This is a genomic window from Rhodococcus sp. IEGM 1241, from assembly GCF_033142365.1.
In the GTDB taxonomy this organism is placed as follows: Bacteria; Actinomycetota; Actinomycetes; order Mycobacteriales; family Mycobacteriaceae; genus Rhodococcus_F; species Rhodococcus_F erythropolis.
In genome coordinates this window covers 1-230686 of sequence record NZ_JAWLSE010000002.1, presented here as the reverse complement: position 1 = coordinate 230686, position 230686 = coordinate 1, and the positions used below count along the sequence as shown (strand labels likewise).

Genomic DNA, 230686 nt, shown 5'->3' with positions numbered 1-230686 from the left:
GCGCCATCGGAGTGCTGACCGATCGCTGGGGACCACGGCCACTGCACTGATCTTGTTGTGACTGCACTGATCTTGTTGTGACTGCACTGACGTTGGTGTGATCCCGAGCTGAATCGGATCCGGCGCTCAGCGAAGTGTCAGATTTGCGCACTATCGTAAGGACGTCGGGGGTCGCCTTCGGCGTGAGTTGGTTCGGGGATTTCAGGAGGCCAGATGTTGTCACGTGCGCATATGCGAATTGCCGGAGCGGTGTGTGCCGCGGCGGCGATGATGCTGGTTGCGGGGTGCACCGTCTCCACCGGAGACAATCCTGGCTCTTCCGGTAATGCCGTCACCACCACACCGACCAGCGAGGCGCTCGTCACCGTCACTCCCGCCGACGGCGGAACCCCCGTGAGCCCCCTCGATCCCATCGAGGTCCAGGTCGCGAAGGGAACACTGACGACCGTCGCGCTGACCAATCCCGAAGGTAAGGAAGTCGCCGGTATCACGACGCCTGACAAGACGTCCTGGAAGCCGAGCGAACCACTCGGATACGGCAAGACCTACAAGCTTGTCGTCGATGCCGTCGACGCGAATGGTGTTGCCACGACCAAGAACACGACGCTGACCACCGTCGCGCCGAGTAATCAGACTCGCGCGTACATCAACACCACCGGTGGCGCCTCGATTTCGGACGGTGGCACGTACGGCGTCGGCACGGTCGTCGCCGTTCATTTCGACGAGTTGATCGGTGACAAAGCCGCGGCCGAGAAGTCTCTGGTGGTCACCACCAATCCGCCCGTACAAGGATCGTGGTACTGGGTCGACGGTCAGAACGTTCACTGGCGTCCGCAGAATTACTACGCACCAGGCACGACGGTCTCGGTGAACGCGAACATCTACGGCAAGCAGTTGGGCAACGGACTGTACGGCCAACAGGACGACACCGTGTCCTTCAAGATCGGCGACTCCCACGTCTCGGTCGCCGACGACAACACCAAGATGGTGACCGTCTACGAAAACGGTCAGGTGATCAAGGAAATGCCGACCTCGATGGGTATGGGCGGCACCGAAACGATCGGCGGCACGACGCTCTCGTTCTGGACCCAGCCCGGCACGTACACCGTGATGGACAAGGCCAATCCCGTCATCATGGATTCGTCGACCTACGGTCTCCCGATCAACTCGCGCCTGGGGTACAAGGAATCCATCAACTGGGCCACCCGCATCAGCACGGACGGTATCTATCTTCACGAGTTGGAGAGCACCGTCTGGGCGCAGGGAAACACCGACACCTCGCACGGTTGCCTCAATCTCAGTGCGGCCAATGCCAAATGGTTCTTCGATTTCTCGCAGCCAGGAGATGTCGTCGAGATCAAGAACACCGGCGGGGCTCCGCTGGAGGTGTGGCAGAACGGCGACTGGACCCTCTCGTGGGCAGACTGGGCCGCAGGCAGCGCCCTCGCCTGAGATAGATTTCCTCGGTGCCTCGATTCAAGATTCCGTACGGCCGACACGAGCAACAGTTCGGGCATCTCTACGTTCCCGACGAGGCGGTTGACGGCCCGATCCCGATCGTCATGCAGATCCACGGCGGCTTCTGGAGCGGGCAGTACGGATTGAATCTGGGCACCGCATTTGCCGTCGAACTCGCGCGGCACGGCGTCGCAGTGTGGAACATCGAATACCGCCGCCTCGGGGCGGGCGGTGGTTGGCCGGAAATGTCCGCCGACGTGAAAACGGCGTACGACGAAATCCCCGGACTGGTTGCCGCGAAGTCCTCGGCCGAATTGGATCTGAATCAGATTCGCCTGCTCGGGCATTCGGCCGGCGGACATCTTGCAGTGTGGCTGGCGGGGGAGAAGGACACGTTCACCCGGCCTGAACGGGTCATCGCGCAGGCTGCCGCACTCGATCTGGCGTCGGCAGGCGAGCGTGGACGCCGGATCAGTTTCATCGAGGATCTGTTCGGCGTTCCGTTCGAAGCGAACCCGGATCTGTATCGCAATGCGTCGCCACAGCATCGACTGCCGATCGGCGTTCCCGTTGTGTGCGTCACGGGTGCGGAGGATCTGCAGGTGCCGGCCAAGGTGAGCTCCCGGTATGCGAAGGCTGCCGAAGCGGCTGGTGATCCCGTGGCACTGCATGTGATCGAGAGCGAAGGGCACGACGCATTTCTCTCACCCTCGACCGAGTCCTGGCGGGTCTCCCGCGAGTTGGTTCTCGCCGAAGACCCGCTGGCTCCGAGCACGTCAGACTGACACGGGGCCTTCTTGCACAGGGGCCTTCTTGCCCGGCAGGATGAACGCCACGACAACTGCCCCCACGAACAGTGCAAGGCCGCCCGCCCAGCTGGCCGCCGAAATCGCGTCGGCGTAGGCACTGCCGGCGGCGTCGAGCAACGGCGCTGCCTGAGCTGCAGCCAAGGGGTTGCCTGCCATCTCTTCGGCGACCAACGAAGCGCCGCCGACGGATTCTCCCGACACCTCCATCGCGTACGCGGCCTGTTGCGCCAGCTCACCCGTCAACTGTGGAACCTGCATACCGCTGATGAATCCTGCGATCGAATCCTTGTAGCTCGCAGCGAGGATCGAGCCCAGGATCGCGATTCCCAGAGAGCCGCCGAGTTCGATGGCGGTGTCGTTGAGGCCACCAGCAGCGCCGAGATCGTCCTCGGAGAAGTTGTCCATGATGGCGTCGGTGGCCGGCGGTTCACTCAAGCCGATGCCCAGGCCGAGCAGGATCAGTGGGACAGCGAACATCCAGTAGCCCGAATCGCCGTCTACCTGCGTGAGAATCAGAACACCGACCGCGGCGACGACCATGCCGCCGACGATGGATGCCCGGACGCCGATCAGCGGAGTGATCCGGCCACTGACCACGGCGCCGATCGAAACGGCAATTGCCAAGGGCAGCAGACGAACACCGGTTTCGAGTGCGCCGTAGCCGAGGATGAACTGGAACTGCTGTGAGATGAAGTAGATGGCACCGAAGGCGGCCAGGAAGAGCAGAAGTACGGCGAGTGTCGCGCCGCCGACCATGCGCTGGCCGAGTTTGCGGACGTCGAGCAGTGGCTGCGGGTGACGCAGTTCCCAGACGACGAACGAGACGAGACCGATCGCAGCGAGCACGGCGGTGCCGATGGGTCCGCCGGTCCACCCGAAGTGGAATCCGTTGATGATCGAGTACACGAGCGAGCCGATGGTGACCACCGAGAGTGCGCCGCCGATCCAGTCGATCCGGCCCAGGTGCTCGGCCTTGCTCGGCGGCACCAGGATTAAGGCGGCGACGGCAGCGACGGCGGCGATCGGGACGTTGATCAGGAAAGTGATGCTCCAGGAATGACTGTCGAGAATCCAGCCGGCCAGTAGCGGACCGAGGGCAATCGCCAGACCCGACGTCGCCGCCCACGCCGCGATGGCGCGTGATCGCTCCGCCTTGGGAAAGGTCGCGACCAGAAGCGAAAGCGTCGCGGGCATGATGATCGCGGCGCCGACGCCCATGATCATTCGTGCCGCGATGACGGCGTTGGTGGTGTCCGCGATACTGCCGAAGACGGAGCCGCCGGCGAACACGGCGAGTCCGGTCAGAAGCGCTCCGCGGCGACTGTACTTGTCACCGATCACGCCGAACAGCAACATCAGCGCGGCGTAGGGGACTGTGTAGCCGTCGATGACCCATTGCAGTTGCGTGCTGGTGAGCCCGAGGTCTCTGGTCATGTCCGGCGCCGCGACGATCAGCGCGGTATTCGCCATCACGACGATCAGCAGACTCAGGCACAACACCCCGAGCGCGGCCCACCGCCGTGAGTACGGCTGGTCCATCTCCGAGACAGGTTTGCTCATGAGTGTCGTCATGACGCGACTCCGTTCCTGATGATCGAAGAGACTCCTCGATCTATTTGCACACTGATGTGTAAGTTAATAACTTGCACACCGATGTGCAACTATGATTGACCTAGATCACAGTTGGGCAGTCGAAAGAGGTGGAACGCACGTTGACGCATTCGGGCACAGTCGTTTCGGGAACTGCCGAATCGGGCGGAAGGCAGCGTCGTAGTCAGGCCGCGGCGAATCGCAATCGCATCATCGAGGCGGCGATCACGGCGTTCGCTGCTGATCCGGATGCGAGCATGGATGACGTCGCAAAGGCTGCCGGTGTGGTCAGACGAACCGTGTACGCGCATTTCGACAGCCGTGAGGCGCTGATCAACGGCATCGTGGACGAGGCGTCGACCGATCTCGTTGCTGCGCTGAGCCAAGCCGGTGAGCCGCCCGAGCGCCCCGATCTGGCGACTGCCGTACTGGCATTGCTGTCATGGCCGGTCGGTGATCGATTCCGGATGCTGCTCAGTTTTGCTCGCAAAGAGTTGGGGGAGCAGCGGATTCTCGATTTGATGGAGCCCGCGCGCGCCGTGAGTATCAGCGTCGTCGAGCGAGGTCAGCGTGACGGCACCTTCTCGACATACCTGCCGGCCGAGACTCTGGTAGCGATGACCGAGGCGATCACGATCACTTTGTTCGATCAGGCCAACAGTGGGCTCATCACCGACTCTGGCGAATCCTTTGCCGCCGTATGCCTGGTCATCGCGGGTATCAGTCCGGACAGAAGCGCCGAGATCGTCGCCGAAGCGTCGGAATGGATCCGAGAATCGCTGCCGTCCGGTCGCCGCGAGGATTAGGCCGGGACGATTAACAAGTGGGCCGTGTCCGACTCTGGCGCTAGACTTCGAAGTATCGAGGCTCACGAGTCGAGTGGGCTGATCGGACCAGAAAGCAGGCCATATTCACCACGTGAGTGAACACAGTGAACTCGACGGGAACCGTGTAACCACCATCACCGATCGCGCTCTGCCCGCAGAGCGCACCGTCCGTTCGAGTATGGATCTGGCGCCGGAGACCGTGCGCCAAATCCTGGGGGCGACGGACGAGAATCTCACCGCGATCGAACGTGAGCTTCGTGCCGACATTCACGTACGTGGCGGAACTGTCTCATTGTCGGGGACAGCTGCAGACGTTGCGCTGGCAGAACGTGTGTTCAGTGAATTGGCGTCGCTGGCCGGTCGGGGGCAACCCATCGCACCGGATGCTGTTCGACGAACCATCGGCATGCTCACCAACGAGGTCGGCGAGTCTCCGGCCGAGGTGCTCTCCCTTGACATTCTTTCGCGTCGGGGCAAGACGATTCGGCCCAAGACCCTCAACCAGAAACGCTACGTCGACGCCATCGACGAGAACACCATCGTGTTCGGGGTCGGCCCGGCCGGTACCGGCAAGACCTACCTCGCCATGGCCAAGGCCGTTCAGGCGTTGCAGGCCAAGCAGGTCTCTCGGATCATCTTGACCAGGCCGGCAGTCGAGGCAGGCGAGCGACTGGGCTTTCTGCCCGGCACGCTGCACGAGAAGATCGATCCGTATCTGCGCCCGCTGCACGACGCATTGCACGACATGATGGATCCCGAGGCGATTCCGAAGTTGATGCAGGCCGGAGTCATCGAGGTCGCTCCGCTCGCTTACATGCGCGGCCGGACGCTCAACGATGCCTTCATCATCTTGGACGAAGCGCAGAACACCACGGCCGAGCAGATGAAGATGTTCCTGACCCGTCTCGGGTTCGGTTCCAAGATCGTGGTCACCGGAGACGTGACCCAGGTCGATCTACCTGGTGGGGCCCGTTCGGGTCTGCGTGCGGCATCCGAAATCCTCACCGGGATCGACGATATTCATTTCGCCACCCTCGACAGCAGTGACGTCGTACGTCATCGGCTGGTCTCCCACATCGTCGACGCTTACGAGCGTCACGAATCGGATCGGTCCGGCGAGTTAGCGGTCGGAAACCGGGCGCAGCGCCGCGCTGCACATGCTCATTCACCGCGACGGTAGGCTGATCGACGCATCAACCCCTACTTTTCCCAGGAAAGAGCGTCGCACATGAGCATCGAGGTCTCGAACGAATCGGGCATGGACATCTCCGAACCGGAGTTGATCAGCGTTGCCCGTTTCGTGATCGCTCGGATGGATGTCCATCCGGCGGCCGAGCTGTCGATGGTTCTCGTCGACTCCGCGACGATGGCGGATCTGCACGTTCGCTGGATGGACCTGCCGGGCCCGACCGACGTCATGTCGTTCCCGATGGACGAACTCGAGCCGGGTGGCCGTCCTGATTCCCCGGAGCCGGGGCCGTCGATGCTCGGTGACATCGTGTTGTGTCCGTCTTTTGCCGCGGATCAGGCTGACAAGGCCGGGCATTCACTGGCTCACGAACTTGCCCTCCTGACCGTCCACGGTGTGTTGCACCTCCTCGGCTACGACCATGCGGAGCCGGAAGAGGAGAAGGAGATGTTCGGCTTGCAGAACAGCCTCCTCGAAGAGTGGTACGAAGACCTTCGCCGTATCGACCGCGAAGCAGCACTGGCCGAACGCGATCAGAAGCTGCTCGGCAAGACAGGTTTCGTCGACGGAGTGGACCGATAACAGGCATCCGGGGGTTCTGTAGTGAGTAGCGCCATAGCGCTCTTTGTTCTGGCGATTGCTCTTGTCCCGGTCGGTGGTGTCTTCGCGGCCGTCGACTCGGCGCTCAACACCATTTCGTCGGCGCGCATCGACGAGATGGCAAAGGAAGAGCGAGCCGGCGCCGCGCGCGTGCAGCGCATTCTGACCGATCGTCCGCGATACGTGAATCTGATGGTCCTGCTTCGCATTTTGTGCGAGATCACGGCCACCGTCGTACTAGTTGGCGGTCTGATCGACATCCTCTCGTTGGGCTGGGCGCTGACCGTCACCGCGGTGATCATGGTTCTCGTCTCGTACGTGGTCATCGGTGTCGGACCGAGAACGCTTGGGCGCCAACATGCGTACTCCATCGCGATGGCCGCGTCGTTGCCACTGCTGTGGATCGGTGTTCTGCTCGGGCCGATCAGTCGCGTCCTGATCCTCGTGGGTAACGCCTTGACCCCGGGTAAGGGCTTCCGCAACGGTCCGTTCGCTTCGGAAATCGAGTTGCGTGAACTCGTGGACATGGCGCAGGAACGCGGTGTCGTCGCCGACGAAGAACGCCGAATGATCCAGTCCGTCTTCGAACTCGGAGACACGTCGGCACGCGAGGTGATGGTGCCTCGCACCGACATGGTGTGGATCGAAAATGACAAGAATGCCGGACAGGCGACGTCGTTGGCCGTGCGCAGTGGTCACTCGCGCTTGCCGGTCATCGGGGAGAACGTCGACGACGTGCTCGGTGTCGTCTACCTCAAGGATCTGGTCAAGCAGACCTACCACCTGCCCGACGGCGGCCGGAACGTCAACGTCTGCGACGTCATGCGGCCGGCGGTCTTCGTTCCCGATTCGAAGCCACTCGACAGCTTGCTGGCCGAGATGCAGCGCGACCGCAATCACATGGCGATCCTCGTCGACGAGTACGGCGGAATCGCCGGGCTGGTCACGATCGAGGACGTCATCGAAGAGATCGTCGGTGAGATCGCCGACGAGTACGACGAGGACGAGACGCCGCCCATCGAGGATCTCGGCGACGGAATGTTCCGCGTCTCCGCGAGGCTTCCCATCGAAGACCTCGGCGAATTGTTCGATCTCGAACTCGAACTCGACGAGGTGGAGACCGTCGGCGGGCTGATCGGATACGTACTCGGCCGAGTTCCGCTTCCTGGTTCCGAGGTGGAATACGACGGTTTGATCCTGCGCGGTGAGGGAACCAACACGGGCCGAGGCCGGGTACGCATCAGCACGGTGTTCGTGCAGCGCATCCCGCGGTCCGAAGACGAAGAGACAGAAGACACCGATGACTGAGCGAGTGTTCAGCGAGGAGCAGTTATGAGCAAGAACGAATTCCGGTCAGGCTTCGTGTGTTTCGTGGGTCGACCCAATACGGGTAAGTCCACGCTGACCAATGCGTTGGTCGGCAGCAAGATCGCGATCACGTCCTCGCGCCCGCAGACGACGCGCCATACGATTCGTGGCATCGTTCACCGCGAGCATGCGCAGCTGATCTTGGTGGACACCCCTGGACTGCACAAGCCGCGCACATTGCTCGGGCAGCGCCTCAACGACCTGGTTCGCGACACGTACTCCGAGGTCGACGTCATCTGCCTGTGCATCCCGGCCGACGAGGCCATCGGGCCCGGAGACCGCTGGATCGTGCAGCAGATCCGTCAGATGGCGCCCAAGACCAAGCTGGTCGGCATCGTCACCAAGATCGACAAGGTCAGCCGCGACGCCGTCGGAAAGCAGTTGCTTGCGCTGTCCACCTTGCTCGGTCCCGAATCCGAGGTCGTTCCGGTGTCCGCGAAGTCGGGCGAACAGGTCGAGATCCTGGTCGACGTCCTCGCCGGTCTGATGGACGAGGGCCCGGCCTTCTACCCGGACGGTGAATTGACGGACGAGCCCGAAGAGGTGCTCATGGCCGAACTCATCCGTGAGGCTGCGCTCGAGGGTCTCGGTGAGGAATTGCCGCACTCCCTGGCCGTGGTGATCGAGGAGGTCATCCCGCGCGAAGGACGCACCGAGAAGCAGGGCGAGATGCTGGACGTCCACGCGTTGCTCTACGTCGAGCGGCCCAGCCAGAAGGGCATCGTCATCGGTAAGGGCGGAGCGCGTCTGCGGGAAGTCGGTACCAGTGCGCGCCTGCAGATCGAGAAGCTGCTCGGTGTGCGGATCTTCCTGGAGTTGCACGTCAAGGTCGCCAAGGACTGGCAGCGCGACCCGAAGCAGCTCGGCCGGCTGGGCTTCTAGGGCCTCCGGCCCCGTGAGCGGTTAAGGAGTCCAGGGACTGCCTAACCACTCACAGGGGCCGGAGGACCCTGAGGATCGCCGCGCCGATGTCCTGCTCGTCGACGCCGGTGGCCAGGCGTCGGAGTTGGAGTCCAGTGATGACGGCGACGAGCGTCGATGCAATCGATTCGGGATCCGGTACGCCGAGTGCCGTCAGAATCGTGACGGTCAAATCGTCGTAGGCGGCAAAGCATTCGACCGCAACTTCGTGGAGTTCGTGGTCGCGGCCGGCGGCGATGTACATCTCGAACGGCGCGATCCGCTCGGCCGAGAACGAAAGATCTCGCGTCACCTTCTCAGCTATTGCCGCGGCATCCTCGACGCTGAGACCTTTGTCGCGGTACTCCTCGGCCAAGGCGCGCAGGCGCGTCGTCTCGTCTGTCACGAAACGAGACAGAGCAGCGCGGAGCATGTCCGACTGGCTCGCGAAGTGATACGTGATCGATCCGAGTGAGACGCCGGCCTGCGCGGCGATGCGCCGGTTGCTCACACCCGGGATGCCGTCGGTACCGACGACGTGCAGAACGGCGTCGAGTATTCGCTCGCGAACGTCCCGGTTACTCATCGGGTCACCACCACGGCTCGGGGCGGATCTGATCCCAACGCAGGACCGATTCCAATTGTGAAGCGAGGGAGACCAACAGAGGTTCGGTGTTCTCGTTGCCCATCAACTGCGCACCGATGGGCAGGCCGGCCTTGCTGAATCCGGCCGGCACGTTGACCGAGGGCCAGCCGAGGACGTTCCACGGCCACGCGTACGGGCAGGCGCCGGTCATGACCTTGTCGGTGTCCCAGCCACCGATGCCGTCGATCGCGGTCGCCATGATCGGTGGAGTTGCCGTCGTGGGTGCCAGGACGACGTCGTACGTGTCGAAGATCGCTCCGATCCGCTTTCGCATCCGCGGTTCGGCCGCGCGGGCCGCGCGCAGTGGTGCACCACGAAGTAGCTTGCCGTTCTGTGCATTTCCGCGTGTTCTGGCATCGACCAGTGTCGGGTCGGGAACGCGTCCGAGCCAGTCGTGGACCCCGACGAGTGAGCGGGGCAGAAAGTTCAGGCCGAAGATCAGGCCGTATGCGGGATCGTCGACGACGACGTGGTGTCCGAGTTCCCGCAGCGTGTCGGCGATCGAATGCACGGCCAGGCGCACTTCCGGGTCCAGCTTCACAGGAGTGGCGGTGAACGGATTACGAAGGGAAAGAGCGATTTTCAGCTTTCCGGGGTCGCGTCCCACCGCGTCGCTGACGGTGACCGGTGTCGGCTTGTGGAGATCGCCGTCGTGGTTGCCGGCAGCGACGTCGAGCAGCAGTGCCGCGTCGGCGACGGTGCGAGCGAGCGGGCCGTTGACCGTCAGGCCGTAGAAGGCTTCGGCGTCGGGCCAGGTGGAGATGCGCCCGCGCTGCGGTTTGATTCCGACGAGGTTGGTCCAGGCCGCGGGGATTCGGATGGAACCGGCTCCGTCGGAACCGATTCCGGCGCTGACCAATCCGGCAGCGACGGCCGCGGCGGTGCCGCCCGACGATCCGCCTGGAGTGTGGTGACGCGACCACGGATTGCGCGTGTAACCGAAGGCTGAACCGCTCGTGAGCGGCCACTGGCCCAGTTCCGGGCTGTTGGTCTTGCCTACGATCACTGCGCCGGCGTCGCGGAGGCGTCGAACCATCTCCGAGTCCTCGGTCTTGGCCGGGAAATCGCCAGGGCAACCGAAGGCGGTGGGTTCGCCGGTGATGTCGACATCGTCCTTCACTGCGATCGGCACGCCGAGAAGAGGTAGGCGCTCGCCGAGTGCGAGACGCCTGTCGGACTCGGCAGCTTCTTCGAGTGCCTTCTCGCGCCGCACGATCTTGAACGCATTGAGGTGAGGCTGAGTGGCCTCGATCCGGCTCAGCGTTGCCTCCGTGGCCGCGACGGACGAGGTAGCACCCGAAGCCAGACTCGCAACCTGGTCGACAAGGCCGGGGGCGAGATCGTGGTCGGTTCGAGAAGTCATCGGGTTCCCTTCGCAAAACTGTTCGTTCGAACGAACAGTAACTTGTTTCAGTATTAGCGAACTTGGGTTCCGCGTCAAGATCGCGTCAAGACGCCAGGTCAGTGCGTAAGTGGATCGTCAGAGACACGGAATCGGCCTCTCTGGAGGTCGAAGCTGAGAGAGCGCATCCGGTCGAGGGCGACCGAGCGTCATGGCTGCGATGCACAGCAGCACGGCAAAAGATTTCGAAGAGGGAAGCTCATGGCCGATCTGGCCTACGTTGCTCTGATTCTCGGCGGTTTTCTCGTGTGCGCGCTGGTGCTGCGCGCCCTACAGGCGAGCGCTCCCAAATGACGGTTGCCGGTGTGGTCAGCGTGGTTCTGATCGCCGTCGCCGCGGCATTGGTCATTTATCTGCTCGTTGCACTCGTAGATCCTGAGAGGTTCTGATGTCGCCCGCTCTTGCAGCCGGCCTGCAGATCGCTTTTGTCCTCGCCGTTCTGGCAATTGCCTACGTTCCGGTGGGCGACTACATGGCACGCGTTTACACGTCGACGCGAGATCTGCGGGTCGAGAGTGTGATCTACCGCGTCGGCCGGATCGACTCGCGGGCCGAGCAGACGTGGTACGGCTACGCCGCAAGCGTTCTCGGATTCTCGTTGGCGAGCGCATTGTTCTTGTACTTTCTCCAACGGATTCAGGGTGTACTACCGCTGAGTGACGGACTGTCCGGCGTCAGCCCTGCCGTTGCCTTCAACACCGCGATTTCCTTTGTGGCGAACACGAACTGGCAGTCGTACACACCGGAAACGACGATGAGCAACTTCGTTCAGCCCGTCGGCCTGGCGGTGCAGAACTTCGTCTCTGCCGCAGTCGGGATGGCGGTGGCCATCGCATTGGTTCGTGGCTTCATTCGGGTTGCCCGGGGCGGCGAAATCGGCAACTTCTGGGTCGATCTGACGCGTGGTTCTCTGCGCATCCTCCTCCCGTTCTCCTTCGTGATCGCCCTGATCCTGTTGAGCCAGGGAGTGATCCAGTCGTTCCACAGCGGTTTCGCCTCCACTGGCCTCGACGGCAATGCGGTGACCAATGCACTAGCTCCCGTCGCGTCCCAGGAAGCGATCAAGGAACTCGGCACGAACGGCGGCGGGATCTTGGCTGCCAACTCGGCGCACCCGTTCGAGAACCCCACCCCGCTGAGCAATATCGTCGAGATTCTGGCGATCCTGTTGATTCCGGTCTGCCTCACAAGAACATTCGGAACTCTCGTCGGTGATCGTAGGCAAGGCCTCACCCTGCTCGCAGTGATGGGAATCCTGTGGAGCGGACTGCTCGCGGTGACGCTCGCTGCCGAATCCGGCGCACGCGGTGTTGCCGCCACAGCAGCTGGTTCGATGATGGAGGGCAAGGAAGTTCGCTTCGGAATCCCCGGATCGGCATTGTTCGCGGTGGCGACCACGGGAACGTCGACGGGTGCGGTGAACTCGGCCCACGACAGCATGTCGCCCCTCGGCGGCGGCGCGGTCCTGCTCAACATGTTGCTCGGCGAAATCGCGCCGGGCGGAGTCGGAACCGGCCTCTACGGGATTCTTGTGCTGGCGCTGATCGCAGTGTTCGTCGGCGGACTGTTGGTCGGTCGCACGCCCGAATACCTCGGCAAGAAGTTGGGTCGACGCGAGATAACCCTTGCGGCGCTGTCGATCCTGGTCATGCCCGCACTGGTCCTGATCGGTACCGCCATCACCGTGATCCTTGGTTCGACCACCGGTTATCAAGGCAACGGGGGAGATCCGGGCACGCCGGGATCGATCCACGGGTTCAGCGAGGTGCTCTACGCTTTCGCTTCCGCCTCGAACAACAACGGCAGCGCGTTCGGCGGTCTGACCGTCACCAGCGACTGGTTCCAGTCGTCTCTCGGAATCTGCATGCTTCTGGGCCGATTCCTGCCCATCATCTTCGTTCTCGCTCTGGCCGGTGCGCTGGCCTCTCAGAAGAAGGTGGCGCCGACGGCCGGCACCCTCCCCACATCCGGTCCGATGTTCACCGGCCTGTTGACCGGCACCGTCGTTCTTGTTGCTGCACTTACATTCTTCCCGGCCCTCGCGCTGGGCCCGCTAGCGGAGGCTCTTCAATGACCGTGCGTATCAGTGAGAAACCCGTGGTAGCGCAAGACGCTGCCGACAAGGTTGATCCAGGGCAGTCCCGTCAAGTACACGCAGGCGTATTCAACCCGCGGCAGATGATCACCGCGTTGCCGGGGGCCGTACGCAAACTCGACCCACGCCACTTGGCGCGTAACCCGGTCATGTTCGTGGTGTTCGTCGGTTCCGTCATCACCACCGTCATGGCGATCGCCGATCCCTCGGTGTTCTCCTGGGTGATCACCCTGTGGCTCTGGTTCACGGTGATCTTCGCGAACCTCGCCGAATCCGTGGCCGAAGGGCGAGGCAAGGCTCAGGCGGCCAGCCTGCGCAAGGTCAAGCAGGACACCACAGCACATCGGATCACGATGAGCGGTGCGATCGAATCGGTTTCCGGCACCGAACTGGTGGTCGGCGACCGGGTGATCGTGGTTGCCGGCGAGGTCATCCCCGGCGACGGCGACGTGGTCGAAGGTATTGCCTCCGTGGATGAATCGGCGATCACCGGTGAATCCGCCCCGGTAGTCCGTGAATCCGGTGGCGACCGCTGCGCCGTCACCGGTGGTACGACGGTTCTCTCCGACCGGATCGTCGTGGAAATCACCGCAGCACCGGGCAGTTCGTTCGTGGACCGGATGATCGCGCTCGTCGAAGGCGCCTCGCGTCAGAAGACACCCAACGAGATTGCGCTCAACATCCTGCTCGCGTCGTTGACGGTCATCTTCCTCCTCGCCGTCGTAGCCATCGGCCCGATGGGCTTGTACGCGGGGCACGAGCAGGATCCGATCAAGCTGATCGCACTCCTCGTCTGCCTGATCCCGACGACCATCGGAGCGCTGCTCTCGGCAATCGGTATCGCGGGCATGGACCGCCTCGTCCAGCGCAACGTTCTCGCGATGTCGGGGCGTGCCGTGGAAGCTGCGGGCGACATCGACACCCTGTTGATGGACAAGACCGGAACCATCACCTTCGGCAACCGCCGGGCGACCGCGCTCCACCCGGCACCCGGCGTATCCGCCGACGATCTTGCTGCGGCAGCGCGCTTGTCGAGCCTGGCTGACGGAACTCCCGAGGGACGGAGCATCGTCGAGTTGTGCGCAGCAGAGTTCTCTCTCGCGGCTGAACCGACGCTCGACGAGGAACGCGCCGAGTTCGTTCCCTTCACGGCACAAACGCGGATGAGCGGACTCGACCACTCCGGACGCCAAATCCGAAAGGGTGCAGCAGATGCGGTGATGAACTGGGTCGTCAGTGGCGGTGGACATGCAGAGACCGCGGTGACCGATACCGTGAACGACATCGCCCAAGCCGGCGGAACACCACTGGTAGTTGCCGTCAAGCACGGTGAGAGCACCTCGATCCTCGGCGTGATCGCGTTGTCCGACGTCGTCAAGCCGGGAATGGCTGACAGGTTCGCCGAACTCCGGGCGATGGGTATTCGCACGATCATGATCACCGGCGACAATCCGTTGACCGCGAAGGCGATTGCCGATGAGGCGGGCGTCGACGACTTCATGGCGGAGGCCACCCCGGAAGACAAACTGGCCCTGATCCGGAAGGAGCAGGAAGGCGGACGTCTCGTCGCGATGACCGGTGACGGGACCAATGATGCGCCCGCCCTTGCCCAGGCGGATGTCGGGGTCGCGATGAACACGGGAACCTCGGCAGCCAAAGAGGCCGGGAACATGGTCGATCTCGATTCCGATCCCACCAAGTTGATCGAGGTAGTGGAAATCGGCAAGCAATTGCTGATCACCCGCGGCGCCTTGACCACATTCTCGTTGGCGAACGACCTGGCGAAGTACTTCGCAATCCTGCCGGCATTGTTCAGCGGCATCTACCCGCAGCTGGACGCGTTGAACATCATGCGGCTCGCCACCCCCGAATCGGCGATCGTCTCGGCCGTGATCTTCAACGCCTTGGTGATCATCGGGTTGATTCCGTTGGCACTCAAGGGTGTTCGATACCGACCGTCGACAGCATCGCAGTTGCTCGGACGTAACCTGCTCGTCTACGGTCTCGGCGGTGTGATCACACCGTTCGTCGGTATCTGGTTGATCGATCTCGTCGTGCGTTTGATTCCTGGAATTGGGTGACCTGACATGCGTTTCACTATCGGTTTTGCCAAACAGGTGTGGGCGGGTTTGCTCGTATTACTTGCACTCACGGTCGTTCTCGGTGTGATCTATCCCGCCGCGGTGTGGGGGGTCAGCCGGATCAGCTCCGGATCTGCCGAAGGCTCACCGGTCACTGATGCCGCCGGTTGCGTGGTCGGCAGTGCCTGGGTGGGTGTTGATCCGCAGGTTGCCGAAGGGCAGCAGGACCCGTTCTTCCACAACCGCGTTGTCGGATCCGTTTCGGACGAGGATCCTTTTGCCACCGGTGATCCGGCTGCGGCACTGCCGTCCAACCAGGGGCCGAGCAGCGAGATTCTGGCCGGATTCATCATCGAGCGCCGGGCAGCCATCGCGGCACGTGAGGGCGTCGACCCGGCATCGGTTCCCGTCGACGCAGTCACCGGTTCGGGCTCGGGTATCGATCCCCACATCAGTCCGGCGTACGCCGAGCTGCAGGTCGCGAGGGTGGCGGCGAACAACGGCATCTCGGAAGACCAGGTGCGGCGCTTGGTGGCTGAGCACACCGACGGTCGGCAACTCGGATTTCTCGGAGCCGAGCGAGTCAACGTCCTGGAATTGAACCTGGCACTCGGATTGACGGCACCTACGTGTGCTGCGCCGACGACTGGTGGATGATTGTCACGTGAGTTCTTCGGAGAAGGTCGGTCAATCTTTCGGTAGGGCACGCAAACGTGGTGAATTGCGTATTTACCTCGGCGCTGCCCCCGGCGTCGGAAAGACCTTCGCGATGCTCGGTGAGGCTCATCGACGTCGAGATCGTGGCTGTGACGTGGTCGCGGCCGTTGTGGAGACACACGGCCGCGCCCGCACGGCGGCGCAGATCGGTGACCTCGAGATCATTCCGCCGAAGCTGGTGGACTATCGCGGAACACGGATGCCGGAACTGGACGTCGAGGCCGTGTTGGCTCGGCGGCCGGCCCTTGTCCTCGTGGACGAGTTGGCACACACCAACACGCCGGGGAGTGAGAATCACAAGCGCTGGCAGGACGTACAGGAACTGCTCGAAGCCGGGATCGACGTCCTGTCCACGGTCAACGTGCAACACCTCGAAAGCCTCAACGACGTTGTCGCGCACATCACCGGCGTGGTTCAGCAGGAGACGGTTCCGGACGCGATAGTGCGTAGTGCGGCGCAGGTCGAGTTGGTCGACATCACTCCGGAGGCGCTGCGCCGCAGACTTTCTCACGGCAACGTGTATTCGCCGGAGCGTGTCGATGCGGCATTGGGTAACTACTTCAGACGCGGAAACCTCACGGCGCTACGCGAACTGGCTCTGCTGTGGGTGGCCGATCAGGTGGACGCCGCACTGGCGAAGTACCGGGCCGAGAACAAGATCACCGATACCTGGGAGGCGCGCGAGCGTGTCGTCGTTGCCGTGACCGGGGGACCGGAGTCGGAAACGCTGGTACGACGCGCATCCCGTATCGCGTCGAAATCGAGTGCCGAGCTGATGGTGGTCCACGTCGTGCGCGGTGACGGACTCACCGGCGTCTCGGCTCCGGAGATGGGCAAGGTGCGCGCGTTGGCCGTCGGGGTCGGCGCCACGCTTCACACCGTTGTCGGTGACGACGTACCGTCGACGCTTCTCGAATTCGCCCGCGAGGAGAACGCCACACAGTTGGTTCTGGGAACGTCGCGACGTTCTCGGCTGGCGCGCATCCTCGACGAGGGGATCGGCGCCGCGGTGGTTCAGCAGTCCGGCGGCATCGACGTTCACATGGTCACCCATGAGGAAACGACCGTCCGCCGGCGGATCTCGTTGTTCGGCCGATCCGAGTACCGCTTGCTGTCGTGGATTGCGGCAGTGGTGGTTCCGACGGCCGCAGCCGGACTCATGGGTCTGATCGACCGGATCTCCGGCGTGCAGGGTGAAAACGCGTTGTTCTTCGTGGTGGTGGTTCTGGTCGCGCTGCTCGGTGGTGTCGGGCCGGCAATGCTGTCTGCTCTGCTATCGGGACTGCTGCTCAATTACTTCTTCACCGACCCCAGGTACAGCTTCACGATCGCCGAACCCGACAACTTCATCACGACGGTGGTGCTGCTGATAGTGGCTGTGGCAGTGGCCGTTCTGGTGGACGCTGCCGCCAAAAAGGCTCGGGAAGCGAAGCGTGCTTCGGAGGAAGCGGAACTTCTGACACTGTTTGCGGGGTCGGTTCTCCGCGGTGCTGACCTGTCCACGCTGCTCGAGAAAGCTCGTGAAATCTACCGTCAACGTGGGGTTTCGGTGGTGCATCATGAGGATGGCGTAGTCGCGGCCGTGGGTGCAGAACCGCCGGCACGTGAAGCTGATGCGGATTCCGTATGCGAGGTGAACGACGGCGAATACGCACTGATGCTGTCGGGGCCGGAGTTGAGTGCGCGTGATCGTCGGGTGTTGACCGTTGTCGCGCACCAGGCGGTCGGCATGATCCGTCAGGACAAGCTCACGGTCGAAGCGAGCAAGGCGGCTGCATTGACCGAGGCTGATCAACTGCGCCGAGCATTGCTTTCGGCTGTGAGCCATGACCTTCGGACACCGCTCGCCGGCGTGAAGGCTGCTGTGTCGAGCTTGCGCAGCGACGACATCGAGTTCTCACCTGAGGACACGGCAGAACTACTGGCCACCATCGAGGAGTCTGCGGATCAGTTGACCGCGCTGGTCGGCAACCTTCTTGATTCGTCCAGACTGGCTGCGGGAGTGGTCAAGCCGACGTTGCGGGCGGTGTACCTCGACGAAGTTGTTCACCGGGCGTTGCTGGGATTAGGCATCGGCGGCCGGTCGGACTCCCGGTCCCACAGTGTGATCGTCGACGTGGGTACTGTTGCCGTGCAAGCCGATCAGGGTTTGCTCGAGAGAGTGATCGCCAACCTCGTCGACAACGCATTGCGGTACGGCGGCACAACACCGGTGCGAGTGGGAGCAGCACGCGTCGGAGACCGCACCGTCATCACCGTCGCAGATACCGGCCCCGGTGTACCCCGTGGTGAAGCCGAATCGATGTTCGAGCCGTTTCAGCGAATGGGGGATCGCGACAACACGGGCGGCGTCGGACTCGGGCTGTCCGTGGTGCGCGGATTTGTCGACGCGATGGGCGGAACGGTCAGTGCCACCGACACTCCGGGCGGTGGGTTGACGATGATGGTCGAACTGGCCGGTGCAGGAACGAATGGAAGCGAGTCATGAGCCGGATACTGGTTGTCGACGACGAACCGCAGATCTTGCGGGCACTACGCATCAACCTCACTGTGCGTGGATATGACGTGGTGACGGCGTCCACCGGAGCAGGGGCCCTGCGCGCTGCAGCGGAACGGCCGCCGGACGTGGTGATTCTCGATCTCGGACTGCCGGACATGGACGGCACCGAAGTACTTGCAGGCCTGCGTGGCTGGTGCACGGCGCCGGTCATCGTGCTGTCGGCGCGCACCGACTCCGCGGACAAAGTCGAGGCCCTCGATGCCGGTGCCGACGATTACGTCACCAAGCCCTTCGGGATGGACGAGTTTCTGGCCCGCGTGCGCGCAGCGGCGAGGCGTGGAACCTCGGCGGCCGATACCTCGGAACCGTCGGTCGAGACCGCGTCGTTCACGGTGGACTTGGCTGCCAAAACGGTGAGCCGGCGCGGTGAACAGGTGCACCTGACTCCGACCGAGTGGGGCATGCTCGAGATGCTTGTGCGCAACCGCGGAAAGCTGGTCGGGCAGAAGGAATTGCTTCGGGAGGTGTGGGGACCGGCTTACGACACCGAGACTCACTATCTGCGTGTCTACCTGGCTCAACTTCGTCGCAAGCTCGAGGACGACCCGGCCAACCCCAAGCATCTGATCACCGAGGCGGGGATGGGTTATCGATTCGTGGTGTGAGAAACCAGGTGTGAGAAACCAGGTCAGATCATCACCACCAATTTGCCACGAGCCGTACCGGCTTCCATCTTGGCATGTGCTTGCGCGATGTCCTCGAACGCGAACACCTCGTCGATCGGTACCACCGCCTCGCCTGACGCGACAGCGGAGAGGAAGTCTTGCAGTACGTCGGCAGGCAGGTCGGACGCGTCCCCGCCGTACGAGGTCAATCGCACTCCGCGTGGAATGTAGTCGATCGGATAGAAGTCCTTGACTGTCCACTCGTTGGACAACATGCCCGTGAAACACACGGTCCCGTGAACGCGAGTGGCGCGCAACGTGTCGGGAAGTGTTGGTGTTCCGACTAATTCGAGAGCCAGATCAACACCGTCCGGGAAAATGTCTCGCACCTGGCCTGCCACGGCACCGTCGTCGAGGACAACGTGGTCGACCCCGATCGCGGTCAACGATGACGTCTTGCTCGCATCGCGGGTGGTCGCAAGGACCGTGAGCCCCCACTGCTTCGCCAGGACTGCGGTTGCCATGCCGACCGAGGAGGTTCCGCCTCGAATCAGTAGGGATTGACCGGATTTCGCATCCAGTCCCACCGTCAGAGAGCCGTACGACGTCTGCAGCATCTCGGGAACAGCTCCCACTGTCGACCAGTCCAGTTTGCTGGAGAAGGGAACGACCTGGCTGACGGGAACGCACGTGTACTCGGCATATCCGCCGTCGAAGACCCGACCCATCCCGCCCATCATGGCGGCGACCTGCTGCCCTTCGGTCAACTCCCCGCCGGGGCAGTTCACCACTTCGCCGACGGCCTCGATGCCCAGCACCCGCGGGAACGTCACGCCTTCGGCGAGGCCGAGGCGGGTGTGCAGTTCGGATCGATTGAGACCGAAGGCCTTCACACGGATGAGTACCCAGCCGGTGGTAGGCGCCGGTATGGGAATCTCCTTGATCGTCAATGCTTCTGGCGGGCCGGGGGCGTCGAGCACGATTGCGCGCATTGTGTCGGTCATGCTTTCTCCTTGGTGATGAGTGTCAGTCGACGGTTGGCTTCGCGCAGCGTGGCCAGTGTCGCGCCGAACCGATCGAGAGCCTCGGGCGTCAGCGCGGAACCGAGACGGCGTGCCAGTTCGTCGTCGAACGTGGCCTTCGCCCGCTGCAACAGGCCAATGCCGTCGGGGGTCAACGCGATGAGTGAGGATCGTTTGTCGGCGGGATTGGATTGTCGACGGCAGTGCCCCGAGGACTCGATCCGATCCACCAATTTGCTCGTGCCACCGACGGTGATCGCGAGGGCTTCGGCAATGTCGAAGACCCGACAGGAACCTAGCCTGTCGATGATCTGCATCGGCTCGAATCGACTCAGTGGCAGGTCGTGCTCGATTCGGAGTCGCTGGTCGACGGCCGTCCACAGTTCGGTTTCGAAGCGGACGAGGTTGTCGAAGTGACCGCTCAGGTCCGACCCCGTCATGAGCAGACCCCGAACCGATATGCATTCCGTGGAATCATTCTTTCACCGTACGCCCGATTCGTGATCAATTCCATGGAATCTATTTGCGGCCTTTCGTTGTGTCGGTGGCGCATGGGAACATATGTTCGTGTCGCATGAGCCGTTGGATCGAGAAACGCCAGGTAATCACCCTGGCGGTGCTCGTTCTGGCGGTAATCATCCTGGGGGTGGTCGACCTACGGGTGACGCAACGATCCTCCATGCGGACCTCGATTCGTTCTACGCATCGGTCGAGCAACGTGACGACCCGACTCTGGCGGGCAGACCGGTCATCGTCGGCGGTGGCGTGGTCCTGGCGGCAAGCTACGAGGCCAAGGCATTCGGGGTTCGAACTGCGATGAGTGGTGGTCAGGCTCGATCACTGTGTCCCCAGGCAATCGTCGTTCCCCCGCGAATGTCGGCGTACTCGCAGGCGAGCAAAGACGTGTTCGACGTCTTTCACGACACGTCGCCGCTGGTCGAAGGAATCTCCATAGACGAGGCCTTTCTCGAGGTCGGCGGGCTCGCCAAAATCGTGGGAAACCCGCTGCAGATCGGGGCCAACCTCAGACGCGACGTGGCCGAGCAGGTCGGACTACCGATCACGGTCGGGATCGCACGCACCAAGTTCCTGGCCAAGGTCGCGAGTGCATTCGCGAAACCCGACGGATTGCTGCGAGTGCCGCCGGAGGGCGAGACCGAATTCCTGCATCCGTTGCCGGTCGAGAAGCTGTGGGGCGTCGGCAAGATCACGGCCCAGAAGTTGCGAAACTTCGACATCGTGACGGTGGGTGACATCGCTCGGCACGACGAATCCTCGATCGTCTCGATTCTCGGGGGCGGCGCCGGTCGCCATCTCTACGCGCTCTCGCACAATCGAGATCCGCGCCCCGTCCGCGCCTATCGTGGCCGCAGTTCGATGGGTGCTCAGCATGCGCTTGGTCGCGGATCCCATTCCCGCGCAGAACTCGATGCGTCGTTGATGTCCCTTGTCGACCGTGTCAGTCGACGCATGCGTTCGGCGCAGCGGACGGGGCGCACGGTCACGCTCCGGCTTCGCTTCGCGGATTTCACGCGGGCAACTCGATCTCACACGCTGCGCCGGTCCACCGCCGACACAGCGGAATTGCTGAACGCCTCGATGGTGCTGCTGGACGAAGCGATACCGATGATCGCGGACAAGGGCATCACGTTGATCGGTGTCGCTGTCTCCAACCTGGATCGGGACGGCGCCGAACAACTCGAATTGCCCTTCGACGGTCCAGGATTCGCGGGTCCGGACACTGCCGCCCTCGACTCGGCGATGGACAGCGTCCGGAAGAAGTTCGGCTCGGCGGCTCTCACGAGGGGAGTGCTCCTGGGACGCGATCCGGACCTGTCGGTGCCGCTACTGCCGGACTAGGTGAGGTTTTCTCTCAGAGTCGCTCCCTCGTATTCGTGTCGGAACAACCCACGCGCCTGCAGCACCGGAATCACGTGATCGACAAAATCTTCCAGGCCCTGCGGATAGGTCGGCGGCATCAGATTGAAACCGTCGGCACCGCGGCCGTCCAACCAGGATTCCATCTCGTCGGCAATCGACTCCGGTGTGCCGATCATCGTTGCGTGACCACCACCCGCAGCGAGCGTCCCGAGGAGTTCCCGCACAGTCGGTGCGTCCTTCTCGACGATCCGCAGAATAGTTGCGTAGCGTCCTTGCGGCCCGCTGAATGCTTCGAGTGGAGGCAACGGGGGCACGGGCCCGTCGAGATCCCAGTCCTCGCAATCCTGTCCGGTGAACAACGAGAGTTGGCGTATCGACTGTTCGGTGGGCAGCAGGCGATCAAGTTCGGCCTTCTTGGCCCGTGCCTCGGCGACAGTACTTCCGACGTAGGTGACCAGCCCCGGCATGACGGCGACCGAGTTCGAATCCCGGCCGGCGCGCTCGATTCTCGACTTCACGTCCGCGTAGTAGCTCTGCGCGCTGGGTAGGTCGTAGGCAACCGAATAGATCGCCTCGGCGCGCTGCGCAGCCAGATCGCGACCCTGCTCGGACGCCCCGGCCTGAAACAAAACCGGTCTGCCCTGCGGGGATCGAGGAACCGTCAACGGGCCGTCGACACGAAAATGCTTGCCGTCGTGATCGATGCGAGAAATCTTGCCTGCGTCGGCAAAACGTCCCGCCCGGTCGAGGATCAGCGCGTCTTCCGACCACGAATCCCACAATGCGAGGGCCACTTCGACAAATTCGTCGGCTCGTTCATATCGGGATGCGTGATCGGGCATCGCCTCGAGTCCGTGGTTGCGCGCCTCCTGGTCGAACATCGAGGTCACGACGTTCCATCCGGCCCGTCCGCCGCTGATGTGGTCGAGCGATGCCAAAAGTCGTGCCGCGTGGAATGGCGTGTAAAAGGTCGTGGAGATGGTGGTGACCAGGCCGACGTTCGCCGTCGCTCGTGCCATGGCAGTCAACGCGGTGATCGGTTCGAGAAACCACGACGCACCAGACTCGGGTTCTCGAACACTGTGACCGTCAGCGAAGAAAACGGCGTCCAGCTTGCCGCGTTCGGCGATCTGGGCGAGCGACTCGTAATACGTGATGTCGCCGAGACTTTCGACCGGTGAGTCGCGGTGTCGCCACGCCGCACTGTGATGCCCGCAACCGAGCAGGAACGCACCTATCCGTAGCTGTGCGCCCATCAGTTCTTGACGAGTCCGCCGTCGACAACCAGATTCTGGCCGGTCACGGCCCGCGACCATGGGGAGGCGAAAAAGAGTGCAGCGTCGGCAAATTCGTCCGGCGTCGTGACTCGGCGCAGGGGAGTGCTTGCCGCGATCATGTCGAACACGGCTTCCGGTGTCGCGGCACTCGCATCGGTGGTGCGGAGCAAGCCGCCGGAGACCATGTTGACTGTGATCCCGTCCGGACCGAGGTCGGCGGACAGCGTCCGTGTCAGTGCCAACAGTGCGGCCTTGGCAGCGGTGTAGTCGTGGTAAGGAACTACCGGATTCTGGACCAGATTGGTTCCGACAGTGATGATTCGGCCGAAGCCGAGTTCGCGCATGCCTGGTAGCGCTGCCTGGGTGGTATTGAGTGTTCCGGCAACAGCTCCGCGTAGTTGAGAGTCGAAGTCGGCCCAGGTGATCGTGTCCGCGTTCGGCCGGGCATTGCCGTTGAACGAGAAGTCGACCAGTGCATTGTCGACCACGGTCGAGATCGGTGCGTCGAATCTCTCGCGTGCAGCGGAGAACAACTGGTCGACGGAACTGCGGTCCGTCACGTCCGCCTGGACTGCGAAGGTGCGATCCTCACCCAGTTCGGCGACCAGGGCCTCGGCGGCATCGCGGCTCTTGTTGTAGTTCACGATTACGCGGGCGCCCGAGCGGGAGAATGCTCGGCTCAGTGCGGCGCCGAGCCCGCGGGCGCCACCGGTGATCAGAACGATCTGCTCGTCGAGGTTCAATGCGCGCTGAAATTGCTGTTCGGTCATGTCGACATCCCTCCGCCAGTGCTAACTGGTCAGGTTCATCGGGTCTGATCTCAGCCGACTTTTTCGGCACCCCGTGTCACCGTCCATCAGACCACGTGAGGTGAATCGTCCCGAACGCCGGGTGCGTAGTAACGGCCGGCGCGATGAGTTTTCGATCGCTCGGGAGTCGTAATTGCAAGCGAAGTGGCAACCGGCCGCTCGCCTTCGCCCCAGGAGACTCCGATGACCACCCAGCCCGTCCACAACGAAACTGTTTCCGGTAACGCCACGACGACGACACCTTCGGCCACGGCTCGCAAGGTCGGATACGTCCTGAGTGGGCTGTTCGTCGTTTTCATGCTCTTCGACGGCATCATTCACATTCTCAACCTTCAGACCGTCAAGGACGCCTCCGCCGAACTTGGGTTGCCGGACTCGCTGGCATTGACGGCCGGGGTGGTGCAACTGATCTGCCTTGCGCTGTACGTGATTCCGCGAACGTCGATACTCGGCGCGATTCTGCTCACCGGTTACCTGGGCGGAGCCGTGTTGACCAACCTTCGAGCGGAACAGCCTCTGCTGAGCACGACATTGTTTGCCGTCTACACCGGAATCGTCATGTGGGCGGGTCTGTATCTCCGAGACGAGAAGGTTCGCGAGATCATCCCGGTGCGGCGGGCGTGAAATCAGGCCCCTGAAGGGGTTGCGTGGGACGCGGTGTCCCATTATGTTTGACCTCATTCAAGTCCGTCGACTCCAATCGACGGACTGGCCGTGAGGAGACACCGATGGCTCGGTCAGCGTCGATCGAAGTGGAAAAGCCGTACCGCCAGGTACTGCAGACTTTGTCCGAGGGCTCAGTTGCCCGCAGTTTCGATCCCTATCTCGACATCGACTGGGATTCACCAGAGTTCGCGATCGATCCGCATGATCCGAGGTGGGTGCTCTCATCCGTGTCGGATCCGCTCGGAGCGACGCAGTGGTACCAGGACCAGTCGTTGGAGCGTCGAATCGCCATGGGAATGTGGCGTCAGGCGAATGTGACCAAGGTGGGTTCGGCATTCGAGAGCATCTTGATCCGGGGAATGCTGCAATACATCATGGCGCTCCCCAACCAGTCGCCTGAGTTCCGGTACTGCCTGCATGAGATGACCGAAGAGTGCAATCACATCCAGATGTTCCAAGAGCTCGTCAATCGTATGGACATCGACGTACCGGGTATGCGTCCGATGTTCCGGCGGCTGTCGCCGATCATCGGAGTGCTGGGAGCAAAGTTCCCGGTCATCTTCTTCATCGGCATTCTGGCTGGTGAAGAACCGATCGACCACTTCCAGAAGGATCTCATCCGCGAGGGTAAGGACACGCCGCCGGCGATGCTCCGCACCATGGAGATTCACATCGCCGAAGAAGCGAGACACATCTCGTTTGCTCACGAGTTCCTGCGCAATCACGTCCCCAGACTCAGTCGTACGAGTCGAGCCATCACATCGGTCGCCTTCCCCGGCACGATGCGTTGGCTTGCGGGCGAAATCATGTCACCGCCAAAGGAATTCGCCGAAGAATTCGGAATCCCGGACGAGGTGATGAAGAGCGCCTTCTGGGGGAGCCCACATTCACGCCGCATCCTGGGTAACTACTTCGGTGAAATGCGAGCCCTGGCAGACGAACTCGGATTGATGAATCCGGTTGCGAAGCGTGCGTGGCGAAAGCTGCGCATCGACGGCGACTACGCCCGCTACCGCGGCGAGCCGAAGCGTTCCGACAAGACCCGGATCTAGTCCGGCCGCGAAGTTCCTCCGTCGGAGGACACCAGCTCGGCTATGAGCGTGGACAATTCGACATGGGGATCGATCTGTAGCCCGCTCGAGCGGGCAACGCCGTCGAACATGTACCAGGTGTATTTCGCGAGGTCGGCGACGATCTCTTCGCGGCTCGGTTTCGGATCGGTGCTTCGGACCCAGTGGGTGAGCGTGCCCTCGACCATTGTCACCACTGCGAACGGTAGTGAATCGAAGGGTGAGGAGTCGATCCCCACGGATCGACCGACTTCGGTGATAGTGGTGCGGGCCGAGTCGGCGATTGTCGCCTTCAGGCTGCTGATCGCGTCGATGCTCTCGTCGTCGTAGTCGGTGGGGCCGGTACCCATGAACTCGTGAATCCGTGGATGCTCGGTGATCCACTCGGCGACGGCGCTGATGGTTCGGGTCAGGATCTGGTCGAGAGTGCCTACCGAAATGCTCATCGACGCATCCAGGGCCGCCGCAAATTGGCCGAGCACAAACGCTCGGACTCGTCGATCGAGGTCGTCTCGGCCGCTGAATTGTCGGTACACCACCGACTTGGCGAGGCCGGCACGGTCGGCGATCTGCTGGACGGACACCTCGGCACCTGCCGCGCGCTCTTCGATCAGTTCGACAGCCGAGGTGAGTATCCGTTTCTGACGCTCGGAGTTGTGTCGCTCCCACCGCGCTTCGCGACCGGTCAACTCTGTAGTGACAGGTTGCGCAATTGCGTCGCTCGGCATCGGGCCAGTCTATCCGGACGGACCCGCCGTATTTCCGACTTGTCATCGGGCGCGGCATCGGGATCGCTCGTCGGTACAACGTGGGACACTGGTCGAGTGAGGTTGTATCGAGACACGGCGGTGGTGCTGCGCCTGCACAAACTGGGCGAAGCCGACCACATCGTCACGTTGCTCACCCGTCAGTTCGGGTTGGTACGTGCCGTGGCCAAGGGTGTCCGCCGGACGACCTCCAAATTCGGTGCCAGACTCGAACCGTTTGCTCACATCGACGTGCAATTACTTCCGGGCAAGAATCTCGACATCATCACTCAGGTGCAGACGGTCGATGCCTTCGCCACTGACATCGTCGACGACTACAGCCGGTACACCACGGCCTGCGCCGTACTCGAAACTGCCGAGCGGTTGGCCGGCGAGGAACGCGCGCCGGCCCCGCAGCTTCAGCGATTGACGGTGGGAGCACTGCGTGCGATCGCCGAGCAGGCGCGGCCGGTCGAGTTCGTGCTCGACGCGTTCTTGTTGCGAGCCATGGGCTATGCGGGTTGGGCGCCTGCCCTCGAAGAGTGCGCCCGCTGCAGCGCTCCGGGACCGCACCGTGCATTTCATGTCGCCGCAGGCGGAGCCGTCTGTACCTACTGCCGCCCGGCGGGTGCTGCGACGCCGTCGCCCGGAGTGCTCGGCTTGATGGAAGCCCTGCTCCGAGGGGAGTGGGAGGGCACCGATTCGGCGCCCGCGACGCTGCGGACGCAAGCCAGCGGACTGGTCGCGGCACACCTGCAGTGGCATCTCGAGCGTCAATTGCGGACGTTGCCGCTGATCGAGCGTTCGAGGCCGCATGCAGCCGTCGAGGTCGACTTGCCCGTGAGGCAGGATGGAACCCGTGATTCGACGACGCGAACCGCGAACTCCGCTTGATCCTGCTGCTGAACGGGTGATCCGGCCACCGGACCCACATCCGTCCGGGGCGACCCCGCCGATCCTGCAAACCGAACTCATCCCGCGCCACGTCGCGTTGGTGATGGACGGCAACGGACGGTGGGCGCAGGAGCGCGGTCTGCCGCGAACCGCCGGGCACGAACGCGGTGAAGCTGTCCTGATGGATACCGTCTGCGGTTGCATCGAGATGGGTGTCGAGTGGCTCTCCGCCTACGCCTTCTCCACCGAGAACTGGAAGCGCAGTCCCGACGAGGTTCGATTCCTGATGGGCTTCAACCGTGACGTCATCCGCCGCCGACGCGACGAGATGAACGAAATGGGTGTGCGTGTTCGCTGGGCCGGTCGTAAGCCGCGCCTGTGGGCCAGTGTGATCAAGGAACTCGAGATCGCCGAAGAACTGACCAAGAACAACACAGTCATGAACTTGACCATGTGTGTGAATTACGGCGGGCGGGCTGAAATTGCCGATGCGGTAAAGGAAATCGCGAAGCGTGTCGCGGCCGGTGAGATCAATCCGGACAAGATCACCGAGGCGACGGTTGCCAAGTACCTCGACGAGCCCGACATGCCCGACGTCGATCTCTTCCTGCGTCCGTCGGGGGAACAGCGGACGTCCAATTTCTTGATCTGGCAATCCGCCTACGCCGAAATGGTGTACCAGGAGAAGCTGTTTCCCGATTTCGACCGCCGCGATCTCTGGGCCGCCTGCGTCGAATACGCCTCACGCGACCGTAGATTCGGTGGCGTCAAATGACAGGGGAGAACATGACCGACACCACCGACCAAGCAGCCCGCCTACAAGAACGCGCGGCCGCCTCGCTGGCGCATTTCGTGACGGTCGATGTGGCTGCGGACGGCTCGCTTGGTTTCCAGTACTCCGGCGCGCTGTGCTCGATCCAGGCGATGAATTTGTCCGAGGGTCTGGACGTGCTGTCCATGACGTGTGTCCTCGCGTGGGACCGACCGGTCAGCGCGGCACTGCATCGCAAGGTGGCCGAGCGGAACCGGACCATCCAATTCGGTTCGATCGCGGTGTTCGGCCACGGCAGTCTGGCGGACGTGATCCTGCGATACACGTTCCCGGCGGCCGGACTGGACGACGAGGCACTGACCACGATGTTGCTACTCGCGCTGACCGGCGCCGATACCGCGCGTCAGGGTTTGATTCCCTGACGCTGTCAGCTGGCGGCGCAGTCGCGGCAGGTGCCGAAGATCTCGACGGTGTGACTCACTTCGGTGAAACCGTTGTCCTCGGCGATGGTCTGTGACCACTGCTCGACCGTCGGGCCCTCGACCTCGACGGTGAATCCGCAGTTGCGGCACACCAGGTGATGGTGGTGTCCGGAGGAGCAGCGTCGGTAGACGGACTCACCTGTGTCGGTGCGCAGGACGTCGATGGTTCCGGCGTCGGACAGTGCCTGCAGCGTGCGGTAGACGGTGGTCAGGCCGATGCCTTCACCGCGCTTGCGCAGTTCGTCGTGCAGTTCCTGTGCCGACTTGAATTCGTCGATGTCGTCGAGCAGAGCGGAGATGGCGCTGCGCTGTTTCGTGGAACGAACGCCGACGGTGGCCGGTCCACGTTTCGAGGTCGTACTGCCCGGGGTGTTCATGCGGTGGAATCTCATCCTTCTTCGGCGTGGGCGACAGCGTCGACGACGATGTGTGCGAGGTGATCGTCGACGAGTCGATAGAGAACTTCTCGTCCGTTGCGTTCGCCGCGGACGACGCCCGCTGCTTTGAGAACGCGCAAATGCTGGCTGATGAGTGGCTGAGTGACACCGAGAGCGCCGACGAGTTCGTGAACGCAGCGCTCCGACTCGTGGAGCTGAAGCACGATCGCGATGCGAACGGGTGCAGCCAGCGCCCGCAGAATTTCGCCGGCGGCCGCCAAAGTTTCCTTGGGCGGCACGGGCGCGGGCGGTGCGGCTTCGAACGGGTCGTGCGTGTGTCCGAGGTCGGAATGATCATGGCTTTTGTGGAGATCGCCGGTATCCGCAATGCTCACAGCGAGGCTCCTTCGAGGGGTAGATCATGATGTCCGGGCATAGCCATCTCACCACATTATTGCAAATCACTTTCATTTTGATATGCACAAGTATGCATGTCAACCTTGGACGGAAGTGCGTGGCAGCCGCCAGATAGGCTGATGGTGCGAAAAGCGCACGAAAATCATGCATCTATTACCCAGATGGAGAGCAATCGAGTGGCACCCAAGTCCAAGATCGAAGCCGTTGTCAATCTCGCCAAGCGGCGAGGCCTGGTCTACCCGTGCGGTGAGATCTACGGCGGTACCAAGTCCGCATGGGACTACGGCCCATTGGGTGTCGAGCTCAAGGAGAACATCAAGCGGCAGTGGTGGCGCAACATGGTCACCAGCCGCGAGGACGTCGTCGGCCTCGACTCCTCGGTGATCCTGCCCCGCGAGGTGTGGGTTGCATCCGGTCACGTCGGTGTCTTCAACGACCCGCTCGTCGAGTGCCTCAACTGTCACAAGCGTCACCGTCAGGATCACCTGCAGGAGGCGTACGCGGAGAAGAAGAAGCTCGACAACCCGGACGACGTCTCGATGGATGTCATCGGTTGCCCCGATTGCGGCACCGTCGGCCAGTGGACCGAGCCGCGCGACTTCAACATGATGCTCAAGACGTACCTCGGCCCTGTCGAGAGTGAAGAGGGCATGCACTACCTGCGCCCCGAGACCGCACAGGGCATCTTCGTGAACTTCGCCAACGTGCTGACCACCTCGCGTAAGAAGCCGCCGTTCGGCATCGGTCAGATCGGCAAGAGCTTCCGTAACGAGATCACCCCGGGCAACTTCATCTTCCGCACTCGCGAGTTCGAGCAGATGGAGATGGAATTCTTCGTCAAGCCGGGCGAGGACGAGCAGTGGCATCAGTACTGGATCGACTACCGCCTGGCCTGGTACACCGGCCTCGGCATCAACAAGGACAACCTGCGGCTGTACGAGCATGCGCCGGAAAAGCTTTCGCACTACTCGAAGGGCACGACCGACATCGAGTACCGCTTCCACTTCCAGGGCAGCGAATGGGGCGAGCTCGAAGGTATCGCGAACCGTACCGACTTCGATCTCTCGACGCACTCCAAGCACTCGGGCACCGAGCTGAACTACTACGACCAGACGACGGGCGAGCGGTACACGCCGTACGTCATCGAGCCGGCGGCAGGTCTCACGCGTTCGCTGATGGCCTTCCTGGTCGACGCGTACACCGAGGACGAGGCACCCAACTCCAAGGGCGGCGTCGACAAGCGCACGGTGCTGCGACTGGATCGTCGACTCGCTCCCGTCAAGGCCGCAGTGCTGCCGCTCTCGCGCAATGCGGATCTGACGCCGAAGGCAAAAGATCTTGCGGCGCAGTTGCGTCAGAACTGGAACGTCGAGTTCGACGACGCCGGTGCCATCGGTCGTCGTTACCGTCGCCAGGACGAGATCGGCACACCGTTCTGCATCACGGTCGACTTCGACACTCTCGAAGATCAGGCTGTGACGGTGCGTGAGCGTGACTCCATGGCGCAGGAACGCGTCGCCCTCGATCAGGTGGAAAGCTACCTGGCTGCACGGCTGATCGGTTCCTGATTCGTTCGAAGCTGACGGGCGGTTCTTCTCATTCGAGAAGGACCGCCCGTTTTCTCTATCCTTGACGGATCTTCAGGCGCAGGATCGAAGCTATGAGAAAACTCAGCGTGACCAACAGCGTGACTCTCGACGGTGTCATGCAGGCACCTGGTGGGCCGGACGAAGACCGTCGTGGCGGATTCGAGCACGGTGGATGGGCGGCACCCTTCAACGATTCCGTCATGGCACAGAAAATGGGGGAGGGGATGGCGAAGAAATCAGAGTTGCTCTTCGGACGCCGAACCTATGAGAACTTCGCCTCGTACTGGCCGTTTCAGACGGACAATCCGTTTACCGAGGTGCTCGACAACACGCAGAAGTACGTAGCGTCAAGGACTTTGGGTGAACCGCTGCCGTGGAAGAACTCGACTGTGTTGAAAGGCGATGCCGCCGACGCGGTCGCCGCGCTGAAGGAAAGCGATGGCCCGGATCTGGTGATTCTGGGCAGTGGCGACTTGATCACGTCATTGGCCGAACGGCGTCTCGTCGACACCTACACTCTGCTGATTCATCCGCTGGTTCTCGGAACCGGGCGCAGATTGTTCCCCGACGGTGCTGCGCTCGCTCAGTTCACCCTCACCGAAAGTGTTCCTACGACAACAGGCGTCATCATCGCGACGTATCAGGTGAGTTGAATACATCAGGGAACTCGCCGAAATGCTGCTTCTGCCAACGCTGGGTTCTGACGGCTTGCACACTGGTCGGCGTGACCCAGGGCGGATAGACCCGGATAGCGCGCTTGCCGCCCGAGAAGTTCGTCGACACGATGTCGTGTTCGACGAGGGTTTCGGTGGGAAAGACGAAGTGACCCAGATGTTCTTCGTCGTAGACCTTCACCACAAACAGCGCGACGCCGTCGCTGGTGTCGAAGGGGCGGATGGGCCCGGCCTCGGAACGGCGCCACAGCGTGACGAACTGACCGAGCTTGGTCGGCGTCGTCTTGGCGGTTCGATAGACGGAGGGAAGGCCGTTGACGGTCAGCGTGTGAGCGCTGTATTCAGCACCCTCGGACTCGGGAATCGGTGTGGACCAGGTAAATCCGTCGGCGTTCATCGGCAACGATGATTCCACGGACCACCGACAGCCTTCGTGGCGAAGGCTGTCGGTTGTAGACGCACTTCAGGCCGTAGGTACCTTGTCGAGAAACCCGAGGACAAGCGTCACCCGGCCGTCGTCGTCGCGTTCGAGTACGTCGAACCCGTCGATCAGTGACTCGGCCCCCGCCGGGCCGAGAGCCCAACCGAATCGAGCCTGTCGGTGGTGCGCGTCCACCGGCCCGATGAGGGTGAAGTGCATGCCCGGAAATTGTTGCTGCACAGCGTTGATCATCGCGTCGATCTGATCGTGTCCGGTGACGTCCGCGAGCGGATCGGTGTAGCGGCCGCCGGGTGCGAACAATTGCTCGATCCGTGCTCTACGGGCGGTGGTATCTGTTTCGTTCCACATGTCGATATAGGCGTCGGCGATTGCGTCGAAGTCGCTCATGGTCGCTCCCTTGATCAGTTCCGGTGGTGAACATCCGGCGGTCTCGCCGGCTGAGACCACTGTTCCTCCGAAACTGCTTCGGGTCGATTACCTCCGAGGTCATGGTCTCGGCTACCTCGGGTCGCTAACTTGAAAGAATGACCTTCGAGACGATGGACGTTGGCACCGAACTCAAGCGGTGGCGGGAGCGGCGAAGGCTCACTCAGTTGGGTCTCTCGGCAGCGGCAGGAGTGTCGACCAGGCACCTGAGCTTCATGGAAACCGGCCGCTCCAAACCCAGCCGGGACATGATCCTTCACCTGTCCGAATGTCTGGATGTTCCTCTACGACAACAGAACACGCTTCTGCTGGCAAGTGGCCACTCACCGGAGTACTCGCAAAAATCGTTGGCGGAAGCGCCGATGTCAGCGGTGAGCGAGGCCATCGATCGCATCATCGACGCGCATGACCCTTATCCGGCCGTGGTGGTCGATCAGCAATGGGAGATGATCGCCGGGAACCAGGCCGTGAGAATCCTGACCGAGGGCGCCGCTGAATTCCTCCTGGAACCACCGGTGAACGTATTGCGTTTGAGCTTGCATCCCGAGGGCATGGCGCCGCGGATCGTGAACCTCGCGCAGTGGCGGACCCACCTGCTCGCCAGGTTGGCGCGGGAAGTGGAGGTCAGTGCGGATGCGCAGTTGGCGTCGTTGCTCGACGAGTTGCGCACCTATCCGAGCGGCGGAGACTGGCACGACGACCGCGCGAATTCCCTGCTGGTTCCGTTGCGCGTACGCGCGGGCGATACCGAATTGGCGATGTTCAGCACCACCACCGTGTTCGGTACGCCGCGCGACGTCACGCTTGCAGAGATCGCGATTGAGTCGTTCTACCCGTCGGACACGCAGACCGCCGATTATTTTCGATCAGCCGCGCAGGTCAGAGAGACTTCTTGCCGAACTTGAGCTTCCACGGCACCAGAGCGGACTCCAACTGAACCGAGAGGCTCATCTTGGAGACACCTTCGGTGCGTTCCTCGAAGCGGATTGGCGTTTCGGCGATCTTCATGCCGCGCTGAACAACTCGGTAGTTCATCTCGACCTGGAACGCGTAGCCGTTGCTCTGCACCGATTCGACGTCGATGTCGCGCAAGGTCTTTGCATGCCACGCCTTGAAGCCTGCAGTTGCATCCTTGACGTGCAGTCGCAGAATAGCGTTGACGTAGAAGTTCGCCCAGGCGGACAAAGCCTTGCGATGCCACGGCCAGTCGCCGGCAACTGCGCCACCCTCGACGTAACGGGAGCCGAGAACGACTGCCGCATCGGTCGTGGTGAGGATCTCGATCATGGCGGGGATCGCTTCGGACGGATGGGAGAGATCCGCGTCCATCTGAATGACGATGTCGGCGTTCTCCGCCAGAGCCCGGCTCATGCCCGCGACGTAAGCACGGCCGAGTCCGTCCTTGACCGTGCGGTGAAGCACTCCGACCGGGATGGGTCCATCGATACCCAACTTGTCCGCAACCTCGCCCGTGCCATCGGGGGAGTTGTCATCCACCACGAGGACGTGCAGGTTCGGGATCTTCAACGCGGCGAGGCGATCGACAAGCTTTGGCAGGTTCTCACGCTCGTTGTATGTAGGTACAACGACGGTTATCTGCGGGGCGACGCTTTCCATAACACCTTCGTATGATCTGTGATCCCGACTTGCCGGATGAAGCGTACGACGAGTGCGGTCGTGAACAAAGTAGGGATTTTACTACCTCGACGGGATCCGTCAGAACCGGCCGCCGCCGCCTCGACTGGTTCGGCCGCCGCCACCACCGCCGAAACCACCGCCGCCGCCACCGCGACCGGAGCGTCCGCTGCTGCTCGGTCCGCCGTACGAGCGGGGCCCGCCGCCACCTCGCAGAATGCTGTTGATCAGGATGCCGCCGAGGATCGCTCCCGTCGCATCGCCGCCGCCACCGCGGGGTCGTTGGTTTGCTTCCCAGGTGTTGACGTCGTTCTGCGCGGCGCGAAGTGAGTGCGTCGCCAAGGTTGTCGCGGCCTGGGCGTGTTGCAGTGCCTTCGACGGATCCGAAGCCTGCAATTGCTGGGCCGCCTGCAGGTGCCGCTGAGCCTCCGCGTAGCGAGTGCGCGCCTCCGCCCCGATCGCGCCGCGCCTGGTTCCGAGGAAGTCGCCTGCAGCGGTCACCTGAGCCTGTGCGGCCAGAATGTCCTGGGCGAGGCGCTGCTGTGCACGTTCGAGCTGCTGCTTCTGCTCCTGAGCGTCGGCAAGCAGTGCGTCGAGTTGGGCGTCGGCCGCGACGATCTGGTTGAAGGCTGTCAGCGGATCGCTGTCCTTCGACGTCTGAGCATTCGCCAACGCTGCCTGGGCTGCGGCCTTCGCGTCCGCCAACTTCTGCCCGCCCTGCGCCAGGTAAGCGTCCGCAGCAGTGATGCCCTGCTGGACGTCGTCCATCGCGGACGGAAGAGTCGCGATGGCGTTTCGGATGTCGTCGGCGGCGTGATCGACGCCGTCGAGTAGTTTGCGTGCCTGATCGAGAGCCGCTTCGGCAGTGCGAATCGCGGTGACGGCAGCGCCTTGCTTACCAGCCGGCAGCGCGGTGGCATCGCGGCCTTCCTCGATCGACTTCTCGGCGAGCGTCAGGCGTTCGCTGGCCATGGTGACGTTGTTCACGACAGATGCCAGCGTCGGCGCGGGGAACTGATCCTTCAATTTGGTCAGAATCGCCTCGGATTCGGGCAAGCGCACGCTGAGAGAAACAACACTCTGCGTCAACGCATCGAGACGTGCGGGGGCGTTGATGAGAAGGTCGCGAAGCCCGTCGAACTCCTCGACGCGAGCTTCGAGTTCTTGGTCGGCTCGACCGCACGAGGAAATGATGTCGATCAGCATCTGGCGGCGTTGATCGGGAGTTTCCGGGATGGCGTCGTCGAGTCGCTGCCTGATCGCGAAGGCTTCGGCGAGGGTGGCCTTGGCCTTGTCGAATGCTGCCGAGAAGGGTGCGACGGCGGAATCTCCGAACTCGCTGCGGGCCAGATCGAGCTCCTCCTGGCTGCCGGCGATCGCGTTGTCCGTCTCGACGAGGATCTCCTTCGCGCGTTCGTCGAGCGTCGGCAGCGGGAGTGCGTTGAGGCTGGCGATGTCGTCGGGGGAGATGTTCTTCGCGGCTTCGACGCTTGCCTTGTTCTTGTCGTTCTTGCGCTTACGTGAGTACAGGACCACGCCGCCCGTCCCGACCACCACAGCGCCGCCCGCGATGAGGAGTGTTCCGACTCCCATTCCGCCGCTCGTGTTGTTCGCGTCGCCGAGTGCTCCAGCTGCGGCAATTGCCGCGCCGGTCCAATCATCCTCGGCAAGAGCCGGTTCCACCGCGTCGGAATTGATCGATTCGATGTCGGAATCCGTGATGTTGCTCAGCTCAGCGGGGACGTCGAGGTAGTAAGCACGCTCCGCCGTGGCAACTGCAAGCAGGACGGACTTGGTACTCAGCGTCGACTTCGTGGCTGTCTGCTGTGCCCACGCCTGGCCACCCAGGTTGTTGAAATCGGGGACGAACGCGACCCACAGATCGATCTGGTGGTCCTCGCTGAGTTGATCGATCGCGGCTTGTATGTCGCTGCGTTGCCCGGCGTCGAGAACCCCGGAGGTGTCGGTGATGTGATTCGGCAACACCATCGGGGCGTCTGCCGAGGCGAGCGCAGGACTGAAGACGAGCGCCAGCAAAGCGAAAATCGCAGCGACGGCGGCGGCGCTTCCCCGACGGCGAACGGGTCGGGTGATTGTCCGACTCTGCTCTACCGAGGACAACTGCGAGAAGTGTGGTGCGAGGGCCATGACGCAAATCTATCCGTTGTGGCGCGTCGGCATCGGAGGTGATCGCCGCGAACTGGCAGAATTGCGGGAGTGAAACCTGCTTTCGGTAACCGCCCCCACGACCCATCACCCTCACGGGCGGGCGGCTTCGGGGCAGGATTGGCTCGCTGGACGCGCCGACTGATCGCCGGTGCCGTGTTGATGGCCGTGGTTCTGGTCGGGGGTACTGCGTTCCGGGTGTGGCAGGTGGCGCGCATCGACGACACGCGGCCGGCCGACGCGATAGTCGTTCTGGGCGCGGCTCAGTATTCCGGCACTCCGTCGTCCGTCTTCGAGGCCCGACTCGAGCAGGCGTACAAGCTGTACAAGCGCGGAGTGGCGCCGCAGATCATCACCGTCGGCGGTAAACAAGAAGGTGACGAGTACACCGAAGCGGCGTCGGGAAAGATGTATCTGACCGATCGCGGAATTCCGTCGAGTGCGATCACCGCAGTGGAGACCGGTTCGGACACACTTCTCAGTATCGACGCGGTGAGCGCCGAGATGTCCTCGCAGGGAATCAATTCCGCTGTCCTGGTCAGTGACCCGTGGCACTCCTTGCGAACGCGGACGATGGCCCGCGACACTGGACTCCAGGCGTGGACCGCACCTACTCGTCAGGGCCCGGCTGTCTTCACCCGCGAATCCCAGTTGCACGGAATCGCTCGCGAAACCGGCGCGCTGCTCTGGTATCAGCTCACGCACTTCTCGGCAGACTTCCCCTACACGGCAGGGCAATAGAGACCATGACAGCTCACACCACCTACGGAGGCGGCACCTACTCCGAACACGACCTCGAACGTCGTGTCGTCGAGGCGCCGAAGCGTGCGGGGTTGCCGGGTTCGCAGATCGCAGCGGCGCAGCATCGTTCGGACTTCTCGCGAGATCGGGCGCGTGTCCAACACTCCGCGGCTTTGCGGCGCTTGGCCGACAAGACCCAGGTTGTCGGCCCGCGCGACGGTGACACACCTCGTACGCGGTTGACGCACTCGATAGAGGTCGCACAGATCGGGCGAGGGATCGCCGACGGACTCGGTTGCGATCCGGACCTGGTGGACCTCGCCGGTCTCGCGCACGACATCGGGCACCCGCCGTACGGTCACAACGGCGAGAAGGCCCTGGACGAAGTCGCCAAGGACTGCGGAGGTTTCGAGGGCAACGCGCAGAATCTGCGGATATTGACCAGCCTCGAACCCAAGATCCTGCGCCCCGACGGTCTGAGTGCCGGCCTCAATCTCACCAGGGCATCACTCGACGCAGCCATCAAGTACCCCTGGACACGGCCGCAGCCCGGCGCGAAGTTCGGGGCATACGACGACGACGCAGAGGTGCTCGCCTGGGTTCGAGAGGGGGCGCCCGAGCGTCGGCAATGCCTGGAAGCTCAGGTCATGGACTGGGCCGACGACATCGCGTATTCCGTGCACGACGTGGAGGACGGGGTGATCGCAGGCCGTATCGACCTTCGCTCGCTTGCCGATCCGTCCGAGCAGCGCGCACTGGCAGAACTGGGGGCCTCCGAGTTTCGGGGATTGGTAGTCGACGATCTGATCGACGCCGCTCAACGGTTGTCCGAACTCCCCGTCGTACGCGGGGTCGGAAGTTTCGACGGCACACTCGGAAGTTCCGTCGCGTTGAAGAATCTCACGAGTGAATTGGTGGGTCGCTTCGCTACCGCGGCGATCGCCAGCACCCGGCTGACACACGGTGACCGACCCCTCTCGCGGTATCAAGCCGACCTCGACATACCCGAGGCCGTCGCATCCGAGGTGGCGTTGCTCAAGACCGTGGCGCTGTACTACGTGATGTCCGACGCCGGACACAAGGCGCGTCAGGATCGGCAGCGTGATCGTGTTCATCGCGTCGCGGAATGGCTGCTGGCGACTGCGCCGGCCGGGCTCGATCCGATCCTGCTGCCCGCGTGGGAACGCGCCGCGGACGACGGTGCTCGGGTCCGGGTAGTGGTGGATCAGATCGCGTCGTACACGGAGAGTCGGCTGGAACGGGTGGACAAAGCGAGCCTGGGCGCGCAGGCCAGCTGGGGCTGAGCCGCTTACGCCTTCAGCAGGTCATCCGCGTCGACGGGTCGGTAGTGGTATCGAGCCACTTGCCGTAAGCGTCGCCGCCTGCTGCGCGAACGTCCTTGCAGATCTTCGACTCGGTGTTCCCGGATTCGCGATACACCGTGTAGATCGCCGTCCCCGAATCGGAGACTTGACGCAGTGACGGGCAGGACTGGTCTGTGCGTAGGTATTTCGAGCCGGGGAACGCGTCGAGGTAGTTCTGGATCTCGCTGGCGTACGTTGCCGGATCGGTGGCATTGGCCAACACCACGATTCCGGTTCCTTTGCATGAGGGGACGGTGATCGGCTTGCTGACCCCGAGGTCGCCATTTCTCGCGCCCGGGTTCGACGCCCGGGTGGTCGTGGTCGCCTGCAGTCCGGCGGTGGGTAGCGGCTCGAGCTTCGGCGTTCTGGCCGGCTCCTGAGTGGGTGCCGGTGCCGACGTGTCGATGGAAGCTGCTGCAGTGGTGGGTGATTCGGGTCCCGAGTTCCCCCGCATCACCCAGGCCGCCGTGCCTCCTGCGGCCAGAACGAGTGCAACTCCAGCCGCACCGATCGCGATCGGGGCTCGGTTTCGCTTGGTCTTTGTCGCGATGTGCGTGTAGTTCCCGTGAGCGGGATTCGCCGTGGTGTAGATGGGCGGCGCGACGATCGTGGGGTGCAATTTGCCGGCGGCACCGGGGGTGTCGGTCGTCGAGAGGGCCTGCCGCGCTTGGAGTGCGAGCGCTCCCGTAGTCGGATAGCGGTGTGCGGGATCCTTTGCCATGCCGCGAGCCACGATGGCGTCAAAACCTTGCGGGAGCGATGGAACCGTCCGCGTGGGGCGTGGCGGCGGAGCGTTCAGGTGCGAATTGACCAGATGCTCGATGCTTGTGGTGTTGAAAGGTGTTGTTCCGGTAAGTGATTGGTAGAGGACACAAGCCAGGGAATAGACATCCGCTGCGGCCGTCGGCGTTTCGATTCCGAACCGCTCCGGCGCCATGTACGCATAGGAACCGACTGCGCTTCCCTCGGTGGTGATCTTCGTGTCCGTCTGTGAGTATGCGATTCCGAAGTCGACGAGGTAGGCGAAGCCGTTGTTCGTGAGAATGATGTTGTCTGGTTTGACGTCGCGATGGATGAGCCCGCGGGCATGTGCGGCGTCCAACGCCGAGGCGATTTGCGAGACGATGTCGACGGCTCGTATAGGCGTGAGTCGGCCGAATTCGGCCAACTCGGCGCGCAACGTATGACCTTCGACCAAACGCATGTCGATGAAGAGGACTCCGTCGATTTCGCCCCAGTCGTGTACCGGGATCACGTGCGGTTCGTTCAAGGCGGCGGTGGTGCGAGATTCTCGGCGGAAACGAGCTTGGAATGACGGGTCGGCCGCAAGTTCGCGATGGAGCAACTTGAGTGCGACCAGGCGATCCTTCGAGGTGTCGTACGCCTCGTACACTTCACCCATTCCGCCTCGGCCGAGGAGGCGACGCAACTCGTACACGCCGAATCGGGTTCCTGATCGCCCTTCGTGCGAGCTCGAGGCGTTTTCAGTCATCGTCGGTCCCATCGCTGCGGTGCAGAGTCGGCCATCAACATATCGTTGTCAGGAGGTGCCGGGGGACCGCCTAGACTGATGTACGTGGCGGGCCGAATTTCTGACAGAGACATCGCGGCCATTCGCGAACGCACTCGCATCGAGGACATCGTCGGTGAATACGTTTCACTCAAGCGTGCCGGTGGCGATTCGATCAAAGGTCTGTGTCCCTTTCACGACGAGAAGTCGCCGTCGTTCCACGTGCGACCCAACCACGGCCTCTACCACTGCTTCGGCTGCGGTGAGGGCGGGGACGTGTACTCGTTCCTGCAGAAGATGGATCACATCAGCTTTGTCGAGGCTGTCGAGCAGTTGGCGGATCGGCTCAGCTACACGATTTCGTACGAGGGTGGTGGGCCGTCTGTTCAGCGCGATCGCGGCACTCGTGCACGCTTGATCGCGGCAAACGCGGCGGCTCAGGAGTTCTACGCCGCTCGTCTGCGCGAACCCGATGCCCAGGCGGCTCGCGACTACCTCACCGAGAGAAACTTCGACGGTGCCGCAGCACTGCAGTTCGGGTGTGGATACGCGCCCGAAGGTTGGGACACTCTCACAAAACACTTGATGTCCAAGGGCTTCGAATTCAAGGAACTCGAAGCAGCCGGGCTGTCCAAAGAGGGGCGACGAGGTCCGATCGACCGGTTCCATCGCCGTCTTCTGTGGCCGATCCGCAGTGTCGCCGGTGACGTTATCGGCTTCGGTGCCCGCAAGCTCTTCGACGACGACACCATGCCGGGTAAGTACGTCAACACGCCGGAAACGATTCTCTACAAGAAGTCTCAGGTCCTGTTCGGCTTGGACCTCGCCAAGCGCGACATCGCCAAGGGACACCAGGCAGTAGTCGTCGAGGGCTACACCGACGTCATGGCGATGCACTTGGCCGGCGTCAAGACCGCCGTCGCTTCGTGTGGAACCGCCTTCGGTGAGGAGCACCTTGCGATGCTCCGCCGACTCCTGATGGACGACAGCTACTTTCGCGGTGAGATCATCTACACCTTCGACGGTGATGCCGCAGGGCAGGCCGCTGCGATGAAGGCGTTCGAGGGTGATCAGAAGATGGCCGGGCAGACGTTCGTCGCCGTCGCGCCCGACGGAATGGACCCGTGCGATCTGCGTCTGAAGTCTGGTGACGCCGCCGTTCGCGACCTCGTGGCACGGCGCACTCCGATGTTCGAGTTCGTGGTGAAGTCCATCCTCACCGAACACGATCTGGAGACCGCTGAAGGTCGCGTCGAGGCACTGCGTCGTACCGTCCCCGTCGTTGCGCAGATCAAGGAATCAACTCTGCGCGACAGCTACGCGAATCTGTTGTGCGGATGGGTCGGTTGGGACGATCTTCCGTCGGTTCGACGACGCGTGCGTGACGAAGCTCGCAAACGGGCGTCGACGCGCGGATCTTCGCCGGCGCCCAAGCGTCGTCAGGTTGTCGAGGCACCTGCCGCCGATGCGCTTGCGCTGCCGATCGGAATCTCCAGGCCCCGGCCCAACGATCCGGCGCTCTCGACGCAGCGAGCTGTCCTCAAGGCCGCATTGCAGCACCCTGGCATCGCCGGCAGTGTCTTCGACTCGTTGCCGCCCGAGACATTCACCCACCCCGCCTACGTTGTCATCAGACAGGCAATGGCTGACGCCGGCGGAACGAGCAAGGGGCTCGGCGGCGCCGAGTGGATCGAAGTCGTCACCAAGGGCGTCGAAGACATGACGGTGGCCTCGGTTGTATCTGAGCTGGCCGTCGAACCGATGCCGTGCGACGAAGACACGGTTCCGCGCTACATCAACGGAGTGCTCGCACGACTGCAGGAAGCGTGGGTGGGCGAGCAGGTTGCCGACCTCAAATCCAAGCTTCAGCGCGTTTCACCTGCTGCCGCCCCCGAGGAGTACAACTCACTGTTCGGAGATCTCGTGGCGCTGGAGCAGTATCGCCGACAGCTGCGTGAGCAGGCTGTCGGCGACCAAAGCGTCTGACCTAGCGGTTTTTCTTCAACTGGTCGTGGGGGACCAGAATCGTGGTCTCCTCGTTGATCGGCCTCATCGGCTCGAGCTTGGGCTGAGTACTCAGTGAGTCGGCCAGCTTCTGCCGTGACGCGTCCAACACCTTCTTGGTGGCCGGACTAGTGGCCACCGCCTTCGCGGCCCGGCTGATCTGCTCGTATCGTGCGCGGCCCGCTTTGGTTCCCAGGACGTACCCAGCTGCAACACCGATCAACAAACGCATCATTCCTGCTTCCCTCCAGCACCGATCGTCCTGACTCCATCCTGCCTGATGACTCGCTGGGCAGGCGATTTGGTACTTCGGTGGAGGATTCGCTACAGTTTCTCAGGCAACGCCGGAACGGGCGAAGCGAGCAAGACAATCCCCTGTAGCTCAATTGGCAGAGCTTCCGACTGTTAATCGGACGGTTGCTGGTTCGAGTCCAGCCGGGGGAGCAGCAAAGCCCCTCACCTGAGAAATCGGGTGGGGGGCTTTCTTGTTGTGGTCTGACCTTGTCTTTGTCTGACCTAGCGCGCTCGCAGCAGACCCACCGATCGAAGTGCCGATTCGACGTCTGCAGCCTTGTTTGCTTGTTCGCCGCGAATTCCCAGCCGTCGAGCGCTGAGGACGTTGACCGGGTTGTCGTCGACGAAGAAGGTCTGCTGTGGACGCGCATCGAGAAACTCCAGCGCAGCCAGGAAGGCCGCAGGGTCGGGTTTGGTAGCTCCGAGCATGCAGGAGAAAACATGCTCGTCGATTGCCACTGGAGTTACAACACTTTCGATGGCGGCCAACAGGACAGGTCCATTGTCGGAGAGTGTGGCGACCGCGACGCCCTCGCTTCGAAGCGCGATTGCGAGATCGATGACTGCGCGGTCCGGGATGAAGGCCTTGGCCCAGGCTCGGCGAAGGTCGTCGCGGTCACCAGGAAACCCGAGCCGTCGAAAGCGTTCCAGGATCGCGGTTTCGGAGTGAAGGCCGAGGTCGCATTCCTGGTCGAACCCGGACGCGAACACGAGGGCATGAATCTCTTCTTCAGTGACGCCGATGGCCGCTGCCAGTTCTGCGGCGCGAAGTTCAGGCTCGAATCGACACAGCACCCCGCCCAGGTCGAACAACACGAGTTCAGGTGGTCCGCTGTCGTTCGCCATGTCGGAGAGGATAGGCGTCATCAGCACCCGTGAACGCGACGCGTAGATATTGGCGACAGATACACCAAAGCCCGACGCAAGTGTCCGCGTCGGGCTTTCGGTGGAACCGTCGAACTGTTTGACGGGTGCGCTTACTTCGCTGCGCGATCCGACGGCTCGAACAGCCGGATGATGTGGCTGGGGTTGATGTAATAGACACCATTCGGAGAATTGAGGACGAGAGTGTCTTCGGTGAAATCGGTGACGGTGCCGTTCAGCTTCGCGCCGTCGGACATGATGATCCGGATCGTGGCCTTCGAGTTCTTGAATTCGGTCAGTGCAAGCTTCATGTGGTGATCCTGTTCCGTGGGGTGTGCACTCCCACGGTATCGGCTCATCGCGCCTGTGCCGACCAACCTTGGAAGACTCGATTCGAAAGAGTGCAACGCGTCACCGCCTGCCCGATTGTGATCCGCGTCGGATGTGCCGGTAACATTCGGATTCGCCGCGATGCATCGCATCCGGATGGGGCGGTAGCTCAGTCGGTTAGAGCCGTGGACTCATAATCCATTGGTCGCGGGTTCGAGCCCCGCCCGCCCCACAGAATAATTGCAGTTCAAACGCACTTTCGAGGAATCCGGGAGGGCGTCTTTTTTGCGTGTGCCCACATTCTGCCCACGTTCTCAATCAATCCACCGACCTTATGCTGGCCACGTTGCTCTTGGCGAGGGCGGCAGCATCGAATTTCGACGCCACATCTTCTAGATGATCGTCAAGGAGGCGGTCGTATTGAAAGCAGGGTAAGTCTCTGCACATTAGAAAAGGCTGTCCGGTTTGTAAATGTTTAGGAGAAGGGGTAGTCGCGATCGGTGGTCGAAGGAAAAATGCTGATACCAAACGTATTTCAGTTCCGGTGAGTGTTCACGATCGGACCGGCCGCGAATATGCGCATTCGATTTCTCAATAGGTGGGAACCGGCTACTCAAGGCGCTGTCCTCTATGTGAGGTCGCCCGCTGAGGTGGCTCCACGCCCAACTCAGCCGGCCGTCGCATCTGAACTGTCAGGAACGGGCGCGCTCTGGTTGGCCCGCCATGCGACCGGCCAGGTCGAAGCCTGAGGCCTATGTGTGTCGAGTCCGAGAAGGCGGGGCACCTCCTGATCGGCCGCCCGGTGGATTGGGCACCTCGAAGTTACTCGGCAACTGTGAAACAAAGATGCAAGTTGAGTGGAAACCCAGCAAATAAACGAGGGTGGCCCTGACCTCGGGGGAGAGATCGGAAACCGCACTCAATTTTCTGGGGGAAGCGTCTTCCGCGAGGAGTTTCTTGGCCGTGGGTGGCGAACTGGTGGCCATTAGGTTCAGTCTCGCCAGTCTTCGCAGCACCATCGGCCACAGACTTGCCCGAATCCAACCTCCACCCAACGCTTCCGCCTCTGGATCCACAATTTTCGAATCTAGGCATGCTGACACTTCCGTCGGGCCTTCGCAGTGGAGCAAATCGAAACAGTCGGCACTGTATGCGGTTGAATGTCAATGGCGCCCCTGGTTCCCGCCGAGAAATCGGGCGAACTCTTTACGGGCGGGGTATCCCGGTGGGAGGTAGCGGTCGCCGGGAATGCGGAAGCCTGATCGAACGCAAGGTCGAAATATCTCGTGGCGAGATGCGCGGACAGCGGAACGAAATTGGCGGACTATCCGACGATTCGCAGAACCGATGGCCGAGCTTCGTTCGGAGGGGTGCGCTACGCAACTCTTACTCCACGGCGGGCCGACCAAGTATGCCGACATCAGGAGCAGGAGGAGTATCTATGACACGACGTTGGGTAAGTCGGTTTGGTCCGATGGTTCAAGCGGGAAGGACGCAGCCGGAACGGTCGTATGGCTGCGTTCACTACTCTTTGGCTGGTTAATTGCGATCACAACCAGGGGTATTACCGCGACCCAAAAGATCGGGTCGATATCCCGGAATTTGGTTGCCACTTCTGTTGCGCCTGTCACGAAGAAGGCGACCATGTACGCGAGTGGGTAGAACTGACCTTGCCGGGCCCAGCATGCGGCGGACCTGGAGGCGACGAGTAGCAGTATGCCGACAGTGACGGCAGTGAGTAGTCCGCCAGTCGCCAGTGAGTTCACGAGCATGTTGTGTCCATGGAACGCGATGTCTATAAGGTCGTTTCGTACTTTGCTGATCTCGCTGTACCAGGCGTGCCCTTTGCCGAACACAGGATTCTCGCGCCAGGCTGCGAGGCTGCCAATCCAGATCCTGCCTCTCGACGACAGTGCGTGGGCGTCAGTTGTCATCAATGGAATTGTGACCATCGTGGCGGCCGCAGCCATCAAAGCCACTGCGGCCCACTTTCCACGGAGCGGGCTACTCAGGAGTTTTGCAATGAAGACTGCAGCAAAGGCGGCGAGAGTGGCGGCGAGCGCAGTCCTGGACCCGGACCACAAAACTGCAACGCCGACAATACCGATCAGCGTCCATCTCGCGCGAGAGCTTTGTGCGAGTAGGACTGCTGGAGCACCAAGGGCGAGAATCACTCCGAGCACGTTCGGGTGGTTGTAAAACCCTGCAAGGAGGGTGGATCCGAAGTTCGCTTTTTCGGAATCAGTGAGTGCGCCACTGGCCCCTGCCATCAAGCCTTTGGCGGGTGTGACTAGTCCGAGCGTGATGCTGCCTGCGGCGACAAGCCCGATCATCGGCGCCAGTATCCTGAGGTCAGGAATTGTCGCGGAGAAGGCGTAGAGGGCGAGCACCACTGCCGGGTATGCCGCGGCGTGTATAGGCGGCATTCCCGTTTCGTACATGGTGTGGGCGATGGCCAGTGCCCAGGGGGCTAGGCAAGCCCAAAGCGCAATCTGACTGTGTTGCCCCACCTCTAGGGAGGAGTTTTTACGGACGATTGCAAGTGCGCAGCACAGCAGGGTGAGGTAGATCAGAGCGTACGAAACTAGAGCCGCGGCCTGGGTTGTGGAGGCTACGTCAGCTACTGCGTTGGCGCGCCGCTTGGTCAGCGCGACTTGAGTGAGACCCGGGATGGTGCATGCAAGGAATGCGACGATGAGGATTGTCGAGATTTGTTTCCGACTCGGGTTTGGCTGTTCATGTTGGATGGCCGATTTGGTGCGCCGCATCCGTCCGTACGCCCATGGCATGACGAGAGTGGCGCCTGCTGAGATGGCCGTTCCGATGAAGATAACGAGGATGGCGGTGTCTACTGTTTTAGGTTCAAACATCGACACGGTCCAGCGCTAGGTGAGGCATCGTTTCATTGTCCGGTGCGCTGGTGCCTTGGCCTACGGGTTTTGGTGCGTGGATCGTGCGACGAAGGTCCTATTTGTTTTGTCGGGTGTCGCTACAAAGCCCCGATCTCGTTGCGAGGTGAGTCGATCCTTTGCGGTTGCACAAGGATCTTGCGGTTGCACATGAATGTCGCACCTTCGTCGATCCCAGACGAGATGAAGGTCTCGGATCCGGATGCGCAACCCTCGACAGCGTCGGATATTCAGTGCCACTAGGTGAGGCCGAGACAGCGACATGTCGGAAGATGAAGGAAAAGTAGGCACCTATTCAGGTATTTCGGCGTATGTGCTCAACGTGCTGAAGTGTCACGCTTTAGCTGTGCCTACCGGTGTAGGTGCAAGGCAGTCGAGCCGTCCCCCCGCGGCTCGGCTGCCCCTCAACAGGCGGCACCGGGCCCGAATGGCCGCCTTAGAGCTGGCGACTGCAAGTTCCGACTCGGGGTTGGATACGACTCGGGATCGCACGCGCAGCTGCAGATCGGTTGTCCGACGCCACGGGTGTGATTACCGGCATCACCATGGACAGCTGACTTCAGTCCGAGATTGCGTTCAACGTGAACGATCGAAATCCGTTCGACTGCCGAGCAATACACGCAACCTTTCATCGACGCGCTGACCGGGAGCCGACCGTCGGTACCGACTCAACGCGAGGGCTGCAAGCGGAAATTGGCCCCGCAAGTTCGAGGCCCATTATCGGTTCTGAAAAGCGCTGTCTAACAAGGGCTGTCAATGTCGAGGACTTTGCGCTCGGTCACGCTCAGTTGTCTGATGAGGGTGACGGGAAACATTTCTTTGTGCCGAATCCATCCTTGTGTACTTCGGTGGCGACTCGGGCTCGATTGTCGCTTTTTCGTGCTCCGTCAATCGTGGAATCCGCGGCGTGCGAGAGTTCGGTCAATTGCCTCGACCGAGTGTAGAACCGGGCAATTGGAACAAAACACTTGTCGAAGAGTTACATTTGTTGATAAAGTGTAACGAGATGTTGAGAATCGACAGCAATTTCGAGGTCGCACTACCGGAGGCCGACGGGCGCCGGGGGATATCGGTGTGCTGTCGATGGGTGGCGACGCCGCTGCGCGCCGCAACACGGATTCGGCGAACTGTGGCGGGTTGGACCCCTGATCCGACGGACCAAAAGTAACGGAGAACGTACTGTGGCAATCAAGAACTCGATCGCGCCTGGTTTTATGGACAATCACGGAAACAGGCTGTTCGGCAACACTATTCGATCAGCTGAGGGTGAGGCTCTGGTCGAACGGCTGAATACCATGTTCGAGCAAGCGAACAGGACAGGTCGGGTGGTCAATCAACGAGAACTCTCGACCGTGCTTTTTGCGCAGCGATCCGAGGGTTCGGCGGGCGACCGGTCGATTCCGGCGCCCGAGAGGTTGATGCATGCAACCGAGGGGCTCTCGTGCGAATCCTTCTCCCTGTTGATTTTGGCGGCCGAACATTTACTGCGTTCCGAAGGAAAACTCGTCGAATCGCTTCCCTCTCAAGAGGGTTGACGAGGTCAGTTGGAGCTTCGTCCACAAGGGCACAGGCTCGCCCAGGCGAGCGTCGAGCCGGGTGCGTGTCAATAGAGCCGCTGGCACCGAACACGGATTAACACGTACCTCGGGAAGCCGCATGAAGTGAATTGACTATCGCAGTCTGCTGTTGCGGTGTGAACGCTGCCCAGGCGCTGGCGGAACCCACGAGTTCAGGGACATCGTTCCATCCAGGGCTCTGTAGCCGGGCCAACGCCGCCTCGACCGTCCCGAAAACTTCGAGGTACGCATGTGCGTCGTCGCATGTGAAGGCGAGTTCGTGGGGTCCGCGTCGCCCACGTCCCCGTCGCACGAAGTAAGCATCAGCACGAATGGAGCCGCAATAGCGATCATGATTCGCTTCATCGGCCAATCGAAGCAGACTGACCCCGCCCTGGCGGACTATTCTCGATCCATGCCGATCACCCCGGATACAAAGAACTGGACCTGGGTCCTCGAACGCCCATGCGCCGAGTGCGGGTTTGATTCGTCCGCTGTGGCGTTCGCGGATGTTCCAGATCTTGTGCGTAGCAATGCCGTCTCGTGGGCCGAGGTACTGGAGCGCGAGAATGTGACGGAGCGACCGGACAGCGAAACATGGTCAGCGCTGGAGTATTCCGCCCACGTACGCGACGTGTTCAGGATCTTCAAGGTGAGGTTGGATCAGATGCTCGAATTCGACGATCCGCAATTCGAGAACTGGGATCAAGACGCAACAGCTGAGGCCGAGCGGTACAACGACCAAGATCCGGCAACGGTGGCATCGGAATTGTCCGACGCCGCGGCGGAAGTCGCGAACGCCTTCGAAACCGTGCCAGAGGGTAGCCGCCAACGACGGGGTCTCCGCAGTGACGGATCGGCGTTCACCGTCGAATCGTTGGCGGCCTACTTCATTCACGATCCGATCCATCACCTGCACGACGTCTCGGCGTAGTCAGAGCCCGCGCACCTCCTCGAGGGTTCTTCTGGCTCCGACGGAGTGCAACGAGTCGAGGGTCTTTCGGAAGCTTGCGACAAATCGGCGATCGTCCACGAGATCGCCGAACACTTGGCGGTACCCGATGAAGGCCAACGGGTCGCTCGATTGTTTCTGGGCGAGCGGCACCAGAGCGTCCGACAGCTGATCGACGACGGTGATGGGATCTCCGTTCTCGTCTGTGCCCTCGGCGTAGCGGGCCCAGCTGGCGACAATTGCGGTGGACAGGTTGATCGACCCACCGGTGTCGAGTTGGGTCCGGATGACGGGCAACAGCCACTTGGGAATTCGATCGGACGACTCGGCGCACAGACGCGCAATCGTGTCGCGGACCTGGGGGTTCGAGAATCGTTCGATGAGGGTCTTCTTGTACTGATCGAGGTCGACGCCGGGTACCGGATCAAGGGTCGGCGTCGCTTCCAGATTCATGTAGTCGAGCAGGAACCCTGACAAGAGTTCGTCCTGGCATGCCTCGTGGACCAGGCGGTATCCGGCAAGGTAGCCGAAGTACGCGATGCCTTGATGGCTGGCATTGAGAAGGCGCAGTTTCATCAGTTCGTACGGGCGAACATCCGGCACGAGATTGACGCCGGCATTCTCCAGAGGTGGCCTGCCTGAGGTGAACTCGTCCTCGAGGAACCACGCGGTGAACGGCTCAGCTGCGACCGGCCACTGATCGTCCACGCCAAACGTCTCGGCGATCTCGGTGGTCACCTCGGCTGTCGTGACGGGTGTGATCCGGTCGACCATGGAGTTGGGGAAGGCGCCGTTCTCGTCGATCCACTCCGCAAGTTCGGGATCCTTCAGGGCGGCGAACGCTCCGACTGCCGTCCTGGCGACCGATCCGTTGCCTTCGATGTTGTCGCAACTCATGATCGTGAACGGGGCGAGGCCCCGGTCGCGACGGAGTGCGAGGGCCGCACAAATCAGACCGAAGGTGGTGCGGGGGAGTGTTCCCGGCTCGAGATCGTGCATCACATCGGGATGGGACGCGCCGAACTCGCCCGTAGTGTGCGAGATGTTGTATCCGCCCTCGGTGATGGTGAGAGATACGATTTTCGTCGATTCGGATGCCATCTTTTCGATCACCGCCTCCGGATCGTCGGGCGCGAACAAGTACTCGACGATCGACCCGATGACCCGGCCCTGGAGGGTTCCGTCAGCATGCTTGAGCGCCAGCGTGTAGAGGCCGTCCTGCGCGCGGAGTGCGTCTTTCATTCGCTTGTCCGACGGCATCACTCCCACTCCGCAGATTCCCCAGTCGAAGGCTTCACCTCGTCGCAGGAGGGTATCGATGTACATGGCCTGGTGTGCACGGTGAAAGCCTCCGACACCGAAATGCACTATGCCGGTAGTGACTTTGCTCCGGTCGTAGTTCGGCACTTCGAGTTCAGCATCGAAGTCGAGCAAGGTCTTCGTATTGAGTTCCATGAAAGTTCTAGTCTCCTTCGGCGACGATGACTACGGCTTTGATGCTGCCGGGAATGCGATCGGCCACCAGGGCCTCTTGCGATCGTTCGAGTGAAAAGCGTGCTGTGACCATCGAATCCAGATCGACGCGCCCGGCAGCGACCAGTGCGGCGGCGATCGGCCACGTGTTGGCGTACCGGAACACTCCGGTGAGCATCAGTTCGCGATTCTGAATGATCGGGACCGGCAACGGTATCTCGTCGGCACCCATTCCGACCAGAACGACGGTCCCAGCGGGCCGAACTGCGTGAATCCCGTCGATCACTGCGGCCGTGGCACCCGAGGCGTCGATGAACGCATCGACGGCCAGCGAGCGTACGTCGCTTTCACGAGGATCAACGACGGTTGTTGCGCCGAATTTCAGTGCCACATCACGCCGGGCCGCATCGATGTCCGAGACGATGACTTCCGTCGCGCCGAATGCCTTGGCCACCTGCGTCGTCACGATTCCTACCGGGCCGGCGCCGGCGATCAACACACGAGAGCCGGCAGTGATTCGCGCCTTCTGGGCTGAGGCGATCCCTACGGAGAGTGGCTCGAACAGCGCAGCTGCCTCGTAGGACACGGAATCTGCGATGGGATGGGCGAAGTCGGCACCGATCGTGACGTAGTCGGTCAGCGCACCGTCGATCGGCGGCGTCGCGAAGAACTCCATATGAGGGCAGAGGTTGTATCTGCCTGCCTTGGATTCGGAACTGGTCGGATCCGGCTTCTGAGGCTCGATGGAGACGCGCTGCCCGATGCGTCTTGGGTCGACGCCGTCACCGACTGCGGCGATGCGTCCCGATGCTTCGTGTCCGAGAACGAGCGGTGAGTTGACTACGTAAGGGCCGATGCGACCTTCGTGAAAGTAGTGCGCGTCCGACCCGCACACGCCCACGGCATGGATGCGAACGAGAACTTCACCCGTCTTCGGGGACGGTCGTGGTCTCTCGACCATCTGCATCTTTCCGGTCTCAACAAGGACATTTGCCCGAATTGTCGCAGGTAGATCGACGGAATCTCCGGAAACTGTTGTGTGGGTCACAACGTAGATGTTAGCTTAATGAGCATAAGAACATCTAGTGAGCATTTGCTCACGATCAAGAAACTTTGAACCTGATGCACAAGGAGACCGTGTGAACCAGTCGGCTCAGCCCGCAGGACTCAAGTCGTCGAAGTTGCCGGCTTCCGAGGATGTGCGGCTCGCCTTGCGGGCAGCGACCATGTATCACCTCGAAGGCGCTACTCAGGCGGAGATTGCAGCGAAGTTGGGCGTCTCGCGGCCTACGGCCGGGCGGCTGTTGGCCAGGGCGCGGACGCAAGGTTTGGTCAGGGTCGAGATTATGGTGCCGCCGGAGCTCGAAGGTTCGGTGAACACGGAGTTGGAATCGAAACTGGAGAAGCACTTCGGGTTGGCCGAAGTTTTGATTGTGCCCGAAGCAAATTCGGACTCGGACGATCCGGACTTCGACGCGCTCGGCCGACGAGCAGCGGAAGTTCTGGTTCGTCGTCTGCAGCCGTCGAGCGTTCTCGGGTTTACCTGGGGTCCGGAAACTGTTGCGGTAGCAGGATCTTTGCCAGACAAGGCGGCGAAGTGCTCGGCTGTGGTACAACTTGACGGCTCCATGACGGTGACCGACTACCAAACCGGTGTCGACTTCACCATCGGCCGATGTGCACAACAGTTGCAGGCCAATCCTATTCGCCTCAATGCTCCGCTATATGCCGACCCGGCGACTGTGGAGTCGATGCGAAACGACTCGGTCATCTCGAAGGCGCTGCAGGCCGGAACTGATTCCGACATCATGGTTTTCGGAGTTGGTGCCGTCTCGACTGCCACGACCTTGTTTGCCGGTAGCTTCGTCGACTCGACCATGCTGGACGAGTTGGAAAGTCGAGGCGCTGTCGGTGAAATCGGCGGCCGTTTCTACACGATCGACGGCAATCCAGTGGAGGGGCCACTGCCTGAGCGAACGGTCTCCGTATCGCTCGACGCAGTGAAATCCTGCGATCAGACGATTCTGATTTCGGGGGGAACACACAAACGCCAGGCCGTTCTGGGCGCATTGCGCGGAGGTTTGGCAAACGTACTCGTCACCGACGTCGAGTGCGCCCAGTGGCTGCTCGAAGGCTAGCGATCTCACGAGTTTCGCTGTCCGAGCGCGCGACTGACACGCAAGTGTGAAGGAAGGTAATCCGTGAAAACAGGAAGACGAGTGTGGGGCGCTGCCGCGGCGGCGCTCTGCCTCCTGGTGTCGGGATGTGCGGGCGCTGGTGCGCTCGGTGGTTCCGGCGAACGAACAGTCACCATCGCGATGGTGTCGAACTCGCAGATGCAGGACGCCATCAAACTGGCGCCGGCTTTCGAAGCCGAGAACCCTGGCATCGACCTCAAATTCGTCAGCCTTTCCGAGAACCAGGCGCGTGCCAAGATCACAGCGTCGACGGCAACCGGCGGCGGTGAGTTCGACGTCGTGATGATCAGCAACTACGAGACACCTCAGTGGGCCGCCAACGGTTGGCTCACGAACCTGTCCGAGTATGCAGACAAGACGCCCGGTTATGACGAGGACGACTTCATACCGTCGATCAAGACTTCTCTGTCATACGAGGACAGTATGTACGCGGTTCCGTTCTACGGGGAGTCGTCGTTCCTGATGTACCGCAAGGATCTGTTCGATCAGGCGGGGATAACAGTTCCCGAAGACCCGACGTGGCAAGAAGTTGCAGGTTGGGCAGCGCAGTTCGACAACCCGGATGCCAAGATGGCGGGAATCTGCTTGCGCGGAAAGCCTGGCTGGGGTGAGGTACTCGCACCGCTGAACACAGTGATCAACACCTTCGGTGGACGCTGGTACGACGAGAATTGGAATGCGCAGCTGACCAGTCCGCAGGTCGAGGATGCGGTTCAGTTCTACGTGGACACGGTCAAGGGGCACGGTCAGCCGGGTCCTGCCACAAGCGGATTCGGTGAATGTGCAACACAATTCGCGCAAGGCAACACGGCGATGTGGTACGACGCGACGTCGGCTGTGTCGGTTCTCGAGGACCCTGCGTCGTCGAAGGTAGTCGGCAACATCGGATATGCGAAGGCCCCGAAGGTCGAGAAGTCCGATCCTGGTTGGCTCTACACCTGGGCGCTCGGAATCCCGGAGTCGGCAAAGAACAAAGATGACGCCTGGAAGTTCATTTCCTGGATGACGAACAAGGACTACATCCAGAAGGTCGGAACCGAACTCGGCTGGTCGAGAGTTCCTCCGGGAAGTCGCCTATCGACCTACGAGATTCCGGAATATCAAGAGGCCGCACAGGCATTCGGTCCGATCACCCTCGAATCGATCAACAATGCAGATCCGAAGAACCCGACAGTGCAACCGGTTCCGTACACCGGCGTCCAGTTCCTCACCATCCCTGAGTTTCAGGACCTGGGCACTCGCGTCAGCCAGCAGATCAGTGCTGCCATCGCGGGTCAGAAGAGCGTGAAAGAAGCACTCGAACAATCCCAGCAGTATGCCGAGGTGGTCGGCAAGACCTATCAGGAGAACCGATGACTACGGTTGCCGAGCCCAGAACTACGGTGGACGACGCGCCACCGGTCCGTGTCGAAAAGAAGATCTCCCGCGCCGAGGGTTGGCGTCGTAGAGGTCCCCTGTTGCCGGCGTTGATCTTCTCGATCGTCGTCACCCAGATTCCGTTCCTGTTCACCCTCTACTACTCGACGCAGTCGTGGAACCTTGTCCGGCCGGGATCGCGGCACTTCAACGGGTTCGACAACTACATCGAGGTTTTCAAGGACAGTCAGTTTCGGGAAGTCGCGGTCAACACGGTCATCATGATCGTGGGTACGGTCATCGTTTCGGTGATCCTCGGACTCGCGTTGGCACTCCTACTCGACAGAGCCTTCCTCGGTCGCGGGATCGTGCGGACACTGCTCATCACGCCATTTCTCATCACCCCCGTCGCTGGCGCATTGCTCTGGAAGACAACAATGTTCGACCCGGTATTCGGTATCGTGAACTTTGTCCTCCAGCCTTTCGGTGTCGGCCAGGTCGACTGGGTCAGCAAGTTTCCGCTCGCCGCCGTCATGATCAATCTGATCTGGCAGTGGACGCCTTTCATGATGCTGCTCATTCTGGCCGGCTTGCAGTCCATGCCCCGAGACATCCTCGAAGCCGCACGGGTGGACGGAGCCAAGCCGTTTGCGATGTTCCGCGAACTGACACTGCCGCACCTGCGCCGCTTCATCGAACTCGGTGCAGTTCTGGGTGCGATCTACCTCGTGAACACCTTTGACGCGGTGTACATGATGACGTCGGGCGGGCCAGGCGTGGCCAGCTCGAACCTGCCGTTCTACATCTACCAGCGCGCATTCCTCGGCTTCGACGTAGGTCAAGCTGCGGCGATGGGTGTCGTGACAGTGATCGCGACCATCATCGTGTCGACACTTGCGCTCCGATTGATCTTCAAGAGCTTCACCGGCAACGAGGAGGCGGCGTGATGACTGCCGTAGAGACGACAAGCGTGACGACCGACAAACCCGTCGTCAAGAAAAAGAAGAGCAGTAAGTTCAGTCCGTGGTCGGTCGTGGCGTGGATCGCCGCTCTCGGGTTCTTCTTCCCGGTCTTCTGGATGGTCCTGACCGCGTTCAAGACCGAGGCAGACGCCTACACGGATCCGCCGAAGTTGTTCTTCACTCCCACCCTCGAACAGTTCCGTGCCGTTCTCGATTCCGGTCTGGGTACCACGCTGGCGAACTCGGCATTTGCCACAGGAATGTCCACCATTCTTGTTCTGCTACTGGGTGTTCCGGCGGCATTTGCGCTCTCGCTTCGCCCGGTGAAGAAGACGCAGGATGTGCTGTTCTTCTTCATCAGTACCAAGATGCTCCCAGTCGTCGCTGCAATCGTGCCGCTGTACGTGATCGTCAACGACATCGGATTGCTCGACAACATCTGGGCGCTGATCATCTTGTACACATCGATGAATCTGCCGATCGCAGTGTGGATGATGCGTTCGTTCTTTCTCGAAGTCCCCGGCGAGCTTCTCGAAGCCGCCAGCATGGACGGCGCGAGCTTGTGGACCTCGGTCCGAGAGGTGATCCTCCCGCTGATCTCGCCCGGAATTGCTGCGACTGCGCTGATCTGCGTGATCTTCTCGTGGAACGAATTCTTCTTCGCAGTCAACCTGACAGCTGTTCAAGCGCAGACGATTCCGGTCTTCCTGGTCGGCTTCATCACCGGCGAGGGCCTGTACTGGGCTCGGCTCTCTGCGGCAGCGACCATGGCGGCATTGCCCGTCATCCTGGCCGGTTGGTTCGCCCAGAACAAACTGGTGCGCGGCCTGTCCTTCGGTGCAATCAAATAATTCTCCTCACCCTCTCAGGAGTTCGTCATGGCTGAAATCTCGTACCAGAAAGCGTCTTGCATCTACGAAGGTGCCGGGACCCTCGCTGTTGATTCACTCGATCTTGACATCAAGGACGGGGAGTTCATCGTGCTCGTCGGTCCGTCAGGTTCCGGAAAGTCCACGGCCCTGCGCATGTTGGCAGGGCTCGAGGACATCGATTCCGGTGCGATCACCATCAACGGCAAGGACATGACCGATGTCCCGTCGAAGGATCGCGACATCGCAATGGTCTTCCAGAATTACGCGCTGTACCCCAATAAAACCGTCGGCGAAAACATGGGGTTCGCGTTGAAGATGCGCGGTGTGCCCGTCGAGGAGCGCAAGAAGAAAGTTGCCGAAGCGGCCAAACTGCTTGACCTTACGGAATACCTCGACCGCAAGCCGGCCAAGCTTTCCGGCGGCCAACGGCAGCGAGTTGCCATGGGCCGAGCAATCGTTCGTGAACCGCAAGTGTTCTGCATGGACGAGCCGCTCTCCAACCTCGACGCAAAGCTACGCGTCCAGACCCGCACGCAGATCGCGGCGTTGCAGCGTCGTCTCGGAACCACCACCGTCTACGTCACGCACGATCAGGTGGAAGCGATGACGATGGGTGATCGCGTGGCAGTGCTCAAGGGCGGCAAGTTGCAACAATTCGCTTCTCCGACCGAACTTTACGATCGGCCGGCCAATGCGTTTGTTGCAGGCTTCATCGGATCTCCCGGTATGAACTTGGTAACGGCGCCGGTCAGTTCGGGTGGGGTGCGTTTCGGCGACGTCGAGGTTCCGCTGGACCGCGAGCAGATGGCGGCAATCGCCGCGGCCGGTCTGGCTTCGGTCACAGTGGGAATTCGGCCCGAGCAATTCCAGGTGGTTGCTGCCGGAGACGGAATCGCAGCTCAGATCGACCTGGTAGAGGAACTGGGCAACGAGTCGTACATCTACGCACACGTGCCTGGTACCGAAGCCGACCCGATCTCGCTCGTTGCACGCACCGGCGGGCGATCGAAGCTGCAGTACGGCCAGACGCTGGGCTTCGAGCGGGTGGACGGTCCTGTTCACCTCTTCGACCCGACTACGGGTGAGCGCGTGGGTAGCTGAATCCCACCACAATCGTGACCTGCTCGGCACCCGAACTCGTTCGTGCCGAGCAGGTCACATCCATCTTCGACTGGTGAGAAGGTTAGGGTCTACCGATGAGTGATACACGCGAACGATCCGTCGTGGTGTGTGGTGAGGGACTGGTTGATCTGGTTCCGGTGGGGGAGAACTTCTCACCCAAGTTGGGCGGTGGACCGTTCAACGTTGCGATCGCGGTGGGTCGACTCGGATCCGACGTGGGATTCGTCTCTCGCTTGTCCACCGACGCGTTCGGAGATCGGATGATCGACTCGCTGGCCGCGTCGAATGTCGACACGACCGGAGTCGAACGTGGGCCCGAGCCGACAACTCTGGCCGTCGTGAACCTTGCAGCGGACGGAGGTGCGCGGTATTCCTTCTACCTCGAGGGAACGGCGGATCGACAGTTCGCGCTGCCGAAACTTCCCTCTGCCCGGGCATTCTCGTTCGGAACGCTGTCGCTGGTGCTCGAGCCCGGGGCCTCCGCTTACGAAGCCATGCTGCACGAAGCGCACGCCCGCGGTCGACTCACCATGGTGGACCCCAACATTCGTCCGGCGGTGATCTCGGACCCGGAAGCATATCGACGACGATTTCGTTCGTGGTTGCCCGCCATCGATATTCTCAAAGTGAGCGACGACGACGCCAAGTGGTTGGGTTCGGTCGACGGCGCCGAGTGGCTCGACGAAGGCGTCGGCGCCGTACTGCTCACCCGTGGCGGTGACGGGTTGCGGTTGATCACCAAGGAACTCGATGTTTCGGTGCCCGCGCCCGCAGTCGACGTCGCGGACACGATCGGTGCGGGCGATACCGTTCACGGAGCCCTGCTGGCCTACCTTGATCGTCACGATGCACTCGACGTCGCCGTTGTGCGCGGGTTCTCCGAGGCAGATTGGTCGGCCGCGTTGACCTTTGCCGCACGCGCGGCAGCCGTCACCGTGTCACGACCAGGGGCGGATCCGCCGTGGTCAAGGGAGTTGGGCCTGCCCGTCTAGCACTGGGGACCACCGCCCTACTGCGAGCGCAGTACGTCGAACTGCCTACCTGTGCACGATGTGCGACGGGGTCGTGTATCGGCACAGTGATACGCATGTCGATATTCCTGTACAAACTCTCGCGACTCGCGTTTCGTCGTCGCTGGGCAATGGTGGGCTTCTGGGTCGTCCTGCTGGTGGCGGGCGGAGTAGGCGCAGCAACGCTGTCCGGTCCGACCGTCAACACATTGTCGATCCCGGGCACAGAATCGCAAGCGGCACAGGACCTTCTGGCTGAACGGTTCCCGGAATCGTCCACCGGCGGAGCCAGTGCTCGCATAGTCTTCGAATCTCCGGCGGGCACGACGCTCGCCGATCCGGCCATTCGACAATCCGTCAGTGAATTGGTCTCTGCGCTCGGGAAGGACCCCGAGGTTGCAGCGGTATCGGATCCGTATGCATCCGGCGGAGTGTCGCCGACTGGGACGATCGGATACATGCAGGTCTCCTATACAGCCGACTCGATGGACTTGCCGGACAGTTCGAAAGAACTGCTCGAGTCCGCTGTCCACGACGCCTCGGATTCAGGGCTGGCAGTCGATGTTGCCGGCAACGTGCTGATGGAAAGCAGCGCCGAATCGATGGGAGAGGTGATCGGAGTCGCGATCGCCGCGGTGGTGCTGACCGTCACCTTCGGTTCCTTGGTTGCGGCGGGGCTTCCTTTGATCAGCGCGTTGATCGGCATCGGCATCGCGATCTGCACGATCACCATCGCAACTGGTTTCATCGAATTGGGTTCGAGCACAACCGTCCTGGCAATGATGCTGGGGCTCGCCGTGGCGATCGACTATTCGCTGTTCATCGTCTCGCGCTACCGCTCCGAACTACGTGACGGACATGATCCGGAAATTGCTGCGGGCCGCGCAGCGGGGACTGCGGGTTCGGCCGTAGTGTTCGCGGGGTTGACCGTCCTCATCGCACTGGCCGGACTGTTCGTCGTGAACATCCCGTTCCTGACAAGCATGGGTCTGGCTGCAGCATTCGCAGTTGCTGTTGCAGTGGTGATTTCACTGACGCTGCTGCCCGCCACACTCGGATTTGCAGGGTCGCGCGTCCTGAGTCGGTCTGATCGTCGACTGCTGGCGTCCGGCGGTGAACTGACACACCGGAAACAGTCGGAGGGGGCGGGCTCGCGATGGGCCAAGTTCGTGATCCGGCGTCGAGTTCCGGTTTTGCTCGCGTCAGTCCTCGGGTTGGGATTGCTGGCGATCCCCACCTTCGGAATCAACCTGAGTTTGGCGAGCCCACCAGTGCCCGACACAACTGCCGCCAGGGCTACCGACCGACTATCCGAGGGGTTCGGTGCCGGGTTCAGCGGTCCGCTCATGGTGGTCGTCGACGTTGCCGACGCCGCAGATCCGGCAGCGGCATTGAGCGGCGCCCAGGAAAAGCTCGGTGCTCTGCCCGACGTAGCGGCAGTGACGCCGCCAGCACTCAATCAGGCCGGCGATACAGCAGTCATCACGGTGGTCCCCTCGAGTGGCCCGGAAACCGAGGCAACAAAGGCGCTCGTCGCAGATATACGTGAGGTCGCCGGATCACTGACCGACGAGACCGGGGCCACGATGTCGGTCACCGGTCAGACAGCGTTGACGATCGACGTCTCGGACCGCTTGGCTGATGCCCTCGTTCCCTACCTCGCATTGGTCGTCGGCCTCGCCTTCATTCTTTTGATGCTGGTGTTCCGCTCGATCTTGGTACCGCTCAAGGCAACTCTCGGATTTCTGCTCTCGATCGGCGCGACGTTCGGTGTGCTGGTCGCGATCTTCCAGTGGGGTTGGTTCGCCGGCATTCTCGGAATCGAAGGCCAAACTGGATCAGTTGTGGCGATGTTGCCCATCTTCATGATCGGCATCGTCTTCGGGTTGGCGATGGACTACCAGGTGTTCCTCGTGACCAGAATGCGTGAAGCGTTCGTCCACGGTGACGGACCGGACGAAGCAGTCGTGAAGGGCTTCGACCAGGGCGCGCGAGTCGTCACGGCCGCGGCGCTGATCATGATCGCCGTTTTCGCGGGCTTCATCTTCGGCGGCGACGCCTTCATCATGCAGATCGGACTCGGACTCTCGTTCGCGGTTCTGTTCGACGCCTTCGTGATTCGTATGACCGTCGTACCGGCCGTCATGTCCCTGTTGGGCTCGAAGGCATGGTGGTTCCCCTCATGGCTGGACCGGTTGGTCCCGAACGTCGATGTCGAGGGGGAGCAGTTGACTGCGCTGCTCGCAGATTCGAAGGAATCCAGTGAACCCACGAGCGACAAGTTGTCGGTATGACCCGGATACGGTAGATCGATGACTTCGACATCGACGTGGGGTCGATGGTGTGCGGAACACCCGCGCACCATCGACCTGGCACTGACGATCCTCGTGCTCCTTGCCACGTGGACGGCGCACCGCATCGCGCTCGATGGCAATGACACCCGCGAAGTAACAGTTGTGGGAGTCCTTGTAACAGCGATCGCAGCGGCGACCATCGTATTCCGAAGGCGCTACCCGTTCTCGGCGCTGGCGGTGGCAGTACTCCTCGGCGTATTGATGATTGCACTGTCAGCGCCGCCGAATGCCGGCACAGGTTCCGCGGCGATGGTGTGCCTCTACTACGTTGCCAGCACGAGTGACCGCCGGAGGACCTTCTTCGCAGCGGCGAGCACAGTCAGCTCGCTGATGCTCGTCACAATCTTCCTGGGAGTGGGGAACAATCTCCTGCAGGAGGCACTGGGGTTGTTGGCGTGGTTGCTGATGGCAAGTTTCGCCGGCGCCGAGGTCCGTTCTCGCCGCGCCTATCTGGAGTCCGTCGAGGCGCGCGCGGTGCAAGCGGAAAGAATGCGCGAGGACGAGGCCCGACACCGCGTCGTCGAAGAAAGGATGCGGATTGCGCGAGACCTGCACGACGTTGTCGCGCACCACATTGCCTTGGTCAACCTGCAAGTCGGGGTCGCGTCGCACTTGATCGGGAAAGACCCCGAGAAGGCGACGACTGCACTTCGCGGAGTGGAGGAAACGTCCAAGGCGGCACTCGATGAAATTCGGGCCACGGTCGGAGTTCTCCGTGACGCTCAGGACGGTGATCGCTCGATGAAACCGGCTCCGGGGCTTTCGGATCTACCGGCACTGGTGGATCAATTCGTCAGTGCGGGAATGGAAATCGAAGTGCGCGCAGTGGGTTCGCTACGCCCTCTCGGGCCAGCAGTAGACCTCACGGCGTACCGAATTATCCAGGAAGCACTCGTGAATGCGAGCAAGCATGCGTTGCCAGGGGCCGTCACCGTGTCGTTGTCGTACGAAGCCGAGGTTCTGGTGCTGTCGGTCGAAAACTCCGGAACGGCAGTGCCTTCGACGTCACCGCCCGGGTACGGACTGCTGGGAATGAAGGAGAGGGCACAGGCAATGGGAGGCGAGGTCTCAGCAGGATTCCGCGCGGACGGGGGATTTCGTGTGGACGCCCAACTACCGCTGGTCTCGGTCTCCAGCGGTTCGGAGCGTGAGGAGTCGTGAGTATTCGGGTGGTAGTGGCAGACGATCAGGCGCTATTCCGTCAAACGCTTGCGCTGCTGATCGGTTCGGAAGACGACATGGAGGTGGTCGCCGAGGCGGCAGACGGAGAGCAGGCATTCCAGGCGGCGCTCGAGCACCGACCCGACGTTGTACTGATGGACATTCGCATGCCGGGCACCAGCGGAGTCGAAGCGACCGCCATGATCGCCGATCATCCGGATTTGTCCGACGTACACGTACTGATCCTGACGACCTTCGAAGTGGATGAGCATGTGGCACAGGCGATCCGGGCGGGAGCGAGCGGCTTCATCGGCAAAGGAATCCGAGCTGAGGATCTACTTGATGCTGTTCGGACGGTCGCAGGTGGGAACTCTTTGTTGTCGCCGATTGCGACCAGCGCGTTGATTTCTCGATTCCTTTCCACTCCGTCGCGGGCCGACTCGACTTCCGGGATTTTCGGTCAATTGACACCACGCGAACTCGAAGTGGTCACCCTCGTTGCCCTCGGGATGTCCAACGACGAAATCGCCGCGGAATTGGTGATCAGCGCGGTCACGGCAAAAACCCATGTGAACCGGGCGATGACGAAACTGGATGTCCGCGACCGCGCGCAACTGGTGGTTCTCGCCTATCAATGCGGTGTGGTGATTCCGGGACGCTCGGTGGATTGACTCGAGAAACTCTTGACTCGAACGGGTGTTCGAGTATTGTCTGGGGTGGGGATCGGGGGATTCAATGAGTGTTCTGTTGTCGGATGTGGTGTCTGGTTCTGCGGTGGGGTTGCGCGGACGACTGTGGCGGTTGTCTGCTGCGGAGTTACGTACCGCTGCTATCGAGGCGAGTGCGGAGATTCTGCGTCTCGAGGCCGTTCGTGTGGCGGTGGTGGACGAGTTGTCGATGCGTCCCGATGATCAGGTGATTGCCAGCCGCGGGGTGGGGTGCTGGTTGGCGGCAAACACGATGCTGCAGGTTCAGGACGGGAAGAAGATCGCCGCCCTGGGTGCTGCGCTTCGGCCGTTTCCGGCGGTGACTGCCCGGTTCGATGTCGGGGACTGCTCCTTCGATCATGCCGTGTTGATCGTGGCGTTCTGCGAATCACCACCGAAGGGCATGCCGGACGAAGCGCTCCCTCGCTGTATCGACTTGTTGTTGGCTGCCGCTTCCGGAGTGGAGGCCACGACCACGAAGGTACGGAACGTGATCGCGACCTTGGAGCGAATCTTCGAATCCGATGAGATTCCGCCCGCCGAAGATATCGACCGCAACGAGCTCCGGATCGCGTCGACGTTGAACGGTCGGGTGGTGGTGCGCGGGGATTTCGATGCTCTCACCGGTGAAATGTTGTTGTCGGCGTTGTCGAATCTGACGATGCCGACCCCGGCACCGGATGGAACCCCGGATTCTCGGTCGGCGGCGAAACGCACGGCGGACGGGTTCACCGAACTGATCCGCCGGTATTTGGACTGCGCCAAGACCGGTACGGATGGTGGTCAGCGGCCGCACGTGAACGTGCACATCAACGTGCGTGATTTAGCGGAGCATCGCGATTGCGCCGCCGCGCCCTTGCCCGCTGCTCCTGATGGTGGTGGAGTGGCTGTGTCGGATCTCGATGTCGGGCACATGCCCTGGCTCGGGCCACTCTCGGTGTCGCAGACCAGACTCCTCGGGTGTGACTGTTTCCTGTCGACTGTTCTGCTCGACGGTCACGGGGCGCCGCTCGATGCGAGACCCGGAAAGAGGTTGGTCACCGCGGAGCAGCGAGTGGCGTTGATCGCCCGGGACAAGGGCTGCGCGTTCCCGGGCTGCACATGTGTGCCGGCGTGGACGGATGCGCACCATATTCGGCACTGGGCCAACGGCGGGCCGACGGTGATGAACAACCTTGTCCTGCTGTGCCGTTCGCATCACCGGCTGATGCACCGGAAATCCGGGTTCGTCGGGAAGTGGGTGATCCGGATCGGGGTCGACAACAAACCGTGGTTCATCCCGCCGCCCTCGATCGATCCGCAGCAGCACCCGCGGCCGGCGAACACGACATTCAAAACCTGAGGGGTCAAACCTCACATGCACCAGAACATGGCCATGCCTGTTTCAGACCCGCTGCTCTGTGTCCGACCGATTGGTGGGAGGTGGAGTCGAATGGGTGCGTGCTTTCGGGGTGACTCTACTTTCGGGTGCCCGTGTGGCCTGTCCCACTCAGTGGGTCATTCCTTCGTCGTCGCCAAGCCGGTTGTGCCAGGTCATTTGGACGTCTGACCTGCAGTGCAAAATCTTTCGTTAGAACACGTTCCAATTTCGCGGATTTGTGGCTATGGTCACAGAGATAGATGCGGGTGTGCGAATGAAAGGGTGAAGTGACGTGAAGACCAAGGGTGCAATCCTGTGGGGCCTCAATGAGAAGTGGTCCGTCGAGGAGATCGAGATCGGCGAGCCGGTGGCCGGCGAAGTTCAAATTCGCATGGAAGCGGCCGGAATGTGCCACTCCGATCACCACATCGTCACCGGCGCGACCCCGATGCCGTCGTTCCCGGTCATGGGCGGGCACGAGGGTTCGGGCGTCATCACCAAGCTTGGCCCTGAGGTCAAGGGACTGGAGGTCGGCGACCACGTAGTTCTGTCCTTCATTCCGGCTTGTGGAACCTGTCCGGCGTGTTCGGCCGGACATCAGAATCTTTGTGACCTCGGGATGGGCCTCCTCAGCGGCCAAGCCATCAGCGACGGCACGTACCGGATCCAGGCTCGCGGCGAAAACGTGATCCCGATGTGCCTGCTAGGGACGTTCTCGCCCTACATGGTCGTGAACCAGTCGTCAGTGGTGAAGATCGACAAGGACATTCCGTTCGAGGTTGCCGCACTCGTCGGTTGCGGCGTCCCGACCGGTTGGGGATCGGCAACCCACATCGCCGATGTGAAGCCCGGCGAAGACGTTGTGATCATGGGCGTCGGCGGCGTCGGTATCAGTGCGCTACAGGGTGCGGTTGCATCGGGCGCTCGGTACATCTTTGCCATCGACCCCGTGCCGTGGAAGCGTGAGCAGGCTCTGAAGTTCGGCGCAACGCACGCTTTCGAAAGCGCTGCCGCTGCCATTCAGCCGATCATCGACGCCACGTACGGACGCATGGCGCAGAAGACGATCATCACCGTCGGCGAAATGAAGGGTGAGTACGTCGAAGAAGCCATGATTCTGACGGCAAAGGCTGGTCGTTGTGTTGTCACTGCAATGGGGCACCTGACGGACATGGATGTGAAGCTGAACCTGTTCCTGATGTCGATGCTTCAGAAGGACCTTCAGGGCAATATTTTCGGCGGTGGCAACGCTCGCCAGGACGTGCCTAACCTCCTCGCGATGTACAAGGCAGGCAAGCTGAACCTTGACGACATGGTCACTCGGACCTACACGCTCGAAGGCGTGAACGACGGGTACCAGGACATGTTGGATGGCAAGAACATCCGCGGCGTCATCCGCTACACCGAAGCTGACTGGTGATCGAAAGCGCAACTCTTGTGCCAGTAGTCTGATCGGGTGCCCAGTACTCACAGTCTCGACGTAATCCAGCAGTGGCCGGTCGACAATGCGGCAGCGGTCGTCCTCTCCGGGAATAATCCGGGTGAGGGCGACCGCATTCGTGGTTTCAGCGGCGACCAGTCGCATGTTTTCCCCCTGGCTTCGGTGACAAAACTGTTGTGCGCCTACGCGATTCTGGTGGCGGTGGAGGAAGGGGCGGTCGAGTTGGATGGGCCGGCCGGGCCTGAGGGGTCGACCGTTCGTCATCTCCTCGCACATGCTTCCGGGTTGGCATTCGCCGAACGTGTTGTTCAGGCGCCGGTGGCGTCGAAGCGGATCTACTCGAGTGCGGGATTCGAGGTGCTTGCCGAGTTGGTTTCCAGGGAGACCGAGATCGAGTTTGCCGACTATCTTGCCGAGGCGGTGTTCGCGCCGTTGGAGATGACCAGCGCGGCTCTTGTCGGTCCTGCCGGTCACGGTGCACAGGCATCGGCAGACGACTTGGCCAAGTTCGCGGCTGAACTGCTCTCGCCGACCCTGATCTCGACGCAGACGTTTGCAGAGGCGACAACCGTGCAGTTCCCGGGGCTCAACGGAATTCTTCCGGGTTACGGCTCTCAGCGCCCCAACGGCTGGGGACTCGGATTCGAAATTCGCGGCGACAAGCGTCCGCATTGGACAGGTCTCGAGAACTCGGCCGCAACCTTCGGTCATTTCGGCCAGTCCGGGACGTTCCTGTGGGTCGATCCCACGATCGATACTGCGTGCGTCGTGCTTACCGATCGCGACTTCGGTGATTGGGCCAAGCCTTTGTGGACTGAATTGTCAGATGGCGTGATCGGTGAAGTTTCGCGATAGAGCACAAATTTCTCTCCTTCCACTGGCGCAACACGGGTAACACAAGGCACACTGTTCAATCGAGCGTGCTGCACGAACTCGACAGAGGTCGTTGGGGAAGACGTCCCTCGTCGAAGCAGGAGGCTCGAGTGCGCGAAATGAATCAATTCGCGGACGTGACGACTGGTGTGGTTTACATCCACTCGTCGCCCGCGGCGCTGTGCCCGCACGTGGATTGGGCTTTGTCCGCCACGTTGGACAGCCCTGCCAAGCTCAGATGGACCTCACAGCCTGCCTACGACGGGCTTCTGCGTGCGACGACGGATTGGACAGGTCCCGTCGGAACCTGTGCCCGCCTGGTCGATTCGTTACGGGCGTGGCCGATGTTGCGGTTCGAGGTCACGGAGGACCCGAGCCATGGCGTCGACGGCGAACGGTACAGCCATGTGCCCGGTCTGGGATTGTGGCGCGGATCCACCAGTGCGAACGGTGATGTCGTTGTTGGGGAGATGAAACTGCGGTCCATCATGAATTCCGGTGGAGACATCGCCGCGGAGATCGATCGGGCGATAGGCGCACCGTGGGACGAGGAACTCGAACCCTTCCGGAGTTCAGGCGAAGGTGCCGAAGTGACATGGCTGCGAAGGCGTGTCAGCTGACCGAGGTCCATCCTGAACCCTGAGGGCTCTCGCGGATTGAACGACACAGACTTGAATGACAAAGGTGGGCCCCGCCGTATCGGCGAGGCCCACCTTGCTGTCCGGGGTTGTCAGAGCGGAATGTTCTTGTGGCGCGCACGGACAGATGGTGCAGACGCGAGCGCAGCGGTGACGATGCTGCGAGTCTTCGCCGGGTCGATTTCCTCGTCGACGACGCCGATTTCGACAGCGCGGTCGACGCCGCCTGCGATCGCCTCGTGTTCGGCAGCGAGACGGTCGTGCAATGCTTCACGCTCGTCGTCCGGTGCCGCAGCGAGAGCCCGCTTGTGCAGGATGCCGACAGCAGCCTTCGCGCCCATCACGGCCACTTCGGAGTTGGGCCAAGCGAAAACGGCCGTGGCTCCCAGTGCTCGCGAGTTCATTGCGATGTATGCGCCGCCGTAGATCTTTCGAGTGACGACGGTGACGCGGGGGACAGTCGCCTCGGCGAAGGCGTGAAGTAACTTCGCGCCGCGCCGAACCACGCCTTCCCACTCCATCGACACGCCAGGCAGATACCCGGGAACATCGACGACGACCACGAGCGGCACGCCGAATGCGTTGCACAGTCGCACGAATCGAGCGGCCTTCTCTGCACTTTCGGAGTTCAGGCACCCCCCGAGTCGCAGTGGGTTGTTCGCGATGACGCCAACCGTGCGTCCGGCCATCCGGCCGAAACCGGTGACGATGCTCCGCGCGTAATTGCCTTGCAGTTCTTCGAAGCTCGACTCGCCTTCGACGTTGTCGAGCATTTCGTGAACGATGGGACGAACGTCGTATGCACGTTTTGCGGACGCAGGCATCATGGCGCGCAGATCGCTGTCGCCGAGTTCCGCTGCCCGCTGATCGAATTCGCCCTGCTCGCACATCATCGAGACCAGGCGGCGTGCGCGGTGCAATGCGTCGGCCTCGTCGTGTGCGGCGATGTGCGCGACACCCGACTTCTTGGTGTGTGTGTCCGGACCGCCGAGTGACACCATGTCGACCTGTTCACCGGTGACACTGCGAACTACGTCTGGGCCGGTGACGAACACTCGGCCTTCCGGCGCCATGATCACGACATCGGTGAGGGCTGGACCGTACGCGGCTCCACCAGCGGCAAAGCCGAGCACGACGGAAATTTGAGGTATGAGACCCGACGCACGGACCATGGCCTCGAAGACCAGTCCGACTGCGTGGAGTGCTTCGACGCCTTCAGCCAGACGCGCGCCACCGGAGTGCCAGAGACCCACGATGGGGGACTCTTCCTCGATGGCGGTATCGATGGCTTTGACGAGGTGTTTGCAACCGTCGACGCCCATTGCGCCGCCCATGACGGTGGCATCGGAGCAGTATGCGATGGTGCGGACGCCGTCGATGTTTCCGGACGCAGCGAGCACGCCGGACTTGTCACGGGCGTGGAGCGGCACTGTTGTGCCGGGGTCGAACAGATTTTCCAGGCGCGCAAGAGGATCGCGCGGGTCTGTCGATGATTCGGACTTTGTCACGGGGGCCAGGATGGTCATCGCGTCCTCCTTCAGTACGAGCCTTGGGTGGAACGAAAGGTCGGTGTTGTCCGCGGGTGACGTTGTGTTGCAACGACACCCGCGGACAGGTGCAAACCGCGGTTCGGGCTAGGCCCGACCGAAGGCGAGCGCGACATTGTGCCCACCGAAACCGAACGAGTTGTTCAGTGCGAAATCGAAAGAGCCGGTTCGGGGTTCACCCTTGACGACATCGAGATCGATTTCTGGATCCTGGCTGTCGACATTGAGCGTGGGCGGGATGATCCCGTCACGCACTGCCAGAACCGTGAGGACTGATTCGAGGGCGCCGACAGCGCCGATCGAGTGTCCCAGCGCGGATTTCGGGCCATACACCGCAGCGTGATTGCCGACCGCTGCGTTGATTGCCTTTGCCTCTGCGATGTCACCGATCGGCGTCGCAGTGGCGTGGGCGTTGATGTGCTTGATGTCGGACTTCGTCAGTCCGGCCATCTCGATTGCTCGGGTCATGGCTCGCGCCGCGCCCAGGCCTTCCGGATGCGGTGCCACGATGTGGTACCCGTCCGAAGTGATTCCGGAACCGAGCAGGCGGGCATGAATGGTGGCCCCGCGTGCCTTTGCGTGTTCCTCGGTTTCGAGGATCATCAGTGCGCCGGCTTCGCCGAAGACGAATCCGTCGCGGTCCTTGTCGAAAGGACGTGAAGCTGCGGCCGGATTGTCGTTGTTGGTGCTCATTGCACGCATCATGGCGAAGCTCGCGATCGGAACCGCGTCGATGAAGCTCTCGACTCCACCAGCCACAACCATGTCCGCGTCACCCATGACAAGCATGCGGTGAGCGTGAGCAATTGCCTCGGAACCTGACGAACATGCCGACACCGGGGTGATGACGCCGCCGCGGGCCCCGAGTTCGAGCCCGACCGTTGCGGCCGGTCCGTTGGGCATGACCATCTGCACCGAGAACGGGGACACCTTGCGGTATCCGCCGCCACGGAGTTTGTCGACGGCGTCGATGAGCGTGTCGCCGCCGCCGAGTCCGGTGCCGATGACAACCGCGAGGCGGTCCTGATCGACTTCGGGGCTGCCGGCGTTGCTCCAGACCGTGCGACTCAACGTGAGGGCAAGGCGTTCCACCCAGCTCATCCGTCGAATTTCGACGCGGGACAAGCCCTCGTCTGGTGAAACCTTCAGGTGCCCGCCGATGCGAATGGGAAGGTCGAACTCGTCGATGAACGGGTCATCGAGGATTCCGATGCCGCTTTCGCCGGCGAGTAGCGCCTTCCACGTGCCATCCACATCACCAGCCACCGAGGTCGACGTCGCGAGGCTCGTGACGACGATGTCGGGGAATTTCCCTTTGCGGGTAGAAGCGGAAGTCACGGTCGGCTCACTCTGCGTTCTTGGCTTCGGCGCCTTCGGCTTCGAGCTTCTGGATGTACGCGACGATGTCGCCGACGGTGCGCAGGCCTGCGAGATCCTCGTCGGGGACCTTCACGCCGTACTTGTCTTCGGTCTGAACAGCGATCTCGACCATGGACAGGGAGTCGATATCGAGGTCGTCCACGAAGGACTTGTCAACGGTGACCTCGGAAGGCTCGATACCGGTGACCTCCTCCACGATCTGGCCGAGTTCCGCGATGATTTCTTCCTGAGTGTGGGCCACTGGTGTGGCTCCCTTCTTGATCGATTGAGGTGGGGTGAAACGTCCGGCCGCCGTTCGGGCTGATCGGCCGGGTGGGCGTCCGAGCTAGGTCAGCTCGGACAGTGCGGAGATATCCTCCGGGTTCTTGAGGGCCACCGTCGGCGTGCCACGCATTTCGCGCTTGGCAATTCCGACGAGGGTTCCGGCCGGCGGGAGTTCCACGATCGCGCTGACTTCTGCTGTCCGCAACGACGCGGAGCAGAGGTCCCAACGAACGGGGCGGGTTACCTGCGCGGCAAGTTTGGTGAGGGCGTCGGCGCCCGAGGAGACGGGTGCGCCATCCGAGTTGGAAAGCAGCGTGCGCGTCGGATCGGACGGGGTGATCTTGGCGGCAGCAGCTGCGACGGCGTCCTGTGCAGGTGCCATGAAGCGGGTGTGGAAAGCGCCGGCGACGGGCAGTGCGCGGACTCGGGCCTTTTCGGGTGCGTTTGCTGCGAGTTCTTCGAGCGCGGTGAGCAGTCCGGCAGCCACGATCTGGCCGGCCGCATTGCGGTTGGCCGCTTCCAACCCGAGTTCTTCGAGTCGTGCGAGCACTTCGGCTTCGTCGCCACCGAGAACGGCTGACATGCCGGTGGGCTCGAGCGCACAAGCCTTGGCCATCTCGGCGCCGCGGAGGGCGGCAAGCGCGACCGCGTCGTCAGCGGAAATAACACCGGCGACCGCAGCAGCGGCAAGTTCACCCACTGAATGGCCGGCAGCGATGACGTTGGCGCCGAGGAGCCCACGTGATTCGATTTCCTCGTACGCCAGCAGAGCAGCGGCAACGACGAGGGGCTGGGTTACCGAGGTGTCGGTGATTTCTTCTGCAGTCGCGGTCGTGCCGAGTCGGACGAGGTCAAGGCCGGCTGCCTTCGACCACACTTCGAGGCGGTCTTGCGCTCCGGGCAGTGCCAGCCATGGGCTGAGCATGCCGGGTGTCTGAGAGCCCTGTCCCGGGGCGAGCAACGAAATCACTTATTAAGAGAACACCGCCGCGAGTGACCTGCGAGATGTCGGTCGCGATGAACTCTGGCGAAGTGTTTTGTAGGGTTCCCACAAAATCCCACGTCGCGCCCGGCCATCGAAATTGGACGCTCGGGGGTTACAGGTTTGTTTGTCCGGATGTTAAAGATGTGACTGAAGTAACCGAATTGTTCGATTTGAGATCGATTTGTGTCAATCGGCCCACGGTAGCGGCGATCCGTAGTACGTATGCGTCGCGTGGATTCGTAGGATCCCGGCCGGTAACTTCCGCGATTCGCTTCAAGCGGTACCGAACGGTATTTGGATGAACAAACAGAAGACGTGCACAAGTCTCAACCGCACCTCCACAGTCGAGATAACTGTCTAAAGTATCGGTCAAGACTGTGCCGGATTCCGCTAAAGGTGCGACCAGGAAATCGCGAAGAGCCTTTACGGCAGCGTCGTCTCCGAGTAGTGCCCGTTCCGGGAGCAGTTCAGTCGCGAAAACGGGACGAGGTGCGCCGCGCCACCCGGCGACGGCCTTGATTCCCGCGAGAGCTTCGGACGCACTGAAGTGTGCTGCGCTCAACGAGGGCGTTGTCGGGCCGATCACCACCGGCTCGTCGGCGAAACTCATGAGCAGGTCTTGAAGGAATTGGCTGCCTTCCGTCTTACTGCTCAGCTCGCCGCTGACGATCATCACCAGTCGCGGACCCTGTACCACGGCGAGAACAGCGCGCCCGTGCGCGGCGGCAGTCGCGTGGACGGTGCCGGCAACCGAGACCCGCTCGTCCGGCGGGGGAGACCCGACGATGACGGTGGCCGGAGCCGTGGCGTCCCAGTTCAAGGTGGCTGCGCGGGAGAGCATGTCCGAGCCGGTGTCTCCCTGCACGACGGCGTCGACGACGAGCGCTTCCAGTCGCGTGTCCAGGGCACCCCGCGACTCGGCGGCGCTTGCGTACACCGTCGCTGCTGCGAAACCGAGTTCACGCCCGTAGCGCAGGACCGCTTCTGTCAGCGCGATCAGCTGCTGATCGTTGCGGGCGAGAGCCGGCAGCCATTTCTCGAAGAACTCCATCGCCACCCGGACCATGTCGACGGTCTGGCGCAGCGTGAGCTGTCGAGCAAGATCCTGAGGGATGACCGGAAACGACTCGTATCCGAAGCTGATCTCCGAGTCGAGTTGCCGCAGCCATTCCAGGAAATTCACCACCGACGTCTGCACCAAGAGTTGAACGTCGGCACGTTGCGACGCGTCGAGACTGTCGAAGAACGGAAGCTGCTCCTCCATCACGGTCACGGCCTCGGTGGAGAGCCGACCGGAGAACTGTTTGACGCGGCGGAGCAAGGCTTCTGGAAGTGGATCGCGAACCTGACGACGGCGGGCGAGTACAGCCTGCAACCCGGACGACTGTGGTCGAGTGCGGCGTACGCCCTCTTCGGGTTTCTCGGGATCAGGTTCGGGCATGAGAAAAACCTACGCCCATCGCCGCAGCGGATGTCGAGATGACACCCGCGGCGATGGGCGTAGGTCTGTTTTCGATCGCTGGGACTGTTGCCCTACGACTTAGGCGCTACCGGTGTCCCCGGTCTGCTCGGGAGCAGCATTCACGTCGTCGATGCGGTATCGGCTCGCGGCTTCGACGGCCTTTGACCGCTCGATCGAACCTTCCTTCGCCAAACCGATCAGCACGGCAACGACGATGGACTCGGCATCGACGTTGAAGTAGCGACGCGCTGCAGTGCGTGTGTCGGAGAACCCGAACCCGTCCGTGCCGAGCGTGGTGTAGTCGCCGGGAACCCACTGACGGATCTGATCCGAGACCGCCCGCATCCAGTCCGAAGCCGCGACGACAGGGCCTTGGGCCGACGACAACGCCGTGGTGACGAACGGAACCGGAGCATCCTCGGACGGATTGAGCAGCGCCTGACGTTCGCATTCGACGCCTTCGCGGCGCAGCTCACCCCAGGACGTGACCGACCAGACGTCGGCCGAGACGCCCCATTCGTCGGCGAGCAGCTTCTGCGCACGCAGACCCTCGGGCATCGCGACACCGGATACGAGGATCTGTGCCTTCGGGCCGGCTACTTCGGACGTCTTGTAGAGGTAGATGCCCTTGAGCAAGCCCTCGACGTCGAGACCTTCGGGCTCGGCCGGCTGAACGTACGGCTCGTTGTAGATGGTCAGGTAGTAGAAGATGTTCTCGCCACCGAAACCGTCGACGCCCTCGGTGCCGCCGTACATGCGGCGCAAGCCGTCCTTGACGATGTGCGCCAACTCGTACGAGAAGGCGGCGTCGTACGTGACAGCGGCCGGGTTGGTCGATGCCAGGAGCAGCGAGTGTCCGTCGGCGTGCTGGAGACCTTCACCGGTCAGAGTGGTACGACCGGCGGTCGCGCCGAGAACGAATCCGCGAGCCATCTGGTCGGCGGCCGCCCACAGGCCGTCGCCGGTGCGCTGGAAACCGAACATCGAGTAGAAGATGTACAGCGGGATCATCGGTTCACCGTGGGTGGCGTAGGACGTGCCGACTGCGGTGAACGATGCCGTCGAACCGGCCTCGTTGATGCCCTCGTGCAGGATCTGGCCGATCGGGCTTTCCTTGTAGGCGAGCATGAGTTCGGCGTCGACGGAGGTGTAGAGCTGTCCGTTGCGGTTGTAGATCTTCAGCGACGGGAACCACGAGTCCATACCGAACGTACGGGCCTCGTCCGGAATGATCGGCACGATCCGCTTGCCGATCTCCTTGTCGCGCAACAGTTCCTTGAGAATGCGCACGATCGCCATGGTGGTGGCGACTTCCTGCTTGCCCGAACCCTTGCGGATGACGTCGTACGTCTTGTCCTCGGGGAGCTTGAGCGGAGCAGCGTCGGTGTTGCGGGAAGGCAGGAACCCGCCGAGTGCTTTACGACGGTCGAGCATGTACTTGATCTCGGGAGCGTCCGCGCCCGGGTGGTAGTACGGAGGCAGGTACGGATCCTTCTCGAGCTCGGCATCCGAAATCGGGATGTGCTGCATGTCGCGGAACGCCTTGAGATCGTCCAGCGTCAGCTTCTTCATCTGGTGTGTGGCGTTGCGGCCCTCGAAGTGCTTACCGAGGGTGTAGCCCTTGATGGTGTGCGCCAGGATGACCGTCGGCTGGCCCTTGTGTGCCATGGCCGCTGCGTAGGCGGCGTGGACCTTGCGGTAGTCGTGGCCACCGCGCTTGAGGTTCCAGATTTCCTGGTCTGTGAGGTCCTTGACCAGCTCCTTGGTGCGGGGGTCACGTCCGAAGAAGTGATCGCGTACGAACGCGCCGTCGTTGGCCTTGTACGTCTGGTAGTCACCGTCCGGCGTCACGTTCATCAGGTTGACCAGCGCGCCGTCGCGATCGGCGTGCAGCAGCGCATCCCACTCGCGGCCCCAGACGACCTTGATGACGTTCCAGCCGGCACCGCGGAAGAACGATTCCAGTTCCTGGATGATCTTTCCGTTGCCGCGGACCGGGCCGTCGAGGCGCTGGAGGTTGCAGTTCACGACGAACGTGAGGTTGTCGAGGCCTTCGGTTGCCGCGACGTGAGCGAGGCCGCGTGATTCGGGCTCGTCCATTTCGCCGTCGCCGAGGAATGCCCACACGTGCTGATCGGTGGTGTCCTTGATGCCGCGGTCGTTGAGGTAGTGGTTGAACCGGGCCTGGTAGATGGCGTTCATCGGGCCGAGACCCATCGAGACCGTCGGGAACTCCCAGAAGTCGGGAAGCAGCCGCGGGTGCGGGTAGGACGGCAGTGCGCCGCCGAAGTCGGCGTGGGACTTCTCCTGGCGGAATCCGTCGAGCTGTTCCGCGGGGATGCGGCCCTCGAGGAAGGCGCGGGCGTAGATGCCGGGGGAGGCGTGACCCTGGATGAAGATGTGGTCGCCACCGCCCGGGTGGTCCTTGCCGCGGAAGAAGTGGTTGAAGCCGACCTCGTACAACGCTGCCGAGGATGCGTAGGTGGAGATGTGACCGCCGACGCCGACGCCCGGTCGCTGCGCGCGGTGGACCATGATCGCGGCGTTCCAACGGATCCAGGCGCGATAGCGGCGCTCGACCTCTTCGTCGCCGGGGAACCACGGCTCGTTTTCGGTCGGAATCGTGTTGACGTAGTCGGTCGAGGTGAGCGCGGGGAGTGCGACGTGCTTCTCACCGGCGCGTTCGAGCATGCGGAGCATGAGGTAGCGGGCACGCGTGGGTCCGGATCGATCCAGAAGTCCGTCGAATGATTCGAGCCATTCGGTGGTCTCGTCCGGATCGATGTCCGGCAGGTACGACGCAACACCTTCGCGAATGACGCGAACGCGACCGTCGGTTCCCCCCGGCGTATTCGACGCGGGCGAACCCGACTCGCCGGCGGCGCCGGAATCGGCGTTCTGCCCGGACGCGGGACCCTGGATCAGGTCAGACAACGTGTGCTCCTCATTGGTTTGGGGACGCGTGGTGGGGCGTCCTTACATAGGTGATCGAGGCCTTGTTAGGTCCGACGCACTTCCATCGTGAATATGGCGCGTACCTCATCTTTCACCATCCCGGTCGGTCCGGCACACCTCGCCTCTGGTTACTCTCGGGTAGCGTTTTTCGGCGTGACGCAGGGGTGTGATGGTTCCCCGTAGTCACAGGCTTGGGGGATCGATCGGAACGTATGAAGGGGTGGGAAAAAATAAACAAAGAAATCAATTACGGCAGGGTCGGGGCGTGGGTCTCGGTCGGATCGATTGCAGTGGGACTGTCGGTGATCGTGGGATGTTCGGCGGCGGTGACCGGATCGGCAGTACCCAATGAAGCGCACGTGGCTGCATACCAATCCGAGGTGAGTGTTTCGATGGCCGCCGCGTCCTCGTCGAAAGCGGCGGCAGATGCGGCAGATGCAGCTTTCGCGATCTGTGAGGAAGCGGTCTCTCGATCGAAAAACGACGTGGTCGCGTTCAATGCCTACGTCGACGCCGGAAATCATGGTGAGACCGACCTGAGAGCCGAAGCAAGCGCTGCTGCTTCGTCGGCCAGGGACACCGCCTCGTGGTTCGACTCGGTCGCGAGTGAACTTCCGGCGCAACTTTCCGGACTGTTCGACGAATTGGCCGCGAACCTACGTTCATCTGCAGTCGTGATCGAGAGTGATCATTCGGCGGATGAAATCAATTCGATCAGCGATACGAGCAATTCGATTCGCAAGTCGATCTTCGATGAATGTGGATCCCTGTGACCTGCGGTAATCCGCAGGCGTAAGGTTCGCCGTGTGTCAGAAGACGATCTTTGGTGAAAGTTTTCGGCGTGGTCGGCTTGCGCTAACGCCTCAGACCATGTTCGCTTTCCCTAATTGATCGTCAAACGGTAGGTGTGCGGGGTCGCCACACACCATCAACAAAAGGAGGACCCCACCGTGGTCGCCGCGGCGGATGCCCAGAACTACGCTCAGAAACTCGGGATTACCACTGACATGGTGGTGCAGGAACTGGGCTGGGATGAGGATACCGACGACGGCATTCGTGCCGCGGTTGAGGAAACCATCGGCGGGGAAATGCTCGACGAGGATTCCGACGAGGTCATCGACGTCGTGCTGCTGTGGTGGCGCGACGAGGACGGTGACCTGGTGGATGCCTTGATGGATGCCATCGGGCCCCTCGCCGACGAAGGCTTCGTGTGGGTTCTCACTCCCAAGACCGGTCTCGACGGACATGTCGAGCCCAGCGAGATTGCCGAATCGGCGCCGACTGCCGGCTTGACGCAGACATCGGCAGCCAACCTCGGTGACTGGTCGGGAAGTCGACTGGTTCAGCCGAAGGCTCGTCCGGCCAACAAGCGCTGACCCGGCCCTTTCCTCACTTTCCCAAGGAATTGCACATGCCTCTCGAAGTTGGTGCCCAGGCACCGGATTTCACCTTGAAGGACCAGAACAACCAGGAAGTCTCGCTCGCAGATTTCCGCGGTAAGAAGAATGTTCTGCTGGTCTTCTATCCGTTGGCCTTCACCGGGACTTGTCAGGGGGAACTCTGCAAGGTCCGTGACGAGCTTCCGAAGTTCGAGAACGACGACACTGCCATTCTCGCGATTTCTGTCGGTGCTTCGCCGACTCACAAGATCTGGTCGGCTGAGCAGGGATACACATTTCCCTTGCTGTCGGACTTCTGGCCGCACGGTGAAGTCGCTCAGAAGTACGAGGTGTTCAACGACAAGTTGGGCTTCGCGAATCGTGGCACCTTTGTCATCGACAAAGACGGAATCATTCGTTTTGCCGAGATGAACGGCCCCGGAGAAGCCCGTGACCACGGACTTTGGGCAAACGCGCTTGCCGCGCTAGAGTCTTAGAGCACTCCCGGTGAGGGTCTCACCGGGAGTTCGGGCGTGTAGCTCAGTGGTAGAGCTCTGGTTTTACACACCAGCGGTCGGGGGTTCGAAACCCTCCGCGCCCACCGAAGAATTCAAACCCCGATCTGCTTGTTGACGCAGATCGGGGTTTTTTCATTTTCGGCAACGAATTGTCCGCAATACGCCATTCTGGACGAATGTCCAGTTCTGTGATCGAAGTAGCCGTCGACCCGACGCGCGTGCATCCCACCCGTCCGCACATACATATCGCCGAGATGCCCAGTCTCAGTGTTGCGTTGTTCCCGGGGCAGACGATCCGGGTTCGTTCCCAAAGCGACGCACTGGCGACCGGGATTGCCCGAGTCTGGGAAATCAACCGAATGCACCGCTTGATCTACCTGACGATCGACTGGGACGGGTTGAGCTCAGCTCGGGCAGACATGTGACGGTTGGCCAGAGAACGAGCGTCGCTGCTACAACTACGCTCGTGCAGATTTCGGTTCGTTCGTCCCAATCTCGATTCAATGCGCGAGCTGCCGGGCTTCTCCTCGGCTTCGTTGCGGATCGGGCATTCGCCGATCCGGGGCGGTTCCATCCGGTTGCCGGCTTCGGAACCGCGGCTATCGCGCTGCAGAAGATGTCCTACCGGGACTCGCGCGCGGCCGGAACACTTCATGTTGCCGTGCTCTTGGCCGGCACCGCAGGACTTGGCCTCACAGCCGAAGCAGCGTCGCGCCGGGCCGGTTGGGTGGCCGTCACGGGTACGACGGCGATAGCTACCTGGGCCGTGCTCGGCGGAACGTCGCTTGCACGCACCGGCATCGACATGGCCGCTCGATTGGAGGCGTCACAGGTCGACGGCGACCTGACGACAGCGCGTGAGCTACTTCCTTCACTCTGCGGACGCGATCCCTCGGTGCTGGGCGAGGAGGGCCTCACGCGTGCAGCACTGGAGTCGGTTGCCGAGAACACCTCGGATGCAACCGTCGGCGCAGTGTTCTGGGGTGCAATTGCGGGCGTGCCAGGCCTGTTCGTCTACCGCGCTGCCAACACACTCGACGCGATGATCGGCTACCGCTCCGAGAAGTACCTCAGATTCGGGTGGGCTGCGGCGAGGTTCGACGACCTGGTCAACATCGTCCCCGCTCGGCTGACAGGTGCGCTGACGGCTGCGTGTGCACCGGTGGTGGGCGGCTCGGTTCAGGAATCACTGGCAGCGTGGAAACGCGACGCAGCGGCTCATCCAAGCCCCAATGCTGGCGTCGCGGAAGCGTCGGCGGCAGGGGCGTTGGGCATTTCGTTGGGTGGTCGGACCGAGTACGCGCACGGGGTGGAGATGCGTCCCGTCCTCGGCCGCGGGCCTGTGCCGACGCCGAACGATCTGCGCCGCGCGGCGAGGCTTTCGTCGGCGGTGCAGATCAGTGCAGCTGTGGTGTCAGCGGGTATTTCAGCGGGTATTGCCGTATCGATCGGCAAGTTTGGCTTCCTGCGCCGTGAGCGGCACTGATTCCGGCTCGGGCTTCTTGCGACGGCTGAAGGTACGAGCCGGTTCGCCGGGGGGTGCGGCAGGCGCGGACACTGCCGCTTCCGGGGTCGTCTCGGCAGCGGCGTCGTCGGCTGCGAAACCGTCCACAGCTGCTTGAGCTGCCTTTTCCTTGCGACGTTCGCGCCACTCGGCGCGAATGAAGTAAGCCAGTCCGAGCGGCGCCATGATGCCGAACGCCAGCCATTGGAACCCGTACGAGAGGTAGGGGCCCGCGTCGAGTTGGGGGAGCGGGATCGTGCCGAGACCGCCGGGCTGGTCGGGTTCGAGTTGGATGTACGCGTCGATCAGGTCCGTTCCGATGAACTCGCCGATCGGCTGTGCGTCGATGGAGTAGACCTGCTTCGCGCCGTCCTCGAACATCGGAACTCGGCCGGGAGCAGTGCCTTCCGACAGGCGCACACGGCCGTTGAGAGTGACCGGATCGGTCGGCGGCGCAGCGATGGGCGGTGCCTCGGCGCCGTTGATCGGCCGAACGTATCCGCGATTGACGAGGATCGTGCGGCCGTCGTCGAGGCGGAAAGGCGTCAGGATCTCGTACGACGGCGCGCCCTCGATGGACTGCAGGCGGACGAGGATATCGGCGTCGGGCAGATAGGTACCTGCCGCGGTGATGTTTCGCCATTCGTCGTCCGGTGCGATCGTCGAATCGGCGATGACATCACCGATCGGCACGGTCTCCGCGTTGATCGAGTTCGAGATCAGATCATTGCGGTGCTCGGTCTTCGTGTTCTTGCCGAGTTGCCACGGAGCGAGCACGGTGAAGCACAGGTAGGCGAAGAGCCCGACCACAGCTGCCAGTACCAACCAACCGGGCCGCAACAGGAATTTCAGTCTTCGCACACGTCCACGGTATCCGTTGCCCGAACGGGAGTGAATTTTGCTCCGGGTTCAGGCTCGCTCGCGGATCCAGTCGAGTATGTCGGGAATGGCCGCTTCGATCTGGTCTCGAACCAGTTCGAAGTCCTCCTGATCCCCGTAGTACGGGTCCGGAACCGATTCTCCGTCCGCCTCGGGGTCGAACGATCGCAGTAGGCGCCGACGCTCGGTGGGCACGCCGAGATGAGCAAGCTCACGTTCGTGCCCGGTGTCGAGGGCGACGACAAGATCGGCGGCGAGATGATCTGCATTGACCTGCGCGGCGCTGTGGCCCGTCGGATATCCGGCCGCTCGGAGCACGACGTTGGTCCGCTCGTCGGCCTCGCTACCGGTGTGAAACCCCTCGGTACCGGCGCTGCTGACACGCACGCGGTCGGCGAGGCCTTCACGGCCCAGATGCGCGAGCAAGATCTTTTCGGCCATCGGTGACCGGCAGATATTGCCGGTGCACACGAACGTCACGTGGAGTGGTTCAGTCACGTGGAGTGGTTCAGAGGCGGCCATCGAGAAGTCCTCCCAGTTCGGATGCCGACGATACGGAGCGAAACGCTTGCCGCGCTTCCTCGGCGGAACCGTAGCCCCATTCGACGACGACGGTGGGGATGCCGTACTTCGCGGCGCCGAGCACGTCGTGATCACGATCGCCGATCATGAGCACGTCGGGGGTTCCGCCGTCGGCAGCGAGGACGGGAGTGATCCCGAGTGAGGTCAGCGAGTGCGCGATCACATCGGGTTTCGCCCGACGAGTTCCGTCGTCACTTGCGCCGCCGATGAACTCGAAGTGCTCGGCCAGGCCGAAATGCTCGAGGATACGAATGGCGAATCGCTCCGACTTCGAGGTGGCGACGGCCAGTCGGGTGCCGCTCGCGCGAGCCTTACCCAGGACGACGTCCATACCCTCGTACACCGAGTTCTCCTGCCACCCGGTCGCGTCGTAACGCTCGATGTACGCGGCGATCGCCCGATCCACGTCCGCCGGGGCCATGCCGAGTGACCTGAAGGTATCGACCATCGGCGGGCCGATCACCGATGCCAACATCGCTTCCGTCGGCTCCGGATGGCCGACAGTTGCCAACGCATGTCGGAAGCCGCCGTGAATGCCGGGAGCGGAATCGGTGATGGTTCCGTCCAGATCGAACAGAACTACAGGAAAACGGTCGAGGGGTGGTGTCGTCACGGCACTCATTGTCCCGGACGGCAGGGGTGATGTCCGCGCACGGTGCTCGACCGTAGGCTGACCGGGTGAGTACCGGAACGGTTGACCTGGAGAGCTTGCGACATCACGGAGATGTCGAAGCGGAGCCCGGGTTACTCGATTTTGCCGTCAACGTTCAAGGCTCCGGCCCACCGGAGTGGTTGCGGGATCGGCTGGCCGCAGGGCTGTCGACGCTCGGTTCGTACCCGTCCGCTGCATCGGAACTGAAAGCCCGCGAAACCGTCGCGCAGCGGCACGGGCGCCGGCCCGAAGAGGTGTTGTTGCTCTCGGGTGGTGCCGAGGGATTCGCGATGCTGCCGCGCCTGGGCTCTCGTTCGGCAGCGCTGATCCATCCGTCCTTCACCGAGCCGGAACTGGCGCTGCGAGAGGCCGGTGTACCGGTGACGCAGGTGATTCTGGAGCCGCCTTTCGCGCTTCGGGCCGCGCAGGTACCAGAATCCGCGGACCTTGTCGTTCTGGGCAATCCGACCAATCCGACGTCCGTGCTTCACCCCAAGGCCGATGTGTTGGAGTTGCGTCGGCCGGGCCGGATCCTGGTGGTGGACGAGGCATTCGGCGACGCGATCCCCGGCGAAGCGGAGAGCATCGCAGGTGTCGAGTCGGCGGATGTACTGGTGCTTCGGAGCCTGACCAAGACGTGGGCACTCGCCGGATTGCGGTGTGGGTACGCGATCGGCTCTCCGGATCTACTCGCTCGACTGGCTCACGGCCGAGCCCACTGGCCATTGGGCAGTCTGCAGATCGAGGCCATCACGGCCTGCTGCGAACCGTTCGCGGTCGAGCAGTCGAGGATCAAAGCCGAAGCGATTGCGGCAGACCGCCAAGACATGTCCCGGCGACTGACCGAGATCGGGATTGCCGTGCACGAACCCGCTGCGGGGCCGTTCGTGCTCATCGACGTCCGCGACGGCGCCTCGATGCGAGAGCACCTGCGTGCCCGCGGTATCGCCGTCCGCCGGTGCGACACCTTTCCCGGACTCGGGCCCGATCAGTTGCGCGTTGCCGTCCGTCCAGCCGAGCAGGTCTCGGTACTGATCGAAGCGATGAAGGAGATATTGTGAGCGGCCCAATTCTTGCGGACGTCATAGCCGTGCTGGAATCTGCTTATCCGCCCGCCCTGGCGGAATCGTGGGATTCGGTCGGTCTGGTCTGCGGCGATCCTGCGGACGCGGTGACGAGAGTGGTTTTCGCGGTGGATCCGACCGAGGCAGTGGTCGACGACGCCATCGCCTCCGGTGCCGACCTTCTGGTCGTTCACCACCCACTTCTGCTGCGTGGGGTGGACACCGTCGGTGCTCACACACCCAAAGGTGCGTTGGTCCACAAGCTCATCAAGGCGGGGTGCGCACTGTTCTCGGCGCACACCAATGCGGACTCCGCCGACCCTGGAGTGTCCGACGCGTTGGCGCAGGCTCTGGGCCTGACCGTGCTGCGCCCGATCGAACCCAAGCCGACGCAGCCGCTCGACAAGTGGGTCGTCATGGTTCCGGTGGAGAATGCATCGGCCGTGCAGGATGCACTTTTCGAGGCCGGGGCTGGGCGGATCGGCGACTACAGCCAGTGCAGTTGGACGGTCACCGGTACGGGTCAGTTCTTGCCAGCCGACGGTGCGAATCCGACGATCGGGACTGTCGGCGCTGTGGAGCAGGTTCGCGAGGATCGTGTGGAAGTGATTGCCCCACGCGGAAAGCGAAGTGCGGTGTTGGGCGCATTGCGTGCCGCCCACCCGTACGAGGAACCAGCCTTCGATGTCTTCGAACTCGCAGCGTTCCCCAGTTCGCTCGGTCTGGGGCGGGTGGGTGAGCTCGAGCACCCCGAAACATTGCGAGAGTTCACGGCGCGAGTGGCGCGCTCACTGCCCTCGACCGAGTGGGGTGTTCGCGCTGCCGGAGATCCGGACGCGACCGTTCGTACCGTGGCGGTGTGCGGCGGTTCCGGCGACTCGTATCTGGACGTGGTGGCGGCGCTGGGCGCCGACGTCTACGTCACTGCGGACCTGCGGCATCATCCCGCGGACGAGCATCTTCGTGCCGGTGGCCCGGCACTGGTCGATGTCGCCCATTGGGCTAGTGAATACCCGTGGTGTGCGCAGGCGAAATCGGTGCTCGACGCCGCGTTTGCCGACAATCCGGGGTGGGAAAGCCGGGTTTCGACAATTCGCACCGATCCGTGGTGTTTGAGTGCGCATTAGTGCAGCGCTCTGCAAGGTACGGTTGCACGAACAATTCAAGAGCAGTTCTTCGAGAGCCGTCCTTCGCGAGCACTGCCGACATCGGACTTACAGCAGGAGTTATACAGCGTGAACGTCGAACCACAGGTGCAATCCAAGCTTCTCGACCTCGCCGGGGTGGATGCTGAGCTCACTCGGATCACCCACCGACGCGGAGCGCTTCCCGAGCAGCAGGAAGTCGAACGTCTCGAGGCCGAGCGAATCAGCCGTAAAGATGCGTCCGTAGCCGTCGAAATTCAGATCGACGACATTGATCGCGACATTCGCAAGCTCGAAGGCGAGGTCGACGCGGTTCGTCAGCGCGAGGATCGTGACCGCACTCTGTTGCAGAGTGGGTCGGTCGGGGCGAAGCAGCTCACCGAACTCGAACACGAACTCGGCAGCCTGGTCAGGCGTCAGGGGCTCCTCGAGGACGAGCTGCTCGAAGTGATGGAGCAGCGTGAGGCGTTGCAGGCCGATCACGATCATGCCGGTGCCCAGCTGTCCCAGGCCGAAGAAGAGCTGATCGACGCCAAGCGTCGCCGCGACGACGCCGTCGCCGATCTGGACAAGGCGCAAGAGCGTTGCGCCGCCGATCGTGAACGACTTGTCGGTGAATTCCCCGCCGATTTCCTTGCTGTCTACGAGAAGCAGCGCACCCTGGGCGGACCGGGCGCGGCGCTTCTGCAGGCACGCCGATGCGGCGCTTGCCGGATCGAGATCGACCGCGGCGAGATCTCCCGAATCGCCGCGACACCGGCCGACGTCGTCGTTCGTTGCCCAGAGTGCAATGCAATCATGGTGCGTACCAAGGAGTCCGGTCTGTGACTCCCACGCAGGTCATCGTCGAGGCCGACGGTGGATCGCGCGGCAACCCCGGCCCGGCCGGCTACGGCGCCGTGGTCTTCGACTCCACCCGCTCGGTGTTGGCCGAACGCAAGGAAAGCATCGGAATAGCGACCAACAACGTCGCCGAGTACCGCGGGCTGATCGCAGGGTTGACCGCTGCCGGTGAACTCGGAGCGTCGACGGTCGACGTCCGTATGGACTCCAAGCTGGTCGTCGAGCAGATGTCTGGGCGCTGGAAGGTCAAGCACCCGGACATGATTCCGCTGCAGCGGCGCGCAGCCGAATTGGCGACGCAGTTCTCGCGAGTGACCTACACGTGGATTCCGCGCGGCGAGAATTCTCATGCCGATCGTCTTGCCAACGAGGCGATGGACGCTGCTGCCGGCATCGAAACCGCGACCCCCGCACCAGCTGCACCCGCCGCGCCGTCAGAAGAGACGTCGGAACCGCAGATCGCCGGCTCTCCGGGATGGATCGCCACCACCGGCAAGCCGACACGAATGTTGTTGCTACGTCACGGACAGACAGCGATGTCGGTCGATCGCCGCTACTCCGGACGCGGCAATCCTGAGCTCACGGAATTGGGCCGCGCGCAGGCCGGCGGCGCGGCTGCACGCTTCGGGAACCGCGGCGGTATCGACGCCATCGTCTGCTCACCCCTCGGCAGAACCCGTGAGACGGCAGAGGCATCGGCCCGCGTGCTCGGTCTTCCCGTCGTCGAGCACAAAGGTTTGATCGAAACCGATTTCGGCGACTGGGACGGACTCACCTTCCGCGAGGCAGCCGAGCGCGATCCGGACCTGCATCGCGAATGGCTCTCGGACACTTCGGTGCGCCCACCCGGCGGCGAGAGTTTCGACGAGGTACGAGAACGAGTCGTCGCCGCGCGTGACGACCTGATCTCGACCTACGGCGGCGCGACGCTGTTGGTCGTTTCTCACGTCACCCCGATCAAGACGTTGGTGCAGCTGGCCCTCGATGCCGGGCCGTCCTTGCTGTACCGGTTGCATCTGGATCTGGCGTCGCTGAGTATCACCGAGTTCTATCCAGACGGGGGAGCCTCGGTCCGGCTGGTCAACGACACGTCACATCTTCGCTGAAAGAGCCCCGACGGCTGATCAGCCTCTGATCAGATCACCAGCCACAGGGCACTCACGGCGGCGAGCAGCGTCAGTGGCGTCGTGATGACCCCGAGCAGAGTGAACGTCGCCAGCGTGGGCGGTGCGCCCGCGCTGGTGGCAACTCGTCGCCAGAGCATTGTCGCGAGAGAGCCCACGTAGGTGAGGTTGGGCCCGAGGTTGACGCCGATCAACATCGCGAGCACCAGGCCTGGAGGTGCTCCCGTCCCGAGCGCCGCGATCATCAGCAAGGTTGCCGGCAGGTTATTGACGACGTTGGACGCGAGCGCAGCGACCACGGCGACGAATAGCAGTGATCCGTAGCTGGTGTCGCCTGGCAGGATCTGCGCAATCCATTCTCCCACCGGCCCGTTCGCGACTCCGGCGACGATGATCCCGAGAACCAGGACGAACGCGCAGAACCAGAGGTCGGCAGCGTAGAGCATCTTGGCGGCGGTCGTACGGTGCCGAGCCAGAGCGATCGCTCCCAGAACACTCGCACCCACCACAGCGATCCAGGCGGGTTCGATCCCGAAGAAACCCGAAACCGCGAAACCGACCAGCGTCAGTCCGATCACCGCCAGCGGCAGACTCGGCGCAGGCGAGGAAGTTTTACTTGCCGGTGGCTCTGTGTTTTCCGAGCGGACGAGTTCGGAACGGAAGAACAGTCGGAAGATCAGATATTCGACAGCGATCGTCACGACCCATGGCAACGCCATCAACGCGGTGAAGTGCGAGAACGTCAAACCCGTTGCAGCAAAAGCGATGAGGTTGGTCAGGTTCGACACCGGCAGGAGCGTCGACGCCGAGTTCGACAGGTGCGCACTGGCATACGAATGGGGCCGCGGACTTGCTCCGATGGATCGTGCGGCCGCGATCACTGCGGGTGTCAGAAGTACGACGGTGGCGTCGAGGCTCAGGACCGCCGTGGTCAGGGCAGCCGCGCCGAATACGTAAATCAGCAACCGGTGCGGATCGGCGAGGGATTTTTGCTGCAGGATCTGGCTGACCCAGCGAAAGACGCCGAGAGCGTCCGCGGCATGAGCGAGAACCAGCACGGCAACCAGGAAGACGACGGTGGGTGCCATGCTCGTCAGTTCTTCGCGGGCTTCGTCGAGAGTGACGACACCGGTCAGGAGAACGACGACAGCTGCCGGCCCGGCGATGACGATCTCGGGAAGCCCACGTGGACGCACAATCGCGAAGACGAGGACGACGGCGACGAGCAGGATCGGTAGAAGAGTCACGCGTTGGTGCTCCGTGTCGGGGCGAGCGTCATTTGAGCAGTTTGTAGAGCGTGTTCAGGTTTCGGGTTGTGGTGAACGCCTTGAACTTCGGTTTTCCGGTGTTCCTGCCGAACGCACTCTTGACGGTCTGCCCCTTCTCGACCTCCCAGTACAGGACTCCGTCGCCGGCCACCACGCGTTCGACCGAGGCATCGAGTTGCGCTGCCGCAGCACTCAATTCCTCGAGGATTTCCGGCTCGGAGGCAACCATCGCGTAAGCATGCCAACCCTCGCGTTCTCGGTCGAACGGGTAGTTGTCCACGATCGCTTGCAGTGTCGGAATGTCGAGGACGAATACCCAAGCCTCGTAGCCGAACTCGCGGGCGAGGGCAGATTCGATCTGTTTCTTCAGCGACGAGATGTCGGTGCTCGGACTGTCGAACAGAACGTTGCCCGAGGCCAGGACGGTTTTCACGCCTTGGAATCCGAGGTCGCCGAAGACTCTCGCGAGGTCCGCCATCTTGATGTTGATGCCGCCCACGTTGATACCGCGTAGCAGGGCCACGTACCGAGTCATAAGGTGACCATAGTGCCGGCCACCGACAGGCGCCCGGTAGCATACGGGGGCGGACGAGTTGGCCGGGCGGCCGCGGCTTCTGGAACCAGCGTGTACCACGCACAGGCCTGGGGCCGAGGAAAGTCCGGACTCCACAGAGCAGGGCGGTTGTTAACGGCAACCCGAGGCAACTCGCGGGACAGTGCCACAGAAAACAGACCGCCTGCCTTTCGAGGCAGGTAAGGGTGAAACGGTGCGGTAAGAGCGCACCAGCACCTCGGGTGACCGGGGTGGCTAGGTAAACCCCGCCCGGAGCAAGGTTGAAGGTCGCATCGCTCGCGGTGCGGCTGCGCAGGTGTTCGAGGGCTGCTCGCCCGAGCCTGCGGGTGAACCGCTCGAGGCACCCGGCGACGGTGTGCCCAGATGGATGGTCGCCACTCGGCACTTTGGTGCCGCAGGACAGGATCCGGCTTACACGCCGACTCGTCCGCCCGCGATCTGCACAGTGAGAAAAAGAAGACCCCCACCGGATCGGTGGGGGTCTTCTTTTGTTCGAAAAGCTGTCAGACAGGCTTGATGACCAGCAGCGTAGCCCAGTACGTTGCCGCGTCATGGCCCATGAGCGGGAGGAGGTAATCGTAAAGAATTGCGGACATGCGCACTCCATTTTCTGTTCGTAGCTTGTGTTGGGCATTCAAGCAGAACTCACCGTTCGAATGTCCGGTTCTCACCTGCCAGGCCAAGTAGAAAGAATATCAGTCTCACAGCGATCTACAAGCTTCTATCTCACTCTGATGTCACACTGTGGATATGACTGATGAAGATCGACTCTGGTACTTCGACGTGTCCGACGGTTCCGTCACGCAGGGAAAGGGCGCGTCCTCGTTGACGAGGATGGGGCCGTACCCTGATCGGGACTCTGCCGAGCATGCATTGAAGATCGCTGCCGAACGCAACAAAGCCGCCGATCGGGCAGACGAAGACTGGAACAACTGATACTTGGAACAACTGGGACTCGAACAACTGGGACCGGTACAGCTGCTACACCGGCCCGAACCGATCATGGAGGATGCGTGCCCGCAAGTCGAATGATGGTGCAGGGAATCGACTTCGGAGTGGTTCGGGCGGAGTTCGACTTGCCGGGAGCATTCTCGGCCGCGGCGCAGGCCGAGGCCGAGAATGCCGTGGATCGTTTCGGCGCCGGGCGTGTCGACGAAACGGGTATCGCCTTCGTGACCATCGACCCTCCCGGATCGATGGACCTCGACCAGGCAGTGCACATCGAGAAGACCTCGACCGGGTACGTCGTGCACTACGCGATCGCCGACGTCGCGGCGGTGGTGACGCCGGGCGGTGCGCTCGACGTCGAAACCCGCAAGCGTGGCCAAACCTTCTATCTCCCGGACGGTTCCGTTCCGCTGCATCCTCGGGCGTTGTCGGAGGGATCGGCGAGTCTGCTGCCGGACGTGGTTCGCCCCGCCGCACTGTGGCGTATCGAGTTGGACGCCCAGGCCGAGCCCACGTCATGGCAGGTGAGACGCGCTCTGGTGAAATCGGTGGCGCGTCTGGATTATTCGACCGTGCAACGTGACGCCGACGCGGGCACCTTGCATCCGTCGATCGCCGCACTACCGGAGTTCGGACGATTGCGCAGTGCCTCGGCGGTTGCCAGGGGCGCCATCGAGCTGAAACTGCCCGAGCAGTCAGTGGTTCGGGATCAGCCAGAGGACGAGTCCTCGGCTCGCTGGCGGATCGAGCTCGAGCCACGCACCGAAGCGGACGACTGGAACGCAGAAGTGTCGCTGCTGACCGGGATGTGTGCCGGCCGCATGATGATCGACGCAGGTATCGGGCTGCTTCGCACGCTGCCGCCGGCCGAGGAGTCCGCGGTTCGCACCCTGCGGAGAACTGCAGTGGCGCTGGGTATCACGTGGCCGGAGGGTCGAAGCGTCGGGCAGATTCTTGCCGGACTCGATTCCAACGAGCCGTCGACGATGGCGCTGATGTCGGTTGCGCCGTCGTTGCTGCGCGGCGCAGACTACGCGGCCTTCGACGGCCAGCTACCGGAGTTGACGGTGCATGCGGGGATCGGAGCGCCCTACGCTCATGTGACGGCTCCACTGCGCCGGCTGTCCGATCGCTTCAGCACCGAGGTGTGTCTGGCGATCACAGCTGGTACGCCGGTACCGGAATGGGTGCGCACCGCCCTTCCCGAGTTGCCCGACATCATGAGTGGGTCCGACTCACTGGCGAACAAGGTCGACCGCGCGTGCATCGATCTCACCGAGTCCACGCTGCTCGACGGCCGGGTCGGCGAGGTCTTCGACGCGGTGGTGATGCGCGCCAAGGACGGAAAGCGCTCGGCGGAAGTATTTGTCCCGTCGGTCGCAGTGATTGCGAAATGCGTCGGAACGCCCGATGACGGTGAGCGCGCAAAGGTGCGACTCACCGCCGTCGACACTGTCAAACGGACGGTGGAATTCACGTTCCCGGCGTAGGGCGCTACCGGTACGAATCGGTGGCTTCCACCAAGTGATGTGCGATGCCGGGCTCCATCGCGGAGTGTCCCGCGTCGTCGACGATCACGAGCTTGGATTCGGGCCACGCCTTGTGCAGCGCCCAGGCGCTGGTGGCGGGGCAGACGACGTCGTAGCGGCCCTGGACGATCGTCCCCGGAATGCCGTGCAGGGCGGAGCTTTTGCGTAGGAGCTGACCCTCGTCGAAGAATCCGCCGTTGACGAAGTAGTGGTTCTCGATACGAGCGAAGGCCAAGGCGAACCTGGTCTCGGAGTTCTGTTCGATCTTGTCCGCCTGGGGGTACAGGTAGCTCGTCGATCCTTCCCAAGCCGACCAGGCGATCGCTGCCCGGGCCGCGACGTCGGGGTCTTCGGAATGGAGCAGTTGGTGATAGACCGCGACGAGGTCTTCGCCGCGCTGCGCCTCGGGTACCGGTTCGAGGAATTTGTCCCAGCGCTCCGGGAAGATGTTTCCCGCGCCGCCGTTGTAGTACCAGTCGATCTCGCTACGACGCAGGAGAAAGATCCCGCGCAGAACCAGTTCCGTGACGCGCGTGGGAAACGTTTCGGCGTAGGCGATGGAAAGCGTGGAACCCCAGGACCCCCCGAATACCATCCACTTGTCGATCGAGAGATGTTCGCGCAGGGCTTCGATGTCGGCCAGCAGCTTGTCCGTGGTGTTCACCGACAGGTCGGCGCCGTCGGCAACGTGCGGGGTGGATCGCCCGCAGCCGCGCTGGTCGAGTAGAACGATGCGATATGCGGCCGGATCGAAGAACTGGCGTACCGCCGGTTGTGCACCGCCACCGGGGCCACCGTGCAGGAACACCACAGGCTTGCCGTCCGGATTTCCGCTGACTTCCCAGTACATGCTCTGGCCGTCACCGACGTCGAGGAAGCCGGTGACAAAGGGTTCGATCGGGGGATAGAGACTCCTCAGAGCCGACGGCGGTGCTGACGTTTCGCTCATCAGAAGCCCACCAGTCCGGAGGCGAGATCGGGGATCTCGAGTGCGGAAATCGCGCCGCCCCGGACGTCCGGGCACGCGGCCGAGGTTGCCGCGTCGATGCTTTCGCGGTTCTGGGCGAGATCGAGCAGGTTGATGCCGTTCTGCGTCGCCCACGTGATGACGATCGTGTTCAGTCCGCCCTTGCCGAGCGTCGGGGTGACGGTCCGCCAGTTCTGCAGCTGCCCTTCCATATCCGAACACAACTGCTGGACCTGAGCGTCGGTGAACGTCGAACCGGACGCGGAGGTTGTTGCCGGCGCCGTCTTGGTGGAACTCGCGGGCGTAGTGCTGCTGGGCGCGGGAGAGTTGGTGGACCCTCCCGCGCATCCGCTCAGCACCGTGACGAGAGCTGCCGCGCCGACTACAGCTGCGGCAGTAGAACTTCGACGGTTACCGATCATTGAACGCACCCCTGGCTGGTTGAGAGACAGGCGGCGTTCGCCGGTCTCGGATCAGAAACTGTGTTCTGCGGCCGGGAAAGCGCCAGTGCGAACTTCTGATGCATAGGCGGCGGCTGCGGAACGCAGTTCGTCACCGACGTTACCGAAACGCTTGACGAACTTGGCTGTCTTACCGCTCGTGTAACCCGCCATGTCCTGCCAGACGAGTACCTGAGCGTCGCATTCGGAACCGGCCCCGATGCCGACGGTGGGGATGGTGAGTTTGCGGCTGACCTGGCCCGCAATCTCGGCCGGAACCATTTCCATGACGACGGAGAACGCCCCGGCTTCCTGGACTGCAATGGCGTCCGCCACAAGCTGCTCGGCCGCGTCGCCGCGACCCTGGACGCGGAATCCTCCGAGCGAGTTCACGCTCTGCGGGGTGAATCCGACGTGAGCCATGACGGGGATGCCGGCCGAGGTGATAGCCGCGATCTGCTTGCTCATCCGCTCGCCGCCCTCGAGTTTGACGGCGTGCGCGAGGCCTTCCTTCATGAACCGTGTCGCAGTCGCAAGGGCCTGCTCGGCGGAACCCTCGTAGGTGCCGAAGGGGAGGTCGGCGACGACGAGTGCGTGCGGGGCGCCGCGAACCACGCCACGCACGAGCGGGAGCAGTTCGTCGACGGTGATCGGCACGGTGGTGTCGTAGCCGTAGACGACGTTGGCGGCAGAGTCGCCGACGAGCAGCACCGGGATGCCTGCGTCTTCGAAGATGCGTGCCGTGGAGTAATCGTAAGCGGTGAGCATCGACCAGCGTTCGCCGTTCTGCTTCATCTCGGCGAGGTGGTGAATGCGCGTCTTACGCTTCGGTGCATCGGTAGAGCTTGCAGTGGGTACAGAACCATAGAGAGGTGTTTCGGACATCGTTGTCCCTTTCTGGCCTCGAGGCCCTGAGCGTTGATCGCCTTCGGGTCCCCGGGTGTGGGTGATGACGTGTTCAGTCTGCCACCGGACATCGCCGACACGAATAGTTGACGGGGTGCAATGGGTCACATCACCGCGTGCCTGTCAGTTAGGTGCCGAACCGAGGCGAACCGCTGGCTACCGAGGTTTCCTGGCACCATCAATGGCATGTCGAAGTTCGTTCGCCTCTCCGGTGCCCTCGCCGGAAGCGCAGCAGTGCTCGTGTTGGTTGTCGGTTGCACCAGTTCGGAAGGCACGCCCGAATCAGTGGAACCTGCTGGTTCTGCCGCGTCCGCGGTGCCGTCCGGCCTCGAGAAATTCTACGAGCAGACGCTCGACTGGGGTTCGTGCGACCAATTTGTCGAAGAAGGAACTGCGCCGCTGGGGCGTGGGGTCGACTGCGCCGAGGTGAGCGTTCCTGTCGACTACGCGAATCCGAACGGCGACACCGCGAAGGTGGTGATCTCGCGTTCGAAGGCAACCGGCGACCGCATCGGCTCACTGTTGCTGAACCCCGGCGGGCCGGGTGGGTCCGGGCTGTCGATGGCGACATCGGGTTCGGGCACCGAACTGCAGGAACGTTTCGACATGATCGGCTTCGATCCGCGGGGGATCGGGGCATCGACCCCGCAGGTTCGGTGTTTGACGCCGGAGGAGACCGACGCGGAGCGTGCGGAGGTCAACGTCGACATGACGCCGGAGGGCATCGCTCTCGCCGAGGCGGACAGCAAGGACTACGCCGCCAAGTGCGCTGAGCGGACCGGTACGGAGTTCCTCGCTCATGTCGGTACCTACGAGGTGGTGCGAGATATGGACGTCATTCGGGGCGTTCTCGGCGATCCGAAGATGAACTACCTCGGGTTCTCGTACGGGACCCGGCTCGGATCCACGTACGCGGAAACCTTTCCGCAGAACGTCCGAGCGATGGTCCTCGACGGCGCGCTCGACCCCGAGCAGGATCCGGTCGACGAAGTGGTCTTGCAGGGGCAGGGCTTCCAAGGCGCGTTCGACGCCTTTGTCGCCGACTGTGTCTCGCGAACGGATTGCCCGCTGGGTGATGATCCGGCGCAGGCGCAGGCACGCTTTCAGGCACTCGTCGATCCGTTGATCGAGAAGCCGGCACAGACCACCGATCCGCGCGGGCTGAGTTATTCCGACGCGATCACGGGCGTGCAGCAGGCTCTGTATTCGCCACAGTTGTGGACGCCGCTGCGTGGGGGTCTGTCGAGTCTGGCCGACGGACGCGGCGACTCGCTGCTCAATCTCGCCGACATGTACGAAGGCCGTGAGGATGACGGCAGCTACTCCAACATCAACGACGCGTTCAACGCCATTCGCTGCGTGGACGATCCGGCAACCACCGACCGCGCCGAGGCCGGCGAATCCGACACTCGGTACCGCGAGGCGGCGCCGTTCCTCGACGACGGCCGCGGGACGGGTCAAGCGCCGCTCGACCTGTGCGCGTTCTGGCCCGTTCCGGCTACCGGCAGCCCCCACGCGCTCGACCCCCAGGCGCTCGCCGATGCCGGCCTGCCTCAGTTGGTCGTCGTCTCCACGACGCAGGATCCGGCAACGCCGTATCAGGCCGGAGTGGATCTCGCCAAGCAGTTGGGCGCTGCCCTGATCACGTTCGACGGAACCCAACACACGGTGGTTCTGGACGGAAACTCCTGCGTCGACGATGCCGTCGTCGACTACTTCGTTTACTTGAAGGCACCGGAAGAGGGTCTGACATGTTAACCGGCGCGACGCCGTACGCTGCGCCTATTCGATGGTGACCAATCACTCTGTTAACCGGGACCACTGATGTAACACAGATTTAACGTAGCTTGCTTAGTCTCGCGTGCATGGATCGCCAAAAAGAATTCGTGCTTCGTACCCTGGAAGAGCGCGACATTCGGTTTGTCCGCTTGTGGTTCACCGATGTTCTCGGGTACCTCAAATCGGTGGCGATCGCCCCCGCCGAACTCGAAGGCGCCTTCGAGGAGGGAATCGGATTCGACGGTTCCGCCATCGAGGGATTCTCTCGAGTCTCCGAAGCCGACACCGTCGCTCGGCCCGACGCCTCGACATTCCAGATCCTGCCGTGGGCCCACAAGGACGGTGCGCAGCATTCCGCGCGCATGTTCTGTGACATCACGATGCCCGACGGTTCGCCGTCGTGGGCCGATCCGCGCCACGTACTGCGTCGCCAGTTGAGCAAGGCCAGCGACTTGGGCTTCAGCTGCTACGTCCACCCGGAAATCGAGTTCTTCCTTCTGGAGAACGGCCCGATCGACGGCACTCCGCCGATCCCGGCCGACTCGGGCGGATACTTCGACCAGGCCGTGCACGATTCGGCTCCGAATTTCCGCCGCCACGCCATCGACGCACTCGAGTCGATGGGCATCTCGGTCGAGTTCAGCCACCACGAGGCCGCGCCGGGTCAGCAGGAGATCGATCTGCGCTACGCCGACGCACTCTCGATGGCCGACAACGTCATGACGTTCCGATACGTCGTGAAGGAGGTCGCGATCGGTGAAGGCGTCCGGGCGAGCTTCATGCCCAAGCCGTTCAGTGATCAGGCCGGCTCCGCGATGCACACCCACATGAGCCTGTTCGAGGGCGACACGAACGCCTTCCACAATCCTGACGATCCGATGCAGCTCTCCGAGACCGGCAAGGCGTTCATCGCCGGCATCCTCGAGCACGCCAACGAGATCAGTGCGGTCACGAACCAGTGGGTCAACTCGTACAAGCGACTCGTCCACGGGGGAGAGGCACCAACTGCTGCGTCGTGGGGCCCGTCCAACCGATCGGCTCTCATTCGCGTCCCGATGTACACGCCCAACAAGGCGTCCTCGCGCCGCGTCGAGATCCGAAGCCCAGACTCGGCCTGCAACCCGTACCTGACTTTTGCGGTCCTGCTTGCTGCCGGTCTTCGCGGCATCGAGAAGGGCTACACCTTGCCGCCCGAGGCAGAAGACGACGTGTGGTCGTTGACCTCCGCCGAGCGCCGCGCCATGGGTTACAAGGAACTGCCGAGCAACTTGGACAGCGCTCTGCGCGAGATGGAGAAATCGGAACTGGTGGCCGAAGCACTCGGCGAACACGTCTTCGATTTCTTCCTGCGCAACAAGCGTCGTGAGTGGGAGGAATACCGCAGCCACGTGACGCCGTTCGAGCTCAAGACCTACCTCGGTCTGTGACGGTGAAACCGCCCGCTGCGAGATCAGCAGTTCCAGGACCGGGTCGACTCGGGCTGGTCGAGCCCACCGCTGCCGACGAGTTGCGTCAGCTCGGTTGGGTCGACGCCGAGAGCATCGAACTCTTGTGGTCGCTTTCGCGTGCCGCGAATGCCGACCTCGCTCTGCGCACCCTTGTGCGGATCAAGGACGGGCTCGACGACGGGTGGCGCGAACTCGATCAGGCATTGCGCAAGGACAAAAACCTGCGAGGCCGCTTGTTCGCACTCGTGGGTGCGTCGTCGGCCTTCGGCGATCACCTGGCCGCGGATCCGATCGGCTGGAAACTGCTCGACGGAACCGCTCTGCCGACCAAGGACGAGGCCACCGCAGCGTTGCTCGAGGCCGTGGGCGCCACCCTCGACGAGGGCGCTACCGAAGGCTCGCTGACCTACCGCGCCACCCTGACCGGGCCGGAAGCTGTTGTTGCTCTGCGCAAGAGCTACAAGGACCAGCTGATGCTGCTGGCTGCGGCTGATCTTGCGGCGACCGTCGAGAACGAACCAGTAGTGCCGTATCAGACTGTGGGTCACCAGCTTTCCGATCTCGCGGACGCTGCCCTGACCGCCGCACTGGCGGTGGCTATCGCAACGGTGTGCCCCGAGGGCAGTTGTCCGATCCGGCTCGCCGTGATCGCCATGGGCAAATGTGGTGCGCGCGAGCTGAACTACGTCTCCGACGTCGACGTCGTGTTCGTCGCCGAACCGGCCGATGCGACGGCCAGCCGCGTTGCCGGCGAGATGATGCGTATCGGTACTTCCGCATTCTTCGAGGTCGATGCTGCGCTGCGCCCCGAAGGCAAGCGCGGAGAACTGGTTCGCTCCCTCGAATCCCACATCACGTATTACAAGCGCTGGGCCAAGACCTGGGAGTTCCAGGCACTGCTCAAGGCTCGTCCGATGACCGGCGACATGGAGCTCGGTCGCCAGTACTCCGAGGCGATGAGCCCGATGGTGTGGATCGCCTCCGAGCGCGAGGACTTCGTCCCCGAAGTCCAGGCCATGCGTCGACGCGTCGAGGAAATGGTTCCCCCCGAACTGCGTGAGCGTGAACTGAAACTCGGCCGCGGAAGTTTGCGCGACGTCGAATTTGCCGTCCAACTCCTGCAATTGGTGCACGGGCGCGCCGACAGTTCGTTGCATGTCCAGAGCACGGTCGATGCACTGACCGCATTGGCGGCGGGTGGATACGTCGGCCGCGACGACGCCGCCAACCTGACTGCGTCGTACGAATTCCTGCGCCTGCTCGAGCACCGTCTGCAGTTGCAGAAGCTCAAGCGCACACACACCCTGCCGCCGCCGGACGACGAGGAAGCGCTGCGTTGGCTGGCCCGCGCCGCGCACATGCGGCCAGACGGTCGTCTGGATTCCCTGGGAGTCCTGCGCGCCGAGATCAAGCGGAATTCGCATCGGATTCGCCGCCTGCACGCCAAGTTGTTCTACCGCCCGCTTCTCGAATCGGTGGCGCGGATGGACAAGGAAGCACTGGTCCTGGGACCAGAAGCCGCGGTTCGGCAGTTGGCCGCTCTGGGTTACACGGCGCCCGAGCATGCTCTCGGGCATCTGACTGCACTGACGAGTGGCGCTTCACGCAAGGGTCGCATTCAAGCGCTCCTGTTGCCGACTCTGCTCGAATCACTCGCGGACACACCGGATCCCGATGCAGGTCTGCTCGCTTACCGCAGGCTCTCGGACGCGCTCGTCGACCAGACGTGGTTCCTGCGCCTGCTCCGCGACGAGGCTGCGGTGGCCGAGCGTCTGATGACCGTGCTGGGCTCGTCGGCGTACCTACCGGACCTGCTCATCAAGGCTCCCGACGTGATTCGCTTGTTCGCGGATTCGCCGAGTGGACCGCGCCTTGTCGAGCCGAAGCCCGAGGACGTCGCTCGCGGAATACTCACCGCCTCCGGCCGACACAGTGATCCCAATCGTGCTGTTGCCGCGGCCCGCTCGCTGCGGCGACACGAACTTGCGCGCATCGCGTCGGCCGACATCCTCGGCATGCTCGATGTTCCCGCCGTCTGCAAGGCGCTGTCCTCGGTGTGGGCCGCGGTGCTCAATGCATCGCTCTCCGCGGTGATCAAGGCCAGCGTCACTGAACTCGGGACCGAGGCGCCGGCCAGTTTCTCCGTCATCGGCATGGGCCGACTCGGCGGCGGCGAACTCGGCTATGGATCCGATGCGGACGTGCTGTTCGTGTGCGAACCCCGCGAGGGCGTCGACGAGACCGTTGCGGTCAAGTGGGCCAACAGCATTGCCGACAAGGTGCGCAAGCTTCTCGGGGCACCGAGCACGGATCCTCCGCTCGAAGTCGACACCGGATTGCGTCCGGAAGGTCGTAACGGACCGATGGTTCGCACGCTCGAGTCGTACGACGCGTACTACGCGAAGTGGGCTCAGGCGTGGGAGATTCAAGCGCTGCTTCGTGCGCACCCGGTTGCCGGTGATCCTGAACTGGGACTGCGGTTCCTGCACATGATCGACAAGACGCGCTACCCCGAAGGCGGCGTCAGTGACGCGGCGGTGCGCGAGATCCGGCGCATCAAGGCGCGCGTCGATTCCGAAAGGCTTCCTCGCGGAGCCGATCCGGCGACGCACACCAAACTGGGTCGCGGTGGCTTGGCCGACATCGAGTGGACTGTGCAATTGCTGCAGCTGCGCCACGCCGACAAGATCGAGTCGCTGCACAACACGTCGACGCTCGAGACTCTCGACGCCATCGGCGCCGCGGAACTGCTCAGCGAAGGTGACGTCGAACTGCTGCGTGACGCCTGGATCACCGCGACGAAGGCACGCAACTGCCTCGTTCTGGTGCGAGGCAAGCCGACCGATCAGCTTCCCGGCCCGGGCCGTGTTCTCGCGGCGGTGGCGCAGGTCGCTGGATACGGCGACGACGCAGGGGAGTTCCTCGACAACTACCTGCGCATCACACGACGGGCAAAAGCTGTGGTGGAGAGGGTCTTCGGCGGGGAGTAGCGTTTTCGCTCAGTCCTGCCGTACCGGCGCGTTCGCGGCGAACTTGCGGACTTCGGCGTCCTGCCACACGTGGGCGGGAACGCCGCCGCCGAGTAGCTCGCGCGCGAGCGCGGGTTGCCCGCCGATCGGTACGTCGCTGCCCGCGATGATCATGTTGCCGTAGCGACGGCCCTTGAGCATCGCGGGATCGGCGATGATCGCCATGTGTTCGAACTGCGCACCGATCGTTGCGGCTTCACTGCGCGCGCCCTGAAGATCCGGGGTGTCGCCGCAGTTGACGATGTAGATACCGCCCGGTGCCAGCACGCGTCGTACGTGGGTGGTGAATTGCGCTGTTGTCAGCGGAGTCGGAGTTGTGTTGCCGGCAAAGACATCTCGAATCACGACGTCTCGGGTGGACTCGGTGAGAGTTTCGGTGACGGCGCGGGCTTCACCGACACGAATGCGCAGCAGCGGTGCGCGCGGTAGGTCGAACCAATCGCGCACCAGTTCGGCCAGGGCGCCGTCGATTTCGACAACCACCTGACGCGCGTCGGGGTAGGTGGCGGCGAAGTACCTGGCCATGGAGCAGGCTCCGCCGCCGAGATGCAGAACCCGCAGACGCTCGGTCTTGTCACGTTCGGAATCGACCAGATGCGCGATCCACCGCATGTACTCGAAATCGAGCACCGTCGGATCTGCGACGTTCACGTGGGAACTGGGCACTCCGTTGATCTGGATGATCCAGCTGTCGTCGGAGTACTGGTCGCGGACAAGTTCGCACGTCCCGGTATCGATCGGAAAAGTACCGGCGACGGGACCGGACTCGCCTCGCTCGGGAGTGCCGCTGCGAGTTCTTGTCTTGCGAGTTCCCTTGGCCACTGTGTTGATACTAGCCGTGCGCGTTTCCGGTAACGCCGAGTACCAAAAAGGCGCACGGACCGGCGGTATTCTCGAGTAGTTTCAGGCACACTCGTAGGTGGAGTGTGATCGGCGACACAAATGCCGGCGCGTTCTTTCGTCGTCCGTGCATCACGAAGAATTTCGAGGAGTGCAGGTGAAGGTCAAGGCAGCGGTAGTCAAGGCGCCAGGTCAGGCATGGGAGATCGAAGAGGTCGAGCTGGGGGACCCGGTCTCGGGTGAGGTACAGGTCCGACTCGCCGCATCGGGGCTGTGCCATTCGGACGAACATTTGCGTACGGGCGCCAGCCCGCTGCCCTTCTACCCGGCCTTGGGCGGGCACGAAGGCGCCGGAGTGGTGACGAAGGTCGGCCCGGGTGTCGCGAGCGTCGAAGAAGGCGACCACGTGGTTCTCGCCTTCATCCCGGCGTGCGGACGTTGTCCGTCTTGCGCGAAGGGTCTGCAGAACATCTGCGACGAGGGAGCCGGCCTGTTGACCGGGCAGGCGATCTCCGACAAGACGTACCGCGTCACCCTCAACGACGAGCCGGTCATCCAGATGTGCCTGCTCGGAACATTTTCGCCGTACGTGACCGTCAACGAGGCGTCGGTGATCAAGATCGAGAAGGACATCCCGCTCGACAAGGCGGCCTTGCTCGGCTGCGGTGTTGCCACCGGTTGGGGATCGGCCACCGCGATCGGTGGAGCCAAGGTCGGTGACACGGTGGTGGTCGTCGGCGTCGGCGGCGTCGGAATCAACTCGGTGCAGGGTGCGGCGTCAGCCGGAGCACGATTTGTGATCGCGATCGATCCCGTCGAGTTCAAGCGTGACAAGGCAAAGGAATTCGGCGCCACACACACGTTTGCCTCCCTCGAGGAAGCGCTACCGGTGATCGGCGAGATCACCTGGGGCAAGATGGCCGACGTCACCGTGATCACCGTGGGCGAGATTCACGGCGACATCATTCAGCCCGCGCTCAGCGCGACGGGCAAGGGCGGGCAGGTCGTGGTCGTCGGAATGGGGCACTACGCGGATTCGCAGGTGACGCTCAGCCTCTTCGAGCTGACCCTTCTACAGAAGCGTTTGCAGGGAGCCATCTTCGGCGGGGTAGGACCACGGTCCCAGATTCCCAAGTTGCTCGATCACTACCGAAGCGGCGCACTCAAACTCGACGAGTTGGTGACCAAGACCTACAAGCTCGAGGAGATCAACGAGGGTTACGCCGACATGCTCGAGGGAAAGAACCTGCGCGGAATGATCGTCTACACGGAGGACGATTACTGATCGTTCCCGCTCTGCCTGAAGGGTCCGGCCCGACACCACACTTCGTAGTGTCTGGCCGGAGTCTTCTGCCCCCATGCAGATTTCTGTCGATCGATGAGTCGACTGCCCCCGTAGTGGGCACTCGCAGAGTGAGGAAACCGGGCACCGCGTCCGGACCTCAGTCCACGACTCGACAGAGAAGAGCAGAACATGCCCTACATCACCACTTCCGACGGAACCGAGATCTACTACACCGAGCACGGGGTCGGCCGGCCGATCGTCCTCAGCCACGGGTGGCCGCTGAGTTCTGACGCGTGGCAGGTCGAGATGAAGCTGTTCGCCGACGCCGGATACCGGACCATCGCGCACGATCGTCGAGGGCACGGTCGCTCGTCGAAGACGTACACCGGCAACGACATGGATACATATGCCAAGGACCTGGCTGAGCTGATCGACACGCTCGACCTGAAAGACCTGATCGTGGTGGGCCATTCGACCGGCGGCGGGGAAGTGGTCCGCTACGCGGCGCAGCACGGCAAGGGGCGCGTGGACAAGGTGATCACCGCCGGCGCCGTTCCGCCGATCATGGTCAAGTCGGACGGCAACCCCGAAGGCACACCGATCGAGGTGTTCGACGGCATTCGTGAGGGAGTTCTGCGAGATCGATCGCAGTTCTACAAGGATCTCAGCGAGAGCTTCTACGGCGCGAACCGCGAAGGGGCCGACGTCTCGCAAGGGGCGAAGGACGACTTCTGGCGACAGGGGATGTTGGTCAACCTCGCCGCGGCCTACGACTGCGTCAAGGCATTCTCGGAGACCGATCAGACCTCCGATCTCGAAGCCATCGACGTTCCGTTCCTCATCGCTCAGGGCGACGACGATCAGATCGTGCCGATCGGCGCAGCGGCGGAGAAGGCGATCAAGCTGGTGAAGAAGGGCACGCTGAAGGTATATCCGGGCGCACCGCACGGAATTTACGGCTCGTATCAGCAGACCCTGGACCGGGACATTCTTGCCTTCATCGAGGACTGACGTCAGCGATTCGGAAGGATAAGAGTCGAAAGGATCAAAGGCCATGTCCACACACGTTGCCTCGCTGCGCGATGGTCCCAGTGTCTTCGAGAACGAACTCGGATCGATCTCGCAACTCGACACGAGTTCGTTGCCGATCCTGTCCGGTCTGTCGATCAAACGAATTGTTCTCGGCCCCGGCGCGATCCGCGAACCACAATGGAACGTCAACGCGAACCAGATCGCCTACGTCACCAGCGGAACCGTGCTCGTCTCGATGTTGGGCAATGCCGACGAGTTCACCAGTTTCGTGGTGCGAACGGGGCAGATGTATCACGTCGAATCCGGCGCGATTTATCACATCGAGAATGTCGGAGAGGAGGAGGCGGAGATCATCGCTGCCCTGCGTAATTCACTCCCGCAGCACTTTTCGTTGCAGAGTAGCGTCAGCGCAATGTCGAACGCGGTGCTCGGCAATACCTACGACCTCGCCGCGTCAGCCTTCGACGTCTTCGGTAGGGCCGATGCGTCCCAGATAGTTCGGCGGGACGGCGCCGCCGTCGTTCCCGATACCGCCGGCTTTCCCAACGCGCATCTCTTCGATCTCGACGGCCAGATCGCGCCTCTCGCATACCCGTACGGACAGGCGAAAGTGGCACGCAAGCAGTATTGGGCGGCGCTGGAGGATCTTTCGATGTACTCGTTGACTATTCGCGAGAGTGGAATGCGTGAGCCACACTGGCATCCCGTCACTGCCGAAATGGGATACGTGCATCGTGGTCACGGGCGGATGACGGTCCTCGATCCGGACGGTTCGCTCGACACCTACCTACTGGAGCCCGGTCAGGTGTATTTCGTTCCGCGTGCCTATCCCCATCACATCGAGGTTCTAGGTGACGAGGACATCAACTTCCTCATCTTCTTCGACCAGCCGACACCGGGCGACATAGGCTACCGTGCAACGGCTTCCGCGTTCTCGCGCGGAGTTCTCTCGGCCTCGTTCGGTGTTCCGGAACGCGATCTGCCGCAATTTCCTTTCACGCCGGTCGATCCGCTCATCGTCTCGCGTAACAATCCGATCGACCGCCAGCACTGACCGGCAAGGATGCCCATCATGACCGACTCGCTGATCGTGACCGATCACGGTACGACGCTCGACTTCACGTACGAAGATGCTCTGCACTATCACGGGCCGCAGGCACCGGGAGGCGTGGCGCATGCCTACAAAGTCCTCGAGCGCGCACTCGGTGTGCTCGGCGGGGAAGGCTCTGTCGAGCGTCGCGAGTTGGTCGTCACCACTGCACACGGCGGACCAGGAGTGCGCGACGCGTTCGAGTTGGTCACGCGCGCAGTGACCGAAGAGCGGTACACCGTCGACAGTTCCCTGGCCCGGCCTGAACGAGGAAATACGCTCGCACTGTATGTCTTTCGGGTCGGCTATCGCGGCGCGAGCGCCACGCTGACTGTTCGGGAGGGATTTGTCGTCGACGAGTTGATCACTCTCTCCCGCAAGACTGACCGGACAGCCGAAGACGAGTCACGCCTGGCAGTGCTCAAGCAGGAGATGGCGGACCGAGTGATGTCGAGCCCGGCCGAGAGCGTGTACGACGTCGAGATCGGCACGCTCCCCGCCTGACTGACGGCGGCATAGGCGTCGGTGTGCAGAACTCTGGGCTGTCTGGAGTCAGCGGCTGGCGAACATCCTTATCCGCTGGTCGCGACTGCGCTCGAGATGGTTGCGCATGTGGCCACGCGCGGACGATTCGTCCCTGGCGCGGATGGCGTTCAGGATCTCTTGATGTTCCGAATTGAGCAGGTCCGGTTCGCCGTAGTTCGACGGCGGGCCGCTGTCGTAGATTCGCAATTGGGTGGTGAGGCGGATCAGCAGTGAGGTGATCGTGGAATTGTGGGCGGCTTGCCACAGGGCCTCGTGAAACTTGAAGTTCCCGGAACGCACCTCGGTGCCTTCGGTTGCAGTGCAGCAGAACTCGTGTAATCCGTCCAGGCGAGCAAGGTCGAGATCGCTGTGGCGTAGTGCCGCGGCGCCTGCCGCTTCCGATTCGAGGGCTACCCGCGCCGCGTAGATCTCGATGACGTCCTCGGGTGTGCCGGAACGGACACGAAAACCGCGAGCGGCTCGTTCGAGTAGTCCGTCGTGTGCGAGCCAGTTGAGTGCTTCCCGGATCGGGGTGCGGGATGCGCCGTACGATTCGCACAATTGAGTCTCGTGCAGCGGAGCGCCCTGGGGGAACTTGCCGGCCAGGATGTCGGCTCGCAGGCGCAGGTACTGCCGCGAGGTCTGATCGGACCGGCCGAGCGCAGCCTCCGGCACCAGCAGATCGGTGGTGCTCGTATCGGCGTCGAGATCCATGTGTCCCCATTCCTGTGCATGCAAGTAGAGCGCGTTCGATTATGCCATCGACGACGAGTGAGTACTTGCGTATACGCTAGTACTCATTTAGGTTCGTGCTTGTTCGTTTCCGAGGGAGAGGGTCCGAAGTGGCTGGAGAGACCGCGTCGCCGCTGGTGAGTGCCGTTGAACTCGACGCGATGCTGCGTGAGGGAGGCGTCGCCGTGCTCGACGCGACGGTTCATTTTCCTCCCGCGCGATTTGACGGCGACTACCGCCCGGAATCCGGGTACGGCGGCTGGGTCTCCTCGCACATCCCGGGTTCGCGACATGTCGACCTCCTGGACGTCTTCTCCGAAAGGGAAGCGGCGCTGCATTTCACACGCCCGTCAACGGAGCAGTTGGTTTCCGATCTCCAATCCAGTGGTATCGAGCCGGGCGCGACAATCGTGATCTACGACCAGGGATCGACCACCTGGGCATCACGGCTCTGGTGGGTGTTTCGCAACGCCGGCATCGAAGCAAGAGTTCTCGACGGTGGCCTCGCCGAATGGACTCGACGCGGCTTCGCGCTCGCGAGCGGCGACGACGAAACCCACACGTCGGCGTCGACGCGTTGGAGCGTGACGGATCTGGGTCTGTGGGTCGATTTACCTCGCGTTGCGTCGCTGTCCAGCGGACGCGAAGCCGGAACGCTGGTGTGCGCTCTCGCGCCTGAGCAGTACGAGGGAACCGAGAAGACGCGATACTCGCGACGCGGACACATTCCGTCAAGCGTGAATCTGTCCGCGAAGAGTCTTCTCGACTCCGACTCCCGGATGCTTCCGGTCGAAGAAGTTTTGTCGAAATCGGCCGACGTTCTACCAACCGCCACCGGCCCTGTCGTGATCTATTGTGGCGGTGGAGTTTCGGCGTGCTTGACCGCACTTGCGCTGATCCGCAGCGGCCACGCGGACGTCAAAGTCTACGACGGTTCGCTGGAGGAATGGACTGCAGATCCGGTTTTGCCGATGGTTGTCGGCAGTGAGTCCGAAAGCGCGATTCCGGACGATCGATGTCAGCGATCCTGAATCGCCGCAGTCCCGATACCACCATCCGCTTTGAAGGAAATCTCATGTCTGACACTGTCTCTGTCGAAACCGTCGCCTCTGCGATCGACGCACTCCGCGACCAGGTGCCGCTCGTCCAGTCGCTGACCAACATCGTCTCGGCGAATTTCTTGACCAATGTTCTGCTCGCTGCCGGCGCAAGCAATGCTCACATCGACAACGTTCATGAAGCGGGTGGGTTCGCTGCCGTCGCCGGGGGAGTGCTCGTCAACCTCGGAACGCCGGACGACGGGACAGCCGAATCCTTCCTGATAGCCGCAGAAGCGGCTCGAACTGCCGGTACGCCATGGGTTTTGGATCCAGTCGGTGTCGGCGGACTACCCTGGCGGAGCGGTATCGCTGTGGATCTGCTGCGCTTTCACCCCAGCGCCATCCGCGGGAACGCATCGGAGATCATCGCTCTGGCTGGACTCGGCGGTGACACCCGCGGCGTCGACAGTGCCTCCGACTCCGCCGACGCAGTGCCCGCCGCTCTGTCACTCCTGAAGCATGCGGATGCCGTGTCGGCATCAGGCCCGGTCGACTACATCGTCGGCCGCGATGGTGGCGGCGACGTTCGGGGCATCCGAGTCTCCGGTGGCAGCGCTCTGTTGCCGCGCGTGACCAGTACCGGTTGCTCTCTGGGAGGCCTGGTCGCTGCCTACCTCGCCGTTACGCCGACCGCGCTGGACGGATTGGTTGCCGCGCATACGCATGTTGCCGTGGCATCGGAGATCGCCGAGGAAAAAGCCTCAGGTCCTGGTTCTTTCGCGGTCGCGTACCTCGACGCGCTCTACACCGTGAGTGCGGACACCATCCGCTCACGTGCCCGAATCGAATCGTTCGACCTGCCGGCTGGAGTGCAGAACTGATGGGCGTCAAGACATTCTGGTATCTCACCCAGGCCGACGGGGACTACCCGTGGAGCCCCGGCGGGCTGTTCCCCGTGGACGGGGCCAGGCAGATCGAGCTCGCGAAGACCATCGACGACGGCGGATTCGAAGGTGCGCTTGTTGCCACCTGGCCGAACGATCCGTTCATTTCGGCGACGTGGGCGGCAGCGCACACCGTGCGCATGAAGTTCCTCGTCGCCGTCTACGCGAACATGACGCCGGCGCGACTGCTGGCGGAGAAGGCATTGACTTTCGACGCCTTCAGCGGTGGCCGACTGTTGATCAACTCGGTCAACGGACGCGAGAACATCCTGACCAAGTACGACATGAACGTGCCCCACGACGACCGTTACGAGTTGGGGGAGCAGTACTGGGCGGACTTCCGCCGCATCTACGCCGAAGGCACGGAGTCGAACTTTCCCAACACACCACTGCGTATCGATGCGCCCGCTGGGCATCAGGTTCCGCTGTGGGGTACCGGTGATTCGCCTGCAGGCCTGGCGAATTCAGGCAAGGTGCTCGACACCTATCTGGCGATGTTGCGCGAGACTTCGTTCATCGAAGACAAATTCTCTGCCGCACGAGCGGCGGCGGAGGCAGCCGGGCGCGAGTTCACCGACTTCGGTGCGCTGACCGGTGTGATCGTTCGCCCCACCAAGGCGCAGGCGCACGACCGGTTCCGTTCGTTGTTCGAGAAGACGGGCGTCGAGCAGATCGCTCATGTCTTGGACAACGCAGTGCGTCGTCGTACTCAGGGGAAGCAAGACCTCAAGACTTTCACCGCTCGCGACGCACAGCGGCAGGGCTGGGCGGACAAGATTGCTTCCGGCCGACTTCCGGAACCGGAGGAGTTGTACGTCGGTGACGGGCTGTACGCGGGTATCACAGCGTGGTCGCCTCTCGACATCTTCGGCACCGGGTCATCGGCGGTGTACTACGTCGGCGATCCGGATTCGATCACGGACTCGGTACGCACGCTTCGCGGCCGAACCGGTTTGACTGCACTGATCCTGGCAGGTTGGCCGCTGATCGAGGAAGCGAAGTGGGTTGCGGAGCATCTTGTTCCGCGATTCGACGAACTCAGCTGACTTCGCGCCGCAAGACAGTGGTACCGAGACCCAAAGTGTCGCGGAGAAATGCTGCGGCAGTGCCGATTTCATCGGCAGTGCATTCGAGAAGGATCTTGACTTCCACGTCCTTCTTGTCGATGTCGGCAATAACGGCCATGGCAACAACGCCGTTGCCGACGGCAGAGCCTCGGAACAGATCGATCCCGTCGCCGTCCGCGCTGACGGTCCCGTCGAGATAGCCGTAATCGAGCGGATAAATCGCAGCGGGGTAACGCGGGTGTGCCGACCCTCGGGGGCGATCGATCACGACAGTTGACGTGGTAGCCAGGTGATCGAGGGCGGAGAACAGGTCTTCGCTCATCGTTATCGGTGCTCGCGCAGTAGCTGAGTCGGTGTCAGGCCTGTCAGTGCACGCGTATCGCGTGCGAGGTGGGCTTGGTCGGCGTAGCCGGCGCGACCGGCCAGCGACGACAGCGTGAGATTTGCATCGCGGCTGAGAGTCAACACGTCCTGGATACGTTGCACTTTCTGAATCATTTTGGGGGACAGCCCGATCGACGACGTGATCGAGCGTCGAAAATGACGTTCGGAAACACCGAGGTCTGCGGCGATCTCTCGTATCGGAGTCGAAGGGGAGGAGATGAGCGCGGAGTAACCACGCTCGATTCCGTGGTCGGGTTCCAGTCCGCGCCACAACTGGCCCAGTAGGTGAGCGTCGACTGCCTCGTGGCTAAGGGCGTCGGCAAGTACCCGCGCTTGTCTGGAAGTGAGGATGTCGTCGAAGGCGATCTTCGAATCCTGCACCGCGTCGGCCGCTGTGCCGAGCAGGCTCCGCAGAGCCGGCGGATTGATCCGGATGCCCCACATGGTTGTACCGGCGGCGACCGAAACCAGATCGGCACCGGTGGCAGGTCCGACGAGCCACGACTTTCCGGTGCTGTCGACGATGAAGTCTGCGCAGAGATCGGGAAGAATCCGCTTTGCTTCCGTGGGCGCATGGGGGTCGGTAGCGCTTTTCCACGTGCAACTGAAGAGGCCGGCCGAACCTGTGATCCGAGTCTCGACATAGGTGTGGCCGTTTTGTTCAAGACTCGACGCTACCGTCCGACTACCGTCAAGAGCGAGGGTGTCAGTGCCGGTCATCAGATCATCGTCACACACTCGCCGATCACTTCTCGACCCGAAACAGGAGAAATACCGTGTCCGTCTCTCCGAGACTCGATCTCGTCGGAATCGTCACCAACGATCTCGCGCGTTCCCTCGCGTTCTACCGAACCCTCGGGCTCGACATTCCGGAAACACCCGCTGACGCTCCACACGTGGAGTTCACTTTCGACAGTGGGCTTCGGCTGGCCTGGGACGCGCTGTCCACCATCGCGAGCTTCGATCCTGACTTCGTTGTCGGGGAAGGTCGACACCCCATCGCTTTGGCCTTCGATTTCGGGACACCCGCTGCAGTCGACGAGGCGTATCAGCGCATCACAGCCGACTTCCCCGGACATAAAGAGCCATTTGATGCCGTGTGGGGCCAGCGTTACGCCGTTCTTCTCGATCCCGACGGCAATACCGTGGATCTCTTTGCCGCGCTCTGATTTCGAACGACGCAGGCCCCGACCGAAATTCGGTCGGGGCCTGCGATTGTCGGTAATCGAGTCGTTGTCAGTTCACCAAGCGTTGAGGGTGTCGAGGATCTGGCCTCGGGCCTTCCACAGTTCCGCGCCCCAGTACGGCCACGAGTGAGTGCCGTTGGCCGGGAAGCTGTACGTTGCCGGAATTCCCAGGGAGTTCATGCGCAGCTGGAATGCCCGTGAGTTCATCAGGGCAAGGGCTTCGAGGCCGATGGCGCTACCGGTATTCACGAAGTCGACGGGACGACGCGGTTGATCGAACTGCCCGGGTAGGCCGCTCGCGGCGGAGATGTACAGAGAGAGCCCAGCCAGCTCGGGTGCAAACACGAAGGGGTCGTTGCGGAGCCAAGCGGGGTTCCATGGCGGTCCCCACATGGCATCGACATTGAAGGACCCTGCGCTGACCATGGCCACGCGGATTGCTTCACGCATGCCTGGAGCTGAGATGTTGAGGTATCCCGAGAGCGATCCGGCGAACTTGAACTGATCGCGGTGATAGGCGGCGAGCGTCAGTGCCGCGCTGCCACCCATGGACAATCCGAGCACACCGTTGTTGGTTCGGGAGACGCCGCGCGATTCCAGATATGCGGGAAGTTCCTGGGTGAGGAAGGTTTCCCATTTGTACGTGACCGGCTGGCGATTCAAATTGCTGTTCGCATACCAGTCCGAGTAAAAGCTGGACTGCCCGCCGACCGGCATGACCAGGGTGACGTTGTCGCCGCGATACTGCTCGAGAGCGTTGGTCTCGAAACTCCATGCGTTTCGGTCGTCGCGTGCTCGTAGACCGTCGAGAAGATAGAGCGCCGCGTTGCCGCCGCGCGAAGCCCACTGGATCTGAACCTTGATCGGCCCCATCGAGGAGTCGACGAACACTTCCTCGTATCCACCGGCCGGGGCGGTGCGCGCGGGCGCTGCGGTCGCTACTGATCCGCTGATCAGGCCTGCGGTCAGGGGGAGTGCGAGTGCTGTCGCGGCGAGGCCGAGGATCCGACGCTTGATTCGTTTCGAAATGCGGTTTCTCGAAATATCCGGGTTCGAAATATCTGGGTTCTTCGCCAAATCTGTGTGAGCCTCGTGCATGTATTACTCCCGCCCCAAAGGTGCTTGCACACCGAAATCCGACCGAGCCCCCCGAGGCACGGAATTCCTGATGACACTAAGTGGTCTGTATTGACGTCGACGGCTCCGTTACCGTTTCGTTATCAAACTGGTCTGATTCAGGTAGTGCCGTCATGCGTCGTCGACCGGAGGTTGCGCGTCGATTTGCCACCCTCCACGAATCAGGTGTTCACGTACCCGGGCGACGTCCGATTCGTGCGGAATATCGTCGGTGACCTTGGTGATGAGGACGCCGATGTCGATCGGATCGACCGAACCGGGAAAGTCGATCGGATCGACCGGAACCGGAAAGTCGGCGACGAGATCGTCGGCAAGAACGGCGATCTCGTCGTCGGACAGCTGTCGCCGGAGCAGTGCCATCAAAGGGACGTAGTCCTGCTCCGGCACGCCGTTCGGATACCCGGCACGGAGCCAGCCGAGTATCGAAGTCAGAAGTGGTGGAAGACTCAACGAATCGAGCTTCAGTCGTTGTCGAGATCAGCGAGGGGCCACCCGGCGGCGGCCAGGACGGAGGCAACGCGCGCGATGTCCTCGTCCGAGGGAGTCTGGCTCGTGAGATCGGCGATCTGAGCGCTGATCTCGTCGCTAGAGATCACCTGGTCGCTGTTGACGTCGCTCAGTTCTGCGAGTGCAGCGCCGATGGCAATGTCTCGAATTTGCGCGTCCGAGAGCTTGCGTCGTAGCAATGCGACCAGCGGAATGCGGTCCTTGGGCGGTATGCCTTCGGGGTAGCCGGCGCGAAGCCATTCCAGAATGGACTGAGGAAGGGATGGAGTCGGTGCAGTCACGGTGATGTCTTTCCGCTCGTGAGGGCGCAAGGGATCAGAAGATCTCGATGCCGAATGTGTGGCTGAGGAAGCCCTGCATGATGAAGAGGATTCCGGTGACGATTGCGATGAGCACTACCGCGAAGCACACCACTGCGCCTGCCACGGCCAACGGACTGCGAGCCGCGACGGCAGTGCTCCCGCCGCCACTGCCACGTTGCCCGGCATCGAGGGACTTCAGGCCGATTGCGAAGATCGCCGGAAGTCCGGCGCCAAGCAAGAGGCCGACAAGTACGACCTGCCAGAGCGAGTCGACGGTGTTTTTCAAGATATCCATGTCGATTCCCTCTTTCAGGCTTTGACGTCGGTGGTGACGCGGGCGTCCGGACCGGGGACCTCTGCAGGCACCAGGCCGCCGTCCCACTCGGCGTTGACGTTGCTCGGATCGATGGGCTCCTTGCGGGAGCGCAGATACATCCAACCGGCCAATGCGATGAGCACAGCGAAGACGACCAGGACACCGGGCAGGCCGCCGACGATGTTGGCCAGTCCCCAGCACAGAGCGCCGACGATCGCAGCGGACGGGAGAGTGATCAACCAGGCGACCGCCATACGTCCGGCGACGCCCCAACGAACCTCGGCGCCCTTGCGTCCCAGACCGGTTCCCATGATGGAACCCGTCGCCACATGGGTGGTCGAGAGTGGAAGACCGAGGTGGCTGGAGGTGAGAATGATGGCAGCAGAAGATGCTTCGGCCGCCATGCCCTGCGGCGCGGCGATCTCGACCAGGCCCTTGCCGAGTGTGCGGATGACTCGCCACCCGCCGAGGTAGGTTCCGGCAGCGATCGCGAGTGCGCAGGTGAGCTTGACCCAGAACGGCATGTCCGCGTCGGCGGAGATGGTTCCATGGGCGACCAAGGCGAGGAAGATGACGCCCATTGTCTTCTGAGCGTCGTTGGTGCCGTGGGCGAGGGAAACGAGTGAAGCCGAACCGATCTGGCCGAGTCGGAAACCCTTGTCCTTGGTTTCCTCACCGACGTTGGAGGTGATGCGGTAGATGAGCCAGGTTCCGGCCGCTGCAACCAAGCCGGCTACGACGGGAGCGAGAACTGCGGGGATGACAACCTTGCTGAGCACGCCGCTCCAGGCGACACCGCTCATTCCGAGGGACGCGATGGCGGCGCCGATCAGGCCGCCGAACAGTGCGTGTGAGGAACTCGAGGGGATGCCGAGCAACCACGTTGCCAGGTTCCAGATGATGCCGCCGACAAGGCCGGCGAAGACGATGGTGAGCAGCGCTTGGCCACCCACATTTCCGAGGTTCACCACGCCCTTGGCCACGGTGGCAGCAACCTCTACCGAGAGGAAAGCTCCGACCAGGTTCAAGGAAGCAGACAGAGCGACTGCCACCTTGGGCTTGAGGGCGCCGGTTGCAATCGACGTGGCCATAGCGTTGCCAGTGTCATGAAAACCGTTGGTGAAGTCGAACCCCAGAGCGGTTACGACGACGACGAGGAGAACGATGAGTTCCGCATTCACGAGAAGTCATGTTCCAACACCTGCGGGCCACAAATCGACCTGAGACGTGGTCGTTCCGCGACATTTCCATCACTCGGCACCTGTTGTTCATCTTCGTCCGGATAATTGTCCGTTTCGAAACGCGTGAGGCAGAGAAAATTCATTCGTGTGCATGGTCGTGGAGTTTGTGGAGGCATACGCCAATTGCCGGACGGACGTATCGGGTTCTGGACTTCCTCGAAATCGGGTGAGGCCAGGCGGCTGCGGAACAACCCACGCGTCACCGTCGTGCCGTGCAACAACAGCGGAAAGGTTGCCGACGGCTCTTTGCTGGTTGCCGGGACCGCTCGCTTGGTGAGCGGCGGACCTGAATTCGACGAGATCCGCAGCAAAGTGAACGCGAAATACGGTGTGATGGTGCCTATTTCGAAATTCTTCACACCCTCTGTCACATCGGTAATTGTCCGTTCCCGTACGGCGACACCGGCGTGATCATTTCCGTCGATGCGTAGTCGGGATTGCGCAGCGGAGTAGCCTGACAGTATGGAACCCACGACCGGGCGCCTCTGCCTGACGGTTCCACGAATCCTCCGTTAAGGAGCCTCGTCATGGCGCACATCAGCACTCTCGACTATGCAATGGAAGCGCCGCAGCGCCATGTCGGGCAACCTTTCCCGTTGCCGACGCGGACTCCGCGGTTCCTGCTTCGTGGTCAAGGCGCCGTCAAGGCATCGGTAGACGGCGCGTGGTTCCCATGGACCACCAACGTCACGGCGGAGCTTCACGATCTGATATCAGCACTTTCGCTGAGGTTGGGGCCGATCGCGCGGGTTGCGTTCGACTGGAACACGATCAGCAGCGCGCAGCGTCGTATCGACGAGGTCGACGGACTGGAAGTGCGGGGTCCGTACCCTGGCCAGCCTCACGATTTGATGTATCTCGACGACATCTATGGTCGTCAACTCGTTCTGATGATGATTCCGCCGTACACGGATCCGGACCGTGCGTACGAGATCATGCGGCGGTTGGTTGATCCTGGCCGTAGCGAAACCTATCGGGTGCAGTGAGATCTTTCTGACGTGCGGGGTCGAATCTTTCGATTCCTGAACATGCGTCCAGTTTGTCTGGTTTGATGGTTCTCGTAACCACAATCTCAGGCGCATTCCTTCAGGTCAGCGCTTGGGCGCGGCAGCTTGACTCCCTGCCGTGTCGTCGGTCCGGCATGTCCACCACCCTCCCACTGTGCGTGAGCGCCGGATCGAATGAAGCCCCGCCCTCCCCACGGGGGTGGGGCTTCTACTTTGTTCCGGTGCAGGGGTCCGCGCCCGAGCCCAAGGTGATGATCCGTCTGCCGTTCGCTCTGACGTATTTTCAGCCGTCACAGATCGGACCTGACGATGACCTGATCGACCTCGGTGCCGTGCGGCAAGCGGTGTTGGACACAGCCCGATCGTTGCACCCGGGAGCGGCTATAGAAGGGGGTGAATCGGTCTTTCGTCGAGTACCCCGTCAGCAGGGTGTCGGGATCAGTTGGCTCGTCGGGATCGACAGGGAGACGACCACTTTCGTGTCTGCTGTCACGGGTATCGGCAACGAGGTGATCGTTCACGAACTACCAGAAGATGGCAGCGCCACCTTCGTGTTCGACGAGTGATGCCCGATCCGCTGGGGCCGCCGGGGTGTGTGGCCCAAGCGCACAACACCGATAGGTCGTCACACTGGTACACACAGTCATGACGGAAAACGAGGAGCCTGAGGCAGTGAGCACAACGAGTACAGCGGATACGTTGTTGTCGGGGCCACGCGGACGGCGGATGCTGCTTGACTACGTGATGGATGCCGAACGGATCCGGCGACCCGAGCCGCATGACGACTCGTTCCGTTCCGCGGTTTTTCTGGCGTCGCATCACCTCGACCCCGAGCGAGACTCAAGCGTGACGTATTCACGCGTGGCGTACGAGTCCGGCGCTGAAGAGCCTCCCGAAGAGCTTGTACGTGCCGTCGTCACTGCCGACGATGTAGCGCACCGCCTGTCCGAGGTACCGCTTCCCGAGGTGACCGAGGTTGCACTCCGTTCGGCCCTCGCCGCAGCGACGGACACAGCGCGCTACTGGCAGGACCCCGACGGTGAAGACATCCTCGTCGCAACCGAGCCGGTACGGCGTGAGCTTCGACGAGTCGCCGAGCACATCGCACGATCCCCACGCACGCATTGGTGGACGACCGCGCTCGCCGAGACCGACCAATGGGTGATAGTGAGCCGGGACGACGACAGCCCCGAAACCTTTGAGTCGACGGCTGCAGAACTCCTGAGCGACTGGCACGAGCACACTCTCGCAGCGGAAGCGCGAGCCGCTGACCGCCCGACCGATCCAAAGGCGAACTGGTCCGGTTACTGGTGGTCGAATCCGTCTGTTCGGTGTTCGACACGGACACTGTTCGACGGGACCCCGGCAGAATTGTGGTTCGTCGAAGCCGGCATGGGTTGGAAACGCATCGCCGTGCGACAAGTCGACGCACCCGCCCGCGCTCGCATATACGAGATCGACGGCGCGCAGGCGTGGGCGGAACTCTGCAGACGGTTCCCCCTCGAGGTCACCGCGGAGAAACGACACGACTGGTACCGGACCACCGGACGATCAGGGCGATGGGTCATCCCCAACTGGCAGCTCGTCGCTGAGAGCTACACGGGCGTGCATCTCACCGTTATGGGATACCTGGCCGCGGCGGGAACCGCGATCGGAGTCGACGACGAGACGGCGAGCGTTATCGCCGGGTGGGCGCCCGACGCAACACGCTGGCTCACTGACCCCGACCGCATCGGCGACGAATCCCGTACCTGGGTGCTCGACGACAGCCGAGAACACCCCGACTGGGTCCAAGAAACGCAACAATGAGTGACAGCCAATCGTGTTCGCTGCGCAATGTCCACTCGGTGAGCATCGCGGAGTGCAAGTCGAGACGGGTAACCCCACCTACGAGGACGAGGTGAGTGGCTGTGTCCGCTCTAGTCCTTGGTCACGGTTGAGTGCTTCTATCAATTTCGCAATGCCAACAGCCGTCTCGTCCTCAGCACCGATATCGTGCGTGCTCGGTTACAGTGCCGTGCATGAGCGGGACAGACTGGTGAAGTCGGCTGTGTGGCGTCGTGGATGGCAGCGATGAGTGACGTTTCGCCGGCAGGTCACCGTTCATCGTTCCGTCGCTTTCTCACGGCCGCGGTGATCAGTTCGGCCGGCTCGTCGGTGACAGCTGTGGCGATGCCCATTTTGGTAGTGCAGCTTTTGGACGCGACGCCGTTCGAAGTGGGTGTGGTGAACGCGGCTCAGTTGATCCCTTATGCGGTGCTCGGGTTGGTCGCGGGGGTCTATGTCGATCGGTGGCGGCGCAAGCCAATTCTCGTGTGGGCCAGCGTCGGTCGAGCGGTGGTGCTCGGTGCCGTCCCGCTTCTGTGGCTCGCCGGGCTTCTGCACATCTGGGTTCTGGTCATCGTGTTGCTGTTGTTCGGCTCCTTTTCGGTGTTCGGCTTCGCTGCGATGCAGTCCTTGTTGCCCCGGCTGGTTCCACGCAGCCAACTGGTGAAAGCAAACGCTCGACTCGACCAAGCCGACGCAGCGGCAACGACATTGGGGCCAACGGTCGGAGGCGCACTCGTAGGGGTGCTCGGCGCTCCCGTGGTGATCGCCGTCGACGCGATCAGCTACCTCATCGATGCCGCACTCAATTTCGGGCTCGACGTCGACGAGCCTCGATCCGTTTCTCGCTCCCGAAACCTGATGAACGAAGTGCGTGAGGGTCTGAGATTCACGTATCGCCACCGCACTCTCAACCCGCTCGCGATATCGACACACGTGTGGTTCCTTGCCAACGGAGCTGCGTTGACTGTGCTGTCGCTGTTCGCTCTCCGCTCGCTCGGGTTCAGCGCCTACACATACGGTTTGCTGCTGACGACGTTCGGTGTCGCAAGCCTCCTCGGCACATCCTGCGCTCACGCGCTCGGCACGCGCATCGGATCAGGACGAGCAGTCATCCTCGCCCGCACGGTATACCCCCGTCACCTGGCTTCTCGTGGCCTTCGCGACGGACACAGGTGTCGGCCATGTAATGCTCTTCGCAGCGCTGGGCCTGCAAGGGTTGGCAGCGGGCGCGGAGAACGCGAACGAGATGGGCTATTGGCAAACACTCACCCCCGATGAGCTTCTCGGGCGTGTGAATGCCGCCCGACGCTCCGTCAACCGCACCATGGCTGCGCTCGGCGCAGTGATAGCAGGTCTGCTGGTCGGCGCGATCGGTGAACGCCTAACCCTGCTCGGCGTCGCTGTTGTGTTCGCTGTCGCTGCAGCCGCATTGGGGTTCTCTCCGATGCGACATCCGGCGCGCGAACTCTGACCCCGAGACGCGCACCAGCCACGCCTGCCCTCAGCTCGTTTTCGGTCGTAGTTGGCACGGGAGACCGGATCCTTGAGAGCAGCGAACGCTGAAGATACTTGGCGCGTTTGAGTCTGGCGTTGCCGCTGTGTTGTCGATGCTCACCTTTGACGGACGTTCCAGAGCGATGTGTGCGAGGTGCGACCCCGGCGTAAACCGCGAGCGCCCCTGCGTCGCGGAACGACCGATGTCGGTGATCTCGACGAGCATAGTCACACCGGTCCGTACGCCCATGGATTCACCGACAACAGCATCGACCGCAGGCGTCAACCGGTTTTCGTCGACCGCCAGATCGGCGTCGAATTCGGACAGCATGCGTAGACCCTCGACAAGGTCGCAGGCCTTTCCGATCGGCAACAGCGTATCGGAGAGTGTGCGGGCGGCATCGACGATGATGAAAGCATCTTTCGCGTCGGTCTTTCCGTTGCCGGGTACAGGTCCGCGAAACGCTGTATCCGCAGCCCTGGCAGGTAGGTCGACTACTCGCACTTCGCTACCGGCCTCGGCACAGAAAACTACTGGATCCGGTAGCCGTGCCCGGAGCAGAACTGCGCAGTGGAGAGAGATGTTCCCGGCTACGTGGTGGGCTGCTTTTCCTCGGGGGTGTCGTCGGTTCGGCTACGGTTTCCGGTAATCCGGTCTCGGTACTGGATGAGGTGCGGGTCACCGAGTTGTTGCGGCCAGAGTTGGATGTGGAGTCGTATCTGCGGTTGGGTCTCCGGTGTCCGGTAGGCGTCCCAGTACTCAGTCCGTCCCCGAGCAAACACTCGCACTCGGCACGGGCCTGGCCTCGGATGGGGAATTGGATGCGATACCTCACCTGAGAATCCGTCGAAGCAGAGTGCGTCGCTCTCGATGGTGAACGAACCCTCCGCAATGTCTTCCCACACTGTGAGTAGCGAATCCGTGAGCGGAGGGGCAGGTGTTTCGGTGGAGGTGACTGTCACGCGTACGAGCCCGCGTCCACCGGTGTGGATGACGAGTCGGCCTGGTCCGCCAGTGACGAATTGGGGTTCGGTGGGAAACCAACCCGGCGCAAGTGGTTCGCAGTCATCCGGTGAGCGCAGGACGATCGTGTTGTAGAAGGAGTCCACTTCGATTGCGAACGGATCGGGCATCTGTTGCTTCTCCTGCACCCAAGTCGGTATCGGTCGAATGTATACCCGATGTAATTCCGCTCAGATGCGGCGATATCCATCGTCCGTCGGCGAGTATGACCAACCGTGAACAGCGAGGTGGCTGCAGATCTACTTCTCGAACTCAATTTCGTTTTGCTGCGCTACTGATGTCTTGGGAACCGAGTCGAGAGCTGCTCGTTCAAGGTCATTGATCGAATTGCCGAGAGAGTCTTTCCAGCTGTTTCGCCCGTTGATGTTGCCACCGATGAGGACAGTTCCCGCCATGGAAGGACTGTTGAAGAGATAGTCCTTGACGAAGATCAGTCCTTCAGTGTCGATCGTGACTACGCCCTCCGCTTGGAGTGCGTCACGGCGGCGGCTAATCGACGGGTAGGCAGAATCGCGTACCTCTGGACGGCCTCTTGATCCTGCGGCGACGAGCAGGCCTTCGGGTGTCTGATGCCCCGTGGCTCTGCAACCGCCCTCCTTGAAATACAGCACTTCGGATGCAGGCTCGCCGATCGTGTTTCTGCCGTCACCAGCATTCGATGTCTTGAGGACTGGTTCCAGGATCGGAGCGCCTAGGGTAGCAAGTAGGACCGCGATAGTGTCGAGGAATTCGCGGCAATCGGCTTCGAGCGGGGCCGGCGTAAATGGGTTCGATGCGGCGTTGCCGTTCTGGAGTTCGAAGCGCCCATACTGTTTCGCGCGGTTGATCGACAGCCACTCCAGATACGCCACATGGGTCGATGTCCACTCGTTCGTCAAAGAGACCGCCACCAGGGCTTTGGTCCAGAACTCTTTCTGTCCAGTGTGCTGCTTCAGCCGTTCACCGACGCTGCCTGACTGACCGATATAGCACTGGGGGACGTCTGCGGGTTCGGAACCGAACAGATAGTAGACACCTACTTGGTTGGACTCCGACATCTCCAGGAAGTCCCTCAGCAGTGAGCGTGGCACTTCGAATACGCGCACTGTTCGTGTTGTCAGACTCGCCACCCGTATTCCCGAAGGATCACCTTTAGGTAGAAAGATCTGGATCGTCTGAGCATTTGCCATCGTCAAGTAGCTCCTCGGACATCGACTTCCGGTTACTGCGACAGTAATGGTCGCAGAGCTGGCTGGTGGGGCCGCAATTTGGTTTGCGATTTCCAGATCAGTGGTGCATTTGGTCTTCGCAGAGATCTCTCCGAGCCATGTTTAGAGCTCATCCGTTAAACCGGTGGCTCAGATCCCAGGCTCCGGGGTATTCGTAGTCGAGGGGTCGATGTACTGAACTTCTTCCTCCTCGGTGCAACCGATAGGCCACCAACCAGGATAAACGCTCCGATTCCGATCACGGACCTTATGGTGTAGTGCCGAAATCTTGACCTGCCAACGTCCAACACAATGCCTCCGTCGAGTCAGCGAAACTGGATCCTATCCGGAGGTGAATTCGAACCCTATTAATCCAGGAATCTGTGGCATGTCGAAGTGCAACTGCAATACTCATCGACAGTTGCATCAATCCGATCGTGGTTTGTGTATCGAATCAGGGGACATAGTGAGAACCAAACTAGCGATTTCTATCTGCGCGTCAGCCACATTGTTGTTGGCTGGGTGTGGGGCCGATCCAGTCGAAGGCGCTGCACAAGCGGGGGACAACGCAGCGGCTTCGTCACCGACCACGACGACTCCGTCCGCGCCTGATGTCTGTTCGGGTAAACAGGACTGTGTGTCTTTGACTGTCGTGGATGTCGACGGCGACGGCAAAGATGATTCGATCGGCCGTGCAGGTGGTCAGATCGTGGTGCTGACAGCTACCGGCATCGAAGCTGCGGTAGCCGGTACGGACTCCAAGTTGCTGACCGATCCGAAGGTCCAGGATGCGGCAGGGTTTGCCGGAGCATGGGACGTTGACGGTGTGCCGGGTGCGGAGGTTGTCGTCGCCACGAAGGAGCTCGGCGGCTCTGCCTCATACAAGGTGTTGTCGTGGGAGGACGCGAATTTGGCCGTCATGTCACCGCCCGCCTCGTTGTACGAAGGCAATCCCGTCGAGTGGAAACTGCATCGAGGTGAAGGGGCCGAGACCGCGGTTCGTTGTACAGGCGACCCGTCCAGGCCGATCGAGGTCTGGAATTTCACCGCGCAGTACGGCGGAAGTTCCTCGCAACCGGCGATGAAGGTGACTTCGTACAGCTATGACGCTGCGAACGGTGGTCAGCTCGGTGACGGTTCCCTGTTCGGGGACGAGCAGAGTTTCTCCGCGGAACCGCAAAACCTCGGACAGATGACCGGATGGCCGTGGCTGTGTGGGGCAAACGCTGTCGATCCCGCAGCGGTTGCGACGGTCAAGTGTGGAACGACCCCGAAAGTCGCGGCGATATCGGCCGGCCTCGACCAGGTGCCGGCCGCAACCCAGATTCCTGGCATCGAGTGGACGTTCTTGGGGGAGACAAACTTTGATCCGTGTGCCGAGCTGAGCTATGCGATCGCCGAAACCAATGGCGGGACCGGTAGTTCGCCACAGCATGTGATGTTCTTCCACCGTGGGGAGTATCAGGGGACAGCTACGGCGTGTTCGTTCGGCTTCACTTCGGTGATTGATTCCTCCAGCGACAGCGTGACGGTGCAGTACAAGTGGCCGCGAGGGATGGACTCGAATGCGAATCCGTCAGGTCTGGCCACCGCCATCTTCGTATGGGACGGAAACGAGGTCGTGATGCAGAATGACCTTCCCGCAGAGTTGCTCAAGGTCAGTGGCTGCAAGTAGCGGTTTCGACGACGGATGGTCACATCCTGGTGTGAGCTGTGGGCGCGCTAACCATGCAGCCGAGCTCGGAAGGCTGAAAGCTCTTGCGCGACGTCGCTTTCACCGTTGGGAACTTGACGGCAGATTGTTTCGGTATCCGCATCGAAACTGCCACCGGGCAGAGGTACGGCCGCCCTGGCGATACTGATGGCTTTGTCGTCACTGGGGGGTATGCGCGTTATCGGGGTTATCCATCTGCCTCTGGCTTGCACTATAGATTGGCGATACTGCTCGGCGCGTTCGCGGGCCCTCGCATGGCAGAGACGTCGGGGCGTCGTGTTGCTGACGTCGATTTCACCCGTGGGGCTGTGCACCGGAAACAGCAGTGGCCGGACAAACCGTTAAAGACCAGGGGGAGTGATGCGTCGATTTCGGTGCCGCAGACACTCACGCTCATGCTCTCCTCGTTGGAACTGCAGTGGCCGCATGAGCAGATGGTGACGAACGGGTCAGGAATGGACGCGGCGTCGGCGTTGATCGAGCGGGCCTTGCGGACGGTGACGGTGACGGGGACGGGGAGGTGGACCTACCGGACGAGTTCAGCTTCACGACTTGCGGCACTTTCTCGCCTCGCTGTTCATCGCGTCGGGAGCTGATATCAAGACAGTTCAGGCTCGGGATGCGGCTCCCGAGTGCGAAGGCAATGCTCGGCACTTACGGGCACATGTGTGGCGGACATATTCGATCGGACCGAAACAAGTCCACCCGCCCCGCAGAAGCGGGACGGGTGGACTCGGTACTCGCAGGTCTGACTTACGTCAGGATGCGGATCACACGTCGTAGTAGAGCTCGAACTCGTACGGGTGCGGACGCAGGTTGACCGGAGCGATTTCCTGCTCGCGCTTGAGCGAGATCCAGGTCTCGATCAGGTCGGTGGTGAAGACGCCACCCTCGGTCAGGTACTCGTGATCGGCTTCGAGGCGGTTGATGACCGTCTCGAGGCTGGTCGGAGCCTGCGGGATGTTGCGAGCCTCCTCCGGGGGAAGCTCGTAGAGGTCCTTGTCGACCGGAGCCATCGGCTCGATCTTGTTCTTGATGCCGTCCAGGCCGGCCATCATCTGTGCAGCGAAGTTGAGGTACGGGTTACCCGAGGAGTCGGGTGCGCGGAACTCGAGACGCTTTGCCTTCGGGTTGTTGCCCGTGATCGGGATACGGACAGCTGCCGAGCGGTTGCGCTGGCTGTACACGAGGTTGATGGGGGCTTCGTAGCCCGGCACCAGACGGTGGTACGAGTTGATCGTCGGGTTGGTGAAGGCCAACAGCGACGGAGCGTGGTGCAGGATGCCGCCGATGTAGTGGCGAGCCATGTCCGAGAGGCCCGCGTAGCCGGACTCGTCGTGGAAGAGGGGCTTGCCGTCCTTCCACAGGGACTGGTGGACGTGCATGCCCGAGCCGTTGTCACCGAAGAGCGGCTTCGGCATGAAGGTCGCGGACTTGCCGTGCTGCCAGCAGGTGTTCTTGACGATGTACTTGAACAGCTGCAGGTCGTCAGCAGCTGCGAGCAGCGTGTTGAACTTGTAGTTGATCTCCTGCTGTCCGCCGGTACCGACCTCGTGGTGGCCGCGCTCGAGCTCGAAGCCCGCGTTGGTCAGGTTGGTGGAGATTTCGTCGCGCAGGTCCACGTAGTGGTCGTACGGAGCGACGGGGAAGTAGCCGCCCTTGGCGCGAACCTTGTAGCCGAGGTTCGGGGAGCCGTCGGCGTTGGTCTCTGCGCCGGTGTTCCAGGAACCGGAGATGGAATCCAGCTCGTAGAACGCGGAGTTCATGCCGGAGTCGTAGCGAACCGAGTCGAAGATGTAGAACTCGGCCTCGGCGCCGAAGAATGCGGTGTCCGCGATGCCGGTGCTGACCAAGTACTCCTCGGCCTTGCGGGCAACGTTGCGCGGGTCGCGGCTGTAGGACTCACGGGTGAACGGGTCGTGCACGAAGAAGTTGATGTTGAGGGTCTTCGCCTTGCGGAAGGGGTCGATCTGCGCCGTGGTGACGTCGGGAAGCAACATCATGTCGGACTCGTGGATCGACTGGAATCCGCGGACCGAAGATCCGTCGAATGCGAGGCCGTCCTCGAACACGTCCTGGTTGAAAGCAGACGCCGGGATCGAGAAGTGCTGCTGGACGCCGGGCAGGTCGCTGAACCGAATGTCGACGTACTCGATGTTCTCGTCCGCGATGTACTTGATGACCTCTTCGGCCGTGGTGAACGCCACGCTTGTGCTCCTTAAGTCGCTTCAGCCAAGTGATGTCGGTTGAATCCGTCGAGGCAGACGGTAGGGAGCTGGTGTTGCCCGCTCGTCAACCCTTTGTTTCGGCAGTGTTACGCGTCGCAGCATCCTGGGGATTTCCGAAGTCCATGTGACCGGCCACACAGTTAAAACCCGGCAAATCTGGACTACGGTGCTGCGACGCCTATCCTGGACAGCATGGCACGTATCACCGGAACTTGGCTCTCTGGGCCGCAAGCAGCTTTGCCGAAGAGCACGGACGGCCGTGAGCAGTCGTACCGTGGCGAGTTCCTCGGTTTCCCTCAGGAGGGGCCGGGTTCGCTGGTCGGTTCGGGCCGTCGTATCGCCGCACTGTTGGTGGATTGGGTCATGGCCGTGGGAGTGGCCTCGCTCATCACCGGAGACTTCTTCGACGGTATGACCTCGACTGTCACGCTGATGGTGTGGTTCGCCGTCGGTGTCGTCACCGTGGCTCTGTTCAACTTCACCCCGGGGCAGTTCGTCCTCGGACTTCAGGTTGCGCGAATCGAAGGCCCGATCCGAGTGGGCTTCGTGCGCGCGTTGGGGCGTCAGGCGCTGCTGGTGTTCGTCATTCCCGCGACCATCACCGACATCGACGGTCGCGGTATGCAGGACCGCGCGACCGGCACTTTGCTCGTGAAGTCGCGCTGACACAAACTTCTCGAACGAAGAAAGACCCGGGTCCGTATGGGCCCGGGTCTTTCGTTTGCTGTGGGGGAGTGTCAGCGACGACGAATGGTTCGCTGCATTCCCTTCATCTTCGCGCCTCCGGGCATCGGGCCCTTGGGAAGCGCCGCTCCGCCGCCGCGTGCGCTGAGCGCAGCGAGGCGACCTTCGATGTTGTCCATGCGCTTGGTGTCGATGTTGCGGGGCAACTTGTTCAAGTAGCGCTGGAGCTGCGAGAGCGGAACCTGGCCCTCGTCGTTTCCGATGATGATGTCGTAGATCGGGGTGTCGCCGATGAGGCGGGCAGTCTTCTTCTTCTCCTGCGCGAGGAGGCCCTTGACGCGTTGCGGCGAACCCTCGGCGACGAGGATGACACCCGGCCGTCCGACGACGCGGTGAACGGCGTCGAGCTGGGTGGTGCCGGCGACGGCATTCGTGACGCGCCACGCGCCCTGCATGTTGTCGAGCGCCCACGCAGCGGCACCGGCCTGGCCTTCAGCCTTCTTGTACACCGATTTCTGGACGCGGCGACCGAAGATGATGAAGGCGCCGAGGAGACCGAGAACGATGCCGATCGGCAGCAGGAACCACTGAAGGCCCCAGATGAGACCGACCAGGAAGAAGACCAGAGCAGCACCGACGAGGGTGCCGATCATCAGCGGCAGGAGGAGCTTGTCGTCCTTGCGCTGCATCTGGAATGCCTGCCAGAGCTGAGTTCTACGTTCCTTGGAAGCCTGCTTGCGGGCAGCCTTCGCTGCAGCCTTTGCCTCTTTGGTGGGTTTGCCCTTACCGGATTTGCTGCCGTTCGCCATGTACCCAGGATACGTCCATTGCTGTGCGCCTTTACTAACCGCCTGCGGTTAATAAAGGCGCACAGCAAAAAGTGGATCAGCGATTCAGGCGCGCCATGAGTGAGCTGGCTTCCTGGGAAGCGTCTCCGCCCTCGGTCAGATGACGCTGCGCCTCGGGCAGTTCACGGCCGTGATGTGCCATGGCCTGCGCATACAGGCGGCCGGCGCGGTACGACGAGCGAACCAACGGACCGGCCATGACGCCGGCGAAGCCCATCTCTTCTGCAGCCTTGGAGTGTGCGACGAACTCCTCAGGCTTGACCCACCGCTCGACGGGGTGGTGCCGAGGCGAGGGGCGCAGGTACTGGGTGATGGTGAGGATGTCGCAACCGGCGGCGTGGAGATCTGCCATCGCCTCGGTGACCTCTTCAGGGGTTTCGCCCATACCGAGGATCAGGTTGGACTTGGTGACCAGTCCGTAGTCGCGTGCTGCGGTGATGACGTCGAGGCTGCGCTGGTACCGGAATGCCGGACGGATCCGCTTGAAGATGCGGGGGACGGTCTCGAGGTTGTGTGCGAGCACCTCAGGGCGTGAGGCGAAGACCTCGTCGAGCAGTTCCGGCTTGCCGTTGAAGTCCGGAACCAGGTTCTCGACGCCGGTGCCCGGGTTGAGTTCGTGGATCTTGCGGACGGTCTCGGCGTAGAGCCAGGCGCCGCCGTCGGGGAGGTCGTCGCGGGCGACGCCGGTGATCGTGGAGTACCGAAGCCCCATGGCCTGAACGCTTTCCGCGACGCGACGGGGCTCGTCGCGGTCGAGGGCCTCGGGCTTGCCGGTGTCGATCTGGCAGAAGTCGCAGCGGCGTGTGCACTGCTCGCCGCCGATCAGGAACGTGGCTTCGCGGTCTTCCCAGCACTCGTAGATGTTGGGGCAGCCTGCTTCCTCGCAGACGGTGTGCAAACCTTCACGCTTGACCAGGCCCTTGAGCTCCGTGTACTCGGGGCCCATCTTTGCGCGGGTCTTGATCCAGTTGGGTTTGCGTTCGATGGGCGTCTCCGCGTTTCGGATCTCGAGACGGAGCAGCTTACGTCCTTCTGGGGCGATAGTCACGACAGTGATCCTACGCCCGGTGATTACTGCAACGGGGTTCGGGCGAGCCCGTCAGCTGTACTGAACGGTAGTAAAAGTCGGAGTAGGCGAGGCGCTTTCGAAGGTGACGCGCTCGACGTTCCGTTCGGTGACGGGCATGGTTCCGTCGAGAGCAGCGATCACTGCCTCGGTCACAGCGGGAGTGACTTCGTCCACGGTGACGTCGCGACCGAGTTCATCCGACAGCGTCGTCACCCCGGCGTCACGGATGCCGCAGGGGATGATGTTGTCGAATCCGGTCAGGACCGAATTGCAGTTCAGGGAGAAGCCGTGCAGTGCCACGCCCCGTTGGACGCGCACGCCGATGGCAGAAACCTTGCGCTCGGGCTTCCATTGCCCGTTTGCGAGTTCGGCGGGCAGCCAGACGCCGGAGCGGCCGTCGATGCGCCCGCAGTTCAGCCCGAGGTCCGTGCACACCGTGATCAGTGCTTCCTCGATGCGTCGGACATATCGCACCACGTCGATGGGCTCGGCCAGTTTCACGATCGGATATCCGACCAGCTGGCCGGGGCCGTGCCAGGTGATCTTCCCGCCGCGGTCGACGTCGATGACAGGTGTGCCGTCGACGGGACGGTCTTCGGGTTCCGTGCGTCGTCCTGCCGTGTACACCGGCGGGTGTTCGAGGAGCAGTAGCATGTCCGGTCCGATGTCGTCTGCCCGCGCTGCCGCGAGCTCACGCTGGCGGTCCCACGCGGCGTTGTAGTCGATCAAACCGAGTTGCTCGACGGCGATCGGCAGTTTCGAGAACCGGGCGGAAACGTCAGCGCTGCTCATGGACGTAGAGATTACGCCCGACTTCGGAATCATCCGAGTGCGGCCGCCAGCGCTTCGCCGATCGTGTTGTGGCGGAAGGAGAATCCCGCCTTTTCCAAGGCCGCGGGAATGGCGCGCTGGCCACCGAGGATGCCGCTCTTGGCGAATTCTCCGATCAACGCTTCGAGTGCGAACCCGGGAACGATCCAGGGAGCGGGTCGGTGGACCGCACGGGACATGGCGTCGTTGAACTGGGCGTTGGTGACAGGGGCCGGACCGGTCAGGTTGACGGGACCGGAGAGTTCGGAATTCGTGAGCGCGAACTTGATCGCGTCGCACTCGTCCTCGAGTGAGATCCACGGAAAGTACTGGCGACCGTTGCCCAGTCGCCCACCGAGACCGAACGAATATAGGCGCCGAAGCCGACCGAGCATGCCGCCGTGGGGTGAAATCACGACGCCCGAGCGCAGATTGACCACGCGGGCTCCCGCCTTGCGTGCGGGCTCGGTGGCAATTTCCCAATCGCGACACGTCGTGGCGAGAAAGTCGGTGCCTGCCGGCGAATCCTCGTCGACGATCTTGTCGCCGGTGTCGCCGTAGTAGCCGACGGCGCTCGCGTTGGCGAGTACGGGAACCTTCTGACTTGCGACAGCTTCGGCCAGGACATCGGTCGCGACGATGCGGCTGTCACGGATCGCCTGCTTGTAGGAACCCGACCACCGTTTGTCGCCGATGCCGACGCCACAGAGGTTCACGACGGCGTCAGCGCCTTGCAGAACGGAGAGGTCCAGGCGGTCCTGGTCCGGGTCCCAACGCGATTCGTCGGGTCCAGCGGTCGAGCGTCGCACGAGACGTACGACGTCGTGGTTGTCGGAGCGCAACGATGACACCAAGGCCGTTCCGATCAAACCGGACGAGCCGGCGATGACTACTCGCATTCGGAAAGCCTCCTTCGATTCAGCCTGCTTCGATATCCGACCGTGTATATCCGACCGTACTGAAAAAGCCGGGGCGCCACCTCCTGATGGAGATGACGCCCCGGTCGGCCGAGCAGTTGCTTACAGGCCCAGATCAGCTTCGAACGAGGCTTCTTCCAACCGCTGCTTCACAGTGGTGAGGAATCGGCCGGCGTCGGCGCCGTCGACCAGACGGTGATCGTAGGTCAGCGGCAAGTAGATCATCGAGCGAACGCCGATGGACTCGTTGCCGTTCTCGTCGGTGACCACCATCGGGCGCTTGACGATCGCGCCGGTTCCGAGCATGGCCGCCTGCGGCGGTACCAGGATCGGGGTGTCGAACAGCGCGCCCTGGCTGCCGATGTTGGTGATGGTGAAGGTTCCACCCGAGAGCTCGTCCGGCTTCAGGCCACCCGAGCGTGCACGCTTCGCGATGTCGGCGATGGCGCGAGCCAAACCGGCAAGGCCGAGATCGCCGGCGTTGTGGATGACGGGGGAGAGCAAGCCCTGATCGGTGTCCACTGCGATGCCGAGGTGCTCAGCGTCGTAGTAGGTGATCTGCTTGGCAGCCTCGTCGTAGCTGGCGTTGATGTTCGGGTGCGACTTCAGCGCCTCGACGACTGCCTTGGCGAAGAACGGAAGGAACGTCAGGTTGACGCCTTCGCGCTCGATGAAGCCGGCCTTGGCGCGGGCCCGCAGGGCGACGATCTTGGTGACATCCACCTCGAAGGTCTGCGTGAGCTGAGCGGTGTTCTGCAGCGACTCACGCGTCTTGGTGGCCGTGATCTGCCGAATACGGTTGGCCTTCTGCGTGGTTCCGCGCAGGTGTGCCAGTTCCGGTCGGACGCCTGCGGCTGCGGTGGCGGCCGGTGCGGCCGCGGGTGCTGCAGCAGGAGCAGCGGCGGCGGGAGCCTTCTTGGCCTCCGCAGCGGCGAGCACATCCTGCTTGCGGATGCGGCCGCCGACGCCGGTGCCGGTGACGGTCGCGAGGTCGACGCCGTTGTCCGTGGCGAGCTTGCGCACGAGCGGGGTGACGTACGGGCTGCTGTCGCCGGAAGCTGCGGGTGCGGCCGCCGGTGCGGGAGCTGCAGCAGGCTTCGGAGCGGGTGCGGCCGGTGCGGCAGCAGGCTTGGGTGCCTCGGTCTTGGGTGCCTCAGCCTTCGGTGCTTCAGCCTTGGGTGCCGGCGGAGCGGCCGGTGCTGCGGGAGCGGCCTTGGGTGCCGGAGCCGCGGCGGGTGCGCCGGATCCGACGACGGCCAGCTGGCCACCGATCTCGACGGTGTCGTCTTCCTGCGCATTGATCTCGAGCAGGATTCCGGCGACGGGGGACGGGATTTCGGTGTCGACCTTGTCGGTCGAGACTTCGAGCAGCGCCTCGTCGACGGCAACCTCGTCGCCGACGGCCTTGAGCCAGCGGGTGACGGTGCCTTCGGTGACGGACTCGCCGAGGGCGGGCATCGTCACGGCGGTGCCTTCAGCGGAACCGCCGGAAGCAGCGGGTGCCTCGGCGGCGGGAGCTTCTTCGGCGGGAGCTTCGGCAGCCGGGGCTTCCTCGGCGGGAGCTTCCTCTGCGGCGGGGGCGGGTGCCTCTGCCTCGGGTGCTGCGGCTTCGCCGGCTTCACCGATCTGGGCGAGCTCGCCACCGATTTCCACGGTGTCGTCTTCCTGCGCGACGATCTTGGTCAGGACGCCGGCGACGGGAGACGGAATCTCGGTGTCGACCTTGTCCGTGGAGACTTCGAGCAAGGGTTCGTCGACTTCGACCGTGTCTCCTTCCTGCTTGAGCCACCGTGTGACAGTTCCCTCGGTGACGCTCTCACCTAGGGCTGGCATCTGGACGGAGAAGGCCATGTCTTTTGACTCCTCGACAGTTGTGTTCGGGTTGTTGAATTTTGTCGACTTGTGGTCGTAATGCATTGTGCTCGAGTGGCGCGCGACGTGCGGCTACTTGAAGCTATTTTGCCGATGTCGACGCGCGGGCGCGGCGTCACCGTCGTTCATCTTTCCATTGATACGCCGGGCGTGTCCGATGAGGGGGATGCCGTCCGTTTCGGGTGTGTCGGCTACTGGCGAGTAGGTATGCGTTGGGGGTCCGGCTGTAACGTCGTAAGCGGACCAAACGGTATGTCGTGCGCAGGCACAACGGACATCGCCTGGCAAACTTGACATATCGCCGGGGTGCATCCGCGGCGTCGGTACCGAGGAGGGTACGACCGTGGGACTGTTCGATCGTTTCAAGCGTCCGCCGAGTGCGGCTCAGGCCGCAGCGCAGAGTGATGCGGATCATCTGGCGAATTGGGCGCACTCGCACGAAGGCGTCGAGGCATATGTGGAACCGCAGACGACGGTGACCGAGGTGACCGTTGTCCTCGTCGCGAAGGACGGGGAGTGGACTCGTCGTCGTGTCGGCGGCGAACGTGGTGCCCGCAAATTGGGACTAGACCTGAAGATTCCCGTCTATGACGTCCGAAAAACGGGATATCCGCAGCGTATGCGCGATCACGACGAGCGTAAGCGAATCGAACGCAAGCGGGCCCGAGAGCAGGAATTGCGCGACGGCGCCTGAACTGCTGTGCGCCTTTATTAACCTCCCGCGGTTAATAAAGGCGCACAGCAAGTGGTCAGCCGTTGACCGCGATGTCCTCCAGGACCGAGATCATCGTGCGAACCGGAACGCCGGTGCCGCCCTTGCCGGTGTAACCCCACGGCCCTGACGTGTTGTACGCGGGACCTGCGACGTCGATGTGCGCCCACTGGACACCCTCGGGAACGAATTCCTTGAGGTAGTGAGCGGCGACCAGCATGCCGCCCCAGCGGTGCGGGGTGACATTGGCCATGTCGGCGACCTTGGAGTCGAGATCTCCGCGCAGTTCCTCGGGCAGCGGCATGGCCCAACCGTTCTCGCCGACGCTCTGCGAGATGGAGGCGACGCGGTCACGGAACTCGTCCGTGCCCATGACGCCGGGGGTGCGGTTGCCGAGCGCCACCATCTGCGCACCGGTGAGGGTTGCGGTGTCGATCATGTAGTCGGGGTTGTCCTCACCCGCGCGAACCATCGCGTCGGCCAGGATCAAACGGCCCTCGGCGTCGGTGTTGACGACCTCGATGGTGATTCCGCCGTACTGGGTCAGCACGTCGCCGGGACGTTGGGCGGTCGCGGACGGCATGTTCTCGGCCATCGGGACGTATGCGACGACGTTGACGGGCAGACCGAGCTTGGCGGCAAGCACGACGGTGGAGATGACCGCTGCGGCGCCGCCCATGTCCGAGGTCATGTTCTCCATCCCGGCGGCGGGTTTGATGGAGATTCCGCCGGTGTCGAAGGTGATGCCCTTGCCCACCAGTGCGACCTTGCGGGCTCCACGCTTCTTCGACGCGTATTCGAGGCGGACGAGACGCGGCTGGCGTGACGAGCCCTTGCCGACGCCGATGATTCCGCCGTAGCCACCCTTCTCGAGTGCCTTCTCGTCGAGCACCTGGACAGTGAGCCCGGCCTCGACGCCCAGTGCCTTGGCGCGCGCGGCGAACTCGGCGGGGTAGAGGTGGCTCGGGGGAGTGTTGACGAACTCGCGTGCGGTGGCGACGGCCTCGGCGATCGCTACCGACCGTGCCAACGTTGCCTTGGTCTCCTTGGTGCGCGGCGAGGGCACCAGAAGTTCGACGCGGGCCAGTGGCTGCGAATCAGGACCGGGAGCCGTCATGGACGACTTGAATTCGGTGAAGCTGTACGCGCCCAACGCAAATCCCTCGGCGGCTGCGCCGAGATCGAGGATCGAGAGCGTGGTTGCGACGGTGTCAATGCCGGACAGTGAGCGGGCTGCAGCGCCCGCGGACTTGCGGATCTGCTCACTGTCGAGCTTGTCGGCGGAGCCGAGTCCGACGGCGAGGACGCTGGTGACCGACAGCGCGCTCGGTGCCGGGACGCGGGTGAGCTGCTCGGGCTTGCCGGTGGCGCCGACGGCGATGAGGCTGTCGAGGATCTCGGCGAGCACGTCTTCGGCGACGATGCCTTCGCTGAGTGCGATCTCGGGGCCGTCCGGACCCGACGTCAGACCGACGACCAATATCTCTGCGCGCTTGGCGACTGTGCCGGCGAGAACGAGGTCGGGCCCCAACGATCGGGCTGTGCGAGTGCTCAAGGTGTCTCCTGTGAGGTGAGTGTGCGATGCGTCCGGTTCTGGCGGATGCCTGAGTCGATGTTAGGCCCTTTGCCGTTTGCGGACGGGGCGATCGTCGCGGCCGGGTGAGCTCTCGCTGCGGACATGTTTCGATCGGCGAAGTCCGATAGGTTGTGGGCCATGACCGACGAACAACTGTTGCAGGGCCCGATCCACCCCGTCCACGTCGAACTCGGCGCGACGTTCGCGCCGTTCGGGGGATGGCAGATGCCGGTTTCGTACGCCGGCGTCGTGGCCGAACACACCTCTGTGCGTGAGAATGTCGGACTCTTCGACGTCAGTCACCTCGGCAAGGCCGTCGTGCGTGGCGCGGGCGCCGCAGAATTCGTGAACTCCGCACTGACCAACGATCTGAACAAGATCGGGCCGGGTAAGGCTCAGTACACGTTGTGCTGCAACGAGTCCGGTGGTGTCATCGACGACCTCATCGCGTACTACGTCAGCGACGACGAGATCTTCCTCGTCCCGAACGCGGCCAATACCGCGGACGTCGTTGCGGCTCTGGTCGCCCTCGCACCGGACGGAATCACCGTCGAGGATCAGCATCGTGCCTACGGTGTGCTGGCTGTGCAGGGTCCGAAATCGGTGGCGGTTCTGACGGCGCTGGGACTTCCCACCGAGATCGAGTACATGGCGTACGAAGATGCGGAATGGAACGGCGTGCCTGTTCGTGTGTGCCGCAGCGGTTACACCGGTGAGGTCGGCTACGAACTCCTGCCGCGGTGGGAGGACAGTGAGCCGTTGTTCCGTGCGCTTCTCGAGGCAGTGCGCGCCGAGGGTGGGCAGGCCGCCGGACTCGGCGCTCGTGACACTCTTCGTACCGAGATGGGTTATCCGCTGCACGGGCATGAGCTTTCGCTCGAGATTTCTCCGCTCGAAGCGCGCTGCGGATGGGCGATCGGTTGGAAGAAGCCGACATTCTGGGGCAAAGAGACCTTGACCGACGAGAAGGCTGCCGGCCCGGCTCGCAAACTCTGGGGGATCAAGGCTCTCGACCGCGGTGTGCTGCGGGCCGGCCTCGGTGTTCTGCGTGACGGCGAGGCAATCGGCGAGACCACCTCGGGGACGTTTTCGCCTTCGCTCAAAGTGGGAATTGCGTTGGCGCTCCTCGATTCCGGTGCCAATGTCTCGGCCGGCGACGAGATCGAAGTCGACGTCCGTGGTCGTGCTCTTCGGTGCGTCGTGGTGTCTCCTCCGTTCGTGGAGACCAACACCAAGTAGAGAGCTTTTTCACGTTCGATAGGATTGCGCCCATGACAGGTGCCGCCGATTTCGTTCGTGTTCAGAGCTCGTCCCCGAAGTCCGACGCCGAGCGCCGTGACATTTTGGCGGCGCCCGGCTTCGGGCGGCACTTCACCGACCACATGGTCTCGATCGACTACACCGCGGGCAAGGGCTGGCACGACGCCCAGGTGTTGCCGTACGGAAACATCGAGCTCGATCCGGCCGCAATGGTTTTGCACTACGGACAGGCCATCTTCGAGGGCCTCAAGGCATACCGTCAGCCGGGTGGTGAGATCAGCTCGTTCCGCGTCGAGGCCAACGCCGAGCGTTTCGCAGCATCTGCGCGCCGTCTGGCCATGCCGGAGCTCCCGTCGCAGATGTTCATCGATTCCATCACCGAACTGATCGACGTCGATCTCGACTGGGTTCCCGCAGCCGGTGGCGAGGACGCGCTCTACCTCCGTCCGTTCATGTTCTCCACCGAAGCCGGACTCGGTGTCCGTCCCGCCGACGAGTACCGCTACCTGCTGATCGCCTCACCCGCCGGTGCGTACTTCCCGCGCGGCGTCAAGCCGGTCAGTGTGTGGCTGTCCACCGAATACGTTCGCGCGGCCCCCGGTGGCACCGGCGCGGCCAAGTTCGCCGGCAACTACGCCGCTTCGCTCCTCGCCCAGGCGCAAGCCGCCGACGAGGGTTGCGACCAGGTGGTCTGGCTCGACGCCATCGAGCGCACGTACGTCGAGGAAATGGGTGGAATGAACCTGTTCTTCGTCTTCGGCTCGGGCCCTGACGCTCGCCTCGTGACGCCGTCGCTGTCCGGTTCGTTGCTGCCGGGCATCACGCGCAACTCGCTGCTCGCCCTTGCCGCCGATTCCGGTTTCGCCGTCGAGGAGCGCAAGATCAGCACCGACGAATGGCGCACCAAGTGCAAGAGCGGTGAAATCACCGAGGTCTTCGCTTGCGGCACAGCAGCAGTCATCACCCCCGTCGGACGTGTCAAGTCCGCCGAGGGCGAGTTCACCATCGCCGACGGCGAGCCGGGTGAAGTGACGATGGCACTGCGCGACACCCTCACGGGCATTCAGCGCGGCACCTTCGCCGACACCCACGGCTGGATGACCAAGCTTCACTGATCGCTGGTTCGTTCCGCGAGCAACCGCTCGCGGAAGAACTGCAGAATCTCGTCTCGAGCGACGTTGGTGGGCGATCCCGCCTCGTCGACGAGATGAGCCGTCACCACGCTGTGTGGATTGGCAATGACGTGTTCGAAGAACGGTGACGTTGTCGCGTTGGCCGCTTCGTCGGGCAGTACCTTCCCGACGAAGCGCTCGCCCATGGCCTTCGAGTAGGCCGCGAATCGCTGTGCGCGGCAGAACGGGTCACCTTGAAACCGGTAGGCAAGCACCGTGAGGTCTTCGGCCTCGAGTCTCGAGCGCACGGCTTCGAGTTCTTCGGGCCCGCTGTCGGTTTCGTCCGGTCGATCGAGCGGTAACGACGGTTGGGCGAGAACCGGCGCGATGACCGAGGGTTCGAGCATCATCGACAACGCGAAGTTGCCGGTGAAGCACATCCCGATCACGCCAACGCCAGGACCGCCGCACTCCTCATGCGCCGAAGCGGCGAGTGAACGCAGCCAACGGACCGCCGGACTCGGTTCGTCGACAGCGAGGGCGCGGAACTCCGCACTGACGCAGGCTCTCTTGAACACCGTCAGCCCCTCGTCCACTGTGGGGACCGCTCCGTCGCGCCCGAACAGTGACGGAACGAAGACAGTGAAACCGGCGTCGCGCACCCAGCGGGCGAACCGCGCTACATGGGGGCTGATGCCTGGCATCTCCGGCATGACGATCACTGCGGGACCGGTGCCGGCCACGTACACGGACTTCGACACTGCGCCGATCGTGATCGTTCGACGGTCGAAGTCTTCGAGTGGATCATCTTTTGTCATACTTCGGTTCGGCACGATGAGCCCTCCCAAGTAGTCGAAGTAATTCCTCTGCACAGTCTTTCGGCGGCGGGATCAACTACAGAAGAGGGCGGTTCGCCACGTTTTCGGGCGGGCTCGCCACGCACGGCCTATCCGGTGCCGCCGTTGCGGAATCGCTTTCGATAGTCGGCCGGGCTGATGCCGACGCGGTCGGTGAACAGGCGACGGAAGGTTCCAGGATCCTGATAGCCGATGTGCCCCAGGATCTTTCCGAGAGACCAGTCGGTCGATTCCAACAACCGTTTCGCTTTTCGGATCCGTGCACGCTGCAGATAACTGCGCGGCGATTCCCCGGTCTCGTCCTTGAACTTCCGAAGCATGGTTCGGGTGCTGAGGTGAAAAGCATCCGACAGCAGATTCAAGTCGTAAGGCTCCGCCATCCGTTCGACCAACCAACTTCCGACGTCGTCGGCGAACTGTGTGTGATTGACGGGCAGCATCGAGTCGACGATGTACGGAGATTGACTGGTTCGATTTTCCGGCGCCAGTGTAATTCTCGCAGTCGTTCGCGCAATATTGTCGCCGAGATGCTCGCGCACGAGTGCTGTTGCGAGGTCGAGCGCGGCAGTGAACGCCGCAGTGGTGGTGACGCCGGCGTCCTGGACGATCAACGAGTCGGTTCGAACCGTCGCACCGGGGTAACGACTCGCGAGGTCCGCACCGTACAGCCACGACGTCGTACATCGGCGTCCGTCGAGCAGTCCCGCCTCGCCCAGCAGATACGCGCCGACGCAGACCGACGACACCCGAACGCCGCGCGCCTCGCACGCACGGATGAACTCGATTTCTCTGTCCCACAGCGACAAACGCGTCGTAGGGTCTTCGGACGGCACGAGGTCGAACCCCGGCACAACCAGGTGATCGATGTCGTGATGCCCCTCCTGTACCCCGAGCGAAAATCCACCTGCCGCAACTACGGGCGTGCCCGACGCTGCGATGACCGATACCTCGAAGGGGTCAGCGGACGCTCCATCAGCGACCCGATTCGCGATCAGGAGAAGGTCGGTGAAAACGAAGATTTCGGCCGCCAGGCAACCTTCGTACGCAAGGACACCTACTCGCACGACGTCGGATCACAGTCCGAGAGTGAGGCCGACGGCCGTAAGCGTCACAGTGAGTTCGAGCGCGAATCCGAGAACGTCTCCGTTGAGTCCACCGAATCTACGGACGCAGTGACGCACGCACAGCACACTGATCAGTAGCGCCGACGCGGTCACGAGAGGGCCGAGCCACCACCGGTCGGTGGCAAAGGCGGAAGTGGCGATCAGCGGAACCGACCATACGATTGCGGCCCAGAGCGGTTGTGAATCGGCGACGAGCGCACCGAATCCGCTCGGGCCAGACGCGAGAATACCTCGGCGGCAGGCAAAAACGACGGCCACACGACCCGCAGCGACAGATACGAGAACGGCGATCCACTGCGTGGGGGAGTCGGCAACAGCGAGGACGCCGAAGGAGACCGATTGCAGCCCAAGGAAGATGAACAGTGCCGCGACCCCGAACGGTCCGGCACCGCCGCTGTGCATGACCTCGCGGGCGCGCTCCGGTGGACCGTAACAACCCAGTCCGTCGACGGAGTCTGCCAGTCCGTCCACGTGCATCCCGCGTGTCCCGAGAGCGAGCGCACCTACCGTCAGCAAGCCTGCGAGATAGGGATTCAGGCCGATACTGGTTGTGCCCCAGAGCAGAAACGTCGCGGCAATGCCGAGAGCGATCCCGGTGAGCGGAGCTGCCGCGATGGCGCGACGACCGGCAGTTCGGTCGATGTCGGAGGGACCACGAACCGGAAGGACCGTCAGCCACGAGAAGGCCAGAGGCACTCCGGACAGCGGGCCCGCCATGCTCACTCCGCCGTATCGGTCTTGGTCAGGTCGATCGACTCGGGTTCGTCGGCAGGTGCGCTGCCCTGAGTGCTGACACCGGCTTCGGAGAATGTCGCCATCTTGCCCAGGATTGCCACTGCGCCCTGAAGAATCGGGAGCGCTGTGACTGCACCTGAACCTTCACCGAGCCGCATGTCGAACTCGACGATCGGGTCGAGACCCATGCGTGTCAACGCGATGGTGTGCGCGGGTTCTGTGGAGCGGTGTCCGGCGACCCACCATTCACGTGCACCGAAAGCCAGTTCGTCGGCAACCATGGCGGCTGCGGTGACCACTACGCCGTCGAGGATCACCGGGGTGCGACGCGAAGCTGCCTGGGCCAGAAAGCCGGCCATCGCGGCGAGGTCGGCACCCGAAGATGTGCGCAGCAGCGCGACTGTGTCGCGAACGTGCGGACGGGCACGCCGGAGAGCGTCGCGAATCGCTGCGGTCTTGCGGATCCACCCGGCGTCGTCGATACCGGTACCTCGACCCACGACCGCGACGGGTTCACTGTCCGTCAGGGCTGCGATGAGTACGGTTGCGGGCGTCGTGTTGCCGATGCCCATGTCGCCGGCGATGAGAAGATCTGCGCCCCCGTCGATTTCCTCGTCCGCGATCGCTCGGCCGGCGGCGATGGCCTGAAGGGTTTCCTCGTTCGACATGGCGTCTTCGCGGTCGATGGACCCGGAAGACCTGCGCACCTTGTGGTTCGAGACGGACGGATCGGTATCGCCGTCCACTGCGATGTCGACGACGCGTACCGTGGCGCCGGCAACCTCGGCGAGGACGTTGACTGCCGCGCCGCCCCCGAGGAAGTTGGCGACCATCTGTGCGGTCACTTCCGGCGGATAGGCGGAGACGCCGTTGCGGGCGATTCCGTGATCACCCGCGAAGACGACGACGCGAGGCCGAGCGAAAGCGTGTGGGGGACAAACTCCTTGGCAGGCTGATGCCCAGTCGGCGAGAGTCTCCAGTCGGCCCAGCGAACCTGCCGGCTTGGTCAGATCACGCTGACGCGCATCGGCCTGCGCACGCACCTCGCGGTCGGGCGGGGTGACGGGTTCGAAGTCGGCGCTACTGACTGGCGCGACGTCAGGGTTGGCATCTGGATTCGCCCCTGAAATGGCCCCTGGATTGGCCTCGGTACTCACATCGTGCCTTCCGGTTGTGCAGCAGTATCTTTCAAGATGAGCGGTAACCCTGCAACCACTAGTACGACACGATCGCACACCGCGGCGATACGAGCGTTGAGAGTGCCGATCTCGTCGCGGAACAGTCGTCCCGACCGTGTCTCGGGGATGACGGCCAAACCCACTTCGGGGCTTACCAGCACCAGGTGTCCGCGATAGTTCTCGACACTGGCGACCAGGCTGTCCGCAGCGGGAGTGACGGTGCCGCGCGGAGCGTCCCAGGCGCCTTGCCGATCGAGTTCCGTGGTCAGCCACGTTCCCAGATCGTCGACCAACGTCGCTGTGTGTGAATCGCTTTCGAGTTGCGCCGCGAGGTCACCGGCAGCTGCGGTTTCGACAGTCGACCAATGGGAAGGCCGTCTGTTGCGGTGCTGGTCGATCCGGCTTTCCCAGTCTGCGTCGGAGACATCACGTCTGGCTGTCGCCAGGTACCGGATCGGTGCCGAACTTTCGGGTAAGTGGCCTGCACAAACCAAATCCTCGGCGTGCGCGGACTTACCAGACCGCGCGCCGCCGAGGACCAAAGTTCTATACGTGTTCGTCACGCTCAGATTGCGTCGCCCGGCCCCACACGAGGCTTCGGTGCGCGCAGCTTACGGATCTGCGACGCGCGAACGAACGCGTACCAGCCGAGCTTGAATCCGCCGTCGGTGCTGTCGGGGAAGCGCTCGGCGACGCGGTTGTTGATCATGCGACCGAGCCAGATGCCTTCACCGACCATGAAGAGCATCATCACGAGCATTGCCAGCGTGACGATCTGCTGGAGCGCGGGCGTGACGAACATCGTCATGATGAGGATCAATGCGAGCGGCATGAACAGCCCGACGAGGTTGCGGCGAGCGTCGATGAAATCACGGACGTAGGCGCGAACCGGTCCCTTGTCGCGGGGGAGCAGGTACTTGTCCTCGCCGGCGAGCATGCGGGCGCGGCGGTCTGCCGACGATGCGCGACGCTCGGCGGCTTCGGCCTTGCGGTCCTCCTTGGAGCCGCGGGTCGCCTTACGGCGGGCGCGGGCTTCCTTCGCGGTCAGCGGGGCAGGGGCAACGGGGCCACGCCTCTTCGCCTCGGCGTCACGACGCTTGGGTGTGGGGCGGCCCTTGCCCACCTGCTCGATGGGCGCCTCTTCGGAGGCCGAGGATGCCTCAGTGCCCTCGACGTCACGTTTGTCGGAGTTGTCTGAGTCACCGCGGCGTAGCAATTTCACACCTCCAGGCTATTGGATAAGTGCACGGTCTGGGAAACCGACCTCGGTCTTTCTGAAAAACCCGTTCGCCCGAGGCACTGAAACGCGCGAGATCGTGAAACATCGGGGTCATTCGGGACTCTTAGACTTCCGCTATGCGGGTAATAGTTGCTCCAGATTCGTTTGGTGAGACGTTGACGGCCGTCGAGGCGGCTGAGTCCATTTCTGCCGGTTGGCGACGTGGCCGACCCGAAGACGACGTCGTCACCGCGCCACAATCCGACGGTGGTCCGGGTTTCGTCGACGTCTTGGCCACGGCTGGGGGCGACATCCGGACCGCACGGGTGCCTGGGCCACTGACCGTGGGCGTCGACGCCGCGTGGCTGTTGGATTCGGACACGGCGTACCTCGAGTCCGCCGAGGCTGTCGGGCTCGGTCTCCTCGGAGGTCCGCCGACACGGGACACCGCACTCGCCGCGCACAGTCGCGGTGTCGGAGAACTGATCGCTGTCGCGCTCGAGGCAGGCGTGAAGACGATTGTCGTCGGACTCGGTGGGAGTTGCTGCACCGACGGGGGACGTGGGCTGGTGGAGGCGCTGGGCGGCTTGGAGGCTGCAAGGGCGGCTACGGCGGGCACTGCGTTGGTCGCGGCTACCGACGTCGAACACGTACTTCTCGGCGAGCACGGTGCGGCGGCGGTGTTCGGCCCGCAAAAGGGCGCCGACGCCGATGCCGTCTCTGTCCTCGAAGCGAGAAACGCGAGATGGGCCGAACAGTTGGAGTCCGCCACCGGAAAACGAGTGTCGGATTTTCCGGGTGCCGGCGCCGCGGGTGGTATCGGTGCTGCGCTGTTCGCCCTCGGTGCACAGCGGCGATCGGGGGCCGACGTCGTTGCCGATCGCACCGGCCAGGCGGCGCTATTGGCTTCCGCTGACCTGGTGATCACGGGTGAAGGCAAGTTCGACCACCAATCTCTGCGCGGCAAACTCGTCACGACGCTTGCTTCGGCCGGGGCGGCGCACGGAGTTCCGACGCTCGTCTTTGCCGGTCAGGTCACGCTCGACGCGGCGGACTTTGCGTCGACCTCGATAGTCGCGACGAAATCGGTGACGGAGTTCGCCGGGTCGGTGGAACGTGCGATGGAGGAAGCGTCGGCGTGTCTCGAGGGACTCGCCGAACACACGGCACGGGAGTGGAACATCTGGCGCGGCGCCCGGAGCTGAGGATCCACAAGCGTCGACGCGCCGTTGCCGTGTCGGGAAGACCGGATAGGATGAAGACGAATCGCACCCGGTAAGGACTGGCGGGAATAAGTCGGCAGCGGCGTACCGTTGAAGCGTTCACGGGTTGGTACGAACATTAGGGAGAGCCCATGACTGTGCAGAACGAGACCGCCACCCACGGCGTCAAGATGACCGAGGCCGCATCCGCCAAGGCGAAGGCACTCTTCGATCAGGAGGGTCGCGACGACCTCGCGCTGCGTATCGCAGTGCAGCCCGGCGGCTGTGCCGGACTGAAGTACCAGCTGTTCTTCGACGACCGCACGCTCGACGGTGACCTCACCGTCGACTTCAACGGCGTCAACCTGGTTGTCGACCGGATGAGCGCGCCGTACGTCGAAGGTGCGTCCATCGACTTCCTCGACACCATCGAGCAGCAGGGCTTCTCGATCGACAACCCCAATGCAACAGGCTCCTGCGCCTGCGGTGACTCGTTCAACTGAGTCTGTCGATCACAACTCAATTCACAAACAACTGACGCGGAACCGACATTCGGTTTCGCGTCAGTTGTTTGTGGTGACTCGCCTGCAGACCGTTCCGATCTGACGGCTCGGGCGCCGATGACGGCGCTACGGGCGGTAACGTGAACTTTTGCTCCTCTTTCATTCTTGTACTCACTTCGCTGAAAGGCCACGATCCGTGACTATTGCGGTAACCGGTTCCATCGCCACCGACCACTTGATGCGCTTCCCCGGCCGCTTCGCCGATCAGCTCCTCGCCGATCAGCTCGCCCACGTTTCGCTGAGTTTCCTGGTGGACGATCTCGTGATTCGCCGCGGTGGTGTCGGCGGCAACATCGCTTACGCCATGGGCGTGCTCGGTGGGTCCCCGCTACTCGTCGGCGCAGTCGGTGCCGACTTCGCCGAGTACCGCACGTGGCTCGAGGACAACGGCGTCGACTGCAGTGCGGTCCGTATCTCGGACAAGGCACATACGGCGCGTTTCGTGTGCACCACCGACGAGGACATGGCGCAGATCGCGTCGTTCTACCCCGGTGCGATGAGCGAGGCCCGCGAGATCGAACTCGCGGCAGTGGCCAAGACTGCGGGCGCAGTCGAGCTGGTGCTGATCGGCGCCAACGACCCCGAGGCCATGGTTCGCCATACCGACGAATGCCGTCTGCTCGGAATCCCGTTCGCAGCGGATCCGTCGCAGCAGCTTGCTCGCCTGTCCGGTGACGAGGCCAAGGCGCTCATCCACGGTGCGAAGTACTTGTTCACCAACGAGTACGAGTGGGGTCTGCTTCAGCAGAAGACTGGTCTGAGCGAGGAAGAGGTCCGCGCGCAGGTCGGCATTCGTGTCACCACCCTCGGCTCCAAGGGCGTGGAAATTGTTGACGCCGAAGGTAATTGGGTGCGCGTCGACGTAGTGCCCGAGACCGGCAAGGTGGATCCGACGGGCGTTGGCGACGGTTTCCGCGCCGGGTTCCTGCTCGCACACGGCGCTGGCTTGAGCTTCGAGCGCGCCGCACAGCTGGGATCTTTGGTCGCTGTGCTGATCCTCGAGACCGTGGGAACGCAGGAGTGGGTGTTCAATCGCGACGAGGCCCTCAAGCGCCTTACCGACGCTTACGGCAGTGCGGCTGCGGACGAGATCGCGACGATCCTGCCGAAGTAGGACTCCGCCCCGTGAGTGGTTGAGGAGTCCGGAGACTCCCTGACCACTCACGGGGCCGAAGGCCTAGATGTTGACCGGGTACACCGGTTCCTGGATCTGCGGCACGATGCGCTTCTCCACGAAGATCCCGTGCCAGACCATGAACGTCAGGACGGTCCACAGGCGTCGACTGTGGTCGGACACGCCCTCGCGGTGATCGTTGAGCATCTTCACGACGGCCTGCTTGTCGAAGATGTGGTCGGTACCCGACTCCTCGATCTGCAGATGTGCCCAGTCGAAGAGTTCGGTGCCGCGCAGCCAATGGCGTAGGGGAACCGGGAATCCGAGCTTCGCACGGTGCAGAACATGGTGCGGCACAATGCCTTCCAGGGCCTGACGCAGTGCGTACTTGGTTGTGTCCTTCGTGATCTTCTGATCGAGCGGCACGCGTGACGCTACGTCGAAGACCTCGGGATCGAGGAACGGCACACGCAGTTCCAGCGAGTTGGCCATCGTCATCTTGTCGGCCTTGACGAGGATGTCGCCGCGCAGCCAGGTGAACAGGTCGAGATGCTGCATCCGGGCAACCGGATCCCAGTCCCGTGACTGCGCGTAGATCGGCGCGGTGACGTCCTGGTGAGTCCACTCGGGGCGGAAATCGCGAAGGACGGCGCGGAGCTGAGCGTCGTTGAAGCTACGAGCATTGCCGTAGTAGCGCTCCTCGAGGGTCAACGAACCGCGATTGAGCAGACTCTTGCCGCGAGTACCGTCCGGGATGCGTTCGGACAACTTGCCCGCAGCCCGACGCAATCCCTTGGGGAGGTACTCGAAAGGCTTGAGCGACAACGGCTCACGGTAAATCGTGTAGCCGCCGAACAGCTCGTCGGCACCCTCGCCGGACAGCACGACCTTGACGTGCTTGCGGGCTTCCTTCGCGATGAACCACAGCGGAATCAATGCCGGATCGGCTACCGGGTCGTCGAGGTACCAGACGATCTCGGGAATGGCAGCGGCGAACTCGGCGGGGGAGACCACCTTGACGACGTGCTTCGCGCCGATCGCCGCGGCAGATTCTGCAGCGACGTCGACCTCGGAATAGCCCTCACGTTCGAAACCGGTCGTGAAGGTGATCAGGTTGGGGTTGTGGCGCATCGCCAGTGCCGCGATCGCCGTGGAGTCGATACCGCCGGACAGGAACGAACCGACGGTGACGTCGGCGCGCATGTGCTTGGCGACCGAATCCTCGAGTGCCTCGGCGATTTCCTGGTAGCGCGCCTTCTCGGTGCCAGGTGCAAAAGGCTTGGCCGGGAACTTCGGCGTGAAGTACCTCGTGAACGTGGGTTCCTCGCCCGGACGCACCCGAGCGAAGCTGCCCGACTCCAGGCGTCGGATCTCCTTGTGCAGTGTTTCCGGCTCCGGTACGTACTGCAGAACGGTGTAGTGCTCGATGGCGCGCGGATCCAGCTCGGTACCGATGCCGATCAGATCGGTGAGCTCGAGCAGGCTCTTCTTCTCACTGCCGAACGCGGTGCCGCCGGCGCCGGTAGCAATGAACAGCGGCTTGATCCCGAACGGATCGCGCGCGATGAACAGCTCGCGTGTGTCGGTGTCCCAGATCGCGAACGCGAACATTCCGCGTAGGCGCCGGACCGCATCCTCACCCCAGTAGTGGAATGCAGCGACGATGGCCTCGGAGTCGCCCTCGGTGAAGAACTTGGCGTCGTGGTCCTTGACCAGTTCGGCGCGGATCTCCAGGTAGTTGTAGATCTCGCCGTTGAACGTGAGCGCATAACGCTCCGGGTTCTCCGGCGGGCCCCAACGCAGCGGCTGGTGGGAATGAGCGATGTCGATGATCGCCAGGCGGTTGAACCCGAAGACGAGGTGGTCGTCGTTCCACGTCCCGTGTTCGTCCGGCCCGCGGTGACGAAGGCAATGCATCGCCTGGTCGACCCGCGAGACGGCGTCCTCGCTGGTTCCGCCAGATGTCAGTAGCCCGAGCAGTCCACACACAGCGTCCGGTTCCTCGATTCAGAATTTTTGTAGAGAAGGCTCCCGGACACGAGTGTCGGGGAGAGGTCAACGAACTCTTGTCGAAAGTATGCCGCAGATCGACGTCCCTGCCGATCGCGGCGGAACGAATCGACGTGATGTGCGTCGCCGAAACGACCTGAGCCGTTCCTGAGCAGCACCTGAGAGAGCTGTGTGACGTCCGCCGCGACACGGGCGAGGACCCGAGGATGGATAGCGCCCGGCTTTGGTCTACGCTGCGTAGTAATTGGGCCTTCCCTCCGGGCATGCCCTAGTTGAATTTTGTGGCGATCAGGAAGGCGTGAACGTGGCGCAAGGTCGGATCCTTCGGCGAGCGGGGCTGGCAGTATCTCTGGGCATTGCTGCCTTGCTGCTGTCGGGTTGCTCCATCGACAACGAAGTGCTTCGTTTCGGGTGGCCTTCGGGCATTACCCCGGAGGCGACGCGCATGCGTGAGCTGTGGACGTGGTCGGTTGTAGCCGCCCTCGTCATGGGTGTGCTGGTGTGGGGACTGGTCTTCTGGGCCGTCATCTTCCACCGCAAGAAGAAGGACTCGCCGGAATTCCCGCGTCAGACGGCATACAACGTGCCTCTCGAACTCGGTTACACGGCAGTTCCCTTCGTCATCATCGCGGTTCTCTTCTACTTCACCGTCATCGTCCAGAACCATGTTCTGGACAAGACGGACAACCCTGACGTCGTCGTAGACGTCACGGCATTCCAGTGGAACTGGAAGTTCGGCTACCGCTCCATCGAGTTCGGTGACGGCAGTGCCAAGTACAACGGCATCGACGTCGAAGCCGAAGAGGCTGCCAAGGCCGAGGGCTCCACTGTCAACGATCACGGCGAAGAAGTTCCCGGCCCGATCCACGGCAACAGCACCGAGGACCTGAGCTACCTGCACTACGACAAGATCGAGACTGTCGGCTCCAGCCAGGAGATCCCGATCCTCGTTCTGCCCACCGGCAAGCGGATCCAGTTCGAACTCGCTTCCTCGGACGTCATCCACGCTTTCTGGGTGCCTGAGTTCCTGTTCAAGCGCGACGTTCTCCCGAACCCCAAGGAGAACCACTCGGACAACATCTTCCAGATCAGTGAGATCGAGAAGGAAGGCGCGTTCGTCGGGCGTTGTGCAGAAATGTGTGGCACGTTCCACGCGATGATGAACTTCGAGGTTCGTGCGGTTTCGCCCGAGGACTTCGCCAAGTACATCGAACTGCGCAAGGGTGACGCGGAGGGCAAGGGTGGTCTGACGACCGCCGAGGCCCTGCAGGCAATCGGTCAGTCGCCGGTGGCTACGTCGACCACGCCGTTCAACACCGACCGCGAGTACCGTCAGGCAACCGTCGCCACTGCAGGCAACTGAGCCGGCCAGCCTCTTCACTGAACAAGGACAAGTGCTGATATGAAGATCGAAGCCAAGCTCTTCGAGATCCTGACGATGTTCTTCATTCTCGTCGCGATCATCTACGGAGTGTTCACCGCTCTGTCACGCACAGGTATCGAGTGGGCCGGACTGACGGCCATCGTCCTGTCTGCAGGTCTGACGCTCATCGTGGGTACCTACTTCCGCTTCGTTGCCCGTCGTCTGGACACCCGTCCCGAGGACTACGACGACGCTGAAATCTCGGATGGTGCAGGAGAACTGGGCTTCTTCAGCCCGGGTAGCTTCTGGCCGATCCTGCTTGCCGCCGCAGCTGCACTCGCGGCAGTGTCGCTGGCGTACTTCCAGCCGTGGCTCATCGCAGTCGCAGTTGTCTGTGTGCTCGCCGCAGCCGCAGGCCTGGTGTTCGAGTACTACACCGGACCTGAGAAGCACTAGTTTCACCCGCACTCGGACAGAGGCGCCGCACCCACCCGGGTACGGCGCCTCTGTTGTCGTATCGATGAGTTGCGGTACGAGGGCGCCGAGTACCCAACCGCTCTTTGTCAATCGTGGAGCGAGTATTCGAGGTCGTAGCGGTGCAGACCGTCGACGACCTCGAGCTCGAGAGTGCCTGAGATGCCCTTCAGCTCGCCGGTTCCGGACCCCGGCACGATCTCGTACAGAAGCCTCTGCGTTCCGTTGACCATCTGACCGAACTGCTGAAGGGCGAACGATCCCACAGCTTCGTCGACCTGCCCGGTGACAAACTCCAAAGCGACGTAGCCCGCTTCACCGGTTGTCGGATCGCCCGCGGACAGCATGAGTCCGGTCGATGTTCCTTCGATGCCGCCGATGAACGTCTTGTCGAACTCGAAGCGCCCGACGCGTCCGGAGAGCTCAGGATCGGCGGGGCGGAGATCGATCTCGAAGGTGCCGCGTGCATGGGATGTCATGGTCCGAGTATCTCACCAGGCGGCCACGCCTCGAGGGGACTACCGAGAACGTGCAACACTCCGTAGATGATCCTCGAACATGCCGTCCTGCAGGTCGATCCGTCGCAGTCAGCGCGATTCGAGGCCGCGTTCGATGTGGCCCGAACCATCATCTCCGAGGTCCCCGGATTCATCAGGCTGCGACTCTCGCACTGCCTGGAATCGCCGGAGCGGTATCTCTTGCTCGTCGAGTGGGAAGACGTGGAGTCACACACCATCGGGTTCCGTCAGTCCACGGGATACGAGAAGTGGCGAGAACTTCTCCACCACTTCTACGAGCCGTTCCCGACGGTGGAGCACTATTCAACTGTGCTCGAGGTCTAGCAAGGCGTCGTGCCCGCTGTTGTCGGCGCTCAGACGTCGAACCGGGGGAGTGGTGAACTCACTAGAGGTTTGTACATATTGAATCGCTCAGAGAACGAGTGAGGCCCCGAACCGGAATCCGGTTCGGGGCCTCACTGGTCAACTGTCGTTCTTAGTGGAGTTCTCCACTGGAACCATCGGACTTGCCGTTGGTTCGGTTCTGGTAGTCCAGAAGGATCTGAAGCTGCTCGTGCTCAGCTTCGTGATGAGCGGCTTCGAGAGCCTCGCTCTCCTCGACTGGGTCAGCGGTGATCAGGCTACCGCTACCGGGCTTGCCGGCGAGGCCGAGCTTGTTCATCTTCTTCGGGACAGCAGCACCCTGGTACTCGAGCGGGATCGGGTGTCCGTGCTCGTCGACGGGGCCGAGCGGCTGGTGGATCTCGATGTACTGGCCGTTCGGCATCCGCTTGATGATGCCGGTCTCGATGCCGTGTTCGAGGACTGCACGGTCACTGCGCTGCAGGCCGATGCAGAACCGGTACGTCACGAAGTACGCGATGGGCGGAAGGATGACCATGCCGATACGGCCGATCCACGTCATTGCGTTCAGCGAGATGTGCAGGTGGTACGCGATGATGTCGTTGATGCAGGAGATCGTGAGCACCAGGTAGAACGCGATGGACATCGCACCGATAGCGGTACGGACCGGCACGTCGCGCGGGCGCTGCAGGATGTTGTGGTGAGCGTCGTCTCCGGTGAGACGCTTTTCGATCCACGGGTACGCGATCAACAGTGCGAAGACGAGGCCCATGATCAGGGCGACGGCGAACACAGCGGGGATCGTGTAGCGGCCGAACAGGTAGATCTCCCACGCCGGCCACAGTCGAGCAAGGCCGTCCGTCCACATCATGTAGATATCGGGCTGGGAACCTGCCGAGACCTGTGACGGGTTGTACGGACCGATGTTCCACACGGGGTTGATCTGGAACAGACCACCGAGCAGTGCGAGCACGCCGAAGGTCATGGCGAAGAACGCGCCACCCTTCATTGCGAAGACCGGGAGGATGCGGACGCCGACTACGTTCTGTTCCGTACGGCCGGGGCCGGGGAACTGCGTGTGCTTCTGGTACCAGACCAACGCGAGGTGGCCGGCGATCAGAGCCAGGATGATGCCCGGGAACAGCAGCACGTGAGCGACGTAGAGACGCGGGATGATGAGGTCGCCGGGGAAGTCGCCGTCGAAGATCAGCCAGTGCATCCAGGTACCGACGATCGGGATACTCATCGTGATACCACCGAAGGCGGCGCGGAGGCCGGTGCCCGAGAGCAGGTCGTCGGGGATGGTGTAACCGAAGAAGCCTTCGAACATCGCCAGGATGAGCAGCAGGCAGCCGATGACCCAGTTCGCTTCACGCGGACGACGGAATGCGCCGGTGAAGAAGATGCGAGCGAGGTGAACGATGATCGACGCCGCGAACATCAGTGCAGCCCAGTGGTGAATCTGGCGAACGAAGAGACCGCCGCGCACCTCGAAGGAGATGTTCAGGGTCGTCTCGTAGGCGCGAGACATCGTGACACCGCGAAGCGGTTGGTACGCGCCCTGGTAGACGACGTGTGCCATCGACGGATCGAAGAACAGTGTCAGGAACACACCGGAGATCAGCAGGATCACGAAGCTGTAGAGCGCGATCTCGCCGAGCATGAAGGACCAGTGCGTCGGGAAGACCTTGTTGATCTGCCGGCGCATGCCTGCGGCGAGGTGGTAGCGGGAGTCCATAGCCTCCGCTTGTCCAGCCGCTGCCGCGCTGATCTTGGACGGTTTGGTTGTTGTTGTGGTCACGGTCGACGCTCCCAAAATGCCGGGCCGAGTGCTTCGATGAAGTCACCGTCGGCGACCAGGAAGCCCTCTTCGTTCACTGTAATAGGCAACTGCGGAAGTGCGCGAGCAGCGGGACCGAAGATCGGCTTGCCGTAGGTCAGTGCGTCGAACTGCGACTGGTGGCAGGGGCACAGAATACGGTTGCTCTGCTGTTCGTAGAGCGAGGTGGGGCAACCCAGGTGGGTGCAGATCTTCGAGTACGCGAAGTAATCGCCGTAGTTGAAGCTCTCCTGGCCCTTGCGCTTGGTGACACGCGCGGTGTCTTCCGTGCGGAGGCGGATGAGCATCACCGAGTTACGAATGCCGCGCAGTGCTGCGAGCAGAGCGTGCTCGTCGCCACGGTCGGACTCGCGGAACGGGAAGACCGTTTCCATAGAACCGGCATCGAGATCTTCCGGGCGAACGAGGACGATGTCCTCGGGACGGCCGGTGTCACGACGCAGGTAGATGGTCTCGCCCGGGTAGTTCGGGGTCCAGCCGGACACCCACAGGGGTGAGTCGTCGCCCTTGGCCCACGGGTTCTTGATGAGTCCGCCGAGAGGCATGACCATCATGACGCCGAGTGCGCCACCGCCGAACATCAAGCTGCGCTTGATGGCCTTTCGGCGGGGGAGGGTGGACGTATCGAGGGTGTCGCCGAGCTCGGCGACGATCGTGCGACGATCGACCTCGGTGGATCCACCGTCGTGGCGGTCCTGGATCGAGACCTCTTCGGGGATGAACTTCTTGGTGAACTGAACGGCACCGATGCCGACGCCGAGGATCGCCAGACCCATGGTCAAGCCGATCAGCGGGGTGTACAGGCTGTACTTGCCGTAGTTCTCGTCACCGGCACCTGCATACTCCCAGGGCCAGAACAGGTAGATCGCGATGAATGCGATCGCCGAAACGCCGGCGAGGCCGAACCAGAAGGCGACGTTGCGCTCGGCGCGCTTTTCCGCCCTGGTGCCCTTTACCGACCAACGATCACGGCGGTAGACGACATCGACGCCATCGAGATTGGTACCCAGCTTGACCAGGTCGTCGCGTGACATCGCGTCGAGCTCTTCATCTGTGTACTTCTTAGGCGTATCGCCGCCATGCTGGCCAGCGTCGCTCATGACCTTGCTCCGATCCACAATGCTGCACCGACGACAGCGATGATTCCGACGGCCCACATGGCGAGACCCTCAGAGGCCGGACCGAGGCCACCGAGCCCGTACCCACCGGGGTCCTTCGACTCGCCCGACGACTTGACGTAGGCGATGATGTCCTTCTTCTCCTCGATCGTCAGCTGACGATCCGAGAACTTCGGCATGTTCTGGGGGCCGGTAACCATGGCAGCGTAGATCTGCTGCTCGCTGGCCGGATCCAGGACCGGGGCGTACTTGCCCGAGGACAGTGCGCCACCGCGGCCGGTGAAGTTGTGGCACGACGCGCAGTTGAGCCGGAAGAGCTCACTGCCGCGTCCGATGTCGCCACCGCGCAGCGAGGACTGGGCGATTTCGCCGTTCTCGTCGCGGATGAGCGTCGGGCCGCCGCCGTTGGCCTGGATGAAAGCGCCGAGGGCGTCGGTCTGCGCAGCATCGAACTTGGGGTCCTTGCGTGCAGCCTGGGCCTCGTTGCGAGCTGCGGGCATACGACCAGAGGAGACCTGGAAGTACACGGCTGCTTCGCCGACGCCGATGAGGCTGGGACCGCGGTCCTGCACGCCCTGCAAGTTCGCGCCGTGGCACGTGATGCATGACGTGTCGTAGAGCTGCTTGCCTTCACGAATCAGGGCTGCTGAATCGTCGCTGGCGGTCGCAACCTGCGGAGCTGGTGTCAACGCCGAAGCGAGGAAACCTGCGCTGATCAATCCCATCATCAATACGAGCGCGCCGGTAACGCGCCGGCGGATTTTCCGCTGGCGACGCGACTTCGCGGCATTCGCTGAGTTATCGGATGCGGGAGGGGGGGATGAACTCATCTGTATCCCTTTGGTATGTCGGGACGGAACTGGACGTCAGGGGCTGCCTGGGGCGTACAGCTGATTAACGGATGAAATAAATCGTGGCAAACAGCGCGATCCACACGATGTCGACAAAGTGCCAGTAGTACGAAACAACGATCGCGGCGGTGGCCTGGGCGGGCGTGAACTTGCTGACCCGGGTACGTGCGATCAAGAAGACGAAGGCGATGAGACCGCCGATGACGTGCAGACCGTGGAAGCCGGTGGTCATGTAGAACACCGAGCCGTACACGCTGCTCGAAATCGTGGTGCCCTCGTGCACAAGGTGGTAGTACTCGTAACCCTGGCCGGAGACGAAGAACGCCCCCATGATCAAGGTGATGGTGTACCAGCGACGAAGTCCGAAGACGTCGCCACGCTCAGCCGCGAAGACACCCATCTGGCAGGTGAACGAAGATGCGATAAGCACCAAGGTCACCGGCACGGCCAGATACAGGTTCAATTCGGTTGGCTCCGGCGGCCAATTTCCGTTCGCCTGAGCTCGTGCCACGAAGTACATGGCAAAGAGCCCTGCGAAGAACATGAGCTCACTTGACAACCACACGATGGTGCCAACGCTGACCATATTCGGCCGGTTCAGCGAGTGCACGCGTTGGGTGATTGCCGATCCTGAAGTCCCTACTGCGCTCGTCACAGACAGAAGTATGACGCTTCGTCGTAAGAGACGACCACTCGGGTCCACCATCGGCGCGTCGCTCGGCTCGAGTTCGCGGGATCGGGCGGCGAACGCGCTGGTGGCGTGGTCGGAATATGCTGGCGCGATGGCAGCTACACACAAGAGTAGACCGTGGTTCCTGAGAATTTTCGGCACGAAGATTCCGACGCCGCTCGACGCGGGGCGGTCGGATCTGGTCGTCGTTGCCGAGGGCTTCGACGACGCCGAGGCGAGTTCGACCGCTCTCGAACGTGCCGGCTCCACCGAGCCGGAGTTTCGGGCGGAGTCCGAAGTGGTTCTGCGGCACCATCTCGACCTTCCGGAGGACTCGGTTGCCGATGCCGAGAACATCGTCGCTCAGGACGGATATGTGCGAGGCGCGAGTCGGCCCGAGGACGTGACTCAGGCGGTCGAGAATTCGTTTCGCGTCATCTTCGAGCGTGTCCAAATCCTTGACGCCCTGCATTGCTCCCAGGAGCGATCACGAATGGCCGGTCTGGCGCAGCGACTCGGTGGTTCCGTCGCCGGGTGGGACGCGCTCCAGCCCCCGATTCTTGCGGAGGCGACGCCCAAACGCGGTCGCCGAAAGACCTGAGCGGCCCTATTCGGTTTCCTTGCTACCTCACTGACTAGGCTGCGAGGGTCATCGGCAGCACAAAATGGCAGCACGAAACGACAGTACGAAACGACAGTTCGAAATCCAGCCCACATGAACGACAGGGGACCAAGGCACTATGGCCGGCACCGACGCATCCAACGCCGTGAACGTCGATTCGAGTGCAGTGGTGCGGTCGTGGCCGATGATTCTCGGTCTGCTCACGGACGGCAGTGACTTGTCGGAAGCCGACAGTCGGTGGGCGATGGGCGAGATCATGTCGGACAATGCCACTTCCGCTCAGATCGCCGCTTTCGGCGTCGGGCTGAAGATGAAGGGCGAAACCCCCGCGGAGTTGGAAGGGCTCGCCGGCGCGATGCTCGAACACTCCCGGCGCGTGCCGGTCGATTCCGACGTGGTCGACATCGTCGGCACGGGTGGCGACCGCTCCAACACGGTCAACATCTCGACGATGGCCTCCATCGTGGTTGCCGCGTCCGGTGTGCGAGTTGTCAAGCACGGCAACCGCGCTGCTTCGTCCAAGAGTGGTGGCGCCGATGTGCTCGAGGCGCTCGGCGTTCGCATCAACCTCGGCCCGGAGCAGGTTGCGAGGTGCGTCGAAGAGGTCGGCATCGGCTTTTGTTTCGCGCCGGTCTTCCATCCCGCACTGCGCTTTGCGGCGGTGCCTCGCAAGGAAATCGGCATCCCGACGGCATTCAACGTGCTCGGTCCACTGACCAATCCGGCTCGTCCGCGTGCCGGGCTGATCGGGTGCGCATTTCCGAAGCTGATCTCGGTCGTCGCGGGAGTCCTTGCGCAGCGCGGTAATTCGGCGTTGGTGGTGCGTGGAGACGACGGACTCGACGAACTGACCACATCGACGACTTCGACGGTTCACATCGTCGGCGGTGGAAGTGTGCGAACTGTCACGCTGGATCCGCGCGACCTCGGAATCGACCGCGTTCCTCTCGAAGAGTTGCGCGGAGGAGACGCCGAATTCAACGCCACCGTCGCCCGAACGCTGCTTTCCGGACAGAAGGGGCCGGTCCGGGACGCGGTCTTGCTGAACGCGGGAGCGGCCATCGCGGCGTTCAACGGTGTCGGTGACGATCTCGAGGGTGCGATCTCCGCCGGGATGACTGCAGCCGCTGCCGCGATCGACAGCGGCGCCGGCGCTGAACTGCTTCACAAGTGGGCGGCACTCACCGCCGAACTGGCCGACCAAGCCTGATCGACGAGCTACTCGCCCAGCGAGAAACCGGCCTCGACGTCTGCGCTGGAGAATGACTGGAAGGCGATGTGTGTGGCGGTTCGGAGAACGCCGGGCACCTTGTTGATTCCTCCGGTGACCACGTCGGCGATCTGGGCGTGGTCACGTACCTTCACGATGGCGATCAAGTCGACGTCACCTGCGCACGAGTAGACCTCCGTCACTCCGGACAGGTCGGCGACGGCCTGCGCGGTTTCCGGGATCCGAGCGGACTCGGCGTGAATCATGACGATGGCGTTGATCATTTCTCTCCTCGATTTCCCGGTGGGTTGTGATGACCCGGTGGTTTCGATCGAGCTTAGGGGTGCCGCTCCGTCGTTACGTCATCGATGTTCGGATTCGGTACCGGCCCGCGCGAGTCGGCACCAGGCTTCCCACTTGCCGGCGCCGCCCGCAGGTTCGACGTAGCCGGATGTCGCCGACACGATTCGGACACCGTCCGATGCGAGCCACCGTGCGATCAGGCCCAGTTCTTCGGGTGACGCGCCGCGGAACGGTGCGTCGTCCGGTAGGACGGTTTCGGCTGCCGCGGTGATGGCGTCGACGACGGGCATCGGGTGAGTTCCACGTCTGGCGAGCCCGGCGGACGCGAGACGTCCGGAACGGATCACCGACAGCTCCCAGCCGCCGTCCCCGGTGGGACGGGCGAGAATCAGTTGTTCGATCGCCGCGACTGCTGCAAGTCGCTGAGTGCGCCGCACTGCGGTAGAGACTGCGACCGTTCGGTCACGCAGACGAGCAGCATTCTCGAACAACGCGTGTTCGGACAGCTCGTCTATTCGCGCCTGCATTTGTTGGAGGGGAGCGTCGTTGGTTCCCCGGAAGAATCCACGCACAGTCTCAGGGGCGGCCGCGTAGTCCTGCGCAGTGAGTTCCGGTGCCCAGGAGGCGGGACACGCCCCCAGTTCGCGAGCGGGGCAGTCAGGGCCGTGAACGGCGCCGCGCCCGAGACGTTTGGTGCACGTGCGTAGGCGGCTGAACTCTGCGACGGTGTCGGCGACTTCGACTGCGTCGCCGCGAGAGGTGAACGGGCCGATCGAATCGGCCGTAGGCGTGCGAACCACGGACAGTCTGGGAAACGCCTCGTCGGTGAGAGTGATCCACCATCCTCTTTTGGGGAATTTGGAGCGACGGTTGTACGGGGGTGCATGCGCGCTCAGTAGTCGTAGTTCACGCACCCCTGCCTCGAGCGCATGGGCGCACTCGACGTGGTCCACACGGGTGGCGAGCGCGACCATTTCCTTCATCCGGCCGCGGGTCTCCGAACCGGTGAAGTAGTTGCGGACGCGGCGTCGAAGGTCGGTAGCAGTTCCTATATAGAGGGCTTCGTCCGAAGGGCCTCGGAAAAGGTAGACACCCGGGCTTCGCGGCAGGTTTGCGGCGAAGGACCGTTTGGCCCGCTGATGTGAGGAAATGTTGGGCAGGTAGTCGACGAGTTCGCTGTAACTGTGGACGCCTTGGTTCCCGACTCTGTCGATCAACCCGTGTAGGACGTCGACGGTCGCACGCGCGTCGTCGAGCGCGCGGTGCGTCGGTTGGGTGGTCACCTGGAAGAGATGGGCGAGTGCGGAGAGTTTGACCGAAGGCGCCTCGTCGCGGGTGAGCACGCGTCTGGCGAGCTTCACAGTGCACAGCACACGGAACGACGGCCACGGGCGTGCGCTGCGTGACGCCGCTGCTTTGAGGAAGCCGATGTCGAAGGGCGCGTTGTGTGCCACCAGCACCGCACCCTCGGCGAATTCGAGAAAAGCGGGTAGGACACGTTCAATGGGAGGTGCGCCGATCAGCATGGCGGTGGTGATTCCGGTCAGTTCGACGATGTACGGCGGAATCGATCGGCCGGGATCGACGAGTGTTGCCATTTCACCGAGCACTTCGCCACCGCGGATCTTGACGGCGCCGATCTCGGTGATGGAGTCCTGGTCGGCGCTTCCACCTGTGGTCTCGAGGTCGACGACGACAAACGTCGTTTCGCTCAGCGGTGTGTCCAGCTCGTCGAAGCTCAGTTGCCGCCCGACGTCGAACTTCTCCCCGTCGGAGAACGGGGACGGAGACGGAAATTCTCGGGCCGAGGCGGGACTCACACCGCAGACAGTAGAAGGACCCCCCGACACGAATTCGAGAGTGCATACGCGGAACCCGGCTCACTGCGACTTCCATTGGGAAAGCAACGGATTGACCCCCGACAAAAGTACGAGAGACGAGGATCACACTTGCGGTGAGAACTCGCGAATGCGGACTCCTACCTACTTACCGGTAGGGCGATTCGTGAGGGTGTTGCTACGGCGATCAGTTGCCGAAACCGCCTGATTGATCGAAACGGGTTCTAGTTTCAAGTAATCGGCGTTGAACTGCATGGAAGATCGGATTGTCGGGTTTGGTGACCCTTGCCAGTGGGTAGCAAGCGCAGGTTTGCGGGCCAGGTGAGCCTCGCCGAACAGACCTGTTGTTATCTCTTCGTGACCCGTCCGGCGTATCGCGGGCGCGGCAGCATGATTTCCGGCGAATCGGGCGCGATTGTCACGAAGCGGTCGACATCGTCGCGATCATTTCGTAACCTTCCTGAGACCTAACGAAGTCTTGCCGGACCAAACAGGACCGGCATCGTCAGGAACCGCCTAATCGGGATCTCCGCGAGGAACCCGAACCGGGAACCCAAGTTTCCACTGGGGTGAATCCCGCCTGGGGTGCAGCACGCATGATCGCTGCGGACCACGCGGGTAGGGCTGATCTTCCCAGCCCGAACCCGTCAGCTAACTCGGTCGGCGGATGAATGGAAGAAATGGAGCACCCCTTAAGTGGCGTCACAGAGTTTCAAGCGTTCAGCGCAGTTGGCAGTAGCCGGCGCGCTCGCTGTCGGAGCATTTGCTGCAACCGCTGCACCTGCCTCGGCAGACCCCATCACCATCCCCGGCGTCGGCACCTTCGAGGTTCCGGGCGTTTCTATTCCTCAGTTGCCGGTCATCCCGGGCATCACCGACATCGCACCGGCCGCTCCGGCCGCTCCCATCTCCAGTGTTGGTGAGCAGGCAGTTCGCGCCGCAGAGAGCAAGCTGGGCTCCCCGTACGTGTACGGCGCATCGGGCCCGGACGCATTCGACTGCTCCGGTCTGGTCCAGTGGGCATACAAGCAGGCTGGTCTGAACCTGCCTCGCACGAGCTACGACCAGGCCGCAGCCGGCGTTGCCGTTTCACAGTCCGATCTTCAGGTCGGCGACGTGATCTCCTTCTACGGCGGATCGCACTCGGGCATCTACGCCGGCAACGGCAATGTCATCCACGCGTCGACCGCTGGTCAGCCCGTGAAGCTCGCACCGGTGTCCTCGATGCCGTACGACGGTGCTCGCCGTTACTGATTTCTGAACACGCTCGACGGCTGTCTCCGGTAGACGGTCGGAACGATCCGCCGCTGCAAGGCGGCGGAGCTCGGGGGAGCTCCGGATCTTCGAATGTGGGCCTCGAATCTTTGATTCGAGGCCCACATTTTCGTTTCGCGACAATTCGCCCGGTACTTCATCCCGACACGCCTACCGGCGAGTAGACACAAACGTATGCCGTTCCGTAACCTTATCGAGACATTGCGCGGCCGAGACAGGTACTGTGGATAGTTGACAGCCAGCTAACAGATCGTCGACCGGTCCCGGTCGACGTCGCTTCACCGAGACGGAGAGTTGCATTCCGTGGTTTCATCGAAAAACAACAGTCGAGTACGCGCCGCATTGACAGTGGGAGTGCTGGCGTTCGGACTCGTCGCAGGGCCTTCGATGCAGGCCGGTGCCGACCCCGTCATCACCAACCCCACCGAGGCGCTCGACAAGCTCGGTGAACTCTCCCGGGTATCCGAGCAGACCAACGAAGCGCTGCACAACGCACAGATCGACCTCGACGCGAAGCTGGCGGTCGCGAATGATGCGGACGCGCGTTCGGCAGCCGATCAGGGTCTTCTCGACGCGGCTTCGGCACGTGTCGCCGAGTTCGCTCCGGCGGTAAACCGTATTGCCACAGCGAATTACCAGGGTGCGCGGACCAATCGCCTCTTTGCGTTGATGGTGAGCGACTCGCCGCAGCAGTTGCTCGATCAGATGTCCGCGCTGGACGTGATTTCCAACGACGCGGCAGTGCAGGTCTCACAGTTCAACCAAGCCACTGCCGAAGCGCGTGCCGCCTCGGAAGCATCGAAGCGTTCGGCCGAAGAAGCGCGGACCGCCGCCGATCAAGCCCGCGCACTCAGTGACGATTTGCAGCGCAAGCAGAGTGAACTGCAGACGCAGATCGCCGACGTGACCAAAGCTTTCCAGAGCCTCACCGACGACGAGCGTAACCAACTGAGCGGTACGCCATTCCCGCCGGACGTCGATCTCAGCAAAATTCTAGCTAACTTGACGCCTGGTTCGGGTGCTGCTGCTCTGCAGGCAGGCCTCACGCGGATCGGTGACCCGTATGTCTGGGGCGCGACCGGCCCGAACGAGTTCGACTGCTCAGGTCTGGTCGTATGGGCCTACAAGCAAATCGGGAAGACTCTGCCGCGTTCGAGCCAAGCGCAGGCGCAGGGCGGTGTACCGGTGTCGAGGGACCAGTTGCAGCCCGGTGACGTCGTGACTTTCTACAGCGACAACTCGCATGTCGGCATCTACGCCGGCGACGGAAACATTCTGCATGCGTCGACGTTCGGCGTACCGGTGAAGGTTCAGTCGATGGCAGGCATGGAGTTCTCCACTGCGCGTCGTTACTGACGGCTTGCTGCGCCCGAGCGGCGTGTGGCCAGCCGCCGTGAAGCGTCGAGTCGAGTTCTCCTACACTCGGCACCGTGCCGACTGAACCGATGACGACGCCCGACGTCGGCGCAGATCGACCACGCCGTTGGGAGTATCCAGCCCTCGTGGCGCTCGGCGTTGCCGTGGTGCTCGTTCTAGGTTTGACGATCTTCCTGACGAACAGGTCCGATTCCGACGAAAATGCGGCCAGTGAGCAGGACGCCGAACGCACCGCGCAGGTACAAGCATTTCTCGATGCATGGGCTGCGGCGCAGATGTCCGACGATCCCTCGGGGCTGGCGAAGTTCGTCGACAGTGCTGCGGCACCCGGTGTGCTCGAAGCGGAAGTTCGACGAGCCACCGCAGCGGGAGCGCTCGATTTCTCCGACTGGGGATACGAGATTCCCAGCGGCGGCCTGACACCGGCGCCGCGAACCGGTGCACCGGACGGAGACGTCGAGGTCTGGAATGCGCAGGTTCTGTTGCGATACGCCCTCGACGGCGTTGACGCATTGCCCACTCGCAAGGCAGTGTCCATGACGCTCGCGAAACGCGGCGATCAGTGGTCGGTTCTTGCGGACGGGTCGATCGTCGGACTGGACGGAGCCCGAACGGCGGGCGAATCCTGGAACGGCCCTTGGGACTTCGGCCCGCTGGCCGTCGCCGAAAATGCAGCGGGCAATGCACTCGTGATCGGTCACCCGGGTCAGCAGGCGTTCGTCGACGCTTTGGCGGCCGATGTGGACTCAGCCATCGAAAACACGACGCAGTTGTGGGGGCCGTGGTGGTCCGAGCGCGCGGTGCTCATGGTGGCGGGGTCCGCGGAGGAGTTCACCGCACTGGTCGGCTCCCATCACGACGGCGCTTCGATTGCCGCAGTGTCGGTCGCGGATGCAACGGCGGACGGGTCTTCCGACGTGAGCGGCCAGCGGGTGGTCTTCTCACCTGCCGCGGCTTCGAGGCTGACCGACATCACCAGGCGAACGGTGTTGCGCCACGAGCTCATGCACATAGCCGCCCGATCGAAAACCCGTGACGGGTCGCCGATGTGGGTGTTGGAAGGGTTCGCCGAATACGCGGGAAATCGTGGATCCTCGCGGGCATGGGGTGAGATCGCGCCGACTCTGGCAGCAGCGGTCCGCTCCGGCGATACTCCGACAGAGTTTCCGGACGACACACAGTTCGGCGGTGTCCCGGTCGTGAGTTCACTGGCGTACGAATCGGCGTGGTCTATCAACGCGTATATCGCTGATCGATTCGGCGAGGCGAAGCTGACCGACCTCTTTCGCGCCCTCGCCTCCGGAAAGATGACGGCCGAAGACCTCGACTCGCGGATCCGAGCGGTCCTCGGCGTCGGAACCGAGGAACTGCGAGTCGGCTGGGTCGACTGGACCAACAGCCATCTGGGCTGAGCAGTTCGCGGCTGGGTCAGTTGCAGCGGCGAGGTGAGCTTCGCAAGTCTCGAAGCACTGCGTGCCCTTGTCACGACTCCAAGCGCAGCGTGCCCTACGGTGGACGGATGCGCCGGACCCTCTTGGTGACCAACGATTTTCCTCCTCGCCCCGGAGGTATCCAGTCTTATCTCCACACGTTTGCCGGGCACCTGCCGGCGGACAAGTTGGTGGTGTACGCACCGCGGTGGCGGGGCGACTCGCACAAGAAGTTCGATGCGGCACAGCCTTTCGAGGTCGTTCGGCACCCGACGACACTGATGCTGCCGTCGCCCTTTGTCGCTCGTCGGGCCGCGAAGCTGGTCAAGAAGCACGACTGTGAGTCGGTGTGGTTCGGTGCGGCAGCGCCCTTGGCGTTGTTGGCGCCGGTTGTTCGACGCGCCGGAGCGAGCCGAGTGATCGCGAGTACTCACGGCCATGAGGTCGGGTGGTCGATGATTCCCGGTGCGCGGCAGTCGTTGCGTGTTATCGGCGATCACACGGATGCGGTGACGTTTGTCAGCAAATACACCCGTGGACGGTTCTCGGCGGCTTTCGGCCCGCAAGCGGCGCTCGAGCACCTTCCGTCCGGAGTGGACACGTCGGTGTTCCACCCGGACTCGGTCGCCCGCGCAGAACTGCGCAAGCGATACGGGCTGGGAGAGCGGCCCACGATCCTGTGCCTGTCGCGGCTCGTGCCACGCAAGGGGCAGGACATGCTCATCAAGGCGCTGCCGACCATTCGCAAGAGCGTCGACGGGGCGGTACTGGTGATAGTCGGCGGTGGACCGTACGAGGACCACCTCCGTCAATTGACACGTAAGACCGGGATGGACGATCACGTCGTCTTCACCGGCACGGTGCCCGCCGCAGAGTTGGCGGCTCACCACACGATTGCCGACGTGTTTGCCATGCCATGTCGCACGCGAGGCGCGGGATTGGATGTCGAAGGACTGGGAATCGTCTACCTCGAGGCCTCGGCGACCGGCGTTCCGGTCATCGCCGGCCGCAGTGGTGGCGCTCCGGAAACCGTGCAGCAGAACAAGACCGGGCTCGTAGTCGACGGCACCTCTGTTCGGGACGTCGCAGAATCCGTGATCGAGGTGCTGTCCGATCGTGATCGAGCGGCCGCGATGGGAGCAGCCGGCCGGGAGTGGGTTGCCGAAGACTGGAAGTGGGACACGCTCGCTTCGAAGCTGCGTAATCTGCTCGGCTGAGCCACCGGGACTCGAACGCAAACGGCCCGCACCGAATTCGGTGCGGGCCGTTCGTTGCTGCGAGAAGCTGCTTGCCGAAAACCTACTTGGCGTAGATCTTTTCGATGTCGGCGGCAAAGCTCTCGTGCACGACGTTGCGCTTGAGCTTCATCGTGGGCGTGAGTTCGCCTGTGTCCTCGGAGAAGTCGACCGGAAGAATGCGGAACTTCTTGATCGCCTCGGCGTGTGAGACGAGCTTGTTGGCCTCGTCGATGGCGTCCTGGATTTCACCGACCAGTTCGCCGTCCGAAACCAGGTCGGCAGCTGTGGTTCCCGCGGCCTTGTTGTTGCGCTCGTTCCAGGCGGGAAGTGCCTCGGCGTCGATGGTGATGAGAGCGCCGATGAAAGGCTTCTGGTCGCCGACCACGATGGCCTGGCTGATCAGGGGGTGTGCGCGAAGGGAATCTTCGAGCTGAGCGGGGGAGACGTTCTTGCCGCCTGCCGTGACGATGATCTCCTTCTTGCGACCGGTGATCGTGATGTAGCCGTCCTTGTCGACGGTGCCCAGGTCTCCGGTGTGGAACCAGCCGTTCTCGATCGACTCGGCGGTCGCCTTCTCGTTGCGCCAGTAGCCGGTGAAGACCACCGGTCCCGAGAGGAGGATTTCGCCGTCTTCGGCAATGCGAACGGAGTTGCCGGCCAACGGCTTTCCGACAGAGCCGACCTTCTGTGCGCCGATGGTGTTGACGGCGAACGCTGCGGTGGTCTCGGTCAGTCCGTAGCCCTCGTAGATCGTGACGCCGATACCGCGGAAGAAGTGGCCGAGTCGAGCGCCCAGGGGTGCACCACCGGAAATGGCCAGCTGGCACTGTCCACCGAGTGCAGCGCGCAGCTTCGAGTACACGAGCTTGTCGAAGAGGGCGTGCTTGGCCTTGAGAACGATGCCCGCGCCGCCCTTGTCCTGAGCCTCGCTCCACGCGACCGCGGTGTCTGCGGCCGCGTCGAAGATCTTGCCCTTGCCCTCACCGTGCGCCTTGGCGCGTGCGCTGTTGTAGACCTTCTCGAATACGCGCGGCACCGAGAGGATGAAGTCGGGCTTGAACTCGCCGAACGTCGGAACGAGGTTCGGGATGTCGCTCGTGTGTCCAAGCGCTGCACCGGCATCGAACGACGCGATGCTGACTGCGCGAGCGAGAACGTGCGCGAGCGGCAAGAACATCAGGGTGCGAACGCCGGGAGTCTTGAGCAGCGTCCCGAGGTTGGAGTCGAGGATGCCCTTCGACTCCGCAATGAGGTTGGAGTGCGTCAGCTGGCAGCCCTTGGGCCGGCCAGTGGTGCCCGAGGTGTAGATGAGGGTGGCGGGATCGGAGGCCTTCAGTGCAGCGACGCGGGCGTGGACGTCCTCGTCGGAGATGTCGGCGCCCAGTGCGGTCAATTCCTCGACGACACCCTTACCGGCTGCCGCGGCATCGATCTGGTAGACCGTGCGCAGCGCGGGTGCGGCTGCAGCGACGTCCTTCACGGTCGCGGCGTGAGTGTCGTTCTCGACGATGAGGTCGATTGCTTCGGAGTCCTCGAGAATCCAACGAACCTGCTCGGCTGCGGAGGTTTCGTAGATCGGAACCGTCACGCCACCGGCTGCCCAGATGGCGTAGTCGACGAGCGGCCATTCGAAACGCGTCGCCGACATGAGGCCGACGCGGTCGCCCTGCTTGACGCCGATCGCGATGAGGCCCTTGGCGACTGCAGTCACCTGGGCGGCGAAATCGCCTGCAGTGACATCGACCCATGCATTTCCGACTTTGCGCTTGTAGACAACCGCCGCCGGCTTCGTCTTCGCGAAGGCGAAGACCGAGTCGACCGCGGAGGCATCCTCGGGAATGGTGAACGTCTGGGGTGCGCTGAACTCAGGCACGAAATACCTCCGACACTGCGAAATACTGACGAGTAGGGTTTTCGTCTCCTACTGTAGTCGCATGTCCGACGCAGTTGTGGCCAGGCTTACAGTCTGTCCGGTATGTAGTGGTGCGACACCCCGCGACGCTTCGCCGACGCGATATGTGAAGCTACTTCGGTGAGCAGCATTCAGGTCGCAGACCAGACTTTCATCGCCGCCCCGCCCGAGCGGGTCGCCGAACTGTTGTCCTCGCGCGCGCGGTGGCGTCGCTGGTTCAGTGATCTTGCGCTCGAAGTCCGGGAAGATCGCGGTCCCGCAGGATTCCGTTGGGGAGTGTCCGGTCAGCTGGTCGGCACCATGGAGGTGTGGCTCGAACCGGTCATGGACGGGACGATCGCGCACTACTTCCTGCACTGTGAACCGGTCGGCGTATCACCGTCGGATCTGGCGAACCTCGACCTCGCCGGGATGAACCGAAAGCGTCGGGTCGACGGCAAGGTCATGTCCTTCCAGCTCAAGCGCGAACTCGAAGCAGGACGTGCCGCCGGGGTAGCACCGGACTGATAATCGAAGTAGTGCTCGTTGTGCAGGTTCTGGACTTTTGACGAAGGAAGGTAGCGCAGTCGTATGGCCGAGAAGACCAAGGGGTTGATCAGCATCGACGCCCCTGCCGACGCCGTGATGGACGTCATCGCCGATTTCGCGCAGTACCCCGAATGGGTGGCCGCGGCGAAGTCCGTCGAGGTGACGGCACCGGGGCAGGGCGGCCGCGCGGACCGAGTGCGTTTTGTCCTCGACGCGGGGATGGTGAAGGACACCTACGAACTGCAGTATTCGTGGGCGCCTGACGGGATGGCAGTGAGCTGGGAGCTGATCTCGGGTGAGATCCAGAAGTCCCAATTCGGTTCGTACACACTCGAGCCCGGCCCGAACGGCACCACCTCTGTCACCTACGAGTTGACGGTCGACCTGACGATTCCGATGATCGGTCTCTTCAAGCGCAAGGCCGAGAAGATCATTACCGACACAGCTCTGAAAGAACTGAAGAAGCGAGTCGAGGGCTGAGTGCCGGAGCAACGATCTCGCGTCCAACTGTTCGTCGGTAAAGGCGGAGCAGGCACGACGACGCTTGCCTCGGCGACGGCTGTGTCGGCTGCGTCCGACGGGGCACGAGTGCTTTTGGTGTCGATCGATCAGGCAGGTTCTCTCGCGGATGTCGTGGGCGTGCCGGCGCTGCGAACGACTACACCTCTCGCCGAGCGCCTCGACGTCCGGCAACTCGACACTTCCGAGCTCCTCGAGGAAAAGTTCCGAGGACTGTCGGGATTGATCGATGCTGCAGGAAATTTCGGAGCGGGAGATCACGAACACGGTTCGTCGTTCGAGGGGTTGGAACCGGAAGAGTTGACGGGATCCCTGGGGATCCAAGACATACTCGGACTCTCCGAGATCGTCGATATCTCGAGCAGCGGTGACTACGACCTCGTGATCGTGGACTGTCCGGCCGCAGCCGAAGCACTGCGGATCCTCGGGTCGCCGTCGATGGTGTCGGAGTATCTCGAGCGATTGTGGCCGCGGCACAGGCGGATGGTCGCCGTGACGGGCTCGGACATGCGAGTGTTGCTACTCGTGTCCGTCATCGAACGCGTGCTCGCGTCGGTGGATCGAATCGCCGTTCACCTCTCGGATCGGGAGAACACCAGCGTGCGCGTTGTGACGTCGGCCGATGGCGTGTCGGCCGCGGCGACTCGCCGGACGCTGTCCGGTCTGGCTCTGGCCGGATTGCGAGTCGACGGGATTATGGTCAACAACATTGTCCCGCAGTTCAACTCGTCGGCCGGGAAGGGTGTCGACGATTCGCCGGCGGCGCAGTGGCTCGCTTCGATCAGGGCGTCACAGGCACTCGTCGTCGACGAATTGCGTGGATCGACTGATGGAATGTCCGTCACAACGGTCGAGCGCGCCTGCGCCGAACCGGTAGGGTTGGCGGCTCTGGGCGAGATCGCGGCCACGTTCGAGGGTGGAACGGGCACGGATTCGGACACCGTCGACACAATCGACGCTGTCGACACCGCGGACAACATCGTGGTGTCGTTGGAGTCGGGGGCCGGAGTCGATTCGGTGTACGTGATGCGGATGTACCTTCCGCTCGTGGATCCGTCGTCGTTGTCGTTGGGCCGGGTGGAGGACGATGTGCTGGTGGGAGCAGACGGCGTACGACGCAGAGTTCGTTTGGCGTCGGTGCTGCGTCGTTGTGTCGTGAACGGGGCGGAGTTGGACGGCAGTTACCTGATCATCCGGTTCAGCCCGGATCCCGCGGTGTGGCCAGTATGAGCGAAGAGCACGAGCGCCTTGTCGCGGAATTTCGCGCGCTGGCGGATACCGTTCTGACGCGCCTGGAACCGGTCTTGCAAAAGGCTGCAGCAGCGACGGCCGACGTTGCGGGTGACTCGGCGTCAGCGGACACGCAGCCGGTGTTCACCGGCTGCAGCTGGTGCCCGGTGTGCGCTCTCGCTGCACTGGTTCGCGGTGAGCACCACGAACTACTGGCGTTTCTCGCGGGTCACGCAGCCGCGTTCCTCGCATTGCTTCGCGAGATTCTCGACGAGTTTCTCGGGGGGCCGTCCGGCCCGGATCGCGGACCGGACAGCGGAGCGACGACGCCAGGTGCCGAGCGAACTCGAACGGCGGCATTTGTCCCGATCAACGTGACGGTCAAGGACTGACTTAGTACCCCGGGTAGAGCTGACGGCCCGAGATGAGCACAATCGACACAATGGTCACCGACGCACGAGGCACCGATACAGGGTGCGCACTCCAGCGGGCGCCGCTCGCGCGGGAATTGGCGCGATGAGCGCGCGCCGCTTGAAAGCGGTCTCCGACTCCACCATGGACGACATCTTGACGGTCGGCATCGACGTCGGCGGAACGAGCATCAGGGCCTCCGTCGTGGACGTCGACGGACAAGTGCTCGAGATGATTCAAGCCCCGACCCCGCAGTCCGCACGCGCTCTCGAAGACGGCCTCGATCGCGTCGTACGCGAACTGGTCACCCGGCACGAGGTGTCTGCCGTGGGGTTGGCGGTCGCCGGCTTCATCACCTCCGATCGAAGCTCGGTTCGGTTCGCGCCGCACTTGCCGTGGGTGGACGCGCCGGTGGGCAGTGACTTGAGTAAGCGGCTCGGATTGCCGGTCGTTCTCGAGCACGACGCCAATGCAGCGGCGTTCGCGGAGCACCGATTCGGCGCGGCCGCAGGTGGCCGCAATGTCGTGATGGTGGCAATCGGGACCGGAATCGGCGGTGCGCTGCTGATCAACGGTGAGCTGTACCGGGGCAGTCACGGCGTCGCCCCCGAACTCGGCCACATCCAGGTCGTGCCAGGCGGGCGTCAGTGTGCGTGTGGCAAGCGTGGGTGTTGGGAGCGCTATTGCAGCGGAACGGCGCTCGTGGACACGGCAATCGAACTGCTGGCCGCCGACCCGGCTGCGTCGACGGTTCTGGCGCGCGAAGTAGCGGTGGATCCGGGTTCCCTCACCGGTCGCCGGATCGCCAACGCCGCGCAGGACGGTGACCCACTCGCTCTGGCAACCATTGCCGAGTTCACACGTTGGCTGGCCGTCGGATTGGCGATGGTCGGGGACGTCTACGATCCCGATCTGGTCGTGATCGCAGGCGGCGTCGCGAGTTCTGCCCCACTGTTTCTCGACGACGCCCGTGAGCAGTACGCGACATTGTTGACCGGCGCGAAGCACCGCCCACTGGCACGAATCCGTTCGGCTCAACTCGGCGAAGCTGCGGGCATGGTGGGCGCCGCCGCATTGGCGCGTTCGGTAGTGCCTCAGGATCTCGGTGGGGTCGACGGCGCTGGAACCACGTCTGCCGGACTGTGATCGGGTCGATCCTCCAGGGGCGTGTGTAGCGGGGGTTACCGGTCGGCAGTAAGGTCGTACTCAGCGAAATTCAGCTGTGAATGGGAGGGACGCCGTGTGGTATTGGCTCTTCAAGTATGTGTTGCTGGGGCCGATTCTCTGGCTGCTCGGGCGTCCGACGGTCAAAGGTCACGAGAACATTCCGACTGACGGCGCGGCCATTCTGGCCAGCAATCACCAGGCGGTTCTGGACTCGTTCTACCTTCCGCTTCGCGTCAACCGCCGTATCACCTTCCTTGCCAAGAGCGAGTACTTCACCGGTTCCGGCCTGAAGGGCGCTTTCCAGAAGTGGTTCTTCACCGCGGTCGGACAGGTCCCCATCGACCGAACCGGCGCGGACGCGGCGCAGGATGCGCTCAACGCCGGTCTCAAGGTTCTCGGTTCGGGCAGTCTGCTGGGTATCTACCCCGAAGGAACGCGTTCGCCTGACGGTCGTCTCTACAAGGGCAAGACCGGAATGGCGCGCCTCGCGCTCGAATCGGGCGTCAAGGTGATCCCGGTTGCGATGGTCGGTACCGACAAGATGAATCCGATCGGCTCACGGATGTGGCGCCCCGCGAAGGTCACCGTGATCGTCGGTGAACCCATCGATTTCTCCCGCTTCGAAGGCATGGGCGGAAACCGCTTCGTCGAGCGGGCTGTGACCGACGAAGTGATGTACAAGCTGATGAAACTCTCCGGTCAGGAGTACGTGGACATCTACGCGGCGAGCCTCAAGAACCAGGCGCCCACGAAACCCGAAGCTGCCGTCGATGTTCCGGCGGAAGGCGGCGAGTCGGTTGTTGATCTCGTGGTCTCGGCCGAGTCGAAGGAGTCCGCGAAGACCGACAAGGATTCGCTCCCGGACGCACAGGCCAGCTAGAGATTTCCCACACCTGCCGCACGCGCATTGGCTCCAGAGCCTGCGCGTGCGGCATAGTTTTCGGACGTGCGCTACTTCTACGACTGTGAATTCATCGAAGACGGTCGAACCATCGATCTCGTGTCCATCGGCGTTGTCTGCGAGGACGGCCGAGAGTATTACGCGGTCTCGACGGAGTTCGATCCCGCCCGTGCCGGTAGTTGGGTGCGCAAGAACGTGCTGCCGAAGTTGCCGCAGCCTTCGTCGCCGCTGTGGAAATCACGCGAGAAGATCCGCGACGATCTTCTGAAATTCTTCGTTCCGCGGCCGATGGTCGTTCCGGAGCTCTGGGCGTGGGTAGCCGCATACGACCACGTCGCGCTGTGCCAGTTGTGGGGCGATATGACCGAACTACCGCAGTCGATGCCGCGGTACACCCGCGAACTCCGACAGTTCTGGGAAGACAACGGCAGTCCTGCCCTCCCGTCAGCGCCCGCCGACGCACACGACGCACTTGCCGACGCCAGGCACAACCTCGTGAAGTTCGACGCGATTTCGGCAGCACGTTCACTTCGCTGACTCAGGTTTCGGTGCGCGAGAAGTGTCCCGATTGGGCTGCGATCGAGAGCCTGTGTGACGCGCCGACGGGCGAGCGAATATCCTGTAGAGGTGAACTGGACTGTCGACGTGCCGATCGACCGCTTGCCCGAACTCCCGCCGCTGCCTGCCGGACTGCGTAAGCAGCTCGACGAGGCACTCGCGAAGCCCGCTGCTCAGCAGCCCTCGTGGCCCGCTGACCAGGCGGGCGCCATGCGGACTGTGCTCGAGAGCGTGCCTCCCATCACGGTGGCCAGCGAGGTCGAGGCGCTGCAAGAGCGTCTCGCGCAGGTCGCGCGTGGTGAAGCATTCCTGCTCCAGGGCGGTGACTGCGCCGAGACATTTGCGGACAACACCGAGCCGCACATCAAGGGAAACATTCGCACGTTGCTGCAGATGGCCGTCGTGCTCACCTACGGTTCCTCGATGCCGGTCGTCAAGGTTGCTCGCATCGCCGGCCAGTACGCCAAGCCGCGTTCTGCCGACATCGACTCGCTGGGGCTCAAGTCGTACCGCGGCGACATGATCAATTCGCTCGTCGCCGACGAGGCAGTCCGTGCGCACGATCCTTCGCGTCTGGTGCGCGCATACGCCAACGCCAGCGCCGCGATGAACCTGGTTCGCGCGCTCACCGGCGCCGGTATGGCCGATTTGCACAAGGTGCACGACTGGAACCGCGAGTTCGTCGCAGCTTCGCCGGCGGGCGCACGCTACGAGCAACTGGCAGCCGAGATCGACCGCGGCCTGCAGTTCATGAACGCGTGTGGCGTCACCGATCCGAGCCTGCACCAGGCACAGATCTTTGCCAGCCACGAGGCCCTGGTTTTGGACTACGAGCGCGCGATGCTGCGTCTCGACAACGACAGCGACCACCCCAAGCTCTACGACCTGTCGGCCCACTTCCTCTGGATCGGTGACCGCACCCGTCAGCTCGACGGCGCGCACATCGCCTTCGCCGAGTTGGTCTCCAACCCGATCGGCCTCAAGATCGGTCCGAGCACCACGCCGGAAATGGCGGTGGAATATGTCGAGCGTCTCGACCCCACCAACAAGCCGGGTCGGCTGACTCTGATCTCGCGCATGGGCAACGGCAAGGTCCGCGACCTGCTGCCGGCGATCATCGAGAAGGTCCAGGCCACCGGCCACCAGGTCATCTGGCAGTGCGATCCGATGCACGGCAACACCCACGAAGCCTCCACCGGGTACAAGACGCGCCACTTCGATCGCATCGTCGACGAGGTTCAGGGCTTCTTCGAGGTCCACAACGGCCTCGGCACGCATCCGGGTGGAATCCATGTCGAGCTGACCGGTGAGAACGTCACCGAGTGCCTCGGCGGCGCGCAGGACATCTCCGATCTCGATCTCGGTGGTCGCTACGAGACGGCGTGCGACCCCCGATTGAACACCCAACAGTCGTTGGAGCTCGCGTTCCTCGTGGCCGAGATGCTGCGAGGCTGAAACCCTGCTTCGCCGAAGCTGATTCGCACGGGCACTGATTTTCGGCAAACGCCCTCACCCGCTCGCGCAGGTGGGGGCGTTCGCTATGTCGTGAATCGTGTGACGAATCGGCGCTGCCAGGGCATTTCGACGGCGCGAGGTGAGTAGCGTGCGCGAACGTACGCGGTGGCGTCCTTACTCGGCACTCCGTCCATAATGGCAAGAGCGGCCAAAGCTGTTCCGGTGCGGCCGAATCCGCCACCGCACGCGATCTCGACTCTTTCGGTTTCCGAACGCACCCACACTTCGTGCAAGGCGCTGCGCAGCGCGTCGGGATCGCTCGGCAACCAGAAATCTCGCCAGCGGACCCACACCGAATCCCACTCGGTGGCGGGAGGTTCTTTACCGGTCAGGTAGACACCGAAGGTGGGGAGAGGCCCGGAAGGAAGTGGATTGCGGAGTCCTCGACCCCGAATCGATCTCCCCGACGGCAAGTCGAGTATCCCTATGCTCTCGGGTTCCCACGTGGCCATGAATTCAGACTAGGCCGAAGCGGACTGTCAGGGAATTGCGACGACGCTGATGTCGGTGCCCTTGGCAACGAGGTCGTTCTTGACGCTCTGGCTGATGATGACCGAGCTGTCGTTCTGGGTGAGCTGACGCACGGTGATCTCGAGGCCGAGGCGGCCGAGTTCTTCGCGTGCTGAGGAGACGGAGCGGCCGATCAGCGAGGGAACCTTGACGGAGTCGGAGATGAGGAGAACAACGGAGGTGCCGGCGTTGACGGAGGACCCGACTGCGGGATCTGTGCCGATCACGCTACCGCCCTCGACGGCGTCGTCGAACGTTGTTCTGGTGGTGCTGACGGAGATACCTACCTTGTCGAGGGCGGCGCGCGCAGCGTTCTCGGACATGCCCTTCACATCGGGAATGTCAACGGGCGGTGACCCTTTGGACGTGATGACCTTGACCGAGGAGCCCACGGCAACCTCGGTTCCCGGCGCCGGGTCGAGCGCCGCCACGCCGCCGATCGGGATCTTGGAGCTGAATGTGTCCCCGCCGTCGACCGCGACGAGAGTGCGGTCGGCGAGTTGTGCGCCCAGGGCCGAGACGTCGCCGCCGGCCGGAATGGGCGGAACAGTCGGACGCCCGAGCGAAGTCAGCAGCGCGACGGTCGAGCCTTTGGTAACCCTGGAGCCGGAGGCCGGGTCTGTCCCGATCACCGTGTCGATGGGTTGGGCGTCGGAGTACTGACCCTGGACCTCGGGGGAGAGCCCGGCGTCCTGCAGAGCGGTGACCGCAGTGTCCTTGGTCAGCCCGTCGATCGAGGGAACAGCTGTATAGCGGCCCGAGCCCATCCACCATCCGCCGAAGCCCAACGCAAGCGCGAGGACCGCGATGACGAGCAGCCAGATCAGGGTGGCTCGTCGAGACTTGCGTCGTGCTTCGACAAAATGAGCGTGCGGATCGTCAGGTCCCAGTTGGTCGTCGCCGAAATCGGAACCGTCGTCGAAATCCGAGTCGCCGTCGACCGTCGCCGGACGAGCAGTTTGTGCGGTGACCGCGCGAGTGTGCTGAATGCCACCGGGGGGAGGAGAGCCCGTGCCGAGCGCCGTGGTGGCTGCCGCAGCCGGGGCCACGCCGGACGCCAATACCGTCGTGGCACCAGGGTTCGGGCGCGCAGCAGAGTTCGGGTGTACATCCGTCGGGGGCGCAGGCGCCGGTTGTGGCCGAGCCGGGGCAACCTGCGCGCTCTGGTGCTGGGCGCTTCGACGCGGAGCCGGAACGCGGTATGACGGAAGTTCCAGTTGTTCGCTCACACTGCGAAGTGCAGCTGCCATCTCACCAGCGTCGGCGAAACGATGTGCCGGCTCGCGGTGAGTGGCTTCGGCAACCAGGCGATCGAACTGCGCCGGTACACCGGGGATGCGTGAACCGGGGCGCGGGACATCGTCGTGGATGCGTTGGTAGGCGATGGAGAGTGACGTATCACCGGTGAACGGTGTTGTACCGGTGAGAAGTTCGAACATCAACACGCCGGTCGAATAGACGTCGCTTCGAGTGTCGGCAATTCCTGACGTCACCTGTTCCGGCGACAGATAGGCTGCGGTGCCGAGGATCACGCTGTTGGAGGTGGTGGTTGCTGCCGCGGCTGCACGCACCAATCCGAAGTCGGCGATCTTCACTTCGCCGGTGTCCGAGATCAAGATGTTCTCGGGTTTGACGTCACGGTGAACCAGTCCCGCTCGATGCGCCACCGCCAACGCGTCCAGGACAGGTGCCACGACTGCAGCGACGGCGTGAGGCGGCATCGGTCCGCGCTCACGAAGGAGTTCGCGCAAAGTTCCACCGTCGACGAGTTCCATCACGAGGAACACGTGATTGCGATCGCTGCCCTGGTCGTAGACGGCCACAAGGGACGGATGCTTGAGTCTGGCCACGGCCCGGGCCTCGAACTCGAAACGAGTCAGGAACGCTGGATCGCCGGCAAATTGCGGGTCCATCACCTTGATCGCGACAGGTCGATCCAACCGTGTATCGAGGCCTCGATACACGGTCGACATACCGCCGCGCGCGATCGGTGCGTCCACTCGATAGCGGCGCTCGAGCATTTCGCCGATCAACCCTCGACCTCCGTAATGACTATTCCTCCGTGCTTGCGATCTGTGTGGTTGTGCTCTGTGTGGTTGTGCTCTGTGTGGTTGTGCTCTGGGCGGTAGCTGTCAGCATGTAAGTAGTGGCCCCCGCCGTACGGGCGCCGATTCGCGGTCACCACGAAATCCCGGTTCACGAAATCCCGGTTCACGAAATCCCGGTTCACGAAATCCCGGTTCGCGAAATCTCGGTTACTGATACGCCGCATCCCGTCCATCGTAGCCAGCGATACCGACGCGGAAGTCTCGAGAACGTCACAGAGCGCTGTGACCCAAGCGGAGCGGCGGTTTCGAGCACTGCAGCGGGCGGTACACAGCGGGCTCGCCGGACCGGATAAACTTCTCGCGGTGAGCGCGATTCCTTATTGTGATGATGTCCTGGATTCTTCGGTTTCCCTGTTCCAGCTGGTGGATGTGGCGAAGAACGTCGGGTTGCCGGTGAGCAAGGTTCACCAGTTGCTTCGCGATCACAAGATCATCGCAGTCAAGCGGCATGGCGTTCTCGGTGTCCCCGAAGTGTTCTTCGGCGAGGACGGCCAGATCGTCAAGTGGTTGCCCGGTCTGCTGGCGGTGCTGCACGACGGCGGCTACACCGATATCGAAATCCTCCGCTGGTTGTTCCTGGCCGACGATTCCCTGCCGGGGCGCCCGGTGGACGCACTGCATGGTGATCTCGCGCGTGAGGTCATCCGCCGCGCACAGGCCATGGCTTTCTGAGATGCCGGCCTTCTGACAACTCACCTCATGCGGTTTTTCGCCGCGTAGGTTGCCGACCGGACCAGACCCGGCGCAGCGACTCGAAGTCGCGTGCGTCCGGGAACGGACACTCGTCGATGCAGTATCCGGAAGTCGGCGCGCTCGACCTGGTCGAGAATTGCTCCGTACAACACGAAAGCCGTGCGGATCGACGGCTGGACCCGCCGATCGAGCATCGGGATGCCGGATTCGGCAGACCGATACCGCCCCCGCGTCACGGCAATGAAGTGTGCCAGCGCGCGCTTGACCCGAACGTCCACCGTTCCGGTTCTGCGCCCGTGCTCGAGCATCTCGATGTCGACCCCGAATGCAGCGAACTCGCCCGCCGGGAGATACAGACGTCCCCGGTCGAGGTCTTCACCCACGTCGCGGATGAAGTTGGTCAGCTGAAACGCCTCACCGAGATTCGACGCGGGCACTACAGCTTCCTGCTGCGGAACGCTCACTCCGAGAATCGGGAGCATCTGCAAACCGATGACGACGGCGGAGCCGTACATGTACTCGCTGAGTTCGTCCATCGTGTTGTAGACGGGTCGAAACTTCGCCGTGTCGGGGGCGTCCATCCGCATGGACTCGAAGAAGGCGTCGAAGTATGCACGCGGAATGTCGAACGTCTTCACAGCATCGGCGAAGGCAGGGAGTACGCGTGTGAGGTCGAGGGGAACCGTCGACGGGAAGCCACCTGTCGCAGTGGGGTTGTCGAGTGCGGTGACGGCTGCACGTTCGACGTCGGCAAGCACCGTGCCTCGTTCATGCGGACCCGAGGGTTCGTCCACGACGTCGTCGACGACGCGAGCAAATGCGTAGAGAGCGTGAACTGCGCGGCGTCGAGGCTCGGGCAGCAACCGAGTGGCCAGAAAGTACGTTCGGCCGTGTTCCCTCGTCACGTCCTCGCAGAATTCATAGGACGCAGACAATGCGTTCATGACACGCGGATCACGCAGATTCTGACGTCGAGGGCGCCGAGGCGGCTGACGTCATTTCGATCGGTTTCTCGTGTTTGCGTCCACGAAGTCTGAGTGGATCTTCCGTCTGCAAGGACATAGCCGCGATCACGGCAGCGACGATGGCCAGAGCCACATGCGGGAAGGTGTAGAGGCCGATCGATCCGTCAGGCTGGAACACCAGCATCAGCCAGGTGGACAGCCCGGTCAGTACGGCGAGAGTCGTCGGCGACATTGCGAAACCGGCCGCTACTGCCAGCGGCCAGGAGTAGTACCAGGGGAGTGCTGCGGGGGACAGAACGACGATGGCGACCATCACGATCACGATGCCCATGACGGCGTCGCGCTCGGTCTTGCGGTAGCGCCACCACACGACGGCGATGATCGCGATCAAAACAACCGCCGAGATGGTCCGGGAGACTTCGAGGATGTCGTTGAAATGGTCACCGGCGAACCAGGAGGTGGCCATGGTTCCGATGTGCGCCACGATCGTCGGCAGCGAGAGCCAGTTGATGATCTTTGCCGAACCCGAGAGTGCGGTCGTCCAGCCGAGGCCGACTCCGGCGATCAGTGAGGTGGATCCGAGTACCGCCACGAATACCGCGAAACCTGCACCGGCCGTTTTGACGAACGATCGGATCGGTGACGCCGGTTCTCGCCCGGCCGCGGCCGCGTCCTCCCGTTCGTGGATCATCCAGATCCAGACGATGAAGGGAAGTGCGACGCCCGCGGTTGCCTTGATCGCGACGGCGAGTGCGATCAGCCCAATTCCGAACAGGTGCTTGCGTTCGAGAGCGAGCGCAATGCCCGCGGCCATGAGGCCGACCATGAGCATCTCGTTGTGAACGCCGCCGATCAGGTGGATCAGGACGAGGGGATTGAGTACTGCGAGCCACAGGGCGATCGAGGTGTTTCCGCCGAGCTTCGTCGCGAGATGGGGAACGGCCCACATCATCAGGGCGAGTCCGGGCAGCATCGTGATCCGCAACAGCATCGTGCCGGCGATGACGTTCTCGCCGGTCAGCCGAACGATGGCGTCGGCAAGGAGAAGGTGAACCGGGCCGTACGGGGTAGTTGTCGTCGTCCACACGTTGGAGACGTTGTCGAGCAGGATTCCCGGATTGACGACGGGGCCGACGGCATACGGGTCGAAGCCGTTGCGTAACAAGGCGCCCTGTGCCAGGTAGGAGTAGGCGTCACGGCTGAACATGGGCACCGCGAACAGCAGCGGAAACGTCCAGACCGGGACGACGTAGCGCAGGCCGCGCAACGAGACGTCACCGCGCAGAGTCGAGCGGCCCAGTCGAACCCAGGCAGCGATCATGCACAGGACACCGATCCAGACGATGGCCGCCGACAGAATCGATCCGTGTCCGAAACGGAGCCAGGACAGATGCATCGACTCGAGCAGCGGATCTTGGCGCCGGACGCTACCGGCACCGAATCCGCCGAACGTGATCATGACTGCGCCGAAGAAACCGAGCAGTGCACTGTGACCTTCGGGAGTCCGAAGGAAATTGGCGGCCCTTAGGTGCCACGGTCTTTCAGTGGCTGCGGCAGAGGACGTCATCGGTGCAGGTTCCTCCCCCGAGGAGATCGGTGTCGATCGGCGCATGCAGCGCCCGAGTCGGTGAATCGTGGATGAATGGTCGGTTACGAGGGGCTAGTTTAGTTGCTCGCACGAGTGCCCACCGCGCTGGCTCGCTCGCGTGTACCGGTAATACGTTCGGCGGCGAGCCGGCCGGACAGCAGAACGGTCGGTACTCCCACCCCCGGAACGGTTCCCGATCCGGCGAGAACGACGTTGTCGAAGCCGCGGGCGAGGTTCTTGCGTCGGAACGGCCCCGTCTGGGTGAAGGTGTGTGCCGCCGCGAACGGGCTACCCGCGGCCATGCCCTTCTCGAGCCAGGTCTGCGGGGTGTCGACGTGATCGATATCGAACCCCTCGACCAGTCCCGTATAGCCACGTTCTTGCAGCGTGAGGATGATTTCACGCACGTAGGCCGGGCCGAGAACTGCCCAGTCGAGCGGCGCACTGTCCAGATTCGGGCACGGCGCGAGGACTGACAGCGGTTCACGGATCCGGCCGTCTCGCGAGAAGGCCAGGCTCGGGTCGGTCTGCGCCGGTCGGGTGACGAGCAGTGACGGATCACTCATCAATTGCCCGCGGCCGCGGCGTGCCGTGATCTCGGCGAAGGTGCGCTTCCACGCCTCGCCGAAGTCGATCATGTGGTGTCGCTGCGCGGGCCATCCGTCGGCGACGGCTGAAGAAACAGTGCCGTGAATCACGACCGCGGACGGCGATGTACGCACCGGTCGCGGGCGCAATCGCGTATGCGGGCGCAAGAGGGAGTCCGTGACGGCCATGTCGGGGGTGAGGACTGCGACATCACAGTCGTAGCTCTCACCGTCGCGTGTGTGTACGGCACGCACGCGACGGTCGCTCACCTCGAGTCGTTCGACCGTGCGGCCGAGATGCAGAATTCCGCCGGCCTCGGTGAAAGCGTCGGCCATCGACTCGGCGATCGTGCGCATCCCGCCCTCGGGAAAGTAGACGCCCAGTGAGGTGTCCATGTGAGCGATCGCCCCGTACACCGCGAGGGCTCGAGACGGAGCAACTCCCGCATACAGCGCTTGGAAAGTGAAGATCCGCCGGAGGCGAGGGTCGCGGATCTTGCGATCCACCTGCCCGCCCAGTTTCCCGAATCCTCCCAGTGCGACGAGTCGGCTCAGATCCTTGACTGCTTCACGCGAATTGACCAGTCCGAGGGGAGAATCGAAGTCGGCGTCCATGAAGCGGTCGAATTCCGCGTCGAAGATGCGGTTCAGCCATCGCCGCAACGCACGGTATCGCTGCGCTTCTTCCGGCCCGCAGACACGAGAGACTTCGGCAGCCATGTCTTCGGGGTCGGCGTGAACATCGAGAGAGGTGCCGTCTGCGAATCGCGCGTGGTACGTCGGATCGAGCTTGTGCACAACGAATTTGGGGTTTGTCGAGTCGGGGTCGGCGCCGACGGCCGCAAGAGCGTCTTCGACGAGTTCGGGCATCGTGAGCACCGTTGCGCCGTTGTCGATGCTGTAGTCACTGCCCTGGTAGACACCGACTCGCCCGCCGACCGAGCCGTTGCTCTCGAGGATCGTGACGTCGCGGCCGGCGCCACGCAGATACAACCCCGCAGACAGTCCGGCAAGTCCCGCGCCGACGATCACGACTCGATCGGTCGGCGAGCTGACGGTTCGAGTGCGGTGCACGTCTGCCACGGTCAGTAGCTTCGCTTCGTGGCCGCGATCGCCATATCGGTCAGGCGAGCCTTGGACTCTGCCGTTGCCGTGCTCGAGTCGAGGGCGTTCGCAGCTGCCTCGACGAGGGTGTCGATCTGCGTTTCGACGTCGGTGACGGCGCCAAGATCGGTGATCACCTGACGCAGAGTGTCGACTTCGTTGTCGGTCAACTGGGTGCCGATTCCGTTGCGGAGCAGTTCTGCTGCCGCCGGATCTGCGGCGTCGGCGCGGGCAAGCGCCATCGCGAACAGGACAGTCCGCTTACCGGCGATGAGATCGTCGCCCGACGGTTTGCCCGTGACGGACGGATCTCCGAAGACACCGAGCAGGTCGTCGCGAAGTTGGAAGGCAATCCCGATGTCGGTGCCGAACGTCCGGTAGGCATCGATCAACTCGGCGTCTGCACCGAACAATGCGGCGCCGAGGTGCAGTGGGCGTTCGATCGTGTACGCGGCGGTTTTGTAACGGTTGACCCGCATGGCTGCCTCGACGGTCTCGTCTCCGCGGGCTTCGTTGCTGATGTCGAGGAATTGGCCACCGAGCACCTCGGTGCGCATTGCCGACCAGACCGGGCTCACTCGTGCGGCCGCGTCGGGGCTGATCCCGGATTCTCGGATCATGTCGTCAGCCCAGGCCAAGGCCAGGTCGCCGAGAAGAATGGCGACGGCCTCGCCGAAGTGCGCGGAGTCGCCGCTCCACTCCTCGCCTCGGTGCTGGTCCTCGAATTCGACGTGAACGGTCGGGAAGCCGCGCCTGGTCGTTGATGCGTCGATGATGTCGTCGTGGACGAGCGCGCAGGCCTGCACCAGTTCGAGGGCCGCGCATGCACGAATCACCGCCTCCGCGTCGCTCCCGTTCGGGTCGCCTCCGGCGCCGAGCCATCCCGTCCAAGCGAACGAGGGCCGGACGCGCTTTCCTCCGCGCAGGACGAAGGCTTCGAGGGTGCTGACGGCTTTCTCGTATCCACCGCCGATGTTCGAGACGAGTTCGCGGCGTGAATCGAAGAAGTCGCGGAGCGCTCCTTCGAACATGCCTGGCAGTTCGAGTGAGGTCGGATGCGGTGCGGTGTTGGTCGAACTCTGTCCAACGCGCGCGGTTCCTGCGGACAGGGTGGCCTCCAAGATCGGTATGTTCTCGCGCCGGAGGGTTACACGGAAGCGAGCTTGAGGCCCAGCTTAGTGGGGGTTGGAATCAACGGGGGTTCGGGCCGTGAACTGCGTGATCCTGACATTCGGGATACGCGGTCCTGGGCGATGAGCTTGTTTGCAGCTGGAAAACATATGCTTGACCGGTGACATTCGATCCAGTCAGGGGCCGCTCCAGCGAGGGGTGGGCCACCCGAACACCGTCGATCGTCGATCGGATCGCTTCCTCGACAGGTAGCCGTATTCCGTTCTCGGTCGAGTTTTCGCCGCCGCGCGACGCTGACGCCGAAGCGCGCCTGTGGCGTGCGGTGCGTACCTTCGAGCGGCTCGGACCGGCGTTCGTCTCGATGACTTACGGCGCAGGTGGCTCGACGCGCGATCGTACGGTGCGCGTCACCGGCGAACTGGCCGAGGAGACGACCCTGCTGCCGGTTGCTCACCTGACTGCCGTCTCGCACAGCACCGAAGAACTTCGCGCCATGGTCGGTGCGTACGCCGATCGTGGGATCAGCAACATCCTCGTGTTGCGCGGCGATCCGCCCGGCGATCCTCTCGGCGAGTGGAAGAAGCATCCCGAAGGCGTCGAGTACGCCGAGGAACTCGTGCGGATGGTCCGTGACCTGGGCGACTTCCACGTCGGCGTCGCGTCGTTCCCCGAGGGGCATTACCGCGCTCCGGACTTGGCGTACGACACGAAGTACCTGGTGTCGAAGTTGCGTGCCGGCGCCGAGTACTCGATCACGCAGATGTTTTTCGACGTGGAGGACTACCTGCGTCTCCGTGACCGGGTGAGTGCATACGACGCAGAACAGGGCGCCAAGCCGATCATCCCGGAGATCATGCCGGTGACGTCGCTGCGCTCGGTGAGGCGCATGCTCGAGCTCTCGGGCTCGTCGTTGCCTCCCGCCCTCGAACGCCGATTCGACGCCGCGGCCGGAAGCGGTCCGGACGAGAACCGTGCAGCGGTCCGCGAACTCGGCATCGATCTGGCCACCGAGATGGGAGAGCGGTTGATCGCCGAAGGCGCTCCGTGCCTGCACTTCATCACGTTGAACTTCGCGCGCGCCACCAGTGAGGTCCTCGAGCGACTCGGTCTCACCCCCGACACCTCTGTCGGGACAGCACAAGCCGTCTGATCCCGGTTGCCCCGCTCGACACCTATCGAGGGGGCAATCGTCAGGCGCTACTTCGTGGTGTTTTTCGGATTCCTGTTGTCAGCTTGCTTGCTGCCAGGTGATTTCGTGACAGGCGTCTTCATGGCCGGTGCTTTCGCGGCGGGCGCGCGCTTGATCGGTGCTCGATTGCGCGCCATCCAGGCCATTGCACCGACGATAATCGCGACACCGAGCGCCAGTCCGGCCATGATTCCTGCCCACCCGGCGAAGCTTCGGGTGCTGGGGTCCGCGTAGTTGACCTCGGCGCGCATTGTCGACACCTCGCCGGCGGGCAAAGTCCACGACACCCGGGAATCGCCGTCTCGTGTTCCGTTGGTCGTGCCGACCCGTGCCGGGAAGGCGATGCTGACCTGGACGTCGGCGCCCTGAGTCGGAACCGTCTTCAGGTCTGCCTTGCCGTCGAGCGTGACGGTGTCCCCGGATCGCTTGAGGGTGATCTGGAACGACCCGGATCCCTCGGCATACATCGAGCCCAGTTGGGCGACGTCACCGAAGGACAAGTCGCTGAAGAACGCCTGGCTGCCGACGTATCCGTCCTTCTTGTATTCCTGAACCCGTATCTTGTCCTCCAGCGAGGAAGGCGGGGTCAGCTGCGGACCCTTGTCCGCCTCGTTCGCCGGAATAGCGGCAGCTACCACCTGTCCGGTCACACGATCGTTCGCGGACACTCCCATCGACACCTGCACGCGGATGCACCCGGCAAGCAAGGGAACAAGCATGAGGGCGAGCGCGGCAACCGTCAGGAAACGTTTCCGACTGGTCGGCTTGGCGGCGGGATCGGTGGACTGTTGCACAGTGGTCATCGTGCCAGCCGTGGCGTAGCCAGTCATCGAGGCGGGGGCGTGTCGGCGGGTGAAGTTCGGCGGGTGACCTTCACGACCTGCTCGAACGACGCAGCCACTGACTCGCTTTACCCCGGCGGCTGTCGGACAGTGCGATTCGAGCGGCACTGCGACCACTGGCTCCGGACACACCACCACCGGGATGCGTCGAAGCTCCGGTCAGATACAACCCGTCTGCTCCCGGAACGCGATGGCCGGACAGTTCGGGAAGCGGTCGCCACAACATCATCTGATCGAGTGACATCTCGACGTGCATGACATTTCCGCCGATCATCCCCAATTCCGACTCGATGTCGCGGGGAGTCTGAATGAAGCGGTCGAGGACGGAATCGGTGAATCCGGGTGCAAAAGCCTCCATCTCGCCGACGATCCGGTCGGCCTCGGCCTCGGCGACCGACGCCCAATCGCGATGTCCGCTGAGACGATACGGCTGCCACTGCGACCACAGTGTCACCTGATGCCGCCCGGCCGGGGCGATCGTGGGATCGATTCCGCTGAAACTCATTCCGAGAACCGCAGGGCGAGGAGGCAGTTCCCCTGCCAGTGCTGCGCCGTGTGCAGTGCGCAAGTGGGCGCGATCGGAAACGAGTAATTGCAATCCCGAGGTACTTTCCCGTGTCGTGGCGTCGCCGCGGTAGGACGGGAGCGCAGATGTCGCCAGTCGCAATACAGCGCCGATGCCGGGGCCGACCCTGATCTTCCGCCGCCAGTGATCGAGCGTGGTTCGGTCGAAGCCTCCGTTGCCCAGGAGATCGAGTGTCGTGAGGATGTGGCAACCCGCGATTACCTTGCGAGCGTGAACTTCTCGACCGCTCTCGGTTGTGACGGTCCAGTGATTCGAGTTCCGGCGGATCGACGTCACGCCGTCACCGAGCGCGACGGTGGCGCCGTCGACAGCCATCCGGGATGCCAACGCAGCACTCAGTGCGCCGCTCCCTCCGACTGCTCGCCCGGGCGGCAGGACGTGCATGAGGGCCGCGAAGCCGACCATCGGAGCGGTTCCCGGTTCCGACATCGGAGGCCCGGACTGGGCGCCGAACCACGCCAACGCTGCCTTGAGTGCCTCACTGTCGAAATACTCGTCCAGCAGTGCGTCGCCCGGCGCGAGGAACTGCCGCGACAGTTCGCTGTTGCCGCGCGCTGTGGCCAGTCCTCCGAACGCACCGATCAGGTTCGATCCGGTAGGCGGTGTGGAAAATGCCTTCATCACGTGTCGGCTGCGCTCCGACCAGACCGCGACGAACCGCCGGTACGCGTCGGCGTCCTTTGTCCCGCAAGCTCGTTCGATGGACTGGCAGGTTGCATCGAGGTCGCGATGAAACACGATGCCCGGCCCGTCGGTGCCAGGGGCGGGCGGAGCGAACGCCCACGGGTCACAGTCGATGTAGCGAAGGCCGTGCGCGCCGAGTCCGAGTTCCTCGATGATGCCACTGTGTCGGATCATGAGGTGCGCAGACGACCCCCGGTCCACCTTGTATCCGGGAAATCGCTCGACTGTCGAGACGGCACCGCCGAGAACCGTGTCCTTCTCGAGAACCTCGACCGACCAACCCTCACGTGCGAGATACGCGGCCGAAACGAGCGCGTTGTGTCCGGAACCGACGACGACGGCGTCGAGAAATGCGCTCACAGCGGCAGTCCACGGCCGAGGACCGCAAATGGCCGGTTGTCGCCGGCAAAACGAAATCTGCGGAGCACGTCGCAAAAGCCGAGACGGCGGTACAGCCGCCAGGCTCGGTTGTCCTCGTCGAAGACCTCAGGTGTCGACAACAGAACGCTGCGTTCGGTTCGATCGACGAGGAGGTGGCGCAAGAGCGATTCGCCCAATCGGTGACCTTGACCGTTCGGATGCACGTGGAGTTCGGTGAGTTCGAAGTAGTCGCTCAGAATCGCGTCGATCTCGCTTTGAGGGCGACCCGAGCGCCGAAGCCCGTGCAGTACCTGTTGATGCCACCACTGGTCCGGGCTCCCGCGATACCCGTAAGCGATCCCCACCAGCGGCAGATTTTCGTGTGACGGTTGCTGGGGAACCGCCAATGCGCCGACGGCTTTCCAGCCAGGCCGGTTCGCGTGCTCCTGCCACATCGGTGCGCGATGGAACTCGGTTCCTCGCGGATAGTCCATCGCAGTGACGTACACGGCCAGTGCCTCGTGGAGTCGACTCGCGAATTCTTCACGATCGAGGTCGACCGTATGTGGTGTCCAGGCGATCTGCGGGTCGACCGGTCTCACCTCTTCTCTTGACGGCGTGTCGGTGGGTGCAGTTATATTGAATAGGTCGAACAGATGTTCGATGTGGGTGATCCGGAGATGCCCGAAGGGAAGCGGGCATCTCCGGCCCACCTGGCCTTGGATCCTTACGGTGCAGGAGGTGCCCCGATGTCCGAGCATGTAAAGCCTGATCGTGTGAAGTGCCAACGAACTCTTCCGGCCGAGTTGTCGAGCCCGTCGGATGCCGCAATCTCGCGATTGCCGATATCGGCGAGGCGGTCCTTCGGTGCGACGGACGCCAGCCACCGCACTGCGCAAGTGGGAAAGCCCGGTGTGGCGTGGGGGCTCCTCCGGAAGGCGGATGCGCTTCTCGAGGAAGCGATTGGGGCGGGCGATCCTGCCGACCGGTTCCGGTGTGCCTATCTGGCAGCACTACGTGGTGCCGGGGCAGTGTTGGCCGCAGCTCCTGCCGGTGCCGGATCGAAGCGCAAGCGAAGCGGAAACGCGTGGGTTCTGATGGACGCCGCAGCGCCCGCGTTCGGAGCGTGGTCGAAGTTCTTCGCGGGGTGGTCCGCTGCGCGTGCGGCCGTGGAAACCGGTGTGTCGATCGTGATCACGGACTCCGATTCCGATGCATTCTTCGCCGAGGTCGGTCGTTTTCTCACGGCGGTCGAAGATTTCATCGGTCAGGACGCGTCCGAGCATTTGCGAGCGTCGTGAACAAATGGTCCGTGTTGGCAGTTGTTTCCGGGGAATTTCCTGGTCCGCACAGGCAAATGGAGCCGAATCGGGGCCCTTCGGCACGAATACGTACGCTTGTGGCGGAACTCGTACCCGGAGTTGGTGGTCCGAGACCTAAACTGCTCGTATTATGAAAACAGGTAATCGTCCAACTTGATTACCCGCCGCCCCACACCGTGGGGTGGTTGCCAAACTTCCAGTGCCGGGGGAGGTACCGTGCCACTCTCCGAGCACGAGCAGCGCATGCTCGATCAGATCGAGAGCGCTCTCTATGCCGAAGACCCCAAGTTCGCCTCCAATGTGAGGGGCGGCCGTATGCGGGCGCCGTCGAGTAGACGGCGGTTCCAAGCAGCGGCTCTATTCGTGCTGGGTCTGGTCCTGCTGATCGCGGGGGTTGCCCTCCCGCTCAAGCCGGGCGGTTTTCCGATCATCAGCCTGTTCGGTTTCTTGTTCATGTTCGGCGCAGGGGTCTTGTTCCTCTGGGGTGGTGGACGCAAGTCCGCAGCAGCAGCCGAACCCGCTTCCGAAGGTGGCAATCATCCCTCCGGTCCGCCGGGTAGGGGTAGTGCCGGTGGATCCGGGCGGGGACGCGGCCGCAAGTCCGGCGGCGGATTCTCTTCGCGGATGGAAGATCGATTCAAACGCAGGTTCGAGCAGGACTAGCTCTCCCGCCCTTCTTCGGGCGTACTTCGAGAGTGGTGCAGTTCGGACATGACGCCCTCTGTAGGGCACGGACGACCACACGTGTGGCGGTCGGCAACTTAAGGTTGCCGACCGCCACACGTCGTTGGTGTGGGTGTTGTACATGTGTGCCGGCAATCCATCGAAGTGAATCAGTGACGCGCGAGCGAATCACTCGCCACCCACGGTCGCCCCTAGGCAAGCCCGCGGGCTTCCTCCACTTCGCTCCACTCGCCCCTCCACTTTCCTCCACCCTGGTCGAACTGCAACGCACGACCAGACCTCGTCCCGCTCACGTCTATTCGAAAACCGCGCTTGTACTGCGATTTTGCTTGGGGGAGCGACAAATCGTGGCGTGAAGGGTCGATATGACTGCGGTGTGGGCCGGGACACGGTTGCAAATTTCCCCCACGTATCCCCACCTGCGCTGACCTGCTATTTATCAGCAAATGATGCTGAATAGGGACCATGTGCTCCTTGTTTGTGGGGGAAAGTGGGGTACTGTGGGTTCGGGCGGAGAGCTGAAGCACGATCCGCTCGATAGGGAGGGTTTCAGCGCAAGCTCGCAGGAGGTGTCGAGTGTTCCTCGGTACCTTCACGCCGAAGCTCGACGACAAAGGTCGGCTCACGTTGCCGGCAAAGTTCCGAGACGAACTGGCAGGAGGATTGATGATCACCAAGAGTCAAGATCACAGCCTCGCCATCTACCCCCGGGACGAGTTCGTCAAGCTTGCTCGAAAGGCAGCGGCAGCTCCACGCAATGATCCGGCAGCTCGGGCGTATGTACGTGCCCTGGCCGCCGGTACAGATGAACAGCACGCCGATGCCCAGGGGCGAATCACCCTCTCGGCTGATCATCGGCGTTACGCAAACCTGTCCAAGGAATGCGTAGTGACCGGCTCCGTCGATTACCTCGAGATCTGGGATCTAGCAGCCTGGGAGAGGTATCTCGGAGACAACGAAGAGGACTATTCGCAGGCAACAGGCGAATCTCTCAGCGAGATCGTCTAGGCGAAGAGCCCCCGGCGAATGCCGCGAGGCCTCTGCCCGGAAAGACCCTGACGCACTTCCCCAGCGCCAGGTTCTCCTTCGGGCAGGGACCTCGAAGCATTCGCCTTCTCGAACAGTCATCGCCTTCTCGGAAAGTCAGCACCTTTTCGAAAAGTCATCGGAAATCATGAAAGTAGGAGCCGGAGCAATCATGGTGGATCACGAGGTGAACGAACCCTCGGATGCCGATGGCTTCGCGCACGTCCCCGTACTTCTGCATCGTGCCGACGATCTTCTCGGCCCTGCCATCACCGCCGTCGGTGACGGTGGCGAAGGCGCATACATGATCGATGCGACGTTGGGGCTCGGAGGCCACTCCGAATTCTTCCTCGGCAAGTACCCGGGCCTTCACCTCATCGGTCTCGATCGCGACACCAACGCACTCCGCATCGCTGCCGAGCGTCTGGCGCCATTCGCGGACCGAACCACGTTCGTGCACACCACGTATGACGGGATCGAAGACGCGCTCGAACAGGCAGGTCTGCCGTCGACGGAGTCGGTTCACGCGATCCTCTTCGATCTGGGTGTGTCGTCGATGCAGTTGGACGAAGCCGACCGAGGTTTTGCGTACTCGATCGACGCCCCTCTCGACATGCGGATGGATCAGACGGTCGGGCTGACCGCGGCAGAGGTCCTGAACACCTACAGTCACGGCGACCTTGCTCGCATTCTGAGCACGTACGGCGAAGAGCGGTTCGCCGGAAAGATTGCGTCCGAGATCCTTCGGCAGCGTGAGCGTGAACCATTCACCACCAGTGCAGCTCTGGTCGAGTTGCTGTACCGAACAATCCCGGCGGCCACGCGGCGTACGGGTGGACACCCGGCCAAGCGCACCTTCCAAGCGCTGCGGATCGAAGTCAATGCCGAGTTGGATTCGCTTCGCGCGGCCGTTCCTGCCGGGCTCGATGCACTGGCAGTCGGTGGGCGAGTGGTGTTCATGTCCTACCAGTCGCTCGAGGATCGAGTTGTGAAGGCGGAGTTGGTTCCCCGCTCGAAGTCCACCAGTCCTGAAGGTCTACCGGTCGAGTTGCCGGGTATGGGGCCGGAGTTCCGCATTCTCACCCGTGGCGCAGAACGTGCGTCTGAGCAGGAAATCGAAGAGAACCCACGATCAGCTCCGGTGCGTTTGCGTGCCGCAGAACGCATTTCCAGGAGGCGGGCATGAGTCGTCAGGGCAAATCCGGTGCAGCGCAACGCGCATACGACAAGCGCACCGCACGGGCGGCAGGCCGGACCGGAACTGCCGCTGCTGCCGGCCCGTCGATCTCTCCTCGGGCGATGCTCAAGGGGCGGGTACCGTTCGTGGCCTCCGTTATCGGACTTCTGTCCATCGGTCTCGCGGTGACTCTGCTGCTGACCACTCGCGCTGCCGAGGATTCGTACCAACTCAGTGATGCACGTGCATACAACCAGTCTTTGGTCGAGCAGAAAGCAGCGCTCGAACGTGACTTCCAGTCGCGTAACTCGGCTCCGGAGTTGGCAAATCAGGCAAGCGCTCTCGGCATGGTCCCCGCCAAGGACCCTGCACGTCTGGTAGTTCATCCGGATGGTTCGGTCGAGGTCGTCGGAACGCCGACTCCCGCGACTGCCGGCGCGATGCCGCCGCTCGATGCGCCCACATCTGTGCCCGCACCGACCGCGACACCGCCGCGCACCACAACGCCGGTTGTTCCTGGAGCCACGCCGAGCGTTCCGAATAACACGCGAAACCTCGCGCAGAGTGAACAATTGGTTCCTGTTATCCCCACGACGACAGCACCCGCCACCACGACGGCGGTGCCTGCTCCGCCTGAGGAACGTCGGTGAGTCAGAACTCCCGTAACAACCCCGGTCGGCGTCCGCGCCGCTCGGCCACTGCCTCATTTCCGTTTCGTCAGCGAGTCGGTCGTATCACCATGTGTGGTGCGCTCGCCGTTGCGGCATTGCAGCTCTTGTGGATTCAGGGAATCGATGCGCCGAGCCTGGCTGCGGAATCTGCGAATCAACGAACCACGACGCAGGTCGATCCGGCCGTACGCGGCTCGATAACCGATCGCAACGGAAACCCCCTCGCGTTCACCATGGAAGCCAAGGCGCTGACTTTCCAGCCGGTGCGAGTACGCAAGGAACTCGAGGAAGCGCGCGCGAAGAGCATCGAGCAGGGCGCCGAGGGTGACAAGCAGGCGCCGGAAGTCAGCGATCGCCTCGCCGAGATCGCCGCCGGAATCCACGCCAAGCTCGGCGATACCGTTCCGGAAAAAGATCTGCTTCAGAAGATGAACAGCAACGAGACTTTCACGTACCTCGCTCGCAGCGTGGATCCGGCGGTTGCTGCCGAGATCTCGGACAAGTTCCGGGAGGTCGGCCTCGAGCGACAGGACATCCGCGAGTACCCCGGTGGCTCTCTGGCGGCGAATCTCGTCGGCGCGACCGGCTGGGACGGGCACGGTTTGCTCGGCCTCGAAGATTCGATGGACTCCACGCTCGCCGGAACCGATGGATCCGAAACGTACGACCGCGGTTCCGACGGCGCTGTGATCCCTGGTAGCTGGCGTGACAAGCAACCGGCCGTCAACGGTTCGGGCGTCGAGCTGACCATCGATTCGGACCTCCAGTTCTACGTTCAGCAGCAGGTCCAGATCGCCAAGGACAAGTCGGGCGCCAAGAACGCTTCGGTTGTGGTCATGGACTCCAAGACGGGACAGGTGTTGGCCATGTCCAACGACAGCACCTTCAACCCCGCGATCGGCATCGACAAGAACGCGCCGACAGCCGAAATGGGCAATCCGTCGGTCAGTACGCCGTTCGAGCCCGGATCGGTGAACAAGATCGTCACCGCAGCAGCGGCCATCGAGGACGGTAAGACAACTCCGGACGAAGTCCTGCAAGTCCCGGGCAGCATCACGATGTCCGGTGCCACAGTCAAGGATGCGTGGGATCACGGTGTGGCCCCGTATACCTCTACCGGTGTGTTCGGAAAGTCCTCGAACGTCGGCACCTTGATGCTCGCTCAGCGAGTGGGCGAGGATCGCTACGCAGACATGCTGAACAGGTTCGGCCTCGGACAACGCACAGACGTCGGACTTCCCGGCGAGAGCGCCGGCAGCGTCCCGAGTCGCGATCAGTGGTCCGGCGGAACCTTCGCGAACTTGCCGATCGGGCAGGGTCTTTCGATGACAACCTTGCAGATGACCGGGATGTACCAGGCCATTGCCAACGACGGTGTGCGAATTCCTCCGCGAATCGTGAAGTCGACTGTCGATTCTTCCGGCACTCGGACCGAGACGCCGCAGCCCGAGGGTGTCGAGGTCGTCAGCGCCCAGACAGCGTCGACGGTTCGGGACATGTTCCGATCGGTCACTCAGGAAGACACCGGCAACCAACGAGGAACCGGTGTTGCCGCGGGCGTCGAGGGATACCAGGTCAGCGGAAAGACCGGCACCGCGCAGCAAGTGGATCCCGCGTGCAAGTGCTACTCCAACTCCAACTACTGGATCACCTTCGCGGGGATCGCGCCCGCGGACAACCCCCGATTCGTGATCGGAATCATGCTCGACGCACCGGTTCGCGGTGTGGACGGCGGCGGCGGTCAATCGGCAGCACCGTTGTTCCACAACATCGCGTCGTGGATGCTGCAGCGTGACAGCGTTCCGATGTCGCCGGACCCCGGTCGCAAGTTGGTGTTGCAGGCGGACTGATTGCGGTGTGTCGGTTTCGACAGGGTCTTCGGGTGAATCCCGGACACGGTAATCTCAAACGTCGCAGTAACCTCATTCATCGCAGTACGCCGAACTTTGCTTGCGCTGCGACCGCCATAGAACAACGACCGCGATAGAACAACGACAATTGCCAGGAGTCGAGTGACAGTGCCGAATCGTTTGCAATCGTCGAACTCGGACGGCGCTCCCGGGACGCGTCCGACACAACCGGTTGCTACCGCGATCACGGCGCTCTCCGAACTGTCCGGAGCTCGCCTCGAATGGGTCGGGCAACCGGGATCACAGTCGTCGGAGGTCGTCGTCAAGGGTGTCGACCTGCGTGCGCAGGGAATCGTGGCCGATGACCTCTTCGCCGCTCTGCCCGGTGCCAGGACGCACGGCGCTCAGTTCGCCGTCGACGCTCTGGGGCGCGGTGCGACCGCGATCTTGACCGACGAGGCCGGCCTCGAATTGATCGAGGCCGCCGGCAAGGCGCCCGACCGGTCCGTCCCGGTTCTCGTTCATCCGAACCCGCGGGATGTGCTCGGTGAGATCTCAGCGGAGATCTACGGCCGGCCCTCGGAGAAGATGCAGGTCGTCGGCATTACCGGCACATCCGGCAAGACGACGACGTCGTACTTGCTCGAAGCAGCGATTGCCGGAGCCGGCCGCAAGCCCGGTCTGGTTGGCACCATCGAGACTCGGATCGACGGCCGCCGAGTACCCAGCGCTCTGACCACGCCGGAAGCTCCGCAACTCCATGCTCTGTTCGCCGTGATGGCAGAGCAGGGGATCGATACCGTCGTCATGGAGGTGTCCAGTCACGCGCTCGCTCTCGGACGCGTCGACGGCATCCGCTTCGACATCGGCGCGTTCACCAATCTTTCGCAGGACCACCTGGATTTCCATCGGGACTTCGAGGAGTACTTCCAGGCCAAGGCTCGACTGTTCGATCCCGAGTCGACGGTGCGAGCCGAGCATGCCGTCGTCTGCGTCGACGACGTATGGGGTCGACGGATGGCTGAGCTGGCCGCGACCGACGAGAGCGATGCGGTGACCACGGTCTCGACCTCGACGGCCGAGGCCGAGTGGAAGGTCGGCGCCGTCCAGGTTGCCGAGGACGGCTCGCAGACCTTCGAGTTGGTCGGACCGGACGGACAATCGTGGCCCGTCTCGCTTCGCCTCCCCGGTCGATACAACGTGGCCAACGCAGCCTTGGCACTGACTGTCAGCTTCGCGGCCGGACTCGATCCGGACGCTGCTGTTCGAGCACTCGGAACGGTGGATGTCCCCGGACGGGTCCAGCGGATCGACCGCGGGCAGAGCTTCCTGGCAGTGGTCGATTACGCCCACAAACCGGCGGCACTCGAAGCCGTGATCGCCACCCTGCGCAATCAGGTTCCCGGCCGAGTGGCTGTGGTCGTCGGTGCGGGCGGTGACCGCGACGCCGGCAAACGCACCCTCATGGGCGAAGCTGGTGCGAGGGGCGCAGACCTGCTGATCGTCACCGACGACAACCCGCGCACCGAGGATCCCGCGAAAATTCGCGCTTCGGTTATGCAAGGCGCCATCGACGTTCCCGAATCCGAACGCGGCGAGATTCGCGAAGTGGGGGACAGGGCGCTCGCGATCGAGCAAGCAGTCCGGTGGGCGCAGCCAGGCGACGTAGTACTGGTGGCAGGCAAAGGCCACGAAGTGGGTCAAGAAATCGACGGGGTCAAACACCCATTCGACGACCGCGAGGTGTTGGGCGAAATGATCGGCCGATTCGCGATCAACACAGCACATGGAGGCAAGCAATGATCCCGATGACGCTCTCTCGGATCGCCGAGATCGTCGGAGGAACCCTGCATGACGTCGACGATCCGTCGACTCAGGTGACAGGAACCGTCGAATTCGATTCGCGCAAGGCTGGTCCAGGTGGACTGTTTCTCGCACTCCCCGGCGCACGCGTCGACGGTCACGACCATGCGGAAGCGGCGGTGGCCGCCGGTGCGGTGGCGGTGCTCGCAGCGCGGCCGGTCGGGGTTCCGGCGATAGTTGTCCCGTCGGTACCGAACGACGGTCCGAGCGCTGTGATGTTGCTCGAACATGACACAGACGGATCCGGGGCTGCCGTCTTGCATGCCCTCGGCCTCCTGGCCAGGGCCGTGGTCGACGAACTGGCAGCAGAGGGGTCGGCTTCGGGGGGCGGGCTGACGCTGGTCGGTGTCACCGGTTCGGCAGGCAAGACCTCGACCAAGGACCTGATTGCGGCGCTGCTTCGCGAACGCGGTGAGGTGGTCGCCCCACCAGGCTCGTTCAACAACGAACTGGGTTTGCCGTGGACTGTGCTCCGCGCCGACGAGAAGACCCGCTTCCTGGTCCTCGAGATGTCGGCCCGTGGGGTAGGTCACGTCGGCGAACTGACCAAGATCGCGCCGCCGAAGATCGGCGTCGTTCTCAATGTCGGCACCGCCCATCTCGGTGAATTCGGTTCGCGTGAAGCGATCGCGGTCGCCAAAGGTGAACTGGTGGAAGCACTCCCGTCGGCAGCCGATGGTGGAGTTGCGGTCCTCAACGCCGACGACCGCATGGTCGCCGCAATGGCGAGTCGGACCAATGCCCGGATCGTATTCGTCGGCCAGTCCGAAGACTGCGACGTTCGGGCGACCGACGTGGTTGTCGACGACCAGGCCCGGGCTTCCTTCACGCTGAACTGTTCACAGGGTTCTGCGCGTATTCGCCTGGCCGTTCACGGCGAACACCACGTGAGCAACGCCCTAGCCGCGGCGGCCGTCGCACTCGAGAACGGCCTCGCGGTTGCAGACATCGCGCGTGTCCTCGAGGGCACGAAGGCAGCGTCCGCGAGGCGGATGGAAGTCACCGAGCGCGCCGACGGCGTCACCGTCGTCAACGACAGTTACAACGCCAATCCCGATTCCATGCGCGCTGCGCTCAAAGCGTTGGTGTCCATGGCGCGATCGGATCGGCACTTCGGGCGCCGTAGCTGGGCTGTGCTCGGTGAGATGGGTGAACTCGGGCCGGAATCGGTCGTCGAGCATGACGCGATCGGTCGCCTGGCCGTCAGACTCGATGTCAGCAAGTTGATCGTCGTCGGAACGGGCCGCACCTCGCGTGCGATGCATCAAGGTGCGGTGATGGAGGGGTCGTGGGGTGACGAGTCCGTCGTCGTGCCAGACGCAGCTGCGGCAATCGCCATTCTCGAAGCGGAACTCGAACCGGGCGATCTCGTCCTGGTGAAGGCGTCCAAGTCGGTGGAACTGTGGACGGTCGCCGAAGCGATTCTGGCCGCAACGCCCAGCGACAACACCGGTGACGCGAACACCGATGGCGAGAACGGCGGGGATTCGCAGTGATCCAGATTCTTCTCGCCGCAGGCATCGCGCTGGCGGTCTCCATCATGCTCACGCCGATCCTGATCAAGGCGTTCTCGAAACAAGGTTTCGGGCAGGAGATCCGAACCGAAGGTCCAGCCAGTCACCAGGCCAAGCGCGGCACTCCCACGATGGGCGGCGTCGCGATCCTGACCGGAATCTGGGCCGGCTATCTCGGCTCACACCTCATCGGTCTCGGCATGGACAACGCGGAGGGGCCATCGGCGTCCGGCCTACTCGTTCTCGGTCTGACCACCGCGCTCGGTGGAGTCGGTTTCCTCGACGACTTCATCAAGATCCGCAAGCAGCGCAATCTGGGACTGAACAAGACCGCGAAGCTGGTCGGCCAGTTCGTCGCTGCCATTGCCTTCGGAATCTTGGCCCTGCAGTTCCGCGGTGACGACGGGCTGACTCCGGGCAGTGTTCATCTGTCGTACGTCCGCGACATCGCCACCGTCTCACTCGGTTCCGTGGTCTTCATCGCCTTTTGCTACCTACTGGTCAGCGCCTGGTCCAATGCCGTCAACCTGACGGACGGCCTCGATGGACTGGCCGCCGGAGCGATGAGTTTCGTTCTCGGCGCCTACGTCATCATCACGTTCTGGCAGTTCCGCTACTCGTGCGAGACGAATCCCGGTAAGGGTTGCTACGACGTCCGAGACCCGCTCGATCTCGCGGTGCTCTGCGCGGCAGGCGCCGGCGCGTGCATCGGTTTCCTCTGGTGGAATGCCGCACCCGCCAAGATCTTCATGGGCGACACCGGTTCTCTTGCCCTCGGCGGCATGCTCGCCGGATTGTCGATCACCACAAGCACGGAACTGTTGATGGTGGTCATCGGTGCACTGTTCGTCGCGGAGGCCGCGTCGGTGGTGATCCAGGTAGCGGTGTTCCGGTCCAGCCGACGGCGGGTCTTCCGAATGGCGCCGTTCCATCACCACTTCGAACTCGCCGGGTGGGCTGAAACCACGGTCATCATCAGATTCTGGTTGCTGGCGGCTATTGCGTCGGCTATCGGATTGGCACTCTTCTACAGCGAATACCTCGCAGCGCTCGGAGGCTGAAAACCATGACCAGCTCAGCGGATTCCGAGAACGACCTGTCCTGGCTCCGCGGTACGCGAGTGCTGGTCGCCGGAGGGCGGGTGTCCGGTCAAGCGACCATCGAACCTCTCGTCGCTCTTGGTGCTGTCGTGACGGTCGCCGATTCGACCTTGGACTTTGCGGAGCGCTGCGCCGAGCTCGGCGCGGACATGGTGACCACCACCTCGATCGAGGATGCTCCGGATTCGATCACCGAGTACGGGCTCGTCGTCACCAGTCCGGGCTTTCGGCCCGATGCACCGATCCTTGCAGCGGCCGCCGGTCACGGGATTCCCATCTGGGGAGACGTCGAGTTCTCGTGGCGCGTCGACCACAGCGGGCACTTCGGCGGTCCCCGTAAGTGGCTCGTCGTGACGGGGACGAACGGCAAGACCACGACGACGTCGATGCTGGCGTCGATTCTCGACGCCGCCGGAGTTGTCGGCCGAGCCTGCGGGAACATCGGGCTTCCGATACTCGACGCACTCGCCGAGACGTCGCCGCGCGTGGAGTACCTCGCTGTCGAACTGTCGTCTTTCCAATTGCACTGGGCGCCTTCGGTGCGTCCGGATGCCGGCGTCGTCCTCAATGTCGCCGAGGATCACCTCGACTGGCACGGCGGAATGAGCGCGTACGCCGAGGCAAAGTCGCGGGCGCTGAGTGGAAAGGTCGCGGTGGTCGGCCTCGATGACGCAATCGCTTCCGAACTGGGAACTCGCGCAACTGCAGACATTGTCACCGGGTTCAGATTGGGTGAACCGGGCGAAGGAGAACTGGGTGTCGAAGCGGGACACCTCGTGGACAACGCTTTCGGCGATCACGTCCGCTTGGCCGAAGCAGCTTCCATAGATCCGGCCGGCCCGGCAGGCGTCATGGACGCGCTGGCCGCTGCCGCTTTGGCGCGGGCACTCGGATTCGAGGCCGACGTCGTCGAACGCGGTCTGGCCGCACACAAGGTCGGCCCACACCGAGGGGCCCTGGTCGGTCGTGTCGGGTCCGTTGTGTACATCGACGATTCCAAGGCCACCAATCCGCACGCAGCCAGGCCGTCGATACTCGCGCACGACCGCGTCGTCTGGGTTGCAGGCGGTCTGCTCAAGGGCGCAAGCGTCGAGCAGTTGGTGAGCGAAGTGGGACCGAGACTGTCCGGCGCCGTTCTTCTCGGCAGTGACGCCGGTGTGATCGAGGACGCGCTGGCGCGACACGCGCCCGATGTTCCCGTGGTGCACGTGCTGTCGGGGGACGATGAAGCGGTGAGCGAAAACAGCAGCAACTCGACTCTCACCATCCGGCTGCCGTCGGGTGCCGACGCGGATGCCGTCATGGCCGCAGTGGTCGTCGAAGCTGCCGAGTTGGCGTCCCCCGGTGATGCAGTTGTACTTGCCCCGGCCGCCGCGTCCTTGGACATGTTCGCCAGCTACGGACATCGTGGTGACAGTTTCGCCGCCGCCGTAGCCGCATTACCCGATCCGTTCACGGATTCGCCTGGCCAAGCCGGGAACTTGCGATGACCAAGGGTCCCAAGACCCGAATCGGTGCCTGGTTGGCGCGGCCGTTGGCGTCGTTCCACCTGGTGGTGACGATTGCCACGATGTTGACTGTCTTGGGGCTCGTGATGGTTCTGTCGGCGTCGAGCGTCGAGCAGTACGTGTCCGGTGGCTCGGCATATTCGTTGTTCACCCAGCAGTTGATCTTCGCGATTCTCGGGGCGGTGCTCTTCTACGTCGCGCTGCGGATCCCGGCGAGAGTGCTCCGGCAGTATTCGTTTCCGCTGTTCGTCGTCGTGCTGATCATGCTGGTACTCGTCCTGATTCCGGGAATCGGCACCGAAGCGCAGGGTGCGCGTCGCTGGTTCAACGTCGGTGGATTCTCGGTGCAACCATCGGAAATCATGAAGGTCGCCTTGGCGATCTGGGGCGCGCATCTGTTGGCCTCGAGGCGTCCGGACGACCGATCCGTGAAGTCGATCCTGATTCCGCTCGTGCCCGCTGCGATGCTGGTCTTCGCCTTGGTCGTCGCGCAGCCGAACCTCAGTACGACCATCGCACTGGGAATCATCGTCGGGGCCTTGCTGTGGTTCGGTGGGCTTCCACTGAAACTCTTCGGCTCGATAGCGCTGACAGGCGTTGTCGGCGCCGCTGTCCTGGCCATGACGGCCGGGTATCGATCCGACCGAGTCCAGGCCTTCTTCAACAAGAGTGATGACCTGCAGGGCAACAACTATCAGGCCAAGCAGGCCTTGTATTCGCTCGCAGACGGCGGCTTTTTCGGTCGCGGACTCGGGCAGAGCGTCGCCAAATGGAACTACCTACCGAACGCGCACAACGACTTCATCTTCGCGATCATCGGCGAAGAGCTGGGATTTGTCGGCTGCGCTGTGGTGATCGGTTTGTTCGCTGTATTCGTGTACACGGGATTGCGGATCGCAGCCCGCAGCATCGATCCGTTCTGGCGGCTCCTGTCGGCCACCGCAACTACCTGGATCGTCGGCCAGGCGATGATCAACATCGGTTACGTCATCGGACTGCTACCGGTGACCGGACTCCAGTTGCCCTTGGTCTCCGCCGGTGGTTCGTCCTTGGCGATCACGCTGTTCATGTTCGGGGTCATCGCCAATGCAGCGCGCCACGAGCCAGAAGCAGTTGCCGCTCTGAACTCCGGGCAGGACGGCAAGATCTCGAAGTTGCTCAGACTGCCCAAGCCGGTGCTGTACCACCCGCCGTCAGGGGGCCGGCCTATCCGTCGACCGAAGCCCGCACGACAGATCGAACCGGCACGCGGACGCGACGGCCGGCGCGCGATCGAGACGGGCGATCGACGCAAGCGGGCAGATCAAGGCGCTCGCCCTTCCTCGGATTCCAACCGAGGTGCGGCCGCTGGGTCACGGAAGCGCACCGCGGGAGGGCAGAATGGTCAGCGTCGGCAGGCGCCGACACGTAGGGCACAAGATCCACGAGAAGTTCGAGAGCGAGGAATTCGTAGGTGAGCGGCAACAAATCGGCTCTGTCGGTAGTGGTGGCAGGGGGAGGCACGGCTGGTCACATCGAACCCGCACTTGCGGTCGCGGACGCGGTCAAGGCCGCTCAGCCCGACACCAGGATCACCGCACTCGGGACAGCACGTGGTCTCGAAACCACCTTGGTGCCTGCCCGCGGGTACATACTCGAGCTCATTCCGCCGGTTCCGCTTCCTCGTAAGCCCACGATGGATCTCGTCAAACTGCCGACACGCATCCTCGCCTCGGTGCGCAAGACCCGTGAGGTACTCGATTCCGTCGACGCCGACGTGATCGTCGGTTTCGGTGGTTACGTCGCGCTTCCGGCGTATCTTGCCGCACGTGGCGGTGTTCTTCGGCGCCGCCGCAAGATTCCGATCGTCATCCACGAGGCGAACGCCAGTGCCGGCATCGCGAACAAGATCGGTGCTCGCCTGGCGACGCGGGTGCTTGCTGCTGTTCCGGGTTCCGGAGTGAAGAACCGCGGCGATCAGGACGCCGAGATCGTCGGCATCCCGGTTCGCGCGTCGATCGCCAATTTCGATCGAGCGGGACTCCGCTCGCAAGCTCGCGAGTACTTCGGACTGCCTCAGGACGGTCCCGTTCTGCTCGTCTTCGGCGGATCGCAAGGCGCGAAGTCGCTCAACGACGCGGTGTCCGGAGCAGCGGAAGAACTGGCGAAGGCCGGGATCTCGGTCCTTCACGCACACGGACCCAAGAACTCCCTCGAGGTCACGCAGTACTCGGAGACGGCACCGTATGTGGCTGTACCTTATCTTTCGCGGATGGATCTCGCGTATGCCGCAGCCGACGCGACGATCTGTCGTTCGGGCGCGATGACGGTCGCCGAGGTCTCGGCGGTCGGACTACCGGCCGTTTACGTTCCGCTGCCGCACGGCAACGGTGAACAGGAACTCAACGCGAAACCCGTTGTCGCAGCTGGCGGCGCGATCATCGTCTCCGACAACGAGCTCACGCCGACGTTCGTCGCCGGCACCGTCGTCCCGATGCTGAGCGACAGCGCGCGTCTCGACAAGATGAGCAGTGGCGCTGCCAATGTCGGGCACCGCACGGCGGCAACAGAGATCGCACGGATCGTGCTCGACATCGCGGCAAAGGAAAACGCCGTCCAGGAAAATGCAAGGGGAAACCGATGACCGCGCTGCCCGCCCACCTCGAGCGAGTACACATGGTCGGAATCGGCGGTGCCGGTATGTCCGGCATCGCTCGAATTCTGCTTTCCCGCGGGGGCCTTGTCTCGGGTTCGGACGCCAAGGAGAGCCGAGGAGTCCTGGCGCTTCGTGCACGCGGGGCACAGGTCCGGATCGGCCACGACGCCGATGCTCTCGACCTGCTGCCAGGTGGACCGACCGTCGTCGTCACGACGCACGCAGCTATCCCGAAGGACAACCCGGAACTCGTCGAGGCCGCTCGCCGCGGAATCCCGGTGATTCTTCGGCCGGCTGTCCTTGCATCACTCATGCAGGGCAATCGCACGTTCCTGGTTTCGGGTACACACGGCAAGACGTCGACGACGTCGATGCTCGTGGTCGCCCTGCAGCACTGCGGTTTCGACCCCTCGTTTGCCGTTGGCGGCGAACTCAACGAGGCGGGCACGAATGCCCATCACGGCAGCGGTGACGTCTTTGTCGCCGAGGCCGACGAGAGCGACGGGTCGCTGCTTCAGTACGACCCCAACGTGATCGTCGTGACCAACATCGAGGCCGATCACCTCGACTACTTCGGCAGCGTCGAAGCGTATGTGAAGGTGTTCGACGATTTTGTCGACAAGCTACGTCCGGGTGGACTTCTGATTGCTTGCCTCGACGATCCGGGATCTGCGGATCTCGCGAAGCGAATCGTGGCCTCGGGTCGTTCGGACATCCGTGTGCTCGGTTACGGATCAGCGGATTCGCAGGAAGTAGAAGCGGGCACTGCCTTCGAACCTGTCGACGGCGTCGAGGTCGGAGTCCGACTACTGGGCTTCCATGCACACGACGTCGGGGGAGTCCTGCAGTTCCAACTGGCCGGCGAGAGCGCCGCGCGAACCGTGCGGATGGCAGTGCCGGGTCGGCACATGGCGCTCAACGCACTTGCCGCCCTGTTGGCCGCCCGTGATGCGGGCGCCGAGACCGAGGAGATCGTCGAGGGGCTCGCCGGATTCGGTGGCGTCCACCGCCGCTTCCAGTTCACTGGCCGCGAGCGTGGTGTCCGGGTGTTCGACGACTACGCCCACCATCCGACCGAAGTTCGCGCGGTTCTCGGCGCGGCCGCGGATCTGGTTCGACCGGAAGATGATTCGTCGTCGACCAATTCGGCAGCCGGACGTGTGATCGTGGTCTTCCAACCTCACCTCTATTCGCGCACAGCGGCATTTGCCGTGGAGTTCGCGCAGGCACTGGACTTGGCCGACGAGGTAGTGGTTCTCGATGTCTACGGTGCTCGCGAAGAGCCGATGCCGGGAGTCAGCGGTGCGCTTGTCGCTCAATCGGTCACCAAACCTGTTCACTATCAACCCGATCTGTCGCAGGCACCGAAGCAGGTGGCGGCGTTGGCTCACCCCGGCGACATCGTCATCACGATGGGCGCCGGTGACGTGACCATGCTCGGCAAACAGATCCTCGATGCTTTGCGTTCGGCGCCGCATCCCGCGCCGCGATGACACCCGACGCACGAAGTCGTCGCGGGCGTCGAGATCCTCAGGCCAGGCGAGCCACCAGTACGCGTCGGCGCAGTACTCGCACCGAATCGCGATACTCGACGCGGTCGACGGAGCCGGCTCCCGAACCCACGCCGACTCGTAAGTGGTTCAAGCGACCGCTGATCGTGGCACCGCTGGCAATCGTGCTGGTGGTGGGAATTGCGCTGACGGCCTGGTTGTCTCCGGTGCTCTCGGTCCGGGGCACCGAAGTTCTCGGTGCGACGACGGTCAGTGAGGAACAGATCCTTTCGCTCCTGGCAGTACCGACCGGTCAGCCGTTGATGCGGGTCGACACCGGTGCGGCAGCCGCACGTGTAGCGACGATTCCGAAGGTGGCCTCCGCCCGAGTGCAGCGGATGTATCCGTCGACCATTCGCGTCACCGTGACCGAACGGGTACCGGTTGTCTTCGTCGACTCACCCGAGGGGGCACACCTGCTGGACGAGAAGGGTGTCGACTTCGAGATGGGCGTCCCGCCGCCGGGGGTTCCGCGTCTGGTGACACCGACGCCGGGATGGAACGACGAGCCGACGCTTGCCGCGCTCGAGGTGTTGTCGGTGTTGCCGCCGGATCTGAGATTTCAGGTGGGAGAGGTTGCCGCTCGGTCGATTTCGAGTGTCACGCTGACTCTGCTCGACGGTCGCGTCGTAAACTGGGGCGGTGTCGAGCACTCGGATCGTAAGGCTGCCGTGACGCTTCCTCTGTTGACTCAACCGGGGCAGACGTACGACGTGTCCAGTCCTGATCTTCCGACGGTCCGATAGCGCACGGTGCACCCGTGCGCCGGTGCGTGGCAAATACTTCGGTGTGTCTCGGCGCGCCTAATGGCGGAACGCGACGACGGTGCATAGCGTTTCGTTTCAGATCGAATACTTGACATAACTCTAACCCTGTGGTTGAGGTTTAGAGTTTATCTCGAACACCAGCAGTAACAAATACACCAGCAGTTACAAATACAGCAGCAGTAAAAAGACAGCAGCACTGACAAACAGCGTGAAACACGACACGGAAGGCGAGAGCCGATGACGCCCCCGCACAACTACCTCGCCGTAATCAAGGTCGTCGGCATCGGCGGCGGCGGCGTGAACGCAGTCAACCGCATGATCGAACAGGGACTCAAGGGAGTCGAGTTCATCGCGGTCAACACGGACGCGCAAGCCCTTCTGATGAGTGACGCCGACGTCAAGCTCGACGTCGGTCGTGAATTGACCCGTGGCCTCGGCGCCGGTGCTGACCCTGAAGTGGGTCGCAAGGCAGCCGAAGATCACAAGGACGAGATCGAAGAGGTCATCAAGGGCGCCGACATGGTGTTCGTGACCGCAGGCGAGGGTGGTGGCACCGGAACCGGTGGTGCCCCTGTCGTGGCAAGCATCGCCCGGAAGCTGGGCGCACTCACCGTCGGCGTCGTGACTCGGCCGTTCTCCTTCGAGGGCAAGCGTCGTGGGGGACAGGCGGATACCGGAATCCAGGCGCTCCGCGAGTCCTGCGACACGCTGATCGTCATTCCCAACGATCGCCTGCTCCAGCTGGGTGACGCGGCCGTCAGCCTCATGGACGCCTTCCGCAGCGCCGACGAGGTTCTCCTCAACGGTGTCCAGGGCATCACCGACCTCATCACCACTCCGGGTCTGATCAACGTCGACTTCGCGGACGTCAAGGGTGTCATGTCCGGTGCAGGCAGTGCGTTGATGGGCATCGGATCCTCACGTGGTGAGGGACGCGCGATCAAGGCGGCGGAATCTGCGATCAATTCGCCTCTCCTCGAAGCGTCGATGGAAGGCGCCCGCGGCGTGCTCCTGTCGATCGCCGGCGGTAGCGATCTGGGTCTGTTCGAGATCAACGAGGCGGCTTCGCTGGTGCAGGAAGCCGCGCACATCGACGCCAACATCATCTTCGGAACGGTCATCGACGATTCACTCGGTGACGAGGTTCGTGTGACGGTCATCGCTGCGGGATTCGACGGAGGAGCTCCGGCTCGTCGTCCCGTGGAGTCGACCGCACAGGGACGTGGAGCTATCGGCGCCGGGCGCGCGGGTGAGGTCGGCCGGTCACCGGTGGCCGCCGAACCTGCTGGCGAGCAGCCGATTTCCGCAGCGCGCGAGACGACGGGTTCGGGTAGCTTGCCTCCGATCGGTGGCCCACGCCATGCGCCGGTCCAGGAAGACGAGGGCGACGACGACGTCGATGTGCCTGTCTTCATGCGTCGCTGACGCAGGGCTACAAACAGTTTCGAGAACAGGGTGCCCGGAATTTCTGGGTACCCTGTTCTTGACTGGATGTCCGGTCACGTCTGAGCCGGACGACAACTTTCGACGTTTGTGAGCACACTTATCTTGAGTACCGAGAAGTCGACCACCCGCACCCGCATTCGCCGCGTCGTGACCAGCCGAGCCGGTGGTGTTTCCGCGTCGCCGTACGAGTCGTTCAATCTCGGCGATCACGTCGGAGACGATCCGGCAGCCGTCGAGGCGAATCGCCGTCGTCTGGCACGCGAAATAGGCGTCGAGCCTGACCATCTCGTGTGGATGGAACAGATCCACTCGCGCAACGTCACTGTCGTGACGGAACCGACCGACGAAGTGATTCCCGTGACGGACGCTCTGGTCACCACCGTTCCCGGCCTGGCGCTCGCCACCCTCAGCGCAGACTGTGTTCCCGTTCTGCTCTCCGACGAGGAGGCCGGTGTGATCGCGGCAGTTCATGCGGGACGGATCGGTGCCCGCATCGGTATCGTCCCGCGTGTCCTCGCGGAGATGGTGCGACAGGGCGCGGACGTCTCACGTATCGGTGCCTTCCTCGGCCCGGCAGCGAGCGGACGCCAGTACGAGGTTCCCGCCGCGATGCGTGCGGACGTGGAAAAGCACTTGCCGGGCAGCGCAACTCGCACCGAGAAGGGCACGCCGGGACTCGATCTGCGTGCGGGACTGCGTAAGCAGTTGCTCGCCGCGGGTGTGTCCGGTGTTGCCGAGGACCCGCGGTGCACGATCGAGGATCGCGCGTTGTTCAGTCATCGCCGAGAATCTCTGACCGGGCGTCAAGCTGCAGTGATCTGGATGGAAGCGCCCGCAGCGCAGGAAACCGTCTAGGCAGAAATGCGCCAGACGGATATGCGGCTGACAGAAATATCGACGGCACTCGACTCGGTGCGTGCGCGGCTGGCGGCCGCCTGCCTTGCCGCCGGTCGTGAAGTTTCCGACGTAGCACTGCTGCCAGTTACCAAATTCTTTCCGGCGTCCGACGCCCGAATCCTGTACGAACTGGGTTGCCGTGGATTCGGTGAGTCTCGTGAGCAGGAAGCAGTGGAGAAGGTCGCGGACTTCGACGGCGCTGCTCAGAGCGGCGCGATCGACGGTCCGGTTCGTTGGCACATGATCGGGCAGTTGCAGCGCAACAAAGCGCGTTCGGTAGCGAAGTGGGCCTACGCAATTCACTCGGTGGACAGTGCACGACTGGCCGATGCACTCGATCGGGCGGCGCTCGGAGCTTTGTCCGACGGGGAGCGTAAAGCGCCGCTGCGGGTGCTCATCCAGGTAAGTCTCGACGGAGACCCTGCGCGTGGCGGAGTTCCCACGGGAGAGCTAACTCCTCTCGCCGAGCGGATCGAATCAGCCGAAGGTCTCGAATTTGCGGGACTGATGGCCGTCCCGCCACTTGGATCAGATCCGGACGAGCAGTTCGAAATCCTCCGCAGGGCACATCTTTTGATTCTCGAATCGCATCCTCGGGCAACCGAACTCTCGGCTGGCATGACCGGTGATCTGGAGGCCGCAGTGCGCCACGGATCAACGTGCGTGCGTGTCGGAACCGCACTGCTCGGCTCACGACCAGTAATCTCGAGGTGATCGCTCAGGTGATCGCCCAACCCGTCCACACCGCTGCGACCGGTCGCAGTCGGATTGATTCCGCCGCGCCAAGGAAGGTCGATCAATGAGCAACCTGCATAAGTTCAAGGCTTACTTCGGCATGGTTCCCCTCGATGACTACGAGGACGAATACGTGGAGGAGCCCGATCAGGCTCGCCGCGCACCCCGTCGTAGTCACGACGGCTATGCCGAGCGCGACGACCGCGAGTTCGTCGAACCTGCCTTCTCGAAGGCGAGCTACGCGCCCAGTCGTCGTGACGAAGAGGACGCGGAGTTCGATCGCTACGATTCCCGGCCCCGCGTCGACACCGTTCCCAGCCGCAGTAGCCGCCCGGCGATGGCGCCGCGTCCGGCAAGCCGTGGAAACCTCGCGGTCGACGCCCGTGCAGAGCGTCCCGAAGCGCGACGTGCGCCTGTTGTCGATGACGGCGGCCCGCTCGCCAAGATCACGACACTGCGTCCGCAGAGCTACGCAGAGGCCCGCACCATCGGTGAGCGGTTCCGCGACGGCACTCCCGTCATCATGGATCTGGTCGACATGAGCAACGCCGACGCGAAGCGTCTGGTCGATTTCGCGGCCGGCCTGGCGTTCGCATTGCGTGGTTCTTTCGACAAGGTAGCCACCAAAGTGTTTCTTCTCTCACCGGCTGACATCGACGTTTCCGCTGAGGAACGCCGTCGTATCGCGGAGACGGGTTTCTACAGCCAGAAATGATGGTCTCGACCGCAGTCCGGCCCCTGAGCAGGGGTGACGTGAGCACATTCGAACGGCGGCCCGTCTCGGCGGACGCCGCATTCGGACCCATCGCCGGCCGTTACAAGACGGACTCGATGCGGGCCGGTTCCGGAATTGCTGCGGTGTGTCTGTTTTGGACACACCGCAGAAGTCAGGCAGAGTGAGGGTGTGGACGCGCTTCTCTCTGTGATCTATCTGGTGCTGGTTGTCTTCTGGCTGTTGCTGATCGGCAGAGTGATCGTCGAGTTCGTTCGTTCGTTTGCCAGAGATTGGCGACCGACCGGATTGGTCGCAGTCATTCTCGAAACCATTTTTACGATCACCGATCCTCCGGTGAAACTGCTCCGCAGGTTGATCCCCCCGATCAACCTCGGTGGAGTTCGCTTGGATCTATCCATCATGGTCTTGCTTTTCATCGTCATCATCCTGATGTCGGTTGTTCGCTGAGCGCAGTCCGAGTGAGTGGTATGCCAGAATGGAAGCCATAACTCATCCGATGGTTCGCCACTACGTAGACTGTGTTGCAACTGAATGCTTGCTAGACCGCCAAATGACGCGTGAAGGGATCCTTCCATGCCGCAACTGACTCCAGCTGACGTGCACAACGTTGCGTTCAGCAAGCCGCCTATCGGCAAGCGTGGCTACAACGAGGACGAGGTCGACGCATTCCTCGACCTAGTCGAGCAGGCGCTGTCGCAGCTCATCGAAGAGAATGCGGACCTGCGCCAGCGCGTAGGTGAGCTGGATCAGGAGCTCGCGGCTGCCAAGAAGTCGCCGGCACCTGCTCAGCAGGCAGCACCCGTCGCAGCGCAGCCCAAGCCGGAGCCCGCTCGGGTCGTCGAACCGCCCAAGCCTGCACCCGTTGCAGCTCCGGTTCCCGCCGCCGCTGCCGTTGCAGCGCCGCAGAGTGGCGACACCCACATGCAGGCCGCGAAGGTCCTCGGACTGGCTCAGGAGATGGCGGATCGCCTCACCAACGATGCCAAGACCGAATCCGAGCAGCTGCTCGGCAGTGCTCGCACCAACTCCGAGCAGCTCATGAGCGAGGCTCGCAGCAAGGCCGACGGCATGATCGCGGATGCGCGCAACAAGTCGGAAGCAATGCTGACCGACGCTCAGACTCGCTCCGAGACCCAGCTTCGCCAGGCTCAGGAGAAGGCAGACGCTCTCAAGGCAGACGCCGAGAAGAAGCACACCGAAATCATGGCGACCATCAACCAGCAGCGTTCGGTCCTCGAGGGCCGTATCGAGCAGCTCAAGACGTTCGAACGTGAGTACCGGGTGCGCCTGAAGTCCTACCTGGAATCGCAACTCGAAGAGCTCGAACAGCGTGGCTCGGCCGTTCCGGTCGACGGTGGACAGGATTCCTACAGCCCGTCCTTCGCCAAGGGAAACAGCTGACCGAGAGCGCCTCGTCGGCTCAGCTATCGGACCGGACAAAGGTTGATACGTGCTGGTCGTGACGTTGGTTCTCGCGGGAGTTGGCTTCGCTCTCCTGATCGTTGCCCTGACCACAGGGTCGCTGATCTGGGCGTGGGCATGTATCGCGATTTGTGTAGCAGGTGCCGTCCTCCTGCTGGTCAGTGCGCTGACCAGCAGGAAGGCGGTTCCTTCGTTGGATGACCCGATATCGGGCAGCGGCGTGTCGTCGCCTTACGGTCGAGTCGAGAGTTCCTCGGATTCCTCGACCGATGATGCAGCTACTGCCAACGACGACAATCAGGGAAACCACGGCGGGTCGCCGGGTGCCCCCGACAAGTCCTAGGGCGAGTTCCGACAAGGTCCAGGACGAGTATTAGACTGTCCAACACGAATACCAGGCTGTGATCCGGCAATCACCGGGGAGCTTTCGGAAGAACGGTTGTCGACGCTTTCGTACGTGTCGAGGACCCAGTAGAACCGAACGGGTGAGCCCGTCACAGCTCGATCGAGTGGCAGCTCGAGATCCGGTGTGAAAGCACGGATCTGCGGGGTGCAAACGGGGTGGTACCGCGGTGTCGGCGCACAAGCGTCACGTCGTCCCCGTGCCGAGTCCGACTGGCACGAGGAGATCGCCATGGCGAGTAACGGGTATCCCAAAGTCGACTACGGTGTCCCCGCCGACACCGGAGTCAAGTTCCCCGAACTGGAACAGAAAGTCCTGAAACAGTGGGACGACGACGACACCTTCCGTGCGTCGGTTTCCAATCGGGACGGTAACGAAGAGTTCGTTTTCTACGACGGACCGCCATTCGCAAACGGTTTGCCGCACTACGGCCACCTGCTGACGGGGTACGTCAAGGACCTGGTGCCGCGCTTCCAGACAATGCGTGGACGCAAGGTCGAACGACGCTTCGGCTGGGATTGCCACGGCCTTCCGGCAGAGCTCGAAGCGGAGAAGCAGCTCGGCATCAAGGACAAGGCCGAGATCGAAGTCATGGGTCTGGCCAAGTTCAACGAGTACTGCAAGGCCTCGGTGCTCAAGTACACCGACGAGTGGCGTGACTACGTCACCCGCCAGGCGCGCTGGGTCGATTTCGACAACGACTACAAGACCCTGGACGTCGACTTCATGGAGTCCGTCATGTGGGCCTTCAAGGAGCTGCACGACAAGGGCCTGATCTATCAGGGCTTCCGTGTGCTGCCCTACAGCTGGTACGAGCAGACTCCGCTGTCCAATCAGGAGACTCGTCTCGACGACGCGTACAAGATGCGTCAGGATCCTGCAGTCACGGTCGACATGCCGCTGGTCGCTCCGGGTTCACCCCTCGACGGCGCAAACGCGATCATCTGGACCACGACTCCGTGGACACTGCCGTCCAACTTGGCCACTGCGGTTCATCCCGAGGTCGACTACGTCCAGGTGCTCGGCGAGGACGGAAAGCGGTACGTGCTCGCAGAAGCACGGGTAGCTCATTACGCACGTGAACTGGGGGAGGACCCCGAGGTCGTTTCCCGTCACAAGGGCGCCGAGCTGGTCGGACTGTCGTACACTCCGCCGTTCGACTTCTTCCTCGGACATCCGAATGCGCACGTCGTGCTCTCGGCGGACTACGTGACAACCGACTCCGGAACCGGAATCGTCCACCTCGCACCGGCTTTCGGTGAAGAGGATATGGACGTGGCCACGGCCAACGGTATCGAGGTCGTACAGCCGCTCGATCCGGGTGGAAAGTTCACCTCGATGGTTCCGCCGTACGAGGGCCTGATGGTGTTCGACGCCAACCCTGTCATCATCAAGGACCTCAAGGCTGCCGGAAAGCTGCTGCGGCACGAGACGATCGAGCACTCGTACCCACACAGTTGGCGCAGTGGGCAGCCGCTCATCTACATGGCGGTTCCCTCGTGGTTCGTCGCGGTCACCAAGTTCCGAGATCGCATGGTCGAGCTGAACAAGGACATCACGTGGGTGCCCGAGCACATCCGTGACGGCCAGTTCGGCAAGTGGCTCGAAGGTGCACGAGACTGGAACATCAGCCGAAACCGTTACTGGGGCAGCCCGATCCCGGTGTGGGTGTCGGACGATCCGCAGTACCCGCGTACGGACGTGTACGGATCGCTCGATCAGTTGGAGGCAGACTTCGGCGTGCGGCCGACCGATCTGCATCGCCCGATGATCGACGACCTGGTCCGCCCGAACCCCGACGACCCGACCGGGAAGTCGATGATGCGCCGGGTTCCCGAGGTGCTCGACTGCTGGTTCGAATCCGGTTCGATGCCGTACGCGCAGGTGCACTACCCATTCGAGAACCGTGAATGGTTCGAGGGCCATTTCCCGGGCGATTTCATCGTCGAGTACAACGGGCAGACTCGCGGCTGGTTCTACACGCTGCACGTGCTGGCAACCGCACTCTTCGATCGTCCGGCGTTCAAAACCGTTGCTGCGCACGGCATCGTGCTGGGCGACGACGGACTGAAGATGAGCAAGTCCAAGGGCAACTACCCGGACGTGAAGGAGGTGTTCAACCGCGACGGCAGCGATGCCATGCGATGGTTCCTGATGTCTTCGCCGATCTTGCGCGGCGGAAACCTCATCGTGACCGAGCAGGGCATCCGCGAAGGCGTACGTCAGGCGTTGCTCCCGCTGTGGAACGCCTGGAGCTTCTTGCAGTTGTACGCGCCGGAATCCGGTGTGTGGCGTACCGATTCGGAGAACATCCTCGATCAGTACATCCTGGCCAAGCTCGCTACCACCCGCGACGTGATCACCGAGGCCCTCGAGGTCAACGACATCGCCGGCGCGTGCGACGAGCTTCGGTTGTTCTGTGATGCGCTCACCAACTGGTATGTGCGACGGTCTCGTTCGCGGTTCTGGGACGAGGATCGCGACGCGATAGACACCCTGCACACCGTGCTCGAGGTCGTGACGCGTCTCGCTGCGCCGCTGTTGCCGCTGGTGTCCGAGGTGATCTGGCGCGGGTTGACCGGGGAGCGCTCGGTTCACCTGGCTGATTGGCCCGAGGCGTCGGAGCTCCCCGCGAACCCCGAGCTGGTAGCGGCGATGGACGACGTCCGGACCGTGTGCTCCACGGTGCTGAGCCTGCGCAAGGCGCAGAATCTGCGTGTTCGTCTTCCGCTGCCCGAGGTCACGGTTGCGGCGCCGGATGCCGAGCGTCTGCGTCCGTTCCTCGGACTGATTGCCGACGAGGTCAACGTCAAGAAGGTCGATCTGACCGATGACGTCGACGTGCACGGGCGCTTCGAGATCGCGGTCAACGCGCGTGCTGCAGGACCGCGTCTGGGCAAATCCGTTCAGACTGTCATCAAGGCGGTCAAGGCGGGCGACTGGACCGAGAACGCGGACGGCGTCGTGGTTGCGGCGGGCATCGAACTGCTGCCCGAGGAGTACACGCAGAAACTGGTTGCAGCCGAGCCTGATTCGACGGCTGCATTGCCAGACGGTGCGGGACTCGTCGTACTCGATTCCGTCGTGACGGAGGAACTCGAAGCCGAGGGCTGGGCGAAGGACCGTATCCGTCAGTTGCAGGATGCGCGTCGTGCCGCCGGTTTGGACGTCTCGGACCGGATCAACGTCGTACTCGAGGTTCCGCAGGACTGCAAGGAGTGGGCGGAGCGTCATCGCGAATTGATCGCCGGTGAGGTTCTGGCCACCTCGTTCTCGGTGGGTGAAGCGGGAGACGACGCCGTCGATCTCGGTGACGGTATCCGCGCCGCGATCACGAAGGTCTAATACCGCCGTAACTACTCCGGCTCCCCGATGAATGTCTGTATGTCGGGGTGCCGGAGTAGTTTGCTCTCATGAGTACGAGCAAGGAAACCGTGGCGCGCATTCTCGAGCAGTTGGAACCGCTCGACGTGCGGGCAAGGGCGATGTTCGGCGAGTACGGATTGTATTGCGACGAGAAGATCGTGGGCTTGATCTGCGGAGACGTTCTGTTCGTCAAACCCACCGAGGTCAGTACGGAGTTCGGATCAGAGGCCGATCTGGCTCCGCCGTACCCGGGAGCGAAGGATTACTACCGGGTGACGGAGGAACGGCTGCAGGACCTCGATCACCTGCACGCCTTCATTCAACGGACTGCCGACGTACTACCCCTGCCGAAGAAGAAGTCGCCCAAGAAGAAGGCGCGGACGTAAATTCTGCACCTACTTTTGAGAGAACCGTAACTCCCGATGAATCAAGGTGATCCCACACGAAGTCGCAGGTGGGTGCTGCATCTCGACATGGATGCGTTTTTCGCCTCTGCCGAGCAGTTGACCCGTCCCACGCTGCGAGGTCGCCCGGTGCTGGTCGGCGGCTTGGGTGGGCGCGGAGTGGTGGCCGGGGCAAGTTACGAAGCGAGAGTTTTCGGTGCGCGTTCGGCAATGCCGATGCACCAAGCACGCCGGATGGTCGGTGGCGGAGCGGTGGTATTGCCACCGCGGATGTCGTTGTATTCGGTTCTGAGTAAACGCACCTTCGACGCGTTGCGCCTTCGTATGCCGATCCTCGAGCAATTGTCGGTGGACGAGGCCTTCGGCGAACCGGTGGAGTTGGCCGGAGTCGGGGCCGACGAGGTCCGCGCGTTTTGCGAGGACCTGCGGGCGTTGATCAAGGCCGAGACCGGGTTGGTCGCCTCGATCGGTGCCGGCGCAGGTAAGCAGGTCGCCAAGATCGCGTCGGGACTGGCAAAGCCCGACGGCGTCGCAGTGATTCCTCCCGGGATGCAGCACGAGTTGCTCGATCCTCTTCCGGTGCGAAAGCTGTGGGGGATCGGTCCTGTTGCCGAGGAAAAGCTCAAGCGTCTCGGCATCGAAACCATCGGAGGGTTTGCCCGCACTCCCATAGCCGAGGTGGCGTCGATACTCGGAACCACTGTCGGACCGGGGTTGCATCGGCTCGCGCAGGGGATCGACGATCGGCCGGTCGCCGAGCGTGCCGAATCCAAGCAGATCAGCGCGGAATCCACGTTCGCCGCAGACATCGTCACGATGGCACAATTGCGCGCGGCCGTCGAAAGTAGTGGTCGTGCAGCATTTTCCAGGCTGGAGAAGGACGGAAGAGCTGCTCGCACCGTCGTACTGAAGCTCAAGAAGTCCGATATGAGTATCTTGACTCGATCCGTGACGCTGCCGTTTGCCACGATCGACCGCCAAATCCTTGTCGCGACCGCGCAGAAACAGGTCATCGATCCACAGGAATTGGGGCCGATTCGCCTGGTCGGTGTGGGATTCGCCGGTTTGTCCACCGTTCGGCAAGGATCACTTTTTCCCGAGTTGGATCAGGACGTTCCCGGCTATCCGGTCGAGACTCTCACGGGCGCCCTCGATGAGGCCGAACTCGACGTTCCGGTGGCCGCACGCGTCCCTCAGCGCTACTGGCACCCTGGTTTGGACGTGAAGCATCCAGAATACGGACACGGTTGGGTGCAGGGTGCCGGGCACGGAGTGGTGACAGTTCGCTTCGAAACCCGTTCCAGCGGAACGGGAATAGCCAAAACCTTCGCCGAATCGGATGAGGTGCTCGAGGTGGCAGATGCGGTCGACAGCCTTCTCTGAGGATGTCCTTAGACTTTTTCCGCTTACCGTTGGGTAATGTTGTCGACGATCCTCGAGCAAGCACGATGTTCGACTGACGCTCGAATGTGAACACCCGAATGGATAGGACTGAGAAGTTGAAGCTTCAGAAGATGACCGTTGCAGCAGTGGCGATCGCAGCAGCCCTCACGATGACCGCTTGTAGCTCGGGTGAAAAGGAAGCATCACCCACCACAACGTCGAAGACGACCACCACCACGGCGGCTCCGACCACCGTTGAACTGCCGACGTCCGCTGAGCTCAACGCCAAGGTCGCCCAGGCGCTCGACGAGTCCGTTCCGGGTGCCGAGAAGGTCGACCTCGTCCAGGGAGCCGAGGAGGATCCGGAGCTGATCAACCAGGTCGCCGCTGCTGCCAAGGCTGCCGGCGCGCAGGTCGAGATCCTCGACCCGGTCACCGACACGGGTAGCGAGACGGCTGCAGCTTCGCTGAACATCGTCGTCAACGGCCAGCCGCTGCAGCAGGGTCTGCAGGCTTCGTTCGTCTACGAGGACGGCGTCTGGAAGCTCTCGAAGACCACCGCTTGCCAGATCGTCGGCGTTGCAGGTCTGACCTCGCCTGCTTGCGCTGCTTGATCTCTGCGCAACACCTGAAACACCAGAGCGGCCGTCGACTCCCGAAAGGGAGTCGGCGGCCGCTCTTCATGCAGTGAGCGTCGTCAGTGATGGAATCCCTCGGTGACGCGTGGCCGCGGCATCGGGCTGTCGAGTTCGTCGAGGAACGCGGTTTCCTCTTCGATGATGCGCAGCAGATTGGCTGCCAGGTCCATGCTCAGTCCGTTACGAACCACGATGCGCTGCACTGTCAGATCCGAGAGATCGTCCGGCATGGGATAGGCCGGCACCAACCAGCCCTTGCCTCGCAGTCGGTCCGACAGGTCGTACAGCGTCCAGTTGGACGTGTGGCCCTCGGCGAGGCGCCACGCGAAGACCGGGATGTCGGAACCGTCGTTCCACAATTCGAAGGCGTCGAGCTTCCCGATTCCTTCGGCGAGGAATTTCGCCACGTCCTGTGAGGACTGCTGGATCGCGCGATAGCCGTCGTGGCCGAGACGCAGGAACAAGTAGAACTGCAGGATCACCTGAGCGCCGGGCCGCGAGAAGTTCAGCGCGAAGGTCGGCATACTGCCGCCGAGGTAGCTCACCTTGAACACGAGGTCGTCGGGAAGTAGATCCTGCGATCGCCAGACCACCCAGCCGAGGCCGGGGTAGACGAGTCCGTACTTGTGCGCCGACGTGTTGATGGAGTGCACGCGCGGGAGCCGGAAATCCCATTCGAGTTCCGGCTGTAGGAACGGGGCGATCATTGCGCCGGAAGCGCCGTCGACGTGGATGGGAACGTCGAGTCCCGTCTTTTCCTGGATCGCGTCGAGTGCCTTCGAGATTTCCAGGACCGGCTCGTACATCCCGGTGTACGTGACACCCATGATCGCGATTACGCCGATCGTGTTCTCGTCGACGTACTTGTCCAGATCGTGACCGTCGAGGGTCCGGTGTTCCTCGCTGATCGGCACGTAGCGCGCCTCGACGTCCCAGTAGTTGCAGAATTTCTCCCAGCACACCTGGACGGCGGAACTCATGATGAGATTTGGTTTTTCGGTCGACTTGCCCGCGGCTTTTCGTGCGTGCTGCCAGCGTCGTTTCATCGCCAGGCCACCGAGCATGCACGCCTCGGACGAACCGATCGTCGAGGTACCGATTGCGTCCTTGGGGGAGGGCGAGTGCCAGAGGTCGGCAAGGATGCGCCAGCAATAGGTTTCGATCGCGGCGGTCTGTGGATACTCGTCCTTGTCGATCATGTTCTTGTCGAACGACTCGGCATACAGTTTGGTGGCGTGATCGTCCATCCACGTGCTGACGAACGTCGCGAGATTGAGCCGCGCATTGCCGTCGAGCATCGTTTCGTCGTGGACGATCTGATACGCGGTCTCGGGAAGCATGCCGTCGGGTTCGAGTGTGTACTTCGATGCAACCGAATCCTCGCCGGGCCTCGAGAAGATCGGATTGACGGCTACGTAATCGGTGTGATCTGACCTTCTGGGTTCCGGCATGAACTCTGGCTCCTCACATCAGTGTGTCGCGTTGGTCTGTTTCGTACCTACTCTCACCGTTCAGTGTGGACGGGCAGTTGTCAAAGGGTCTGTGGTCCCGAATCATTCGCGTAAGGCCGAGACGGGACTAATCCGCTCGTTGTCAGGGCGTTTGTGCGCGCAGGCGATCGGCGGCGGCCGATGCCATCGAGTGCAGCACGTCGGGGGCGATCGGACTCGGCGCAGTTGCGGACACCTGGGTCAACGTGGTCCCGACTGCGGCCACGATCGCATCGGCGACCAAGGTGAAACCGCCACTCTCCGTGATGATTCGGAAAGCGAAAGACGCGTCGCCGACGTTCGGGTCCGACGCTCCGCCGACGCGATAGGTGATTGTCGTTCCGTCGGCATCGGTTCCCGAATATTCCGCGCACCCGGCCAGCGTGGTCTGAAGTTTCTCGAAAGCTGCTGCTGCCGCGGTGCCGTCGGCGTACGAAGCAGAGTCCTGATCGATGCTCGTGAAATCGGGGCCGGTGAACATGTCGGAGAGGTCGGCGACGGATCCGGCGGCCTGGGTGGCTATCGGTGCCAGAACCTGAGCGCAGACGGCGGGGTCGGTGCTCGACTTGTCCGCCTCCGAACTCTCCGGCGCCGGTGCGAGGCCGAGGTCGTCGACCGGGTCGGGAACTATGTCGAAGTCCGCAGGTAGTTCGGAGAGGGTGAGCGCGGCTCGCTGCAGCGCATCACGGTCGAGCGGTGCCCCGCTCAGCGGTGCGGCCGGAGCAGCTGTGAACGGCGCCAAGCCGACCTGTGGGGCGGAAACCTGCGTAGTTGTGTCAGCACTAGGAGAGTCGTCCGAGCCGCAACCGGTGACGACGAACAGTGCCGCCGTTGCTGTCAGGCCCAGTGCGAGCGACCGGCGTGTCACGATTCCCACCGAATGCTGTTGGAGATGGTCTGCCGGATCACCGAGGAGCTGTCCGGATCGCCGTACGCCTGGTCGCCGCCGACGGTCATCTGTCCGTCGATCGGCAAGGGGAGTGAGAGGTCGACGGTGAGGTTTCCGGAGCCGGCCATGACGTACTGATCGATGTTCAGCGTTCCGGCGTCACCGGCCAGGTTCCAGACCGGGCTCTGCGGCGTCTGCGATACGTCCACCGCGAGCGAAAGCCGATTGCCCTCCCGCGCGGTGAGCGTGACGGTGGTTGTCTGATCGAGCAGGATTTCACTGCTGACTTGTTGTCGAACCACCCAACGTGCGCCGACACCGACCGGAGCGTCGGGGAGTGCAACGGTCCGGTAGACCGCTTGGCCGAGCGCCTGTTCGATTGCAGCGCGGGCAGCATTGGCCGAGTTGGCGGACGGCTTCAACCGTAGGGCGGTGATGGCGCCCGAATCCGTGACCGACAATCCGGCCGCAGATCCGTCGGCCCCGCTCAGCGCTGCCTGCAGCGTTGCATCCGGCGAGGTCATCGACGACAGCGTCAGATCCACGACAGCGGTGGGATCGTCAGCGGTCACGTTTGCCGAGAGCGGGATCGTGATCTCCGGCGAAGAGAAATCTTGTGCCGGCTGTTGATCGATCTGCTGACTCACGACCGCCTGGGTGACGAGCGTCGCCGTCTGCGTGGTGCCGACAGGCAAGTTCATGCGCAATACCTCGCGCGGTTCGCTTCCCGCATCGAGTACCTCGACGGTGGCGGCGGTCACCGGAACAGTGACTTCGCTCGGCGACGAGGTAGGTGTGGTGGGAGGTTGATCCGAGTCGCCGCAAGCGGTGAGAACGGTGGTGAGAGCGAGGGCAGCGAGGGCGAACGGAACTCGTCGGCCGGTCGTGGACAGCAGTGGCACGCGCTCCAGGCTAGCCGCAGTTGCAGAGTGCGTGACCCGGTGCGGTGAACATGAGGGATGATGGTTGCGTGAGTACAGACCACCCAGACCGAGATGTCAACGCGGAGGATCAGCCGATTACCGAAATCTCGAAGGCCGACGAGCCCGAAACCGTGAAACCGGAAGCCGTGAAATCGGAAGACGGTGACCTGGCGGTTGCGCCGGTCGCAAAGCCCCGCCGGCTGACCATGCTCATTGCCATCGCCGCCGTCATCCTGCTCTCGGACATTCTCACGAAGGTGTGGGCCGTCGCCGCGGTCAAGCCGGGGCAGCCGATCGAAATCATCGGTGACGTGGTCACATTCACGATGGTGCGCAATCCCGGTGCAGCGTTCTCGATGGCGACGTCGATGACGTGGATCCTCACCCTCGTCGCCATCGGTGTCGTCATCGGTGTGATCAAGATCGGTCGCACGCTCCGATCACCGTGGTGGGCGCTCGGTCTCGGCCTCGTTCTCGGCGGCGCGCTGGGTAACCTCGTCGACCGATTCTTCCGCTCTCCCGGAATCATGCGCGGACATGTGGTGGACTTCGTTTCCGTCGGTTGGTGGCCCGTGTTCAACATCGCGGATTCCGCGATCGTCTGTGGCGCGATCCTGCTCGTCGTACTGACTCTTTTCGGCTTCGAACCCAACGGTGAACGCCTGCGTGATCACAAGGCGGACGACAAGAAGCTCACCGAATCGAAGGCCGCAGCCGAGGGAGAAACCAAGTGAGGGAATCCCGTTCGATGCCCGTGCCCGACGGCCTCGACGCCATGCGGGTCGATGCCGGCCTCGCGCGCCTGCTCGGACTCTCGCGCACCGTGGTCGCGACACTCGCGGAAGAAGGCTCGGTACTCGTCGACGGTGTGGCCGTCGGCAAGTCCGATCGTCTGACCGCAGGATCGTGGCTCGAGGTTGTCCTGCCCGAACCGCCGCGGCCCCTGACCATCGAGGCGACACCGGTCGAGGGGATGGAGATCCTCTACGCCGACGACGACGTCGTTGCAGTCGACAAGCCCGTCGGAGTTGCCGCGCACGCCAGCGTCGGGTGGACGGGACCGACCGTCATCGGCGGACTTGCCGCGGCCGGTTTCCGTATCTCGACGTCCGGTGCCCACGAGCGTCAGGGCATCGTCCACCGTCTGGACGTCGGAACGTCGGGTGTCATGGTGGTTGCCACCTCCGAGCGCGCATACACGTTGCTCAAGCGCGCTTTCAAGCAGCGGACCATCGACAAGCGCTACCACGCTCTCGTGCAGGGACACCCCGACCCGAGCAGCGGAACCATCGACGCCCCCATCGGACGCCACCACGGGAACGACTGGCGGTTCACGGTCACGGCCGATGGCAAGCCCAGCGTCACGCACTACGACACCATCGAGGCGTTCCAGGCAGCGAGTCTGCTGGACGTGCACCTCGAAACCGGTCGCACGCACCAGATCCGTGTCCACTTCTCGGCGTTGCGCCATCCGTGCTGCGGCGACCTGACCTACGGCGCGGACCCCCGACTTGCCGAGAGGCTCGGTCTCGAACGCCAGTGGCTGCACGCAGTCTCGCTCGGCTTCGCCCACCCGGCGGACGGTCGCTGGGTCGAGATCAAGAGCAAGTACCCGAAGGACCTCGAACACGCACTCGAAGTTCTCCGGTCCTCATGACACCGCGCGGGCTTACCCCCGCGCTGGCCGTCGTCGCGGTGGTGGTCGGTGTGGCGGCGGTGGTGGGCGTGGGGTTCGCGAATCCCGTGCTGACCCCGCCGATCACGACGGACACTCTCGGTCCGGACAGTGGGGAAGCTGTGCCGGACTGCCTCGACCGAGCGCGAGATTCTGTCGCGTCGGTCGATGGGCCGGTGTGGGCGTTGGTCTCGTTCACGAAGGCACTCACCGTCGACGAGGTCATCACGTCGACCAGCAGTGTTCAGGTGCCGGGCGCTGAGGTCTCGGGCGTTCGCGTGTCCAGGGTCATGTTCCGAGTTCCGATCGAGCGCGTCCAGACGCCGCTCATGTCCGTGCCCGTTCCCGACAACGACGAAGCAGTGCGCAGATCGCCCGGTGTTGCAGCCACGCGACTGATCTCGCTCGGCGGCGACACCGATCGTCAGCAACAGGTGGCGCTCGCGTCGGCGAAGCAATTGTCCGCCGGGTGCGCCTGTGCGGTGGGCGTGCTGGTGCGAGCTACTCCCGAAGGACTCGAAGCGATCGAACATGACTCGAACGTCCGTGCAGTGGAAGCGTTGCCGTCCGACGCCTCGCCGTGGTTGGCGGCCGTCCGTCCCTTGCTGCCGGAGTACGTGGACGTCGTTGCTCCCGGCCCCGACGACGGCCCGGTCCCGTGAACTCCGGTTCCGTGAACTCCGGTTCTGTGAACAAGGACGGACGCGCTAGGTCCGGTTCGTCCTCGGGGATCCTCTACGGTGTGGCGGCGTTCCTGTTGTGGGGAACGTTCCCGGCATTCTTCGGACTACTCGACTTCGCCGATCCGGTCGAGATCCTTGCGCACCGAGTGGTGTGGACCCTTCTGTTGATGCTGATCGTGTTGGCCTTTGCCGGCCGCCTCCGATCGCTTTGCGGAATCAGCGCACGCACCTGGCTGCTGGTGACCGCGGCATCAGCGGCGATCGCGGTGAACTGGGGAACGTACATCTATGCCGTGGTGTCAGGCCGCGTCGTGGAGGCGGCCCTCGGGTACTTCATCAACCCGCTGGTCACTGTTCTGCTCGGCGTCGTGATCTTCCGCGAACGATTGCGCCGCGCTCAGATCGCCGCCCTTGTTCTCGCTGCAACGGCAGTTGTCGTGATCACGGTCGACTTCGGTAAACCGCCGATCGTCGCATTGGTGCTCGCCGGTTCGTTTGCCACCTACGGGCTGGTCAAGAAGGTGGTTCCGCTCGATCCCCGAACCAGTTTGACTGCCGAGGGAGTCGTCGCCGCACCCTTCGCGGTCGGCTACCTCGTGTTTCTCGGCCTGACCGGGGCCGGTGCCTTCATCAGCAGCGGCGCCGGACACAGCCTGTTGCTGCTTGCCGCCGGCCCGGTCACCGCACTGCCACTGCTCCTGTTCGGCGTTGCCGCTCAGCGAGTTCCCTTGGCGACGATGGGCATGCTGCAGTACCTCACCCCGGCGCTGCAGATGGCGTGGGGTGTGGCCGTCATGCACGAGGACATGCCGGCCTCACGCTGGATCGGCTTCGTACTGATCTGGGCTGCGCTGGTGATCTTCACGACAGATACCTTCGTCGCCAGTCGACGTTCGCGGCGTTCGATGAGGTCGAGCGCCGAACCCGAGGTTCCGGTCACGTGATCGGAGGCGGCACACTGCGACTCCACGATGGCGGTCGCCGAACGTGTCGGCAACGCGGCATACACTCGATCTCGCTCCCAGACCTTCAGAGAGGCGCACGTGGCTGACTCGTTCGTACATCTTCACAATCACACCGAGTACTCGATGCTCGACGGTGCGGCCAAGGTCGGCGCCATGTTCGAGGAGGCCGCTCGTCTCGAAATGACCGCTGTCGGCATGACCGACCACGGAAACATGTACGGCGCCAGCCAGTTCTACAACGAGGCCAAGAGTGCCGGCATCAAGCCGATCATCGGCATCGAGGCGTACATCGCACCCGAATCCCGCTTCAACACAAAGCGAGTTCTCTGGGGAGATCGCAGCCAGAAGTCCGACGACGTCTCCGGTAGCGGTGCGTACACGCACATGACGATGGTGGCCGAGAACGCCACGGGGCTCCGAAACCTCTTCAAGCTGTCTTCTCTCGCGTCAATCGAGGGACAGCTCGGCAAGTGGCCTCGCATGGACGAGGAACTCATCGCGGCGCACGCCGAGGGCATCATCGCCACCACGGGCTGCCCTTCGGGTGAGATCCAGACGCGCCTTCGTCTCGGCCACGACCGCGAGGCTCTCGAAGCTGCCGCGAAGTGGCAGGAGATCTGGGGACCGGACAACTTCTTCCTCGAACTGATGGATCACGGTCTCTCGATCGAGCGCCGTGTGCGCGAGGGTCTGCTCGACATCGGCAAGCAACTCGGTATCCCGCCGCTTGCCACCAACGACTGCCACTACGTCACCAAGGACGCCGCCGAGAACCACGAGGCGCTGCTCTGTATCCAGACCGGCAAGACGCTGTCCGACCCCACTCGCTTCAAGTTCGACGGCGACGGCTACTACCTCAAGTCCGCTGCCGAGATGCGCGCCATCTGGGACAGCGAAGTACCGGGGGCGTGCGACAACACCGTGGCCATCGGCGAGCGTGTGCAGTCGTACGAGGACGTGTGGGCGTTCCACGACCGCATGCCGATCTTCCCGGTCCCGGAGGGTCACACGCAGCAGACCTTCCTGCGCGCCGAGGTGATGCGCGGACTCGATCGCCGCTTCCCGAGCGGACCTCCGCAGGAGTACCTCGCCCGCGCCGACTACGAGATCGGCGTCATCAACGAAATGGGCTTCCCGGCCTACTTCCTGGTGGTCGGCGACCTGATCAACCACGCCAAGGACGTCGGAATCCGCGTCGGGCCCGGCCGTGGATCGGCTGCCGGTTCGTTGGTGGCCTACGCGATGGGGATCACCAACATCGACCCCATCCCGTACGGGTTGCTGTTCGAGCGATTCCTCAACCCCGAGCGTGTGTCCATGCCCGATATCGATATCGACTTCGATGATCGCCGTCGCGGCGAGATGGTTCGCTACGCGACGGACAAGTGGGGCAACGACAAGGTCGCCCAGGTCATCACCTTCGGCACCATCAAGACCAAGGCTGCCATCAAGGACTCGGCTCGCGTCCAGTTCGGTAAGCCGGGCTTTGCCATCGCCGATCAGATCACCAAGGCGCTCCCGCCGCCCATCATGGCCAAGGACATCTCGGTTTCCGGTATCACCGATCCGAAGCACGAGCGGTACAAGGAGGCAGTCGAGGTTCGAGCGCTCATCGACTCCAGCCCGGACGTCGCGAAGATCTACAAGACCGCGGTGGGTCTGGAAGGGCTGATCCGCAACGCCGGTGTGCACGCCTGCGCGGTCATCATGTCGTCCGAACCGCTCACCGACGCAATCCCGGTCTGGAAGCGCGCCCAGGACGGCGCCATCATCACCGGGTGGGACTACCCCTCGTGTGAAGCCATCGGTCTGCTCAAGATGGACTTCCTCGGTCTGCGAAACCTCACGGTTATCGGCGACACGCTCGAGAACATCAAAGCCAACCGCGGCATCGATCTGGACCTCGACACTTTGCCGATGGACGATGCGGCAACATACGAACTGCTCGCCCGCGGCGACACTCTCGGTGTGTTCCAGCTCGACGGCGGCGGTATGCGCGAGTTGCTGAAACTGATGCAGCCCACCGGATTCGGCGACATCGTCGCCGCATTGGCGCTGTATCGACCGGGGCCGATGGGTGTGGACGCCCACATCTCGTACGCCAAGCGCAAGAACGCCTTGGAAGACGTCAAGCCGATTCACCCCGAGTTGGAGGAGCCGCTCGCGGAGATCCTCTCGGAAACGTACGGCCTGATCATCTACCAGGAGCAGATCATGCAACTGGCGCAGAAGGTGGCCGGTTACACCCTGGGTCAGGCCGACTTGCTGCGTCGCGCCATGGGTAAGAAGAAGCTGTCCGAGCTGGAAAAGGCCTACGCCGGCTTCCGGCAGGGCATGTTGGACAACAACTTCAGCGAAGCGGCCATCAAGGCGCTGTGGGACACGGTCCTTCCCTTCGCCGGGTACGCGTTCAACAAGTCGCACTCCGCCGGCTACGGACTCGTGTCGTACTGGACTGCGTACCTCAAGGCGAACTACCCGGCCGAGTACATGGCAGGTCTGCTGACCTCCGTCGGTGACGACAAGGACAAGTCCGCGATCTATCTCGCCGACTGCCGCAAGTTGGGCATCACCGTTCTCCCGCCGGACGTCAACGAGTCACGCGTCGACTTCGCGACCGTCGGCGACGACATCCGTTTCGGTATGGGGTCGGTGCGCAACGTCGGCGCCAACGTCGTTGCCTCGATCATCAAGGCGCGCACGGAGAAATCGAAGTTCACCGATTTCTCCGACTATCTCGGCAAGATCGACGCGATGGCTTGCAACAAGAAGGTCACCGAATCTCTCATCAAGGCCGGTGCTTTCGACTCGTTGGGTCACCCGCGCAAGGGCCTGATGTTGGTCCATGCCGACGCCATCGATTCCGTGATGAGCACCAAGAAGGCAGAGGCGATCGGACAGTTCGACCTCTTCGGCGGTGCCGAGGCGGACGAGTCGATCACCTCGGTGTTCGACGTCAAGATTCCCGAGGAGGAGTGGGACTCCAAGCATCGCCTGGCACTCGAACGAGAGATGCTGGGGCTGTATGTTTCCGGTCACCCGCTCAACGGCGTCGAGCACATTCTTCGCCAGCAGTCCGACACGTCCATCGCTGCGATACTCGAAGGCGGCGTTCAGGACGGTGCCCAGGTAACTCTCGGCGGAATCATTGCCTCGGTGGACCGTCGGGTCAACAAGAACGGTCTGACCTGGTGCATCGTGCAGCTCGAAGACCTCGTGGGTGGAATCGAGGTGCTGTTCTTCCCGCAGGCCTACGCCGTGTACGGGATGGACATCGCCGAGGATGCCATCGTGTTGGTCAAGGCTCGCGTTTCGATCCGAGACGATCGGATGTCGCTGATCGGCAACGACCTTGCGGTGCCTGATATTTCGGCGATCGGGGTCGCACGCCCCCTGTCGGTCTCACTGCCCCTTCGGCAATGCACCAAGGACAAGCTCAGTGCTCTCAAGCAGGTGCTGACGAGGCACCCCGGAACGTCCGACGTCCATGTCCGGCTGATCGGCGGAACCGAGATCAGCTTGTGGAAGGTCGACGACGTCCTTCGGGTCGAACCGTCCTCGGCGCTGATGGGCGACCTGAAGGCATTGCTCGGGCCGAGCTGTCTGACGGTCTGACCGCCGATCGAGCGGATCTGAACCGAACGAGGGGACCTTGCTGCATCAGCAGCAAGGTCCCTTCGTGGTTCGCGGGAGATCGGGGAGTGGGGTGATCAGGTGGTGCGTGAGTAGTACACGCGACGCGCCCACCAGGTGACCACGGCTGCTGTTGCGGCAGTCAGTACGGCTACCTGCATCGACTGGGTGACAGCTCCGGCGACCACGAACAGCACAAAACCGACCGCGAGAGCTTCGATCTTGTACAGCGGCCACCGAGTCCCGGCCAGATCGACGAAATGGTCGGACGAGGGGCGTGATTCGCGAGTGGAGATATCTGCGGTAGTCATCTCGTCCCTTTCTCGGTGCAGTCTGTTCTCGCTGCGGCCTGGTTAGCGATACGGCTATTCGAAGCTGTGGTTTCAGAGTAACCAGAGATGAGAGTTCGGGCAAGCGAACTTTATTGATCGGCAGCTCACTTAATCGATCAACCAGGGGAGTGTGCCGACGACGGACCTGGTCGGTGTGGTTCGGTGGCCAAGGTGCTCGAGTGGGTGTTCACTGGTACACATGCCAATCACAGGTGAGTACGAACCCAGTCCAGCGTCGTGGGCCGCCGATCAGGTCGCACGCATCGAGAACTCCGGTGGCACCGAGGGAAACGACATGAACGGCATGCCCGTCGTCGTTCTCACGACCGTCGGGGCAAAGTCCGGCAAGGTCAGGAAGACGCCGCTGATGCGCGTCGAGCACGACGGCTCGTATGCCGTTGTGGCTTCGCTTGGTGGCGCTCCGAAGAATCCGGTTTGGTACTACAACGTCAAAGCCGATCCGCACGTCACGCTGCGTGACGCGACGCAGGTCTTCGACCTGGTTGCTCGTGAAGTCACCGGAGACGAGAAGGCGATCTGGTGGGAGCGCGCTGTCGCTGCGTACCCCGACTACGCCGATTATCAGACGAAGACCGATCGTGAGATCCCGGTGTTCGTGCTCGAACCCAAGTAACGCACTGCAGTCCTCACGAAACGGCAGTCCACAAGAAGCACTGCATAAACCACAAGCAAATCGTCACTCGCGGGGGTCGGCGATCCCGACTCCCGTGAGTGTGTCATGGAGGTCTGATGAGTCCGAAAACCGTTGCAGATCAATTGGTTCAGCAGCTCGTTGACGCGGGTGTCAGTCGGATCTACGGAATTGTCGGTGACAGTCTCAATCCCATCGTCGATGCGGTACGTCGCACCGGTGGTTCCGAAAAGGGCGGAATCGACTGGATACACGTCCGTCATGAGGAAGCAGCTGCGTTTGCGGCCGCAGCGGATGCCCAGATCACCGGAAAACTCGCGGTGTGTGCCGGATCCTGCGGTCCCGGAAACCTTCACCTGATCAACGGCCTGTACGACGCTCATCGTTCGGGCGCCCCGGTCCTCGCGATCGCCTCACACATCCCCAGTGCCCAGATCGGAATGGGCTACTTTCAGGAAACGCATCCCGAGCGGATCTTCATCGAATGTTCGAGTTACACCGAACTCGTCAGCACGGCAGTCCAATCACCTCGCGTGGTGCAGTCGGCGATTCAGCATTCGGTGGCTCGAAACGGCGTCTCGGTGATCGTGCTTCCCGGGGACATCGCCGATTGTCCGGCAGAAGGCACCCCGCCGACGCTCGTCGAAACCCGAAGGCCGACAGTCGTTCCGGATGCCGGTGACGTGTTGGCGTTGGCAGATGTGATCAACGGTTCGCGTAAGGTTGCGATCTTCGCCGGCGCAGGCGTGCGAGACGCACGCGCCGAGGTGTTGGCGCTGGCCGAAACCGTCGGGGCTCCCATCGGGCATTCGCTGCGCGGCAAGGAATGGATCCAGTACGACAACCCGTACGACGTCGGGATGACCGGATTGCTCGGTTACGGTGCGGCGCACGACGGTATCCACGGCGCCGATCTTCTGCTCCTCATCGGAACGGACTTTCCTTACGACCAGTTCTTGCCCGATGACGTTCGTACCGCTCAGATCGACATCGCGGCCGAGCGGTTGGGGCGTCGAACCAGCCTGGACCTGGCGGTGCACGGTGACGTCGCGAGCACCTTGAGCGCACTGATTCCGCAACTCGATCGAAAGACCGACCGCGGGTTCCTGGAGGATACGCTCGCAAAGCACAACACTCTGATGACCAAAGTGGTTGGTGCGTACACGGATCCGGTCAAGCAGCGCACACCCATTCATCCCGAGTATGCGGCCTCGATCCTCGACGATCTGGCGGCCGACGACGCGATCTTCACCGCCGACACCGGGATGTGCAACGTGTGGACGGCGCGCTATCTCAATCCGAACGGATCGAGACGCTTCATCTCCTCGGCGCTGCACGGATCCATGTCCAATGCGCTCCCACATGCGATGGGTGCGGCATGGTCGAGTCCGGGGCGTCAGGTCATCTCGGTGTCGGGCGACGGTGGATTGTCGATGCTGCTCGGTGAGTTGGTCACCGTCGCGATGTACAAGTTGCCGGTCAAGATCGTGGTGTTCAACAACTCGACGCTCGGAATGGTCAAGCTCGAGATGCTGGTCGACGGCCTTCCGGATTTCGGGGTCGACGTGCCCGCGGTCGACTACGCGGCGGTTGCTGCTGCGCTCGGTATCTTCTCGCGCCGAATCGAGAATCCCGCGGACATCGAAGCGGGCCTACGCGCCGCGCTCGATCACGACGGTCCGGCCTTGGTTGATCTGGTGACCGATCCGCTGGCATTGTCGTTGCCGCCCACCATCACCGGTGGTCAGATGAAGGGCTTCGCTTTGGCGATGTCGAAGATGGTGATGAACGGCGGCGTCGGCGAGGCTGTGCAGATGGCCAAGTCGAATCTGCGGAACGTGCCACGTCCCTCACAGTTGGATCCTCGCGGCTGACCTACCCGCCGCCCTGCCTCGCAGACCATGTGGGGCGGGGTGGTGGGAAGGTTGATCCCCGACGTGCGAAAATGGCGGAGTGTCTAACTCGCCCGATGTCGTAGTAACGAAGTCCACCGTCCCCGCGCTCGACGCGCAGGAGATCGACGCGGCCATCGAGCGAATTCAGCACGTCATTGCGGCGACACCCCTGCAGTACAGCGACCGTCTTTCGGCGTTGACCGGCGCGCACGTGTACCTCAAGCGCGAGGACCTCCAGGGCGTTCGTTCGTACAAGATTCGTGGCGCGTACAACCTGATCGCTCAGCTCAACGAGGCCGAGCGCGCGGCCGGCGTGGTGACTGCCAGTGCCGGTAACCATGCGCAGGGTGTTGCCTTCGCGTGCCGAACGATGCAGATCAAGGGTCGGATCTACGTTCCGGCAAATACCCCCAAGCAGAAGCGTGATCGCATCCGCGCCCACGGTGGAGCGTTTGTCGAACTGTTCATGATCGGTGAGACCTATGACGCCGCCGCTGCTGCGGCCGCGGAGGACGTAGCCGAAACCGGCGCAACCATGGTTCCCCCGTTCGACGACGTGCGCACCGCTGCGGGGCAAGGAACCATCGCAGCGGAGATTCTCACGCAACTGGACGCACCTCTCGACACGATCGTCGTGCCGGTCGGCGGCGGCGGTTGCATCGCGGGCATAGCCACCTATCTGCACGAGCGATCGCCCAAGACGTCGATCGTCGGGATCGAGCCGTCCGGCGCGGCGTCCATGACGGCCGCTCTCGTTGCCGGGGGCCCGGTGACTCTTCCCGACGTCGATCCATTTGTCGACGGGGCAGCGGTCAAGAGGATCGGCGATGTTCCCTACGAGGTCGTCTCACGTCTGGGTGCCGCCGTGGTGTCGCACGCGTCGTTGCCGCTCGTGGCTCGTCAACTTCAGACACGGTCCGGTTCGGGATCGTTTGTCGTCAATCAGATCGACGAGGGCGCTATCTGCACGGCGATGCTCGAGCTGTATCAGAGCGAGGGCATCATCGCCGAACCCGCGGGAGCGCTTTCCGTTGCGGCACTTCAGAATTTGACGTTCGAGCCGGGTTCGACCGTCGTGTGCCTGATTTCCGGTGGCAACAACGACGTATCCCGTTACGGCGAAATCCTCGAGCGTTCGCTCGTTCACCTCGGGCTCAAGCACTACTTCCTGGTGGACTTTCCGCAGGAACCGGGAGCGCTCCGTCGCTTCCTCTCGGACGTGCTCGGGCCGGACGACGACATCGCGCTGTTCGAGTACGTCAAGCGAAACAATCGCGAGACGGGTGCCGCGTTGGTGGGTATCGAACTCGGTTCCGCCGACGGGTTGGCGGCGTTGCTCGAGCGGATGGAGCGCGCGCCGATGCAGTCCGAGAGGCTCGAGCCGGGAAGCCCGGCGTACCGCTATCTGACGTAAGGGACGCCCCCGGTCAGGGCCGCAGTCGCTCGACCACCTGTCGATGCAATTCGGGATCTGGCTGGGGGAGCCCGAGCATGGCCGCCAGGTATAGACCGTCGCCGACGAGTCGGATGATCTCGGCTTGTATGGGATCGGCGATCTCGGTCTGAAGGCCCTTGTCCCAGCTGCGCATCACGTGGGTAACGGCTTTCTGGATCTCGTCGTGTTGTCCGTCGACTGTTCTCAGTGCCGCGATGATCGACCGGAAGAGTGAGAGTTCTTCGCTTTCGTTCGCATCGGGGATCTGCAGATAGAACTCGGTGACCGTCGTACCGCCTGCTACGGCGTCTTCGAGTTGTTGATCCGAGCGTTCTCCGAGTCTGCGGACCATCGCCGCGAGGAGTGCTTCCTTGCTGGGGAAGTGATAGAGAAGTCCGCCCTTGGAAACCCCGGCTTCGGCGGCAACGCCTTCGAGCGTGACTTGGGCAACGCCGCTGACCAGCAGCAGCTTCTCCAGTGCGTCGAGAATTCGATCGCGAGTGTCGGCAGCCATGTGATGTGACCCTACCCGGAAATAACTTTACCGCTTGGACGGTTCACTGTTACCGTAGACCTACTGTACCGGCTGGACGGTTCAGTGAAATTTTTTCGAAAGAACTCAGAGAAAGTCGCAGGGGAGCAATGTCAGTGTCGGCAGATCAGACGTCTGCAATCAATCCCGACGAGGTTCGGGCGACAAAGCGTGACTGGGCGGGCTTGATAGTCCTTGCCTTTGCTGTGTTGCTCATCGCAGTCGACGGCACGGTGCTCGATCTTGCGCTTCCGTTCATCAGCGCCGATCTCGAGCCGAGCAGCACGCAGTTGCTGTGGATCATCGACGTCTATTCGTTCGTGCTCGCCGGTCTGCTCATCACCATGGGTACGCTCGGTGACCGGATCGGTAGGCGAAAACTGCTCCTGATCGGCGCAGTCGGCTTCGGTCTCGCCTCGATCATCGCCGCTCTTGCTGTCAGTCCCGAGATGCTCATTGCCGCCCGCGTGCTGCAGGGTATTTCCGGTGCAACGCTGATGCCGGCCACCCTCGGTCTGATCCGCACGATCTTCGTCAACCCGCGTCAGCGCACCGAGGCAATCGGTGTCTGGGGCGCGATGGCCGGTGGCGGTACAGCGGCAGGCCCTTTGGTCGGTGGTTGGTTGCTCGAGCACTTCTGGTGGGGTTCGGTCTTCTTGATCAACATCCCGGTCATGATCGCGCTGGTAGTACTCGGCCCGATCCTTATCCCGGAGTCGAAAGACCCCAACCCGGGGCGATTCGACCTCATCAGCGCTGGTCTGTCGATGGCGACCATGTTGCCGTTGGTGTACGCGGTCAAGGAATCCGTGGTGCACGGCGTCAGCATCACGTTGCTGGTGATCGGCCTTGTGGGTCTCGCCGCCGGCTACGTGTTCGTGCGTCGTCAGCGGATGCTGAAGGATCCGATGTTGGATCTGAAACTGTTTGCCAATGCGTCGTTTTCCACCGCCGTCATCACCAACCTGCTCTCGATCTTCGCACTCGCCGGTGTCCTGTTCTTCGGCTCGCAGTACCTGCAGTTGGTGCTGGGTAACTCGGCGCTCGACGCCGGCCTGCTGATGCTCCCGGGTATGTTGCTCAGCGCATTCACCGCGGTTGCGGCGGCCTGGTTGATTCGCCGGTGGTCGGTGTCTCACGTGCTCAGCGCAGGCCTCGCGGTTGCCGGAATCGGTGCTGCGATGCTGCTCGCCCTCGGGGTGGACAGCGGCCCGTTGATGTTCGTGATCGGCTTCGGTCTGGCCGGTGCAGGTGTCGGTGTCGCACTGACCCTGACGTCGGATCTTGTGGTCAGTTCGGTGGAACCCGAGCGTGCCGGCGCTGCGTCCGCGGTGTCGGAGACTGCGTACGAACTCGGTATCGCGCTCGGTGTGGCGATCCTGGGCAGCGTGGTGATGGCGATCTTCCGCAAGGGAATCGACACGTCCATGCTCGAAGCAGATCAGGCGCACGCTGCGCAGGGCACCCTCGGCGGTGCGCTGCAGGAAGCGACGTACCTACCTGGTGAACTCGGTTCGGTGCTTGCCGATTCCGCGAAGGCGGCGTTTGTCGACGGTATGCACGTTGCCGCCGGCGCAACCGCTTTGGTTCTGTTCGTCAGTGCCGCATTGGTATTGCGGATGCTGCGGAGTACACCAGAGAACGCGAAGCGTTAACGCGTGGAACGGTAGAACGCGAAGCGCTAGCTCCTGCAGAATCCGGGTAGTCAGCTTTCGAGTACGACGAACGAGTGCCCAGGCACGACTGTTGCGGACGCGGTCTCGTCCTGTGTCGGCGGATCCCACCAGAGGATGGGGGTTCCGCCGGCTGGGACCGAGGCCGCGTCCGTTCCCAGATTGCACACGATCTGTAATGCGCCGCGGCGTAGGGTGATCCACTGGTCGTCCTCGTCGTAGTCGACGTGCAGGTGCCCCAGCCAGGGGTCGGTGATCTCGATTCGCTTCTTGCGCAGGGCAAGGAGATCGCGATAGCACGCCAGGACGCGAGCATGTGTCTGGTCGGTTCGCTCGTCCCAGTCCAGTTTCGATCGCAGAAATGTCTGTGGATCTTGCGGATCCGGAATGTCGGCGCTGTTCCAGCCGTGTGCCGCGAACTCCGCCTTACGGCCCTTGGCGGTGGCCTCGCCGAGTTCCCGTTCCGGATGCGAGGTGAAGAACTGGAACGGAGTGGTGGCTCCCCATTCTTCGCCCATGAACAGCATCGGCGTGTACGGCGAGAGCAGGACCAGTGCTGCCTTGATCGCCAATTGTCCTGGCGTCAGATAGGCGCTCGGGCGGTCGCCGATCGCTCGGTTGCCGATCTGATCGTGGGTGCACGTGTATGCGAGCAGAGCACTGGCGGGCTGATGCGTGATGTCGATCGGCCGGCCGTGAACCCGCCCACGGAACGAGGAATACGTTCCGGCGTGGAAGAACCCGCGCCGCAATGTACTTGCAAGAGATTCCAAGGATCCGAAGTCGGCGTAATAACCCTGGCGTTCGCCGGAGACGGCTGTGTGAATGGTGTGATGGATGTCGTCGTCCCACTGCGCGTCCAAGCCGAACCCGCCCGCCGCTCGTGGCGTGATCAGAGTGGCGTCGTTGAGATCACTTTCGGCAATCAACGTGAGCGGTCGGCCCAGATGAGCCGACAGTGTTTCCGTTCGGACGGCGAGTTCCTCGAGGATGTGCGTTCCAGTGTGATCGACCAACGCGTGGACGGCGTCGAGGCGTAGACCGTCGATGTGGAAATCACGCATCCATCGCAGGGCATTCCCGATGATGTATTCGCGAACCTCGCCCGACTGCGGGCCTCCGATGTTGATCGTTCGGCCCCAGGTGTTCGCTCCATCGGCAATGTAGGGGCCGAACTTTTCGAGGTAGTTGCCCGACGGGCCCAGGTGGTTGTAGACCACGTCCAGAATCACGCCGAGTCCGCGTTCGTGGGCCGCATTCACCAAGCGTTGCAATCCGTCCGGGCCACCGTAGATCTCGTGGACCGTGTACCAGAGCACACCGTCGTAGCCCCAATTGTGAGTTCCGTTGAAACCGTTGACCGGCATGATCTCGACGAACCCGACGCCGAGGTCCACGAGGTGATCGAGACGCTCGATCGCGGCGTCGAAAGTTCCTTCGGGGGTGAACGTTCCGATGTGCAGTTCGTAGACCGACGATCCTGGGAGTTGCCGTCCGGTCCACTGAGAGTCGGTCCAGGAGGACTCGTCGAGTTGGTGCAGTTGGGAGCGGAGATGCACGCCTTCGGGCTGGCGTGGTGACCGCGGATCCGGGAGTATTTGACCGTCGACGACAAAGCCGTAGCGAGCTTCGTTGTCGCAGTCGACCTCGCCTCGCCACCACCCGTCGTCGGTCCGCTCCATGTCGTGCGTGATGCCATCGACTTCGACCCGGACCGATTCCGGCGTTGGCGCCCAGACCTCGAAAGTATGCACACGATCAGCATGCCTTGTTCGGTCGGATGTGGCAGCCCGGCGGGGTGGATCCGTCGTCATGGACTGTTTCTAGCCGCGGGTGTTGCCAGACGGAGCGGACAAGGTGATCAGTTCCGGAGTGGGTGCGCCGCAGCATCCGCCCTCGGCTTCCCCGCCTTCGGCTTCCGCTGCGTCAGCTTCGTCGAAAACACCTGCACCGCCGCAGACTCCGGTCTCCGGAAGGATCAACTCGACCCGGGCTGCCGCTTCGTGATCGCCGGCGAGTTCGGCGGCGATGCTGCGAACCTGCTCGTAGCCGGTCATCGCCAGGAAGGTGGGTGCCCGGCCGTAGCTTTTCATTCCTGCCAAGTACACGCCTGGCTCCGGATGGCGAAGCTCCTTCGCGCCATGCGGGTACACCGTGCCGCACGAGTGGACGTTCGGGTCGATCAGTGGAGCCAACTCGACCGGTGCTTGTAAGACCGGGTCGAGGCCGAGTCGAATTTCCGAAAGCCAGGAAAGATCGGGGCGGAATCCGGTCAGCGTTATGACGTTGTCCACGTTCTCGATGCGATCACCGGCATCGGAGGCAAGTACGAGTTGTCCCGAAGGGGTTGTTGTCACCTCTGCGGTGCGGAAGCCGGTGACCACTCTCAGTAGTCCGTCTTCGACGGCCTTCTTTGCGCGCAGTCCCAGGGCGCCGCGCGCGGGCAGTTCGTCAGCTTCGCCGCCACCGAACGCTGAGTCGACGTTTCCTCGGCGGACCGCCCAGATGATGCGGGTGCTCGGAGCCTGCTCCGCCAACCCCGACAGCGCAACGATCGCCGTCAGCGCAGAGTGGCCGCTCCCCGCGATGACCGTGTGTTTTCCGGCAAACTGTGCACGCACCGCCGGATCGTCGAGATCAGGAACCCGGTACCTGATCGCAGTGCCCACAGCGCCCTCGCCGAGGGCGGGAAGACCTTCACCGCCGAGCGGGTTGGGAGTACCCCAGGTGCCGGATGCGTCGACAACCGCCTGGGCGAACACGCGGTCCTCGGTTCCGTCACGGCGGCGCAGATGAATTGAGAGGGGTTCGGTATCGCGGCCGGCGTCGACGACCAGGTCACGTCCGCGTCGGGCTACGCCGATCACTTCGGTGTCGAACTGGATGGCGTCGCCGAGTGTTGAGGCGAGTGGCCCGAGGTAGAGGTCGCGCCATTGCCGGCCGGTCGGGTACGTCTCAGCGTCGGGAGAGCGCCATCCATTCTGCTCGAGGAGTCGCTGCGCGGCGGGGGAGACGAGTTCGGACCACCGGGAGAACAGTCGAACGTGATTCCACTCGGAGATCGCAGCACCGGCTGTGCTTCCGCGCTCGAAGACAAGGGGTGTGAGTCCGCGTTCGCGCAGTTCTGCTGCGGCTGCCAGGCCGATCGGGCCGGCCCCGATCACGACAACGGGTAGGGGGTTCATCTCGTACCTTTCATCGACGATTATCGATCTTAGTGGAACTGTATCGACAATCATCAATGTAGGCAACCATCGACAGCTGTCGATATAGTGGAGAGATGACATCGCTGCAGACTCCGACGGTGCGCGTCGGTGATTCGGACCCGGATCAGATTGGTTCTTCCGTCCTCGCGCAGGGCGATGCCGATACCTACGCGCAGTGGTTCGCCTGCCTTGCCGAGCCGATGCGCGTCCGATTGCTTCACCGGGTGGCGAGCGCGGTCGGTGGTATTACCGTCGGAGCGCTCGCCGAAGCGTTGGGGATCGGACAACCGACGGTGTCGCACCACCTGCGCAAGCTCGCCGATGTGGGTTTTGTGACCATGCGTAAGGAGGGGACGAGCACGGTCGTCGCGGTGAATCCGACGTGTTGCGTTGCCTTGCCGCAGGCGGCGGACGTGGTGATGGGAGTCCTTGCTCCGCGTCCTTGCTGCCCGAGTGATCTGCCCGACGATGTCTCTGTCCGGGCCATGATCGACGACGACTGGGATGCGGTTCGCCGTATTTACGGCGAGGGTATCGACACCCGAAATGCCACCTTTGCTACTGAGGTCCCCTCGCGTGAGCATCTCCACGAACGGTGGCTGTCGAAGCATCGGTGGGTCGCGACTATCGAGGGTGTTGTTGTCGGTTGGGCTGCGTTGAGTCCAGTTTCCGAGCGTGACTGCTACCGCGGGGTGGCGGAAAACTCCGTGTACGTCGCGGGCGGAATGCGTGGTCGGGGTGTCGGAAAGGCGTTGTTGCGCAAGCAAGTCATGGCCGCTGATGTCGACGACCTCTGGACACTGCAGACGTCGATATTTCCCGAGAATCGCGCCTCCATCTCGCTGCATCATTCGGCCGGGTTCAGAACTATCGGTCTCCGCGAGAAGATTGCCCAGCTCGACGGTGTGTGGCGTGACACTGTTCTGCTCGAACGACGTGCGGTGACCGCCGAGGGGTGAGTCCGGGATCCGGCCGACCGGGCACTCGATTGCGCGTTGATTCGATATCTGTCAATATCGAAGAATGTCGAATCAAGAGCCACCGGAGTCCGAGGCTTGCTGCACCCCGCTCGTCCGTGAACCGCTGACCGAGGATTGGGCCGGCGACCTGTCGCGGATGTTCAAAGCTCTCGGCGATCCGGTTCGCCTCCGCTTGCTCAGCTTGGTGGCAAGTCACGAGGGTGGTGAAGCCTGCGTCTGCGACATCTCCGACTCGTTCGATCTGTCTCAGCCGACTATCTCGCATCATCTCAAGGTGTTGCGTCAGGCCGGGCTGCTTGACTGTGAACGTCGCGGGACCTGGGTGTACTACTGGGTGATTCCTACTGCACTGCAACAGCTTTCCGCCGTTCTACTGGTTGAAGGTACGAGCGTGAGTGTCGCGGACGCATGCGCAGAGGTCAGCGCATGAGCAACACCGCTGTCACCACCGAACACCCCGCAGTCGTCGGAAAACTCTCCACCCTCGACCGCTATCTGGCGGTCTGGATCGGCGTGGCCATGGTCGTCGGCCTGCTGGTTGGACGCTGGATCCCCGGTGTGAACACTGCCCTGGACAAGGTGCAGATCGACGGCATCTCCCTGCCGATCGCCCTCGGCCTGCTGATCATGATGTACCCGGTGTTGGCGAAAGTTCGCTACGACCGCCTCGACACTGTCAC

Annotated in this window: 217 protein-coding genes, 3 tRNA genes, 1 other RNA gene, 3 pseudogenes and 2 riboswitches (1 of these 226 cut by a window edge); of the genes and pseudogenes, 138 read left to right on the top strand and 86 right to left on the bottom strand. The window is 62.8% G+C overall.

Translation table 11 applies throughout. The features are described from left to right. The 3 genes from R4P70_RS10730 to R4P70_RS10720 form a co-directional block, all read left to right on the top strand. A protein-coding gene (locus R4P70_RS10730; RefSeq protein ID WP_021333396.1) for a 16S rRNA (uracil(1498)-N(3))-methyltransferase crosses the window boundary here: on the top strand, nucleotides 1-50 show its 3' portion. 712 nt of this gene lie to the left of the window's left edge; only the last 50 of its 762 coding nucleotides appear in the window; its start codon lies off the left edge, out of view; the stop codon is at nucleotides 48-50. Nucleotides 51-213: 163 nt separating this feature from the next. Next, complete coding sequence (locus R4P70_RS10725; RefSeq protein WP_020908192.1) at nucleotides 214-1452, top strand: Ig-like domain-containing protein; 1239 nt, start codon at nucleotides 214-216, stop codon at nucleotides 1450-1452. 14 nt (nucleotides 1453-1466) lie between these two features. Beyond that, nucleotides 1467-2243 carry an alpha/beta hydrolase gene (locus R4P70_RS10720; protein WP_317830797.1) on the top strand — a complete coding sequence of 259 codons (777 nt, stop codon included), beginning with the start codon at nucleotides 1467-1469 and terminating at the stop codon, nucleotides 2241-2243. On the opposite strand, the gene R4P70_RS10715 is transcribed toward R4P70_RS10720, so the two are convergent. Further along, nucleotides 2235-3839: an MFS transporter gene (locus tag R4P70_RS10715; protein ID WP_317830796.1), complete on the bottom strand. Its 1605-nt coding sequence runs from the start codon at nucleotides 3837-3839 to the stop codon at nucleotides 2235-2237. The two genes, R4P70_RS10720 and R4P70_RS10715, sit on opposite strands and share 9 nt — an antisense overlap. A 128-nt stretch (nucleotides 3840-3967) precedes the next feature. Here R4P70_RS10715 and R4P70_RS10710 point away from each other — a divergent pair, with 128 nt between their 5' ends. The 5 genes from R4P70_RS10710 to era all read left to right on the top strand — a co-directional run bounded on the left by R4P70_RS10710 (nucleotide 3968) and on the right by era (nucleotide 8723). Beyond that, complete coding sequence (locus R4P70_RS10710) at nucleotides 3968-4663, top strand: TetR/AcrR family transcriptional regulator (RefSeq protein ID WP_084326313.1); 696 nt, start codon at nucleotides 3968-3970, stop codon at nucleotides 4661-4663. A gap of 112 nt (nucleotides 4664-4775) precedes the next feature. After that, entirely contained in the window at nucleotides 4776-5864 is a 1089-nt protein-coding gene (locus tag R4P70_RS10705; protein WP_019749020.1) for a PhoH family protein, read from the top strand. A gap of 48 nt (nucleotides 5865-5912) precedes the next feature. Further along, on the top strand, nucleotides 5913-6455 hold the full coding sequence (gene ybeY, locus R4P70_RS10700; protein WP_003944525.1) for an rRNA maturation RNase YbeY: 543 nt from the start codon (nucleotides 5913-5915) through the stop codon (nucleotides 6453-6455). Nucleotides 6456-6476: 21 nt separating this feature from the next. Continuing rightward, nucleotides 6477-7781, top strand: coding sequence for a hemolysin family protein (locus R4P70_RS10695; RefSeq protein ID WP_019749019.1), 1305 nt, complete (start codon nucleotides 6477-6479; stop codon nucleotides 7779-7781). Nucleotides 7782-7805: 24 nt separating this feature from the next. Beyond that, nucleotides 7806-8723 carry a GTPase Era gene (gene era / locus R4P70_RS10690; RefSeq protein ID WP_019749018.1) on the top strand — a complete coding sequence of 306 codons (918 nt, stop codon included), beginning with the start codon at nucleotides 7806-7808 and terminating at the stop codon, nucleotides 8721-8723. A gap of 49 nt (nucleotides 8724-8772) precedes the next feature. Here the strand turns inward: era and R4P70_RS10685 are convergent, their stop codons facing one another. After that, a complete protein-coding gene (locus R4P70_RS10685) occupies nucleotides 8773-9327 on the bottom strand; it encodes a TetR/AcrR family transcriptional regulator (protein ID WP_019749017.1) in 555 nt (184 codons plus the stop codon). 4 nt (nucleotides 9328-9331) lie between these two features. After that, nucleotides 9332-10750: an amidase gene (locus R4P70_RS10680; RefSeq protein ID WP_283384948.1), complete on the bottom strand. Its 1419-nt coding sequence runs from the start codon at nucleotides 10748-10750 to the stop codon at nucleotides 9332-9334. Between the two features lie 329 nt (nucleotides 10751-11079). Between R4P70_RS10680 and kdpF the strand changes: the two genes are divergently transcribed. The 6 genes from kdpF to R4P70_RS10650 are packed head-to-tail and all read left to right on the top strand — an operon-like array spanning nucleotide 11080 to nucleotide 18847. Beyond that, the gene (gene kdpF, locus R4P70_RS10675; RefSeq protein ID WP_007731078.1) at nucleotides 11080-11178 is read left to right on the top strand and encodes a K(+)-transporting ATPase subunit F; all 99 of its coding nucleotides are present in this window, start codon (nucleotides 11080-11082) and stop codon (nucleotides 11176-11178) included. Continuing rightward, nucleotides 11178-12863: a potassium-transporting ATPase subunit KdpA gene (gene kdpA / locus R4P70_RS10670; RefSeq protein ID WP_020969964.1), complete on the top strand. Its 1686-nt coding sequence runs from the start codon at nucleotides 11178-11180 to the stop codon at nucleotides 12861-12863. The genes kdpF and kdpA overlap by 1 nt, the downstream gene beginning before the upstream one ends. Beyond that, a complete protein-coding gene (gene kdpB / locus R4P70_RS10665) occupies nucleotides 12860-14965 on the top strand; it encodes a potassium-transporting ATPase subunit KdpB (RefSeq protein ID WP_020969963.1) in 2106 nt (701 codons plus the stop codon). The genes kdpA and kdpB overlap by 4 nt, the downstream gene beginning before the upstream one ends. 6 nt (nucleotides 14966-14971) lie before the next feature. Further along, nucleotides 14972-15622: a potassium-transporting ATPase subunit C gene (locus R4P70_RS10660; protein ID WP_317830795.1), complete on the top strand. Its 651-nt coding sequence runs from the start codon at nucleotides 14972-14974 to the stop codon at nucleotides 15620-15622. A 7-nt stretch (nucleotides 15623-15629) separates the two neighbouring features. Further along, nucleotides 15630-18170, top strand: a complete 2541-nt coding sequence (locus tag R4P70_RS10655) for a sensor histidine kinase (RefSeq protein ID WP_020969962.1) — start codon at nucleotides 15630-15632, stop codon at nucleotides 18168-18170. Further along, the gene (locus tag R4P70_RS10650) at nucleotides 18167-18847 is read left to right on the top strand and encodes a response regulator (RefSeq protein WP_019749011.1); all 681 of its coding nucleotides are present in this window, start codon (nucleotides 18167-18169) and stop codon (nucleotides 18845-18847) included. The genes R4P70_RS10655 and R4P70_RS10650 overlap by 4 nt, the downstream gene beginning before the upstream one ends. Nucleotides 18848-18870: 23 nt before the next feature. Here R4P70_RS10650 and R4P70_RS10645 read toward each other — a convergent pair whose 3' ends face one another. Both R4P70_RS10645 and R4P70_RS10640 read right to left on the bottom strand, forming a co-directional pair. Beyond that, nucleotides 18871-19851 carry a zinc-binding alcohol dehydrogenase family protein gene (locus R4P70_RS10645; protein ID WP_086935701.1) on the bottom strand — a complete coding sequence of 327 codons (981 nt, stop codon included), beginning with the start codon at nucleotides 19849-19851 and terminating at the stop codon, nucleotides 18871-18873. Further along, nucleotides 19848-20309, bottom strand: coding sequence for a MarR family winged helix-turn-helix transcriptional regulator (locus R4P70_RS10640; RefSeq protein ID WP_021333387.1), 462 nt, complete (start codon nucleotides 20307-20309; stop codon nucleotides 19848-19850). The genes R4P70_RS10645 and R4P70_RS10640 overlap by 4 nt, the downstream gene beginning before the upstream one ends. A gap of 121 nt (nucleotides 20310-20430) precedes the next feature. Here R4P70_RS10640 and dinB point away from each other — a divergent pair, with 121 nt between their 5' ends. Beyond that, entirely contained in the window at nucleotides 20431-21729 is a 1299-nt protein-coding gene (gene dinB / locus R4P70_RS10635; RefSeq protein ID WP_257237252.1) for a DNA polymerase IV, read from the top strand. Here dinB and R4P70_RS10630 read toward each other — a convergent pair. Together R4P70_RS10630 and R4P70_RS10625 are read right to left on the bottom strand one after the other, a co-directional pair. After that, nucleotides 21726-23006 carry an LLM class flavin-dependent oxidoreductase gene (locus tag R4P70_RS10630; protein ID WP_021333385.1) on the bottom strand — a complete coding sequence of 427 codons (1281 nt, stop codon included), beginning with the start codon at nucleotides 23004-23006 and terminating at the stop codon, nucleotides 21726-21728. The genes dinB and R4P70_RS10630 overlap by 4 nt on opposite strands. Continuing rightward, on the bottom strand, nucleotides 23006-23770 hold the full coding sequence (locus tag R4P70_RS10625; RefSeq protein ID WP_411742469.1) for a 3-oxoacyl-ACP reductase: 765 nt from the start codon (nucleotides 23768-23770) through the stop codon (nucleotides 23006-23008). Before R4P70_RS10625 ends, R4P70_RS10630 begins: the two co-directional genes overlap by 1 nt. A 17-nt stretch (nucleotides 23771-23787) precedes the next feature. Continuing rightward, nucleotides 23788-23881: riboswitch (TPP riboswitch) on the bottom strand. A gap of 138 nt (nucleotides 23882-24019) precedes the next feature. Between R4P70_RS10625 and R4P70_RS10620 the strand changes: the two genes are divergently transcribed. Next, nucleotides 24020-24460: a DoxX family protein gene (locus tag R4P70_RS10620; protein WP_020908179.1), complete on the top strand. Its 441-nt coding sequence runs from the start codon at nucleotides 24020-24022 to the stop codon at nucleotides 24458-24460. Between the two features lie 104 nt (nucleotides 24461-24564). Next, complete coding sequence (locus R4P70_RS10615) at nucleotides 24565-25554, top strand: diiron oxygenase (protein WP_317830793.1); 990 nt, start codon at nucleotides 24565-24567, stop codon at nucleotides 25552-25554. Here R4P70_RS10615 and R4P70_RS10610 read toward each other — a convergent pair. Continuing rightward, nucleotides 25551-26300, bottom strand: a complete 750-nt coding sequence (locus R4P70_RS10610) for a TetR/AcrR family transcriptional regulator (protein WP_020969956.1) — start codon at nucleotides 26298-26300, stop codon at nucleotides 25551-25553. The two genes, R4P70_RS10615 and R4P70_RS10610, sit on opposite strands and share 4 nt — an antisense overlap. A 96-nt stretch (nucleotides 26301-26396) precedes the next feature. Here R4P70_RS10610 and recO point away from each other — a divergent pair, with 96 nt between their 5' ends. Genes recO through R4P70_RS10595 form a run of 3 tightly spaced genes read left to right on the top strand, consistent with a single transcriptional unit; the run spans nucleotide 26397 to nucleotide 28406 of the window. Beyond that, nucleotides 26397-27212 carry a DNA repair protein RecO gene (recO, locus tag R4P70_RS10605; protein WP_182262242.1) on the top strand — a complete coding sequence of 272 codons (816 nt, stop codon included), beginning with the start codon at nucleotides 26397-26399 and terminating at the stop codon, nucleotides 27210-27212. After that, nucleotides 27169-27987, top strand: coding sequence for an isoprenyl transferase (locus R4P70_RS10600; RefSeq protein WP_019749001.1), 819 nt, complete (start codon nucleotides 27169-27171; stop codon nucleotides 27985-27987). The genes recO and R4P70_RS10600 overlap by 44 nt, the downstream gene beginning before the upstream one ends. Continuing rightward, the gene (locus R4P70_RS10595) at nucleotides 27984-28406 is read left to right on the top strand and encodes a YbjN domain-containing protein (RefSeq protein WP_021333381.1); all 423 of its coding nucleotides are present in this window, start codon (nucleotides 27984-27986) and stop codon (nucleotides 28404-28406) included. The genes R4P70_RS10600 and R4P70_RS10595 overlap by 4 nt, the downstream gene beginning before the upstream one ends. A gap of 5 nt (nucleotides 28407-28411) precedes the next feature. On the opposite strand, the gene R4P70_RS10590 is transcribed toward R4P70_RS10595, so the two are convergent. After that, a complete protein-coding gene (locus R4P70_RS10590) occupies nucleotides 28412-28843 on the bottom strand; it encodes a Fur family transcriptional regulator (RefSeq protein ID WP_020908177.1) in 432 nt (143 codons plus the stop codon). Between the two features lie 11 nt (nucleotides 28844-28854). After that, on the bottom strand, nucleotides 28855-29238 hold the full coding sequence (locus R4P70_RS10585) for an ArsR/SmtB family transcription factor (RefSeq protein ID WP_003944457.1): 384 nt from the start codon (nucleotides 29236-29238) through the stop codon (nucleotides 28855-28857). A 198-nt stretch (nucleotides 29239-29436) separates the two neighbouring features. Here R4P70_RS10585 and R4P70_RS10580 point away from each other — a divergent pair, with 198 nt between their 5' ends. Both R4P70_RS10580 and R4P70_RS10575 read left to right on the top strand, forming a co-directional pair. Then, nucleotides 29437-30828, top strand: coding sequence for a glycine--tRNA ligase (locus R4P70_RS10580; protein WP_317830792.1), 1392 nt, complete (start codon nucleotides 29437-29439; stop codon nucleotides 30826-30828). 92 nt (nucleotides 30829-30920) lie between these two features. Then, entirely contained in the window at nucleotides 30921-31502 is a 582-nt protein-coding gene (locus R4P70_RS10575; protein WP_019748997.1) for a dihydrofolate reductase family protein, read from the top strand. Here the strand turns inward: R4P70_RS10575 and R4P70_RS10570 are convergent. Together R4P70_RS10570 and R4P70_RS10565 are read right to left on the bottom strand one after the other, a co-directional pair. Next, the gene (locus R4P70_RS10570; protein WP_133727536.1) at nucleotides 31477-31938 is read right to left on the bottom strand and encodes a MepB family protein; all 462 of its coding nucleotides are present in this window, start codon (nucleotides 31936-31938) and stop codon (nucleotides 31477-31479) included. The genes R4P70_RS10575 and R4P70_RS10570 overlap by 26 nt on opposite strands. Before the next feature lie 48 nt (nucleotides 31939-31986). After that, a complete protein-coding gene (locus R4P70_RS10565) occupies nucleotides 31987-32352 on the bottom strand; it encodes a nuclear transport factor 2 family protein (RefSeq protein WP_024487641.1) in 366 nt (121 codons plus the stop codon). 137 nt (nucleotides 32353-32489) lie between these two features. Here R4P70_RS10565 and R4P70_RS10560 point away from each other — a divergent pair, with 137 nt between their 5' ends. Then, complete coding sequence (locus R4P70_RS10560) at nucleotides 32490-33296, top strand: helix-turn-helix transcriptional regulator (RefSeq protein ID WP_317830791.1); 807 nt, start codon at nucleotides 32490-32492, stop codon at nucleotides 33294-33296. Here the strand turns inward: R4P70_RS10560 and R4P70_RS10555 are convergent. Next, nucleotides 33271-34008, bottom strand: a complete 738-nt coding sequence (locus tag R4P70_RS10555) for a polyprenol monophosphomannose synthase (RefSeq protein WP_003944487.1) — start codon at nucleotides 34006-34008, stop codon at nucleotides 33271-33273. The genes R4P70_RS10560 and R4P70_RS10555 overlap by 26 nt on opposite strands. 99 nt (nucleotides 34009-34107) lie before the next feature. Next, nucleotides 34108-36174, bottom strand: a complete 2067-nt coding sequence (locus tag R4P70_RS10550) for a TPM domain-containing protein (RefSeq protein ID WP_046378746.1) — start codon at nucleotides 36172-36174, stop codon at nucleotides 34108-34110. Nucleotides 36175-36354: 180 nt separating this feature from the next. On the opposite strand from R4P70_RS10550, the gene R4P70_RS10545 reads away from it, so the two are divergent. Both R4P70_RS10545 and R4P70_RS10540 read left to right on the top strand, forming a co-directional pair. Continuing rightward, nucleotides 36355-36933, top strand: coding sequence for a YdcF family protein (locus R4P70_RS10545; RefSeq protein ID WP_128638009.1), 579 nt, complete (start codon nucleotides 36355-36357; stop codon nucleotides 36931-36933). A 5-nt stretch (nucleotides 36934-36938) separates the two neighbouring features. Then, nucleotides 36939-38237 (top strand): deoxyguanosinetriphosphate triphosphohydrolase, encoded by a 1299-nt coding sequence (locus R4P70_RS10540; protein WP_317830790.1) that lies wholly within the window; start codon nucleotides 36939-36941, stop codon nucleotides 38235-38237. A gap of 13 nt (nucleotides 38238-38250) precedes the next feature. On the opposite strand, the gene R4P70_RS10535 is transcribed toward R4P70_RS10540, so the two are convergent. Next, nucleotides 38251-39789 carry a serine/threonine-protein kinase gene (locus R4P70_RS10535; protein ID WP_411742466.1) on the bottom strand — a complete coding sequence of 513 codons (1539 nt, stop codon included), beginning with the start codon at nucleotides 39787-39789 and terminating at the stop codon, nucleotides 38251-38253. Nucleotides 39790-39873: 84 nt separating this feature from the next. Here R4P70_RS10535 and dnaG point away from each other — a divergent pair, with 84 nt between their 5' ends. After that, on the top strand, nucleotides 39874-41793 hold the full coding sequence (dnaG, locus tag R4P70_RS10530) for a DNA primase (RefSeq protein WP_003941578.1): 1920 nt from the start codon (nucleotides 39874-39876) through the stop codon (nucleotides 41791-41793). A gap of 1 nt (nucleotide 41794) precedes the next feature. Here dnaG and R4P70_RS10525 read toward each other — a convergent pair whose 3' ends face one another. Continuing rightward, the gene (locus R4P70_RS10525) at nucleotides 41795-42046 is read right to left on the bottom strand and encodes a hypothetical protein (RefSeq protein ID WP_317830788.1); all 252 of its coding nucleotides are present in this window, start codon (nucleotides 42044-42046) and stop codon (nucleotides 41795-41797) included. A 136-nt stretch (nucleotides 42047-42182) separates the two neighbouring features. Here R4P70_RS10525 and R4P70_RS10520 point away from each other — a divergent pair. Then, nucleotides 42183-42255: transfer RNA gene (locus tag R4P70_RS10520), tRNA-Asn, on the top strand. A gap of 72 nt (nucleotides 42256-42327) precedes the next feature. Here R4P70_RS10520 and R4P70_RS10515 read toward each other — a convergent pair. After that, a complete protein-coding gene (locus R4P70_RS10515; protein ID WP_308370790.1) occupies nucleotides 42328-42951 on the bottom strand; it encodes an HAD family phosphatase in 624 nt (207 codons plus the stop codon). 131 nt (nucleotides 42952-43082) lie between these two features. After that, entirely contained in the window at nucleotides 43083-43280 is a 198-nt protein-coding gene (locus R4P70_RS10510) for a hypothetical protein (protein ID WP_003941659.1), read from the bottom strand. Nucleotides 43281-43457: 177 nt separating this feature from the next. On the opposite strand from R4P70_RS10510, the gene R4P70_RS10505 reads away from it, so the two are divergent. Further along, a tRNA-Ile gene (locus R4P70_RS10505) sits at nucleotides 43458-43531 on the top strand. Between the two features lie 1207 nt (nucleotides 43532-44738). Here the strand turns inward: R4P70_RS10505 and R4P70_RS10500 are convergent. Next, entirely contained in the window at nucleotides 44739-46169 is a 1431-nt protein-coding gene (locus tag R4P70_RS10500; protein WP_099697619.1) for an O-antigen ligase family protein, read from the bottom strand. A gap of 1220 nt (nucleotides 46170-47389) precedes the next feature. Here R4P70_RS10500 and R4P70_RS10495 point away from each other — a divergent pair. Together R4P70_RS10495 and R4P70_RS10490 are read left to right on the top strand one after the other, a co-directional pair. Next, on the top strand, nucleotides 47390-47743 hold the full coding sequence (locus R4P70_RS10495; RefSeq protein WP_099697620.1) for a hypothetical protein: 354 nt from the start codon (nucleotides 47390-47392) through the stop codon (nucleotides 47741-47743). Nucleotides 47744-48179: 436 nt separating this feature from the next. Then, nucleotides 48180-48698 (top strand): DinB family protein, encoded by a 519-nt coding sequence (locus tag R4P70_RS10490; RefSeq protein ID WP_317830787.1) that lies wholly within the window; start codon nucleotides 48180-48182, stop codon nucleotides 48696-48698. On the opposite strand, the gene R4P70_RS10485 is transcribed toward R4P70_RS10490, so the two are convergent. Then, nucleotides 48699-50171 (bottom strand): mannitol dehydrogenase family protein, encoded by a 1473-nt coding sequence (locus R4P70_RS10485; protein WP_099697623.1) that lies wholly within the window; start codon nucleotides 50169-50171, stop codon nucleotides 48699-48701. Nucleotides 50172-50178: 7 nt separating this feature from the next. Then, complete coding sequence (locus R4P70_RS10480; protein ID WP_029538310.1) at nucleotides 50179-51189, bottom strand: NAD(P)-dependent alcohol dehydrogenase; 1011 nt, start codon at nucleotides 51187-51189, stop codon at nucleotides 50179-50181. 139 nt (nucleotides 51190-51328) lie between these two features. Here R4P70_RS10480 and R4P70_RS10475 point away from each other — a divergent pair, with 139 nt between their 5' ends. The 13 genes from R4P70_RS10475 to R4P70_RS10415 all read left to right on the top strand — a co-directional run bounded on the left by R4P70_RS10475 (nucleotide 51329) and on the right by R4P70_RS10415 (nucleotide 66225). Further along, entirely contained in the window at nucleotides 51329-52327 is a 999-nt protein-coding gene (locus R4P70_RS10475; protein ID WP_021334180.1) for a sugar-binding transcriptional regulator, read from the top strand. Nucleotides 52328-52390: 63 nt separating this feature from the next. Continuing rightward, the gene (locus R4P70_RS10470) at nucleotides 52391-53743 is read left to right on the top strand and encodes a sugar ABC transporter substrate-binding protein (RefSeq protein WP_317830786.1); all 1353 of its coding nucleotides are present in this window, start codon (nucleotides 52391-52393) and stop codon (nucleotides 53741-53743) included. Continuing rightward, nucleotides 53740-54690 carry a carbohydrate ABC transporter permease gene (locus tag R4P70_RS10465; protein WP_019748978.1) on the top strand — a complete coding sequence of 317 codons (951 nt, stop codon included), beginning with the start codon at nucleotides 53740-53742 and terminating at the stop codon, nucleotides 54688-54690. Before R4P70_RS10470 ends, R4P70_RS10465 begins: the two co-directional genes overlap by 4 nt. Then, nucleotides 54690-55556, top strand: a complete 867-nt coding sequence (locus R4P70_RS10460) for a carbohydrate ABC transporter permease (RefSeq protein WP_317830785.1) — start codon at nucleotides 54690-54692, stop codon at nucleotides 55554-55556. The genes R4P70_RS10465 and R4P70_RS10460 overlap by 1 nt, the downstream gene beginning before the upstream one ends. 27 nt (nucleotides 55557-55583) lie before the next feature. Continuing rightward, nucleotides 55584-56678, top strand: coding sequence for an ABC transporter ATP-binding protein (locus tag R4P70_RS10455; protein WP_019748976.1), 1095 nt, complete (start codon nucleotides 55584-55586; stop codon nucleotides 56676-56678). Between the two features lie 95 nt (nucleotides 56679-56773). Beyond that, on the top strand, nucleotides 56774-57691 hold the full coding sequence (locus R4P70_RS10450; RefSeq protein ID WP_019748975.1) for a carbohydrate kinase family protein: 918 nt from the start codon (nucleotides 56774-56776) through the stop codon (nucleotides 57689-57691). Between the two features lie 95 nt (nucleotides 57692-57786). Beyond that, nucleotides 57787-60003 (top strand): MMPL family transporter, encoded by a 2217-nt coding sequence (locus R4P70_RS10445; RefSeq protein WP_024487648.1) that lies wholly within the window; start codon nucleotides 57787-57789, stop codon nucleotides 60001-60003. A gap of 18 nt (nucleotides 60004-60021) precedes the next feature. Next, nucleotides 60022-61224, top strand: a complete 1203-nt coding sequence (locus tag R4P70_RS10440; protein ID WP_019748973.1) for a sensor histidine kinase — start codon at nucleotides 60022-60024, stop codon at nucleotides 61222-61224. Next, a complete protein-coding gene (locus R4P70_RS10435) occupies nucleotides 61221-61895 on the top strand; it encodes a response regulator (protein WP_019748972.1) in 675 nt (224 codons plus the stop codon). Before R4P70_RS10440 ends, R4P70_RS10435 begins: the two co-directional genes overlap by 4 nt. 64 nt (nucleotides 61896-61959) lie before the next feature. Beyond that, entirely contained in the window at nucleotides 61960-63273 is a 1314-nt protein-coding gene (locus tag R4P70_RS10430) for an HNH endonuclease signature motif containing protein (RefSeq protein ID WP_317830784.1), read from the top strand. A gap of 310 nt (nucleotides 63274-63583) precedes the next feature. Continuing rightward, complete coding sequence (locus R4P70_RS10425; RefSeq protein ID WP_019748970.1) at nucleotides 63584-64711, top strand: NDMA-dependent alcohol dehydrogenase; 1128 nt, start codon at nucleotides 63584-63586, stop codon at nucleotides 64709-64711. Between the two features lie 36 nt (nucleotides 64712-64747). Then, nucleotides 64748-65587 (top strand): serine hydrolase domain-containing protein, encoded by an 840-nt coding sequence (locus R4P70_RS10420; RefSeq protein WP_317830782.1) that lies wholly within the window; start codon nucleotides 64748-64750, stop codon nucleotides 65585-65587. A 128-nt stretch (nucleotides 65588-65715) separates the two neighbouring features. Next, nucleotides 65716-66225, top strand: coding sequence for a DUF3145 domain-containing protein (locus R4P70_RS10415; protein ID WP_003941617.1), 510 nt, complete (start codon nucleotides 65716-65718; stop codon nucleotides 66223-66225). Between the two features lie 110 nt (nucleotides 66226-66335). On the opposite strand, the gene R4P70_RS10410 is transcribed toward R4P70_RS10415, so the two are convergent. The 6 genes from R4P70_RS10410 to aceE all read right to left on the bottom strand — a co-directional run bounded on the left by R4P70_RS10410 (nucleotide 66336) and on the right by aceE (nucleotide 74815). Further along, on the bottom strand, nucleotides 66336-67769 hold the full coding sequence (locus tag R4P70_RS10410) for an acyl-CoA carboxylase subunit beta (RefSeq protein ID WP_003941597.1): 1434 nt from the start codon (nucleotides 67767-67769) through the stop codon (nucleotides 66336-66338). A 108-nt stretch (nucleotides 67770-67877) separates the two neighbouring features. After that, entirely contained in the window at nucleotides 67878-69128 is a 1251-nt protein-coding gene (locus tag R4P70_RS10405) for a KasA/KasB family beta-ketoacyl-ACP synthase (protein ID WP_003941591.1), read from the bottom strand. Nucleotides 69129-69135: 7 nt separating this feature from the next. Continuing rightward, entirely contained in the window at nucleotides 69136-69411 is a 276-nt protein-coding gene (gene acpM / locus R4P70_RS10400; protein WP_003941649.1) for a meromycolate extension acyl carrier protein AcpM, read from the bottom strand. 84 nt (nucleotides 69412-69495) lie between these two features. Beyond that, on the bottom strand, nucleotides 69496-70404 hold the full coding sequence (locus R4P70_RS10395; RefSeq protein ID WP_317830781.1) for an ACP S-malonyltransferase: 909 nt from the start codon (nucleotides 70402-70404) through the stop codon (nucleotides 69496-69498). A 127-nt stretch (nucleotides 70405-70531) separates the two neighbouring features. After that, nucleotides 70532-71860 carry a PucR family transcriptional regulator gene (locus R4P70_RS10390; RefSeq protein ID WP_019748966.1) on the bottom strand — a complete coding sequence of 443 codons (1329 nt, stop codon included), beginning with the start codon at nucleotides 71858-71860 and terminating at the stop codon, nucleotides 70532-70534. A 99-nt stretch (nucleotides 71861-71959) separates the two neighbouring features. Beyond that, nucleotides 71960-74815, bottom strand: coding sequence for a pyruvate dehydrogenase (acetyl-transferring), homodimeric type (gene aceE, locus R4P70_RS10385; RefSeq protein ID WP_047887974.1), 2856 nt, complete (start codon nucleotides 74813-74815; stop codon nucleotides 71960-71962). Between the two features lie 233 nt (nucleotides 74816-75048). Here aceE and R4P70_RS10380 point away from each other — a divergent pair, with 233 nt between their 5' ends. The 6 genes from R4P70_RS10380 to R4P70_RS10355 all read left to right on the top strand — a co-directional run bounded on the left by R4P70_RS10380 (nucleotide 75049) and on the right by R4P70_RS10355 (nucleotide 78219). Next, a complete protein-coding gene (locus R4P70_RS10380) occupies nucleotides 75049-75609 on the top strand; it encodes a hypothetical protein (protein ID WP_317830780.1) in 561 nt (186 codons plus the stop codon). A 177-nt stretch (nucleotides 75610-75786) separates the two neighbouring features. Further along, a complete protein-coding gene (locus tag R4P70_RS10375) occupies nucleotides 75787-76212 on the top strand; it encodes a DUF3052 domain-containing protein (protein WP_003941575.1) in 426 nt (141 codons plus the stop codon). Nucleotides 76213-76247: 35 nt separating this feature from the next. Continuing rightward, nucleotides 76248-76712, top strand: a complete 465-nt coding sequence (locus R4P70_RS10370) for a peroxiredoxin (protein ID WP_003941619.1) — start codon at nucleotides 76248-76250, stop codon at nucleotides 76710-76712. Nucleotides 76713-76744: 32 nt separating this feature from the next. Next, a tRNA-Val gene (locus R4P70_RS10365) sits at nucleotides 76745-76816 on the top strand. A gap of 93 nt (nucleotides 76817-76909) precedes the next feature. Next, a complete protein-coding gene (locus tag R4P70_RS10360) occupies nucleotides 76910-77158 on the top strand; it encodes a hypothetical protein (protein WP_283309861.1) in 249 nt (82 codons plus the stop codon). A 41-nt stretch (nucleotides 77159-77199) separates the two neighbouring features. Continuing rightward, nucleotides 77200-78219, top strand: coding sequence for a cobalamin biosynthesis protein (locus R4P70_RS10355; protein WP_020908150.1), 1020 nt, complete (start codon nucleotides 77200-77202; stop codon nucleotides 78217-78219). On the opposite strand, the gene R4P70_RS10350 is transcribed toward R4P70_RS10355, so the two are convergent. The 3 genes from R4P70_RS10350 to R4P70_RS10340 are packed head-to-tail and all read right to left on the bottom strand — an operon-like array spanning nucleotide 78160 to nucleotide 80320. Next, nucleotides 78160-79098: an SURF1 family protein gene (locus R4P70_RS10350; RefSeq protein WP_092763379.1), complete on the bottom strand. Its 939-nt coding sequence runs from the start codon at nucleotides 79096-79098 to the stop codon at nucleotides 78160-78162. The two genes, R4P70_RS10355 and R4P70_RS10350, sit on opposite strands and share 60 nt — an antisense overlap. 48 nt (nucleotides 79099-79146) lie before the next feature. Further along, on the bottom strand, nucleotides 79147-79638 hold the full coding sequence (locus R4P70_RS10345; RefSeq protein WP_021334191.1) for a low molecular weight protein-tyrosine-phosphatase: 492 nt from the start codon (nucleotides 79636-79638) through the stop codon (nucleotides 79147-79149). Continuing rightward, entirely contained in the window at nucleotides 79625-80320 is a 696-nt protein-coding gene (locus R4P70_RS10340; RefSeq protein ID WP_019748958.1) for an HAD hydrolase-like protein, read from the bottom strand. The genes R4P70_RS10345 and R4P70_RS10340 overlap by 14 nt, the downstream gene beginning before the upstream one ends. A 56-nt stretch (nucleotides 80321-80376) precedes the next feature. Here R4P70_RS10340 and cobC point away from each other — a divergent pair, with 56 nt between their 5' ends. The 4 genes from cobC (at nucleotide 80377) to R4P70_RS10320 (ending at nucleotide 84508) form a co-directional block, all read left to right on the top strand. Beyond that, nucleotides 80377-81411, top strand: a complete 1035-nt coding sequence (gene cobC / locus R4P70_RS10335; RefSeq protein ID WP_317830779.1) for an Rv2231c family pyridoxal phosphate-dependent protein CobC — start codon at nucleotides 80377-80379, stop codon at nucleotides 81409-81411. Continuing rightward, the gene (locus tag R4P70_RS10330; RefSeq protein WP_019748956.1) at nucleotides 81408-82541 is read left to right on the top strand and encodes a Nif3-like dinuclear metal center hexameric protein; all 1134 of its coding nucleotides are present in this window, start codon (nucleotides 81408-81410) and stop codon (nucleotides 82539-82541) included. The genes cobC and R4P70_RS10330 overlap by 4 nt, the downstream gene beginning before the upstream one ends. Before the next feature lie 108 nt (nucleotides 82542-82649). Next, entirely contained in the window at nucleotides 82650-83387 is a 738-nt protein-coding gene (locus R4P70_RS10325; RefSeq protein WP_019748955.1) for a zinc ribbon domain-containing protein, read from the top strand. Continuing rightward, nucleotides 83384-84508, top strand: coding sequence for a bifunctional RNase H/acid phosphatase (locus R4P70_RS10320; protein ID WP_046378730.1), 1125 nt, complete (start codon nucleotides 83384-83386; stop codon nucleotides 84506-84508). The genes R4P70_RS10325 and R4P70_RS10320 overlap by 4 nt, the downstream gene beginning before the upstream one ends. 29 nt (nucleotides 84509-84537) lie before the next feature. Here R4P70_RS10320 and R4P70_RS10315 read toward each other — a convergent pair whose 3' ends face one another. Beyond that, nucleotides 84538-85773 (bottom strand): SLC13 family permease, encoded by a 1236-nt coding sequence (locus R4P70_RS10315; RefSeq protein WP_317830778.1) that lies wholly within the window; start codon nucleotides 85771-85773, stop codon nucleotides 84538-84540. A gap of 28 nt (nucleotides 85774-85801) precedes the next feature. Then, the gene (locus R4P70_RS10310) at nucleotides 85802-86329 is read right to left on the bottom strand and encodes a DUF1697 domain-containing protein (protein WP_019748952.1); all 528 of its coding nucleotides are present in this window, start codon (nucleotides 86327-86329) and stop codon (nucleotides 85802-85804) included. A 54-nt stretch (nucleotides 86330-86383) separates the two neighbouring features. Between R4P70_RS10310 and rnpB the strand changes: the two genes are divergently transcribed. The 3 genes from rnpB to R4P70_RS10295 all read left to right on the top strand — a co-directional run bounded on the left by rnpB (nucleotide 86384) and on the right by R4P70_RS10295 (nucleotide 88806). Next, nucleotides 86384-86798: RNase P RNA component class A (gene rnpB, locus R4P70_RS10305), an RNA gene on the top strand. Nucleotides 86799-87118: 320 nt separating this feature from the next. Further along, nucleotides 87119-87304, top strand: coding sequence for a hypothetical protein (locus R4P70_RS10300; protein WP_007735457.1), 186 nt, complete (start codon nucleotides 87119-87121; stop codon nucleotides 87302-87304). Between the two features lie 92 nt (nucleotides 87305-87396). Beyond that, nucleotides 87397-88806, top strand: a complete 1410-nt coding sequence (locus R4P70_RS10295) for an RNB domain-containing ribonuclease (protein WP_019748950.1) — start codon at nucleotides 87397-87399, stop codon at nucleotides 88804-88806. A gap of 4 nt (nucleotides 88807-88810) precedes the next feature. Here R4P70_RS10295 and pip read toward each other — a convergent pair whose 3' ends face one another. From pip to panB, 3 genes are read right to left on the bottom strand one after another with little or no spacing between them, the layout of a single operon-like run. Continuing rightward, the gene (pip, locus tag R4P70_RS10290; RefSeq protein ID WP_019748949.1) at nucleotides 88811-89794 is read right to left on the bottom strand and encodes a prolyl aminopeptidase; all 984 of its coding nucleotides are present in this window, start codon (nucleotides 89792-89794) and stop codon (nucleotides 88811-88813) included. Next, nucleotides 89794-90234 carry a hypothetical protein gene (locus tag R4P70_RS10285; protein WP_020969914.1) on the bottom strand — a complete coding sequence of 147 codons (441 nt, stop codon included), beginning with the start codon at nucleotides 90232-90234 and terminating at the stop codon, nucleotides 89794-89796. Before R4P70_RS10285 ends, pip begins: the two co-directional genes overlap by 1 nt. Nucleotides 90235-90285: 51 nt before the next feature. Continuing rightward, on the bottom strand, nucleotides 90286-91137 hold the full coding sequence (panB, locus tag R4P70_RS10280; RefSeq protein WP_003941624.1) for a 3-methyl-2-oxobutanoate hydroxymethyltransferase: 852 nt from the start codon (nucleotides 91135-91137) through the stop codon (nucleotides 90286-90288). 207 nt (nucleotides 91138-91344) lie between these two features. On the opposite strand from panB, the gene R4P70_RS10275 reads away from it, so the two are divergent. The 3 genes from R4P70_RS10275 to R4P70_RS10265 all read left to right on the top strand — a co-directional run bounded on the left by R4P70_RS10275 (nucleotide 91345) and on the right by R4P70_RS10265 (nucleotide 97375). Beyond that, on the top strand, nucleotides 91345-92916 hold the full coding sequence (locus tag R4P70_RS10275; protein ID WP_030537557.1) for an alpha/beta hydrolase: 1572 nt from the start codon (nucleotides 91345-91347) through the stop codon (nucleotides 92914-92916). Between the two features lie 107 nt (nucleotides 92917-93023). Then, entirely contained in the window at nucleotides 93024-94364 is a 1341-nt protein-coding gene (locus R4P70_RS10270) for a glutamine synthetase family protein (protein WP_003941637.1), read from the top strand. Next, nucleotides 94361-97375: a bifunctional [glutamine synthetase] adenylyltransferase/[glutamine synthetase]-adenylyl-L-tyrosine phosphorylase gene (locus R4P70_RS10265; RefSeq protein WP_020969911.1), complete on the top strand. Its 3015-nt coding sequence runs from the start codon at nucleotides 94361-94363 to the stop codon at nucleotides 97373-97375. The genes R4P70_RS10270 and R4P70_RS10265 overlap by 4 nt, the downstream gene beginning before the upstream one ends. Nucleotides 97376-97384: 9 nt before the next feature. On the opposite strand, the gene R4P70_RS10260 is transcribed toward R4P70_RS10265, so the two are convergent. Further along, nucleotides 97385-98245 (bottom strand): spermidine synthase, encoded by an 861-nt coding sequence (locus R4P70_RS10260; protein WP_029255610.1) that lies wholly within the window; start codon nucleotides 98243-98245, stop codon nucleotides 97385-97387. Between the two features lie 166 nt (nucleotides 98246-98411). On the opposite strand from R4P70_RS10260, the gene R4P70_RS10255 reads away from it, so the two are divergent. The 4 genes from R4P70_RS10255 to R4P70_RS10240 all read left to right on the top strand — a co-directional run bounded on the left by R4P70_RS10255 (nucleotide 98412) and on the right by R4P70_RS10240 (nucleotide 102165). Then, nucleotides 98412-99539, top strand: coding sequence for an NDMA-dependent alcohol dehydrogenase (locus R4P70_RS10255; RefSeq protein ID WP_020908136.1), 1128 nt, complete (start codon nucleotides 98412-98414; stop codon nucleotides 99537-99539). Between the two features lie 189 nt (nucleotides 99540-99728). Further along, nucleotides 99729-100550 (top strand): alpha/beta fold hydrolase, encoded by an 822-nt coding sequence (locus tag R4P70_RS10250; protein ID WP_019748943.1) that lies wholly within the window; start codon nucleotides 99729-99731, stop codon nucleotides 100548-100550. A 43-nt stretch (nucleotides 100551-100593) separates the two neighbouring features. After that, nucleotides 100594-101625 carry a cupin domain-containing protein gene (locus tag R4P70_RS10245; protein ID WP_317830776.1) on the top strand — a complete coding sequence of 344 codons (1032 nt, stop codon included), beginning with the start codon at nucleotides 100594-100596 and terminating at the stop codon, nucleotides 101623-101625. An 18-nt stretch (nucleotides 101626-101643) separates the two neighbouring features. Further along, on the top strand, nucleotides 101644-102165 hold the full coding sequence (locus R4P70_RS10240; protein WP_080910122.1) for a hypothetical protein: 522 nt from the start codon (nucleotides 101644-101646) through the stop codon (nucleotides 102163-102165). 48 nt (nucleotides 102166-102213) lie between these two features. On the opposite strand, the gene R4P70_RS10235 is transcribed toward R4P70_RS10240, so the two are convergent. Continuing rightward, nucleotides 102214-102900, bottom strand: a complete 687-nt coding sequence (locus R4P70_RS10235; RefSeq protein WP_020969908.1) for a GntR family transcriptional regulator — start codon at nucleotides 102898-102900, stop codon at nucleotides 102214-102216. A gap of 128 nt (nucleotides 102901-103028) precedes the next feature. On the opposite strand from R4P70_RS10235, the gene R4P70_RS10230 reads away from it, so the two are divergent. From R4P70_RS10230 to R4P70_RS10220, 3 genes are read left to right on the top strand one after another with little or no spacing between them, the layout of a single operon-like run. Further along, complete coding sequence (locus tag R4P70_RS10230; RefSeq protein WP_317830775.1) at nucleotides 103029-103949, top strand: sulfurtransferase; 921 nt, start codon at nucleotides 103029-103031, stop codon at nucleotides 103947-103949. A gap of 44 nt (nucleotides 103950-103993) precedes the next feature. Further along, on the top strand, nucleotides 103994-104839 hold the full coding sequence (gene thiM / locus R4P70_RS10225) for a hydroxyethylthiazole kinase (protein WP_317830774.1): 846 nt from the start codon (nucleotides 103994-103996) through the stop codon (nucleotides 104837-104839). Continuing rightward, a complete protein-coding gene (locus tag R4P70_RS10220; RefSeq protein WP_141488795.1) occupies nucleotides 104839-105948 on the top strand; it encodes an LLM class flavin-dependent oxidoreductase in 1110 nt (369 codons plus the stop codon). The genes thiM and R4P70_RS10220 overlap by 1 nt, the downstream gene beginning before the upstream one ends. Here R4P70_RS10220 and R4P70_RS10215 read toward each other — a convergent pair. Both R4P70_RS10215 and R4P70_RS10210 read right to left on the bottom strand, forming a co-directional pair. Further along, on the bottom strand, nucleotides 105941-106291 hold the full coding sequence (locus tag R4P70_RS10215; protein WP_256064313.1) for an inorganic pyrophosphatase: 351 nt from the start codon (nucleotides 106289-106291) through the stop codon (nucleotides 105941-105943). The genes R4P70_RS10220 and R4P70_RS10215 overlap by 8 nt on opposite strands. Before the next feature lie 2 nt (nucleotides 106292-106293). Then, on the bottom strand, nucleotides 106294-107073 hold the full coding sequence (locus tag R4P70_RS10210; protein ID WP_256064314.1) for a helix-turn-helix domain-containing protein: 780 nt from the start codon (nucleotides 107071-107073) through the stop codon (nucleotides 106294-106296). Between the two features lie 56 nt (nucleotides 107074-107129). On the opposite strand from R4P70_RS10210, the gene R4P70_RS10205 reads away from it, so the two are divergent. Further along, a complete protein-coding gene (locus R4P70_RS10205; protein ID WP_256064315.1) occupies nucleotides 107130-107522 on the top strand; it encodes a VOC family protein in 393 nt (130 codons plus the stop codon). Nucleotides 107523-107594: 72 nt separating this feature from the next. Here the strand turns inward: R4P70_RS10205 and R4P70_RS10200 are convergent, their stop codons facing one another. The 5 genes from R4P70_RS10200 to R4P70_RS10180 all read right to left on the bottom strand — a co-directional run bounded on the left by R4P70_RS10200 (nucleotide 107595) and on the right by R4P70_RS10180 (nucleotide 110983). Beyond that, nucleotides 107595-108638 carry an alpha/beta hydrolase gene (locus R4P70_RS10200; protein ID WP_019748933.1) on the bottom strand — a complete coding sequence of 348 codons (1044 nt, stop codon included), beginning with the start codon at nucleotides 108636-108638 and terminating at the stop codon, nucleotides 107595-107597. A 150-nt stretch (nucleotides 108639-108788) separates the two neighbouring features. Continuing rightward, entirely contained in the window at nucleotides 108789-109127 is a 339-nt protein-coding gene (locus tag R4P70_RS10195) for a DUF3349 domain-containing protein (protein ID WP_317830773.1), read from the bottom strand. Between the two features lie 11 nt (nucleotides 109128-109138). Then, nucleotides 109139-109465: a DUF3349 domain-containing protein gene (locus tag R4P70_RS10190; protein WP_020908123.1), complete on the bottom strand. Its 327-nt coding sequence runs from the start codon at nucleotides 109463-109465 to the stop codon at nucleotides 109139-109141. Nucleotides 109466-109499: 34 nt separating this feature from the next. Continuing rightward, nucleotides 109500-109781, bottom strand: a complete 282-nt coding sequence (locus R4P70_RS10185; protein ID WP_003941641.1) for a hypothetical protein — start codon at nucleotides 109779-109781, stop codon at nucleotides 109500-109502. Nucleotides 109782-109795: 14 nt separating this feature from the next. Continuing rightward, a complete protein-coding gene (locus R4P70_RS10180) occupies nucleotides 109796-110983 on the bottom strand; it encodes an inorganic phosphate transporter (RefSeq protein WP_003941590.1) in 1188 nt (395 codons plus the stop codon). 123 nt (nucleotides 110984-111106) lie between these two features. Here R4P70_RS10180 and R4P70_RS10175 point away from each other — a divergent pair, with 123 nt between their 5' ends. The 6 genes from R4P70_RS10175 (at nucleotide 111107) to R4P70_RS10150 (ending at nucleotide 115351) form a co-directional block, all read left to right on the top strand. Then, a complete protein-coding gene (locus R4P70_RS10175; protein WP_317830772.1) occupies nucleotides 111107-111454 on the top strand; it encodes a pyridoxamine 5'-phosphate oxidase family protein in 348 nt (115 codons plus the stop codon). A gap of 116 nt (nucleotides 111455-111570) precedes the next feature. Next, a complete protein-coding gene (locus R4P70_RS10170) occupies nucleotides 111571-112029 on the top strand; it encodes a DUF5994 family protein (protein ID WP_317830770.1) in 459 nt (152 codons plus the stop codon). Between the two features lie 242 nt (nucleotides 112030-112271). Next, entirely contained in the window at nucleotides 112272-112616 is a 345-nt protein-coding gene (locus tag R4P70_RS10165) for a hypothetical protein (protein ID WP_317830768.1), read from the top strand. A gap of 106 nt (nucleotides 112617-112722) precedes the next feature. Then, nucleotides 112723-113859 (top strand): hypothetical protein, encoded by a 1137-nt coding sequence (locus R4P70_RS10160; RefSeq protein WP_317830766.1) that lies wholly within the window; start codon nucleotides 112723-112725, stop codon nucleotides 113857-113859. Nucleotides 113860-114123: 264 nt separating this feature from the next. Beyond that, the gene (locus R4P70_RS10155) at nucleotides 114124-115158 is read left to right on the top strand and encodes an MFS transporter (protein ID WP_317830765.1); all 1035 of its coding nucleotides are present in this window, start codon (nucleotides 114124-114126) and stop codon (nucleotides 115156-115158) included. Continuing rightward, nucleotides 115127-115351 (top strand): hypothetical protein, encoded by a 225-nt coding sequence (locus R4P70_RS10150; RefSeq protein WP_317830764.1) that lies wholly within the window; start codon nucleotides 115127-115129, stop codon nucleotides 115349-115351. The genes R4P70_RS10155 and R4P70_RS10150 overlap by 32 nt, the downstream gene beginning before the upstream one ends. A gap of 20 nt (nucleotides 115352-115371) precedes the next feature. On the opposite strand, the pseudogene R4P70_RS32695 reads toward R4P70_RS10150, so the two are convergent. The 4 genes and pseudogenes from R4P70_RS32695 to R4P70_RS10135 all read right to left on the bottom strand — a co-directional run. Further along, a pseudogene (locus R4P70_RS32695) lies at nucleotides 115372-115553 on the bottom strand (transposase); the annotation flags it as partial. A gap of 149 nt (nucleotides 115554-115702) precedes the next feature. Beyond that, a pseudogene (locus R4P70_RS32690) lies at nucleotides 115703-115863 on the bottom strand (IS110 family transposase); the annotation flags it as partial. 102 nt (nucleotides 115864-115965) lie between these two features. Beyond that, the gene (locus tag R4P70_RS10140; RefSeq protein ID WP_125051370.1) at nucleotides 115966-116508 is read right to left on the bottom strand and encodes a hypothetical protein; all 543 of its coding nucleotides are present in this window, start codon (nucleotides 116506-116508) and stop codon (nucleotides 115966-115968) included. Nucleotides 116509-116637: 129 nt separating this feature from the next. Beyond that, nucleotides 116638-117567 (bottom strand): GIY-YIG nuclease family protein, encoded by a 930-nt coding sequence (locus tag R4P70_RS10135; protein ID WP_317830763.1) that lies wholly within the window; start codon nucleotides 117565-117567, stop codon nucleotides 116638-116640. A 655-nt stretch (nucleotides 117568-118222) separates the two neighbouring features. Here R4P70_RS10135 and R4P70_RS10130 point away from each other — a divergent pair. Together R4P70_RS10130 and R4P70_RS10125 are read left to right on the top strand one after the other, a co-directional pair. Further along, nucleotides 118223-119260, top strand: a complete 1038-nt coding sequence (locus R4P70_RS10130; RefSeq protein ID WP_270008484.1) for an LppP/LprE family lipoprotein — start codon at nucleotides 118223-118225, stop codon at nucleotides 119258-119260. A 293-nt stretch (nucleotides 119261-119553) separates the two neighbouring features. Beyond that, a complete protein-coding gene (locus tag R4P70_RS10125; protein WP_317830762.1) occupies nucleotides 119554-119895 on the top strand; it encodes a hypothetical protein in 342 nt (113 codons plus the stop codon). Nucleotides 119896-120069: 174 nt separating this feature from the next. Here R4P70_RS10125 and glnA read toward each other — a convergent pair whose 3' ends face one another. Then, entirely contained in the window at nucleotides 120070-121506 is a 1437-nt protein-coding gene (glnA, locus tag R4P70_RS10120; protein WP_003941609.1) for a type I glutamate--ammonia ligase, read from the bottom strand. Nucleotides 121507-121719: 213 nt separating this feature from the next. Between glnA and R4P70_RS10115 the strand changes: the two genes are divergently transcribed. Further along, nucleotides 121720-122193 (top strand): RDD family protein, encoded by a 474-nt coding sequence (locus R4P70_RS10115; protein WP_019748923.1) that lies wholly within the window; start codon nucleotides 121720-121722, stop codon nucleotides 122191-122193. A 71-nt stretch (nucleotides 122194-122264) separates the two neighbouring features. On the opposite strand, the gene R4P70_RS10110 is transcribed toward R4P70_RS10115, so the two are convergent. The 5 genes from R4P70_RS10110 to sucB all read right to left on the bottom strand — a co-directional run bounded on the left by R4P70_RS10110 (nucleotide 122265) and on the right by sucB (nucleotide 127706). Next, entirely contained in the window at nucleotides 122265-123020 is a 756-nt protein-coding gene (locus R4P70_RS10110) for a DUF4191 domain-containing protein (protein ID WP_003941625.1), read from the bottom strand. A 76-nt stretch (nucleotides 123021-123096) separates the two neighbouring features. Further along, nucleotides 123097-124107 (bottom strand): lipoyl synthase, encoded by a 1011-nt coding sequence (lipA, locus tag R4P70_RS10105; protein WP_003941610.1) that lies wholly within the window; start codon nucleotides 124105-124107, stop codon nucleotides 123097-123099. Between the two features lie 51 nt (nucleotides 124108-124158). Next, nucleotides 124159-124920 (bottom strand): lipoyl(octanoyl) transferase LipB, encoded by a 762-nt coding sequence (gene lipB / locus R4P70_RS10100; RefSeq protein WP_317830761.1) that lies wholly within the window; start codon nucleotides 124918-124920, stop codon nucleotides 124159-124161. A gap of 29 nt (nucleotides 124921-124949) precedes the next feature. Then, a complete protein-coding gene (locus R4P70_RS10095) occupies nucleotides 124950-125837 on the bottom strand; it encodes a TIGR01777 family oxidoreductase (RefSeq protein WP_020908116.1) in 888 nt (295 codons plus the stop codon). A 120-nt stretch (nucleotides 125838-125957) separates the two neighbouring features. After that, nucleotides 125958-127706: a 2-oxoglutarate dehydrogenase, E2 component, dihydrolipoamide succinyltransferase gene (sucB, locus tag R4P70_RS10090; protein ID WP_317830760.1), complete on the bottom strand. Its 1749-nt coding sequence runs from the start codon at nucleotides 127704-127706 to the stop codon at nucleotides 125958-125960. 364 nt (nucleotides 127707-128070) lie between these two features. Between sucB and R4P70_RS10085 the strand changes: the two genes are divergently transcribed. Next, nucleotides 128071-128421, top strand: coding sequence for an oxidoreductase (locus R4P70_RS10085; protein ID WP_182261447.1), 351 nt, complete (start codon nucleotides 128071-128073; stop codon nucleotides 128419-128421). Between the two features lie 55 nt (nucleotides 128422-128476). On the opposite strand, the gene R4P70_RS10080 is transcribed toward R4P70_RS10085, so the two are convergent. Next, on the bottom strand, nucleotides 128477-129994 hold the full coding sequence (locus tag R4P70_RS10080; RefSeq protein ID WP_317830759.1) for a leucyl aminopeptidase: 1518 nt from the start codon (nucleotides 129992-129994) through the stop codon (nucleotides 128477-128479). 159 nt (nucleotides 129995-130153) lie between these two features. Between R4P70_RS10080 and gcvT the strand changes: the two genes are divergently transcribed. Together gcvT and R4P70_RS10070 are read left to right on the top strand one after the other, a co-directional pair. Beyond that, nucleotides 130154-131254, top strand: coding sequence for a glycine cleavage system aminomethyltransferase GcvT (gene gcvT, locus R4P70_RS10075; RefSeq protein WP_003941726.1), 1101 nt, complete (start codon nucleotides 130154-130156; stop codon nucleotides 131252-131254). 32 nt (nucleotides 131255-131286) lie between these two features. Next, complete coding sequence (locus R4P70_RS10070; protein ID WP_003941766.1) at nucleotides 131287-132390, top strand: branched-chain amino acid aminotransferase; 1104 nt, start codon at nucleotides 131287-131289, stop codon at nucleotides 132388-132390. On the opposite strand, the gene R4P70_RS10065 is transcribed toward R4P70_RS10070, so the two are convergent. The 6 genes from R4P70_RS10065 to R4P70_RS10040 form a co-directional block, all read right to left on the bottom strand. Further along, on the bottom strand, nucleotides 132384-133205 hold the full coding sequence (locus R4P70_RS10065) for a dienelactone hydrolase family protein (protein ID WP_411742468.1): 822 nt from the start codon (nucleotides 133203-133205) through the stop codon (nucleotides 132384-132386). The genes R4P70_RS10070 and R4P70_RS10065 overlap by 7 nt on opposite strands. A 128-nt stretch (nucleotides 133206-133333) precedes the next feature. Further along, the gene (locus R4P70_RS10060) at nucleotides 133334-134308 is read right to left on the bottom strand and encodes a GlxA family transcriptional regulator (RefSeq protein ID WP_205906309.1); all 975 of its coding nucleotides are present in this window, start codon (nucleotides 134306-134308) and stop codon (nucleotides 133334-133336) included. A 9-nt stretch (nucleotides 134309-134317) separates the two neighbouring features. Beyond that, the gene (locus tag R4P70_RS10055; protein ID WP_097387268.1) at nucleotides 134318-135085 is read right to left on the bottom strand and encodes an adenosylcobinamide-GDP ribazoletransferase; all 768 of its coding nucleotides are present in this window, start codon (nucleotides 135083-135085) and stop codon (nucleotides 134318-134320) included. 2 nt (nucleotides 135086-135087) lie between these two features. Then, a complete protein-coding gene (gene cobT, locus R4P70_RS10050) occupies nucleotides 135088-136233 on the bottom strand; it encodes a nicotinate-nucleotide--dimethylbenzimidazole phosphoribosyltransferase (protein WP_264614586.1) in 1146 nt (381 codons plus the stop codon). A 23-nt stretch (nucleotides 136234-136256) separates the two neighbouring features. Next, nucleotides 136257-136844, bottom strand: coding sequence for a bifunctional adenosylcobinamide kinase/adenosylcobinamide-phosphate guanylyltransferase (gene cobU, locus R4P70_RS10045; protein WP_020969887.1), 588 nt, complete (start codon nucleotides 136842-136844; stop codon nucleotides 136257-136259). A 2-nt stretch (nucleotides 136845-136846) separates the two neighbouring features. Further along, on the bottom strand, nucleotides 136847-137503 hold the full coding sequence (locus R4P70_RS10040) for a DUF3043 domain-containing protein (RefSeq protein WP_007730051.1): 657 nt from the start codon (nucleotides 137501-137503) through the stop codon (nucleotides 136847-136849). 134 nt (nucleotides 137504-137637) lie between these two features. Here R4P70_RS10040 and R4P70_RS10035 point away from each other — a divergent pair, with 134 nt between their 5' ends. The 3 genes from R4P70_RS10035 (at nucleotide 137638) to R4P70_RS10025 (ending at nucleotide 140379) form a co-directional block, all read left to right on the top strand. Further along, nucleotides 137638-138705: a glycerate kinase gene (locus R4P70_RS10035; protein WP_317830757.1), complete on the top strand. Its 1068-nt coding sequence runs from the start codon at nucleotides 137638-137640 to the stop codon at nucleotides 138703-138705. A gap of 149 nt (nucleotides 138706-138854) precedes the next feature. After that, on the top strand, nucleotides 138855-139205 hold the full coding sequence (locus R4P70_RS10030) for a HesB/IscA family protein (protein WP_007730053.1): 351 nt from the start codon (nucleotides 138855-138857) through the stop codon (nucleotides 139203-139205). A 196-nt stretch (nucleotides 139206-139401) separates the two neighbouring features. Then, nucleotides 139402-140379 carry a carbohydrate kinase family protein gene (locus R4P70_RS10025; RefSeq protein WP_317830756.1) on the top strand — a complete coding sequence of 326 codons (978 nt, stop codon included), beginning with the start codon at nucleotides 139402-139404 and terminating at the stop codon, nucleotides 140377-140379. A gap of 63 nt (nucleotides 140380-140442) precedes the next feature. Here the strand turns inward: R4P70_RS10025 and asnB are convergent, their stop codons facing one another. After that, a complete protein-coding gene (gene asnB / locus R4P70_RS10020; protein ID WP_019748911.1) occupies nucleotides 140443-142368 on the bottom strand; it encodes an asparagine synthase (glutamine-hydrolyzing) in 1926 nt (641 codons plus the stop codon). Between the two features lie 319 nt (nucleotides 142369-142687). Here asnB and R4P70_RS10015 point away from each other — a divergent pair, with 319 nt between their 5' ends. Both R4P70_RS10015 and R4P70_RS10010 read left to right on the top strand, forming a co-directional pair. Beyond that, nucleotides 142688-143752: a cytochrome c oxidase subunit II gene (locus R4P70_RS10015; protein ID WP_019748910.1), complete on the top strand. Its 1065-nt coding sequence runs from the start codon at nucleotides 142688-142690 to the stop codon at nucleotides 143750-143752. A 39-nt stretch (nucleotides 143753-143791) separates the two neighbouring features. Continuing rightward, nucleotides 143792-144208, top strand: a complete 417-nt coding sequence (locus R4P70_RS10010; protein WP_003941723.1) for a cytochrome c oxidase subunit 4 — start codon at nucleotides 143792-143794, stop codon at nucleotides 144206-144208. A gap of 107 nt (nucleotides 144209-144315) precedes the next feature. On the opposite strand, the gene R4P70_RS10005 is transcribed toward R4P70_RS10010, so the two are convergent. Beyond that, nucleotides 144316-144705 carry a DUF3224 domain-containing protein gene (locus R4P70_RS10005; RefSeq protein ID WP_317830755.1) on the bottom strand — a complete coding sequence of 130 codons (390 nt, stop codon included), beginning with the start codon at nucleotides 144703-144705 and terminating at the stop codon, nucleotides 144316-144318. Nucleotides 144706-144771: 66 nt separating this feature from the next. Here R4P70_RS10005 and R4P70_RS10000 point away from each other — a divergent pair, with 66 nt between their 5' ends. Then, a complete protein-coding gene (locus R4P70_RS10000) occupies nucleotides 144772-145068 on the top strand; it encodes an antibiotic biosynthesis monooxygenase family protein (protein ID WP_020908105.1) in 297 nt (98 codons plus the stop codon). Nucleotides 145069-145219: 151 nt separating this feature from the next. Here the strand turns inward: R4P70_RS10000 and R4P70_RS09995 are convergent, their stop codons facing one another. The 4 genes from R4P70_RS09995 to R4P70_RS09980 all read right to left on the bottom strand — a co-directional run bounded on the left by R4P70_RS09995 (nucleotide 145220) and on the right by R4P70_RS09980 (nucleotide 149550). Further along, nucleotides 145220-146824, bottom strand: coding sequence for a cytochrome b (locus R4P70_RS09995; RefSeq protein WP_044480654.1), 1605 nt, complete (start codon nucleotides 146822-146824; stop codon nucleotides 145220-145222). Between the two features lie 59 nt (nucleotides 146825-146883). After that, on the bottom strand, nucleotides 146884-148026 hold the full coding sequence (locus tag R4P70_RS09990) for a ubiquinol-cytochrome c reductase iron-sulfur subunit (RefSeq protein WP_020908103.1): 1143 nt from the start codon (nucleotides 148024-148026) through the stop codon (nucleotides 146884-146886). After that, nucleotides 148023-148874 carry a cytochrome c gene (locus tag R4P70_RS09985; protein ID WP_020908102.1) on the bottom strand — a complete coding sequence of 284 codons (852 nt, stop codon included), beginning with the start codon at nucleotides 148872-148874 and terminating at the stop codon, nucleotides 148023-148025. Before R4P70_RS09985 ends, R4P70_RS09990 begins: the two co-directional genes overlap by 4 nt. A gap of 64 nt (nucleotides 148875-148938) precedes the next feature. After that, a complete protein-coding gene (locus tag R4P70_RS09980; RefSeq protein WP_020908101.1) occupies nucleotides 148939-149550 on the bottom strand; it encodes a heme-copper oxidase subunit III in 612 nt (203 codons plus the stop codon). 127 nt (nucleotides 149551-149677) lie between these two features. On the opposite strand from R4P70_RS09980, the gene R4P70_RS09975 reads away from it, so the two are divergent. Together R4P70_RS09975 and trpD are read left to right on the top strand one after the other, a co-directional pair. Then, on the top strand, nucleotides 149678-150166 hold the full coding sequence (locus tag R4P70_RS09975; RefSeq protein ID WP_133727505.1) for a hypothetical protein: 489 nt from the start codon (nucleotides 149678-149680) through the stop codon (nucleotides 150164-150166). 139 nt (nucleotides 150167-150305) lie between these two features. After that, complete coding sequence (trpD, locus tag R4P70_RS09970) at nucleotides 150306-151397, top strand: anthranilate phosphoribosyltransferase (RefSeq protein WP_020908099.1); 1092 nt, start codon at nucleotides 150306-150308, stop codon at nucleotides 151395-151397. 8 nt (nucleotides 151398-151405) lie between these two features. On the opposite strand, the gene R4P70_RS09965 is transcribed toward trpD, so the two are convergent. Beyond that, nucleotides 151406-151681 carry an Lrp/AsnC family transcriptional regulator gene (locus R4P70_RS09965; RefSeq protein ID WP_003941677.1) on the bottom strand — a complete coding sequence of 92 codons (276 nt, stop codon included), beginning with the start codon at nucleotides 151679-151681 and terminating at the stop codon, nucleotides 151406-151408. 78 nt (nucleotides 151682-151759) lie between these two features. Then, complete coding sequence (locus R4P70_RS09960) at nucleotides 151760-153520, bottom strand: DEDD exonuclease domain-containing protein (protein WP_019748905.1); 1761 nt, start codon at nucleotides 153518-153520, stop codon at nucleotides 151760-151762. A 521-nt stretch (nucleotides 153521-154041) separates the two neighbouring features. Then, nucleotides 154042-154220, top strand: a riboswitch (cyclic di-AMP (ydaO/yuaA leader). Between the two features lie 14 nt (nucleotides 154221-154234). Between R4P70_RS09960 and R4P70_RS09955 the strand changes: the two genes are divergently transcribed. The 4 genes from R4P70_RS09955 (at nucleotide 154235) to R4P70_RS09940 (ending at nucleotide 158837) form a co-directional block, all read left to right on the top strand. Beyond that, complete coding sequence (locus R4P70_RS09955) at nucleotides 154235-154792, top strand: C40 family peptidase (RefSeq protein ID WP_019748904.1); 558 nt, start codon at nucleotides 154235-154237, stop codon at nucleotides 154790-154792. Between the two features lie 324 nt (nucleotides 154793-155116). After that, entirely contained in the window at nucleotides 155117-156169 is a 1053-nt protein-coding gene (locus R4P70_RS09950; RefSeq protein ID WP_020969878.1) for a C40 family peptidase, read from the top strand. A gap of 74 nt (nucleotides 156170-156243) precedes the next feature. Beyond that, nucleotides 156244-157602, top strand: a complete 1359-nt coding sequence (locus R4P70_RS09945) for a hypothetical protein (RefSeq protein ID WP_020908096.1) — start codon at nucleotides 156244-156246, stop codon at nucleotides 157600-157602. 107 nt (nucleotides 157603-157709) lie between these two features. Then, a complete protein-coding gene (locus R4P70_RS09940) occupies nucleotides 157710-158837 on the top strand; it encodes a glycosyltransferase family 4 protein (RefSeq protein WP_020908095.1) in 1128 nt (375 codons plus the stop codon). 82 nt (nucleotides 158838-158919) lie between these two features. Here R4P70_RS09940 and R4P70_RS09935 read toward each other — a convergent pair whose 3' ends face one another. Further along, nucleotides 158920-160731: an AMP-dependent synthetase/ligase gene (locus R4P70_RS09935; protein WP_070386503.1), complete on the bottom strand. Its 1812-nt coding sequence runs from the start codon at nucleotides 160729-160731 to the stop codon at nucleotides 158920-158922. Nucleotides 160732-160890: 159 nt separating this feature from the next. On the opposite strand from R4P70_RS09935, the gene R4P70_RS09930 reads away from it, so the two are divergent. The 8 genes from R4P70_RS09930 to R4P70_RS09895 all read left to right on the top strand — a co-directional run bounded on the left by R4P70_RS09930 (nucleotide 160891) and on the right by R4P70_RS09895 (nucleotide 167539). Then, on the top strand, nucleotides 160891-161277 hold the full coding sequence (locus tag R4P70_RS09930; RefSeq protein ID WP_019748899.1) for a hypothetical protein: 387 nt from the start codon (nucleotides 160891-160893) through the stop codon (nucleotides 161275-161277). A 63-nt stretch (nucleotides 161278-161340) separates the two neighbouring features. Beyond that, nucleotides 161341-161778 (top strand): SRPBCC family protein, encoded by a 438-nt coding sequence (locus tag R4P70_RS09925; protein WP_019748898.1) that lies wholly within the window; start codon nucleotides 161341-161343, stop codon nucleotides 161776-161778. Further along, nucleotides 161779-163047: an ArsA family ATPase gene (locus R4P70_RS09920; protein ID WP_211917673.1), complete on the top strand. Its 1269-nt coding sequence runs from the start codon at nucleotides 161779-161781 to the stop codon at nucleotides 163045-163047. Then, on the top strand, nucleotides 163044-163439 hold the full coding sequence (locus tag R4P70_RS09915; RefSeq protein ID WP_019748896.1) for a hypothetical protein: 396 nt from the start codon (nucleotides 163044-163046) through the stop codon (nucleotides 163437-163439). Before R4P70_RS09920 ends, R4P70_RS09915 begins: the two co-directional genes overlap by 4 nt. A 124-nt stretch (nucleotides 163440-163563) precedes the next feature. Next, nucleotides 163564-164604 carry an ROK family protein gene (locus tag R4P70_RS09910; protein ID WP_020969875.1) on the top strand — a complete coding sequence of 347 codons (1041 nt, stop codon included), beginning with the start codon at nucleotides 163564-163566 and terminating at the stop codon, nucleotides 164602-164604. Nucleotides 164605-164698: 94 nt separating this feature from the next. Next, the gene (locus R4P70_RS09905) at nucleotides 164699-165505 is read left to right on the top strand and encodes a lysophospholipid acyltransferase family protein (protein WP_020969874.1); all 807 of its coding nucleotides are present in this window, start codon (nucleotides 164699-164701) and stop codon (nucleotides 165503-165505) included. A gap of 66 nt (nucleotides 165506-165571) precedes the next feature. Continuing rightward, on the top strand, nucleotides 165572-166063 hold the full coding sequence (locus R4P70_RS09900; protein WP_003941683.1) for a polyadenylate-specific 3'-exoribonuclease AS: 492 nt from the start codon (nucleotides 165572-165574) through the stop codon (nucleotides 166061-166063). Nucleotides 166064-166153: 90 nt separating this feature from the next. Further along, complete coding sequence (locus R4P70_RS09895) at nucleotides 166154-167539, top strand: class II 3-deoxy-7-phosphoheptulonate synthase (RefSeq protein WP_317830754.1); 1386 nt, start codon at nucleotides 166154-166156, stop codon at nucleotides 167537-167539. 83 nt (nucleotides 167540-167622) lie between these two features. Here R4P70_RS09895 and R4P70_RS09890 read toward each other — a convergent pair whose 3' ends face one another. Further along, the gene (locus tag R4P70_RS09890) at nucleotides 167623-168051 is read right to left on the bottom strand and encodes a protein-tyrosine phosphatase family protein (RefSeq protein ID WP_021334100.1); all 429 of its coding nucleotides are present in this window, start codon (nucleotides 168049-168051) and stop codon (nucleotides 167623-167625) included. Between the two features lie 27 nt (nucleotides 168052-168078). After that, a complete protein-coding gene (gene pknB, locus R4P70_RS09885; RefSeq protein ID WP_024487850.1) occupies nucleotides 168079-170142 on the bottom strand; it encodes a Stk1 family PASTA domain-containing Ser/Thr kinase in 2064 nt (687 codons plus the stop codon). Between the two features lie 378 nt (nucleotides 170143-170520). Between pknB and R4P70_RS09880 the strand changes: the two genes are divergently transcribed. Beyond that, complete coding sequence (locus R4P70_RS09880) at nucleotides 170521-170889, top strand: Rv2175c family DNA-binding protein (RefSeq protein WP_020969869.1); 369 nt, start codon at nucleotides 170521-170523, stop codon at nucleotides 170887-170889. A 20-nt stretch (nucleotides 170890-170909) separates the two neighbouring features. Here R4P70_RS09880 and R4P70_RS09875 read toward each other — a convergent pair whose 3' ends face one another. The 4 genes from R4P70_RS09875 to R4P70_RS09860 form a co-directional block, all read right to left on the bottom strand. Then, nucleotides 170910-171854 carry a phytoene/squalene synthase family protein gene (locus tag R4P70_RS09875; protein ID WP_020908087.1) on the bottom strand — a complete coding sequence of 315 codons (945 nt, stop codon included), beginning with the start codon at nucleotides 171852-171854 and terminating at the stop codon, nucleotides 170910-170912. Between the two features lie 10 nt (nucleotides 171855-171864). Beyond that, on the bottom strand, nucleotides 171865-173442 hold the full coding sequence (locus R4P70_RS09870) for an alpha-(1->6)-mannopyranosyltransferase A (RefSeq protein WP_020969867.1): 1578 nt from the start codon (nucleotides 173440-173442) through the stop codon (nucleotides 171865-171867). Between the two features lie 98 nt (nucleotides 173443-173540). Then, nucleotides 173541-175133 carry a phytoene desaturase family protein gene (gene crtI / locus R4P70_RS09865; protein WP_172932073.1) on the bottom strand — a complete coding sequence of 531 codons (1593 nt, stop codon included), beginning with the start codon at nucleotides 175131-175133 and terminating at the stop codon, nucleotides 173541-173543. Between the two features lie 2 nt (nucleotides 175134-175135). Then, nucleotides 175136-176275, bottom strand: a complete 1140-nt coding sequence (locus R4P70_RS09860; RefSeq protein ID WP_021344573.1) for a polyprenyl synthetase family protein — start codon at nucleotides 176273-176275, stop codon at nucleotides 175136-175138. 170 nt (nucleotides 176276-176445) lie between these two features. Here R4P70_RS09860 and R4P70_RS09855 point away from each other — a divergent pair, with 170 nt between their 5' ends. Continuing rightward, complete coding sequence (locus tag R4P70_RS09855) at nucleotides 176446-177435, top strand: methylenetetrahydrofolate reductase (protein WP_003941803.1); 990 nt, start codon at nucleotides 176446-176448, stop codon at nucleotides 177433-177435. Between the two features lie 47 nt (nucleotides 177436-177482). Here the strand turns inward: R4P70_RS09855 and R4P70_RS09850 are convergent, their stop codons facing one another. From R4P70_RS09850 to R4P70_RS09840, 3 genes are all read right to left on the bottom strand, one after another. After that, nucleotides 177483-178277, bottom strand: a complete 795-nt coding sequence (locus tag R4P70_RS09850) for an LppM family (lipo)protein (protein WP_225989382.1) — start codon at nucleotides 178275-178277, stop codon at nucleotides 177483-177485. Nucleotides 178278-178347: 70 nt separating this feature from the next. Next, nucleotides 178348-179946, bottom strand: coding sequence for a phytoene desaturase family protein (locus tag R4P70_RS09845; RefSeq protein WP_021334095.1), 1599 nt, complete (start codon nucleotides 179944-179946; stop codon nucleotides 178348-178350). Continuing rightward, nucleotides 179943-180548, bottom strand: a complete 606-nt coding sequence (locus tag R4P70_RS09840; RefSeq protein ID WP_019748882.1) for a GNAT family N-acetyltransferase — start codon at nucleotides 180546-180548, stop codon at nucleotides 179943-179945. Before R4P70_RS09840 ends, R4P70_RS09845 begins: the two co-directional genes overlap by 4 nt. Nucleotides 180549-180695: 147 nt before the next feature. Between R4P70_RS09840 and R4P70_RS09835 the strand changes: the two genes are divergently transcribed. The 25 genes and pseudogenes from R4P70_RS09835 (at nucleotide 180696) to R4P70_RS09715 (ending at nucleotide 209019) form a co-directional block, all read left to right on the top strand. Continuing rightward, complete coding sequence (locus R4P70_RS09835; RefSeq protein ID WP_241841102.1) at nucleotides 180696-181247, top strand: SAV_6107 family HEPN domain-containing protein; 552 nt, start codon at nucleotides 180696-180698, stop codon at nucleotides 181245-181247. 237 nt (nucleotides 181248-181484) lie between these two features. Beyond that, a complete protein-coding gene (locus tag R4P70_RS09830; RefSeq protein ID WP_019748880.1) occupies nucleotides 181485-181931 on the top strand; it encodes a DUF3040 domain-containing protein in 447 nt (148 codons plus the stop codon). 597 nt (nucleotides 181932-182528) lie between these two features. Next, complete coding sequence (gene mraZ / locus R4P70_RS09825; RefSeq protein WP_003941779.1) at nucleotides 182529-182960, top strand: division/cell wall cluster transcriptional repressor MraZ; 432 nt, start codon at nucleotides 182529-182531, stop codon at nucleotides 182958-182960. Nucleotides 182961-183150: 190 nt separating this feature from the next. Beyond that, nucleotides 183151-184164 carry a 16S rRNA (cytosine(1402)-N(4))-methyltransferase RsmH gene (gene rsmH, locus R4P70_RS09820; protein WP_029538264.1) on the top strand — a complete coding sequence of 338 codons (1014 nt, stop codon included), beginning with the start codon at nucleotides 183151-183153 and terminating at the stop codon, nucleotides 184162-184164. Next, on the top strand, nucleotides 184161-184805 hold the full coding sequence (locus tag R4P70_RS09815) for a hypothetical protein (RefSeq protein WP_019748878.1): 645 nt from the start codon (nucleotides 184161-184163) through the stop codon (nucleotides 184803-184805). Before rsmH ends, R4P70_RS09815 begins: the two co-directional genes overlap by 4 nt. Further along, nucleotides 184802-186676 carry a peptidoglycan D,D-transpeptidase FtsI family protein gene (locus R4P70_RS09810; RefSeq protein WP_020908076.1) on the top strand — a complete coding sequence of 625 codons (1875 nt, stop codon included), beginning with the start codon at nucleotides 184802-184804 and terminating at the stop codon, nucleotides 186674-186676. Before R4P70_RS09815 ends, R4P70_RS09810 begins: the two co-directional genes overlap by 4 nt. Nucleotides 186677-186844: 168 nt before the next feature. Then, nucleotides 186845-188479 carry a UDP-N-acetylmuramoyl-L-alanyl-D-glutamate--2,6-diaminopimelate ligase gene (locus R4P70_RS09805; RefSeq protein ID WP_021344563.1) on the top strand — a complete coding sequence of 545 codons (1635 nt, stop codon included), beginning with the start codon at nucleotides 186845-186847 and terminating at the stop codon, nucleotides 188477-188479. Next, nucleotides 188476-190035: a UDP-N-acetylmuramoyl-tripeptide--D-alanyl-D-alanine ligase gene (locus tag R4P70_RS09800; RefSeq protein WP_317830753.1), complete on the top strand. Its 1560-nt coding sequence runs from the start codon at nucleotides 188476-188478 to the stop codon at nucleotides 190033-190035. Before R4P70_RS09805 ends, R4P70_RS09800 begins: the two co-directional genes overlap by 4 nt. After that, nucleotides 190032-191114 (top strand): phospho-N-acetylmuramoyl-pentapeptide-transferase, encoded by a 1083-nt coding sequence (gene mraY / locus R4P70_RS09795; protein WP_003941699.1) that lies wholly within the window; start codon nucleotides 190032-190034, stop codon nucleotides 191112-191114. Before R4P70_RS09800 ends, mraY begins: the two co-directional genes overlap by 4 nt. 5 nt (nucleotides 191115-191119) lie before the next feature. Continuing rightward, a complete protein-coding gene (gene murD / locus R4P70_RS09790; RefSeq protein ID WP_317830752.1) occupies nucleotides 191120-192643 on the top strand; it encodes a UDP-N-acetylmuramoyl-L-alanine--D-glutamate ligase in 1524 nt (507 codons plus the stop codon). Next, a complete protein-coding gene (gene ftsW, locus R4P70_RS09785; protein ID WP_020908072.1) occupies nucleotides 192640-194118 on the top strand; it encodes a putative lipid II flippase FtsW in 1479 nt (492 codons plus the stop codon). Before murD ends, ftsW begins: the two co-directional genes overlap by 4 nt. After that, nucleotides 194115-195284: an undecaprenyldiphospho-muramoylpentapeptide beta-N-acetylglucosaminyltransferase gene (gene murG, locus R4P70_RS09780; protein WP_021334090.1), complete on the top strand. Its 1170-nt coding sequence runs from the start codon at nucleotides 194115-194117 to the stop codon at nucleotides 195282-195284. The genes ftsW and murG overlap by 4 nt, the downstream gene beginning before the upstream one ends. After that, nucleotides 195281-196789, top strand: a complete 1509-nt coding sequence (gene murC, locus R4P70_RS09775; RefSeq protein ID WP_256064338.1) for a UDP-N-acetylmuramate--L-alanine ligase — start codon at nucleotides 195281-195283, stop codon at nucleotides 196787-196789. Before murG ends, murC begins: the two co-directional genes overlap by 4 nt. Next, nucleotides 196786-197592, top strand: coding sequence for a cell division protein FtsQ/DivIB (locus R4P70_RS09770; RefSeq protein WP_019748870.1), 807 nt, complete (start codon nucleotides 196786-196788; stop codon nucleotides 197590-197592). The genes murC and R4P70_RS09770 overlap by 4 nt, the downstream gene beginning before the upstream one ends. 258 nt (nucleotides 197593-197850) lie before the next feature. After that, a complete protein-coding gene (gene ftsZ / locus R4P70_RS09765) occupies nucleotides 197851-199038 on the top strand; it encodes a cell division protein FtsZ (protein ID WP_003941788.1) in 1188 nt (395 codons plus the stop codon). A gap of 108 nt (nucleotides 199039-199146) precedes the next feature. Further along, nucleotides 199147-199914, top strand: a complete 768-nt coding sequence (gene pgeF, locus R4P70_RS09760) for a peptidoglycan editing factor PgeF (RefSeq protein ID WP_047890079.1) — start codon at nucleotides 199147-199149, stop codon at nucleotides 199912-199914. A gap of 6 nt (nucleotides 199915-199920) precedes the next feature. Further along, nucleotides 199921-200670, top strand: a complete 750-nt coding sequence (locus R4P70_RS09755) for a YggS family pyridoxal phosphate-dependent enzyme (RefSeq protein ID WP_317830751.1) — start codon at nucleotides 199921-199923, stop codon at nucleotides 200668-200670. A gap of 85 nt (nucleotides 200671-200755) precedes the next feature. Continuing rightward, a complete protein-coding gene (locus R4P70_RS09750; protein ID WP_003941752.1) occupies nucleotides 200756-201406 on the top strand; it encodes a cell division protein SepF in 651 nt (216 codons plus the stop codon). Between the two features lie 189 nt (nucleotides 201407-201595). Next, entirely contained in the window at nucleotides 201596-201874 is a 279-nt protein-coding gene (locus R4P70_RS09745; RefSeq protein WP_003941780.1) for a YggT family protein, read from the top strand. Between the two features lie 126 nt (nucleotides 201875-202000). Then, the gene (locus R4P70_RS09740) at nucleotides 202001-202828 is read left to right on the top strand and encodes a DivIVA domain-containing protein (protein ID WP_003941722.1); all 828 of its coding nucleotides are present in this window, start codon (nucleotides 202001-202003) and stop codon (nucleotides 202826-202828) included. A 49-nt stretch (nucleotides 202829-202877) separates the two neighbouring features. Next, a pseudogene (locus R4P70_RS32685) lies at nucleotides 202878-203063 on the top strand (hypothetical protein); the annotation flags it as partial. A 420-nt stretch (nucleotides 203064-203483) separates the two neighbouring features. Next, nucleotides 203484-206597, top strand: a complete 3114-nt coding sequence (gene ileS / locus R4P70_RS09730) for an isoleucine--tRNA ligase (RefSeq protein WP_020908068.1) — start codon at nucleotides 203484-203486, stop codon at nucleotides 206595-206597. Between the two features lie 68 nt (nucleotides 206598-206665). Then, nucleotides 206666-207004 carry a TfoX/Sxy family protein gene (locus R4P70_RS09725; RefSeq protein WP_003941748.1) on the top strand — a complete coding sequence of 113 codons (339 nt, stop codon included), beginning with the start codon at nucleotides 206666-206668 and terminating at the stop codon, nucleotides 207002-207004. Nucleotides 207005-207040: 36 nt separating this feature from the next. Next, entirely contained in the window at nucleotides 207041-208405 is a 1365-nt protein-coding gene (locus R4P70_RS09720) for a DNA polymerase IV (RefSeq protein WP_019748863.1), read from the top strand. A 131-nt stretch (nucleotides 208406-208536) separates the two neighbouring features. After that, nucleotides 208537-209019 (top strand): hypothetical protein, encoded by a 483-nt coding sequence (locus R4P70_RS09715; protein WP_259119479.1) that lies wholly within the window; start codon nucleotides 208537-208539, stop codon nucleotides 209017-209019. Between the two features lie 83 nt (nucleotides 209020-209102). Here the strand turns inward: R4P70_RS09715 and R4P70_RS09710 are convergent, their stop codons facing one another. The 3 genes from R4P70_RS09710 to R4P70_RS09700 form a co-directional block, all read right to left on the bottom strand. After that, on the bottom strand, nucleotides 209103-210494 hold the full coding sequence (locus R4P70_RS09710) for a glutamate decarboxylase (protein WP_046378698.1): 1392 nt from the start codon (nucleotides 210492-210494) through the stop codon (nucleotides 209103-209105). 142 nt (nucleotides 210495-210636) lie between these two features. Next, nucleotides 210637-211401, bottom strand: a complete 765-nt coding sequence (locus tag R4P70_RS09705) for a sensor domain-containing protein (RefSeq protein ID WP_308370759.1) — start codon at nucleotides 211399-211401, stop codon at nucleotides 210637-210639. Further along, nucleotides 211398-212324: a hypothetical protein gene (locus R4P70_RS09700; RefSeq protein WP_019748859.1), complete on the bottom strand. Its 927-nt coding sequence runs from the start codon at nucleotides 212322-212324 to the stop codon at nucleotides 211398-211400. Before R4P70_RS09700 ends, R4P70_RS09705 begins: the two co-directional genes overlap by 4 nt. 68 nt (nucleotides 212325-212392) lie before the next feature. Here R4P70_RS09700 and lspA point away from each other — a divergent pair, with 68 nt between their 5' ends. From lspA to dnaE, 5 genes are all read left to right on the top strand, one after another. Continuing rightward, the gene (gene lspA, locus R4P70_RS09695; RefSeq protein ID WP_021344550.1) at nucleotides 212393-213079 is read left to right on the top strand and encodes a signal peptidase II; all 687 of its coding nucleotides are present in this window, start codon (nucleotides 212393-212395) and stop codon (nucleotides 213077-213079) included. Beyond that, nucleotides 213076-214002, top strand: a complete 927-nt coding sequence (locus tag R4P70_RS09690) for an RluA family pseudouridine synthase (protein WP_007733161.1) — start codon at nucleotides 213076-213078, stop codon at nucleotides 214000-214002. The genes lspA and R4P70_RS09690 overlap by 4 nt, the downstream gene beginning before the upstream one ends. Next, nucleotides 213999-214682, top strand: coding sequence for a hypothetical protein (locus R4P70_RS09685; protein ID WP_317830750.1), 684 nt, complete (start codon nucleotides 213999-214001; stop codon nucleotides 214680-214682). Before R4P70_RS09690 ends, R4P70_RS09685 begins: the two co-directional genes overlap by 4 nt. An 11-nt stretch (nucleotides 214683-214693) precedes the next feature. Then, nucleotides 214694-215647, top strand: coding sequence for an EamA family transporter RarD (gene rarD / locus R4P70_RS09680; RefSeq protein WP_411742465.1), 954 nt, complete (start codon nucleotides 214694-214696; stop codon nucleotides 215645-215647). 99 nt (nucleotides 215648-215746) lie between these two features. After that, nucleotides 215747-219283 carry a DNA polymerase III subunit alpha gene (gene dnaE, locus R4P70_RS09675; RefSeq protein WP_256064347.1) on the top strand — a complete coding sequence of 1179 codons (3537 nt, stop codon included), beginning with the start codon at nucleotides 215747-215749 and terminating at the stop codon, nucleotides 219281-219283. Between the two features lie 95 nt (nucleotides 219284-219378). Here the strand turns inward: dnaE and R4P70_RS09670 are convergent, their stop codons facing one another. Next, a complete protein-coding gene (locus R4P70_RS09670) occupies nucleotides 219379-219612 on the bottom strand; it encodes a hypothetical protein (protein ID WP_019748854.1) in 234 nt (77 codons plus the stop codon). 220 nt (nucleotides 219613-219832) lie between these two features. Here R4P70_RS09670 and R4P70_RS09665 point away from each other — a divergent pair, with 220 nt between their 5' ends. The 3 genes from R4P70_RS09665 to ilvA all read left to right on the top strand — a co-directional run bounded on the left by R4P70_RS09665 (nucleotide 219833) and on the right by ilvA (nucleotide 223594). Beyond that, nucleotides 219833-220267, top strand: coding sequence for a nitroreductase family deazaflavin-dependent oxidoreductase (locus R4P70_RS09665; protein ID WP_019748853.1), 435 nt, complete (start codon nucleotides 219833-219835; stop codon nucleotides 220265-220267). Nucleotides 220268-220383: 116 nt separating this feature from the next. After that, nucleotides 220384-222159: a pyruvate dehydrogenase gene (locus R4P70_RS09660; protein ID WP_021344546.1), complete on the top strand. Its 1776-nt coding sequence runs from the start codon at nucleotides 220384-220386 to the stop codon at nucleotides 222157-222159. Nucleotides 222160-222238: 79 nt separating this feature from the next. Next, a complete protein-coding gene (gene ilvA / locus R4P70_RS09655) occupies nucleotides 222239-223594 on the top strand; it encodes a threonine ammonia-lyase IlvA (protein WP_019748851.1) in 1356 nt (451 codons plus the stop codon). Between the two features lie 13 nt (nucleotides 223595-223607). Here the strand turns inward: ilvA and R4P70_RS09650 are convergent, their stop codons facing one another. After that, the gene (locus R4P70_RS09650) at nucleotides 223608-224129 is read right to left on the bottom strand and encodes a TetR/AcrR family transcriptional regulator (protein ID WP_019748850.1); all 522 of its coding nucleotides are present in this window, start codon (nucleotides 224127-224129) and stop codon (nucleotides 223608-223610) included. Nucleotides 224130-224257: 128 nt separating this feature from the next. On the opposite strand from R4P70_RS09650, the gene R4P70_RS09645 reads away from it, so the two are divergent. Continuing rightward, nucleotides 224258-225802, top strand: a complete 1545-nt coding sequence (locus tag R4P70_RS09645) for an MFS transporter (RefSeq protein WP_019748849.1) — start codon at nucleotides 224258-224260, stop codon at nucleotides 225800-225802. A 50-nt stretch (nucleotides 225803-225852) separates the two neighbouring features. On the opposite strand, the gene treZ is transcribed toward R4P70_RS09645, so the two are convergent. Both treZ and R4P70_RS09635 read right to left on the bottom strand, forming a co-directional pair. Continuing rightward, nucleotides 225853-227574, bottom strand: a complete 1722-nt coding sequence (treZ, locus tag R4P70_RS09640; RefSeq protein ID WP_317830749.1) for a malto-oligosyltrehalose trehalohydrolase — start codon at nucleotides 227572-227574, stop codon at nucleotides 225853-225855. Nucleotides 227575-227643: 69 nt separating this feature from the next. Continuing rightward, nucleotides 227644-229005, bottom strand: a complete 1362-nt coding sequence (locus R4P70_RS09635; RefSeq protein WP_317830748.1) for an NAD(P)-binding domain-containing protein — start codon at nucleotides 229003-229005, stop codon at nucleotides 227644-227646. 95 nt (nucleotides 229006-229100) lie between these two features. Between R4P70_RS09635 and R4P70_RS09630 the strand changes: the two genes are divergently transcribed. The 3 genes from R4P70_RS09630 to R4P70_RS09620 form a co-directional block, all read left to right on the top strand. After that, the gene (locus R4P70_RS09630) at nucleotides 229101-229985 is read left to right on the top strand and encodes a helix-turn-helix domain-containing GNAT family N-acetyltransferase (RefSeq protein WP_069146869.1); all 885 of its coding nucleotides are present in this window, start codon (nucleotides 229101-229103) and stop codon (nucleotides 229983-229985) included. Nucleotides 229986-230049: 64 nt separating this feature from the next. After that, nucleotides 230050-230436, top strand: coding sequence for an ArsR/SmtB family transcription factor (locus tag R4P70_RS09625; protein ID WP_042952095.1), 387 nt, complete (start codon nucleotides 230050-230052; stop codon nucleotides 230434-230436). After that, on the top strand, nucleotides 230433-230686 hold a 254-nt coding region (locus R4P70_RS09620), incomplete at its 3' end, for an arsenic resistance protein (protein WP_411742464.1). The genes R4P70_RS09625 and R4P70_RS09620, both read left to right, overlap by 4 nt.

Excerpts from the sequence above, each read along its gene's own strand:
- R4P70_RS10010 (WP_003941723.1), top strand. The coding sequence starts at position 143,792 with ATGAAGATCGAAGCCAAGCTCTTCGAGATCCTGACGATGTTCTTCATT.
- R4P70_RS10430 (WP_317830784.1), top strand. The coding sequence starts at position 61,960 with ATGAGTGTTCTGTTGTCGGATGTGGTGTCTGGTTCTGCGGTGGGGTTG.
- R4P70_RS10455 (WP_019748976.1), top strand. The coding sequence starts at position 55,584 with ATGGCTGAAATCTCGTACCAGAAAGCGTCTTGCATCTACGAAGGTGCC.
- R4P70_RS10660 (WP_317830795.1), top strand. The coding sequence starts at position 14,972 with ATGCGTTTCACTATCGGTTTTGCCAAACAGGTGTGGGCGGGTTTGCTC.
- R4P70_RS10545 (WP_128638009.1), top strand. The coding sequence starts at position 36,355 with ATGGCCGTGGTTCTGGTCGGGGGTACTGCGTTCCGGGTGTGGCAGGTG.
- R4P70_RS10240 (WP_080910122.1), top strand. The coding sequence starts at position 101,644 with ATGACCGACTCGCTGATCGTGACCGATCACGGTACGACGCTCGACTTC.
- R4P70_RS10245 (WP_317830776.1), top strand. The coding sequence starts at position 100,594 with ATGTCCACACACGTTGCCTCGCTGCGCGATGGTCCCAGTGTCTTCGAG.
- ftsZ (WP_003941788.1), top strand. The coding sequence starts at position 197,851 with ATGACGCCCCCGCACAACTACCTCGCCGTAATCAAGGTCGTCGGCATC.
- R4P70_RS09985 (WP_020908102.1), bottom strand. The coding sequence starts at position 148,874 with ATGAGTTCATCCCCCCCTCCCGCATCCGATAACTCAGCGAATGCCGCG.
- R4P70_RS10030 (WP_007730053.1), top strand. The coding sequence starts at position 138,855 with ATGACTGTGCAGAACGAGACCGCCACCCACGGCGTCAAGATGACCGAG.
- thiM (WP_317830774.1), top strand. The coding sequence starts at position 103,994 with ATGTCTGACACTGTCTCTGTCGAAACCGTCGCCTCTGCGATCGACGCA.
- R4P70_RS10300 (WP_007735457.1), top strand. The coding sequence starts at position 87,119 with ATGACTGATGAAGATCGACTCTGGTACTTCGACGTGTCCGACGGTTCC.
- R4P70_RS09800 (WP_317830753.1), top strand. The coding sequence starts at position 188,476 with ATGATCCCGATGACGCTCTCTCGGATCGCCGAGATCGTCGGAGGAACC.
- R4P70_RS09925 (WP_019748898.1), top strand. The coding sequence starts at position 161,341 with ATGGCCGAGAAGACCAAGGGGTTGATCAGCATCGACGCCCCTGCCGAC.
- R4P70_RS09650 (WP_019748850.1), bottom strand. The coding sequence starts at position 224,129 with ATGGCTGCCGACACTCGCGATCGAATTCTCGACGCACTGGAGAAGCTG.
- R4P70_RS09630 (WP_069146869.1), top strand. The coding sequence starts at position 229,101 with ATGACATCGCTGCAGACTCCGACGGTGCGCGTCGGTGATTCGGACCCG.
- R4P70_RS10515 (WP_308370790.1), bottom strand. The coding sequence starts at position 42,951 with ATGGCGAACGACAGCGGACCACCTGAACTCGTGTTGTTCGACCTGGGC.
- R4P70_RS10615 (WP_317830793.1), top strand. The coding sequence starts at position 24,565 with ATGGCTCGGTCAGCGTCGATCGAAGTGGAAAAGCCGTACCGCCAGGTA.
- R4P70_RS10150 (WP_317830764.1), top strand. The coding sequence starts at position 115,127 with ATGGGCTATTGGCAAACACTCACCCCCGATGAGCTTCTCGGGCGTGTG.
- R4P70_RS09975 (WP_133727505.1), top strand. The coding sequence starts at position 149,678 with ATGGCAGCTACACACAAGAGTAGACCGTGGTTCCTGAGAATTTTCGGC.
- R4P70_RS09870 (WP_020969867.1), bottom strand. The coding sequence starts at position 173,442 with ATGACGTCCTCTGCCGCAGCCACTGAAAGACCGTGGCACCTAAGGGCC.
- ftsW (WP_020908072.1), top strand. The coding sequence starts at position 192,640 with ATGACCAAGGGTCCCAAGACCCGAATCGGTGCCTGGTTGGCGCGGCCG.
- R4P70_RS10115 (WP_019748923.1), top strand. The coding sequence starts at position 121,720 with ATGGCACGTATCACCGGAACTTGGCTCTCTGGGCCGCAAGCAGCTTTG.
- R4P70_RS10620 (WP_020908179.1), top strand. The coding sequence starts at position 24,020 with ATGACCACCCAGCCCGTCCACAACGAAACTGTTTCCGGTAACGCCACG.
- R4P70_RS10035 (WP_317830757.1), top strand. The coding sequence starts at position 137,638 with ATGCGGGTAATAGTTGCTCCAGATTCGTTTGGTGAGACGTTGACGGCC.
- kdpF (WP_007731078.1), top strand. The coding sequence starts at position 11,080 with ATGACGGTTGCCGGTGTGGTCAGCGTGGTTCTGATCGCCGTCGCCGCG.
- era (WP_019749018.1), top strand. The coding sequence starts at position 7,806 with ATGAGCAAGAACGAATTCCGGTCAGGCTTCGTGTGTTTCGTGGGTCGA.
- R4P70_RS10590 (WP_020908177.1), bottom strand. The coding sequence starts at position 28,843 with ATGAACACCCCGGGCAGTACGACCTCGAAACGTGGACCGGCCACCGTC.
- R4P70_RS10055 (WP_097387268.1), bottom strand. The coding sequence starts at position 135,085 with ATGGCGGGCCCGCTGTCCGGAGTGCCTCTGGCCTTCTCGTGGCTGACG.
- R4P70_RS10005 (WP_317830755.1), bottom strand. The coding sequence starts at position 144,705 with ATGACATCCCATGCACGCGGCACCTTCGAGATCGATCTCCGCCCCGCC.
- R4P70_RS10510 (WP_003941659.1), bottom strand. The coding sequence starts at position 43,280 with ATGAAGCTTGCACTGACCGAATTCAAGAACTCGAAGGCCACGATCCGG.
- R4P70_RS09990 (WP_020908103.1), bottom strand. The coding sequence starts at position 148,026 with ATGAGCGACGCTGGCCAGCATGGCGGCGATACGCCTAAGAAGTACACA.
- R4P70_RS10135 (WP_317830763.1), bottom strand. The coding sequence starts at position 117,567 with ATGGCAAATGCTCAGACGATCCAGATCTTTCTACCTAAAGGTGATCCT.
- murC (WP_256064338.1), top strand. The coding sequence starts at position 195,281 with ATGACCGCGCTGCCCGCCCACCTCGAGCGAGTACACATGGTCGGAATC.
- R4P70_RS09725 (WP_003941748.1), top strand. The coding sequence starts at position 206,666 with ATGAGTACGAGCAAGGAAACCGTGGCGCGCATTCTCGAGCAGTTGGAA.
- R4P70_RS10485 (WP_099697623.1), bottom strand. The coding sequence starts at position 50,171 with ATGGAACTCAATACGAAGACCTTGCTCGACTTCGATGCTGAACTCGAA.
- R4P70_RS09660 (WP_021344546.1), top strand. The coding sequence starts at position 220,384 with ATGAGTCCGAAAACCGTTGCAGATCAATTGGTTCAGCAGCTCGTTGAC.
- R4P70_RS10645 (WP_086935701.1), bottom strand. The coding sequence starts at position 19,851 with ATGACCGACACAATGCGCGCAATCGTGCTCGACGCCCCCGGCCCGCCA.
- R4P70_RS09915 (WP_019748896.1), top strand. The coding sequence starts at position 163,044 with ATGAGCGAAGAGCACGAGCGCCTTGTCGCGGAATTTCGCGCGCTGGCG.
- panB (WP_003941624.1), bottom strand. The coding sequence starts at position 91,137 with ATGTCCGAAACACCTCTCTATGGTTCTGTACCCACTGCAAGCTCTACC.
- R4P70_RS09720 (WP_019748863.1), top strand. The coding sequence starts at position 207,041 with ATGAATCAAGGTGATCCCACACGAAGTCGCAGGTGGGTGCTGCATCTC.
- gcvT (WP_003941726.1), top strand. The coding sequence starts at position 130,154 with ATGACCGACGAACAACTGTTGCAGGGCCCGATCCACCCCGTCCACGTC.
- kdpB (WP_020969963.1), top strand. The coding sequence starts at position 12,860 with ATGACCGTGCGTATCAGTGAGAAACCCGTGGTAGCGCAAGACGCTGCC.
- R4P70_RS10070 (WP_003941766.1), top strand. The coding sequence starts at position 131,287 with ATGACAGGTGCCGCCGATTTCGTTCGTGTTCAGAGCTCGTCCCCGAAG.
- R4P70_RS10685 (WP_019749017.1), bottom strand. The coding sequence starts at position 9,327 with ATGAGTAACCGGGACGTTCGCGAGCGAATACTCGACGCCGTTCTGCAC.
- R4P70_RS10380 (WP_317830780.1), top strand. The coding sequence starts at position 75,049 with ATGAAGGGGTGGGAAAAAATAAACAAAGAAATCAATTACGGCAGGGTC.
- R4P70_RS10440 (WP_019748973.1), top strand. The coding sequence starts at position 60,022 with ATGACTTCGACATCGACGTGGGGTCGATGGTGTGCGGAACACCCGCGC.
- R4P70_RS10185 (WP_003941641.1), bottom strand. The coding sequence starts at position 109,781 with ATGGATATCTTGAAAAACACCGTCGACTCGCTCTGGCAGGTCGTACTT.
- R4P70_RS09890 (WP_021334100.1), bottom strand. The coding sequence starts at position 168,051 with ATGGCCACGTGGGAACCCGAGAGCATAGGGATACTCGACTTGCCGTCG.
- R4P70_RS09710 (WP_046378698.1), bottom strand. The coding sequence starts at position 210,494 with ATGCCGGAACCCAGAAGGTCAGATCACACCGATTACGTAGCCGTCAAT.
- R4P70_RS09770 (WP_019748870.1), top strand. The coding sequence starts at position 196,786 with ATGACACCCGACGCACGAAGTCGTCGCGGGCGTCGAGATCCTCAGGCC.
- R4P70_RS10275 (WP_030537557.1), top strand. The coding sequence starts at position 91,345 with ATGTCGAAGTTCGTTCGCCTCTCCGGTGCCCTCGCCGGAAGCGCAGCA.
- R4P70_RS10500 (WP_099697619.1), bottom strand. The coding sequence starts at position 46,169 with ATGTTTGAACCTAAAACAGTAGACACCGCCATCCTCGTTATCTTCATC.
- R4P70_RS10460 (WP_317830785.1), top strand. The coding sequence starts at position 54,690 with ATGACTGCCGTAGAGACGACAAGCGTGACGACCGACAAACCCGTCGTC.
- R4P70_RS10215 (WP_256064313.1), bottom strand. The coding sequence starts at position 106,291 with ATGAGCGAAGACCTGTTCTCCGCCCTCGATCACCTGGCTACCACGTCA.
- R4P70_RS10370 (WP_003941619.1), top strand. The coding sequence starts at position 76,248 with ATGCCTCTCGAAGTTGGTGCCCAGGCACCGGATTTCACCTTGAAGGAC.
- R4P70_RS10650 (WP_019749011.1), top strand. The coding sequence starts at position 18,167 with ATGAGCCGGATACTGGTTGTCGACGACGAACCGCAGATCTTGCGGGCA.
- R4P70_RS09635 (WP_317830748.1), bottom strand. The coding sequence starts at position 229,005 with ATGAACCCCCTACCCGTTGTCGTGATCGGGGCCGGCCCGATCGGCCTG.
- ybeY (WP_003944525.1), top strand. The coding sequence starts at position 5,913 with ATGAGCATCGAGGTCTCGAACGAATCGGGCATGGACATCTCCGAACCG.
- R4P70_RS09995 (WP_044480654.1), bottom strand. The coding sequence starts at position 146,824 with ATGGACTCCCGCTACCACCTCGCCGCAGGCATGCGCCGGCAGATCAAC.
- pip (WP_019748949.1), bottom strand. The coding sequence starts at position 89,794 with ATGAGCGAAACGTCAGCACCGCCGTCGGCTCTGAGGAGTCTCTATCCC.
- R4P70_RS10235 (WP_020969908.1), bottom strand. The coding sequence starts at position 102,900 with ATGGATCTCGACGCCGATACGAGCACCACCGATCTGCTGGTGCCGGAG.
- R4P70_RS09645 (WP_019748849.1), top strand. The coding sequence starts at position 224,258 with ATGTCAGTGTCGGCAGATCAGACGTCTGCAATCAATCCCGACGAGGTT.
- dinB (WP_257237252.1), top strand. The coding sequence starts at position 20,431 with ATGTTCGTGTCGCATGAGCCGTTGGATCGAGAAACGCCAGGTAATCAC.
- R4P70_RS10155 (WP_317830765.1), top strand. The coding sequence starts at position 114,124 with ATGAGTGACGTTTCGCCGGCAGGTCACCGTTCATCGTTCCGTCGCTTT.
- R4P70_RS10295 (WP_019748950.1), top strand. The coding sequence starts at position 87,397 with ATGATGGTGCAGGGAATCGACTTCGGAGTGGTTCGGGCGGAGTTCGAC.
- R4P70_RS10390 (WP_019748966.1), bottom strand. The coding sequence starts at position 71,860 with ATGCCCGAACCTGATCCCGAGAAACCCGAAGAGGGCGTACGCCGCACT.
- lipB (WP_317830761.1), bottom strand. The coding sequence starts at position 124,920 with ATGAGCAGCGCTGACGTTTCCGCCCGGTTCTCGAAACTGCCGATCGCC.
- R4P70_RS10360 (WP_283309861.1), top strand. The coding sequence starts at position 76,910 with ATGTCCAGTTCTGTGATCGAAGTAGCCGTCGACCCGACGCGCGTGCAT.
- R4P70_RS10630 (WP_021333385.1), bottom strand. The coding sequence starts at position 23,006 with ATGGGCGCACAGCTACGGATAGGTGCGTTCCTGCTCGGTTGCGGGCAT.
- R4P70_RS09875 (WP_020908087.1), bottom strand. The coding sequence starts at position 171,854 with ATGAACGCATTGTCTGCGTCCTATGAATTCTGCGAGGACGTGACGAGG.
- R4P70_RS10540 (WP_317830790.1), top strand. The coding sequence starts at position 36,939 with ATGACAGCTCACACCACCTACGGAGGCGGCACCTACTCCGAACACGAC.
- R4P70_RS09750 (WP_003941752.1), top strand. The coding sequence starts at position 200,756 with ATGAGCAACCTGCATAAGTTCAAGGCTTACTTCGGCATGGTTCCCCTC.
- R4P70_RS09685 (WP_317830750.1), top strand. The coding sequence starts at position 213,999 with ATGACACCGCGCGGGCTTACCCCCGCGCTGGCCGTCGTCGCGGTGGTG.
- R4P70_RS10600 (WP_019749001.1), top strand. The coding sequence starts at position 27,169 with ATGGAACCCGTGATTCGACGACGCGAACCGCGAACTCCGCTTGATCCT.
- murD (WP_317830752.1), top strand. The coding sequence starts at position 191,120 with ATGACCAGCTCAGCGGATTCCGAGAACGACCTGTCCTGGCTCCGCGGT.
- R4P70_RS10250 (WP_019748943.1), top strand. The coding sequence starts at position 99,729 with ATGCCCTACATCACCACTTCCGACGGAACCGAGATCTACTACACCGAG.
- R4P70_RS09755 (WP_317830751.1), top strand. The coding sequence starts at position 199,921 with ATGCGCCAGACGGATATGCGGCTGACAGAAATATCGACGGCACTCGAC.
- R4P70_RS10170 (WP_317830770.1), top strand. The coding sequence starts at position 111,571 with ATGGCGCACATCAGCACTCTCGACTATGCAATGGAAGCGCCGCAGCGC.
- R4P70_RS10095 (WP_020908116.1), bottom strand. The coding sequence starts at position 125,837 with ATGCGAGTAGTCATCGCCGGCTCGTCCGGTTTGATCGGAACGGCCTTG.
- R4P70_RS10410 (WP_003941597.1), bottom strand. The coding sequence starts at position 67,769 with ATGACCATCCTGGCCCCCGTGACAAAGTCCGAATCATCGACAGACCCG.
- R4P70_RS10065 (WP_411742468.1), bottom strand. The coding sequence starts at position 133,205 with ATGACAAAAGATGATCCACTCGAAGACTTCGACCGTCGAACGATCACG.
- R4P70_RS10310 (WP_019748952.1), bottom strand. The coding sequence starts at position 86,329 with ATGACTCGGTACGTGGCCCTGCTACGCGGTATCAACGTGGGCGGCATC.
- R4P70_RS10565 (WP_024487641.1), bottom strand. The coding sequence starts at position 32,352 with ATGAGCGACTTCGACGCAATCGCCGACGCCTATATCGACATGTGGAAC.
- R4P70_RS10445 (WP_024487648.1), top strand. The coding sequence starts at position 57,787 with ATGTCGATATTCCTGTACAAACTCTCGCGACTCGCGTTTCGTCGTCGC.
- R4P70_RS10200 (WP_019748933.1), bottom strand. The coding sequence starts at position 108,638 with ATGCACGAGGCTCACACAGATTTGGCGAAGAACCCAGATATTTCGAAC.
- R4P70_RS10125 (WP_317830762.1), top strand. The coding sequence starts at position 119,554 with ATGGCAGAGACGTCGGGGCGTCGTGTTGCTGACGTCGATTTCACCCGT.
- R4P70_RS10140 (WP_125051370.1), bottom strand. The coding sequence starts at position 116,508 with ATGCCCGATCCGTTCGCAATCGAAGTGGACTCCTTCTACAACACGATC.
- R4P70_RS10535 (WP_411742466.1), bottom strand. The coding sequence starts at position 39,789 with ATGACTGAAAACGCCTCGAGCTCGCACGAAGGGCGATCAGGAACCCGA.
- ileS (WP_020908068.1), top strand. The coding sequence starts at position 203,484 with ATGGCGAGTAACGGGTATCCCAAAGTCGACTACGGTGTCCCCGCCGAC.
- R4P70_RS10450 (WP_019748975.1), top strand. The coding sequence starts at position 56,774 with ATGAGTGATACACGCGAACGATCCGTCGTGGTGTGTGGTGAGGGACTG.
- R4P70_RS09965 (WP_003941677.1), bottom strand. The coding sequence starts at position 151,681 with ATGATCAACGCCATCGTCATGATTCACGCCGAGTCCGCTCGGATCCCG.
- R4P70_RS10680 (WP_283384948.1), bottom strand. The coding sequence starts at position 10,750 with ATGACTTCTCGAACCGACCACGATCTCGCCCCCGGCCTTGTCGACCAG.
- R4P70_RS09670 (WP_019748854.1), bottom strand. The coding sequence starts at position 219,612 with ATGACTACCGCAGATATCTCCACTCGCGAATCACGCCCCTCGTCCGAC.
- R4P70_RS09835 (WP_241841102.1), top strand. The coding sequence starts at position 180,696 with ATGTCCGAGCATGTAAAGCCTGATCGTGTGAAGTGCCAACGAACTCTT.
- R4P70_RS10270 (WP_003941637.1), top strand. The coding sequence starts at position 93,024 with ATGGATCGCCAAAAAGAATTCGTGCTTCGTACCCTGGAAGAGCGCGAC.
- R4P70_RS09850 (WP_225989382.1), bottom strand. The coding sequence starts at position 178,277 with ATGACCACTGTGCAACAGTCCACCGATCCCGCCGCCAAGCCGACCAGT.
- R4P70_RS10340 (WP_019748958.1), bottom strand. The coding sequence starts at position 80,320 with ATGAGTGCCGTGACGACACCACCCCTCGACCGTTTTCCTGTAGTTCTG.
- R4P70_RS10110 (WP_003941625.1), bottom strand. The coding sequence starts at position 123,020 with ATGGCGAACGGCAGCAAATCCGGTAAGGGCAAACCCACCAAAGAGGCA.
- R4P70_RS09625 (WP_042952095.1), top strand. The coding sequence starts at position 230,050 with ATGTCGAATCAAGAGCCACCGGAGTCCGAGGCTTGCTGCACCCCGCTC.
- R4P70_RS10220 (WP_141488795.1), top strand. The coding sequence starts at position 104,839 with ATGGGCGTCAAGACATTCTGGTATCTCACCCAGGCCGACGGGGACTAC.
- kdpA (WP_020969964.1), top strand. The coding sequence starts at position 11,178 with ATGTCGCCCGCTCTTGCAGCCGGCCTGCAGATCGCTTTTGTCCTCGCC.
- R4P70_RS10550 (WP_046378746.1), bottom strand. The coding sequence starts at position 36,174 with ATGGCCCTCGCACCACACTTCTCGCAGTTGTCCTCGGTAGAGCAGAGT.
- R4P70_RS09910 (WP_020969875.1), top strand. The coding sequence starts at position 163,564 with ATGAGCGCGCGCCGCTTGAAAGCGGTCTCCGACTCCACCATGGACGAC.
- R4P70_RS10575 (WP_019748997.1), top strand. The coding sequence starts at position 30,921 with ATGAGAAAACTCAGCGTGACCAACAGCGTGACTCTCGACGGTGTCATG.
- R4P70_RS09740 (WP_003941722.1), top strand. The coding sequence starts at position 202,001 with ATGCCGCAACTGACTCCAGCTGACGTGCACAACGTTGCGTTCAGCAAG.
- R4P70_RS10715 (WP_317830796.1), bottom strand. The coding sequence starts at position 3,839 with ATGACGACACTCATGAGCAAACCTGTCTCGGAGATGGACCAGCCGTAC.
- trpD (WP_020908099.1), top strand. The coding sequence starts at position 150,306 with ATGGCCGGCACCGACGCATCCAACGCCGTGAACGTCGATTCGAGTGCA.
- R4P70_RS10555 (WP_003944487.1), bottom strand. The coding sequence starts at position 34,008 with ATGGAAAGCGTCGCCCCGCAGATAACCGTCGTTGTACCTACATACAAC.
- R4P70_RS09665 (WP_019748853.1), top strand. The coding sequence starts at position 219,833 with ATGCCAATCACAGGTGAGTACGAACCCAGTCCAGCGTCGTGGGCCGCC.
- R4P70_RS10285 (WP_020969914.1), bottom strand. The coding sequence starts at position 90,234 with ATGATCGGTAACCGTCGAAGTTCTACTGCCGCAGCTGTAGTCGGCGCG.
- R4P70_RS09940 (WP_020908095.1), top strand. The coding sequence starts at position 157,710 with ATGCGCCGGACCCTCTTGGTGACCAACGATTTTCCTCCTCGCCCCGGA.
- sucB (WP_317830760.1), bottom strand. The coding sequence starts at position 127,706 with ATGGCCTTCTCCGTCCAGATGCCAGCCCTAGGTGAGAGCGTCACCGAG.
- R4P70_RS10725 (WP_020908192.1), top strand. The coding sequence starts at position 214 with ATGTTGTCACGTGCGCATATGCGAATTGCCGGAGCGGTGTGTGCCGCG.
- R4P70_RS10490 (WP_317830787.1), top strand. The coding sequence starts at position 48,180 with ATGCCGATCACCCCGGATACAAAGAACTGGACCTGGGTCCTCGAACGC.
- R4P70_RS10345 (WP_021334191.1), bottom strand. The coding sequence starts at position 79,638 with ATGGCCGCCTCTGAACCACTCCACGTGACTGAACCACTCCACGTGACG.
- R4P70_RS10640 (WP_021333387.1), bottom strand. The coding sequence starts at position 20,309 with ATGACGGGGTCGGACCTGAGCGGTCACTTCGACAACCTCGTCCGCTTC.
- R4P70_RS10210 (WP_256064314.1), bottom strand. The coding sequence starts at position 107,073 with ATGACCGGCACTGACACCCTCGCTCTTGACGGTAGTCGGACGGTAGCG.
- R4P70_RS10560 (WP_317830791.1), top strand. The coding sequence starts at position 32,490 with ATGACCTTCGAGACGATGGACGTTGGCACCGAACTCAAGCGGTGGCGG.
- R4P70_RS10465 (WP_019748978.1), top strand. The coding sequence starts at position 53,740 with ATGACTACGGTTGCCGAGCCCAGAACTACGGTGGACGACGCGCCACCG.
- R4P70_RS10525 (WP_317830788.1), bottom strand. The coding sequence starts at position 42,046 with ATGATGCGTTTGTTGATCGGTGTTGCAGCTGGGTACGTCCTGGGAACC.
- R4P70_RS09815 (WP_019748878.1), top strand. The coding sequence starts at position 184,161 with ATGAGTCGTCAGGGCAAATCCGGTGCAGCGCAACGCGCATACGACAAG.
- rsmH (WP_029538264.1), top strand. The coding sequence starts at position 183,151 with ATGGTGGATCACGAGGTGAACGAACCCTCGGATGCCGATGGCTTCGCG.
- R4P70_RS09715 (WP_259119479.1), top strand. The coding sequence starts at position 208,537 with ATGACCGTTGCAGCAGTGGCGATCGCAGCAGCCCTCACGATGACCGCT.
- R4P70_RS10595 (WP_021333381.1), top strand. The coding sequence starts at position 27,984 with ATGACAGGGGAGAACATGACCGACACCACCGACCAAGCAGCCCGCCTA.
- R4P70_RS10000 (WP_020908105.1), top strand. The coding sequence starts at position 144,772 with ATGATCCTCGAACATGCCGTCCTGCAGGTCGATCCGTCGCAGTCAGCG.
- R4P70_RS10610 (WP_020969956.1), bottom strand. The coding sequence starts at position 26,300 with ATGCCGAGCGACGCAATTGCGCAACCTGTCACTACAGAGTTGACCGGT.